At 70.3% G+C, this 222,848-nt stretch carries 201 protein-coding genes (2 of these 201 cut by a window edge); 110 read left to right on the top strand and 91 right to left on the bottom strand.

Annotated features, from left to right (window positions below):
* The 3 genes in view from mnmH to NYO99_RS13465 are tightly spaced (at most 46 nt apart) and all read right to left on the bottom strand, a layout consistent with a single transcriptional unit that may run on beyond the window.
* Window positions 1-446 carry the 5' end (the start) of a tRNA 2-selenouridine(34) synthase MnmH gene (mnmH, locus tag NYO99_RS13455; protein ID WP_268167725.1) on the bottom strand. Its footprint begins 601 nt before the window's first position, so 446 of the gene's 1,047 nt are visible here — the first part of the coding sequence; the start codon lies at window positions 444-446; the stop codon falls past the left edge of the window.
* A gap of 46 nt (window positions 447-492) precedes the next feature.
* Window positions 493-1,608, bottom strand: a complete 1,116-nt coding sequence (locus NYO99_RS13460; protein WP_268167726.1) for a YbdK family carboxylate-amine ligase — start codon at window positions 1,606-1,608, stop codon at window positions 493-495.
* Entirely contained in the window at window positions 1,605-2,846 is a 1,242-nt protein-coding gene (locus NYO99_RS13465) for a cation:proton antiporter (protein ID WP_268167727.1), read from the bottom strand. The genes NYO99_RS13460 and NYO99_RS13465 overlap by 4 nt, the downstream gene beginning before the upstream one ends.
* Window positions 2,847-2,964: 118 nt before the next feature.
* Between NYO99_RS13465 and NYO99_RS13470 the strand changes: the two genes are divergently transcribed.
* Complete coding sequence (locus tag NYO99_RS13470) at window positions 2,965-3,534, top strand: MOSC domain-containing protein (protein ID WP_268167728.1); 570 nt, start codon at window positions 2,965-2,967, stop codon at window positions 3,532-3,534.
* Window positions 3,534-4,664 (top strand): right-handed parallel beta-helix repeat-containing protein, encoded by a 1,131-nt coding sequence (locus NYO99_RS13475; RefSeq protein ID WP_268167729.1) that lies wholly within the window; start codon window positions 3,534-3,536, stop codon window positions 4,662-4,664. Before NYO99_RS13470 ends, NYO99_RS13475 begins: the two co-directional genes overlap by 1 nt.
* A 41-nt stretch (window positions 4,665-4,705) precedes the next feature.
* On the opposite strand, the gene NYO99_RS13480 is transcribed toward NYO99_RS13475, so the two are convergent.
* Complete coding sequence (locus NYO99_RS13480; protein ID WP_268167730.1) at window positions 4,706-5,797, bottom strand: alkene reductase; 1,092 nt, start codon at window positions 5,795-5,797, stop codon at window positions 4,706-4,708.
* Window positions 5,798-5,901: 104 nt separating this feature from the next.
* Between NYO99_RS13480 and NYO99_RS13485 the strand changes: the two genes are divergently transcribed.
* The 4 genes from NYO99_RS13485 (at window position 5,902) to NYO99_RS13500 (ending at window position 9,514) form a co-directional block, all read left to right on the top strand.
* A complete protein-coding gene (locus NYO99_RS13485) occupies window positions 5,902-6,759 on the top strand; it encodes a 23S rRNA (adenine(2030)-N(6))-methyltransferase RlmJ (protein WP_268167731.1) in 858 nt (285 codons plus the stop codon).
* Between the two features lie 127 nt (window positions 6,760-6,886).
* The gene (locus NYO99_RS13490; RefSeq protein WP_268167732.1) at window positions 6,887-7,648 is read left to right on the top strand and encodes a UPF0149 family protein; all 762 of its coding nucleotides are present in this window, start codon (window positions 6,887-6,889) and stop codon (window positions 7,646-7,648) included.
* The gene (locus NYO99_RS13495; protein ID WP_268167733.1) at window positions 7,648-8,412 is read left to right on the top strand and encodes a metallophosphoesterase; all 765 of its coding nucleotides are present in this window, start codon (window positions 7,648-7,650) and stop codon (window positions 8,410-8,412) included. Before NYO99_RS13490 ends, NYO99_RS13495 begins: the two co-directional genes overlap by 1 nt.
* 136 nt (window positions 8,413-8,548) lie before the next feature.
* Window positions 8,549-9,514, top strand: a complete 966-nt coding sequence (locus tag NYO99_RS13500; RefSeq protein WP_268167734.1) for a formylglycine-generating enzyme family protein — start codon at window positions 8,549-8,551, stop codon at window positions 9,512-9,514.
* 9 nt (window positions 9,515-9,523) lie between these two features.
* Here the strand turns inward: NYO99_RS13500 and NYO99_RS13505 are convergent, their stop codons facing one another.
* Both NYO99_RS13505 and glpD read right to left on the bottom strand, forming a co-directional pair.
* Window positions 9,524-10,489, bottom strand: coding sequence for a DMT family transporter (locus tag NYO99_RS13505; RefSeq protein ID WP_268167735.1), 966 nt, complete (start codon window positions 10,487-10,489; stop codon window positions 9,524-9,526).
* 53 nt (window positions 10,490-10,542) lie between these two features.
* Window positions 10,543-12,024 (bottom strand): glycerol-3-phosphate dehydrogenase, encoded by a 1,482-nt coding sequence (gene glpD, locus NYO99_RS13510; protein ID WP_268167736.1) that lies wholly within the window; start codon window positions 12,022-12,024, stop codon window positions 10,543-10,545.
* Between the two features lie 26 nt (window positions 12,025-12,050).
* Here glpD and glpK point away from each other — a divergent pair, with 26 nt between their 5' ends.
* The 5 genes from glpK (at window position 12,051) to NYO99_RS13535 (ending at window position 15,243) form a co-directional block, all read left to right on the top strand.
* Window positions 12,051-13,508 carry a glycerol kinase GlpK gene (glpK, locus tag NYO99_RS13515; protein ID WP_268167737.1) on the top strand — a complete coding sequence of 486 codons (1,458 nt, stop codon included), beginning with the start codon at window positions 12,051-12,053 and terminating at the stop codon, window positions 13,506-13,508.
* 268 nt (window positions 13,509-13,776) lie between these two features.
* Window positions 13,777-14,070, top strand: coding sequence for a hypothetical protein (locus NYO99_RS13520; protein WP_268167738.1), 294 nt, complete (start codon window positions 13,777-13,779; stop codon window positions 14,068-14,070).
* A gap of 4 nt (window positions 14,071-14,074) precedes the next feature.
* Window positions 14,075-14,530, top strand: a complete 456-nt coding sequence (locus tag NYO99_RS13525; RefSeq protein WP_268167739.1) for a GNAT family N-acetyltransferase — start codon at window positions 14,075-14,077, stop codon at window positions 14,528-14,530.
* Between the two features lie 57 nt (window positions 14,531-14,587).
* Window positions 14,588-14,983 (top strand): VOC family protein, encoded by a 396-nt coding sequence (locus NYO99_RS13530; protein ID WP_268167740.1) that lies wholly within the window; start codon window positions 14,588-14,590, stop codon window positions 14,981-14,983.
* The gene (locus tag NYO99_RS13535) at window positions 14,980-15,243 is read left to right on the top strand and encodes a TfoX/Sxy family DNA transformation protein (RefSeq protein WP_268167741.1); all 264 of its coding nucleotides are present in this window, start codon (window positions 14,980-14,982) and stop codon (window positions 15,241-15,243) included. Before NYO99_RS13530 ends, NYO99_RS13535 begins: the two co-directional genes overlap by 4 nt.
* Window positions 15,244-15,255: 12 nt before the next feature.
* Here the strand turns inward: NYO99_RS13535 and NYO99_RS13540 are convergent, their stop codons facing one another.
* A complete protein-coding gene (locus NYO99_RS13540) occupies window positions 15,256-15,456 on the bottom strand; it encodes a hypothetical protein (protein WP_268167742.1) in 201 nt (66 codons plus the stop codon).
* A 94-nt stretch (window positions 15,457-15,550) separates the two neighbouring features.
* On the opposite strand from NYO99_RS13540, the gene NYO99_RS13545 reads away from it, so the two are divergent.
* Window positions 15,551-16,228, top strand: a complete 678-nt coding sequence (locus tag NYO99_RS13545; protein ID WP_268167743.1) for a helix-turn-helix transcriptional regulator — start codon at window positions 15,551-15,553, stop codon at window positions 16,226-16,228.
* A gap of 7 nt (window positions 16,229-16,235) precedes the next feature.
* On the opposite strand, the gene NYO99_RS13550 is transcribed toward NYO99_RS13545, so the two are convergent.
* From NYO99_RS13550 to NYO99_RS13565, 4 genes are all read right to left on the bottom strand, one after another.
* Window positions 16,236-16,592: a cupin domain-containing protein gene (locus NYO99_RS13550; RefSeq protein WP_268167744.1), complete on the bottom strand. Its 357-nt coding sequence runs from the start codon at window positions 16,590-16,592 to the stop codon at window positions 16,236-16,238.
* A gap of 20 nt (window positions 16,593-16,612) precedes the next feature.
* Window positions 16,613-19,390 carry a PAS domain-containing hybrid sensor histidine kinase/response regulator gene (locus NYO99_RS13555; RefSeq protein WP_268167745.1) on the bottom strand — a complete coding sequence of 926 codons (2,778 nt, stop codon included), beginning with the start codon at window positions 19,388-19,390 and terminating at the stop codon, window positions 16,613-16,615.
* Window positions 19,391-19,396: 6 nt separating this feature from the next.
* The gene (locus NYO99_RS13560) at window positions 19,397-20,464 is read right to left on the bottom strand and encodes an acyltransferase family protein (protein ID WP_268167746.1); all 1,068 of its coding nucleotides are present in this window, start codon (window positions 20,462-20,464) and stop codon (window positions 19,397-19,399) included.
* 72 nt (window positions 20,465-20,536) lie between these two features.
* On the bottom strand, window positions 20,537-21,388 hold the full coding sequence (locus tag NYO99_RS13565; RefSeq protein ID WP_268167747.1) for a ParB N-terminal domain-containing protein: 852 nt from the start codon (window positions 21,386-21,388) through the stop codon (window positions 20,537-20,539).
* A gap of 78 nt (window positions 21,389-21,466) precedes the next feature.
* Between NYO99_RS13565 and NYO99_RS13570 the strand changes: the two genes are divergently transcribed.
* From NYO99_RS13570 to NYO99_RS13585, 4 genes are all read left to right on the top strand, one after another.
* Window positions 21,467-21,796, top strand: coding sequence for a thioredoxin family protein (locus NYO99_RS13570; RefSeq protein ID WP_268167748.1), 330 nt, complete (start codon window positions 21,467-21,469; stop codon window positions 21,794-21,796).
* Window positions 21,797-21,881: 85 nt separating this feature from the next.
* Entirely contained in the window at window positions 21,882-23,663 is a 1,782-nt protein-coding gene (locus NYO99_RS13575; RefSeq protein WP_268167749.1) for a hypothetical protein, read from the top strand.
* 58 nt (window positions 23,664-23,721) lie between these two features.
* Window positions 23,722-24,702, top strand: coding sequence for an XdhC family protein (locus NYO99_RS13580; RefSeq protein WP_268167750.1), 981 nt, complete (start codon window positions 23,722-23,724; stop codon window positions 24,700-24,702).
* A 9-nt stretch (window positions 24,703-24,711) separates the two neighbouring features.
* Window positions 24,712-25,338: a glutathione S-transferase family protein gene (locus NYO99_RS13585; protein ID WP_268167751.1), complete on the top strand. Its 627-nt coding sequence runs from the start codon at window positions 24,712-24,714 to the stop codon at window positions 25,336-25,338.
* Between the two features lie 37 nt (window positions 25,339-25,375).
* On the opposite strand, the gene sppA is transcribed toward NYO99_RS13585, so the two are convergent.
* Window positions 25,376-27,256 carry a signal peptide peptidase SppA gene (gene sppA / locus NYO99_RS13590; RefSeq protein WP_268167752.1) on the bottom strand — a complete coding sequence of 627 codons (1,881 nt, stop codon included), beginning with the start codon at window positions 27,254-27,256 and terminating at the stop codon, window positions 25,376-25,378.
* A gap of 85 nt (window positions 27,257-27,341) precedes the next feature.
* On the opposite strand from sppA, the gene NYO99_RS13595 reads away from it, so the two are divergent.
* Both NYO99_RS13595 and NYO99_RS13600 read left to right on the top strand, forming a co-directional pair.
* Window positions 27,342-28,994, top strand: a complete 1,653-nt coding sequence (locus NYO99_RS13595) for an FMN-binding glutamate synthase family protein (protein ID WP_268167753.1) — start codon at window positions 27,342-27,344, stop codon at window positions 28,992-28,994.
* 106 nt (window positions 28,995-29,100) lie between these two features.
* Window positions 29,101-29,748, top strand: a complete 648-nt coding sequence (locus NYO99_RS13600; RefSeq protein ID WP_268167754.1) for a response regulator — start codon at window positions 29,101-29,103, stop codon at window positions 29,746-29,748.
* 95 nt (window positions 29,749-29,843) lie between these two features.
* Here the strand turns inward: NYO99_RS13600 and NYO99_RS13605 are convergent, their stop codons facing one another.
* Complete coding sequence (locus tag NYO99_RS13605; RefSeq protein WP_268167755.1) at window positions 29,844-30,470, bottom strand: glutathione S-transferase family protein; 627 nt, start codon at window positions 30,468-30,470, stop codon at window positions 29,844-29,846.
* A gap of 203 nt (window positions 30,471-30,673) precedes the next feature.
* Between NYO99_RS13605 and NYO99_RS13610 the strand changes: the two genes are divergently transcribed.
* From NYO99_RS13610 to purB, 3 genes are read left to right on the top strand one after another with little or no spacing between them, the layout of a single operon-like run.
* Window positions 30,674-31,840, top strand: coding sequence for a YjgN family protein (locus tag NYO99_RS13610; RefSeq protein WP_268167756.1), 1,167 nt, complete (start codon window positions 30,674-30,676; stop codon window positions 31,838-31,840).
* Between the two features lies 1 nt (window position 31,841).
* On the top strand, window positions 31,842-32,879 hold the full coding sequence (locus NYO99_RS13615; protein WP_268167757.1) for a M48 family metallopeptidase: 1,038 nt from the start codon (window positions 31,842-31,844) through the stop codon (window positions 32,877-32,879).
* 34 nt (window positions 32,880-32,913) lie between these two features.
* Window positions 32,914-34,290 carry an adenylosuccinate lyase gene (gene purB / locus NYO99_RS13620; RefSeq protein WP_268167758.1) on the top strand — a complete coding sequence of 459 codons (1,377 nt, stop codon included), beginning with the start codon at window positions 32,914-32,916 and terminating at the stop codon, window positions 34,288-34,290.
* A gap of 4 nt (window positions 34,291-34,294) precedes the next feature.
* Here purB and NYO99_RS13625 read toward each other — a convergent pair whose 3' ends face one another.
* Window positions 34,295-34,807, bottom strand: a complete 513-nt coding sequence (locus tag NYO99_RS13625; protein WP_268167759.1) for a GNAT family N-acetyltransferase — start codon at window positions 34,805-34,807, stop codon at window positions 34,295-34,297.
* 72 nt (window positions 34,808-34,879) lie between these two features.
* Between NYO99_RS13625 and NYO99_RS13630 the strand changes: the two genes are divergently transcribed.
* The 4 genes from NYO99_RS13630 to NYO99_RS13645 all read left to right on the top strand — a co-directional run bounded on the left by NYO99_RS13630 (window position 34,880) and on the right by NYO99_RS13645 (window position 42,099).
* Window positions 34,880-37,123, top strand: coding sequence for a putative bifunctional diguanylate cyclase/phosphodiesterase (locus NYO99_RS13630; RefSeq protein WP_268167760.1), 2,244 nt, complete (start codon window positions 34,880-34,882; stop codon window positions 37,121-37,123).
* Window positions 37,124-37,171: 48 nt separating this feature from the next.
* Entirely contained in the window at window positions 37,172-37,975 is an 804-nt protein-coding gene (pyrF, locus tag NYO99_RS13635) for an orotidine-5'-phosphate decarboxylase (protein WP_268167761.1), read from the top strand.
* A gap of 2 nt (window positions 37,976-37,977) precedes the next feature.
* A complete protein-coding gene (locus NYO99_RS13640; protein ID WP_268167762.1) occupies window positions 37,978-41,271 on the top strand; it encodes a PAS domain-containing hybrid sensor histidine kinase/response regulator in 3,294 nt (1,097 codons plus the stop codon).
* 114 nt (window positions 41,272-41,385) lie between these two features.
* Window positions 41,386-42,099: a queuosine precursor transporter gene (locus NYO99_RS13645; RefSeq protein ID WP_268167763.1), complete on the top strand. Its 714-nt coding sequence runs from the start codon at window positions 41,386-41,388 to the stop codon at window positions 42,097-42,099.
* A gap of 162 nt (window positions 42,100-42,261) precedes the next feature.
* On the opposite strand, the gene NYO99_RS13650 is transcribed toward NYO99_RS13645, so the two are convergent.
* The gene (locus NYO99_RS13650) at window positions 42,262-45,183 is read right to left on the bottom strand and encodes a TonB-dependent receptor plug domain-containing protein (RefSeq protein WP_268167764.1); all 2,922 of its coding nucleotides are present in this window, start codon (window positions 45,181-45,183) and stop codon (window positions 42,262-42,264) included.
* A 399-nt stretch (window positions 45,184-45,582) separates the two neighbouring features.
* On the opposite strand from NYO99_RS13650, the gene NYO99_RS13655 reads away from it, so the two are divergent.
* The gene (locus NYO99_RS13655) at window positions 45,583-46,251 is read left to right on the top strand and encodes an alpha/beta hydrolase family protein (protein ID WP_268167765.1); all 669 of its coding nucleotides are present in this window, start codon (window positions 45,583-45,585) and stop codon (window positions 46,249-46,251) included.
* On the opposite strand, the gene NYO99_RS13660 is transcribed toward NYO99_RS13655, so the two are convergent.
* The 3 genes from NYO99_RS13660 to NYO99_RS13670 form a co-directional block, all read right to left on the bottom strand.
* Complete coding sequence (locus tag NYO99_RS13660) at window positions 46,252-47,973, bottom strand: M14 family metallopeptidase (RefSeq protein ID WP_268167766.1); 1,722 nt, start codon at window positions 47,971-47,973, stop codon at window positions 46,252-46,254.
* 87 nt (window positions 47,974-48,060) lie between these two features.
* Window positions 48,061-48,828, bottom strand: a complete 768-nt coding sequence (locus tag NYO99_RS13665) for a LytR/AlgR family response regulator transcription factor (RefSeq protein ID WP_268167767.1) — start codon at window positions 48,826-48,828, stop codon at window positions 48,061-48,063.
* A complete protein-coding gene (locus NYO99_RS13670; protein ID WP_268167768.1) occupies window positions 48,825-49,889 on the bottom strand; it encodes a sensor histidine kinase in 1,065 nt (354 codons plus the stop codon). Before NYO99_RS13670 ends, NYO99_RS13665 begins: the two co-directional genes overlap by 4 nt.
* Before the next feature lie 114 nt (window positions 49,890-50,003).
* Between NYO99_RS13670 and NYO99_RS13675 the strand changes: the two genes are divergently transcribed.
* The 3 genes from NYO99_RS13675 to pcaF are packed head-to-tail and all read left to right on the top strand — an operon-like array spanning window position 50,004 to window position 53,471.
* Window positions 50,004-50,801, top strand: a complete 798-nt coding sequence (locus NYO99_RS13675) for an enoyl-CoA hydratase-related protein (RefSeq protein ID WP_268167770.1) — start codon at window positions 50,004-50,006, stop codon at window positions 50,799-50,801.
* Window positions 50,798-52,249: a 3-hydroxyacyl-CoA dehydrogenase gene (locus tag NYO99_RS13680; protein WP_268167771.1), complete on the top strand. Its 1,452-nt coding sequence runs from the start codon at window positions 50,798-50,800 to the stop codon at window positions 52,247-52,249. The genes NYO99_RS13675 and NYO99_RS13680 overlap by 4 nt, the downstream gene beginning before the upstream one ends.
* A 19-nt stretch (window positions 52,250-52,268) precedes the next feature.
* On the top strand, window positions 52,269-53,471 hold the full coding sequence (gene pcaF / locus NYO99_RS13685) for a 3-oxoadipyl-CoA thiolase (protein WP_268167772.1): 1,203 nt from the start codon (window positions 52,269-52,271) through the stop codon (window positions 53,469-53,471).
* Here pcaF and NYO99_RS13690 read toward each other — a convergent pair whose 3' ends face one another.
* Together NYO99_RS13690 and NYO99_RS13695 are read right to left on the bottom strand one after the other, a co-directional pair.
* A complete protein-coding gene (locus NYO99_RS13690; protein ID WP_268167773.1) occupies window positions 53,472-54,704 on the bottom strand; it encodes an NAD(P)/FAD-dependent oxidoreductase in 1,233 nt (410 codons plus the stop codon).
* A 96-nt stretch (window positions 54,705-54,800) separates the two neighbouring features.
* Window positions 54,801-57,740 carry a TonB-dependent receptor domain-containing protein gene (locus NYO99_RS13695; protein ID WP_268167775.1) on the bottom strand — a complete coding sequence of 980 codons (2,940 nt, stop codon included), beginning with the start codon at window positions 57,738-57,740 and terminating at the stop codon, window positions 54,801-54,803.
* Between the two features lie 636 nt (window positions 57,741-58,376).
* Here NYO99_RS13695 and NYO99_RS13700 point away from each other — a divergent pair.
* Together NYO99_RS13700 and NYO99_RS13705 are read left to right on the top strand one after the other, a co-directional pair.
* Window positions 58,377-61,301, top strand: a complete 2,925-nt coding sequence (locus NYO99_RS13700; protein WP_268167776.1) for a TonB-dependent receptor domain-containing protein — start codon at window positions 58,377-58,379, stop codon at window positions 61,299-61,301.
* Window positions 61,302-61,391: 90 nt separating this feature from the next.
* The gene (locus tag NYO99_RS13705; RefSeq protein WP_268167777.1) at window positions 61,392-63,218 is read left to right on the top strand and encodes a tetratricopeptide repeat protein; all 1,827 of its coding nucleotides are present in this window, start codon (window positions 61,392-61,394) and stop codon (window positions 63,216-63,218) included.
* Here the strand turns inward: NYO99_RS13705 and NYO99_RS13710 are convergent.
* Together NYO99_RS13710 and NYO99_RS13715 are read right to left on the bottom strand one after the other, a co-directional pair.
* Window positions 63,202-63,660: a hypothetical protein gene (locus tag NYO99_RS13710; protein ID WP_268167778.1), complete on the bottom strand. Its 459-nt coding sequence runs from the start codon at window positions 63,658-63,660 to the stop codon at window positions 63,202-63,204. The two genes, NYO99_RS13705 and NYO99_RS13710, sit on opposite strands and share 17 nt — an antisense overlap.
* A gap of 22 nt (window positions 63,661-63,682) precedes the next feature.
* Window positions 63,683-65,866, bottom strand: coding sequence for a malate synthase G (locus tag NYO99_RS13715; RefSeq protein ID WP_268167779.1), 2,184 nt, complete (start codon window positions 65,864-65,866; stop codon window positions 63,683-63,685).
* Window positions 65,867-66,032: 166 nt separating this feature from the next.
* Here NYO99_RS13715 and NYO99_RS13720 point away from each other — a divergent pair, with 166 nt between their 5' ends.
* Window positions 66,033-66,950: a substrate binding domain-containing protein gene (locus NYO99_RS13720; protein WP_268167781.1), complete on the top strand. Its 918-nt coding sequence runs from the start codon at window positions 66,033-66,035 to the stop codon at window positions 66,948-66,950.
* A 69-nt stretch (window positions 66,951-67,019) separates the two neighbouring features.
* Here NYO99_RS13720 and NYO99_RS13725 read toward each other — a convergent pair whose 3' ends face one another.
* From NYO99_RS13725 to NYO99_RS13750, 6 genes are all read right to left on the bottom strand, one after another.
* Window positions 67,020-68,714, bottom strand: a complete 1,695-nt coding sequence (locus tag NYO99_RS13725; RefSeq protein WP_268167782.1) for an AMP-binding protein — start codon at window positions 68,712-68,714, stop codon at window positions 67,020-67,022.
* A gap of 140 nt (window positions 68,715-68,854) precedes the next feature.
* Window positions 68,855-71,629 (bottom strand): serine/threonine-protein kinase, encoded by a 2,775-nt coding sequence (locus NYO99_RS13730; protein WP_268167783.1) that lies wholly within the window; start codon window positions 71,627-71,629, stop codon window positions 68,855-68,857.
* A complete protein-coding gene (locus tag NYO99_RS13735; protein ID WP_268167784.1) occupies window positions 71,629-72,222 on the bottom strand; it encodes an ECF-type sigma factor in 594 nt (197 codons plus the stop codon). The genes NYO99_RS13730 and NYO99_RS13735 overlap by 1 nt, the downstream gene beginning before the upstream one ends.
* Window positions 72,223-72,247: 25 nt before the next feature.
* Window positions 72,248-73,546, bottom strand: coding sequence for a tryptophan--tRNA ligase (locus NYO99_RS13740; protein WP_268167785.1), 1,299 nt, complete (start codon window positions 73,544-73,546; stop codon window positions 72,248-72,250).
* 87 nt (window positions 73,547-73,633) lie between these two features.
* Complete coding sequence (locus tag NYO99_RS13745; protein ID WP_268167786.1) at window positions 73,634-74,656, bottom strand: LacI family DNA-binding transcriptional regulator; 1,023 nt, start codon at window positions 74,654-74,656, stop codon at window positions 73,634-73,636.
* A 31-nt stretch (window positions 74,657-74,687) separates the two neighbouring features.
* Window positions 74,688-76,619, bottom strand: coding sequence for a glycoside hydrolase family 3 protein (locus NYO99_RS13750; RefSeq protein WP_268167787.1), 1,932 nt, complete (start codon window positions 76,617-76,619; stop codon window positions 74,688-74,690).
* Between the two features lie 190 nt (window positions 76,620-76,809).
* On the opposite strand from NYO99_RS13750, the gene NYO99_RS13755 reads away from it, so the two are divergent.
* From NYO99_RS13755 to NYO99_RS13790, 8 genes are all read left to right on the top strand, one after another.
* Entirely contained in the window at window positions 76,810-79,548 is a 2,739-nt protein-coding gene (locus tag NYO99_RS13755) for a TonB-dependent receptor (RefSeq protein WP_268167788.1), read from the top strand.
* Between the two features lie 55 nt (window positions 79,549-79,603).
* Window positions 79,604-80,968 carry a GH1 family beta-glucosidase gene (locus tag NYO99_RS13760; protein WP_268167789.1) on the top strand — a complete coding sequence of 455 codons (1,365 nt, stop codon included), beginning with the start codon at window positions 79,604-79,606 and terminating at the stop codon, window positions 80,966-80,968.
* 135 nt (window positions 80,969-81,103) lie between these two features.
* Window positions 81,104-82,336, top strand: a complete 1,233-nt coding sequence (locus tag NYO99_RS13765) for an ABC transporter substrate-binding protein (protein ID WP_268167790.1) — start codon at window positions 81,104-81,106, stop codon at window positions 82,334-82,336.
* Between the two features lie 124 nt (window positions 82,337-82,460).
* Entirely contained in the window at window positions 82,461-83,345 is an 885-nt protein-coding gene (locus NYO99_RS13770; protein ID WP_268167791.1) for a carbohydrate ABC transporter permease, read from the top strand.
* Window positions 83,345-84,208 (top strand): carbohydrate ABC transporter permease, encoded by an 864-nt coding sequence (locus NYO99_RS13775; protein ID WP_268167792.1) that lies wholly within the window; start codon window positions 83,345-83,347, stop codon window positions 84,206-84,208. Before NYO99_RS13770 ends, NYO99_RS13775 begins: the two co-directional genes overlap by 1 nt.
* Complete coding sequence (locus NYO99_RS13780; protein ID WP_268167793.1) at window positions 84,205-85,260, top strand: ABC transporter ATP-binding protein; 1,056 nt, start codon at window positions 84,205-84,207, stop codon at window positions 85,258-85,260. Before NYO99_RS13775 ends, NYO99_RS13780 begins: the two co-directional genes overlap by 4 nt.
* An 11-nt stretch (window positions 85,261-85,271) precedes the next feature.
* Entirely contained in the window at window positions 85,272-86,654 is a 1,383-nt protein-coding gene (locus NYO99_RS13785; protein WP_268167794.1) for a glycoside hydrolase family 30 protein, read from the top strand.
* Window positions 86,655-86,750: 96 nt separating this feature from the next.
* The gene (locus NYO99_RS13790; RefSeq protein ID WP_268167795.1) at window positions 86,751-89,018 is read left to right on the top strand and encodes a putative bifunctional diguanylate cyclase/phosphodiesterase; all 2,268 of its coding nucleotides are present in this window, start codon (window positions 86,751-86,753) and stop codon (window positions 89,016-89,018) included.
* On the opposite strand, the gene asd is transcribed toward NYO99_RS13790, so the two are convergent.
* A complete protein-coding gene (gene asd, locus NYO99_RS13795; protein ID WP_268167796.1) occupies window positions 88,990-89,826 on the bottom strand; it encodes an archaetidylserine decarboxylase in 837 nt (278 codons plus the stop codon). The two genes, NYO99_RS13790 and asd, sit on opposite strands and share 29 nt — an antisense overlap.
* A gap of 82 nt (window positions 89,827-89,908) precedes the next feature.
* Here asd and trhO point away from each other — a divergent pair, with 82 nt between their 5' ends.
* The 7 genes from trhO to NYO99_RS13830 all read left to right on the top strand — a co-directional run bounded on the left by trhO (window position 89,909) and on the right by NYO99_RS13830 (window position 96,467).
* Entirely contained in the window at window positions 89,909-90,730 is an 822-nt protein-coding gene (gene trhO / locus NYO99_RS13800; protein ID WP_268167797.1) for an oxygen-dependent tRNA uridine(34) hydroxylase TrhO, read from the top strand.
* Complete coding sequence (locus tag NYO99_RS13805) at window positions 90,727-91,062, top strand: hypothetical protein (RefSeq protein ID WP_268167798.1); 336 nt, start codon at window positions 90,727-90,729, stop codon at window positions 91,060-91,062. The genes trhO and NYO99_RS13805 overlap by 4 nt, the downstream gene beginning before the upstream one ends.
* Window positions 91,063-91,164: 102 nt before the next feature.
* Window positions 91,165-92,466, top strand: a complete 1,302-nt coding sequence (locus tag NYO99_RS13810; RefSeq protein ID WP_268167799.1) for a UDP-N-acetylglucosamine 1-carboxyvinyltransferase — start codon at window positions 91,165-91,167, stop codon at window positions 92,464-92,466.
* Between the two features lie 5 nt (window positions 92,467-92,471).
* Window positions 92,472-93,380 (top strand): TIGR02285 family protein, encoded by a 909-nt coding sequence (locus tag NYO99_RS13815; RefSeq protein WP_268167800.1) that lies wholly within the window; start codon window positions 92,472-92,474, stop codon window positions 93,378-93,380.
* Window positions 93,377-94,282 carry a pseudouridine synthase gene (locus NYO99_RS13820; RefSeq protein ID WP_268167801.1) on the top strand — a complete coding sequence of 302 codons (906 nt, stop codon included), beginning with the start codon at window positions 93,377-93,379 and terminating at the stop codon, window positions 94,280-94,282. The genes NYO99_RS13815 and NYO99_RS13820 overlap by 4 nt, the downstream gene beginning before the upstream one ends.
* The gene (locus NYO99_RS13825) at window positions 94,282-95,373 is read left to right on the top strand and encodes a GGDEF domain-containing protein (protein WP_268167802.1); all 1,092 of its coding nucleotides are present in this window, start codon (window positions 94,282-94,284) and stop codon (window positions 95,371-95,373) included. The genes NYO99_RS13820 and NYO99_RS13825 overlap by 1 nt, the downstream gene beginning before the upstream one ends.
* A 104-nt stretch (window positions 95,374-95,477) precedes the next feature.
* Window positions 95,478-96,467: a GGDEF domain-containing protein gene (locus NYO99_RS13830; RefSeq protein ID WP_268167803.1), complete on the top strand. Its 990-nt coding sequence runs from the start codon at window positions 95,478-95,480 to the stop codon at window positions 96,465-96,467.
* 37 nt (window positions 96,468-96,504) lie between these two features.
* Here the strand turns inward: NYO99_RS13830 and NYO99_RS13835 are convergent, their stop codons facing one another.
* On the bottom strand, window positions 96,505-97,323 hold the full coding sequence (locus NYO99_RS13835; RefSeq protein ID WP_268167804.1) for an HDOD domain-containing protein: 819 nt from the start codon (window positions 97,321-97,323) through the stop codon (window positions 96,505-96,507).
* A gap of 39 nt (window positions 97,324-97,362) precedes the next feature.
* Complete coding sequence (locus NYO99_RS13840) at window positions 97,363-98,124, bottom strand: sulfite exporter TauE/SafE family protein (RefSeq protein ID WP_268167805.1); 762 nt, start codon at window positions 98,122-98,124, stop codon at window positions 97,363-97,365.
* 418 nt (window positions 98,125-98,542) lie between these two features.
* Here NYO99_RS13840 and NYO99_RS13845 point away from each other — a divergent pair, with 418 nt between their 5' ends.
* From NYO99_RS13845 to NYO99_RS13905, 13 genes are all read left to right on the top strand, one after another.
* The gene (locus NYO99_RS13845; RefSeq protein WP_268167806.1) at window positions 98,543-99,937 is read left to right on the top strand and encodes a TIGR03790 family protein; all 1,395 of its coding nucleotides are present in this window, start codon (window positions 98,543-98,545) and stop codon (window positions 99,935-99,937) included.
* Window positions 99,938-100,049: 112 nt separating this feature from the next.
* Complete coding sequence (gene gspG / locus NYO99_RS13850) at window positions 100,050-100,466, top strand: type II secretion system major pseudopilin GspG (RefSeq protein ID WP_268167807.1); 417 nt, start codon at window positions 100,050-100,052, stop codon at window positions 100,464-100,466.
* On the top strand, window positions 100,438-101,670 hold the full coding sequence (locus NYO99_RS13855) for a type II secretion system F family protein (protein WP_268167808.1): 1,233 nt from the start codon (window positions 100,438-100,440) through the stop codon (window positions 101,668-101,670). The genes gspG and NYO99_RS13855 overlap by 29 nt, the downstream gene beginning before the upstream one ends.
* 634 nt (window positions 101,671-102,304) lie before the next feature.
* A complete protein-coding gene (locus NYO99_RS13860) occupies window positions 102,305-103,816 on the top strand; it encodes a GspE/PulE family protein (RefSeq protein WP_268167810.1) in 1,512 nt (503 codons plus the stop codon).
* Window positions 103,797-104,930: a hypothetical protein gene (locus NYO99_RS13865; RefSeq protein ID WP_268167811.1), complete on the top strand. Its 1,134-nt coding sequence runs from the start codon at window positions 103,797-103,799 to the stop codon at window positions 104,928-104,930. The genes NYO99_RS13860 and NYO99_RS13865 overlap by 20 nt, the downstream gene beginning before the upstream one ends.
* On the top strand, window positions 104,927-105,430 hold the full coding sequence (locus tag NYO99_RS13870) for a hypothetical protein (RefSeq protein WP_268167812.1): 504 nt from the start codon (window positions 104,927-104,929) through the stop codon (window positions 105,428-105,430). The genes NYO99_RS13865 and NYO99_RS13870 overlap by 4 nt, the downstream gene beginning before the upstream one ends.
* Window positions 105,427-105,945 (top strand): hypothetical protein, encoded by a 519-nt coding sequence (locus NYO99_RS13875; RefSeq protein WP_268167813.1) that lies wholly within the window; start codon window positions 105,427-105,429, stop codon window positions 105,943-105,945. The genes NYO99_RS13870 and NYO99_RS13875 overlap by 4 nt, the downstream gene beginning before the upstream one ends.
* Window positions 105,942-108,098, top strand: coding sequence for a secretin N-terminal domain-containing protein (locus NYO99_RS13880; protein WP_268167814.1), 2,157 nt, complete (start codon window positions 105,942-105,944; stop codon window positions 108,096-108,098). The genes NYO99_RS13875 and NYO99_RS13880 overlap by 4 nt, the downstream gene beginning before the upstream one ends.
* On the top strand, window positions 108,095-108,616 hold the full coding sequence (locus NYO99_RS13885; RefSeq protein ID WP_268167815.1) for a type II secretion system protein: 522 nt from the start codon (window positions 108,095-108,097) through the stop codon (window positions 108,614-108,616). The genes NYO99_RS13880 and NYO99_RS13885 overlap by 4 nt, the downstream gene beginning before the upstream one ends.
* A gap of 4 nt (window positions 108,617-108,620) precedes the next feature.
* Window positions 108,621-109,007, top strand: coding sequence for a type II secretion system protein (locus tag NYO99_RS13890; RefSeq protein WP_268167816.1), 387 nt, complete (start codon window positions 108,621-108,623; stop codon window positions 109,005-109,007).
* Window positions 108,994-109,530: a type II secretion system protein gene (locus NYO99_RS13895; protein ID WP_268167817.1), complete on the top strand. Its 537-nt coding sequence runs from the start codon at window positions 108,994-108,996 to the stop codon at window positions 109,528-109,530. Before NYO99_RS13890 ends, NYO99_RS13895 begins: the two co-directional genes overlap by 14 nt.
* Before the next feature lie 242 nt (window positions 109,531-109,772).
* Window positions 109,773-110,522, top strand: a complete 750-nt coding sequence (locus NYO99_RS13900; RefSeq protein WP_268167818.1) for an NF038120 family PEP-CTERM protein — start codon at window positions 109,773-109,775, stop codon at window positions 110,520-110,522.
* Window positions 110,523-110,549: 27 nt separating this feature from the next.
* Entirely contained in the window at window positions 110,550-113,720 is a 3,171-nt protein-coding gene (locus tag NYO99_RS13905) for a S8 family serine peptidase (protein ID WP_268167819.1), read from the top strand.
* A gap of 101 nt (window positions 113,721-113,821) precedes the next feature.
* On the opposite strand, the gene NYO99_RS13910 is transcribed toward NYO99_RS13905, so the two are convergent.
* Window positions 113,822-114,211: a hypothetical protein gene (locus NYO99_RS13910; protein ID WP_268167820.1), complete on the bottom strand. Its 390-nt coding sequence runs from the start codon at window positions 114,209-114,211 to the stop codon at window positions 113,822-113,824.
* Window positions 114,212-114,351: 140 nt separating this feature from the next.
* Here NYO99_RS13910 and NYO99_RS13915 point away from each other — a divergent pair, with 140 nt between their 5' ends.
* Window positions 114,352-114,849 carry a CAP domain-containing protein gene (locus NYO99_RS13915; protein ID WP_268167821.1) on the top strand — a complete coding sequence of 166 codons (498 nt, stop codon included), beginning with the start codon at window positions 114,352-114,354 and terminating at the stop codon, window positions 114,847-114,849.
* Here the strand turns inward: NYO99_RS13915 and NYO99_RS13920 are convergent.
* Window positions 114,846-115,508: a response regulator transcription factor gene (locus NYO99_RS13920; protein WP_268167822.1), complete on the bottom strand. Its 663-nt coding sequence runs from the start codon at window positions 115,506-115,508 to the stop codon at window positions 114,846-114,848. The two genes, NYO99_RS13915 and NYO99_RS13920, sit on opposite strands and share 4 nt — an antisense overlap.
* Window positions 115,490-116,710, bottom strand: coding sequence for a sensor histidine kinase (locus NYO99_RS13925; protein ID WP_268167823.1), 1,221 nt, complete (start codon window positions 116,708-116,710; stop codon window positions 115,490-115,492). The genes NYO99_RS13920 and NYO99_RS13925 overlap by 19 nt, the downstream gene beginning before the upstream one ends.
* A gap of 85 nt (window positions 116,711-116,795) precedes the next feature.
* Here NYO99_RS13925 and NYO99_RS13930 point away from each other — a divergent pair, with 85 nt between their 5' ends.
* Both NYO99_RS13930 and NYO99_RS13935 read left to right on the top strand, forming a co-directional pair.
* A complete protein-coding gene (locus NYO99_RS13930; protein WP_268167824.1) occupies window positions 116,796-118,325 on the top strand; it encodes an alkaline phosphatase PhoX in 1,530 nt (509 codons plus the stop codon).
* Between the two features lie 16 nt (window positions 118,326-118,341).
* Entirely contained in the window at window positions 118,342-118,917 is a 576-nt protein-coding gene (locus NYO99_RS13935; RefSeq protein WP_268167825.1) for a PEP-CTERM sorting domain-containing protein, read from the top strand.
* On the opposite strand, the gene mnmA is transcribed toward NYO99_RS13935, so the two are convergent.
* Genes mnmA through NYO99_RS13950 form a run of 3 tightly spaced genes read right to left on the bottom strand, consistent with a single transcriptional unit; the run spans window position 118,908 to window position 121,255 of the window.
* Entirely contained in the window at window positions 118,908-120,032 is a 1,125-nt protein-coding gene (mnmA, locus tag NYO99_RS13940) for a tRNA 2-thiouridine(34) synthase MnmA (RefSeq protein ID WP_268167826.1), read from the bottom strand. The genes NYO99_RS13935 and mnmA overlap by 10 nt on opposite strands.
* Window positions 120,033-120,058: 26 nt before the next feature.
* Window positions 120,059-120,754, bottom strand: a complete 696-nt coding sequence (locus NYO99_RS13945) for a 2OG-Fe(II) oxygenase (RefSeq protein WP_268167827.1) — start codon at window positions 120,752-120,754, stop codon at window positions 120,059-120,061.
* 3 nt (window positions 120,755-120,757) lie between these two features.
* A complete protein-coding gene (locus tag NYO99_RS13950; RefSeq protein WP_268167829.1) occupies window positions 120,758-121,255 on the bottom strand; it encodes an NUDIX hydrolase in 498 nt (165 codons plus the stop codon).
* 85 nt (window positions 121,256-121,340) lie between these two features.
* On the opposite strand from NYO99_RS13950, the gene NYO99_RS13955 reads away from it, so the two are divergent.
* From NYO99_RS13955 to NYO99_RS13975, 5 genes are all read left to right on the top strand, one after another.
* Window positions 121,341-122,456, top strand: coding sequence for a Re/Si-specific NAD(P)(+) transhydrogenase subunit alpha (locus NYO99_RS13955; protein ID WP_268167830.1), 1,116 nt, complete (start codon window positions 121,341-121,343; stop codon window positions 122,454-122,456).
* A 2-nt stretch (window positions 122,457-122,458) separates the two neighbouring features.
* Window positions 122,459-122,776: an NAD(P) transhydrogenase subunit alpha part 2 gene (locus tag NYO99_RS13960; RefSeq protein ID WP_268167831.1), complete on the top strand. Its 318-nt coding sequence runs from the start codon at window positions 122,459-122,461 to the stop codon at window positions 122,774-122,776.
* Window positions 122,776-124,197 carry an NAD(P)(+) transhydrogenase (Re/Si-specific) subunit beta gene (locus NYO99_RS13965; protein WP_268167832.1) on the top strand — a complete coding sequence of 474 codons (1,422 nt, stop codon included), beginning with the start codon at window positions 122,776-122,778 and terminating at the stop codon, window positions 124,195-124,197. The genes NYO99_RS13960 and NYO99_RS13965 overlap by 1 nt, the downstream gene beginning before the upstream one ends.
* Window positions 124,198-124,285: 88 nt before the next feature.
* Window positions 124,286-125,959: a long-chain-fatty-acid--CoA ligase gene (locus NYO99_RS13970; protein WP_268167833.1), complete on the top strand. Its 1,674-nt coding sequence runs from the start codon at window positions 124,286-124,288 to the stop codon at window positions 125,957-125,959.
* A 68-nt stretch (window positions 125,960-126,027) separates the two neighbouring features.
* Window positions 126,028-126,537 carry a hypothetical protein gene (locus tag NYO99_RS13975; protein WP_268167834.1) on the top strand — a complete coding sequence of 170 codons (510 nt, stop codon included), beginning with the start codon at window positions 126,028-126,030 and terminating at the stop codon, window positions 126,535-126,537.
* 12 nt (window positions 126,538-126,549) lie between these two features.
* On the opposite strand, the gene NYO99_RS13980 is transcribed toward NYO99_RS13975, so the two are convergent.
* Entirely contained in the window at window positions 126,550-127,110 is a 561-nt protein-coding gene (locus NYO99_RS13980; RefSeq protein ID WP_268167835.1) for a thymidine kinase, read from the bottom strand.
* A 167-nt stretch (window positions 127,111-127,277) separates the two neighbouring features.
* Here NYO99_RS13980 and NYO99_RS13985 point away from each other — a divergent pair, with 167 nt between their 5' ends.
* Window positions 127,278-127,481, top strand: a complete 204-nt coding sequence (locus NYO99_RS13985; RefSeq protein ID WP_268167836.1) for a hypothetical protein — start codon at window positions 127,278-127,280, stop codon at window positions 127,479-127,481.
* A 23-nt stretch (window positions 127,482-127,504) separates the two neighbouring features.
* Here the strand turns inward: NYO99_RS13985 and NYO99_RS13990 are convergent, their stop codons facing one another.
* The 4 genes from NYO99_RS13990 to NYO99_RS14005 form a co-directional block, all read right to left on the bottom strand.
* Complete coding sequence (locus NYO99_RS13990; protein WP_268167837.1) at window positions 127,505-128,872, bottom strand: efflux transporter outer membrane subunit; 1,368 nt, start codon at window positions 128,870-128,872, stop codon at window positions 127,505-127,507.
* A gap of 5 nt (window positions 128,873-128,877) precedes the next feature.
* Window positions 128,878-132,111, bottom strand: a complete 3,234-nt coding sequence (locus NYO99_RS13995; RefSeq protein WP_268167838.1) for an efflux RND transporter permease subunit — start codon at window positions 132,109-132,111, stop codon at window positions 128,878-128,880.
* Between the two features lie 107 nt (window positions 132,112-132,218).
* Entirely contained in the window at window positions 132,219-133,436 is a 1,218-nt protein-coding gene (locus tag NYO99_RS14000; protein ID WP_268167839.1) for an efflux RND transporter periplasmic adaptor subunit, read from the bottom strand.
* A 33-nt stretch (window positions 133,437-133,469) separates the two neighbouring features.
* The gene (locus NYO99_RS14005) at window positions 133,470-134,255 is read right to left on the bottom strand and encodes an alpha/beta hydrolase fold domain-containing protein (RefSeq protein ID WP_268167840.1); all 786 of its coding nucleotides are present in this window, start codon (window positions 134,253-134,255) and stop codon (window positions 133,470-133,472) included.
* 125 nt (window positions 134,256-134,380) lie between these two features.
* Between NYO99_RS14005 and NYO99_RS14010 the strand changes: the two genes are divergently transcribed.
* Window positions 134,381-135,316, top strand: coding sequence for a LysR family transcriptional regulator (locus tag NYO99_RS14010; RefSeq protein ID WP_268167841.1), 936 nt, complete (start codon window positions 134,381-134,383; stop codon window positions 135,314-135,316).
* Between the two features lie 17 nt (window positions 135,317-135,333).
* Here the strand turns inward: NYO99_RS14010 and NYO99_RS14015 are convergent, their stop codons facing one another.
* The 7 genes from NYO99_RS14015 to trpE all read right to left on the bottom strand — a co-directional run bounded on the left by NYO99_RS14015 (window position 135,334) and on the right by trpE (window position 141,329).
* Entirely contained in the window at window positions 135,334-135,489 is a 156-nt protein-coding gene (locus NYO99_RS14015; RefSeq protein ID WP_268167842.1) for a hypothetical protein, read from the bottom strand.
* A gap of 130 nt (window positions 135,490-135,619) precedes the next feature.
* On the bottom strand, window positions 135,620-136,306 hold the full coding sequence (locus NYO99_RS14020; RefSeq protein ID WP_268167843.1) for a uracil-DNA glycosylase: 687 nt from the start codon (window positions 136,304-136,306) through the stop codon (window positions 135,620-135,622).
* The gene (gene trpC / locus NYO99_RS14025; RefSeq protein ID WP_268167844.1) at window positions 136,303-137,097 is read right to left on the bottom strand and encodes an indole-3-glycerol phosphate synthase TrpC; all 795 of its coding nucleotides are present in this window, start codon (window positions 137,095-137,097) and stop codon (window positions 136,303-136,305) included. Before trpC ends, NYO99_RS14020 begins: the two co-directional genes overlap by 4 nt.
* Entirely contained in the window at window positions 137,094-138,131 is a 1,038-nt protein-coding gene (gene trpD, locus NYO99_RS14030) for an anthranilate phosphoribosyltransferase (protein ID WP_268167845.1), read from the bottom strand. Before trpD ends, trpC begins: the two co-directional genes overlap by 4 nt.
* Before the next feature lie 3 nt (window positions 138,132-138,134).
* Window positions 138,135-139,094 carry a low-specificity L-threonine aldolase gene (gene ltaE, locus NYO99_RS14035; protein ID WP_422395507.1) on the bottom strand — a complete coding sequence of 320 codons (960 nt, stop codon included), beginning with the start codon at window positions 139,092-139,094 and terminating at the stop codon, window positions 138,135-138,137.
* A gap of 86 nt (window positions 139,095-139,180) precedes the next feature.
* On the bottom strand, window positions 139,181-139,765 hold the full coding sequence (locus tag NYO99_RS14040) for an anthranilate synthase component II (RefSeq protein ID WP_268167847.1): 585 nt from the start codon (window positions 139,763-139,765) through the stop codon (window positions 139,181-139,183).
* A gap of 76 nt (window positions 139,766-139,841) precedes the next feature.
* Window positions 139,842-141,329: an anthranilate synthase component I gene (trpE, locus tag NYO99_RS14045; protein WP_268167848.1), complete on the bottom strand. Its 1,488-nt coding sequence runs from the start codon at window positions 141,327-141,329 to the stop codon at window positions 139,842-139,844.
* A gap of 272 nt (window positions 141,330-141,601) precedes the next feature.
* Between trpE and NYO99_RS14050 the strand changes: the two genes are divergently transcribed.
* Window positions 141,602-142,201 carry a chalcone isomerase family protein gene (locus NYO99_RS14050; protein ID WP_268167849.1) on the top strand — a complete coding sequence of 200 codons (600 nt, stop codon included), beginning with the start codon at window positions 141,602-141,604 and terminating at the stop codon, window positions 142,199-142,201.
* Here the strand turns inward: NYO99_RS14050 and gph are convergent.
* Both gph and alaC read right to left on the bottom strand, forming a co-directional pair.
* Window positions 142,179-142,844: a phosphoglycolate phosphatase gene (gph, locus tag NYO99_RS14055; protein ID WP_268167850.1), complete on the bottom strand. Its 666-nt coding sequence runs from the start codon at window positions 142,842-142,844 to the stop codon at window positions 142,179-142,181. The two genes, NYO99_RS14050 and gph, sit on opposite strands and share 23 nt — an antisense overlap.
* Complete coding sequence (alaC, locus tag NYO99_RS14060; RefSeq protein ID WP_268167851.1) at window positions 142,841-144,061, bottom strand: alanine transaminase; 1,221 nt, start codon at window positions 144,059-144,061, stop codon at window positions 142,841-142,843. The genes gph and alaC overlap by 4 nt, the downstream gene beginning before the upstream one ends.
* A 167-nt stretch (window positions 144,062-144,228) precedes the next feature.
* Here alaC and NYO99_RS14065 point away from each other — a divergent pair, with 167 nt between their 5' ends.
* The 3 genes from NYO99_RS14065 to NYO99_RS14075 are packed head-to-tail and all read left to right on the top strand — an operon-like array spanning window position 144,229 to window position 147,131.
* Complete coding sequence (locus NYO99_RS14065) at window positions 144,229-145,263, top strand: SGNH/GDSL hydrolase family protein (protein ID WP_268167852.1); 1,035 nt, start codon at window positions 144,229-144,231, stop codon at window positions 145,261-145,263.
* A 51-nt stretch (window positions 145,264-145,314) separates the two neighbouring features.
* Window positions 145,315-146,223: a carbohydrate kinase family protein gene (locus NYO99_RS14070; RefSeq protein WP_268167853.1), complete on the top strand. Its 909-nt coding sequence runs from the start codon at window positions 145,315-145,317 to the stop codon at window positions 146,221-146,223.
* The gene (locus tag NYO99_RS14075) at window positions 146,220-147,131 is read left to right on the top strand and encodes a pseudouridine-5'-phosphate glycosidase (protein ID WP_268167854.1); all 912 of its coding nucleotides are present in this window, start codon (window positions 146,220-146,222) and stop codon (window positions 147,129-147,131) included. The genes NYO99_RS14070 and NYO99_RS14075 overlap by 4 nt, the downstream gene beginning before the upstream one ends.
* A gap of 3 nt (window positions 147,132-147,134) precedes the next feature.
* Here NYO99_RS14075 and NYO99_RS14080 read toward each other — a convergent pair whose 3' ends face one another.
* Genes NYO99_RS14080 through NYO99_RS14090 form a run of 3 tightly spaced genes read right to left on the bottom strand, consistent with a single transcriptional unit; the run spans window position 147,135 to window position 148,923 of the window.
* Window positions 147,135-147,608: a low molecular weight protein-tyrosine-phosphatase gene (locus NYO99_RS14080; protein WP_268167855.1), complete on the bottom strand. Its 474-nt coding sequence runs from the start codon at window positions 147,606-147,608 to the stop codon at window positions 147,135-147,137.
* A gap of 5 nt (window positions 147,609-147,613) precedes the next feature.
* Window positions 147,614-148,297 carry a ribulose-phosphate 3-epimerase gene (gene rpe, locus NYO99_RS14085; RefSeq protein WP_268167856.1) on the bottom strand — a complete coding sequence of 228 codons (684 nt, stop codon included), beginning with the start codon at window positions 148,295-148,297 and terminating at the stop codon, window positions 147,614-147,616.
* Window positions 148,298-148,308: 11 nt separating this feature from the next.
* On the bottom strand, window positions 148,309-148,923 hold the full coding sequence (locus tag NYO99_RS14090) for a TetR/AcrR family transcriptional regulator (RefSeq protein WP_268167857.1): 615 nt from the start codon (window positions 148,921-148,923) through the stop codon (window positions 148,309-148,311).
* A gap of 291 nt (window positions 148,924-149,214) precedes the next feature.
* Here NYO99_RS14090 and NYO99_RS21355 point away from each other — a divergent pair, with 291 nt between their 5' ends.
* From NYO99_RS21355 to NYO99_RS14110, 3 genes are all read left to right on the top strand, one after another.
* Entirely contained in the window at window positions 149,215-151,005 is a 1,791-nt protein-coding gene (locus NYO99_RS21355) for a fasciclin domain-containing protein (protein WP_326494832.1), read from the top strand.
* A 71-nt stretch (window positions 151,006-151,076) separates the two neighbouring features.
* A complete protein-coding gene (locus NYO99_RS14105) occupies window positions 151,077-151,529 on the top strand; it encodes a fasciclin domain-containing protein (protein WP_268167858.1) in 453 nt (150 codons plus the stop codon).
* 58 nt (window positions 151,530-151,587) lie between these two features.
* Window positions 151,588-152,205 (top strand): SOUL family heme-binding protein, encoded by a 618-nt coding sequence (locus NYO99_RS14110; protein WP_268167859.1) that lies wholly within the window; start codon window positions 151,588-151,590, stop codon window positions 152,203-152,205.
* Window positions 152,206-152,214: 9 nt separating this feature from the next.
* On the opposite strand, the gene NYO99_RS14115 is transcribed toward NYO99_RS14110, so the two are convergent.
* Entirely contained in the window at window positions 152,215-152,832 is a 618-nt protein-coding gene (locus tag NYO99_RS14115) for a DNA-3-methyladenine glycosylase I (protein ID WP_268167860.1), read from the bottom strand.
* A complete protein-coding gene (locus tag NYO99_RS14120; RefSeq protein WP_268167861.1) occupies window positions 152,829-153,575 on the bottom strand; it encodes a substrate-binding periplasmic protein in 747 nt (248 codons plus the stop codon). The genes NYO99_RS14115 and NYO99_RS14120 overlap by 4 nt, the downstream gene beginning before the upstream one ends.
* 62 nt (window positions 153,576-153,637) lie before the next feature.
* Between NYO99_RS14120 and apaG the strand changes: the two genes are divergently transcribed.
* The 3 genes from apaG (at window position 153,638) to mltA (ending at window position 157,219) form a co-directional block, all read left to right on the top strand.
* Window positions 153,638-154,012 (top strand): Co2+/Mg2+ efflux protein ApaG, encoded by a 375-nt coding sequence (gene apaG, locus NYO99_RS14125; RefSeq protein ID WP_268167862.1) that lies wholly within the window; start codon window positions 153,638-153,640, stop codon window positions 154,010-154,012.
* The gene (locus NYO99_RS14130) at window positions 154,009-155,970 is read left to right on the top strand and encodes a site-specific recombinase (protein WP_268167863.1); all 1,962 of its coding nucleotides are present in this window, start codon (window positions 154,009-154,011) and stop codon (window positions 155,968-155,970) included. Before apaG ends, NYO99_RS14130 begins: the two co-directional genes overlap by 4 nt.
* 106 nt (window positions 155,971-156,076) lie before the next feature.
* The gene (mltA, locus tag NYO99_RS14135; RefSeq protein WP_326494833.1) at window positions 156,077-157,219 is read left to right on the top strand and encodes a murein transglycosylase A; all 1,143 of its coding nucleotides are present in this window, start codon (window positions 156,077-156,079) and stop codon (window positions 157,217-157,219) included.
* Here mltA and NYO99_RS14140 read toward each other — a convergent pair whose 3' ends face one another.
* A complete protein-coding gene (locus NYO99_RS14140) occupies window positions 157,220-157,501 on the bottom strand; it encodes a DUF427 domain-containing protein (protein WP_268167865.1) in 282 nt (93 codons plus the stop codon). It lies immediately after the preceding gene.
* 26 nt (window positions 157,502-157,527) lie between these two features.
* Here NYO99_RS14140 and NYO99_RS14145 point away from each other — a divergent pair, with 26 nt between their 5' ends.
* Both NYO99_RS14145 and NYO99_RS14150 read left to right on the top strand, forming a co-directional pair.
* Window positions 157,528-157,782: a hypothetical protein gene (locus NYO99_RS14145; protein ID WP_268167867.1), complete on the top strand. Its 255-nt coding sequence runs from the start codon at window positions 157,528-157,530 to the stop codon at window positions 157,780-157,782.
* Entirely contained in the window at window positions 157,779-158,150 is a 372-nt protein-coding gene (locus NYO99_RS14150; protein WP_268167868.1) for a c-type cytochrome, read from the top strand. The genes NYO99_RS14145 and NYO99_RS14150 overlap by 4 nt, the downstream gene beginning before the upstream one ends.
* 7 nt (window positions 158,151-158,157) lie before the next feature.
* On the opposite strand, the gene NYO99_RS14155 is transcribed toward NYO99_RS14150, so the two are convergent.
* The 8 genes from NYO99_RS14155 to NYO99_RS14190 all read right to left on the bottom strand — a co-directional run bounded on the left by NYO99_RS14155 (window position 158,158) and on the right by NYO99_RS14190 (window position 164,680).
* The gene (locus NYO99_RS14155; RefSeq protein WP_268167869.1) at window positions 158,158-158,811 is read right to left on the bottom strand and encodes a PEP-CTERM sorting domain-containing protein; all 654 of its coding nucleotides are present in this window, start codon (window positions 158,809-158,811) and stop codon (window positions 158,158-158,160) included.
* 100 nt (window positions 158,812-158,911) lie between these two features.
* Entirely contained in the window at window positions 158,912-160,612 is a 1,701-nt protein-coding gene (locus NYO99_RS14160) for an NAD(P)/FAD-dependent oxidoreductase (protein WP_268167870.1), read from the bottom strand.
* Window positions 160,613-160,700: 88 nt separating this feature from the next.
* Window positions 160,701-160,865, bottom strand: coding sequence for a hypothetical protein (locus tag NYO99_RS14165; RefSeq protein ID WP_268167871.1), 165 nt, complete (start codon window positions 160,863-160,865; stop codon window positions 160,701-160,703).
* A 71-nt stretch (window positions 160,866-160,936) separates the two neighbouring features.
* A complete protein-coding gene (locus NYO99_RS14170; RefSeq protein ID WP_268167872.1) occupies window positions 160,937-161,305 on the bottom strand; it encodes a methylglyoxal synthase in 369 nt (122 codons plus the stop codon).
* 94 nt (window positions 161,306-161,399) lie between these two features.
* Window positions 161,400-162,056 carry a hypothetical protein gene (locus NYO99_RS14175; RefSeq protein ID WP_268167873.1) on the bottom strand — a complete coding sequence of 219 codons (657 nt, stop codon included), beginning with the start codon at window positions 162,054-162,056 and terminating at the stop codon, window positions 161,400-161,402.
* 10 nt (window positions 162,057-162,066) lie between these two features.
* Complete coding sequence (locus tag NYO99_RS14180) at window positions 162,067-162,954, bottom strand: EamA family transporter (RefSeq protein WP_268168055.1); 888 nt, start codon at window positions 162,952-162,954, stop codon at window positions 162,067-162,069.
* 27 nt (window positions 162,955-162,981) lie between these two features.
* Window positions 162,982-164,103 carry a diguanylate cyclase gene (locus NYO99_RS14185; protein WP_268167874.1) on the bottom strand — a complete coding sequence of 374 codons (1,122 nt, stop codon included), beginning with the start codon at window positions 164,101-164,103 and terminating at the stop codon, window positions 162,982-162,984.
* Between the two features lie 79 nt (window positions 164,104-164,182).
* The gene (locus NYO99_RS14190) at window positions 164,183-164,680 is read right to left on the bottom strand and encodes an Lrp/AsnC family transcriptional regulator (protein WP_268167875.1); all 498 of its coding nucleotides are present in this window, start codon (window positions 164,678-164,680) and stop codon (window positions 164,183-164,185) included.
* Window positions 164,681-164,897: 217 nt separating this feature from the next.
* Here NYO99_RS14190 and NYO99_RS14195 point away from each other — a divergent pair, with 217 nt between their 5' ends.
* Window positions 164,898-168,440 carry an indolepyruvate ferredoxin oxidoreductase family protein gene (locus NYO99_RS14195; protein WP_268167876.1) on the top strand — a complete coding sequence of 1,181 codons (3,543 nt, stop codon included), beginning with the start codon at window positions 164,898-164,900 and terminating at the stop codon, window positions 168,438-168,440.
* A 63-nt stretch (window positions 168,441-168,503) separates the two neighbouring features.
* On the top strand, window positions 168,504-169,436 hold the full coding sequence (locus NYO99_RS14200; protein ID WP_268167877.1) for a DMT family transporter: 933 nt from the start codon (window positions 168,504-168,506) through the stop codon (window positions 169,434-169,436).
* Here the strand turns inward: NYO99_RS14200 and NYO99_RS14205 are convergent.
* Genes NYO99_RS14205 through NYO99_RS14215 form a run of 3 tightly spaced genes read right to left on the bottom strand, consistent with a single transcriptional unit; the run spans window position 169,433 to window position 173,344 of the window.
* Window positions 169,433-171,592 carry a TRAP transporter large permease gene (locus NYO99_RS14205; RefSeq protein WP_268167878.1) on the bottom strand — a complete coding sequence of 720 codons (2,160 nt, stop codon included), beginning with the start codon at window positions 171,590-171,592 and terminating at the stop codon, window positions 169,433-169,435. The two genes, NYO99_RS14200 and NYO99_RS14205, sit on opposite strands and share 4 nt — an antisense overlap.
* Entirely contained in the window at window positions 171,589-172,167 is a 579-nt protein-coding gene (locus tag NYO99_RS14210) for a TRAP transporter small permease subunit (protein WP_268167879.1), read from the bottom strand. The genes NYO99_RS14205 and NYO99_RS14210 overlap by 4 nt, the downstream gene beginning before the upstream one ends.
* Before the next feature lie 55 nt (window positions 172,168-172,222).
* On the bottom strand, window positions 172,223-173,344 hold the full coding sequence (locus tag NYO99_RS14215) for a TRAP transporter substrate-binding protein (RefSeq protein WP_268167880.1): 1,122 nt from the start codon (window positions 173,342-173,344) through the stop codon (window positions 172,223-172,225).
* Between the two features lie 229 nt (window positions 173,345-173,573).
* On the opposite strand from NYO99_RS14215, the gene NYO99_RS14220 reads away from it, so the two are divergent.
* The 6 genes from NYO99_RS14220 (at window position 173,574) to NYO99_RS14245 (ending at window position 178,164) form a co-directional block, all read left to right on the top strand.
* The gene (locus NYO99_RS14220; RefSeq protein WP_268167881.1) at window positions 173,574-174,110 is read left to right on the top strand and encodes a cytochrome b; all 537 of its coding nucleotides are present in this window, start codon (window positions 173,574-173,576) and stop codon (window positions 174,108-174,110) included.
* A gap of 14 nt (window positions 174,111-174,124) precedes the next feature.
* A complete protein-coding gene (locus NYO99_RS14225; protein WP_268167882.1) occupies window positions 174,125-174,661 on the top strand; it encodes a YceI family protein in 537 nt (178 codons plus the stop codon).
* Window positions 174,662-174,710: 49 nt separating this feature from the next.
* Window positions 174,711-175,277: a YceI family protein gene (locus NYO99_RS14230; protein ID WP_268167883.1), complete on the top strand. Its 567-nt coding sequence runs from the start codon at window positions 174,711-174,713 to the stop codon at window positions 175,275-175,277.
* A gap of 235 nt (window positions 175,278-175,512) precedes the next feature.
* Complete coding sequence (locus tag NYO99_RS14235; RefSeq protein WP_268167884.1) at window positions 175,513-176,928, top strand: sensor histidine kinase; 1,416 nt, start codon at window positions 175,513-175,515, stop codon at window positions 176,926-176,928.
* On the top strand, window positions 176,925-177,323 hold the full coding sequence (locus NYO99_RS14240; protein ID WP_268167885.1) for a hypothetical protein: 399 nt from the start codon (window positions 176,925-176,927) through the stop codon (window positions 177,321-177,323). The genes NYO99_RS14235 and NYO99_RS14240 overlap by 4 nt, the downstream gene beginning before the upstream one ends.
* A gap of 16 nt (window positions 177,324-177,339) precedes the next feature.
* Window positions 177,340-178,164 carry a LytR/AlgR family response regulator transcription factor gene (locus tag NYO99_RS14245; RefSeq protein ID WP_268167886.1) on the top strand — a complete coding sequence of 275 codons (825 nt, stop codon included), beginning with the start codon at window positions 177,340-177,342 and terminating at the stop codon, window positions 178,162-178,164.
* Window positions 178,165-178,484: 320 nt separating this feature from the next.
* On the opposite strand, the gene NYO99_RS14250 is transcribed toward NYO99_RS14245, so the two are convergent.
* The 7 genes from NYO99_RS14250 to soxR all read right to left on the bottom strand — a co-directional run bounded on the left by NYO99_RS14250 (window position 178,485) and on the right by soxR (window position 185,299).
* Complete coding sequence (locus tag NYO99_RS14250) at window positions 178,485-179,183, bottom strand: hypothetical protein (RefSeq protein WP_268167887.1); 699 nt, start codon at window positions 179,181-179,183, stop codon at window positions 178,485-178,487.
* Between the two features lie 17 nt (window positions 179,184-179,200).
* The gene (locus NYO99_RS14255) at window positions 179,201-180,397 is read right to left on the bottom strand and encodes a toxic anion resistance protein (protein WP_268167888.1); all 1,197 of its coding nucleotides are present in this window, start codon (window positions 180,395-180,397) and stop codon (window positions 179,201-179,203) included.
* Window positions 180,394-181,035, bottom strand: a complete 642-nt coding sequence (locus NYO99_RS14260; protein WP_268167889.1) for a hypothetical protein — start codon at window positions 181,033-181,035, stop codon at window positions 180,394-180,396. Before NYO99_RS14260 ends, NYO99_RS14255 begins: the two co-directional genes overlap by 4 nt.
* 5 nt (window positions 181,036-181,040) lie before the next feature.
* Window positions 181,041-182,681, bottom strand: coding sequence for a substrate-binding and vWA domain-containing protein (locus NYO99_RS14265; RefSeq protein WP_268167890.1), 1,641 nt, complete (start codon window positions 182,679-182,681; stop codon window positions 181,041-181,043).
* A complete protein-coding gene (locus NYO99_RS14270) occupies window positions 182,681-183,805 on the bottom strand; it encodes a hypothetical protein (protein ID WP_268167891.1) in 1,125 nt (374 codons plus the stop codon). Before NYO99_RS14270 ends, NYO99_RS14265 begins: the two co-directional genes overlap by 1 nt.
* Window positions 183,806-183,968: 163 nt before the next feature.
* On the bottom strand, window positions 183,969-184,745 hold the full coding sequence (locus NYO99_RS14275; protein WP_268167892.1) for a ferredoxin--NADP reductase: 777 nt from the start codon (window positions 184,743-184,745) through the stop codon (window positions 183,969-183,971).
* 77 nt (window positions 184,746-184,822) lie between these two features.
* Window positions 184,823-185,299 carry a redox-sensitive transcriptional activator SoxR gene (gene soxR, locus NYO99_RS14280; protein ID WP_268167894.1) on the bottom strand — a complete coding sequence of 159 codons (477 nt, stop codon included), beginning with the start codon at window positions 185,297-185,299 and terminating at the stop codon, window positions 184,823-184,825.
* A gap of 51 nt (window positions 185,300-185,350) precedes the next feature.
* On the opposite strand from soxR, the gene NYO99_RS14285 reads away from it, so the two are divergent.
* From NYO99_RS14285 to NYO99_RS14295, 3 genes are read left to right on the top strand one after another with little or no spacing between them, the layout of a single operon-like run.
* Window positions 185,351-186,343 carry a questin oxidase family protein gene (locus NYO99_RS14285; RefSeq protein ID WP_268167895.1) on the top strand — a complete coding sequence of 331 codons (993 nt, stop codon included), beginning with the start codon at window positions 185,351-185,353 and terminating at the stop codon, window positions 186,341-186,343.
* A gap of 29 nt (window positions 186,344-186,372) precedes the next feature.
* Window positions 186,373-186,945, top strand: coding sequence for a helix-turn-helix domain-containing protein (locus NYO99_RS14290; protein WP_268167896.1), 573 nt, complete (start codon window positions 186,373-186,375; stop codon window positions 186,943-186,945).
* Window positions 186,942-187,457, top strand: a complete 516-nt coding sequence (locus NYO99_RS14295) for a GNAT family N-acetyltransferase (RefSeq protein ID WP_268167897.1) — start codon at window positions 186,942-186,944, stop codon at window positions 187,455-187,457. The genes NYO99_RS14290 and NYO99_RS14295 overlap by 4 nt, the downstream gene beginning before the upstream one ends.
* Here the strand turns inward: NYO99_RS14295 and NYO99_RS14300 are convergent.
* The 3 genes from NYO99_RS14300 to NYO99_RS14310 all read right to left on the bottom strand — a co-directional run bounded on the left by NYO99_RS14300 (window position 187,444) and on the right by NYO99_RS14310 (window position 191,283).
* On the bottom strand, window positions 187,444-189,759 hold the full coding sequence (locus tag NYO99_RS14300; protein WP_268167898.1) for an ATP-binding protein: 2,316 nt from the start codon (window positions 189,757-189,759) through the stop codon (window positions 187,444-187,446). The two genes, NYO99_RS14295 and NYO99_RS14300, sit on opposite strands and share 14 nt — an antisense overlap.
* A 225-nt stretch (window positions 189,760-189,984) precedes the next feature.
* The gene (locus NYO99_RS14305) at window positions 189,985-190,263 is read right to left on the bottom strand and encodes a BTH_I0359 family protein (protein WP_268167899.1); all 279 of its coding nucleotides are present in this window, start codon (window positions 190,261-190,263) and stop codon (window positions 189,985-189,987) included.
* A 123-nt stretch (window positions 190,264-190,386) separates the two neighbouring features.
* Window positions 190,387-191,283 carry a hypothetical protein gene (locus NYO99_RS14310; protein WP_268167900.1) on the bottom strand — a complete coding sequence of 299 codons (897 nt, stop codon included), beginning with the start codon at window positions 191,281-191,283 and terminating at the stop codon, window positions 190,387-190,389.
* 33 nt (window positions 191,284-191,316) lie between these two features.
* Here NYO99_RS14310 and NYO99_RS14315 point away from each other — a divergent pair, with 33 nt between their 5' ends.
* Together NYO99_RS14315 and NYO99_RS14320 are read left to right on the top strand one after the other, a co-directional pair.
* The gene (locus tag NYO99_RS14315) at window positions 191,317-192,099 is read left to right on the top strand and encodes a fumarylacetoacetate hydrolase (RefSeq protein ID WP_268167901.1); all 783 of its coding nucleotides are present in this window, start codon (window positions 191,317-191,319) and stop codon (window positions 192,097-192,099) included.
* The gene (locus tag NYO99_RS14320) at window positions 192,096-193,037 is read left to right on the top strand and encodes a nucleoside hydrolase (protein ID WP_268167902.1); all 942 of its coding nucleotides are present in this window, start codon (window positions 192,096-192,098) and stop codon (window positions 193,035-193,037) included. The genes NYO99_RS14315 and NYO99_RS14320 overlap by 4 nt, the downstream gene beginning before the upstream one ends.
* 12 nt (window positions 193,038-193,049) lie before the next feature.
* Here NYO99_RS14320 and NYO99_RS14325 read toward each other — a convergent pair whose 3' ends face one another.
* Entirely contained in the window at window positions 193,050-195,755 is a 2,706-nt protein-coding gene (locus NYO99_RS14325; protein WP_268167903.1) for a bifunctional acetate--CoA ligase family protein/GNAT family N-acetyltransferase, read from the bottom strand.
* A gap of 9 nt (window positions 195,756-195,764) precedes the next feature.
* Window positions 195,765-196,703, bottom strand: coding sequence for a histone deacetylase family protein (locus NYO99_RS14330; RefSeq protein WP_268167904.1), 939 nt, complete (start codon window positions 196,701-196,703; stop codon window positions 195,765-195,767).
* Between the two features lie 115 nt (window positions 196,704-196,818).
* On the opposite strand from NYO99_RS14330, the gene NYO99_RS14335 reads away from it, so the two are divergent.
* Entirely contained in the window at window positions 196,819-197,490 is a 672-nt protein-coding gene (locus NYO99_RS14335; RefSeq protein WP_268167905.1) for a DUF4197 domain-containing protein, read from the top strand.
* A 91-nt stretch (window positions 197,491-197,581) separates the two neighbouring features.
* Complete coding sequence (locus NYO99_RS14340; RefSeq protein WP_268167906.1) at window positions 197,582-198,547, top strand: ProQ/FinO family protein; 966 nt, start codon at window positions 197,582-197,584, stop codon at window positions 198,545-198,547.
* Here NYO99_RS14340 and NYO99_RS14345 read toward each other — a convergent pair whose 3' ends face one another.
* On the bottom strand, window positions 198,548-199,930 hold the full coding sequence (locus tag NYO99_RS14345) for a leucyl aminopeptidase family protein (protein WP_268167907.1): 1,383 nt from the start codon (window positions 199,928-199,930) through the stop codon (window positions 198,548-198,550).
* A gap of 156 nt (window positions 199,931-200,086) precedes the next feature.
* On the opposite strand from NYO99_RS14345, the gene NYO99_RS14350 reads away from it, so the two are divergent.
* From NYO99_RS14350 to NYO99_RS14370, 5 genes are all read left to right on the top strand, one after another.
* Window positions 200,087-200,269 carry a hypothetical protein gene (locus NYO99_RS14350; protein WP_268167908.1) on the top strand — a complete coding sequence of 61 codons (183 nt, stop codon included), beginning with the start codon at window positions 200,087-200,089 and terminating at the stop codon, window positions 200,267-200,269.
* A gap of 126 nt (window positions 200,270-200,395) precedes the next feature.
* Window positions 200,396-200,965: a hypothetical protein gene (locus NYO99_RS14355; RefSeq protein WP_268167909.1), complete on the top strand. Its 570-nt coding sequence runs from the start codon at window positions 200,396-200,398 to the stop codon at window positions 200,963-200,965.
* Window positions 200,962-201,519 (top strand): tRNA-uridine aminocarboxypropyltransferase, encoded by a 558-nt coding sequence (locus NYO99_RS14360; protein WP_268167910.1) that lies wholly within the window; start codon window positions 200,962-200,964, stop codon window positions 201,517-201,519. Before NYO99_RS14355 ends, NYO99_RS14360 begins: the two co-directional genes overlap by 4 nt.
* Before the next feature lie 9 nt (window positions 201,520-201,528).
* Complete coding sequence (locus NYO99_RS14365) at window positions 201,529-203,622, top strand: protein-disulfide reductase DsbD family protein (protein WP_268167911.1); 2,094 nt, start codon at window positions 201,529-201,531, stop codon at window positions 203,620-203,622.
* A complete protein-coding gene (locus tag NYO99_RS14370; protein WP_268167912.1) occupies window positions 203,619-204,230 on the top strand; it encodes a redoxin domain-containing protein in 612 nt (203 codons plus the stop codon). Before NYO99_RS14365 ends, NYO99_RS14370 begins: the two co-directional genes overlap by 4 nt.
* A 9-nt stretch (window positions 204,231-204,239) precedes the next feature.
* On the opposite strand, the gene NYO99_RS14375 is transcribed toward NYO99_RS14370, so the two are convergent.
* From NYO99_RS14375 to NYO99_RS14385, 3 genes are all read right to left on the bottom strand, one after another.
* On the bottom strand, window positions 204,240-204,794 hold the full coding sequence (locus NYO99_RS14375; RefSeq protein ID WP_268167913.1) for a hypothetical protein: 555 nt from the start codon (window positions 204,792-204,794) through the stop codon (window positions 204,240-204,242).
* The gene (locus NYO99_RS14380; protein WP_268167914.1) at window positions 204,787-205,833 is read right to left on the bottom strand and encodes an alpha/beta hydrolase; all 1,047 of its coding nucleotides are present in this window, start codon (window positions 205,831-205,833) and stop codon (window positions 204,787-204,789) included. Before NYO99_RS14380 ends, NYO99_RS14375 begins: the two co-directional genes overlap by 8 nt.
* Window positions 205,834-205,909: 76 nt before the next feature.
* Window positions 205,910-206,821 (bottom strand): glutaminase, encoded by a 912-nt coding sequence (locus tag NYO99_RS14385; protein ID WP_268167915.1) that lies wholly within the window; start codon window positions 206,819-206,821, stop codon window positions 205,910-205,912.
* 32 nt (window positions 206,822-206,853) lie between these two features.
* On the opposite strand from NYO99_RS14385, the gene NYO99_RS14390 reads away from it, so the two are divergent.
* The 4 genes from NYO99_RS14390 to NYO99_RS14405 are packed head-to-tail and all read left to right on the top strand — an operon-like array spanning window position 206,854 to window position 210,482.
* Window positions 206,854-207,747, top strand: a complete 894-nt coding sequence (locus tag NYO99_RS14390) for a class I SAM-dependent methyltransferase (protein ID WP_268167916.1) — start codon at window positions 206,854-206,856, stop codon at window positions 207,745-207,747.
* A 31-nt stretch (window positions 207,748-207,778) separates the two neighbouring features.
* Window positions 207,779-208,300 carry an RNA polymerase sigma factor gene (locus NYO99_RS14395; RefSeq protein ID WP_268167917.1) on the top strand — a complete coding sequence of 174 codons (522 nt, stop codon included), beginning with the start codon at window positions 207,779-207,781 and terminating at the stop codon, window positions 208,298-208,300.
* Window positions 208,297-208,863: a hypothetical protein gene (locus tag NYO99_RS14400; protein ID WP_268167918.1), complete on the top strand. Its 567-nt coding sequence runs from the start codon at window positions 208,297-208,299 to the stop codon at window positions 208,861-208,863. The genes NYO99_RS14395 and NYO99_RS14400 overlap by 4 nt, the downstream gene beginning before the upstream one ends.
* Window positions 208,860-210,482, top strand: coding sequence for a serine hydrolase domain-containing protein (locus tag NYO99_RS14405; protein WP_268167919.1), 1,623 nt, complete (start codon window positions 208,860-208,862; stop codon window positions 210,480-210,482). Before NYO99_RS14400 ends, NYO99_RS14405 begins: the two co-directional genes overlap by 4 nt.
* Window positions 210,483-210,557: 75 nt before the next feature.
* Here the strand turns inward: NYO99_RS14405 and NYO99_RS14410 are convergent, their stop codons facing one another.
* From NYO99_RS14410 to NYO99_RS14420, 3 genes are all read right to left on the bottom strand, one after another.
* Window positions 210,558-210,869, bottom strand: a complete 312-nt coding sequence (locus NYO99_RS14410) for a hypothetical protein (RefSeq protein WP_268167920.1) — start codon at window positions 210,867-210,869, stop codon at window positions 210,558-210,560.
* Between the two features lie 85 nt (window positions 210,870-210,954).
* On the bottom strand, window positions 210,955-211,539 hold the full coding sequence (locus tag NYO99_RS14415) for a hypothetical protein (RefSeq protein WP_268167921.1): 585 nt from the start codon (window positions 211,537-211,539) through the stop codon (window positions 210,955-210,957).
* 112 nt (window positions 211,540-211,651) lie between these two features.
* Window positions 211,652-212,026, bottom strand: coding sequence for an Imm1 family immunity protein (locus NYO99_RS14420; protein ID WP_268167922.1), 375 nt, complete (start codon window positions 212,024-212,026; stop codon window positions 211,652-211,654).
* Window positions 212,027-212,276: 250 nt separating this feature from the next.
* On the opposite strand from NYO99_RS14420, the gene NYO99_RS14425 reads away from it, so the two are divergent.
* Window positions 212,277-213,287 carry an integron integrase gene (locus NYO99_RS14425; protein ID WP_479685364.1) on the top strand — a complete coding sequence of 337 codons (1,011 nt, stop codon included), beginning with the start codon at window positions 212,277-212,279 and terminating at the stop codon, window positions 213,285-213,287.
* A 47-nt stretch (window positions 213,288-213,334) separates the two neighbouring features.
* On the opposite strand, the gene NYO99_RS14430 is transcribed toward NYO99_RS14425, so the two are convergent.
* Window positions 213,335-214,786, bottom strand: coding sequence for a serine/threonine-protein kinase (locus NYO99_RS14430; RefSeq protein WP_268167923.1), 1,452 nt, complete (start codon window positions 214,784-214,786; stop codon window positions 213,335-213,337).
* Between the two features lie 106 nt (window positions 214,787-214,892).
* Window positions 214,893-215,765: a c-type heme family protein gene (locus NYO99_RS14435; protein WP_268167924.1), complete on the bottom strand. Its 873-nt coding sequence runs from the start codon at window positions 215,763-215,765 to the stop codon at window positions 214,893-214,895.
* 190 nt (window positions 215,766-215,955) lie between these two features.
* Here NYO99_RS14435 and NYO99_RS14440 point away from each other — a divergent pair, with 190 nt between their 5' ends.
* The 3 genes from NYO99_RS14440 (at window position 215,956) to NYO99_RS14450 (ending at window position 218,619) form a co-directional block, all read left to right on the top strand.
* On the top strand, window positions 215,956-216,624 hold the full coding sequence (locus NYO99_RS14440) for a response regulator (RefSeq protein WP_268167925.1): 669 nt from the start codon (window positions 215,956-215,958) through the stop codon (window positions 216,622-216,624).
* A complete protein-coding gene (locus NYO99_RS14445) occupies window positions 216,624-217,997 on the top strand; it encodes a sensor histidine kinase (RefSeq protein WP_268167926.1) in 1,374 nt (457 codons plus the stop codon). The genes NYO99_RS14440 and NYO99_RS14445 overlap by 1 nt, the downstream gene beginning before the upstream one ends.
* Before the next feature lie 67 nt (window positions 217,998-218,064).
* Window positions 218,065-218,619 carry a hypothetical protein gene (locus tag NYO99_RS14450; RefSeq protein WP_268167927.1) on the top strand — a complete coding sequence of 185 codons (555 nt, stop codon included), beginning with the start codon at window positions 218,065-218,067 and terminating at the stop codon, window positions 218,617-218,619.
* A 25-nt stretch (window positions 218,620-218,644) separates the two neighbouring features.
* On the opposite strand, the gene NYO99_RS14455 is transcribed toward NYO99_RS14450, so the two are convergent.
* Entirely contained in the window at window positions 218,645-219,439 is a 795-nt protein-coding gene (locus tag NYO99_RS14455) for a carbon-nitrogen hydrolase family protein (RefSeq protein ID WP_268167928.1), read from the bottom strand.
* Window positions 219,440-219,448: 9 nt separating this feature from the next.
* On the bottom strand, window positions 219,449-222,848 hold the 3' portion of the coding sequence (locus tag NYO99_RS14460; protein ID WP_268167929.1) for a YhdP family protein. Its footprint extends 632 nt past the window's final position; 3,400 of the gene's 4,032 nt are visible here — the last part of the coding sequence; the start codon falls outside the window, past its right edge; it ends in the stop codon at window positions 219,449-219,451.

A 222,848-nucleotide genomic window follows, 5' to 3' on the forward strand; every position in this document is an offset into this window, starting at 1 on the left:
CCGGTGGGGCCGCACAGCACGCGCAGCTCCAGCGCCGGGGCGCGCTGCGCGATCTGCTCGATGACGTGGGCGCGCCAGGCCTTGTAGCCGCCCTTGAGCTGTTGGGCGTCCCAGCCCACCAGGCGCAGCCAGTTGACGAAGCTGCCGCTGCGCAGGCCGCCGCGCCAGCAATAGACGAGCGGGCGCCAGTCACGCGGCTTGTCGCGGAACAGCTCGTCCAGGTGGCGGGCGATGTTGCGCGCCACCATGGCGCCGCCGATCTTGCGGGCCTCGAAGGCGGAAACCTGGACGTAGGTGGTGCCGACGATGCGGCGCTCCTCGTCGTCCAGCACGGGGCAGTTGATGGCGCCGGGAATGTGGTCGAGGGCGTACTCGGCCGGCGAGCGCGCGTCGATGAGGACCGTGAACTCGCCCAGCTCGGCCACGGTGGTGGGCTTGTGACTCATGGGAGGCGGGAGGTTACACCGCCTGCTCGCGTCGCCGGGGTGCGGCTCAGCCGTGCCAGCGCTGCGTGGCGCGGCGCACCACCTCGGGCAGCAGGTGGTGCTCCTGCTCCAGCCGGCGCAGCCAGGCGGCATCGTTGCCGGTGCCGGCGATCTCTTGCCGCAGCAGCTGCAGCGCCGGCTCTGCGCCCAGGTCGGCGGCGTGGCTGTCCAGCCGGCCCAGCACGGTGGCGAGGTCGTCGCGCAGCACGCGGTGCTCGCCGGTCTCGGGGTCGACGAAGGTGCCGTCCAGCCCGAAGCGGCAGGCCTGGAAGCGGTTGAAGGTGTAGGGCAGGTAGTCGTCCTCGCTGAGCGTGAACGGCTTCTCCAGCGTCAACCAGCGCGCCAGGCACTGGATGAAGCCGGCCAGCGCGGCGGCCTTCTCGATGGTGAGTGGCGTGTCCAGCACGCGGACCTCGATGGTGCCGAACTCGGGCTTGGGGCGGATGTCCCAGTAGAAGTCCTTCATGCCGGTGACGACGCCGGTGCGCGTCATCTTGCCGAAGAAGGTCTCGAAGTCGGCCCAGGTCTGCACGAAGGGCGCGCGGCCGGAGAGCGGGAAGGCGAACACCGAGTTCAGCCGTGCCGAGTCGAAGCCCGTGTCCTCGCCCTGCACGAAGGGCGACGACGCGGCCAGCGCGATCAGGTGCGGGATGAAGCGGCTCATGCCGTGCAGCAGCGCCAGCGCCTCGTCGGCGCTCGGGCAGCCCACGTGCACATGCTGGCCGAACACGGTGAACTGCTTGGACAGATAGCCGTACAGCGCGCTCAGCTCGTGAAAGCGCGGCGTCTCGAAGATGCGCCGCCGCGTCCAGTGCTGGAAGGGGTGGGTACCGCCGCCGCACAGGCTCACGTCCAGCCGCTCGGCGCAGTGCACCAGCGCGTCGCGGATCTCGCCCAGCTCCGCCAGTGCCTGGCCATGGCCCGCGCACACGCCGGTGGACAGCTCGATCATGCTGCTGGTGATCTCCGGCTTCACGTCGCCGGGGATGCGATGCTTGGCCATCAGCCGCAGCAGGTCTCCCGAGACCGGCGCGAGGTCGTAGTCGTCGTTGTTGACGATCTGCAGCTCCAGCTCCACGCCCAGCGTGAGCGGCTGCGATGTCGAGAACACACCCAGGCTCATGGCTGCGGCTCCTTGCGTGGGGTGGGGGCCGGCGGCAGTTCGCCGGCCAGGCGCAGTGCCAGCTGCACGGCCACCGGCCCGGCCAGCTCCAGCACCGCGATGCCGGCCAGGATGATGGGCACGGCGCCCGCGGCCAGCTGGGCCTCGGCGCGCATCAGCTCGCTGAGCATGACCAGCGCCGTGCCCGACAGCGGCATCATCGTGACCGACAGCGCCAGCCCCTGGCGCCAGCTCGCGCCGGCCCAGGGGGCCAGCGCGACGATGGCCACGGCCTTGCCCAGCCAGCGCGCAGCGAGTAGCGCCAGCGCCGCGAAGCCGCCGGCCACCAGCAGCGACGGCGACCACGCCGACCCCACGATGACGAACAGCATCAGCACCAGCGCGCCGCCCGAGGTGCCGAAGTGGCGCGGCCATACCCAGGGCCGCGCACAGGTGTTGCGCAGCAGCAGTCCCGCCAGCAGCGGCATCAGCAGCGTGGACACGCCGATGGACCGCGCCGCCACGATGGCGAACGCGACCAGCCCGAAGAGCAGCAGCGCCGCGCTCTCGTTGCGCAAGTCCAGCCGGCGCGCGGCCAGGTAGACGGCGCCGGCCAGCAGCGCGGCCACGCCCAGCGTCGTCAGCAGCGAGATGGCCAGCCCGCCCAGCGCCTGCGGCAGGCTGCCGCCGTCGTCGGCCGCCCACCAGGTGCGCATCAGCGTCAGCGCGACGATGGCGTAGCCCGTGTTCAGCGCCGTCAGCAGCTGCGCTCGTTGCGTCACCTGGCCCTCGGCGCCCATCTCCAGCGCCACGCGGCCCGACATGGCCGCCGGCGCCGGCATGGCCAGCAGCGCGCAGGCCAGGGCCGTGGGCCAGCCCACGTCAAACGCCCGCAGCACCAGCGCCACGGCGGCCGCGCTCAGCAGTGCCTCGGCCAGGCTGGTGGCCAGCAGGCCGGGGTTGCGGCGCAGCCAGCGCAGGTTCACGCGGCTGCCGATCTCGAACAGCAGCAGGCCCAGCGCCAGGTCGGTGACGGTCTGCGCAGCGCCGCTCAAAGGCAGCGTCACGCCATGGCCGAAGGCGGCCGCCAGGAAGCCGGCCAGCGTGTAGCCCACCACGCGCGGCAGCCGCGTCGTGGCGGCGATGAACTCGCCCGCCAGCGCCCCGGCCAGCAGCACGCCGACGATGAACATCAGCTCGCTGGACGGCGTGACGGCCAGCCCGGCCCAGACGCGGGCGCCGCTGTCGAGTGCGCTCATGCGTTCCCCTTTGCAACAAGGCCCGCAGCCTAGTTGCCGGGGGTGACATCCCGTGTAGGCCAACATGCCGACATGCCCCGGCGCGCCGGCCGCGCCGCGGCTTCGGGACAATGGCGCCATGCAGCTGATCAGCGTCAACACCGCCCGCGTCGAATCCTTCACCGCCACCACCGGCGAGTCCCTCACCTCCGCCATCCGCAAGCGCGTCCGCAGCGGCCGCGTGGCCGTCGGCCCGCTGGGCCTGGAGGGCGACGAACAGGCCGACCCCAGCGTCCACGGCGGCCTGGCCAAGGCCGTCTATGCCTACCCGCAGGAGCACCTGGCCTTCTGGGCCACGGTGCGCGGCCAGGCCCGCGTGGCCGGCGAGCTGCAGCCGGGCGACATGGGCGAGAACCTGACGCTGCAGGGCCTGCTGGAGAACAAGGCCTGGATCGGCGACGTGCTGCGCTTCCCGGACTGCGAGCTGGTCGTCTCCGAGCCGCGCCAGCCCTGCTTCAAGTTCAACGCCCACATGGGCTTCAACCAGGCCGCCAAGCTGATGGCGCAGAGCGGCTACTGCGGCTTCTACCTGGCTGTGAAGCGAGAGGGCAGCCTCGCGGCTGGCGAGGCCTTCGAGCTGCTGCCGGGGCCGCGCGAGGTGGGCATTGCGGAGCTGTTCCGCGCCAAGATGCGCAAGCAGGCCTCGTGATGCGCCGGCGTGAACTGCTGGCCGGCGCCAGCCTGCTGCCGCTGGCCGCGCATGCCGGCCCGACGCTGAAGGTCGGTCCACGGCAGGCCGTCAGGTCGCTGGCGGCCGCGGCGCGGCAGGCGAAGGACGGCACCCTCATCGAGGTGGACGCGGGCGACTACATCGCCGACGTGGCCATCTGGCCCCAGCACGACCTGACCCTGCGCGCCGTGGGCGGCCGCGTGCGCGTCATCGCGGCCGGCGCCCATGTGCAGGGCAAGGCGCTGTTCGTCACGACCGGCCAGCGCCAGCGCATCGAGGGTTTCGACTTCATCGGTTGCAGCGTGCCCGACCGCAACGGCGCCGGCGTCCGGCTGGAGGCCGGCTCGCTGACGCTGGTGAACTGCGTGTTCCGCGACAACGAGAACGGCCTGCTGTCGGCCAACCACGAGGTCATCACGCTGGACATCGTGGACTGCGACTTCGGCCCCATCCCGCTGCGCAGCGGGCTGACGCACAACCTCTATGTGGGCGCGATCGCGCGGCTGTCGGTCACCGGCAGCTACTTCCACGGCGGCCTGCTGGGCCACCTGCTGAAGAGCCGCGCAGCCGTCAACCACATCCTCTACAACCGCCTCACCGACGAGGCCGGCGGCCGCGCGAGCTACGAGCTGGAGTTCCCCAACGGCGGCGTGGCCGTCGTGATGGGCAACCTCATCATGCAGAGCGCGAGCACCGAGAACCCGCACCTCATCTCGTTCGGCGCGGAGGGGGCCCGGAGGGGGCGCCAGGCGCTGCATCTGGTGAACAACACGCTGGTGGACCAGATGCGCAGCGGCGGCATCTGGCTGCGCGTGTCGCCGCGCCAGGCGGATGTCACGCTGGCCAACAACCTGCTGGTGGGCGCACCCAAGCTGGCCGCCGACGGCCACTGGACGCGCCGGGCCAACTTCGCGGCTGACTGGGACGAGTTCGTGCTCGCGGTGCGCGAGGACTTCCGGCTGCGGCCGGGGTCGGCGCTGCGCGGCAAGGCGCAGGACGTGGGCGAGGCCGACGGCCTGCGCCTCAGCCCCACGCGCGAGTACCGGCACCCGCGCGGCACCGTGGCGCTCAGCGGCCCGGCGCGTCACCCGGGGGCATTCCAAGGGTGAGGCCCCTCGCCCAGCCGTGCGGCTGGGCGCTGCCCGCCCGTTCAGGCAGACGGCTGTGCCGCGACGGTGGGGTAGTCCGTGTAGCCCTCGGCGCCGCCGCCGTAGAAGGTCTCCTTCTGCGGCGCGGCCCAGGGCAGGTCGTCGCGGATGCGCTCGATCAGGTCCGGGTTGCTGATGAAGGGCCGGCCGATGGCCACCGCGTCCGCATGGCCGCTGGCCACGGCCTGCAGCGCCATGGCGCGGTCGTAGCCGTTGTTGACGATGAACGGCCCGCCGAAGCGGCGGCGCAGCTCGGCGTAGTCGAAGGGCGCGTGGTCGCGCGGGCCGCCGGTGGCGCCTTCTACCACCTCCAGGAAGGCCAGCTTCAGGGCGCTGAGGCGGTCAGCCACGTGGTTGAACAGCGCCTGCGGGTTGCTGTCCTGGCCGATGTCGTTGGCCGGCGTCACCGGGCTCAGGCGCAGGCCGGTGCGGCCCGGGCCGATGGCCTCGGCCACCGCCGTCATCACCTCGATCAGCAGGCGGGCGCGGTTCTCGATGGCGCCGCCGTAGTCATCGGTGCGGTCGTTGGCGCTGTCGCGCAGGAACTGCTCCAGCAGGTAGCCGTTGGCGGCATGCACCTCCACGCCGTCGAAGCCGGCGGCGATGGCATTCCGCGCGGCCTGGGCGTAGTCGGCCACCAGCTGCGGGATCTCATCGGCGCGCAGCGCGCGCGGCGTGTCGGTCGGCACCAGCTCGCCGTGGGCGGCGTAGGTGCGCGTCTTGGCAGCGCGGGCGGTGGACGACACCGGCGCCTGGCCGCCCGGCTGCAGCCGGTTCACGGAGATGCGGCCCACATGCCACAGCTGCATGACGATCTTGCCGCCCTCGGCGTGCACCGCGTCGGTCACCTGCTTCCAGGCGGCGATCTGCTCGGGCGAGTGGATGCCGGGGGTGTCGAAGTAACCCTGGCCGTCGGGGCGGATCTGCGCGGCCTCGGTGATCAGCAGGCCGGCGCTGGCGCGCTGGCGGTAGTACTCGGCGGTCAGGGCCGTGGGCGTCTGGCCGGGCGCGCGGTTGCGCGTCAGCGGTGCCATGACGAGGCGGTTGGCGAGCGTGATGTCGCCCAGTTGGAGGGGGTCGAAAAGCGTAGGCATCGGGAGCAGATGGGGAGCAGTAAAACGGTTTCAAGCCTAGCGGCGGCAACGCTTTCCCCGGACGTCCGGGGGCGATCCCGGGTGTGTTAGCGACAATCGCCCCCATGCTCGCCTACCGCCACGCCTTTCATGCCGGCAACCATGCCGACGTCCTCAAGCACCTGGTGCTGACCCGCGTGCTGCGCTACATGGGCGAAAAGGACAAGCCCTACACCCTCATCGACACGCATGCCGGCGCCGGCGGCTACTCGGTGGAGGGCCGCTACGCGCAGAAGAACGCCGAGTACGCCACCGGCATTGCCAAGCTCTACGACGACGTGGACACCCTGCCCGCGCCGCTGGCCGACTACGTGCAGCTGGTGCGCGACTTCAACCCCGACGGCCAGCTGCGCCAGTACCCCGGCTCGCCGGCCATCGCCAACTTCGTGCTGCGCGACACCGACCGGCTGCGCGCGTACGAGCTGCACCCTACCGACCACCGCATCCTCGCCAGCTACCTGGAGGCGCGGCCCAACACGCAGGTCAGCGACCGCGACGGCTTCGGCGCCATCAAGGCCGAGCTGCCGTCGCCCACGCGCCGCGCCGCGCTGCTGATGGACCCGCCCTACGAGATCAAGACCGACTACGCCAAGGTGCTGGCCGCGCTGCGCGAGGCGCTGGAGCGCGCGGCCGACACGGTGACCATGATCTGGTACCCGCAGCTGCAGCTGCTGGAGTCCACCCAGCTCGTGCAGCGCCTGAAGGCCAGCGCTGACGCCGCCGCCAAGAAGGGCTGGCTGCATGTGCGGCTGACCGTCACGCAGGCCGATGCCAAGGGCTTCGGCATGATGGGCAGCGGCATGTTCATCGCCAATCCGCCGTTCACGCTGCACGACGAACTGGCCGAGTGCCTGCCGCTGCTGGTGGAGCGGCTGGGCCAGTACGACGGCGCGAACTTCGTGCTTGAGCAAAAGGCCGCTTGACGAGCCCACCCCCCTACCGGCTTCGCCGGCCCCCTCAAGGGGGCGCCGCCAGCGGCCCGGCCAAGCCGGTTCCGCGGCGGCTGCTTGGGAATGCACGACATCTTGATGTGAGCCGACAATCGCCGCCATGAGCACCCAAGACCTGACCGACGCCGAGTTCGCCGAACTCGACGAACTCCTCGCCGCCACGCCCGAGCCGCTGCAGCCGCTGGACGCCTCCATGCTGGACGGCTATCTGTGCGGTGTCATCGTGCAGCCCCGCCTCATCGAGACCGATGAGTGGCTGCCCAACATCTTCGACTACGACGGCGGCCTGCTGCCCGAGAGCGTGGACGCCACCTGGCTGGACCGCCTGACCCAGCTGGTGGAGCGCCGCCACGCGGCACTGACGCGCGGGCTGGCCGAGGACGGCTGGGTCGACCCCGTCATCCTGGAGGTCGACGAGGACCAAGCGCCCGAGCCTCTGCCGGAAGACGCCACCGACGACGAGAAGGCCGCCCGCGCCAGCTACGACGCGCTGGGCCCCATCTCGCGGGCGCTGATGCCCTGGGTGGCCGGCTTCCAGCATGCGGCGCTGTGCTTCCCCGAGCTGGCCGACATGCCCAACGACGACGTCGCCGCCGCCATGGCGCGCCTGTACCGCCACCTGCCGGCCGAGACGGCCGAGGAGAAGGAAGTCGTCGCCACGCTGAACCGCGAGCACCCGCTGAAGGACCTGGACGACGCCATCGAGGAGCTGGTCGTCACGGTGGCCGACCTGGCCGACCTGACGCAGGCCGAGCGCTACCGCGTCGAGACCATCCGGCGCGACACGCCCAAGGTCGGCCGCAACGACCCCTGCCCCTGCGGTTCGGGGCGCAAGTACAAGACCTGCCACGGCGCCAACTGATGCGCGTTCAGCTGCTCTCTGATCTCCACCTGGAGACCGAGAGCTACGAGCCGGTGCCCGCCGCGGGCGCTGACGTGCTGATCCTGGCCGGCGATATCGACACCACCTGGCGCAGCTTCGAGCTGTTCCGCGGCTGGCCGGTGCCGGTGCTGGTCGTGCCCGGCAACCACGAGTTCGACCGCCGCGACGTGGACGACGCGCGCGAGGCGCTGCGGGCCCATGTCCACGCCGTGGGCCTGCGCCTGCTGGACGACGAGTCCGCCGTGCTCAGCGACGCGCAGGGCCGGCGCGTGCGCTTCGTCGGCTGCACGCGCTGGTGCGACTTCAATGCCTTCGGCGCCGCTGGCCGCGAGCGCGCCATGCGGGCCGGCGGCTACTTCCAGAACGTCATGCAGTCCACGCGCTTCGGCGAGCCCTTCGGCGTGGACGCCGTGCGCCGCCTGGGCCTGGAGCAGCGCGCCTGGCTGGCCGAGGAGCTGGCGCGCCCGGGCGACTGGGGCGCGACGGTGGCCATCACGCACTTCGCGCCCAGCCTCAAGAGCGCCGACCCGCGCTACGGCCGCCAGCCCGGCACGGCCAGCTTCTGCAACAACGACGAAGACCTGCTGCCCTTCGCGCAGCTGTGGCTGCACGGCCACCTGCACTGCCGGCACGACTACCGCGTGGGCGACACCCGCATCGTCAGCAACGCGCGCGGCCACAGCAAGCGCGGCGAGGCCGATGGCTTCGACGGCCAGCGCGTCATCGAGGTGTTTGCCGGCTGACGGGTGGCGGGCGCGGGCTGAGTTCGCAGCGCTGTGTGGCGAACTCGGGCGCCTGCTGCCCGACTTCGTCGCGTGCGGCTGGAGCGGCATGGCCGGCCTTCCTAGCATGCCGGCCGTTGCCACTCGATCACTGCCCATGCGCCCTGTTGCTTCGACCTTTTGGTGCGGCCTGGCCGGCACCGTGTTCTGCCTCGGCCTGACGGCCACCCCGCCTGCCCAGGCCGCCGATGCGTCACCGGCGCCGGGCCAGACGCTGAAGGACTGCGAGGACTGCCCGACCTTGGTGGCGCTGCCCAGCGGCAGCTTCGTCATGGGTTCGCCCGCCGGTGAGCAGGGCCGCCGCCGCAACGAGGGGCCGCAGCGGCGCGTCAGCATCGCGTATCGCCTGGCCGTGGGGCAGTACGAGGTGACGAAAGCCGAGTTTGCACGCTTCGTGAGCGCCAGCGGCTACCAGCCCGAGCAGCAGCCGGGCGAGGGCTGCCACGTGCTTGATGGCAAGACCTGGGGCACCAGCCGGCAGCATGGCTGGCGCAACCCCGGCTACGCCACCACCGATGCGCATCCGGTCAGCTGCGTCAGCTGGCACGACGCGCAGGCCTACCTGGCCTGGCTGAACCGGCTGGTGCCGGGCAAGGGCTACCGCCTGTTGAGCGAGGCCGAATGGGAGTACGCCGCGCGCGCCGGGCACGGCGGCCGCTACGCCTGGGGCGACGACGAGGGGCTCACCGAAGCCTGCGCGCATGCCAATGGCATGGACATCACCGGCAAGGCGCAGATCAGCGGCGTCACCTGGGCGGCCAACGCCTGCAGCGACGGCGCGGCCTTTCCGGTGGCCGGCCCGGTGTACCGGCCCAATGCGTTTGGCCTGTACAACATGGCGGGCAATGTGTGGGAGTGGGTGCAGGACGTCGATCACGCCGACTACACCGACGCGCCCACCGATGGCTCGGCCTGGACGGTGGGCGGCGACCCGGCCTTCCGCGTGACCCGCGGCGGCGCCTGGTTCAGCTACCCCGCCGGCCTGCGCTCTGCGTACCGCAGCAAGAGCGAGCCCGACTTCCGCGGCGGCGGCGTGGGCTTTCGCATCGCCCGGCCGCTGTAGCGGCGGCGTTCAGCCGGCGTGCTTCACCGGCTTGATGCGCAGCGCCCACACCACGCCCGCCATCAGCAGCGCAATGCCCGCCAGCGTGGCCGGTGGCGGCATGCGTTGGTTCCATGCGAAGGCGTAGGCCAGCGCGGCCAGCGTCTCAAACACGATGAGCTGGCCCGACAGCGAGGTCGGCAGGCGCTGGCTGGCCTCGTTCCAGCACAGCGTGCCCAGCCACGACGAGCACAGGCCGATGGCCAGCATCAGGCCGATGAAGGCCAGCGGCCGCTCGCCCAGCGGGAAGTCGTAGCCCGCCGGCATCAGCGTGCCGGGCGCGGCCAGCTGCACGGCGCCCACGGCCAGCAGGCCCGCCAGGGCCATGGGCCCCGTCACCAGGCCCTGCGCCGTGGCCCAGGCGCGCGGCGAGCGATCGCTGTGCGCACGCAGCCAGTCGGCATTGCGGATGGGGTACCAGGTCCAGCAGGCCAGCGCGGCCACGGCCAGCAGCGCGCCCTCGGCATAACGGCGCAGGTCACCGGCGCCCGCCTGCAGGTGGGCCAGCTCGTCGCGGTTGACCAGCGCCAGCCCGGTGCCGATCAGCGCCAGCGAGGGCAGCAGCTTCAGCCACGGCAGCTGGCCGTCGCGCACGCGGTTGCGGTGGTTGGCGCACACGGCGATCACCACCGGCAGCGTGCCGATGATCATGGTGGGCAGCGGCGCCCCGGCGCGCTGGATGGCGGCCGACAGCGTCAGGTAGTACAGAAAGTTGCCGATGGCGCTGAGCTTGACGGCCTCCCACCAGTCGGCGGGCTGCAGCTCGCGCAGCGCGCGGCGGTCCATCAGCGCCAGCGGCAGCGCGATCAGCCCGAAGGCCAGGTAGCGCCCCACCGTCAGCAGTGCCGGCGGGCACCCCGGCAACATCACCGGCGCAACGAACACCAGCCCCCACATCAACCCGGCCCCGAGGGCGAACAGCACACCAGCGAACATGGGGCGGCATCTTCGCCCAGCCCTGTGGGCCGAGGCTTCTCGGCTGGCGTGCCTCAGTTGCCGAACCAGGCGGCCACCGCCGCGCGTTGCTCCGCGGTGCAGTGCAGGCCAAGCTTGCTGCGCCGCCACAGCACGTCGTCGGCGCTGCACGCCCATTCCTCGTCCACCAGATGGCGCAGTTCGCGCTCGAACAGGCCCGGTGCGATCTCGGCGCCAGCCGGCTCGGCCAGCAGCGGGGCGGCCCGGTCGCCATAGGCCAGCGCCAGGCGCGCCACCAGCGCCGCCGGGCGCTCGGGGTGGCGGGCCTGCAGCGCGGCGGTGAAGGCGGTGATGTCCACGCCATGCGGCCCCAGGTCGCCACCGGGCAGGCGGGCCGTGGCCGTCCAGGGGCGGCGGGCGTCGCCCAGCAGCCGGCCCAGCTGCGTGGCGCCGTCCTCGGCCAGCTTGCGGTAGGTGGTGAGCTTGCCGCCCCACACGTTCAGCAGCGGCGCGCCACCCTCGGCGTCGGCCTCCAGCAGGTAGTCGCGCGTGACGCTGGAGGCCGAGCCGCCCTCGTCCAGCAGCGGGCGCACACCGGCATAACTCCACAGCACATCGGCCGGCGTGACGGGCCGGGCGAGGTAGCGGCTGGCCTGCTCGCACAGGTAGTCGGTCTCGGCGGCGCTGATGGCCGCGTGGTCGGGCGGCGGCGCGTCGTGCGGCAGCTCCACGTCCGTTGTGCCGATCAGCGTGAAGCGGCCCTGGTAGGGGATGGCGAACAGGATGCGGCCGTCGGGGTTCTGGAAGATGTAGGCGTGGTCATGCGTGAAGCGCTGCGCCACGACGATGTGGCTGCCCTTCACCAGCCGCAGGCCGCGTGCGGGCAGCGGGCGGCCATCGGCGCCTTGCGTGTGGTCGCGCAGGAAGCGCTCGGCCCACGGGCCGGCGGCGTTCACCAGTGCGCGGGCGCGCACCTGCCGGCCCGTGGCCAGCGCCACCGCCCAGCCGGCGGCCGTGCGCGTGGCCTGCGTGACGGCGCAGCGCGTCAGCACCTCGGCGCCGCGCGCGCGGGCGTCCTGCGCGTTGGCCACCACCAGCCGCGCGTCGTCCACCCAGCCGTCGGAGTAGACAAAGCCACGCGTGAACTCGGGCCGCAGCGGCGCGCCGTACACGCTGCCGCTCAGGCGCAGCGGGGCCGAGCCCGGCAGCAGCTCGCGGCGGGCGAGGTGGTCGTACAGGAACAGCCCGGCGCGGATCATCCAGGCCGGCCGCAGGTGCGGCGCATGCGGCAGCACGAAGCGCAGCGGCTGGATCAGGTGCGGCGCGCTGCGCAGCAGCAACTCGCGCTCCTGCAGCGCCTTGCGCACCAGCGAGAACTCGTAGGTCTCCAGGTAGCGCAGCCCGCCGTGGATGAGCTTGGTGGATGCCGACGAGGTGTGCTGGGCCAGGTCTTGCGCCTCGGCCAGCAGCACGCGCCAGCCCCGGCCGGCCAGGTCGCGCGCCAGGCCCGCGCCGTTGATGCCGCCTCCCACCACCACGACGTCAAAATCGTCCATCCGACGACTCTAAGTGAAGCCAAGCCATGGACGCTCTGCTCGCGCTGGACCAGGGAACTTCGAGCTCACGCGCCGTGGTCTTCGGCCGTGACGGCCGCATCCTCGCCGTCGCGCAGCGCGAGCTGACGCAGCACTTCCCCCAGCCCGGCTGGGTGGAGCACGACGCCACCGAGATCTGGGCCGGCCAGCGCGCCTGCGCGCAGGAGGCCGTGGCCCGGGCCGGCGTGCCGATTGCCGCCATCGGCATCACCAACCAGCGCGAGACCGTCGTGCTGTGGGACCGCCAGACCGGCCAGCCGCTGCATCACGCCCTCGTCTGGCAAGACCGCCGCACCGCCGCGTTCTGTGACGAACTCAAGCAGCAAGGCCACGAGCCCCGCGTGCGCGCACTCACCGGCCTGGTGCTGGACCCTTACTTCTCCGCCACCAAGCTGCGCTGGCTGCTGGACCACCTGCCCGGCGCCCGCGCCCGCGCCGAGCGCGGTGAACTCGCCTTTGGCACCGTGGACAGCTGGCTGCTGTGGCAGCTGAGCGGCGGCGCCGTGCATGCCACCGACGTCAGCAACGCCTCACGCACGCTGCTGTTCGACATCCACCGCGGCGACTGGAGCGACGAGCTGCTGGGCCTGTTCGGCATCCCGCGCGCGCTGCTGCCCGAGGTGCGGCCGTCGGCGGCAGCGTTCGGGGTGGCGGCCGAGTTCGGCGCGCCCATCACCGGCATCGCGGGTGACCAGCAGGCCGCGCTGTTCGGTCAGGCCGCGCTGCGGCCCGGCCAGGCCAAGAACACTTACGGCACCGGCTGCTTCCTGCTGATGCACACCGGCGCCCAGGCGCACGCCTCCACGCACGGCCTGCTCACCACGCGTGCCGCGCAGCTGGGCGGGCAGGCGCAGTACGCGCTGGAAGGCAGCGTGTTCGTGGGCGGCGCCGTGGTGCAGTGGCTGCGCGACGGGCTGGGGCTCATCCGCAGCAGCGCCGAGGTGCAGGCGCTGGCCGAGAGCGTGCCCGACAGCGGCGGCGTGATGCTGGTGCCGGCCTTCGCCGGCCTGGGTGCGCCGCACTGGCGGGCCGACGCACGCGGCGCCATCGTCGGCCTCACGCGCGGCAGCGGCCGCGCCCACATCGCCCGCGCGGCGGTGGAAAGCATCGCCTTCCAGAGCGCCGAACTGCTGCAGGCCATGCAGAACGACGGCGCCGCGCTGACCGAGCTGCGCGTGGACGGCGGCGCGTCGGCCAACGACCTGCTGATGCAGTTCCAGGCCGACCTGCTGGGCCTGCCCGTGCTGCGCCCCCGCGTCATCGAGACCACCGCGCTGGGCGCAGCGCTGCTGGCGGGGCTGGGGGCGGGTGTTTACGGCTCACCCGAGGAGATGGGCAGCCTCTGGCAACTGGACCGCGCCTTCGAACCCCGCATGTCGCGGGACGAGGCCGGGGTGCGGTTGGCGCAGTGGGCAAGGGCGGTGGGGCAGGTGTTGGCGGGGTGAGGGGGATTTGCTTGTGGGCGCTGGTTTGCAAGGTGACTTTTGACCTGGCGTTGCCGGCTCCGCTTTCTCCGATGTTTTGTCGGCATAGTGATCGAGCATCAAACGCTTTGAATAGCGGGTTAGGTCATATGCAGACGGCTCCCGTCTAGCCAGCACCTATTGGCCATCGAACATGAAACGTCGCACACGAGATTTCGTCGCCCTGTTTAATTCCTTCTGGTATCAGTACGCTACTGAACAGTAACGCTCATCGCCAACCTCTACGCCCATGAAAATCACGCGCCACGAGCCCAACCACCCGCACTGGAAGCGCTCTTTCACGCCCAAGGAAAAGGCGCTGGTGTGGCTGGGCCTGGCGGCTTGTGCCGCGATGGGGGCCGTCGTGGAGGCGCTGCAGCCCGCGCTGCCCCCGTTCACCGGCCGATGGGCGTGGCTGCATGCCTGGGCGCATGGCGCGCTGGGGGTGCAGGGCCTGGCCGTGCTGTTCGCCGGCATGACTGCCGTCTATGGCATCGTGGCCTTGGCGTACTGGCTGCAAAGCCGGGCGCCGCGTGCGCGCTGACGCGATGAGCAACCCCGTTTCCGCCCTGCACCTCACCCCGGCGCAGGACGCCGATGGCCCGGCCCTGGCCGAGCTGCGCGTGGCCGCGATGCGCGACAGCCTCGTGCGCGTCGGGCGCTTCGACCCGCAGCGGGCGCGGCAGCGGCTGCTGGACGGCTTTGTGGCGGCGCACACCTGGCATGTCGGCTGGGCCGGCGAGCGCGTCGGCTGCGTGGTGCTGCGGCGGGAGGCCGATCACCTGCGCCTGGCCCACCTCTACATCCACCCGCAGCACCAGGGCCGCGGCGTGGGCGCGGCGGTGTTGGCCTGGGTGTTCGCCGAGGCCGAGGCGGCAGGCCTGCCGGTGCGGGTGGGTGCGCTGCGGGAGAGTGATTCCAATCGCTTCTACGCACGCCACGGCTTTGTGCGGGTGGCGCAGACCGAGTTCGACAACGAGTACCTGCGCGCGCCGGCCTGCTGACACGCGGTGTCAGGCGGGCGCTGCAGCATGCAGGCCTTCAACACGGGAGCCCTGCACATGAACTTCGCCTACACCCTTGTCTACGTGGCCGATGTGGCCGCCTCGCTGGCCTTCTTCGAGCGCGCCTTCGGCCTGCCGGCGCGCTTCCTGCACGAGAGCGGCGCCTATGGCGAGGTGGACACCGGCGCCAGTGGCACCAAGCTCGCGTTCGTGGACCACGCCACCGCGCGCGACAGCGTGCAGCACGACTACGTGGCCGCCGACGCCAGCGCCCGGCCGCTGGGCATGGAGATCGGCTTCACCGTGGCGGATGTGCCGGCCGCGTTCGAGCGCGCCGTGGCGGCCGGTGCGCAGGCGCTGGCGGCGCCCGTCACCAAGCCCTGGGGCCAGACGGTGGCCTATGTGCGCTGCCCCGACGGCACGCTGGTGGAGCTGTGCACGGCGATGGCGTGAGCGCGCCGGGCTGGCGCGGCCTGGGGCCGCGCAGCCGCGCGCAGCTGGCGGCGCTGGGCATCACAACGCCGGCCCAGCTGCGCGAGCGCGATGCGTTCGAGGTCTATGCCGCCGTGCACGCGCAGTGGCCCGGGGCCGGGCGCAACCTGCTCTATGCGCTGCTGGGCGCGCAGGAAGACCGCGACTGGCGCGCCATCGCGCGCGAGCGCCGCACCGAGGTGCTGCTGCGGCTGGACGCGATGGGGCTGGCGCCCCGCTGAGCGGCGGGCCGCTCAGCCGCCGGCCGGGTGGCGCGCCTGCCGGGCCGTGGCGTGCACAGCCTTGGGGAGGGCGCGCCCAGGCGCGGGGCCGGTGCCGCTGGCGATGTGCAGCTGGCCCGGGGCCGTGCAGGACTGCAGGGCGCTGATGGCGCCCAGTGACACCACATCGACCCGCTGGGTGCCGCGGGCGTTGGAGGAGGCGTAGATGGCCATGGTGCTCTCGACTTCGTTGTCGTGGACACCGTCTTTTGCAAGACGCATGCCGAGCCCACGGCGGCGTTCAACCCCTGACACAGAATCCCTGCCCATGCGCCGCGCCGACCGCCTCTTCCAGATCGTCCAGCTCATCCGCGGCCGCCGCCTGACGACGGCGGACTACCTGGCCCAGCGGCTGGAGGTGTCCATGCGCACCGTCTACCGCGACATCGCGGCGCTAGCCGCGCAGGGCGTGCCCATCGAGGGCGAGGCCGGTGTGGGCTACCGCATGCGCATGGGCTTCGACCTGCCGCCGCTGATGTTCAGCAAGCAGGAGGCGCAGGCGCTGGTGGCCACGGTGCGCATGGCGGAGTCGCGGCTGGACGCAGCGCTGGCGCGGCAGGCCGAGAACGCGCTGAGCAAGATCCTCGCGGTGCTGCCGCTGGACGCGCGCGCCGCCGCCGAGAGCCTGGCGCTGTATGCGCCGCTGCCCGCGCTGGACCCGGCCACCAGCGCCCACCTGACCGCGCTGCGCGAGGCCACCGAGTCGCGCAGCAAGCTGCAGTTGGGCTACCTGGACCTGGGCGGCGTGCGCAGCGAGCGCGTGGTGCGACCGCTGGCCTGTTTGTTCTGGGGGCCGGTGTGGACGCTGGCGGCCTGGTGCGAGCTGCGCGAGGACTTCCGCAGCTTCCGCGTGGACCGCATCGAGACGCTGGAGGTGCTGCCCCAGACCTTCCGCGACGAGCCCGGAAAGACCTTGGCCGACATGAACCGCAAGCGGGACTGCTGAGCCCTCGTCAGGTGGCCGTGTCCACCAGCACGAACTGCTTGCGCACCGCCTCCAGCACCTCGGACTCGCCCTCGAAGCCCGGCGGGATGACGCCGCCCTGACCGGGGCCGATGTCGGTGGCGCCCGCGGGGCCGTGCAGCCGCACGCGGCCGCTCAGCACGTGGAAGTACTCCTGCCGCGTGGCCGGGAACACGATGCGCCAGCGGCCCGGCTCGCATGCCCACACGCCGGCCGTCATGGGGCCGGCTTCGTGCATCACCCAGGTGTGGCGCAGCGGGTTGCCGGCGACGAGGCGGTCGGGGCGCGGGCGGTCGGGCGTGGGGCTCAGGCCGTCGGTGCGGTCGATGAGGACGATGGGCAGCATGGCGGGGGCAGGGCGCGGGGTCAGGCCTGGCCGAGCACGCGGATCACCTCGTCCTCGGCCACGGGCTTGGTGATGAAGCCGTTCATGCCGGCGGCCAGCGCGGCCTGGCGCTCCTGGTCCAGCACGGCGGCGGTGAAGGCGTGGATGGGCAGGGTGGCGGTGGCCGGGTCGCTGCGCAGCAGCGCGGTGGCCTTGAGGCCGTCGACCTTGGGCATGTGCAGGTCCATCAGCACGCCGTCCAGCCGGCCGGCCTGCTCGCGGGCCAGCTGCACGGCCTGCTCGCCGTCCTCGGCCTCCACGACCTCGGCGCCCAGGCGCTGCAGCAGCGCCGCGATGATGAGGCGGTTGACCGGGTTGTCCTCGGCCACCAGCAGGCGCTGGCCGGCCAGCGGCTGGCGCTGCGGGATGGGGATGCGCAGCCGCGCGGCGGTGTCGTCCACCGTGAGCGAGCGCGGCAGCGCCAGGTTGGCCCAGAAGGTGGAGCCGTGGCGGCCGTCGCTGTCCACGCCGACATGGCCGTCCATGCGCGCGGCCAGCTCGCGGCAGATGGACAGGCCCAGGCCGGTGCCGCCGAAGCGCCGCGTGGTGGAGTCGTCGGCCTGCGCGAACGGGCGGAACAGCCGCGGCTGCAGCTCGGGCGGCACGCCAACGCCGCTGTCGGTGACGGACAGGCGCACGCGATCCGGGCCGGCCGGCGCGAGGCTGAGCCGGATGTGGCCGCGCTCGGTGAACTTGAGCGCGTTGACGAGGAAGTTGGCGAGGATCTGCCGCACGCGCACCGGGTCGCCCAGCACCAGCCGGGGCAGGCTGGCGTGCAGGTCGATCTGCATCTCCAGCCCGCGCTCGCGGCCCAGCGCGGCGCAGCCCTCGAAGCTGGCGCGGGCCAGCGCGTGCAGGTCGAACTCGATGCGCTCCAGCTCCAGGTGGCCGGCCTCGATCTTGGACAGGTCCAGCACGTTGGAGACGATCTCGTTGAGCGACTCGGCGGCGCTGACGAGGTGGGCCAGGTACTTGTCGCGGTGCGGGTCCTCGGGCGCGCCCTGCAGCAGCCGGGCCAGGCCCAGCACGCCGTTGAGCGGCGTGCGGATCTCGTGGCTCATGGTGGCCAGGAAGGCGCTCTTGGCGTGGCTGGCGGCTTCGGCCTGCTGCTTGGCGTGCTGCAGTTCGTGCTGCTGGCGGCGCGGCTCGGTGACGTCCTCGGCCACCCACAGCGTGGCGCGGTCGTCCGCGCCCTCGACGCGGCCCGACAGCGGCGGCAGGCCGCGCGCCGTCAGCCGCACGGTGACGAGGTCGCCGCCGGGGCGCTGGAAGTCCAGCTCGAAGGGGCGGGTCTCGCCGGCCGCGAGTGTTGCCGCCGGCAGCTGCGGCGCCGGCCCGCCGAAGATCTCCTGCCAGTGCCGGTTCACGCGCTCGAACTGTGCGCCGCGCGCCAGCGCGATGCCCACGCTGGCGTGGTCCAGCAGCGCGTCGGCCTCGATGCGGGCGCGTTCGCGCTCGGTGACGTCGCGGCCGATCATCATGGTGGCGGGCTCGCCGTCCCAGTCCATCGTGGCGGCGGACAGCAGCAGGTCGCGCCACTGGCCGTGCACGAGGATGGCGGAGCGGAAGTCGCGCACGATGCCGTGGGCATCCAGCGTGGCGGCCAGGCGCTGCGCCTCGCGCTCGTCGGGCCACAGGCCCAGCTGGTGGGCCGAGCGGCCGATGAGCTCGTCACGCGTGCGGCCGGTCAATGCGCAGAAGCCGGAGTTGGCGAAGCGGATGCGGCCGTCCACGTTGCTGGCCACGCAGATCGCGTCGGGGCTGGCGCGCAGCAGCTGGTCCAGCATGTTGGCGGTGCGCTGGTGCTGCTGCAGCAGCAGCCGCTCGCCGGTGATGTTGTGGCTGACGCCGCGCCAGCCGATGTGCCGGCCGGCGGCGTCGAACACGGGCTCGCCGGAGGTCAGCGTCCACAGCAGCCGGCCGTCGGGCGTGCGGAAGCCGTTGACGCGGTCGCGGTAGGGGCGGCGGGCGCGGATGTCTTCCAGCAGCGCGTGGTAGTCGGCGTCGCGCACCAGCACGGCGCCGCCCTCGTGGCCGATCTTCAGGAAGTCCTCGCGGCGATGGCCGGACAGGGTCTCGAACTCGTCGGACAGCGCGGTGACGCGGAACTGCTCGTCCGCCTCCCAGGCCCAGTTGTTGGCGGCCTGCACGAGGCGGGCCAGGCGCGCTTCCTCGTCAATGGCGCGGGCCAGCGCGGCGCCAAGGATGCGGTTGAGCATCAGCGCGGACGACACGCCGGCCACCGTCAGCAGCAGGTGCGCCAGCATGCGGTCGGCCAGGTTGGGCAGCACCGGCGTGCGCAGCCCTGGCAGCAGGCCCTGGGCCTCGGCCGAGGCCAGGCCGGTGATGGCCGCGAGATACACGCCCGCCAGCGCGAAAGCCGCGCCATTGCCGGCAACGCCGCCGCCCAGCGCGATCAGCAGCCCGCCCGCCGCGAGGATGAGGGTGTGCACGCCCAGCCCCGTGTGGGCGGCATGCGCGACGAGGCTGACCATCGTGCCCGCCAGCACGATGGTGGTGGCCACGCGCGGCCGGCCGGCGCGGTAGGCCAGCGCCGCCACGCCGCCGACGGCCAGCAGCGCCAGGCCCACCAGCAGGCGTTGGCTGGCCCAGCCGTGGCGCAGGCCGGCCAGCGTCTCGGTGCCGCCGATCAGGGCCGCGGCCGAGCCGACGGTGACGACGATCCACACCAGCGTGCGGGCCGCCAAGCGTTGCAGCGCCTGGCGAGTTTCACTGGGGTCGGTCGGCGTGCGGGTCATGGGCGGTCAGATCCAGCGGGGGCGGGGCAGCCAGGCCAGCGGGTCGAGACGGCCGGCGGGCGCCTCGACCCAGCGGTAGAAGGGCAGGGCCAGCGCATTCGACAGCGCCCAGGCGGCGATGCCAATCGTCAGGCCGGCCTCGGCGCTGGCGTCGGGCAGCCGGGACAGCAGCGCGTTGGCCAGCAGCAGCACGGCGAAATGCAGCAGGAACAGCGCGTACGACGGCTGGGCCGCCGCCGCCAGCGCCCCGGCCCAGCGCGCCGGCAGCAGCGGGCGGCCCTGCGCGAGGCGGGATTGCGCCCAGGCCAGCCACAGGGCCGTGCCCAGCGCGAGCGCGAGGCGGTCACGCCAGTCCAGCGCCAGCGCCACGACCAGCGCCATGGCCAGCAGCGCCAGCCCCGCGCGCCCGTGCCGGGCCAGCCCCAGCCAGTGCACCAGCGCGCCCAGGCCGTAGGCGGCGAAGAAGTAGGGCGCCCAGATGTCCAGCGCGGGGTCGAGGTTGAAGACGAAGGCCGAGGCCAGCGTCAGCACGGCCACCAGCAGCGGCCCGGCCAGCCGCCCGGCGCGGCGGGTCAGCCACAGCAGCAGCGCCAGGCTGGCGAACAGCTGCAGGTCCATGGCCACGTACCAGGCGCCCACGGTCAGCGACTCGAAGCCCAGCACGTCCTGCAGCAGCAGCGCATGCGCGGCCAGCTGGCCCGGGGCGATGTCGGCCGGCACCAGCTCGGGCACGTGGCGCTCCACCAGCAGCCCGGCGCCCAGCGTGAACGCCAGCGCGGTCAGGAAGGGCAGCGCCAGGCGCAGGTAGCGCCGCCACAGCAGGCGCGGCAGCGGCGCCTGCAGCGGGCCACCCAAGGGCGACAGCGCGCGCGCCGTCAGGTAGCCGCCCACGACCAGGAACACCTGCACGGCCATGCGGCCGTAATGCTGCAGCGCCCGCGCCAGCTGCGGCAGCGCCTCGTGCGCGGCATCGGCGATGGGGCCGTAGCTGACGAGGTGATGCAGCACGATGACCTGGGCGGCCAGGAACTTCAGCAGGTCGATGTGCGGCAGTCGGTGAGCGGGCGAGGGCATGGCGGGCACAAAAGCAACGGGCCTGCGGCAGGCAGGCCCGTCAAACGGTTGCGCGGATTTTAGGCGGGGGCCTCAGCCCGCCTGCAGCGCCGCCAGCTGGGCCCGCAGCGCGGCGTTCTCGGCCTCCAGCGCGGCAACGCGCTGACGCAGCGCGTCCAGCGTGTCCGGCGCGTTTTCCGCGTTTGACGCGTTGGGCGCGTCCGTGGCCGCCGCCGCCGGGGCGTCGGCCAGGCTGTCGGCCGGGGCCGTGGCCTCGGCGGTCTCGGGTTCTTCAACGCGCACGGATGCCCGGCGTTTGGCCTCGCGCACGCGCTTGGCGGCCTGCTTGAGCTCATCGGCACCGGCTGCGGCGGCCGCGGCCTGCTCCTGCACCGGCAGCGTGGCAACGGCCGCAGCCGCGTTGATGGACACCGTGCCCGCCTTCACCGCCGCCACCAGCTCGGGCGCCGCCTGCTTCTGGATCTTCTCGATCAGCACCATCTGGTTGCTGCTGACGCGGGCCGCCTTGGCCAGGGCCTCGCGCGATTCGAGCACCTCCGGCGCCGCCACGGCTTCGACGGCCTCCACCGCGGCTGCCTCGGCGGCCGCGCTGCGGGCGCGCCGCTCGGCCACGATCTCGCGCTTGCGCAGCGCCAGCACGCCGCGCTGGAAGTCGGAGATGCTGCGCCGGCCCAGGTGCTGGTCGATCATCCACAGGTGCACGTCTTCCAGGGACTTGAAGCGCGGGTTCTGCACCGTCTGGAAGGGCAGGCCGTGCTTGGTGCAGAGGCGGTAGCGGTTGTGGCCGTCCACCAGCACATTGCCCCACAGCACCAGCGCGTCACGGCAGCCCTCGGCCAGCAGGCTGCGCTCCAGCGCCTCGTCCTCCTCGGGCGTCAGCGGGTCGATGTAGGCCTTGAGTTCTTCGTTGACGACGATGTCCATGACGACCGGGTGCTGCGCAAAAGGGGCGGGATTCTAGGAGGCTCCCTTGCGCGACACTGGCCCGAGGAGAACACGACCATGAGCCCCACCCGCTACAGCGAGGAGCAACCCAGCCGCGCCGAGGTCGACGCACTGACCGGCCCCACCGTCATCGAGTTCGGCGCCAACTGGTGCGGCATCTGTGCCGCTGCGCAGCCAGCCATCACGCAGGCGCTGGCGGCGCACCCGGCGCTGCGGCACCTGAAGGTGGAGGACGGCCGCGGCCGGCCGCTGGGCCGTTCTTTCGGCGTGAAGCTGTGGCCCACGCTGGTGATGCTGCGCGATGGCCGCGAGGTGGCCCGCGTCGTGCGGCCGGCCGGCGTGGCCGAGATCGCCGAGGCGCTGGCGCCGCTGAGCGGCGAGCTGTGATCCAATCGCAGGGCTGGAATCGGTTCCAACCCTGCCGCGATGGCGGCTTGCACAACGACAGCCAGGCCGCTGGCGAGGACGAGACATGCCCCGCAACATCGACGATGACGACGCCGCGCGCTCGCGCGCCCCTGCCGCCACCCTGACCGCGCTGCTGGCGGCTGCCGCGCTGGCGTTGCCGGCCCAGGCCCTGGCCCGGCCCGACCCGCCGGACTTCGGCCCGAACGTGCACGTGCTGCAGCCGTCCACGCCGGGCCTGCAGCAGCGCATCGACGCCATCTACGCCGCGCAGCAGCCCAACCATTTCGGCCCGCGCCGCGACGCCATCCTGTTGATGCCGGGCACCTACGAGAACCTGCGCATCCCGGTGGGCTTCTACACGCAGGTGCTGGGCCTGGGCCGCCACCCGGGCGATGTGCACGTGGTGGGCGACCTGCGCTCCACAGCCTTCCTGGACAACGACAACGCGACGCAGAACTTCTGGCGCGGCGCCGAGAACTTCGCGGTCACGCCGACGCTGGGCATCGGCGACAACACCATGCAGTGGGCGGTGTCGCAGGCCATCCCGTTCCGGCGCATGCATGTGCGCGGCAACATCCGGCTGAACCAGAAGAATGGCTGGTCCAGCGGCGGCTGGTTCTCGGATGTGCGGGTGGACGGCCAGGTCAACTCGGCCACGCAGCAGCAATGGCTGTCGCGCAACAGCGAATGGGCGGGCTGGACGGGCTCCAACTGGAACATGGTGTTCGTCGGCGTGAAGCAGCCGCCGGCCGGCGAGTTCCCGACGCCGGGCCAGCGCTTCACCAAGATCGCCAAGACGCCGCTGGTGCGCGAGAAGCCCTTCCTGTTCATCGACCGGGACGGCAGCTATGCGGTGCGCGTGCCGTCGCTGCGGCGGGACAGCGTCGGCGTGTCCTGGGCCAACGGCCAGTTCACGGCGGGCCGCACGCTGCCCATCGCGCGCTTCCACATCGCCCGGCCTGGCGACACGGCCGCCGCGCTGAACGCCCAGCTGGCGGCCGGCAAGCACCTGCTGTTCACACCGGGCGAATACCTGCTCACCGACACGCTGCACGTGACCCGCCCGGGCACGGTGGTGCTGGGCATCGGCTTCCCCACGCTGCGCTCGGACAACGGCGCGCCGCTGCTGAAGACGGCGGACGTCAGCGGGCTCACCGTGGCCGGCCTGTTCCTGGACGCGGGCGCGCAGGACTCGGGCGTGCTGATGGCCGTGGGCACGCCGGGCAGCCTGCGCCGCCACCGGGCGGACCCGACGGTGCTGCACGACCTGTTCTTCCGCGTCGGCGGCGCGGCCGCCGGCCAGGTGCACACGGCGCTGCGCATCCACGCGCACGACACGCTGGTGGACCACACCTGGATCTGGCGTGCCGACCACGGCGAGGGCGTCAGCTGGACGCTGAACCCATCGGCCCACGGGCTGGTGGTGGACGGCGAGGACGTGACCATCTACGGCCTCTTCGTCGAGCACTTCCAGCAGGAGCAGGTGGTGTGGCGGGGCAATGGCGGGCGCGTCTACTTCTACCAGTCCGAGATCCCGTACGACCCGCCCACCCAGCCGCAGTGGACCAATGCGGCCGGCGGCCGGGGCTTTGCGTCGTACAAGGTGGCCGACACGGTGACGCGCCACCAGGCCTGGGGCCTGGGCGTGTACAGCGTGTTCCTGCAGCCCGACGTCGTGCTGGACCGCGCCATCGAGGCGCCCCGGCACCCTGGCGTGCGCTTCGAGCACATGATCACCGTGTGCCTGGTGGACAAGGGCAGCATCGAGCGCGTCATCAACGACGCCGGTGACCCGGCGCGATGCCGGGGCGGCAGCAACACCGCGACGCTGAAGCAATACCCCTGACGGCGCGGCCAGCGGGCGGGGCGTTTACGCTGCGCGCTTTTCGACGGGCAGGCGGCTGATGGACAACCTCGATCTCGGCGTGCTGCGCACGGCTGCCGGCTGGCAGGCCGAGGGGCGCGGCGTGGTGCTGGGCACGATCACGCGCACCTGGGGCTCGGCGCCACGGCCGGTGGGCTCGCTGGTGGCGGTGCGTGACGACGGGTTGATCGCCGGCTCGGTATCGGGCGGCTGCATCGAGGACGACCTCATCGCCCAGCTGCGCGCCGGCAGCCTGCAACTGGCGCGGCCCACGCCGCTGCGCTATGGCGTGGGCGCTGAGGAAGCGCGCCGCTTCGGCCTGCCCTGTGGTGGCACGCTGGAGTTGCTGCTGGAGCCCGTGGGCCCGGCCACCGGCCTGCCGGCCTTGCTGGCCTGCCTGGCGCGCGGCGAGCGCGTGCGCCGCACGCTGGACCTGGCCACCGGCGCCGCCACGCTGGCCCCTGCCGAACCGGGCGCCGACACGCTGGTGCTCAGCGCGGCACAGCTCATCAGCCACCACGGCCCGCAGTGGCGGCTGCTGGTGATCGGCGCCGGCCAGATGACCGACTACCTGGCGCAGATGGCGCTGGCGCTGGGCTACGGCGTGACCGTGTGCGACCCGCGCGCCGAGTACGCCGACGGCTTTGCGCTGGACGGCGTGGCGCTGACGCGGGACATGCCGGACGACGTCGTCATGGCCTTCCGCCCCGATGGCGCCACGGCCATCGTGGCACTCACGCACGACCCCAAGCTGGACGACCTCGCGCTGATGGAGGCGCTGCGCAGCCCGGCCTTCTACGTGGGCGCCATCGGCTCGCGCGTGAACCAGGCTAAGCGCCGCGCGCGGTTGGCCGAGCACTTCGACCTGAGCGCCGCGCAGCTGGACCGCCTGCACGGCCCCGTGGGCCTGGACATTGGCGCGCGCACGCCGCCGGAGATCGCGCTGTCCATCCTGGCCGAGATGACGGCGGTGCGCTACCGCGCCGGTGCCGCGCGGCCCGAGGCGGGCTGTGCCGCGTAAAGTGCCCGCATGATCGAACTGCACTACTTCCCCAGCAATGCGAGCTTTGCGCCGCACATCCTGCTCGAAGAAATGGGCGTCCCGTTCACGCTGCGCGTGGTGGACCGTGCCAACAACGAGCACAAGTCACCGGCCTACCTGAAGCTCAACCCCAACGGCCTGATCCCGACGCTGGTGGACGGCGACCTGGTGCTGTACGAGACGGCCGCCATCCTGATGCACCTGGCGGACCGCCACCCCGGCTTCGCGCCCGCACCCGGCACGGCCGCGCGCGCCGAGTACTACAAGTGGATGGTGTGGCTGACCAACACGCTGCAGGCCATGCTGATCCACTACTTCTACCCCGACCGCATGGCGACCGACGCCGCCGAGGTGAAGGCCCGTGCCGAGGCGCAGGTGGCGCCGATGCTGGACCAGATGGACGCCCACCTCGCGCGCCACGGCGGCGACTGGTTCCTGGGTGCCGAGTACACGGCGGTGGACCCGCTGGCCTTCATGCTGTGCCGCTGGACGCGCATGCAGGCCAAGCCGGCCAAGACGCGCCCGGCGCTGGGCGCCTACCTCAAGCGCGTGTTCGACCGGCCGGCGACGCAGCGCGTGGTGGCCAAGGAAGGGCTGCCGGACCCGGTGTACTGACCGCCGCGGCCCGCCGGGCCGCGACAGGCGCCCTGGCTCAGGGCGCCCCGCACAGGCAGTGCACCGCCGCCGCGCGCTCCAGCCGGCCGTTGGCCGACACGCGGGCCAGTTCCCGCAGGGCGGCCAGTTCCTCGGCGACCGGGGCGGGCAGCGCGTCCAGCCCCAGCGCCGGTGCCAGGGCCTGCACCAGCGGCGGCGCGATGACGTCGCCCAGCGACGCGAGCAGGCGCTCGCTGCGGCTGAGGTCGGGTTCCACATAGACGATGCGGGGTTTCTCGCCCGCCTTCACGTCGAGCTTGGCCAGCTTGGCGGCCGCCTGCACGGCGTCGTCCAGGCTGCCCAGCCGGTCAAGCAGGCCGCGCTCCTTGGCCTGGGCGCCGGTCCAGACGCGGCCCTGGGCCACGGCGTCGATCTTCTCGGGCGTGGTCTTGCGCGCCGCGGCGGCCAGGCCGGTGAAGCGGGCGTAGGTGTGGTCGATGCTGGCCTGCATGGCGGCCTGCAGCCGCGGGTCCAGCGGGCGGCGCACGTCGTGGCCGCCGGCCAGCCAGGTGGTGCGCACGCCGCCGGTGTTCAGCGACAGCTTCTGCAGCAGGCCCTCGGCCGTGGGCAGCATGCTGAACACGCCGATGCTGCCGGTGAGGGTGCCGGCATCGGCGATGACGGCATCGCTGGCCGTGGAGATCCAGTAGCCGCCCGAGGCTGCCACGTCGCCCATGGACACGACCACGGGCTTGCCGGCGGCGCGGGTCAGCTCCAGCTCGCGGCGGATGATTTCGGACGCGAAGGCGCTGCCGCCGGGGGAGTTCACGCGCAGCACGACGGCCTTGATGGCGTCGTCCTCGCGGGCCTTGCGGATCAGGCGCGCGGTGGAGTCGCCGCCGACCCGGCCCGGGCCGGTGCTGCCGTCCACGATCTCGCCCTCGGCCACCACGATGCCCAGGCCCGGCTGCACCGCGTTGGGCGCCGGGGCGGCCTTCACGTGGGCCAGGTAGTGCGCGAGCGACACCTGGCGGAAGGACTTGCTCTCGGCGTCCGCCGCGCCCTTGGCCACCAGCAGCGCGCGCATTTCGTCGCGCGTCTTCAGGCCGTCCACCAGCCCGGCCTTCAGCGCCATCTGCGCGGTGTCGCCCTTCACGGCGGCCAGCAGCTGCGGCGCCTGCTCGATGTCGCGCGTGATGCGGCCGGCCTCCAGCTTGCGGGCCTTCTCGATGCTGCTGGTGAAGTCCTGCCACAGCGCGTGGTAGACCAGCCCGTCGGCCTCCAGCGTTTCGGGGCTGGGGCCGGTGGCGGTGTAGACCTCGCCGAAGCTCTTGTAGGTGCCGGCCTTGATGACGTGGGGCGTGATGCCCAGGCGGTCCAGCGCGCCCTTGTAGTACAGGCGCGCGCGGCCGAAGCCTTCCAGCATCACCATGCCCATGGGGTGCAGGTAGACCTCATCGGCCTGGGCGGCCAGCGCATAGCCGCGCTGGCTGTAGCTGTCGCCATAGGCCAGCACCGGCTTGCCGCTGGCCTTGAAGCGCTGCAGTGCCGATGTCACCTCGCGCAGTCCGGCCAGGCCGGCGGCGTTGAAGCTGTCGACGTCCAGCAGCAGCGTGCTGATCTTGTCGTCGCGGGCGGCGGCATCCAGCGCGGCCAGCACGTCGCGCAGCCGGGTCTGGCGCGGCACGCTCTGGCCGCGGGCCTGGGCCATGAGCTGTTCGCGCGCGCTGGCCGAGGACTGCTCGACCAGGTTGCCGTCGAGCTTGAGCACCAGCGTGGTCTTGTCGGCCAGCGGCTTGGGGCCGCGGTTCAGCAGCGCCATCACCAGCACGATGAGCAGCACCAGCACCACCAGGTTCATCAACGCCCGGCGCGTGCCGTTGAGCAGCCACCAGGCCGTGGTGAACAGCCAGCCAAGTTTCGAGAACAAGGTCTTCATTGACGCGGATCCGCAGGGTTGACGCGCGCCGATTGTGAGGGCCAGGCGCTTAAGCTCCGATCGTCACGGCTGTGAGGATCGCCCCATGCTTGCTTGGCCAGGTTGGTTGAGACGACTGAATCAGCATTTCCCGCTGCGCTACCTGACCTGGGTACTGTGCGGCCTGCTGGCGCTGGGCTTGGCCATCGGCTGGGATGGCGGCGTGGCCGAAGGCGTGTTGGTGTTGGTGTTTCTGGGCCTGACGCTGCTGGGCCTGCGCGACATGCGCCAGACCAAGCGCTCCATCCTGCGCAACTACCCCGTCATCGGCCACCTGCGCTTCCTGCTGGAGTTCATCCGCCCCGAGATCCGCCAGTACTTCCTGGAGGGCGACAACGAGGCGGCGCCTTTCTCGCGCGCGCAGCGCTCCATCGTCTACCAGCGTGCCAAGGGCGACCCCGATCAGCGGCCGTTCGGCACGCAGCTGGACACCAGCGCCACGGGCTACGAGTGGATCAACCACTCACTGGCGCCCACCCACCTCAGCAGCCACGACTTCCGTATCACCATCGGGGCCGGCCGCGCGCAGCCCTACTCGGCCAGTGTGTTCAACATCTCCGCGATGAGCTTCGGCGCGCTGTCGGCCAACGCCGTGCTGGCGCTCAACAAAGGCGCCAAGCAGGGTGGCTTTGCACATGACACCGGCGAGGGCTCCATCAGCAGCTATCACCGCGAGCACGGTGGCGACCTGATCTGGGAGATCGGCTCGGGCTATTTCGGCTGCCGCAACGACGACGGTTCGTTCAGCCCCGAGAAGTTCGCGGCCGCGGCCAGCGATCCGCAGGTCAAGATGATCGAGCTCAAGCTCAGCCAGGGCGCCAAGCCGGGCCATGGCGGCGTGCTGCCTGGCCCCAAGGTGACGCCCGAGATTGCCGCCACGCGCGGCGTGCCGGTGGGTGTGGACTGCATTTCGCCGGCCCGCCACAGCGCGTTCTCCACGCCGGTGGAGATGATGCAGTTCATCGAGCAGCTGCGCACGCTGTCCGGCGGCAAGCCCACGGGCTTCAAGCTCTGTGTCGGCCACCCCTGGGAGTGGTTTGCGGTCTGCAAGGCCATGCTGGAGACCGGCATCACGCCGGACTTCATCGTCGTCGACGGCGCCGAGGGCGGCACGGGCGCCGCACCGCTGGAGTTCACCAACTACGTCGGCGCGCCGCTGCAGGAAGGCCTGCTGCTGATCCACAACACGCTGGTGGGCCTGGACCTGCGCGACAAGATCAAGATCGGCTGCGCCGGCAAGGTCACCACCGCGTTCGACATCGTGCGCCTGATGGCGCTGGGTGCCGACTGGTGCAACTCGGCGCGCGGCTTCATGTTCGCGCTGGGCTGCATCCAGGCACAGGCCTGCCACACCGGCCATTGCCCCACCGGCGTCACCACGCAGGACCCGCACCGCCAGCGCGCCATCGTCGTGCCCGACAAGGCGCAGCGCGTCGCCAACTTCCACCAGAACACCTTGAAGGCGCTGAAGGAATTGGTGGAGGCCGCCGGGCTGTCCCACCCGCAGGAGATCACGGCCCAGCACATCGTGCACCGGATGGGCAAGCACGAGGTGCGGCTGCTGGCCCACCTGCTGCCCTTCGTCGAGCGCGGCGCCTTGCTGCGCGGCGAGTTGCCGTACGCGACCCTCAAAATCTACTGGCCGATGGCCAGCGCGCACAGCTTCGCGCCTCAAGGCCAGATCCAGCGCGGCGCGTGATGGCTGCGCCGCCTCGGCAACCTCCCGGTTGCGGGGGGTGGGGGCTACGAACTAGGGAGGCGGTGCGCAAAGCACGCACAATGCGCGGCGTTTTCCAGCCGCGCCCATGCCCACCGTCTACCTTCTCCGCCTGAACGAACTCAGCCTGCAGCGCACGCGCTCGCAACTGCTGCGCGTCAGTGGCGTGGAGTTGGCCGGCAGCAGCTCGACGCTGACGGACGCGCTGGACGAGCTGCACACGCTGGCGCCCGACATCGTCGCCAGCGACCTGCGCCTGGTGGACAGCCACGCCATGCGCGTGGCCCATGAGCTGGGCCGGCTGCCGGTGCGGCCGCAGCTGCTGCTGCTCGCGCCCACCGCCGACGACCTGCAGCTGTTCGCCGCCTTGAGCGCCGGGGCCAACGCGTACCACGTGGACGACGGCAGCGGCGCCGGGCTGGTGGAGGCGCTCACCCGGCTGCACGACCGCCGCGCCATGCTCAGCCCGCAGCTGTCACGCCAGGCGCTGGCCGCGTTCGGCATCGAGCGCAGCCCGCTGGTGATGGCGCGCCAGAGCGCCGCCGCGCTGGACACCACGCCCGCCGGCCGCCAGATCGACCAGGCCAGCCGCCATCTGCTGACGCTGTTGGCCCAGGGCTTGTTGATGGCGGAGATCGCCACGCTGTGGCGGCTGCAGGTGGCCGAGATCGAGGCACGCATCTGGCGCCTGGTGCGCCTGCTGCACGTGCGCTCCCGCGAGCTGCAGATTGCCTGACCCTGGCGTGCGCGCGCAGCGCCGCACTTGATTGAGCGGCTGCCGTGGAGCCGGCGTTGCCGGGCCACTGGCAGCGCCCCCTGGGGGGGCGGCCCTCAGACCGTCGGGGGGGTATCCATGAAACTCTGGCGCTGCGACAGCTTGTCCATGTGGCGCGCCAGGTTGGGGTGGGTCTCGCGCCAGGCGATCTCCGGGAAGCGGAACTCCAGCCAGCCCAGCGCGCAGCCCACCGAGATGTCGGCCAGCGAGAAATGGTTGCCCGAGCACCAGGCCTTGTCGCCCAGGCCCTGGCTCATCGCGGCCAGCGCCGCGTTCACCTTGCCGAGGTGGCGGTCTATCCAGGCCTGGCTGCGCTGCTCCGGCGTGCGGTGGGCCCAGGTGCGCTCCAGGCGCACGAGGATGGCGGCGTCCATGATGCCGTCGGCCAGCGCCTCCCAGGTGCGCACCTCGCAGCGCTCGCGGCCCCGCTCGGGGATGAGCTTGCCCACGGGCGACAGCGTGTCCACGTACTCGACGATGACGCGCGAGTCGAACACTGCGCCGGTGATGGAGTCCTGCCCTTCCATGACCAGGCAGGGCACCTTGCCCAGCGGGTTCATCTTCAGGATCGCGTCGCTGCCCCAGACGTCTTCCAGCACCAGCTGGTAGTCGAGCTTCTTCTCGGCCATCACGATGCGCACCTTGCGCACGAATGGGCTGGTGAGCGAACCGATCAACTTCATCGCGGTCATAGGGCAAATACGGGGGTCACAAGTCGAAACGATTCTAGCCAGCGCCCCCTGGGGGCCTGCCCGTGAAAAAGTCCTGTCGGGCCGGCCCGACACGCTGGTGGAAAGCAGGGATTGCCCAGCGCGGACGCGACGGGCACAGTGCGCGCCGGATCAGCGCTGCAGACGCTGGCCGCTACATCAGGGAGTTCGCATTCATGTCAGACGCCGCCGTTGCGGCCGCCGCGTCGCCCGATCCCGGGGGGCGTGTCCTCGATATCCGCTTCACCGGCTCGGGCAGCGAGTACTTCCGCATCTGGGCGGTGAACCTGCTGCTCATCCTCTTGAGCTGCGGGCTGTACCTGCCCTTCGCCAAGCTGCGGCGCATCCGCTACGTCTACGCCAACACGTTCATCGACGGCGAGGCGCTTGCCTTCCATGGCGATGCCTGGCGGATGTTCCGCGGCTTCGTGCTGCTGGCCGTGCTGCTGGTGGCCTACACGGTGGCCAGCGAGTTGTCGCCGGCAGCGGCGTTGGGGTCGTTCATCCTGCTGTGCGCGGTGTGGCCGGCGCTGTGGCGGGCCGCCATGCAGTTCCGGCTCGGCAACACCAGCTGGCGCGGACTGCGCATGGGCTTCGAGGGCTCGCTCGTCGGCGCTTACCTGGCCCACCTGCCCGTCTACATCCCGGCGGCGGTGCTGACGGCGCTGGTGCCTGACAGCCAGGGGCCGAGCGGCGATCCGGGCGTCAACAGCGAATTCTGGTTCGGCGTGACGCTGTTGGTGCTGGGCCTGATGGCGCCGTGGTCCACCGCGCTGATCAAGCGCTACCAGCACCGGGGCTACCGCATCGCGGGCGAGCGCAGCGAGATCCGGCTGCACACGCGCTCGGTGTACTTCATCGGCCTGAAGACGGTGCTGCTCGGCGTGGGGCTGTTGTTGAGCGCGGTCTTTCTGTCGGTCGTGTTCGGCAGCTTGCTGGCCATCGCCTTCACCGGGCGCATCGATGCCAAGGGCAATGGCCAGTACTTCGGCCTTGCCGGCATGGGCTTGATCTACTTGTTTGGTGCGGGCGGCCTGCTCACCTATTACGCCTCGCGCCTTCAGAACCTGGTGTGGGGCAACACCCGCAGCGGCTCGCTGCAGTTCCACAGCGCGTTGAACGGCTACATGACGCTGTCGCTGAAGAACTGGGTGCTCATCGTGCTCACCTTGGGCTTTTACCGGCCGTTTGCGGTGATGGCTGCCACGCGCCTGCGGCTGCAGGCCCTGCGCATCAGCACCACGGCCGAGCCGTCCACGTGGGCGGCCACGCGTGCCGGCCGCCACACCGACGCGTCGGGCGACGTGGCGGGCGATTTCTTTGGCATGGATGTGGGGCTCTGACATGGCGGCATCTGTCCAAGCCCATTGGTTTGATGGCCAGCACGGCCAGGCCCGGCCCGTGAGCGTGAGCCTGCGAGAGGGGCAGCTGCACTTTGCTGACCAGTGCCTGCCGCTGCACCGCGTGCAGTGGCCCGAGCGCATGCGGCACGGCCAGCGTCTGATGGTGTTGCCCGGTGGCGGCGTGCTGAGCTTCCCGGACGCCGCGGCCTTTGACGCCTGGGCCGACGCCACCGGCCAGCGGCCCGGCCTCGTTGAGCGCTGGCAGCTGAGCTGGCCACTCGCGGTGATGGCGCTGGTGTTCATCAGCGCGTTGTTCGCGGCCGGCTGGCGCTGGGGCCTGCCGTGGGCCAGCGACGAGCTCGTCAAGCGCATCCCGCGGAGCGTCGAGCAGCCGGTCGGCGAGGAGTTCATGGCCTTCGTCGACAAGCAGTGGCTGCGGCCCAGCCAGCTCAGCGCGGCCGAGCAGGCGGCCTGGCGCGGCCGGTTCGAGCGCCTACTGGCCCAGGCGCGAGCCTCGGGCATGGATGTGCCGGAGCACATCCAGCTGCACTTCCGCCGCACGAGCGCCACGCTGGGCCCCAATGCGTTTGCGCTGGTGGGCGGGCAGATGTGCATCACCGACGAGCTGATCGCGCTGTTGAAGGATGAGCCGGATGCCGTGCTGACCATCCTCGCCCACGAGGTGGGCCACCTGCAGCATCGTCACGGCCTGCGCACGCTGATCCGTGCCAGCGTCGTGACGGCGGCCACATCGCTGTGGCTGGGCGATTTCTCCAGCTTTCTGAACGGCCTGCCCGTGCTGCTGGCCACCAATGGCTACCGGCGCGACCATGAACGCGAGGCCGATGCGTTTGCGCGTGACATGGCGCAGCGTGGCGGCGTGGATCCCGCCCGCATCGCCGTGTTCTTCGAGCGCATTCGCGAGGCGTATGGCGATCAGTCGGGCAGCGCGTTTGCCATCGCGTTCAGCTCGCATCCCGCCGACGACGAGCGCATCGCCTTCTTCAAGGCCGAAGCCGCGTCAGCGCCCAAAAACTAGAATCGCGGGTTTTCCACGACCAGCCTGGCCCGCCATGACCACGACCGACTACTCCGCCATCAGCGCCCTTTCGCCGCTGGACGGCCGCTACGCCGCCAAGGTCGCGGCCCTGCGCCCGCTGCTGTCCGAGTTCGGCCTGATGCACCGCCGCGTGCAGGTGGAGGTGGAGTGGTTCATCGCGCTCAGCGATGCCGGCTTCAAGGAATTCAAGCCGCTGAGCAGCGCTGCGCGCAGCCGCCTGCGCCGCCTGGTGAAGAAGTTCAGCGAGGCCGATGCCGAAGAGATCAAGGCCATCGAGCGCACCACCAACCACGACGTGAAGGCCGTGGAGTACTGGATCAAGCGCAGCTTCGAGGGCCACGCCGAGCTGGAAGCCGCCGGCGAGTTCGTGCACTTCGCCTGCACCAGTGAGGACATCAACAACACCAGCCACGCGCTGATGCTGAAGGCCGCACGCGACGAGGTGATGCTGCCGGCGCTGGACGGCATCATCGAGAAGCTGCGCGGCATGGCCCACCAGTTCGCCGGCATCCCGATGCTGAGCCGCACGCATGGCCAGACGGCCAGCCCGACGACCGTGGGCAAGGAGATCGCCAACGTCGTGGCCCGCCTGCAGACGGCCCGCGCGCGCATCGCCGCGGTCAAGCCGCTGGCCAAGATGAACGGCGCGGTGGGCAACTTCAACGCCCACCTGTCGGCCTGGCCCCGCCACGACTGGGAAGCCTTCTCCAAGGCTGTCATCGAGAAGCAGCTGAAGCTGACGTTCAACCCGTACACCATCCAGATCGAACCGCACGACTACATGGCCGAGCTGTTCGATGCGTTCACGCGCGCCAACACCATCCTGATCGACTGGGCGCGTGACGTGTGGGGCTACATCTCGCTGGGCTACTTCAAGCAGAAGACCAAGGCGGGCGAGATCGGCAGCTCGACGATGCCGCACAAGGTCAACCCCATCGACTTCGAGAACGCCGAGGGCAACTTCGGCCTGGCCAGCGCCGTGCTAACGCACCTGAGCCAGAAGCTGCCGGTGAGCCGCTGGCAGCGTGACCTGACCGACTCCACCGTGCTGCGCAACATGGGCGTGGGCCTGGGCTACGCGCTGCTGGGCTACGACTCGCTGGCCAAGGGCCTGGGCAAGCTGGAAGTGAACGAGGCCGCGCTGGCTGACGACCTCGACGCCGCCTGGGAAGTTCTGGCCGAGCCCATCCAGACCGTGATGCGCCGCTTCGGCCTGCCCAACCCGTACGAGCAGCTCAAGGAGCTGACGCGCGGCAAGGCCATCACGCAGGAATCCATCCGCGCCTTCATCGAAGGCCTGGACCTGCCCAAGGCCGAGAAGGCCCGCCTGCTGAAGATGACGCCGGGCAGCTACACCGGCCTCGCGCAAGACCTGGCCAAGCGCGTCTGACGCGTCAGGCCAAGGCGAGCCGGAACACCCGCGAGGGCTCGCTGTAGCCCTCGATCTGCTGCTGGGCCTGCTCGACGAAGCCCAGCTTGCCCAGCAGGCCCACGCTGCGCGGGTTGTCCAGCGCGGTGATGGCCATCAGCGCAGGCCAGCGGAACACGTCGCGCGCATGGGCCACGCAGCCGCGTGCGGCTTCCAGCGCATAGCCCTGGCCCTCGTGCGCGGCCAGCAGCGCGTAGCCGATGTCGGGCTCCGGCAGCGTGGGCCGCCGGAACAGGCCGCACATGCCCACCAGCGCGCCGTCCGCCAGGCGCTCCATGGCCCAGAAACCGTGGCCCTGTTCACGGTAGCCCTTGAACAGCCGGCCTTCGGCCCAGGCCAGCGCGTCCTGCTCGCTGCGCACGCCGGGATCGTTGATGTTGCGCAGCCAGCCGGGCTCGTTGACCAGGCGCAGCAGGAAGGGCGCATCAAGCGGTGTGAATTCACGCAGCGCGAGGCGTTCAGTCTGGAGGATGGGCATGGGGCCGGACAATAACCGGTCATGCTCCGCTCCCCACGCCATCGCCCGACCTGCACCGCCCGCTAGATCACCATGAGCCCCGCGCCCGACACCCGCGACAACCCCGCGCTGAGCCAGGCTCTGCGGGAGTTGGATGTCATCCTCGCCAACGCGGGTGTGGGCGTGGTGTTCGTGAAGGCGCGCACGCTGGTGCGCTGCAATCAGCGCTATGCCGAGATCTACGGCTTCGCCAGCCCCGAGGCGGCCACGGGGCGCAGCAGCGTGGAGCTCTACGAGAGCGAGGACGAGGCGCGCAGCCTGGGCCGGCGCGCCTACCCGCTGCTGGCCACGGGCGAGACCTTCCGCAGCGAACAGCTGATGCGGCGCCAGAACGGTGAGCTGTTCTGGGCGCACCTGACCGGCCGCCTCATCAACCCCGACGACCCGGCTGACGGCTCGATCTGGATCGTCGACGACATCCACGAGCGCAAGTTGGCCGACGCCGCGCTGGCCGACCTGCACGCCGAGCAGCAGCTCATCTTCGACCACGCGATGGTGGGCATCGTCTACCTGCGCGGCCGGCGCGTGACGCGCTGCAACCATGCCTTCGAGCAGCTGTTCGGCTACGCGCCGGGCGAGCTGGACGGGCAGCTGTCGCGCGCCTGGTACCTCAGCGACGAGGAATGGAAAGCGGCGGGCGACCTCTGCTACGCGCCGCTGGCACGCGGCGAGTCCTTCCATGCCGAGATGCTGCTGGGCCGCAAGGACGGCACGCCCGTCTGGTGCGAGGTGCGCAGCAAGGCGATCGACCGCAGCGACCTGTCGCGCGGCTCCATCTGGATCACGCAGGACATCACGGCCCGCAAGCAGGCCGAGCAGGAGCTGGTGCAGGCCAAGGCGCAGCTGGAGGCGCTGGTGGCGCAGCGCACCGAGCAGCTCAGCCAGACCGTCGCCGCGCTGCAACTCAAGATCGCCGAACAGCAGGCGGCCGAGGCCCGCGCCGAGCGGCTGGCGCTGTTTGACGGCCTGACCGGCCTGCCCAACCGCCACCTGCTGGCCGACCGCGCCACGCAGGCCATCGACATCGCCCGCCGCAGCGACGAGCCGCTGGCCGTGCTGTTCCTGGACCTGGACCACTTCAAGAACGTCAACGACTCGCTGGGCCACCGCGTCGGCGACAGCCTGCTGACGCAGCTCGCCGCCCGCCTGCGCGGCGCCGTGCGCGAGCAGGACACCGTGGCCCGCATGGGTGGCGACGAGTTCGTGCTGGTGCTGCCGCTGACCGACATTGCCGGCGCTGCCCACCTCGCCACCAAGCTGATGGCGCTGGCCAGCGCGCCCTTCCAGGTGGAGGGGCAGGAGCTGACCGTCACGCCGTCGATGGGCATCGCGATGTTCCCGACCGATGGCGACGACTTCGACGCGCTGTGCAAGTGCGCCGACGCGGCCATGTACCGCGCCAAGCGGGACGGCCGCAACGCCTACCGCTTCTTCACGAGCGAGATGCAGGCCCAGTCGGCCCGCGCGCTGCAGCTGGAGAACGGCCTGCGCCGCGCGCTGGAGCGCCGCCAGCTCAGCCTGCACTACCAGCCGCAGTTCGCACTGGATGACGACGGCCAGAGCCGCGTCGTCGGCGCCGAAGCGCTGCTGCGCTGGCATCACCCCGAGCTGGGCTGGGTGTCGCCGGCCGAGTTCATTCCGATTGCCGAGTCGTCGGGGCTGATCCTGCCCATCGGCGAGTGGGTGCTGCGCGAGGCGCTGCTGCAGCTGCGCCGCTGGGACGCCGCCGGCCTGCCGGCGCTGACCATGGCGGTCAACCTGTCGGCCGTGCAGTTCCGCCATGACGACCTGCCCGAGCTGGTGAGCCGCGTGCTGGACGCCGTGGGCATGCCCGCCGAGCGGCTGGAGCTGGAGTTGACCGAAGGCGCCGCGATGGACGACCCGGCCATGGCCATTGCCGTGATGAACGAGCTGCACGCGCGGGGCGTGGGGCTGTCCATCGACGACTTCGGTACGGGCCATTCCTCGCTGAGCTACCTGAAGCGCTTCCGCGTCGGCAAGCTCAAGATCGACCAGTCCTTCGTGCGCGACCTGACCGACGACGCGGAAGACCGCGCCATCGTCGACGCCGTCATCCGCATGGCCGGCGCCCTGGGCCTGCAGACGCTGGCTGAGGGCGTCGAGACCGAGGGCCAGCTGGCCTTCCTGCGCCGCCAGGGCTGTCGTGCCGTGCAGGGCTTCCTGTTCAGCCGACCGCTGCCGGCCGAGGCTTTTGCAGAATTCGTCGTCGCTCGCGCGTCCGCGGCCGACGCCCCTCTTTCCGTCTTCGCCATCTGATGAGGCCCGCACGCACGCGCACCGCCTGCGCCCGGGGCCGCCACTGACATGAACTTCGTCCACCAGCTCCAAGCCCTGACCCCTCATTCCCGCCTGTGCGTGGGCCTCGACCCCGAGCCGGGCAAGCTGCCGGGCGCCTGGGCGGGCGATGCGAGCAAGTTCTACGACTTCTGCGCCGCCATCGTGGACGCGACCAAGGACCTGGTCTGCGCCTTCAAGCCGCAGATCGCCTACTTCGCCGCGCATGGCGCCGAGGCCCAGCTGGAGCGCCTGATCGCCCACATCCACGATGTGGCGCCCGGCGTGCCCGTCATCCTGGACGCCAAGCGCGGCGACATCGGCTCCACGGTCGAGCAGTACGCCCGCGAGGCCTTCGTGCGCTACCAGGCCGACGCGGTGACGCTGTCGCCCTTCATGGGCTTTGACAGCGTGGAGCCCTACCTCGCCTACGAGGGCAAGGGCGCCATCCTGCTGTGCCGCACGTCCAACAAGGGCGGCGACGACTGGCAGATGCAGCGCCTGGCCGACGTGCCGGGCCAGCCGCGGCTGTTCGAGCACCTCGCCCACCTGGCCGAGAGCCAGTGGAACCGCAACGGCCAGCTGGGCCTGGTGGTGGGCGCCACGTATCCGGCCGAGATCGCCCGGGTGCGCGAGCTGGCGCCCACACTGACGCTGCTGGTGCCGGGCGTCGGCGCGCAGGGCGGTGATGCCGCCTCGGTCGTGCAGGCTGCGGGCCGGGACGCGCCGCTGGTGGTGAATTCCTCGCGCGCCGTGCTGTACGCCAGCAACGGGGCCGACTTCGCCGAACGCGCCCGCGCCGTGGCCGAGGCCACCCGGCAGAGCCTGCGCTGAGCATGCGCCGCGGCGAGGTCGAGCACCTCAGCAGCCTCGTTGGCCACGCCGAGCCGGCGGAGCAGCAGCGCGAGCGGCTGGCCACCAGCATGCGCTGGCATGCCGCGCGCATCTTTCTGCTGGCCTGCGGGCCGGTGTTCCTGCCGGTGGCGGGGCTGTTGTGGCACACGCGCCAGCCTGGCGAGTGGCTGGACGGCTGGCTGCCGCCCGCGTTGGCGCTGTTGATCTCGCTGCTGGCGTTTGCGCGACTGCTGGTGCTGTCGCGCAGCGCGCGCCACGCGTCGCGGCCGGTGGTGGCGCTGTTGATGATGGCGCTGGTGACGGCGCTGCCGGCCGTGGTGGCCTGGTCGCGCGACCTGGGCCTGTGGGCCTTGAGCCTGGCGCTGTCCGGGCCCGTGGTGGCCTTTGCCACCGGCATGCTGGGGCTGCGCGCCGGCCTGCTGCTGGCGGTGCTGGCTGGCGCCGGCTTGGCCGGCATGGCGGCCGCCGAGGCCATGGGCTGGTCCACCCATCCCATGGCCATGAACAGCCTGCTGCTGCGCACGGTGGTGCAGTTCTGCCTGCTGGGGGCGGGGCTGATCGCCGGCTTCGGGCTGCTGCGCATGGTGCAGCGGTCATTGGCCGAGGCGGAGGAGCGCACGGCCCGCTTTCGCGGTTTGCTGGGCATGGCGGTGGACTGGTACTGGGAGATGGACCGCGAGTTCCGCTTCACCCATGTGGCCGAGGAGCGCCCCGGCAGCTCGGGCCTGGACCTGAGCTCGCGCCTGGGCAAGACGCCGTGGGAGATCGACGGCATGGGGCTGAACGATGACGAGCTCGACGCCCACCGCGCCGACCTCGAGTCCCACCGCCCCTTCCACGGCATGGTGGCGCGCCGCACGGGCCTGGACGGCAGCCCGCGCTGGGTGTCCATCAGCGGTGAGCCGCGCTTTGATGCGCAGGGCAACTTCCGCGGCTACTGGGGGGTGGGCCGCGACGTGACGCACGAGGTCACCGCCGAGCAGACCGCGCATGCCAACGAGACCCGCTACCGCGAGCTGTTCCGCCGCTCGCCCAGCCCGCTGGTGCTGCACCGCTGGGGCCGTGTGGTGGACGCCAACCCGGCGGCCATGGCCATGTTCGGCTACGCGCAGCGCTCCAGCATGATCGGGCAGGACCTGTTCAGCCACTACGAGCCGGGCGACGACGAGACCGCCCGCCAGCAGGCCGCGCGGCTGGAGGGCCTGGCGCCCGGCGCCATGCAGCCCATGGCCGAGTACCGGCTGCGCACGCTGTCGCGTCGGCGCCGGTTGGTGCAGGCCACCAGCGTGCGCGTGGAGACGGCCTCGGGCCCGGCCACGCTGACCTTCTTCACCGACCAGACCGAGCAGAGCCGCGCGCAGGACGCGCTGCGCCGCAGCGAAGGCCTGCTGAGCCATCTGGTGGCCACCAGCCCCGACGTCATCACGCTGACCGAGGCCGAGACCGGCCGCTACGCGATGGTGAACAAGGCCTTCGAGCACCTCACGGGCTGGAGCAGTTCCGAGGTGCTGGGCCGCACGGCCGACGACATCGGCATCTGGCACCACCCGCAGGACCGGCAGCACATCCGCGAGGCCGTGCGCCGCGACGGCATTGCCAGCAACGTGCCCATCAGCTTCCGGCGCAAGGACGGCAGCACGGTGTCCATGCTGGTGTCGGTGGCGCCGTTCGCGATGGATGGCCAGAACTACTTGGTGCTGTACGCACGCGATGTGACGGAGAGCGAGCGCACGCGCCTCGTGCACGGTGCCATCCTGGAAAACGCGTCCATCGGCATCGCGCTGACGCGTGACCAGCAGTTCGTGCTGGCCAACCCGCGTGTGGAGGCTATGTTCGGCTGGACGCGCGGCGCGCTGATCGGCCAGCATGGCAGCGTGGTCTGGCCCAGCGTGGAGGACTGGCAGGCCATGGACGGCGAGCTGGGCACGGCGCTGGCGGCCGGCGAGCAGGTCGAGATCGAGCGCACCATGCGGCGCCGCGACGGCTCCACCTTCCTGGCCCGGTTGCTGGCCCAGGTCGTGGACCCGGCGCACCCCAGCCGGGGCGGCACGATCTGGATCATCGAAGACATCACCGAGCGCCGCCGCGTGGAAGACCAGCTGGCCCACGCGAAGGACGAGGCCCAGGCCGCCAACCGCGCCAAGAGCGCCTTCCTGGCCAACACCAGCCACGAGATCCGCACACCGCTCAACGGCCTGCTGGGCCTGGGGCGGCTGGCGCAGCAGCCCGACATCAGCGACACCCAGCGGCGCGATTACCTCAACCAGATGATGGACAGCGCCGAGAGCCTGTCGGGCCTGATCTCCGACATCCTGGACCTGTCCAAGATCGAGGCCGGCCGCCTGACGCTGGAGACCCAGCCCTTCTCGCTGCGCGAGCTGCTGGGCTCCATCCGCCTGGCCTATCTGACGCTGGCGCAGGCCCGCGGCCTGAGCTTTGCCGTGGAGATCGACCCGGGCCTGTCCAGCTGGGTGTTCGGCGATCCGCTGCGCACGCGCCAGATCCTGTCCAACTACCTGACCAATGCGCTGAAGTTCACCGACCGTGGCGGCATCTCCGTCAGCGTGAAGGCACTGCCCTGCAACAGCCAGGGCAGCGTGGGGGAGTGGGTGCGCGTGGAGGTCAGCGACACCGGCCCGGGCATCGCCGTCGAACAGCAGGCGCGGCTGTTCCAGCCCTTCACGCAGGCCGACGAGTCCACCACGCGGCGCTTCGGCGGCACGGGGCTGGGCCTGTCCATCTGCCGCGAGCTGGCGACGCTGATGGGCGGCGAGGTGGGCGTGCGCAGCGTGGTCGGCGAGGGCTCGACCTTCTGGGCCGAGCTGCCGCTGCCCGGCGCGCCCGCGCCCATGGCCCACCAGCCGCGCGAGACGCGCGCCGTGCCGGACGCGCTGCATGGCCGGCGCGTGCTGATCGCCGAAGACCACCCCGTCAACATGCTGATCGCCGTGGCCCAGCTGGAGCAGTGGGGCATGGAGGTGGCGCAGGCCAGCGACGGCCGGCAGGCCATCGAGGCCGTGCTGGCGGCGGCCAGCGTGGGCAAGCCCTTCGACATCGTGTTGATGGATGTGCAGATGCCCGTCATGGGCGGGCACGACGCCACCCGCGAGCTGCGCAAGCACTTCTCGGCCGAGGAGCTGCCCATCATTGCGCTGACGGCGGCGGCGCTGGTCTCCGAGCGCGACGATGCGCTGGCGGCGGGCATGAACGACTTCCTGACCAAGCCCATCGACACGCCCAAGCTGCACCAGACGCTGCTGCGGCTGACGAAGTAGCCCGAGCCCACCGGCTTTGCCGGCCTCAGCCCGGCAAGGCCGGTGCTGCGGGTGCCGCTTGCGGGGCAGGTACGCTACGCGACCCTGTCAACTCCGCTTGAAGGCATCGCCTGTATGAATGCTTCTCCGCCCCGCAGCTTCAAGTACTACGACTTGATCATGGCGGCCTGCGTCTGCGTGCTGCTGTGCGCCAACCTGATCGGGCCGGCCAAGGCGGCGCAGCTGGAGCTGCCGCTGCTGGGCACAGTGACCTTCGGGGCCGACCTGTTCTTCTTCCCCATCAGCTACATCTTTGGCGACGTGCTGACCGAGGTGTACGGCTATGGCCGCGACCGGCGCGTCGTGTGGGCGGGCTTCGGCGCGCTGCTGTTCGCGGCCTTCATGGCCTTCGTGATCGTGCACCTGCCGCCGGCACAGAACGCCTTCATGGACGGCTACCAGGCCCATGTCGAGGCCATGTTCGGCAACACCTGGCGCGTGGTTGCTGCGTCCATGATCGCGTTCGCTGCCGGCAGCTTCGCCAACAGTTTTGTGATGGCCAAGATGAAGGTGGCCACCAACGGTCGCTACCTGTGGGCGCGCATCGTCGGCTCCACGGCGGTGGGCCAGCTGCTGGACACCGGCCTGTTCCTGACCATCGCCTTCTGGGGCATCTGGCCGCAGGAGCAACTGCTGGCGGTGTTCGTGGCGCAGTACTGCTTCAAGCTGGTGTGGGAGGCCGTGCTCTTCCCGGTCACGGCCCGCTTCGTCACCTTCCTGAAGCGGGCCGAGGGGCTGGACTACTACGACCGTGACACCAACTTCAACCCGTTCATGTTGAAGATCTGAGGGCGGCGGAGCTGAATCGCCGGCCATGGCGTCGCGTCGGATTGACCAGGACGCGAGCCACGGCCGGTGTACGCGGCATGCCGTCACAAGGTTCGCGCACGCATAAAAAAAAGGCACCGAGTGGTGCCTTTTTTGATGCGGCTGCTGGTGCAGCCCGATCGATCACTTGAACTTGTAGCTCGCCGAGACCGTGAAGTAGCGGCCCAACGCATTGTGCAGACCCGTGTTGTGACCCAGATAGGTCGCGCCCGGATCGTACGGGGCCTTCTCGTCCATGACGTTCTGGATGTTGAAAGCCAGGGTCAGGTTCTTGAAGCCCGTGTAGGAGTAGCTCAAGTCAAAGGTCGTCCAGCTGGACACGGCGCAGCCCGGGAAGCGGTTCAGATACAGGTCACGACCGTTGGTGGCAGTCGGGGCTTGGCCCACCTGGCTCCGGCTTGTCAGCGGATTGGCGCCAACGAGGTCTGCCGGGTTGGTGACGTTGCCGTAGTGGCAGGTCAGTCCCGAGTACTCGCGCATCGTGCCGTCCGGCTGGCCGTACTGCTTGCGGATCAGCGAAATGCCGCTCACGTAGTTCATCGCACCGACCACGTTGTGGGCACCCGTCTCAAAGGCCGTCGAGAAACGGAACTTCGTGCGGGGGATGTCGCCAGCCGACGTCGCCCAGTCCCACAGGCCGCCACGCGTGCCGACCAAGTTGTTGGACGGGTAGCCCGGTTGCTCGATGCGTTCGTACTTGGTCGTGTAGGTGCCGTTCAGGGAGTTGGTCCACTTGACGGCGCCATTCATGACCTTCGTCGACACCTTGGCTTCGAAGTCGATGCCCGACACCATCGTGCTGCCCTGGTTGGTCCACGGCGTGGCAACAGTCAGCAGGGGGCCGGTACCGGGCTGGCCGTTCAGCAGCAGTGCGGGGTTGGTGTCACGGATCAGCGAGCCCACAGGGTAGCGCTCCGGATGGTCGACGACGTCCTGAGCGCTGCCCAGTGCGACCTCGCCGTTCTTGCGGATCTTGAACCAGCCCACAACGAAATCAACGCCCTGGGTCGGCGAAACCACCAAGCCGAAGGACGAGCTGTAGGCCGTCTCCGGGCGCAGCGCGGGGTTGGCACCACCCTGGCCTGACACGCTCTTGTTGCAGTCGGCAGCTTCAGCGCCGGGGAACGGCACCTGCGGGTCCGCGTTCGTGTTGCAGCGGATTGGATCCTGCAGGCCGTTCACGAAGAACTGTGCGCCACCCGGGCTGACTTGAGACACGGCCGGGGCACGGAAGCCTTCGGCATACGTGCCGCGGAAGCTGAGGATGTCCGTTGCGGTCCACTTGAAACCGGCCTTGGGCACAAAGTTGGTCTTGATGCCGGGGTACTTGTCGACGCGGCCTGCCAGGTCGACTTCCAACGACTTCAGCGCCGGCAGGCGGAACTCGACAAAGGCCGACTTCACGTCGCGCGAGCCCGTCACGGCGGTGTTGGCCAGGCCGAGGATGTTGCCAGCGGCGGTGTCCGCAGCAGGCGTAATCTCGATCGACTCGCGGCGCAGTTCGACACCGGCGGCCATGCCGATCGGGCCGCCCGGCAGCTTGCCGAACTCGGTGCTGACCTTGGCGTCCCACTGCAGGATTTCGGCCTCGCCCTTGTTCAGCAGCGGGCGGGAGAGGTCCGGGTCGGCTGCGATCGAAGCCAGCGAGCGGTTCGTGCCACCGGATTGCGGGCCCAGCATCTGGCGCAGCACCGGCAGGCGCAGGAAACCGTAGCTGGTCTCGTTGCGATCCGAGCGGTTCCACAGCACGGCGGATTCCCAATCCCAGTTGCCGAAGGCTGTTCCCTTGACGCCGGCCAGCGCACGGTAGCCCTCGTTCACGAGCTTGTTGCCGCCCGCAACGTTCTCGAAACGCATCTGCACGGCAGCGCGCGAGGTCGGGAACGGGTTGTCGGGGTGGCCGACTTCCAGGATGGCCTGGAAGCTGGGCGCCACGCCTGCACCGCCCAACAGGAAGTTGCTCGTGGGCGACAGGCCGCTGATGGTGCGGGACGCAGCCAAGTACTTGCGCTCGCTGCGGCTGTAAGCGAACTCGCCAAAGGCAGTGATGCTGTCGCTGACGGCCAGCGTGCCGCGGCCCAGCAGGCTGGCATCCGTGCCGGGGTTCTGCATCTCGTTGAAGGCGTCGAGATCGTAGTTGCAGAAGGTGCGGTTCAGCAGGCCGGCAGCGGAGGCCGCCGTCGAGAAGCCGAACTTGGTGGCGTCAGCCGTGGCGACGTTCAACTGCTGCGAGGTCGGGCAGTTGACGCGATTGACGATGTTGGCCGCGCTGGCTTGCGAGAAGTTGCGCGCGCCCGACGTGCCCTCACGTGTAAAGAAGGGCGATGCCGACGAGAAGCTGCCGTAGGGGCCGCGGCGCAGGTTCAGAGCACGGTAGTCAGCAGCCATGATGCCGGCGTCCGTGTTGTCGCCGACCATGCTGCGCCCCTTGACGGAGAGATCGCCGCCGATCATGACGTTATAGCCATTGACCGCCAGGTCGCCGATACCGAAGGTGCCGCTCACGCTGCCCTTCTGGTATTCGTTCTTGCCGTTGGCACCAGCCACAGCCTTGACTTCGATGCCTTGGTAATCGTTGCGCGTGATGAAGTTGACCACGCCGCCGATCGCGTCAGAGCCGTAGACAGCGGAGGCACCATCCTTCAGCACCTCAACGCGCGCCAGCGCCGAGACCGGGATGGAGTTCAGGTCGTACAGCGTCGACGTGCCGTTGTTGGGGTTGGCGTAGGCCGACGGCGTCATGCGGCGGCCGTTCAGCAGGATCAGCGTGGACGTGGCCGACAGGTTGCGCAGAGAGACCGTCGACACGCCGCGCGAGAAACCGTTCTGGTTGGGGGTGTCAAGATAGCCGTCATTGCCGATGGCTGGCACCAGGGTGCGCAGCAGCTCGAGCACGTTCTTGGCACCGGATGTGGAGATTTCCTTGGCGGAAATCACGTCGACCGGCGAGCTGCCTTCCTTGCTGATGCGCTTGATGTTCGAGCCCGTCACCTCAACGCGTTCCAGCTGCTGGGTGCCGGATTGCGCCACGGCTTGCAAGCACAAGACTTGCGCTGCAAGCGCAGTGAACGTGACTGCTAGCTTGGGAAAGTGTCGAGAAGATTTCATGGGCGTCAGGTCAAGGTGAAAAGACATGCCGAAAGTTTGCTTTGCTCTTCTCGCGCGAAGAAGGCAGGCATGCACCCCTTGACAAGCGTTACTTGCGGCACGTTCTTTACTGACGCGTCAAAACCTTGTTTTTGCTGCGTATTGGGGCGTCAAGTGCTTGGCTTGGTGCCCTTGAGCCCCGACTTGGTTTGGTGTCATCGCGCCGTGCAGCGCATTGGCACACGATTGTTGCAACGTGACAACAACTTGTGATGGGGAGGCCGCGACGAGCAGTGCGCGCTCCGGAGCTTTGGCGCCTCGGCCATGGCGTTCTCGCTGCGGTTGACAATGTCAAGCATGAACTCGCTTGATGCCCACGGCCAACCCGACCTGTTGTTCGCCCTGCTGCCCGACGGCGGCATCGCCCCCGACGGCCCGGACACGCTGGCCCCGCTGGCGGCCGCGTTGCAAGCCCAGTACCCCAGTGCCGTCACGCTGACGCTGCATCCGCCGCTGCGGGATGGCGAAGGCCGCTGCCGCTGGTGGGCGGGGGGCGCGCCCAGCCCCGAGGGCGTGGCGGCGGCGCTGCCGGTGCTGATCGAGCGCCTGCGGGCGGAAGCCGCCCGGCTGGGCCTGCCGTGGCAGCGTGTGGCGCTGGCCGGTGTGGGCGAGGGCGCGCTGCTGGCGCTGGAGGCGGTGCAGGCCGAGGCCGCGCTGGCCGGCCGCGTGCTGGCGCTGGCCGGGGGCTACCTGTCCCGGCCCGGCCATGCGCCGCAGGACGTCTGTGTGCACCTCGTCCACGGGCTGGCGGACCAGCGCTTCCCGTCCCGCCATGTGGTGGATGCGGCTCAGGCGCTGGTGGACCTGGGTGCCGACGTGACGGCCGACCTGCTGCCGCACCTGGACCATGGCCTGCACCCGGCGATGGTCGACAAGGCCATGGAGCAGCTGCGCACCTTCATCCCCGCGCGGCTGTGGCGCGAGGCGCTGCTGGCCGCGCAGGAAAACGAGCGTCCCGTCAGCTGATCAGTCCAGCACCACCTCGGTCCGCACCACGCCGGCCCGCTCGGCGCTGGCGCTGAGCGCCAGCCGCGTGCCCACCGGCGCACGCACCACCCACTCGGCCACGGCGCGGTCGGCCGTGGGTTGCTTGTTGGCCAGGAAGGCCAACTGGCTCTGCTTGGGCGCGTGGCCTTCCAGCTGCGGGCCTTCCATGCGCTCCTTGCCGCTGACCAGGCTGATCGACGGGTCGCCGCCGGGCATGTGGATCTCGAACATCACGCCGCGCACGGTCTTGCGCTCCAGCGCGCGCTGCGTCACGTAGGCCGGCAGGTAGCCGGCGTTGGCCACGGCCAGGCGCACGCGCCACATGTCGGGGCCCAGCGCGCGCACCTCGGTGCGGATGAGTTCCAGCTTGGGCAGGCTCATCGCGATCTGCGTCATCCAGGCCGGGAAGCGCGCGGCCTCGCGCTCGCGGAGCGCAGGCGGCGGGTTGCGCCAGTAGTTCATCTTGTCCCAGCCGCCGATCTCGACCGCGCCCAGCTGCGGGTGCTGGAAGGGCTTCCAGTCCACATGCGCCTGGCCGCCGCACTGCTCGTCGCTCCACTTCAGCAGCTTGAGGTCGTCCTCCACCGGGTGGCTGCGGTACCAGTCGATCCAGCCGGTGCTGTCGTCCACACCGGCCTCCTTCTTGGGTGACCACAGCTCCACCACCCAGAACAGCGCGCCCAGGTGCTCGTAGACCCAGTCCTGCGTGCCGGTGATGACGTCCTTGGGGTGGTAGCGGAAGTCCTCGTAGATGCTGATGGCCGGGTAGCCCGAGTGCTTCTCGCCCAGCGCCGAGAACTGCTGGAACAGCCACAGGTCCTCGGGCGTCATGTCCTTGTCGCTGCGCGTGCCGCAGGGGCGCAGGATGACGCCGCTGTGGGTGTGGAAGCTCAGCGCCGCGCCGATGTTGGGATGGCCGGTGATGAAGTCCACCATCGCGCGCACCTCAGGCTCGCTGGTGGGGTAGGGGCCGGCGCCCAGCTGCTGGAACTCCTGGCGCCAGTCGCCGGGGAAGTTGCGGTTCAGGTCCAGGCCTTCGCGGTCGGGGTTGACCTTCACGGTCAGCCCGTCGTGGTTCTTGATGAAGCCCTCGGGGATGAGGCGGTAGTACTCGCCGCCGAACTCGCCCGGCTCGCGCGGCACCATCAGGCGCGGCTCGGTGGCGTGCTTCTTGTAGCCGCCATGCGGGTCGGGCACGCGCATGGTCAGGATGCGGCCGTCGCCGTCCACGTCCTCCACGGTCAGGCCGTCCACCGGCTCCTCGGTGTAGGGGTAGGCGCGCGTGGAGCTGCGGATGTGGCGCGGGCGCTCTGCCAGGGCCAGCTCGGCGCCATCGGGGTTCAGGCGCGGCACCAGGTACAGCGTGCGCGTGTCCAGCAGGCGGTTCACCTGCACGGCCTCGGGCGAGGTGCCGCCATGCAGCTGCAGCAGCTGGTGCAGGTAGTACAGGCAGGTGGTGGAGGCGGTCAGCTCGGCCGCGTGGATGTTCCCGTCCACCCACAGCGCCGGCTTGTCGATGTCCATGCCGCTGGCCAGGTTCGTGACCACGACGACCCAGATGTCGCGGCCTTCGTAGCTCTTGCCGATGGATCGCACCGATACCAGGTTGGGCCGCGCCTCGGCGTAGGCGAAGAGCAGGGCGGTGAGCTCGTCGTGGCGATAGAAGTGGTCGAAGCGCGGCGTGGGCAGGGACGGGGTCATCGGCGATCCGTGGGCGGCGTGAATCCCCAAGCTTGGGGATAAAGGCCGCGATTGTGCGGAGCCGCCCGCGGCGCTCGGCCAGGGTTTCTACTGGCCTTTGAACAGGGGCTGGAACTGCCGCGAGACCGGCAGCTTCTCCTCCCGCCCGCGCAGCGTGACCACCATGGTGCCTTCGTCCACGCGCACCGCGCTGGCGATGCAGCGGCAGTTGACCAGCACGCTGCGGTGGATCTGCCAGAACTGGTCGGGGTCCAGTTGGGCCAGCAGCTCGCGCAGCGGCGTGCGGATCAGCGCCTCGCCGCGCTCGTGCACCACGCGGGTGTAGCGCGCATCGGCCTCGAAGTAGAGGACCTCCTCGGGCGGGATCAGCTGCACCTCGCGGCCCAGGCTGGCCTGGATGGGGCGCGGCACCGGCCGGGCCTGGGGCAGGCTGGCCAGCAGGCGCTGCAGCGCGGCGGTGTCCGGCGCCGTCGCGGGCGCCTGGGCCTGCACGCGGGCCTTCAGCCGCGCCAGCGTCTGAGCCAACCGGGCGTCGTCCACGGGCTTGAGCACGTAGTCCACCGCGCCGGCATCGAACGCGGCGAGCGCGTGGTCGTCATAGGCCGTGACGAACACGATCAGCGGCGGCGTGGCCAGCGCCGCCAGCCGCCGCGCCACGTCCAGCCCGGTCAGGCCCGGCATGCGGATGTCCAGGAAGGCGATGGCCGGCTCATGGGCGAGGCAGTCGTCCCAGGCCTCCACGCCATTGGCGCTGGCCGCCACGATCTGCAGCTCGGGCCACAGCCGGGCCAGCGCGGCGCGCAGTTGTTCGCGGGGGGCTTCTTCGTCGTCGGCGATCAGGGCGGTCAGGTTCATGGGCAGGGCAGGGTCAGCGTGGCGAGGCAGCCGGGGTGGTGGTCGGTCAGCGCCAGCGTGGCAAGCGGCTGGGCGTGATGCAGCCGGCGGCGCGTGTTGGCCAGGCCCACGCCGTCGCGCCAGCCGGGCGCCAGGCCGGGGCCGTCGTCGGCGACCTGGATGCGCACGGCCGTGCCGTCGCGCGCGGCTCGCACCGTGATGTGGCCACCGCCCAGCTGCGGCTCGATGCCGTGGGCGATGGCGTTCTCCACCAGCGTCAGCACCAGGCCCGGCGGCAGCTCCGTGGCGGCCACGTCGGGCGCGACGTCCAGCGTGTAGCGCAGCCGCTTGCCCAGGCGCGCCTGCATGATGGCCAGGTAGCGCTGCACCATGGCCATCTCGTCGGCCAGCGGCTGCTGCTCGCGCTCGAACATCGGCAGCGTGGCGCGCAGGTAGCCGGTGAAGTCGCGCAGCAGCGGCGCGGCACGCGCGTCGCCCGTGTCCACCCAGTGCTGCAGCGAGGCCAGCGTGTTGAACAGGAAGTGCGGCTGGATCTGCGCGGCCGCCAAGCGAGTGGACAGGCGCAGCGCCGCGTCCTGCTCGTCGAGTTCGCGCAGCCGGGCGCTGATCTGCTGCACACGGAACAGCGTCAGCAGCCACCAGGCCGACACCACCGACGTCATGATGGCCAGCATGAGCGGGAACTGGGCATCCATCTGGTCGCGCATGCCGGTCTTGATCAGCCCGATGGCGATGGCCAGCACCAGCAGGGCGACCACCCAGCAAGCCAGGTTGAGCCGCCGGCTGGTGGGCGCACGCCACAGCCAGCGGGCCACGGCCAGCGTGGCCCAGCCCAGGCCCAGCACCACCGGCCAGACCCACACCCACTGGCGCTGGATGGACGTGTTGACGGCCAGCAGCACGATCAGGTTGACGTAGACATAGTGGTCGATGTTGACCGGCCAGGGCTGGCTGCCGCCGCGCGCCATCTCCTCGGGCGTGAAGCTGCGGCGCGGGCCGGGGTAGAGCCACTGCGACCAGTCGGTGGCGAGCCAGCGGCTCAGGCGGGACGGCGAAGACATGGCGGGCAGTCTAGAAGCCCCCGGGCGCGGCACCGCCAGGCGTGCGGCGAATGGCGGAATCCCGCGCGCGAATGGTTGTTCGACCGATCGGTCGGGAAAATGCAAAATGCCCGGATGCCTGACTGGACCGCCCTTCAACTCGACCACCGGCCCGACGGTGTGGCCGTGCTCACCATGAACCGGCCCGCCGTGTTCAACGCCTTCGACGAGGTGTTGATCGCCGAACTGGACGCCGCCTTTGCCACGCTGGGTGCCGACGCCACCGTGCGCGCCGTGGTGCTGGCCGGTGCCGGCAAGCACTTCAGCGCCGGGGCCGACCTGCAGTGGATGCAGCGCGCCGCGGCCGCCTCGCAGGACGACAACCTCGCCGACGCCCGCCGCTTCTCGGCCATGCTGGCGCGCATCGCCGAGTGCCCGAAGCCGACGCTGGCCCGCGTGCAGGGTGCTGCTTTGGGCGGCGGCGTGGGCCTGGTGGCGGCCTGTGACATGGCCGTCGCGTCCGACGCCGCCAGCTTCGCCGTCAGCGAGGCCCGCATGGGCATCCTGCCGGCCGTCATCGGCCCGCACCTCGTCAATGCCGTGGGCCTGCGCGAAGCGCGGCGCCTCGCGCTCACTGCCAGTCGCATCGACGCCGCCGAGGCGCTGCGCGTGGGTCTGGTGCAGCGCGTGGTGCCGCTGGTCGAGTTGGACGCCGCCGTGGACGCGCTGCTGGCTGACCTGCTCGCCTGCGGCCCCGCAGCGCAGGCCGAGATCAAGCAGCTCTATGCCCACCTCGCGCCCGGCCCGGTGACGGTCGACGTGCGCGAACTCACCGCGCAGACGATTGCCCGCGTGCGCACCACGCCCGAGGCCCGCGAAGGTTTCGCCGCCTTCCTGGGCAAACGCAAGCCGAACTGGAACGCTTCCGAATGAACCTCGACAACGCCCGCATCCTCGTCGTCGGCGCCGGCCTCATGGGCGCCGGCATTGCGCAAGTGGCCGCCCAGGCCGGCCATGCCGTGGCCCTGTTCGACACCCGTGCCGGTGCGGCCGACGCCGCCAAGGCCAAGCTCGCCACCACGCTGGAAGGCCTGGCCGCCAAAGGCAAGCTGACCGCCGACGCCGTGGCCGCCACGCTGGCCCGCATCACACCCGTGGCCGCGCTGCAGCCGGCCGACCTGGTCATCGAGGCCATCGTCGAGAACCTGGACATCAAGCGCGCGCTGTTCGCAGAGCTGGAAGCCCTGCTGGCCGACGACGCGATCATTGCCACCAACACCTCGTCCATCTCGGTCACCGCCCTGGCCCGCGGCATGAAGCGGCCGGAGCGCCTGGTGGGCATGCACTTCTTCAACCCGGTGCCGCTGATGAAGCTGGTGGAGGTGGTGTCGGGCCTGGGCACCGACAGCCACGTGGCCCAGGCCATCGCCACGCTGGCCGCGCGCTGGGGCAAGACGCCGGTGCACACCCGCTCCACGCCGGGCTTCATCGTCAACCGCATCGCCCGGCCGTACTACGCCGAGGCGCTGATGCTGCTGCAGGACCAGGCCGCCACACCGGAGCGCATCGACGCCTGCCTGCGCGCCGCGGGCTTCCGCATGGGCCCCTGCGAGCTGATGGACCTAATCGGCCACGACACCAACTTCGCCGTGACGAACTCGGTGTTCGCCGCCAACTTCTTCGACCGCCGCTTCACGCCGTCCCTCGTGCAGCAGGAGCTGGTGGACGCCGGCTACCTGGGCCGCAAGACCGGGCGGGGCTTTTACCGATACCCGGAGGGTGCGCCGGCGGTTCCGGTCGCCGGCGCTGACACGCCCACCGCGCAGCGCCTGGTGGTGCACGGCCACGGCTTCGTGGCCGACCGTTTCGCGGCCGCCTTCCCGCAGGCTGCGCGTGACACGTCCAGCGACTGGGTGGGCCTGGAGGTCGACCGCACGCAGCTGCGCCTGACCGACGGCCGCACCGCCCGCGAGATCGCCGCCGAGCGCGAACTGCAAGCGCCGGTGGTGGTGTTCGACCTGCCGCTGGGCGAGCCCTCGCATCTGGCCTATGCCAAGTCAGGCGACTTCAACGCGCCGGTGGGCTGGCTGGCGGCCGCGGGCTTCCAGCCGGTGGAGATGGTGGACGTGCCGGGGCTCATCGTCGCCCGCACCATCGCCATGCTCGTGAACGAAGCCAACGACGCGGTGCAGCAGGGCGTGTGCAGCGAGGAGGGCGCTGACGCTGCGATGAAGCTGGGCGTGAACTACCCCGCCGGCCCGTTCGAGTGGCAAGGGCGCTGGGGCGCGGCAGCCATCGTCGCGCTGCTCGACCGGCTGGACGCCTACCACCGCGGCGAACGCTACCGCGTGAGCCCTTACCTCCGCCTCACCACGTCGTGACCTGCTCAGGACTTGCACCATGACCCACGCCTTCATCTGCGACGCCATCCGCACCCCCTTCGGCCGCTACGGCGGCGCGCTGTCCAGCATCCGCACCGACGACCTCGGCGCCCTGCCGCTCAAGGCCTTGATGGCCCGCAACCCCCGCGTCGACTGGGCCCAGGTGACCGACGTGCTGTACGGCTGCGCCAACCAGGCCGGTGAAGACAACCGCAACGTGGCCCGCATGGCCGCGCTGCTGGCCGGCCTGCCGGTGGACGTGCCCGGCGCCACGATCAACCGCCTGTGCGGCTCGGGCCTGGACGCGGTGGGCAGCGCCGCGCGTGCCATCCGCGCCGGCGAGGCCGGGTTGATGATCGCCGGCGGCGTGGAGAGCATGAGCCGCGCGCCCTTCGTCATGCCCAAAGCCGAGAGCGCCTTCAGCCGCACGAACGCCGTTTACGACACGACCATCGGCTGGCGCTTCGTCAACAAGCTGATGAAGGCGGCGTACGGCGTGGACTCCATGCCCGAGACGGCCGAGAACGTCGCGCGTGACTTCGGCATCGAGCGCGAGGCGCAGGACCGCATGGCACTCGCCTCGCAAACCAAGGCGATTGCGGCCCAGCAGAGGGGCTTCTTCGAGCGCGAGATTGCGCCGGTGGCCGTGCCGCAGAAGAAGGGCGACCCGGTGCAGGTGCTGCTGGACGAGCACCCGCGCGCCACCAGCCTGGAGGCCCTGGCCAAGCTCAAGGGCGTGGTGACGCCCGAGGGCAGCGTGACAGCCGGCAACGCCAGCGGCGTGAACGACGGCGCCTGCGCGCTGCTGCTGGCCAGCGAGGCCGAAGCGGCCCGCCACGGCCTCACACCGCGCGCCCGCGTGGTGGGCATGGCCACGGCCGGCGTGGCGCCGCGCATCATGGGCATCGGCCCGGCCCCGGCCACGCGCAAGGTGCTGGCGCTGACCGGTCTCACGCTCGCGCAGATGGACGTCATCGAGCTCAACGAGGCCTTCGCCGCCCAAGGCCTCGCCGTGCTGCGCGACCTGGGCCTCGCGGACGACGACGCCCGCGTGAACCCGAACGGCGGCGCCATCGCGCTGGGCCACCCGCTGGGCGCCAGCGGCGCACGCCTGGTGACGACGGCCGTCAATCAGCTGGAAGTGACCGGCGGCCGCTACGCGCTGTGCACGATGTGCATTGGCGTGGGGCAGGGCATCGCGCTGATCGTCGAACGCGTCTGATCAGTCTAGGAACAGCCGCATGATGCCCTTGAGGCTGACGATGTTGCCCGGGTTGCTGGTCTCGTTGAGCACGCCGCTGAGGCGGCGCAGCACGCGCTCGCTCTTGCGGGCGCGCCAGATCACGAGGTCGGCCAGCCAGGGGTGGGCGTTGACGCGGTTGGCGGCCTCGTAGAGCTTGAACTTGGGCTTCAGGGCTGCCAGCCCGGCTTCGTAGCGGGCGCGCACGGCCGCGTCGCCGTCGGCCTCGTGGCGGTGGGCGAGCAGCGCGTCAGCGGCCAGCATGCCGGTCTCCATCGCCTTGCCGATGCCCTCGCCGGTGAAGGAGTAGGTGGAGCCCGCCGCCTCGCCAGTGACCAGCAGGCCCGGGCGCGTCCAGCGCGCGCCCTCCAGCGTGAAGCGCAGCGGCGCGCCCTTGAGCCACTGCTCGCCCTCGCCCTGCTTCTCGCCCACGCGCATCAGCTCGGCGGCGGGCGGGTACTTGGCGACGAAGGCGTCGAAGATGGCGCGCAGGTTGGCGTCCTTCTTCTGGCCCTTGCCATCGCGGTCTTCGTGCGAGTTGGTGACACCCACGCCGATGTTGAAGTGGCCATCGGGCGCCGGGAAGATCCAGCCATAGCCCGGCCTCAACGCCTTGTCCCAGACGACTTCGAGCGCCTGGATCTTGCCGACCATCTGCGGCGCCTTGACATAGCCGCGCAGCGCCACGCCGCTGGGTGTGTGGCGCTCGCACATGCCGGCGGCCGACAGCGCCTTGGGCACCGCCCCGGTGGCCAGCACCACCCACGGCGTGCGCACCTCCAGCAGGTCGTCGCCACGCTTGAGACGCGCGCCGACGACGCGGCCGGCCTCCTCCAGCGGCGCCTCGAAGCGCGCCTGCTCGAAGCGCGCGCCGGCATCGCGGGCGGCCTGCAGCAGCAGCGCGTCCAGCTGCTTGCGCGGCAGCACGGCCAGGCGGCCCGGCACGTCCACGCGCCCGCCGCCCGGGCCGATGCAGCCCACATGCGCCACGTGCTGCGCGCGCTGCACCACGGTGTCCAGCAGCCCCAGCCGCGCGAGCGCCTGATGGGCGTCGGGGATGAGGCCGTCGCCGCAGGTCTTGTCGCGGCCTGGCGCGTGCTGGTCCACCAGCAGCACGTCCACGCCAGCCTGCGCCAGCAGGCGCGCGCAGGCGCTGCCGGCGGGGCCGGCACCGATGATGAGGACGTCGGGGGGCGGGATCAGGGCGTCAATCATGGGGCGTTACGAGATGAGCACGCAAAAAAAAGCACATCGCGCGGATGTGCTTTTCCTTGGCGATGCCTGCCGGAACAGGCACCGTGGAGCCAGCCTTTACAGGCTGTAGCGCAGACCGACGTAGTAGCGACGGCCGATCGGATCGTAGACGCTGGCGTTGGTTTCCGCGCCGGTCGTGTTGCCAGGCAGACCCGAGATGATCGGGGGCGCCTTGGTGGCCGTGGCGTTGTCGATGCCGAAGTAGATCTCGCTCTTGCCCATCTTGTAGTTGGCCTGCAGGTCCAGGTAGGCGCGAGCCTTGATCTTGCCGTCCATCTTGTTGGTGCTGCCGAAGGTGTCACGCATGAACGTGTCCTCCAGGTACGACTGACCGAAGTAGGTCGTCGTGGCTGCCACACCGATGTTGCCGATGTTGTAGCCCAGGTTCAGCACCCAGCGGTTGCGCGCGTTGCCGACTTCACCCTGCGAGTAGTCCTTGTCAGCCTGAGGGGTCGGCTGGTTGTAGGACTTCATGATGTAGGTGTAGGCGATGCGCGAATTGAACACGCCACCGAACAGCTTGGTGCGGTAGCTGGCGGTCAGGTCCACGCCCTCGACCAGGTCACCACCGGTGTTGGCAGCGGTCTCGTCGATGAACTCCAGCGAGCCAGCGCTGTTCGGGCCGATATCGGCCGGGCGACGGGTGATGAAGTTGCAGAACGTGGTGTTGCCACCGCCGTAGCACTGGTTCAGCGCGTACTGGCGTCCCGGCGTGTTGATGGCGTCCGCGATCTTGATCTTGTAGTAGTCAGCCGTGAACGTGAAGTCACGCAGCAGGTCGATCGTCTTCGGGGTGATGACGATGCCGATGGTCGTGGACTTGCCCTTCTCGGCGCCCAGCTTGGGGTTGCCGCTGTCGAAGCCGCTGATGCCCTGCAGGTCGGACTGCGTCAGCTTGAACACGCCGCCGTTGGCGTTCATGTTGGCGACCACACCGGGGTTGGTGCGGCAGGCGACGGAGACGGCGTCGGTGGCCGTCAGGGTCTTGCCCTGGCAGGGGTCCACCAGACCGGTCGGGAAGGTTTGCGACGGTGCCTGATACAGCTCGCTGATGTTGGGGGCGCGGGTCGACACGGCGTAGTTGGCACGAACACGGAAGGTCGTGTTGATGCCCCAGTCCAGGCCGCTGTTCCAGCTGGTGGTGTCACCCACGGTGGAGTACTTGCCCTGACGCACGGCCAGTTGCGCATCCAGCGACTTGATCAACGGCAGGCTCTTCAGCAGCGGGGCGCGCACTTCAACAAAGGCTTCCTTCACGTCGAAGGAGCCGGCCGTGTTGGGGAGCGCATTGCCGGCGTTCAGGCCGGTCTGCGTCAGCGCGTCGAACTCTTGGTTCGACGTTTCCTTGCGGTATTCCGCGCCGATCGCCACGCCCAGCGGACCGGCCGGCAGCTCGAACGGCTCGCCCGTCACGGTGCCGCCCACCAGGGTTTGCGTGATGCGGGTGTTCAGCGACGAGGGGGCGTGGATGTACTTGGCGGCCTCTGCGCTCAGCTTGTTGGCGCCGAAGATGTTGGCCGGCACGCAGCCCTGCGCACGCGCGATGGCGTCCTTGCAGATGGCTTCGGTGGTGTTGCCGTTGCCATTGACGTCATTGACGTCGGCCACCGCGCTCAGCGCGTTCATGAAGTTCATGACGTTGACCTGGCCGGTGCCGGTCTGGCCTTCCTTCGTGAACGAGTGGGCGGCGTACGCGTCGTAGGACCAGGTCTTGGTCAGCTCACCCTTGACGCCGGTCAGCAGGCGGAAGGTGTCTCGCTGAGCCTTGTTGCCACGGTTGGCGATGTCGGACATGCGGCGGGTGAAGTTGTAGTCCTTCAGGCCGTCGCCGTCGCGGTCAACCGCGTTGTTGTAGATCGTGTCCGGCACCAGCGGGTTGCGCATCTTGACGCCGTTGACCATGAACTCAGCCGGGATCAGGCCACCCAGGTCAGTGGAGTCCAGCGGGAAGGGCTCGAGCTCGGTCTTGGTCTTCGTCGCGGCGTAGTTGGCCTCGAAGAAGGCGGTGTGTGACTCGGTGAGGTTGAACTCGCCCTTGCTGGCCAGCATCAGGCGATCCGTCGGGATGGCGATGGTGCGGACAGACGAACGGTTGTAGCCCGTTGCGCCAACGCCGTCACCGGCAGGGCCGTTCGTCGAGAACGGAATCTCCTGGCCAGCAGCGTTGTAGGTGAAGTTGCGGTTCGCGGTGCCGTTGTTGTAGAAGAAACGGCCTTGCGGGGCGAAGCTCGAATAGAAGGGGCGCTGAACGGTGAAGATGTCTGCCACATCGCCGGTCACGAAGGCACCACGCGAGGCTTGGTCGACGGCAGCGAAATCGCGGTTGCGCGAGAAGACGGCGCCCTGCTGGCTGGCCGACAGGTTGACCATCAGGTTGCCCTGGCCGTCAGCACCGTTCATACCGAAGGTCACGCTGACCTTCTTCTTCTTGTCGTCGCCTTCTTCGCTCACGCCGACTTGCGCGTCCATGCGCAGGCCTTGGAAGTTGCGCTTCAGGATGACGTTGACCACGCCGGCCACGGCGTCGGAGCCGTAGGTCGACGACGAGCCACCGGTCATCACTTCGATGCGCTCGATGAAGTCAGCGGGGATGGTGTTGAAGTCCACCGCCGTGTCACCGGGAACGCCGGAGACGTAGCGGCGGCCGTTCACCAGCACCAGGGTGCGGTTGGAGCCCAGGTTGCGCAGGTCCACCGTGGCCACGCCGGCGCTGGAGGTCGAGAAGTTGGAGTTGGTGCGGCTGATGGCCGGGGTGCCGAAGACCGGGCTCTTCAGCAGCAGTTCCTGCAGATTGGCCACGCCAGATGCGGCGATGTCTGCGGCGCTGAGGACCTGGATCGGGGCAGCCGATTCGGCGTTCAGCGACAGGATGCGGCTGCCGGTGACCTCAACACGCTCCAGTTGCTGGGCGTTGCCCTGTGCCTGGGCGATGGCGGAAGAAGCGATCAAGCTCAGGGCAGCTGCTGCTGCCGTGGAGATCAGGGTTCGTTTATGCATGAGAACTCCAAGTTGACCGGATAGGTCATGAACACCGCGAGGCGCCAGAGTCAGGTGCCTGCACGTTTTCCCGATGGGGGAATCGGTGAGCATTGTCCCGAGGCATCAGCAGGTCTCGCGCTCAGGGAAAGTCCAGGGGCCACACGCGGCGCTGATCTGGCGCCGCGCAGTTGGCGTTGACTGGTGTGGTGCCAGGTTTGCTAAGTGGATGATTTGATTGACATTTTCTTGTCTGTGCCGCGCTCTGCCACCGGCTGTTTCGGTTTCGTAAAGCCTTCATGTGGCTGTGACAGGAAAGAGACAGCTTGAGGGGCTTGACAAGCCGCCAATGCGCAGATTCCGTCGATGTGTCGTGATGTCGGACGGTTTGCGCTGGCCAACCGTGCGTGCCATGTGTTTATTTGTTGCTGCGCAGCAACGTGAAATTCGTACAACGCTCCGGGTGAACCCTGATATTTGTTTTCAAACTCGATGCTTTTGGCACTTGACCTGCGTCTATAGGGGCCAACACGGGGCAGCGACGGTGGCGCGCCTCGCCAGACTGCGCCGCGTCAAAAGGCGTCCGCATGAAGCGGATCGCTTCACTGTCGACGGGTCACCCCATTCCCCCTGAACGTCCTCACAAAGGAGTCGCGAATGTTCAAACGCCACGCCCGCAGCGCCGCTGTGGTCGCCATGCTCGGCACGATTGCGGCCGTACCTGCCTACGCGCAGGACGCCGAACCCCAGAAGCTCGAGCGCATCGAAATCACGGGCTCGCGCATCAAGTCGATTGGTGCCGAATCCAGCAGCCCCATCACCTCGGTCGGCAAAGAAGACATTGGCGCTCGCCAGCCGGTGGCGGTCGAGGAAATGATGCGCGGCCTGCCGGCGGCTTACCCGGCGATCGGCCCCACGGTGAACAACGGCTCTAACGGGACGGCGTCCATTGACCTGCGGGGCCTGGGTACCAACCGCACGCTGGTGCTGATCAACGGTCGCCGCTTCGTGCCGGCAACGCTGGGCGGCACGGTGGATACCAATGCCATTCCGGTCTCGCTGCTGGAGCGGGTGGATCTGGTGACGGGCGGCGCCTCGGCGGTGTACGGCGCCGATGCGGTGTCGGGGGTCGTCAACTTCATCACCAAGCGCAATTTCTCGGGCGTCGAGGCCACCACGCTTTACAGCACCACCGAGGCGGGTGACGGCAAGCGCATGAAGCACGACCTGACGGTTGGTGCCAACCTGGGCGAGGGCCGTGGCAACGTCGTGTTGCACATCGGCACCACCAAGACCGACCCGGTCGTGCTGGGCGATCGTGATTTTGCGCAGACCGTGATCTCGTCGCGCACCGGCACAGCGGGCGGCTTCTCGCAGACCGCGGCGCCGGCCGTGTTCCAGTTCCCTGCGCCGGCCAGCACCACGCTGCCGGGCGACCGCGTCATCGACGCGACCACCGGCCTGCTGCGCGCCGGCAACGGTCTGGTGCCGCCGGACGGCTACAACACCAACCCGCCCAACTACTTCGAGACGCCGCTCAAGCGGACCCAGGCCACCGCCATGGGCCACTTCCGCATCAACGACAACGCCGAGGTTTACGGCGAGTTCCTGCACAACCGCAGCCTGGTCACGTTGAACCTGGCGCCGTCGGGCACCTTCCTGCAGTCGTTCGCGGTGCCGATCGGTAACCCGTTCATCACGCCTGCCGTGCGCACGCAGCTGTGCGCCGCGTATGGCATCACGGCCGCCAATTGCGTGGCCGGCGCCGCCGGCACGCAGGAAATCAACCTGCTCATCGGCCGCCGCTTCGTCGAGGCCGGCCCGCGTGTTTACAACTACGACAACACGTCCAACCAGTACACCTTCGGCCTGCGTGGCGATCTGCCGTTGCTGGAAGGCTGGAGCTACGACGCGTACTACCAGAGCGGCCGCGCTGACCAGACCTTGACCACGGCCAACGGCTTCTCGCGCACCAAGACCCAGCAGGCGCTGCGCGCCTTCAGCACCACCAGCTGCTCGGTCACCACGGGTGGCTGCGTACCGCTGAACGTGTTCGGCGGTGTCGGCAGCATCACGCCGGAGATGCTGTCCTACATCTCCATTCCGACCTTCCAGACCACACGTGTCGATCAGCGTGTGATGGCGGCGTCGGCCAGCGGTGAAGTGAGCATGGTCAAGAGCCCGTGGGCGCGCAACCCGCTGAGCCTGGCTTTCGGTTACGAGGACCGCAAGGTCACCGGCGGCAACAAGTCCGACAACGTCGTGCAGACCTCCGGTGAACTGCTGGGCAGCGGCGCACCGACGCCGGACCGTGCGGGTGTCATCCAGTTCAAGGAGACCTTCGTCGAAGCCAACCTGCCGCTGGTGGCCAACAAGCCTCTGATTCACAGCCTGAACATGGGCCTGGGTTACCGCGACACCGACTTCAAGACTGCCGTCACCGGCAAGAGCTACAGCAGCTGGAAGGCGGGCTTGGACTGGGCCCCGATGCGCGGCCTGCGTTTCCGCGGCGAACAGCAGCGCGCCACACGCGCGCCCAACGTCAACGAGCTGTATGCGCCGGTCGTCACGGGTCTTGCCACGCTGAGTGCCGACCCCTGCGCCGGCTCGGCAATCAGTGCCGGTCAGGCCGGCGTGGCCGGCTCGCTGACCAACCTGTGCCAGCAGACGGGCGTGCCCACTGGCCAGATCGGCAACGTGCCCAATCCGTCGGCCAGCCAGGCGGCCAACACCTCCGGCGGTAACCCCAACCTGGGCCCCGAGAAGGCTGACACGACCACCATCGGCTTGGTCTGGGAGCCCGTGGGCACGGCATTTTCGGCCACGGTGGACTTCTGGCGCATCAAGATCACCGATGCCATCACTGAGCCCTCTGCCAGCCAGGTGGTGGACAGCTGCTACACCGCTGCCCGCAACCCCGGCCTGACCTACAACGCGTTCTGCCAGATGATTGCGCGCAATCCCAGCAGCGGCGGTTTGAGCGGCAATGGCTTCAACGGCATCAACACGCAATCCTCCAACTCCGGCCTGCTGGACTACGAGGGCATCGACATCGGGGCGAACTACCGCTTCCCGCTGAGCAACATCGGTCTAGACTTTGGACGCCTGGACTTCGCGCTGCAGCTCAGCCTGCTGGGCAAGGCCAACTTCAAGGCGCTGCCGGTGCTGGACACGATCGAGCGTGACGGCCACTATGGCGTGGACGTGGGCCCCAACCCGTACAGCAACCGCCGCTTCAGCCTGCGCACCAGCTGGACGCACAAGGACATGAGCGCCAGCGTTGTGTGGCGCCACATCGGGGCGACCACCGTGCAGACCACGGGTGCGGCCAACAACCGCGCTGGCCGCTTCGTGAAGGCCTACGAGTCCATCCCTGAGGTCGACTACTTCGATCTGAACCTGGGCTACCAGGTGTCCAAGAACCTGCGTGCCTCGCTGACGGTGAACAATCTGTTCGACTCCAAGCCGCCGTTCGTCGGCACAGGCATTGGCAATGGCACCTACAACTACGGCAACACCTACCCGGGTGCGTACGACGTGGTGGGCCGCCGTTACACGGTGTCCCTGACGGCCAACTTCTGATCGTCAGCGCCCTGTTGGGTGCTCGATCGGAACGGGGCCCTGCGGGGCCCCTTTTTCATGGGCTGATCTCGCTCCATACACCGCTGAACCATGCTGTCGTCACCTATCGCTGACCTGTTGACGCAAGGGTTGCGTGCGCTGTCCCACGGGCAAGCAGCGCAGGCCGAGGCTCTGCTGCGCGAGGTGCTGCGGCACGCGCCCGGGACACCGCCGGCACTGGCCGGGCTGGGGCAGATCGCCGCACAGGCTCAGCGCTGGCCGGAGGCCGAGCAGGCCTTCCGCGGCGCCCTGGCGGGCGACGTTGAGCAGCCGCGGGTCTGGTACGCGCTGGCCCAGGTGCTGGAGGTGCAAGGCAGGCCTGGCGACGCAGCGCATGCGTTTGCTCAGGCGGCAGACCGACAGCCCGGCTGGGCAGCGCCGCGCTATCAGCTCGCGCGGCTGCTGCGCGCGCTGGGGCGCGCCACGGACGCGCTGGGCGTTGCCGAGCAGGCGCTGCAGCAGGCGCCTGACGATGTGGACACCTTGCAGCTGCTGGCCATGCTGCAGGAAGAGTTGGGGCAGCTGCCTGCCGCCGAACGCAGCTTGCGCGCAGCCCTGGCCCGCGCGCCGCAACGTGCGGCGCTGCACCACAACCTGGGCGTGGTGCTGCATCGCCAGGGACAACTAGCGGCCGCGTTGGCTGCCCATGAACAGGCGCATGACCTGGGCCTGGATGTCCCTGATGCTCACTACAACCATGGCAACACGCTGCAGGCTTTGGGCCGCGTCGATGAGGCGTTGGATGCCTACCGTCGTGTACTGGCGCGGGACCCGCAGCATGCGCTCGGCCTGCTGGATCTGACGCGCTTGCGATGGGCGCTGGGCCACGCCGAGTTCGATGCGGAGCTGCGCCACGCCCAGTCTCACACGCCCGACAGCGACCTTGCTCCAGGCCTGCACGGCCAGCTGCTGCTGGCTGCAGGGCGGCCCGACGAAGCGTTGCAGGCCTACGCCCACGCCGCACGGTTGGCACCGCAACGTGCCAGCCACCTGGCCGGCCAGGCGCGTGCCCTGAGCCAGCTGGGACGGCATGACGAGGCCTGCGCCGCGCATGCCCAGGCGCTGGTCTTGGCGCCTGATGACGCGATCGTGCTGACGCAGGCGGCCCACAGCCACTTCGCGGCGGGCCGAGTGAACGAGGGTCAGGCGCTCGCGCAGCGCGCGCTCGCGCACACGCCGCATGACCAGCTCGCGCTGGCGCTGCAGGGCCTGGGCTGGCGGCTCACGCAGGATCCGCGTTCCGCCTGGTTGCATGACCTGGATGAACTGGTGGCCGTGATCGACCTGGTGCCGCCGCCAGGATGGAGCGACATCGCGAGCTTCAATGCATCACTGGCCGCCGAGCTGTCGGAACTGCACACCGCCCGCGAGGCGCCGATTGACCAGACCCTGCGCCAAGGCACGCAGACGCACGGCCAGCTCTTCGACCTGGCGCTACCGGCGGTGCAGGCCTTGCGCAGCCAGGTGGCGCGCGCGATTGACGCCTGGCTGGCCACACGGCGAGAGGATGCTGCTCATCCGCTGCTGGGGCGGCGCACTGCGGGGTGGCGTTTCGCAGGCAGTTGGAGTTCTCGGCTTCGGCGAGGGGGCTTTCACACCAGCCATGTGCACGGTCAGGGCTGGTTGAGCAGTTGCTACTACGTGCAGACGCCGCCGTCGGCGCTGGCCTCAGCAACGCAGCAGGGCTGGTTGCAGTTCGGCGAGCCCGACCTGCCCGAGCCGCTGCGCGCGCAATTGCCACCGTGGCGTTTCGAAGCACCGCTGCCGGGGCGGCTGCTGCTGTTCCCGTCCTACCTGTGGCATGGCACGCGGCCCTTCGACGACGAGATGGCGCGCCTCACCGTCGCGTTCGACATCCTGCCTACTCCAGCCGCCTGACCTGAGGCGCCGTGTTCAGGCCGTCGATCTCTAGGCGGTAGCTGCCAAACAGGCTGCGCCGCACCACGACCTTGCGGGCGCCCTTGGGCAGGGAGGCCGACGAACCATCGGCAATCTGCCAGACCTGGCCATTGGCCAGCGTAACGGCCTGGTTGGGCCCCCAGCCGGCAAACTCGGTGCCGACGCTGCTGTGCACTTCCTGTGCAGTCGTCTCGCGGGCGGGCAGGCCGAAGCGTTCGGCCTGCCGCGCAGGCATGGCCTCCGCCGCGACCATTGGGCGCGTGCGGCTGGCGCGGCTGTCGGCCAGCGTGTCGTAGCAGGCCAGCCGCGCGCTGCCTTCGGCGAGGCCACGGCAGCGCTGCAGTTCGGTGTCCTGGGCGTGGGCGGTGCCCAGGCTGCCCAGCAGCGCCAGCAGGGGCATGGAGAGTCGGTTGGGTTGCATGCAGCCCAGCCTAGCAGCCTGCTCAGGCGCGCGCCTCCTGCTTGACCCGCAGCCGCCACGCATGCAGCAGCGGCTCGGTGTAGCCGCTGGGCTGGGCCTCGCCCTTGAAGACGAGATCCAGCGCCGCCTGCATGGCCGCGCCCTGCGGGTTCGCGGCCAGGGGCTTGTAGGCCGGGTCGCCCGCGTTCTGGCCGTCCACCACGGCGGCCATGCGAGTGAAGGTGTCGCGCACCTGCTCGGCGCTCACCACGCCGTGGCGCAGCCAGTTGGCGATGTGCTGGCTGCTGATGCGCAGCGTGGCGCGGTCTTCCATCAGGCCCACGCCGTTGATGTCGGGCACCTTGGAGCAGCCCACGCCTTGATCCACCCAGCGCACCACGTAGCCCAGGATGCCCTGCACGTTGTTGTCCAGCTCCTGCTGGCGCTGCTCGGGCGTCCAGTCTGCGGTCGGCGCCACGGGAATGGTCAGCAGCGCGTTCAGGATGGCGTCGCGCTCGGCGGCGAGGTCGACCTTCTCCAGTTCCTGCTGCACGGCGCTGACGCTCACCTGGTGGTAGTGCAGCGCATGCAGCGTCGCGGCGGTGGGCGAGGGCACCCAGGCGGTGTTGGCGCCGGCCTTGGGATGGCCGATCTTCTGCTTCAGCATCTCGGCCATCAGGTCGGGCATGGCCCACATGCCCTTGCCGATCTGGGCGCGGCCGCGCAGCCCGCAGGCCAGGCCGGTCAGCACATTGCTGCGTTCGTACGCCTGGATCCAGCTGGACGTCTTCATGTCGCCCTTGCGCAGCATGGGGCCGGCGCGCATGGCGGTGTGCATTTCGTCGCCGGTGCGGTCCAGGAAGCCGGTGTTGATGAAGGCCACGCGGCTGGCCGCGGCGGCGATGCAGGCCTTCAGGTTGACGGACGTGCGGCGCTCCTCGTCCATGATGCCCAGCTTGACGGTGCTGTCGGGCAGGCCCAGCAGCTGCTCGACGCGCGTGAACAGCTCGGCGGCGAAGGCCACCTCGGCCGGGCCGTGCATCTTGGGCTTCACGATGTAGACGCTGCCGGTGCGGCTGTTGCCACGGCGCTTGAGGTCGTGCATCGCGATGGTGGTCGTGACCACCGCATCCATGATGCCCTCGGGAATCTCGCTGCCGTCGTCCAGCAGGATGGCCGGGTTGGTCATCAGGTGGCCGACATTGCGCACGAACATCAGCGAGCGGCCATGCAGCGTGACGGTGCCGCCGTTCGGGGCCGTGTAGACGCGGTCAGCGTTCAGGCGGCGCGTGAAGGTGGTGCCGCCCTTGGCGACTTCCTCGGTCAGCGTGCCGAGCTGGATGCCCAGCCAGTTGCGGTAGGCCAGCAGCTTGTCCTCGGCGTCGACGGCGGCAACGGAGTCTTCCAGGTCCAGGATGGTGGACAGGGCGGCTTCCATCACCACGTCGGCCACGCCGGCGGGGTCGGTTTTGCCGATGGCGGTGCTGCGGTCGATGCGGATGTCCAGGTGCAGGCCGTGGTGGACCAGCAGCACGCTGCTGGGTGCGGCGGCGTCGCCCTGGTAGCCCGCGAAGGCGGCGGGGTCCTGCAGGCCGGTGGTGGCACCAGAGGCCAGCGTGACAACCAGCTGGCCGCTGTCGACGCGATAGCCCGTCGACTCGGCATGTGAGCCGGTGGCCAGCGGTGCGGCCTGGTCCAGCACCTGCCGGGCGAAGGCGATGACCTTGGCGCCGCGCACCGGGTTGTAGGCGCCGGCGCGCGTGGCGCCGTCGGTCTCGGGGATGGCGTCGGTGCCGTACAGCGCGTCGTACAGCGAACCCCAGCGGGCGTTGGCGGCGTTCAGCGCGTAGCGGGCGTTCAGGATGGGCACCACCAGCTGCGGGCCGGCCTGCACGGCCAGTTCGGCGTCGACGTTGGCCGTGGTGGCCTGCACCTGTGCCGGCGGCTCCACGAGGTAGCCGATGCGCTTCAGGAAGGCCTGGTAGGCCGGCATGTCGGTGATGGGGCCGGGGTGGGCCTCGTGCCAGGCGTCCAGCTCGGACTGCAGGCGGTCGCGCTCGGCCAGCAGCGCGCGGTTCTTGGGGGCCAGGTCGTGCGCGATCTGGCTGAAGCCGGCCCAGAACGCGTCCGGCGCGACGCCGGTGCCGGGCAGCACTTCGGTGTCGATGAAGCGGGCCAGGTCGGCATCGACCTGCAGGCGGTGGAGAGGGGTGCGGGTGGTGGACATGGACAAGCTCCTCGAAAGACGACGAAACCGAAGACAGATTGCCGTGCATCTTGCCGCTGCGCGAGCCCTCGATTCGCAGCCGTGCACGCAGGGAATCTGTGACGAAAACGCAAAGATCAGTGTTGAATCAGCCGGGTTTGCGTCTGCAGTTCAGCACAATCAGCGCATGGACAAGCTCAAGCAGATGGAGTCCTTCGTCCTTGTGGCGGCCAAGGGCAGCCTGACGGCGGCGGCCGCGGCGGAAGGGCTGGCGCCCGCCGTCATGGGCCGGCGGCTGGACGCACTGGAGGCGCGGCTGGGCGTGAAGCTGATGCTGCGCACGACGCGGCGGCTGACGCTGACGCCCGAGGGCCAGGCCTTCCTGGAGGACTGCCAGCGCCTCATCGCGTCGCTGGCCGATGCCGAGGCTGCGGTCAGCGCCGGCGGCTTGAAGGCCAGCGGCCACCTGCGCGTGACGGCACCGGCCGGCTTCGGCCGCCGCCACGTGGCGCCGCTGGTGCCGGCTTTTCTCGCCGAGCATGCCGAACTGAGCCTGTCGCTGAACCTCAGCGACCGCGTCGTGGACATCGTGCACGAGGGCTTCGACTGCGCCGTGCGCGTGGGCGACCTGCCGGACTCCAGCCTCGTCAGCACGCGGCTGGCCGACAACCGGCGCCTGTGCGTTGCGTCGCCGGGCTACCTGAAGCGCGCCGGCGTGCCACGCCACCCCGATGAGCTGGCGCGGCATGCCTGCCTGACGCTGAGCTCCGAGGCCAGCCAGGTGCGCGGCTGGGCCTTCCAGGTCGATGGCGTGGTGCAGCACCTGCGGCCCGAGACGCGCGCACAAGGGCGTCTCGACTGCAGCGACGGCCAGGTGCTGCACGACTGGTGCGTGCAGGGCCTGGGCATCGCGTGGCGCAGCACCTGGGAGGTGGAGGCCGACCTCGCGGCCGGCCGGCTCGTCACCGTGCTGGACGACTTCGCCGCGCCGCCCAACGGCATCTACGCGGTGTTCCCGCAGTCACGCCACCTGCCGCTGCGGACGCGGCTGTGGGTGGAGCATCTGCGGGCGCACTACGGGCGGGCGGAGTACTGGCGTGGTTGACGTGGCGCGGTCTGCAAGACCGACCAGGCCTGCCCGCGTGCAGCGGCGCTGGACTGGGCGAGGGGCGCGTCAGTCTCCGAACTGCACCTTGGCCCGCTTGCCCACCCAGCTTTCCAGCTTGCCGCCGTAGACCTCTTCCACGCGGTTGCGCTTGACCTTGAAGGTGGGCGTGATGAAGCCGTTGTCCACCGTCCACGGCGTCTTGATGAGCACCAGCGTGTCCAGCTGCTCATGCGGGTCCAGCTTGGCGTTGACGTCTTCCAGGTGCCGGGCCAGTTCGGCCTGCAGGCCGGCGGCGTCGCTGGCGGCGCGCTCCACGCCCTGCGGCGACAGCATCGCGATGCCCAGCGGCTGGCCCAGGTTGGCGCCGGCCACGCAGACCGCCTCGATGGCGGGGTTCATGCCCAGCTTGTCCTCGATGGGCGCGGGCGCCACGTACTTGCCCTTGCTGGTCTTGAACAGGTCCTTCACGCGGCCCGTGATGCGCACGCAGCCGTCCTTGTCCTGGCTGGCCTTGTCGCCGGTGCGCAGCCAGCCGTCTTCGGTGAAGCTGTCGCGCGTCTGCTCGGGCGCCTTGTAGTAGCCCAGCATGACGGCGGGGCTGCGCATCTGCAGTTCGCCCGAGGTGGGGTCGATGCGCACCTGCACGCCTTCGTAGGCCGGGCCCACGGTGCCGCGCTGGTTCTTGCCGGGCAGGGTCAGGTGGGACAGCGCGAGGTTCTCGGTCATGCCGTAGCCCTCGTTGATGTGCAGGCCCAGCGTGGCGTACCACTCCAGCAGCGCCACTGGCATGGGCGCGGCGCCGCCGGCGGCGAACTTGCAGTGGTTCAGCCCCAGCGCCTTCAGCACCTTCTTGCGCACCAGGCCGCCGATGATCGGCAGGCGCAGCAGCTTGTTCATCTTCTGCGGCGGCATCTTGGCCTGCACGCCCTGCTGGAACTTGACCCACAGGCGCGGCACGCTGAAGAACACCGTCGGCAGCGCGCGCTGCAGGTCGGCGGTGAAGGTGTCCAGCGACTCGGCAAAGAAGATCCGGATGCCGCGCGCCAGCCAGCCGTGTTCCACCAGCGTGCGTTCCACGACGTGGGCCAGCGGCAGGTAGGACAGCATGCGGTCCGAGCCCACCATGGGGATGCGCTTCAGGCCGGCGTCCACGGCCCAGGCAAAGGCGCCGAAGGTGTGCATCACGCCCTTGGGCAGGCCGGTGGTGCCGGAGGTGTAGATCAGCGTGCAGAGCTCGTCGGCGCCACGCACCGGCGAGTCCTTCATGGGCTCGGTGCGGGCGCAGATGGCGTCCCAGCCCTCGTAGGTCTTCTTGGCGTCGTCGGGCGACAGCGCATAGCTCGCGCCGGGCAGGTGGGCCGGCACGCCGGGCTTCATGCCCTCCCAGCCGTCGAGCTTGCCGATGAAGATGAAGCGCGACTCGCTGTGCTCCAGGATCTGCGTGATCGTCTCGGGCGCCAGCGTCGGGTACAGCGGCACGCTGACGTAGCCGGCCATCCAGATGGCCAGGTCGCTCATCAGCCACCACGCGCAGTTCTTGGACAGGATGGCGACCTTGGCGTCAGCGGGCCAGCCCTCGGCGGCACCGCGGGCCTTGAGGTGGGCCGCCATGCGGCGCACCTGGTCGCCCACCTGGGCCCAGGTGAAGTCCTTGATGTCGCCGCCGCCCATGGGCTGCGTCAGCGTTACGGTCTGGCCGGCACTGCGCTCCCAGTGGTAGAGGCGTTGCAGGGCGAGCTGGTCAGCGGCGATGGTGGCCATGGATGTCTCCGGGGACTTCTTGTTTGGGAAATGCGAAGTTACCGCGTGCCGGGCAGGGGCCGCAGCGGGAAAACACGTTTTTTGCGTGGCAAGTTGCCTCTAAAACCTAGATTGACGACTCTAAATACCGTCGTTCTCGTTCAGAACTGCCCGGCCCAGTGCGGCTGCCAGCGGCCCCGGCCCAGCTCGGCGCGCAGCGCGTCCAGCGGGTGGGCGGCCAGCCAGTCCGGGCGCAGGGCGTCGGCACGCGCCAGGGCGGCGGCGGCCTCGGGCGTGCGCGCAAGGCTGGCGGCCAGGTCCAGTTGTGCGCGCCAGTGCGGCAGGCCCTGCGGTTGGGGCAGGGCGTCCAACAGCGCCACGCGCTGGCGCAGCGCGGTGACCGCGGCGTCGTGCCGGCCCTCGGCGCGCAGCAGTTCGCCGTGCAGCTGCGCGATGCGGCTGGCCAGTTGCGCGTGGGTGCGCAGCCAGGGCTGCGCGTCCTGCGTCTGCAGCCGCGCCAGCGTGCGCCGCGCCAGCGGCAGGTCGCCCAGGCGCAGCGCCACGCGCGTGACGGCCATGCCGGCCTCGGCCCAGGGCGGGCCGGAGATGTCAGGGCTGCGCGCCAGCTCATCGGCCAGGCGGTGAGCCGTAGGCAGCCAGTCTGTAGCGCGCTCGGGTGCCGCCAGCGCGCGGGCCAGCAGCGCGGCGCTCTCGCGCGGCAGGCGCAGCGTGGGGTGGCCTGCGGCCTCTGGTGGCAGCATGCGCTCCAGTTCGTCATGCACCTGCACGGCCTGCGCGTAGTCGCCCAGCTCCACGAGGTGGCGGGCCAGGTCGGCGCGCATGCGCTGGCTGCTGGAGTTGCCGGGGCCCAGCAGCGCGTCCATGTCGGCAACGATCTGCCGCGCCACCGCGACGCTGCCCTCCGCGCGCCCCAGCCGGGCCTGGATGTTCCACACGTGCTGGCGCAGGCGCGTCACGAAGCGGGCGCGGTGTGCGGGCGCCGTGGCCCAGGAGGCGCGCGTGGCCTCGATGAGGCGCTCGGCGTCCAGCAGCCGGCCCTGCGCGAGCCGCAGCTGGTAGAGGTAGGCGTTGTAGTACGGGTACTCGAAGTCGCTGGGCTTGAACTGCCGCTGCACGATGGGCCAGGCCCGCACGTGCATGGCCTCCGCGTCTGCAAAGCGGCCCGCGCCGGCATAGGCCACGATGAGCTGGTAGAGCAGGTTGACATGGTCGTTCTCCTGCTCGGAGCCGGCCGGCGCGCGTGCCAGCACCGGCAGCAGCGGCTCACCCAGCGCGATGACCTCCAGCGGCGAGTTCAGCGCCGTGTAGATGCGCGCCAGCCGCAGCCGCGCGATGCGCGTGCGCTCGTCGTCATCGCCCCAGCGCCTGGCGTTCAGCGCGATGAACTCCTGCGCCAGCGGGATGGCGATGTCGTGGCGGTTCATGTCGGAGTAGGTCGCCACCATCACGTCCAGCACGCGCAGGTAGGTCAGCTCGTCGCCGGCAAAGCGCTGCTTCAGGTCGGCCCGGCTTTTCTCCAGCACCTCGAAGATGGTGGGGATCTGGCCGCCGTGGCGATCGGGGTTGGCCGAGGCCAGCAGCTCGGTCAGGTAGCGCGTGACTTCCTCGCTCTGGCGCGCGGCGGCCTGGGCCTGGTCGCGCTGCCACAGGCTCAGGCCCAGGCCCAGGCTCAGCGCTGCGAAGACCAGCGCCGCGCCGCCGGCCAGTGCCGCGTTGCGCCGCAGCCAGAGCCGCGCGCGGTGGCGCCAGTCCTCCGCGCGCACGCTGACCGGGCGCTGCGCCAGCCAGCGCTCCAGGTCGTCGATGAAGCTGCCCACGCTGGCATAGCGCTCGGCGGCATCGCGGCGCATCGCCTTGGCCGCCACGGCCTCCAGGTCGCCCGCGGCGCGGCGCGCGTCGGCCGGCCGCCCCGGGCCCTGCCCGCTGCTGGCGTCGTCGGCCTGGCCCAGGCTGCGCGTGATGCGCTGGGCCTGGCCGTGCAGCACGGCATGCTCCAGCGCCGTGCGGCTGGCGCCGCGCTGGCCGAAGGGCAGCTGGCCGCTGGCGAGCTCGTACAGCATGACGCCCAGCGAGTAGACGTCGGCCGCCGCGCCGATGGGCCCGCCGAGAATCTGCTCGGGCGCCGCGTAGGCCGGCGTCAGCCGCCGGCCGGACAGCTGCGTGAGCTGGCTGTCGGCCTGCTGGCCCGAGGGGTCCAGCAGACCGGCGATGCCGAAGTCCAGCAGCTTGGTGTGGCCGGCGTCGTCCACCATGACGTTGCTGGGCTTGAGGTCGCGGTGGACGATGAGCTGCGCATGCGCATGCTCCACGGCGCGGGCGATCCGGATCAGCAGGCGCATGCGGGCGTTCAGGTCCAGCCGCTGCGTGCGCACATGCTCGGACAGCGTGTGCCCCACCACATGCTCCAGCACCAGGAAGGCGCGCCCGTCCTGCTCGCCGGCATCCAGCAGCCGGGCGATGCCGGGGTGGGTGAGGCGGCCCAGCAGCGCGCGTTCGCGGGCGAAGCGCGCAGCCAGCCCGGGGCCGGCCACGTCGTCGCGCAGCAGCTTGATGGCCGCCTGGCCCTGGTACAGCCCGTCGGCGCGCTCGGCCCGCCACACCTGGCCCATGCCGCCTTCGCCCAGCAGCTCGCACAGGCGCCAGGCGCCGAAGCGGTCGCCCGTTCGCGGGGCGGCGGCGTCCGGAGCCGGGGCGGCCAGTGCGTGCGCCAGCTGGTCACCGAAGCCGGACACGCCCAGCGTGACGGTCGCGTCGTCCGGCGGCAGCGCCGCCAGCATGCGGGCCAGCCGCGCGGCCAGCTCGGGCGGCTGCAGTGTGGCCAGCCGTTCGGCGCGGGCCGCCGCTGGCAGCTCGGCCAGCTCGTCGAACAGCGGGGACAGCCGCTGCCAGTCCTCGGGCTGCAGGCCGGCGCTCATCAGTAGACGGTGTTCGGCGGGTCGCCCAGCAGTTCCTGCAGCAGCGCCCGGGCCTTCAGCAGCTCGCGGTTGATGCTGCGCGTGGAGACCTCGCGCAGCGCCGCCACCTCGGCGATGGTCAGGCCGGCGAAGCCGATCATCTCGATCAGCTCGTACAGCGGCTCGTCGAACGCGCGCATGCGCGCCAGCGCCTGGTCCAGGCCGATCAGGTCCACGGCCTGGCTCTGCACGGCGGCCACGTCTCCGGCGGCCGACAGCGTCACCATGACGGCGTCGCCGCCGCGCTTGTCACGGCCCTCGGTGCGCAGGTGGTCGATGACGACCGAGCGCAGCACGCGGCCCACGTAGGCGAAGAACTGGCCGCGTGTGTCGCCCTGCAGGCCTTGCTGGTCGGCCATGCGCAGAAAGCCCTCATGCACGAGGGCCGTGGTGTCCAGTCCGCAGGCGCGGCCCTGGGCGCCGCTCTGTGCCAGCCGCATGCGGGCCACGCGCTTGATCTCGGGGTACAGCAGCGCGTAGAGCTGCTGCAGCGCCGCCGCATCGCCGCGGGCCGTGCCGGCCAGCAGCTCGGTGATCGCGGGCGTGGTGACCATCAGCAGCGCAGCCCGGTCGCCCGGATCAGGCCGCGTCGGCCTGGAACGCGGCCAGCGCGGCGGCGATGTCGGCCTCGGCGGCCTCGCGCTGCACCGGGGCGTCGGCGGTCAGCGCGGCGGCGCCGCCCTGCTTCAGCCGCGCCACCCACTGGCCGGCCTCGCGGCCCTGCTCGAAGGCCTGGCTCTGCAGCAGCAGCGCACCGTCGGCCGACAGCAGCTTGAAGTAGAACTTGCCGTCGGCCTCGCGGTACTGCTTGAACACCGGCAGCGCGACCTTCTCGGTCTTGGCGACGGCCGTGGTGGCGGTCTGCGTGTAGGGGCGCAGGCCGACGGCCTCGCGCAGCGTTTTCAGGAAGGGCACGGCGATGGCGCGGGCCTTGGCGGCGCCGGCCTGCAGGATGGCTTCCAGCTCGGCCGGGTTGGCCATCAGCGCCTCGTAGCGGGCGCGCATGGGGCCGATCTGCGACTCGATCAGCGCCACCAGCTGCTGCTTGGCCTCGCCCCAGCCCAGGCCGGCGCGCAGCGCAGCGCGGAAGGCGGCGCGCTCATCGATGCTCGCGAACGCGTCGTAAAGCGCCACCAGCGTCTGGCCCTCGGGCTCCTTGGGCTCGCCGGGCAGCTTGCTGTCGGTGACGATGCGGGCCACGGCGTCCTGCAGCGCCTTGGCGCCGCCTTCGAAGAGCGGGATGACGTTGTCATAGCTCTTGCTCATCTTGCGGCCGTCCAGGCCGGGCAGCAGCTCCATCTCGGCGTCGGTGACGGCTTCGGGCAGCGTGAACAGCGCCTGGCCGCGGCCGAACAGGTGGTTGAAGCGCTGGGCCACGTCGCGGGCCATCTCGATGTGCTGCACCTGGTCTTTGCCCACGGGCACCTTGTGCGCGTTGAACATCAGGATGTCGGCCGCCATCAGCACGGGGTAGCTGAACAGGCCCATGGTGACGTTGGCGTCCGCGTCCTCGCCGGCCGCCACCGCGGCGTCCACGGCGGCCTTGTAGGCATGGGCGCGGTTCATCTGGCCCTTGGCGGTGACGCAGGTCAGCAGCCAGGTCAGCTCGGGGATCTCGGGGATGTCGCTCTGGCGGTAGAGCGTCACGCGGTTGGTGTCCAGCCCGGCGGCCACCCAGGTGGCGGCGATGGAGCGGCTGGAGCGGGCGATGCGGTCCGGCTCGTCGCACTTGATCAGCGCGTGGAAGTCGGCCATGAAGAAGAAGCTCTCCACGCCGGGCGCTTGGCTGGCCAGCACCGCGGGGCGGATGGCGCCGACGTAGTTGCCGAGATGCAGGGTGCCGGTGGTGGTGATGCCGGTCAGGACGCGCTGGGACATGAGGGGATCGGGGCAGAAAGTTCGACCCGGATTGTGGCCTCTGCTTCGATGCGGCGGAAAGCGCGGGCCGACCAGGCGCGCCCGCGTTCAGCGGCGCGTGGCCGGGCGGGGCGCAGCGACTGACGCGCGCCAGGTGACGGTGATCTCGAACTCCCGCGAGACCGGCAGGGTGAGGTCGTAGCAGCGGTTGAGCAGCCAGTTCAGGCCGGCCAGCGTGACCTCGCGGCTGGGCACGTGCACGGACGTCAGGCGCGGCGCGGCGAACTCGGCGCTGGGCGAGTCGTCATAGCCCAGCACCGACACCTCGTGCGGCACCGACACACCGCGCTCCTGGAAGTGCGCCAGCATGCCGATGGCCATCTCGTCGTTGGCGCAGAACACCGCGGTGGGCAGCTTCTTGTTCGCCAGCAGCGTGCCGGCGGCATCCCAGCCGGCCTGGTTGGAGAAGTCGCCGGGCACGGTCAGCACCTTGCCCATGTCCAGCCCGCGCGCGGCCAGCTCGCCCATGAAGCCGGCCAGGCGGGCCACGTTGTCTGGCGACGTGGTGGGGCCGGAGACGACCGCGATGTCCTTGTGCTTGTGCTGCAGCAGCGCGCGGGCGGCCTGCACGCCGCCCTGCACGTGGTCGGCCATGAAGCACTGCTCCTTGATGCGGTCGAAGTTGCGGTTCAGCACGACGACCTGGCGCTGCGCGCTGCCCAGCGCCTTGATGTCCTCGTCCTGGATGGCGTTGGACAGCACGATGAGGCCGTCGCAGTCGCGGTCCAGCAGGAAGCGCATGCCCTCGTTGGTCTCGACGCGCTCGTCCAGCAAGCCGTCGCCGAAGGCCACCACCATGTGTAGGCCCTGGCCGCGCAGCACCGTGTCGATGACGCGCAGGATGGGCGTGTAGTAGGTGCCGCGCAGGAAGGGGATGTAGACGCCGATCAGCTTGGACGTGCCGGCGCCCAGCGAGCGCGCCGTCTGCGACGGGCGGAACTTCAGCTGCGCGATGACCTTGCGCACACGCTCGGCCGTGGCCGGCGCGACGGAACCGTTTCCGCTGATGACGCGTGACGCGGTGCCCACGCCCACGCCGGCCAGCCGCGCTACATCCTTGATCGTTGCCATTCGCCCTCTGCTCTTTGGAGCAGGGATTGAATCACAGGGGGCAGATGGGCTGCGGGTCGGCCGGCTCGGGCAGTGGTCGCGCGCTGGCCTGGGTCTCCTTGCCGCTCAGGCCGCCGCCCACCTGCCACCAGGGCCTGGCCTCGTGGCTGCTGAACTGGCAGGGGCCGGCGGGCCAGGGGAAGGACAGCCGGCCCGTGAAGCCGGGCCAGGGCCTGCCGTCGGCTGGGGCGATGAGCACGTCCGTCAGGCCTGCGCCCTCGCTGCCCGGCTGCCAGGCCGCGATGAAGGCGTCGCTCTTGTTGGCCAGATCGTTCACGTACAGCGGCCGGCCCGAGTACAGCAGCGTGATGACCGGCGCGCCGCGGCCGGCCACGCGCTGCAGTACCGCGGCGTCCTGCGGATGACGGCGGCTGTGGCGAAGGTTCTCGGTGATGCGCACATCGCCCTCGCCCTCGGCGTAGGGCGTCTCGGCCAGCACGGCGACGACGGCGTCGAACTGCTTGGGGTCGTGCGTGCGGCCGTCGGCATCGAAGACGACGTTGGTCGCACCGAGGCGCTGGCGCAGCGCGGCCAGCAGCGAGGTGGCGTGGGGAAAGTCGGCATTGGTGGTGTCGCGGCCCTGCCAGGTGATGCTCCAGCCGCCCGCCTGGTGGGGCAGGCTGTCGGCCGCCGCGCCGACGACCAGCACGCGGGCCGTGCCCTTCAGCGGCAGCAGGCCGGGCCGGTGCTTGAGCAGCACCAGCGACTCGCGCACCGCGCGGCGCGCCAGTGCCGGTGCCTGCAGGGCCTCCACGGTGGCCGGCACGGCGGTCGGCACCGACATGCTGAACTTCACGCGCAGGATGCGTCGCACCGCATCGTCCAGCCGCGCCATCGGGATGCGCCCCTGCTCCACGGCGCGCACGGTGTTGTGGAAGAAGGCCTTCCACTTGAAGGGCACCATGACGACGTCGATGCCGGCGTTGATGGCCTGGGGGCAGTCCTCGTCCTTGCAGCCGCTCACCTGGCCGACGCCGTCCCAGTCGCTGACGATGAGGCCGTCGAACGCGAGGCGCTCCTTCAGCAGATCAGTCATCAGCGTCTTGTTGCCGTGCATCTTGCCGTGCGGCGTGAAGCTGGCGCTGTCGGTCCAGCTGTTGAACGAGGCCATCACGGTCAGCACGCCGGCATCCAGCGCGCCGAGGTAGCCGGCGCCGTGCACGTGGGCGAGGTCGGCCGGCGAGGTCTGCGCCAGGCCCTGGTCGATGCCGCGGCGCGTGCCGCCATCAGCGATGTAGTGCTTGGCCGTGGCCAGCACGCCGCGGCCATCCTTCAACCCGTCCTGCAGGCCTTCGACAGCGGCCTGGCCCAGTCGCTTCACGAGCGCCGGGTCGGCGCCGTAGCTCTCGTAGGTGCGGCCCCAGCGCACGTCCTGCACGACGGCCAGCGTCGGCGCGAAGGCCCAGTGCAGGCCGGTGGCGCGCACGGCGCGAGCCGTGGCGCGGCCGATGTCGCGCACCAGGTCGGCGTTGCGCGTGGCGCCCAGTGCGATGTTGTGCGGGAACAGCGTGGCGCCGCGCAGGTTGTTGTGGCCGTGGACGGCGTCAGTGCCCCAGATCAGCGGGATGCCCGGCGTGGCCTGCAGCGCGGCGGCCTGGAACTGGTCGGACAGCGCACGCCACTGCGCCGGCGTGGCGGCGCGGTCCTGCCCCGGCCAGCCGCCGCCGCCGTTGAGGATGGTGCCGATGGCGTACTCGCGCACCTCGTCAGGCGTGATGGCGCGGATCTCGGGCTGCGTGATCTGGCCGACTTTCTGCCGCAGCGACAGCGTCTTGAGCGCCGCCTCCACGCGGGCCTCCAGCGCGGCGTCGCGCTGCGGCTGGCGCACCGGCCAGGGCTGCAGAATGGCATCGGTTCCATTGGCGTTTGCGGCCTGCGCGCACAGCAGCAGCGCAGCGGCCAGCATCAAGGGGTTTTGTCTCATGTTCAGTTGTTCATTGGGGTGGCGGACGGTAGTGGTTGAAGCAAAAAAACGTCAACCCCCGGGGCGTTGCGGTTGACAGCGGCTCGATCGGGCATTTAGATTTGCGCCGCGTTTGGAACCGGTTCCACATTTCGCAGTGGATCAGGTTTCGGACCAGCGAACAAGACGAACCAGACCCCAGGAGACAACCATGACCCGCTCCGTGCCGCGCGCCGCCTCGCGCGTTCTGCCGCAGTTGCCCGCACGAGGCCTGCGCCTCACCCCCATCGCTGCCGCCGCGCTGCTGTGCGCGCCCCTGCTGGCCGCCGCCCAGGCCGCGCCGGCCGCCGAGCAGAAGCTCGAGACCGTCACGGTGACAGGCTTCCGCGCCAGCCTGGAATCCTCGATCAGCACCAAGCGCAATGCCGACGCCATCGTCGAGGCCATCTCGGCCGAGGACATTGGCAAGCTGCCCGACGTGTCCATTGCCGACGCGATCTCGCGCCTGCCGGGCCTGACCGCCCAGCGCGTGGCCGGCCGCTCGTCGGTCATCAGCATCCGCGGCATGGCGCCGCGCTATGGCGTGACGCTGCTGAACGGCCGCGAGATCGTGTCCACGGGCGACAACCGCTCGGTGGAGTACGACCAGTTCCCCAGCGAGCTGATCAATGCCGCCACGGTCTACAAGACGCCGGACGCCAGCCTGTCCGCGCAGGGCCTGTCGGGCACCATCAACATGAAGACGCTGCGGCCGCTGGACTTCGGCAAGACGCAGGCCGTCGTCGGCGCCCGTCTGGAGCGCAACTCCAACGGCTCGCTGAACCCCGAGATCTCGGGCAACGGCAATCGCCTGTCGGCCTCATACGTGACGCAGTCGGCCGACCGCACCTGGGGCGCGGCCGTGGGCTTCGCGCACCTGGATTCTCCCAACCAGGAGCAGCACTACAAGAGCTGGTGGTGGGCCAACACCAGCGTGTGGGGCTCGCCGCTGCCGGGCACGCCGACGGATTCCGTCGCGCTGCAGGGCTTCGAGCTGGGCGCGGCGTCGTCGCGCCAGAAGCGCGACGGCCTGATGGCGGTGCTGGAGTACAAGCCCGGCAACGGCTTCCACAGCACGCTGGACGCCTACTACTCCAAGTTCGACCAGACCGAGGCCCGCCGCACGGTGATGTCGGACATGTCCGTGTGGTCCGGCGCCAGCTGGGCCAATGCGCAGACCACGGTGGTCAACGGCGACAAGCTGGTCACCAGCGGCACGGTGAACAACGTCAACCCGGTGGCGCTGACCACCTTCAACCAGCGCCAGGACGACGTGCGCGCCCTCGGCTGGAACAACGAGCTGAAGCTGGCCGACTGGAAGCTGGTGGCCGACCTGAGCTGGTCCAAGGCCAAGCGTGACGAGCAGAACGCCGAGCTGGCCGCGGGTGCGACCTCGCGCGTCAGCCTGGGCCAGGTCAACATCGCGACCGGCGACGGCCTGTCGACCTTCCAGCCGAGCTTTGACTACGGCGACGGCAGCAAGGTCTACCTGACCGACCCGCCGAATTGGGGGCGCGACGGCCGCAGCCAGTTCCCCAAGGTGCGCGACGAGCTCAAGGCCCTGCGCCTGACCGCCGGCCGCAGCTTCGAGGGCGTGTTCAACAGCCTGGACGTGGGCCTGGACTACTCCGAGCGCGAGAAGCGCATGAACCGCACCGAGGTCTACTACAACCTCAAGAACAACCGTGCGCCGGTGCTGGTGCCGGCCAACCTGCTGCGTGCGCCCACCGACCTGAGCTTTGCCGGCAGCAAGATCCGCATGGTCAATTTCGACCTGCCCGCCGCGCTGGGCCTGTACGACGCCGTGCCCGCGTCGGAAGACCAGGCGCCCGGCCGCATCTGGGCCGTGCAGGAGAAGGTCACGGCGGCGCACGCCAAGCTGGGCTTCGATGTCGAGTGGGGCCTGCCGCTGCGTGGCACGCTGGGCCTGCGCGTCGTGCACGCGCAGCAGTCCAGTGACGGTCAGCTGTGGAACTCGGTCACCAAGAAGGGCGACCCCATCAGCGGCAGCGCCAGCTACACCGATGTGCTGCCCAGCTTCAACCTGTCGGCCGACCTGACCGAGAAGACCATCCTGCGCTTCGGCCTGGCCAAGGTGCTGGCACGTCCCAACATGGAAGACATGCGCGCCGGCATGTCCTACAGCCTCAGCGGCACGGCGCCCTACCTGTGGTCCGGCAACGCCGGCAACCCGGCGCTGGAGCCCTGGCGCGCGGATGCGGTGGACCTGTCCGTCGAGCACTACTTCAGCAAGCGCAGCTATGTCGCGGCGGCAGCCTTCCACAAGAACGTCAAGAGCTCGGTCTACGGCCAGGGCAAGGACTTCGATTTCACCGGCTTCCCCAACCCCACGCCCAACACGCCGACCCGCAACATCGGCACGCTGAACCGGCCCGCCAATGGCCAGGGCGGCATGATTGCCGGCACGGAAATCAGCGCCTCGCTGGACGGCGGCCTGCTGACCCCGGCGCTGGACGGCATCGGCGTGAGCGTCAGCTACTCCAACACGCGCAGCTCCATGCACGAGGAGAACAACCCCAACAAGCCGCTGGATGGCCTGTCGGGCGTGGCGACCAACTTCACGCTGTACTACGAGCGTGACGGCCTCTCGGCCCGCCTGGGCAGCCGCCACCGTTCGCCCTTCGTGACCACGGTGCGCGGCACCTTCGGCGAGAACGTGCCCAGCATGATCTCGGGCGAAACCATCCTCGACGCGCAGCTGGGCTATGCCTTCGAGACTGGCAGCTTCAAGGGGCTGTCGCTGACGCTGCAGGTCAACAACCTGCGCGATCGCCCCTACCGTACCCGGGTGGGGGTGTCGTCTGGTGCCGCCGACCCGAATGCGACGCTGCCCGAGCGCTACACCTCGTACGGGCGCCAGCTGCTGCTGGGCGGCACGTACAAATTCTGACTCCGACCCCATTTTGAAAATTGCGCCGGCCGTCGTGCCGGCGCTCCAATTGCGCATGAGCTTCCAAAACGCCCCGACCCGCCAAGACTTCCCCGCCGACTTCCGTTGGGGCGTATCCACTTCCTCGTTCCAGATCGAAGGCGCCGGCGATGCCGACGGCAAGGGTGAATCGATCTGGGACCGCTTTTGCAAGCAGCCCGGCCGCATCCGCGACGGCGGCAACGGCCTGGTGGCCTGCGACCACTACCACCTGTACCCGCAGGACCTGGATATGGCCAAGGCCATGGGCGTCAACGCTTACCGCTTCTCCATCGCCTGGCCGCGCATCCTGCCGAACGGGCATCTTGGGCGCGGTGCCGTGAACGAGGCCGGCCTGGCCTTCTACGACCGGCTGGTGGACGCCATGCTCGAGCGCGGCCTGGACCCCTGGTGCACGCTCTACCACTGGGACTTGCCGCAGGCACTGCAGGACCAGGGCGGCTGGCTGTCCCGTGAGACCGTTGCGGCCTTCGTCGAGTACACCGACATCGTCACCCGGCGCCTCGGTGATCGCGTCAAGCACTGGATCACGCACAACGAGCCGTGGTGCTCCAGCATGATGAGCTACTGGGAGAACGTGCACGCGCCCGGCGGCACGAGCTTTGCCGATGCACTGCAAGCCAGCCACCACATCCTGCTGTCGCATGGCCTGGCCATCCCGGTCATCCGCAAGAACGTGCCCGGTGCGGACATCGGCATCACGCTGAGCCTGCACCCCATCACCGCGGCCAGCGACAGCCCCGAGGACGCCGCCGCGCTGCAGCGTCATGACGGCCTGCGCAACCGGTGGTTCCTGGACCCGCTGTTCGGCCGCGGCTACCCGGCAGACACGCTGGCCCTCGCCGGCGATGCCGCCCCGACCGTGCTGCCCGGTGACCTGGAGGCCATCGCCACGCCCACCGACTTCCTCGGCGTGAACTACTACTTCCCCGAGATGGTGAAGCACGATCCCGATCCGAAGACGGGCGGCCCGATGCGCGCCAGCCTTGTCGAGAAGCAGGGCGTGGAGCGCAGCGGCTTCGGCTGGGAGGTGTCGCCGCAAGGCCTGGTCGACCTGCTGGCCCGGGTGCAGCGCGACTACAACCCCACCGTCATCCAGTTGACCGAGAACGGCTCCACCTTCGAGGACGTGCTGACGCCCGAGGGCCGCGTGCATGACAAGGAGCGCCTGTCCTACCTGCAGCGCCACCTGGCCGCGCTCAAGGCTGCCGTGGATGCCGGCGTGCCGGTGAAGGGCTACTTCGCCTGGAGCCTGCTTGACAACTTCGAGTGGGCCGAGGGCTACCTGCGCCGCTTCGGCCTGGCCTATGTGGACTACCCCACCCAGCGCCGCATCCTGAAGGACTCCGGCCTCTGGTATGGCCAGTTCCTGAACGAATAATTAACGCACGTCGGCCCGCTCATTCGCGGGAACGGGCGGTTTCTAAATGAAATATTACAGGGTCATCCCGCAGTTCGGTTTTGCCGCCGCGGGGGACACTGCGGCCCTCGCTGCCCACAAGAATCCGGAGACAAGATGAGCTATCCCCGCCTCGCCCTGCTCGCCGCGGCCCTCGCCGTGGCCGCCCTGCCGGCCGCCGCCCAGGCGCCGCTGAAAGCCGAAGTCATCCACTGGTGGACGTCCGGTGGCGAGTCCGCCGCCGCCAAGACGCTGGCCGAGGCCTACAAGGCCCAGGGCGGCCTGTGGGTGGACACCGCCGTCGCCTTGGGCGAGCAGGCCCGCTCGGTGGCCATCAACCGCATCGCCGGTGGCAACCCGCCGACCGCCGCGCAGTTCAACACCACGCAGCAGTTCCGCGACATCGTCGAGCAGGGCTACCTGAACAACGTCGACGACGTCGCCAAGCGCGACGGCTGGGACAAGTTCCTGCCCGAGGCCGTGCTGAGCGCCATCCGCGTCAACGGCCACTACTACGCGGCGCCGGTCAACATCCACAACATGAGCTGGTTCTGGTTCTCCAAGGCTGCCTTCAAGAAGGCCGGCATCGCGGAAGAGCCCAAGACCTTCGACGAGCTCTTCGCCGCGCTGGACAAGCTCAAGGCTGCCGGCCTGGTGCCGCTGGCGCATGGCGGCCAGCCCTGGCAGGACGGCATCGTCTTCACCGCCGTGTTGGCCCATTACGGCGGCCGCGAGCTGTACCTGAAGGTCTTCAAGGACCGCGACCCCAAGGTCATCCAGGGCGAGGCCTTCAAGAAGGTGCTGCTGGCGTTCAAGCGTCTGCAGAGCTACACCGACAAGGGCTCGCCGGGCCGCAACTGGAACGATGCCACCGCCATGCTGATCAACGGCCGCGCCGGCGTGCAGATCATGGGTGACTGGGCCAAGGGTGAGTTCGCCCAGGCCAAGCAAGAGGCCGGCAAGGACTACGGCTGCACGCCCGGCTTCGGCGCCAATGCGCCCTACATCATCCAGGGCGACGTGATGGTGTTCCCGAAGACGAACAAGCCTGACCAGATCAAGGCCCAGCAGCTGCTGGCCAGCGTCATCACGCAGCCGGCCACGCAGGTGGCCTTCAGCATCAAGAAGGGCTCCATCCCCATCCGCACCGACGTGGACGTCAGCAAGATGGACGTGTGCGGCCAGATGGGCGTGGCGGCGATGAAGGACAAGTCGCGCCACCTGGCCAACGGCGAGATCTACATCACGCCCGACCAGAACGGCGCCCTGCAGGACGTGCTGACCAGCTACTGGAACCGCAACATCCCCGTCGAGAAGGTCCAGAAGGACATCGTCTCTGCGTTGAAGTAGCCCACCCCCTACGCGCTTCGCGCGCCCCCTCGAGGGGGCACTGCCGACGGCCCGGCCAAGCCGGTCCGTGGCAGTCGCTGGAGGAGCGGCGCGGCTTCGCCGCAGCCTAGCAAGTCAGGTGTTCATGAAATCCAAGTTCTTCAACCGATGGTCAGCGTGGGGGGCCTTGCTCCCTCTGGCCGCCATCGTTCTCGTCGGCTATGTCGGCACCGTGCTGTGGACGCTGCGCACGTCCATGTCCAGCTCGCGCACCTTCCCCAAGGACGACTTCGTCGGCCTGCAGCAGTTCGAGCGCCTGCTGGACAACGAGCGCTGGCAGCTCGCCATCCACAACCTCGCCGTCTACGGCGTGCTCTACATCCTGGCGGCCATGGTGCTGGGCTTCCTGCTGGCGGTGTTCATCGACCAGAAGGTGCGCGGTGAGGGCGTGCTGCGCACCGCCTTCCTGTACCCGTACGCGATGTCCTTCGTCGCGACCGGCCTGGTCTGGCAGTGGGTGCTCAACCCCGACAGCGGCCTGCAGAACGCGGTGCAGCAGATGGGCTGGACGAACTTCACGTTCGACTGGATCGTCGACCAGGACATGGTGATCTACACGGTCGTCATCGCCGGCACCTGGCAGGGCGCGGGCCTCGTGATGGCGCTGATGCTGGCCGGCTTGCGCGGCATCGACGAGGAGATCTGGAAGGCCGCGCGGCTGGACGGCATCCCCACCTGGCGCGTGTATCTCTCCGTCGTGCTGCCCATGATGGGCCCGACGCTGGCGACCGTCTTCACGCTGCTGGCCACCGGTGTCGTCAAGGTGTTCGACACCGTCGTCGCCATGACCCAGGGCGGCCCCGGCACCGCGAGCGACGTGCCCGCCAAGTTCATCATGGACCACCTGTTCGGCCGCGCCAACCTGGCGCTGGCCTCGGCGGGCGCGGTGATGCTGCTGATCACTGTGCTGGCTCTCGTCGCGCCGCTGGCCTATGCCCGCAGCCGCAAGCAAGCGCAGGGAGGCCACTGATGAGCAAGCGCAAATCGACCGCCCTGTGGGCGCGGGTCGGCGTCTATGCCTTCCTGCTGTTCGCCGCGGCCTTCTTCCTGCTGCCGCTGTACGTGATGCTCACGACCTCGTTCAAGACGATGGAAGAGATCCGCCTCGGCCAGATCTTCGCGCTGCCGTCCAGCATCACCTTCGATGCCTGGCGCGCCGCGTGGAGCGAGGCCTGCACCGGCGTCAGCTGCGAGGGCGTGCGCGGCGGCTTCTGGAACTCCGTGACGATTGCCGTGCCGTCCGTCGTGCTGCCCATCCTGCTGGGCGCCATCAACGGCTACGCGCTCTCCTGGTGGAAGCCCAAGGGCAGCCAGTGGCTGTTCGGCATCCTGATGCTCGGGGCCTTCATCCCCATCCAGGTGATGATCTACCCGCTCGTCAAGCTGGAGGCGGCCATCGGCATCTACAGCAGCCTGCCCGGCATCGTGTTCGTGCACCTGGTGTTCGCCATGCCCATCATGACGCTGCTGTTCCGCAACTACTACGCGGGCCTGCCGGCCGAGCTGTTCAAGGCGGCGCGCGTGGATGGCGGCGGCTTCTGGCGCATCTTCATCCAGCTGGTGCTGCCGATGTCCACGCCCATGCTCATCGTCGCGGCCATCATGCAGATCACCGGCGTGTGGAACGACTACATCCTGGGCCTGACCTTCGCCGGCCGCGAGAACCAGCCGATGACGGTGCAGCTCAACAACGTCATCAACACGACGACGGGCGAGCGCCTCTACAACCTCAACATGGCCGCGACCATCCTCACGTCGGCGGTGCCCTTGTTGGTCTATCTGATTTCTGGCCGCTGGTTCGTCCGTGGCATTGCTGCGGGAGCGGTCAAGTGAGTGGTGTGAACATCCAGGGCCTGAGCATCAAGTTCGGCGCCAACGAAGTCATCAAGGGCCTGGACCTGCAGGTGCAGGAAGGCGAGTTCCTCGTGCTGCTGGGCCCCTCGGGCTGCGGCAAGTCCACGCTGCTGCACAGCATCGCCGGCCTCATCGACGTGAGCGGCGGCAGCATCCACATCGGTGGGCAGGACATGACCGACGCCGAGCCCAGCGAGCGCGGCATCGGCATGGTGTTCCAGAGCTATGCGCTGTACCCGACGATGACCGTCGAGAAGAACATGAGCTTCGGCCTGCGCGTTGCCGGTACGCCCAAGGCCGAGATCGAGCGCCGCGTCAACAAGGCGGCGCAGATGCTGCAGCTGACGCCGCTGCTGGGCCGCAAGCCGGCGCAGCTGTCCGGTGGCCAGCGCCAGCGCGTCGCCATCGGCCGTGCGCTGGTGCGCGAGGCCGGCGTGTTCCTGTTTGACGAGCCGCTGTCCAACCTTGACGCCAAGCTGCGCGCCGAGTTGCGCCGCGAACTCAAGCTGCTGCACCAGACCCTGGGCAGCACCATGATCTACGTGACGCACGACCAGGTCGAGGCCATGACGCTGGCCTCGCGCATCGTCGTCATGAAGAGCGGCGTCATCCAGCAGATCGGCACGCCCGCCGAGGTCTACGAGACGCCCGCCAACCTCTTCGTCGCCGGCTTCCTCGGCGCACCGGCCATCAACCTCGTGCCCGTCACGGTCGCGGCCGATGGCGTCACGGTGAACGGCGCGCTGTCGCTGCAGCTGGCCGCCGGCCGCGCCAAGGCCGGTCAGCAGCTGGTGCTGGGCGTCCGCCCCGAGCATGTGCGCCTGCAGGCCGACGGCCGCTGGCGCGCCACCGTGGAACTGGTCGAGCCCATGGGCAACCACCAGGTGGTCTGGATGAAGGCGGGCGAGCAGGGCTTCTCGGCCGTCGTGCACGACGGCCGCCGCATCACCGCTGGCGAGACGCTGGCCTTCGACATCGACGAATCCCTGCTGAGCGTCTTCGATGCCGCCAGCGAACTTCGCCTGAACTGACCCACCCTGCCATGAAGAAACTCCTGCTGGCCCTTGCGGCCACCTGCGCCCTCGGGGCTAACGCCTCACCTGTGCGGGCTTTCCTGACCACGGCGGATCAGCAGCAGCTGATGGCGCCCAGCGCGGTGGCAGCGCCGGCCAAGGCCGACCCTGTCATCCGCGTCGACCCCCGCCGCCAGTACCAGCGCATGGCCGGCTTCGGCGCGTCCATCACCGAGGCCTCGGCCTGGCTGATCCGCAACGGCATGAGCCCCGCGCAGCGCGACGCGCTGATGAAGGAGCTGTTCACCCGCGAAGGCCAGGGTCTGGGCTTTGACCTCACACGGCTGACCGTTGGTGCCTCCGACTTCTCGCGCCGCCACTACAGCCTGGCCGACATGCCGCCCGGCCAGACCGACCCCGAGCTCAAGAGCTTCTCGCTGGCGCCGGAGCGTGAGGACGTCATCCCCGCCGTCAAGCAGGCGCTGGCGCTGAACCCGCAGCTGCAGGTCATGGCCTCGCCGTGGAGCGCGCCGGGCTGGATGAAGACCACCGACAGCCTGGTGCAGGGCCAGCTCAAGCCCGAGCACTATGGCGCCTTTGCGCGCTACATGGTGCGCTACGTGGAGGCGATGAAGGCCGAGGGCGTGCCGCTGTTCGCGCTGACGCTGCAGAACGAGCCGCATTTCGAGCCCGGCGACTACCCCGGCATGCGCATGACGCCGCGCACCCGCGCCGAGGTCGTCGGCAAGCACCTGGGCCCGCTGCTGGAAGCCAAGGGGTTGAAGACGCAGATCCTGGAGTGGGACCACAACTGGGACGAGCCCTGGAGCCCGCTGTCCATGCTGTCCGACGCGACGGCACGCAAGTACGTGTCCGGCGTGGCCTGGCACTGTTACGCGGGTGATGTGTCGGCCCAGTCGCAGGTGTCCCGGCACTACCCTGAGCTGGATGTCTGGTTCACCGAATGCTCCGGCGGCGAATGGAAGCCGCAATGGGCCGAGACGCTGCCGTGGATGATGCGCCACCTCATCATCGGCAGCACCCGCCACGGTGCGCGCGGCGTGCTGATGTGGAACCTGGCGCTGGACCCCAAGCACGGCCCGCACCTGGGCGGCTGCAAGGACTGCCGCGGCGTCGTCACCATCGACCCCAAGGACGGCAGCGTCACGCGCAACATCGAGTACTACGCCTTCGGCCATGCCAGCCGCTTCGTGCGCCGCGACGCGCGTCGCGTGGACTCGACCGGCGGCACGCCGACGCTGGACCATGTCGCCTTCACCAACCCCGACGGCAGCACGGCCCTCATCGTCAGCAACTTCGGCGCCCAGCCGCAGCGCTTCACCGTGCAGGGCGCTGGCCAGCGCTTTGCGTACGAACTGCCGCCCAGCGGCGTCGTGACCTTCACCTGGTGACCCGCGGGGCGGGCGCCGCCCCCCCCGCGAGCAAGCGGCTGACCGTGGGCTTGCCGCCACTGGCGCCCGGAGCCGGTCCGTCGCTAGGATGGGCCGATGACCGGGTCGCTCTTGATCAGCACCAGCCTCATCGCCATGCTCGGCGTGGCGCTGCTGGTGCTGGCGCGGCTGGAGCCCGGCCACCCCCATATCACGGACTGGGGCTGGAGCCATGTCCTGCTGGCCGTCGGCCTGGCGCTGGGCGTGGCGCTGGCGCCGCCCCACCTGGGCTTGCCCATCTACCAAGCCCAGGCCACCGTGGCCACCACCAGCATCCTCAGCTCGCTGGCGCTGCAGCTGGCGGGCTCGGCCCGCTACCGCGGCCTGGCCTGGCGCTGGCGCCTCGCCGCCCCGGTGTTCGGGCTGCTGCTGGTTCTCATCCTCGGGCTGGCCCTGGTGCAGCAGCGCTACGCCATCATGGCCGCTGCGGCTGTGCTCACGCTGGGCAGCTGGCTGGCCGCCTGGTGGTTGTGGCGCGGTGGGGCGCGGTCCGAGCGCTTCGTGGCCGGCTGTTTCGCCGCGTCGGGCCTGGTGCACCTCAGCGGCCCCGTGCTGGACCCGCAGGCCCGCTCCGGCATCACGCATGCGATGGGTACCTACGTGCAGGTGGCGCTGGCCATGGCGCTCATCCTGCTGTCGGTGCGGCGCGCGCACCGCGAGACGCAGCGGGTCAACTCACGGCTGCGCCAGCTCTACGAGCAGTCCATGCAGGGGCTGCTGGTGGTGTGCGAGCGCCAGGTCGTCTATGCCAACCCGGCGGCGCTGGCGATGTTCGGCTTCGACCGCGTCGATGACATCGGCAGCGTCGGCCCGCTGATCGCGTCCAGCGAGCTGGACGCGGCCCGCAGCCGCTACGAGCAGCTGCTGCGCGACCGCCAGGGCTACATCAGCTGGGAGGGCGAGCGCCACCGCCGCGACGGCAGCGCCATCTATGTGCGCGGCACGTCCAGCTACTTCGAGTGGGAGGGCCAGCCCGCGCTGCTGGTGCTGATGCTGGACGACACCGAGCGCCAGCGCGCCACCGAGGCCTTGCGCCGCCAGGCGCTGCATGACGAGCTCACCGACCTGCCCAACCGCCACGCCGCGCTGGCCCGGCTGGCCGAGGCCACCGCGCCGGGCAGCCCCGGCTTTGCACTGCTGTCAGCCGACGTCGACCGCTTCCAGCTCGTCAACGAGAGCCTGGGTCACCAGACCGGCGACGCCTTGCTGCAGGCCATCGCCGCACGCTTGCGCGCGGCCTTGCCGCCCGAGGTCATGCTGGCGCGGCTGGGGGAAGACCAGTTCCTGCTGCTGCAGCCCGGCGTGCTGGACGACGCGGCCGCGCTGTTGGCCGGCCAGCGCCTGCTGGCGCATCTGAACGCGCCGTTCAGCGTAGGCCACCGGGCGCTGTATGTGCACGTGTCGGTCGGCGTGGCGCGCTACCCGGCCCATGGTGCCGACGGCACGGCCCTGCTCAGTGCGGCCGAGCTGGCCATGCACCAGGCCAAGCAGCAGGCCGGCGCAGCGGCGGTGGTCTTCCAGCCCGGCATGGCGGCCGGCGCGGGCGGGCTGCTGGAGATCGAGCAAGCCCTGGCCGCGGCCATCGACAACGGCGAGTTCCAGCTCGACTACCAGCCCAAGTTCGCGGCCGGCACGCGCCAACTGGCCGGCTTCGAGGCGCTGGTGCGCTGGCAGCGGCCGGGCCAGGGCCGCGTCAGCCCGGCGGACTTCATCCCCGCCGCCGAGCGCACCGGCCAGATCGTGGCCCTGGGCGCCCTCATCCTGCGCGAGGCCGTGCAGCAGCTGCGCGGCTGGCAGCAGCAGGGCCTGGCCGGCGTGCCCGTGGCCGTCAACGTGTCGCCGCTGCAACTGCAAGACCTGGGCTTTGCCGACTGGCTGCTGGCGCTGGTGCAGGCCCACGGCGTGCCGCCGGGGCTGCTGGAGGTCGAGATCACCGAGACCGCCGCCATGGCCCACATGGAGCGCGTGCTGCCGCAGCTGGCCAAGCTGCGCGCGGCGGGCCTGGGCGTCGCGTTCGACGACTTCGGCACCGGCCAGAGCTCGCTGACGCTGCTGCGCCGCCTGCCCATCACCACGCTCAAGCTGGACCGCAGCATGGTGGAGCCGCTGCCCGAGCCCTCGGCCGGCGCCGTGGTGCGCGCGGCCTGCGTGATCGCCGAGGCGTTGGGCCTCACCGTTGTCGCCGAGGGCGTGGAGACCGAGGTGCAGGCGGCCGAGGTCGAGCGCCTGGGCTGCACCCACCTGCAGGGCTGGCTGTTGTCGCGGCCGCTGCGGGCCGATGCCGCCACGCAGCTGCTCAGCGCGCCATCGGCTCACCCATCCTGATGGCGCCGCCCGGCTGCCAGCCAGGGTTGAACTGCAGGCCGCTCTTCTCGAACAGCATGACGACCGTGGAGCCGAGCAGGAAACGGCCCATCTCGTCGCCCTGCGCCAGCGTGACCTGGCCGGGCGCGTAGTCCCAGGCCTTCACCGTGCCGCCGCGCTTGATCTGGCCGTGCCAGACGGTGGCCATGCTGCCCACGATGGTGGCGCCCACGAGCACCAGCACCCAGCGGCCCAGGGTGTCGTCGTCGAACACGCACACCACGCGCTCGTTGCGCGCGAACAACCCCGGCACGCCGCGCGCCGTCGTCGGGTTCACCGAGAACAGCTCGCCCGGCACGTGCACCATGCGCACCAGCCGGCCGGCCGCCGGCATGTGGATGCGGTGGTAGTCCTTGGGGCTGAGGTAGAGGTTGGCGAACAGCCCGTCCTGGAAGCGGGCGGCCAACTCGGCGTCGCCGCCCACCAGCGCCGTCGTTGAAAACGCCTGGCCCTTGGCCTGGTAGACCTGGTCGCCCTGGATGCGGCCCACCTGGCTGATGGCGCCGTCCACCGGGCAGATCAGCGGTGCCTGGGCCAGCGGCCGCGCACCGTCCTTCAGCGCCCGCGTGAAGAAGTCGTTGAAGGTTGTGTAGCTCGTGATGTCGGGGTTGGCGGCCTCGGCCATGTTGACGCCGTAGCGCGCCACGAAGCGGCGGATGGTGGCCGTGGTGATGCCGCCCAGCGGCTTGGACGCGTAATGCCCGGCCAGGCGGGTCATCGCCAGCTTGGGCATCAGGTACTGCGGCAGGACTTTGAGTCGATCAGACATGGCATCAAGGCCGTGAAGGGTCGCGGATTCTAGGAGGCCGCCTCCGGCGGGGCGCCTAGGGACAGCGCGGACAATCCTGCGCATGCCCATCGTCCACAGCTCCTTCTACCGCTTCACCCCCGTGCCCGACCCGACGGCGTTCGCCGCCTGGCTGCGCGAGGCCGGGGCTGGCCTGGGCGGCGTGGTGCTGGTGGCGAGCGAGGGCCTGAGCGCCGCCGTGGCCGGCCCGGCCGAGGTGCTGGCCCGCTTCGAGGCCGCGCTGCAGCAGCAGCCCGGCTTTGCGGGCCTGCACGTCAAGCACAACCGCTGCGAGCGCCCGCCGTTCAGCCTGCTGAAGGTCAGCGTCAAGCGCGAGATCGTCGCCTTCGGCATTCCCGGGGTGACGGGCGGCGTCAGCGGCGGCGAGGCCACCGACACCCACGTCAGCCCGCAGCGCTGGCGCGAGCTGCTGGACGACCCGGACACCGTCGTGCTGGACAACCGCAACAGCTTCGAGTTCAAGCTCGGCCGCTTCCGCGGCGCCATCGACCCTGGCGTGGCGCACTTCCGCGACTTTCCGGCCTACGTCGAGGCGCATCGGGACGAATGGCAGGGCAAGACGGTGGCCATGTACTGCACCGGCGGCATCCGCTGCGAGAAGACGGCGGCCTGGATGCAGGCCCAGGGCCTGAAAGTGGCGCAGCTGGACGGCGGCATCCTGAACTTCCTCGAAGCCTTCCCCGATGCCGCTCGGGACTGGGAGGGCGAGTGCTACGTGTTCGACAAGCGCATCGCCATCGACGCCCAGGCCCGCGAGACGGGCACCACGGCCGAACAGGTGTTCACCGACCCGGCGGATGCCTGGCGGCTGGCGCGGGCGAAGCGGCTGGACCCCGGTGCATCGGGTGCAGGGGAGGGCGCATGAAGACCGTGCAGGCGCTGGGCTGCCTGCTGCTGTTGGTGGCGCTGACGCTGGCCGCGCTGCTGTTTCGCGACTTGCCCAGCCAGGCTTCGGCTTCGCAGGCAGGCGCCGCGGGGATCTTCTTGTTTTTTGCGCTGGGGCCAGCGGTGGGGGCTGCTGGGCTGCTGCTCCTGCCCTCCACCTTGATCCTGCTGTGGCCCCGGATGCGGCAGCGCTTCGGCATCCGCGGTTTCTGGCTGGGTTTGTGGGGCTTGAACCTCATGGTCGTGTTGACAGGCGTGGCATTGGCGGCCTGGGTGGGATGGGTGGTGCTGACATCGCCCTTTCCGCGCTGAGCGCCCAGCCCCTGCGCAAACCCGTGCTCACCGGGATGTCATCCTGAGACCTGGCAGCCTGTTGCCGAGGGAGAATCTGGCCCTCGTTTCGAGCCCTTGCCCATGTCCCACCTGATCGTCCACGGCGGCACGCCCCTTTCCGGCCGCATCATTCCCTCGGCGAACAAGAACGCCGTCCTGCCCATCCTGTGCGCCACGCTGCTGACCCAGCAGCCGGTGCGCCTGCGCGGCGTGCCCGAGATCACCGACGTGAAGAAGATCGTCGAGGTCTTCCGCAAGCTGGGTTCGCACGTGGAGCTGGACTTCAAGACCGGCATCCTCGACGTCCACCACAAGGACACGCATTTCGACGCGGCCATCGACCGCCTGCCGGAGGAGATGCGCTCCTCCATCATGCTGGTGCCCGGCCTGATGGCGCGCTTCGGCGCCGCGCGCATCGAAGACGATGTCAAGGGCTGCACGCTGGGCGCCCGCGAGATCGACCCGCACGTGGAGGTGTTCCAGCGCTTCGGCGCCGAGGTGGAGCGCCTGCCTGACGGCCTGGTGCTGAAGGTGGACCGCCCGCTCAAGGCCAACGACCACTGGACCGACTACGCCTCGGTCACGACGACCGAGAACTTCGTGTTGTGCGCTGCGCTGGCCGAGGGCACGTCCACGCTGACCAACGCCGCCAGCGAGCCGCATGTGCAGGAGTTCTGCAACTTCATGTCGCTGCTGGGCGCCAAGATCGAAGGCCACGGCACATCCAAGCTGAAGATCACCGGCGTCGAGGCACTCGGCGGGGCGGACTACACGTTCACCGAAGACTTCCACGAGATCGTCACCTTCCTGGCCCTGGGCGCCATCACCGGCGGCAATGTGCAGGTCAAGAACGGCGCGCCGGAGATGTTCCCGCTGCTGGACCGCACCTTCGCGAAGTTCGGCGTGCAGATCGTTCATGAGGACGGCTGGAGCCGCTGCGTCGTGGACGGCCCGCTGAAGGTCAAGGAGCCCTTCACGCGCAACATCCTGCAGAAGGTCGAGGCGGCGCCCTGGCCCTATGTGCCGGTGGACCTGCTGCCCATCTTCGTGGCCCTGGGCGTCAAGGCCGAAGGCAGCGTGATGTTCTGGAACAAGATCTATGACGGCGCGATGGGCTGGACCAGCGAGCTCGCCAAGTTCGGCGCGCACGCGTTCCTCTCCGACCCGCACCGCATGATCACCTTCGGCGGCAAGCCGCTGAGCCCGGCCGAGGTGGAAAGCCCCTACATCATCCGCGTCGCTATCGCGCTGCTGATGGTGGCCGCCAGCGTGCCTGGCAAGAGCGTGATCCGCAACGCGACGCCCATCCGGCGTGCGCACCCGAACTTCGTCGAGCACATCTGCGAGCTGGGCGCTCGCATCGAGTGGGTCGACGGAGACTGAGCGGCATGGGGCGTGGGTGGTGGTGGGCCCTGTCGCTGGCCGCGGCGGTGGCCAGCGCCGCGGCGGAACCCGCCGCTGACACCATCCGCTGGGTGGCGCAGGACGTGCCGCCCCATTTCAGCTTCCGCGACGGCCATGCGCCGCGCAGCGTCGACGAACTGGGCCACGGCGAGGTGGCGGGCTTCATGCGCGTGCTGCTGCCGCGCATGGCCGGGGTCCGGCATGAGTTCGTCGAGGCCGGCACGGCGCGCTACGAGGCGCTGAGCCGCAGCGGCCAGACGCTGTGCTCCACGCTGCATGTGCGCACGCCCGAGCGGCTGGCGTGGGCCTACTTCTCGCATCTGTACCCGCCGCTGGCATCGCGCGAGGTGCATGTCATCGTGCGACGGGAGGTGCTGGAGCGCGTGATGTCCCACGCGCCCGGCGATGGTCGTGTGGTGCTGGGCGACCTGCTGCAGCGCCCCGAACTGCGCCTGCTGCTGGCGCGTGACCGTGCCTACGGGCCCAAGGTGGACGCCCTGCTGGCTCAGCATGCCGTGCCGCGCCTGAGCGTGGGCGCGCACCCCGGCACGCAGCTGATGGACATGCTGCGCGCCGGCCGCATGGACTACACGCTGGACTACCCCGCCGCCATGCACGACTACCTGCGCCGCAGCGGCGACGCCGGCGCGCTGGTGGCGCTGCCTGTGGCCGAGGGGCGCAGCACGCTGGTGGCCACGGTGTCCTGCAGCCGCACGCCGCAGGGCCTGCGCCACATCGAGGCCATCGACGCCGCCGTGCGCGAGCTGGCCCGTGAGCCCGACCGCGAGCGCTGGGTGCGCGCGTGGCGCGGCGAGATGTTGTCGGGGCCTGACCTGAAACGTCTCAACGCCTACATGGACGAGCGCGCCCGCAGCGGCCCGCGCATCGAATGAGCCGCCCGCCCAAGCCGGCGCTGCCGCTGCGCGACGGCGTGGCTGCCAGCGCCGTGTTCTGCCCGCCCGGGCCCTGGCCCACGCTGACCGCCTTTCTTGCCGAGCGCCTGCCGCGCGTGGCCGACTGGGCCGAGCGCCTGGCGCGGGGCGACGTGGTCGGCGATGACGGCGCGCCCGTGGCCGACGCGCCCTACCGCGCGCAGCGCCGCGTCTACTACTGGCGCCACCTGGACGACGAGCCCGCCGTGCCCTTTGAGGCCCGCATCGTTTTCCAGGACGAGCATTTGCTGGTGGCCGACAAGCCGCACTTCCTGCCCGTCACGCCCAGTGGCCTCTACGCCCGGCAGACGCTGATGGCGCGGCTGCGCCATGCGACGGGCCTGGCCGACCTCATTCCCATCCACCGGCTGGACCGCGAGACCGCCGGGCTGGTGGTCTTCGGCGTGCGGCCGCAGGATCGCGACGCCTACCACCGGCTGTTCCGTGACCGCGCGGTCGACAAGGTCTACGAGGCCATTGCGCCCGCCGGCCCCGGCCCCTGGCCGCGCACCGTGCGCCACCGCCTGGCCGAGCCCGACGGTGACGACTTCATGCAGATGCAGGTTGTGCCCGGCGAGCCCAATGCAGAGACGTGCATCGACCTGGTCGAGCTGCTCGCCAATGGCCTGGCCCGCTACGAACTGCGCCCGCGCACCGGCCAGCGCCACCAGCTGCGCGTGCAGATGAACGCGCTGGGCCTGCCCATCGTCGGTGACCGCATCTACCCCGTGCTGCAGCCCCATGAGAACCCGCCGCGCTTTGATGCGCCGCTGCAACTGATCGCGCGAGAGATCGCTTTCACCGACCCGGTGACGGGCGCGCTGCGGTACTTTTCACGTGACACCGCCACAATCGCGCCGTGATGAGCAGCCCGACCGACCCCCACGCCCAAGTCCAGGAACTGCGCCGCCAGCTGCAGTCGCTGCTCGACGCCGCCAAGGCCAACGAGCGCAAGCTGGACCGTTTCGATGCGCTGGAGCGCCGCCTCATCGCCGTCGGCTCAATGGAGGAGCTGGTCAACCTGCTGCTGGTGGACTGCCGGGCCGACTTCGGCCTGGACGCCGCCGAGCTGTGGCTGCTGGACCCTGACGGCGAACTGCAGCGCGCGCTGCCGGCCCTGCCCATGGTGCGGGCGCCGCGCTTGCTGGACAGCCACGCCGCGCTGAAAGAGCTGTTCGGCGGCGTGCGCACCGCGCGTCTCGTCGGTCCGGGCCATGACGAAGCCCTGGTGGCCAAGGCCTTTGGCGCGGGCACGCTGGTGCGCTCGGCCGCGCTGCTGCCGCTGATCCGTCAGGGCGTGCTGATCGGCAGCCTGCACTTCGGCGCCTGCGACCCCGAGCGCTACGACGCCTACTCCGGCACCAAGTTCCTGGACCGGCTGTCGGCCATCGCCGCCATCGCGATCGAGAGCATGCTCAACCGCGAGCGGCTGCGCCGCGCCGGCATGACCGACGGCCTCACCGGCGTGCACAACCGCCGCTACTTCGACCACCGCAGCCTCATCGAGTTCAGCCAGGCCGTGCGCCACCGCTACCCGCTGGCCTGCCTGTTCCTGGACATCGACCACTTCAAAGCCATCAACGACAGCCACGGCCACCCCACGGGCGACGAGGTGCTGCGCCAGGTGGGCGGCCTCATCCAGCGCTCGCTGCGCACCGGCGATCTGGCCGCGCGTTACGGTGGTGAGGAGTTCGTCGTGCTGCTGCCGCGCACCGACCTGGCCGGCGCCCGCGAGGTGGCCGAGCGCATCCGGCAGATGGTGGAGGAGGCGCCGTTCGTGACGCCCGAGGGCGGCACCGTCAGTGCCACCTTGTCGGCAGGGCTGGCCATGCTGCCGGCCGACGCGACCAGCTTCGCCGACCTGCTGAATGCCGCCGACCGCGCGCTCTACGAAGCCAAGCGCGCCGGCCGCAACCGCACGGTGGCCGACGACCTGGTGCCCGCAGGCAGCTGACGGCATTCGGCCCCCGCCGGGGCCGAGGAAAACCCCGACGCCGTCGGCCGCCAACGCAGGCAGCATGGCCGGGACAATTTGTGCGCAGTCGCCGCGCCACACCCATGAACACCGATTCCCTCGCCTCGCCCCCGGATGACGGCGCCATGCCGCGTCGGCTGGGGTCGTTGCGGCTGCGGCTGACGCTGGGCGTGCCGCTGCTGACGCTGGCCATCGTCGTGGCCTTGACCTGGAGCCATGCCGGCCCGTCGGCGGCGGTCGACGAGCTGGACCGCATCGTCTGGCAGGTGCTGCTGCTGAGCGGTGCGCAGTTGCTGCTCATCGAGGCGCTGCTGCTGCGGCCGCTGCAGCGCCTGGCGGCCGGGTTCGAGGCCCTGGAGTCCGGTGCCATGCCGCTGCAGACCGAGGGCGCCAGCCCCGCGCCCGGCCTGGCGGCCGAGCTGGACCGCATCGGCCATGCGATGCGCCGTGTGCACGGTTCGCTGCGCCAGCAGGACGAGGACGCCCAAGCCCTGCGCCGCGAACTCGCCCACCAGCGCCTGCTGCTGGAGCAGGCCCAGGCGGCGTTGGAGGCCAACCGGCGCGAGCTCGCCAGCCTGGAGCGCACCGATGCACTGACCGGCCTGGCCAACCTGCGCGCCTTCGACGAGGCGCTGCGGCGCGAGTTCAAACGCGCACAACGCCAGCGCGGCTTGCTGGCGCTGGCCGTGCTGGATTTGGATGAGTTCAAGCAGTTCAACCAGCAGCATGGCATGGCGGCCGGCGATGCGGCGCTCAAGCGCGTGGCGACGCTGCTGAACGAGCGCTTCAAGCGCGACACCGACGTCGTCGCCCGCCTGGGTGGCGAGGAGTTCGTTGCGCTGCTCCCTGGCGTGGGCATGGCCGAGGCGCAGGGCGTGCTGGAGCTGCTGCGCGATGAGCTGCGCGCGCTGCGCCTGCCCGACGGCCAGGGCCAGCTGACGCTCAGCATAGGCCTGGCCGCCGTCAGCCCGGCCCATCCCTACCTGAGCGCCCAGGCGCTGATGCAGGCGGCCGACGAGGCGCTCTACATCGCCAAGCATGCCGGCCGGGACCGATTGAGTCTGGCCGCTTAGGTGGCGCCGCCGGCCGGCAAGGGCTGAACCCGTTGCTTCAGCGCCCGTGTTCCTGGGCGGCTTGCAGCTGCTCGTTGACGCGCCGCGCCGCGCGCAGCACCAGGGTCTCGTCCAGCTGCGCCTGCGGGGCGATCTGGCTGGCGATCTCGTCCAGCTGGTCCGGGTGGTTCAGCAGCGCCCAGGCCACCGTGGAGATGGCCGCCACGCTGCGGCGGGCCAGGTTGTCGGGCATGGTCAGGGAGCCCTGGATTTCGACGTGGTGGCGCACGCTGGCCACGGCGGCCGGCGCCAGGCCCCAGCTCTCGCACAGCGCGGCGCCTAGCGCGTCGTGGCTGACGCCGAAGGCTGTGCGCTCCAGCTCCACCAGCTCGGCGTCGCGCGTGGCCGCGCGCAGCATGGCCGGGTAGTGCGCGGGTGCGTGGCGGTACAGCACCGCCTTGCCGCATTCCTCGAACAGGCCGGCCGAATGCGAGGCCCACGGATCCACGCCCAGCATCTGGCCCATGCGGCCCATCAGCAGGCCGCGCTGCGACGCGCGGGCCCACACCGATTCCAGCTCGGCAGCGGCTGGGAAGGCGGCGCGCAGACCCATCTCGAACGTGATGGCCGCGACCTCGCGCATGCCCAGATACGTCAGCGCCTGGTGCACCGTCTGCACGCGGCCGCGCAGGCCATACAGCGACGAGTTGACTGCCTTCATGACGGCTGCGGCCAGCGCCATGTCGGTCTCGACCAGCGCCGACATGGCCTGCAGGTCGATGTCCTCGGCCGCCATCAGCAGCGACAGCTTGACCAGGACCTCGGGTTGGGTCGGGATCTCGATGTCCAGGTTGCGCAGTTGGGGATCGACGGGCATGGCGGGTGTCTGGAGCTCCGGGGATGGCTGCATCGTAGATCAGCGCAAGAAGGCGTCCCAGGCAGTTTTGACGATGAGCACACCCACCACCGCGATGAAGACGCCGCGCACGAAACCCGCGCCGTGCTTGAGCGCCATGCGCGTGCCCAGCAGGCTGCCGACGATGTTGGTGACGGCCATCACGGCCACGACATGCCACCAGATGTGGCCCTTGCTGACGAACAGCGCAATGGCGAAGGCATTCGTCAGCAGGTTCATCAGCTTGGCCGTGGCCGAGGCGTGCAGGAAGTCGTAGCCCAGCACGCGCACGAACAGGAACACGAAGAAGCTGCCCGTGCCCGGGCCGAACAGGCCGTCGTAGAACCCCACGCCTAAAGCGATGCCGCCGGCCACCAGGGCCTCGGCCCGGCCCGTGAAGCGCGGGGCATGTTCCCGCCCCAGGTCCTTCTTGGCCAGCGTGTAGAGGAACACGGCCAGCAGCACCAGCGGCAGCGCCTTGCGCAGGCCGTCGGGGTTCACCAGCGTCAGCGTCCAGGCGCCGGCAAAGCTGCCCGCACCTGCCAGCGCGGCCGCCGGCAGCAGGCGGCGCCACGGCAGTTGCACGCGGCGCACGTACTGCCAGGTGGCCCAGCCCGTGCCCCAGATCGCCGCCGCCTTGTTGGAGCCCATCAGCGTGGCCGGCACGGCCGTCGGGAAGGTGCTGAACAGCGCAGGCAGCAGGATGAGCCCGCCGCCGCCGGCCACCGCGTCGATGAAACCCGCGAGCAGGGAGGCGAGGGCGACAGTGGCGAGTTCGAGCATGCAGGAGTCCATCAGCGCGCCCGGGCCTTCGTGCAGTCGTTCGGGCCGAGCGCCGGGCAGCTCCCAAGCCGGCTGCCTGGCGATGTGCGAGCATCGCCGCCCCTCGCGGGGAACTGCCGTACTCGCCCGCGTTCAGCGGCAAGGCCGGACGAGGGGCACAAATAAAACGGCCACCAAGGGGTGCCTTGGTGGCCGGTGAGATTGTCTTCGGGATGGCGAAGCAACCTTGCTGTATGTCTCCTCACACCCGCCAGGCAGTCACTGGGCTTGCAGCCCCTGACCGCGTCGAGTGACCGCAATGTATTGCCCCGCCTCGGTGCATGACACTGGGGTAAGCCCGAGTTCGCGGTGCGCGAAGGGGCGGATATGCGCCAAGTTGGTGCGAAAACGGACGTGCAGGCCGCGGGAGAATGGCGGCATGAGCCGCTTGTCCTGCCTGCTGACGACCCTGTGCCTGGGCTTGCTGACCGCGTGCGGCGGCGGCGGTTCGGGCGGCGCTGCCGGCAGCACCGCGGTGAGCGATTCCGGCGCTGCTGGCATAGGGCAGACGCTCACATTGACGCTGCCCGCGAGTGGGTTGGCCGCGGCCGATTTGGGCGTCATCGTGGCCGAGGGCGACGCGGTCAGCGAGGCCATGGCGGCGGCCTATGTGGCGGCGCGTGGCGTGCCGGCGGCGAACGTGATCCGGGTCAAGGTCAACACGGCTGTCGCCAGCCTGTCGGCCGCCGAGTTCCTGTTGCTCAAATCCGACATCGATGCACGGCTGCCGGCCTCGGTGCAGGCCACGTTGCTGGCCTGGGCCGCCCCCAGTCGCGTGACGGGCGCCTGCAGCATGGGCATCACCAGCGCGATGGCGCTGGGCTACGACACCCGCTGGTGCAACCCCAACCCGTCAACCGACACCTGCGCCACCACCGCCGCGTCGCCGCTGTTCGACCGCGAGACGCGACGGCCCCAGGCGGATGCGCAGGTGCGGCCGTCCATGCTGCTGGGCACCAGCACGCTGGCGGCGGCGCAGGCACTGATCGGCCGCGGCGTGGCGTCCGACGCCACACGGCCGGCCGGCGAGGGCTGGCTGGTGCGCACCAACGACAGCGCGCGCAGCGTGCGCTGGACCGACTTCCAGCCGCTGCCGGCGGCCTGGAGCGGCGTGCTGGCGCTGAACTATGTGGACAACAGCAGTGGCGCCGCAGCGGCCAATTCGCTGGCGGGCAAGGCCGACGTGCTGTTCTACCTGACCGGGCTGACCCAGGTGGCCAACCTGTCGACGCTGCAGTTCCGCCCGGGCGCGCTGGCCGATGCGCTGACCTCCGTAGGCGGCCTGCTGCCGGGTGGCGGCGGGCAGATGCCCATCACGGCCTGGCTGGACGCCGGCGCGACGGCCAGCTACGGCACGGTGGAGGAACCGTGCAACCACACGCAGAAGTTCTCGCGCGCGTCCGTACTGATCGACCATTACTGGCGCGGCGCGACCGCCATCGAGGCCTACTGGAAGGCGGTCGAGTGGCCCGGCCAGGGCCTGTTCATCGGCGAGCCGCTGGCCCAGCCTTTCCGGGATGCACCCAGCTTTGCCATCGTGGCGGGTGAGTACCAGATCAAGACGCGCTCGCTGCGCCCCGGCAGCCGCTACGCGCTGCAGTACCGCCTCAGCGGCAGCAGCACCTGGACAACGCTGGCCAGCTTCACCGGCACTCGCGGCCAGATGCTGGATGGCCGCGCGCCGCTGCCGCCTGCGGCGGCCGTGCAGATCCGCTGGCAGGGGCCTTGCCCCACCGATGCCGCCAGCAGCTGCACGCTGGCGCAGTCGCCGTGATGGGCGGGCGGCCTCGCGTGTGGCCCTCAGAATGCGGGGCGGTCAAATCCGGATTGCCGGGCCTGGCCCGGCAGTGAACAGTCGCCCCCTTCCTGCAGTACCCGTCCTTCTCATGCGTTCTCCCTCCCGCCGCCGCGGCTTCACGCTGCTTGAACTGTTGGTCGTCATGGTCATCATCGGCCTGCTGGCGGGTTATGTCGGACCGAAGTTCTTCGGCCAGATCGGCAAGAGCGAGGTCAAGGCCGCACGCGCGCAGATCGATGCGCTGCAGAAGTCGCTGGACCAGTACCGGCTCGACGTGGGCCGCTACCCCAGCACCGAGCAGGGGCTGGCCGTGCTGGTGACCAAGCCGGCTGACGAGCCCAAGTGGCAGGGGCCGTATCTGGCCAAGGCCGTGCCCAAGGACCCCTGGGGCAATGACTACCAGTACCGCGCCCCGGGCGAGCACGGCGAGTACGACCTGCTGAGCCTGGGCAAGGACGGCCGCCCCGGCGGCGAGGGTGAGGACGCCGACCTCACCAGCTGGTGACGGCTCGCTGATGCCGGTGTTCCAGACCCGCGTGCTGCGCGCCGGTGCCGTCAGCGCCGAGCGTGTGGAGGCCCCCGACCGGGCCGCCGTCGCCGCGGTGCTGGGCGTGGCGCCGCAGCATGTGCTGGAGGCGCGCGAGATCGTCGCCACCGAGCGTGCCAAGCCGTGGCGCCGCAACGCCCGTTTCCCGCTGCAGCTGTTCAGCCAGGAACTGGCCGTGCTGCTGGACGCCGGCATCGCGCTGCTGGAGGCGCTGCAGACGCTGCGCGAGAAGGAAGGCCAGCCCGGCGTGCGCGCGGCGCTGGACGGCGTCGTCGCCCAGATCGAGCAGGGCCAGCCGCTGTCCGTCGCGCTGCGCCAGCAGCCGCAGGCGTTTGACGAGCTGATCTGCGCCATCGTCGCGGCCAACGAGAAGACCGGCCAGCTGTCCACCGCGCTGGCACAGCATGCGCGCTACCTGGCCTGGGTGGACGCGCTGCGCTCGCGGCTCGTGGCCGCGCTGGTCTACCCGCTGATGCTGCTGGGCGTGGGCGGCGCGGTCATCCTGTTCCTGCTGCTGTACGTGCTGCCGCGCTTCTCGGGCATCCTGGAGCAGACCAGCGCCGACCTGCCGTGGGCGTCGCGCGTGCTGATCGAGTTCGGTCAGACGGCGGGCGCGCACCCGGGCCTGGTGCTGGGCGGCATCGCGGCGGTGGGCTTTGCGATGTTCTCGCTGCTGCGTCAGCCGGCCGTGCGCCAGCGCGCGCAGGCCGCTTTGTGGACGCTGCCGGGCCTGGGCCCGCGGCTGCGCGTGCTGGCGCTGGCGCGGCTGTACCGCTCGCTGGCCATGCTGCTGGCGTCGGGCGTGCCGGCGCTGGCGGCGCTGAAGATCGTCGTCGACGTGGTGGCGGCGCCGTGGCGTGCCGCGGTGCAGGCGGCGGCGGCGCAGATCGAGCGGGGCGAGCGCCTGTCCGCCGCGTTCGACGCGCAGGACCTGGCCACGCCGGTCGCGCGCCGCATGCTGCGCGTCGGCGAGCGCAGCGGCGAGGTGGCGGCCATGCTGGAGCGCGCCGCAGCCTTTCACGACGAAGAGGCCGCGCGGCTGACCGACCTGCTGTCGCGCCTGGTGAACCCGGCGCTGATGCTGATCATGGGCGTGCTGATCGGCGGGATCATCGTGCTGATGTACCTGCCGATCTTTCAGTTGGTGGAGCAGGTGCAGTGATGGGGCGGTGGCTTTCTCGTTGCTGCGGCTTGGCGCCCACCGCCGTGCCGGGAGTTCGCCCCGGCGGGCGACCTACTTTCTTGTGCGCACAAGACAGTAGGCAAAGAAAGCGCCCCTGCAAAACCGGCCCTGCGGGCTCCCCTGCGATGCTCGCAAGCCCAGGCCCGCGCAGAACTCCCTGCGTTCGCTGCGCTCACTCCGGTCAGACAGCTGCGCGGAGTCAGTTCTCGAGGCGCGCTGCGCGCGCGCCTGGACTTGCTGCGCTTCTCGGCGGTTTAGAAGGGGAGCCCCGAAACAGCCAACTCCAACAGCCAACAGCCCAGCCCGAAAGCCCGCTGGCGCCGGCTGTTCTGTATGCCCCCTTTAGCGCCGCCGAGGAACGGAAGACCCGAAGCCCGCGAGCGCAGCTCGCCTCAAGCACTGACTCGCGACGATTGTTTGAGCAGAGCGTAGCGGCGCGAGTTCGGCGCGGGGCTTCGGGTCTGAGTACCGCAGGGAACCCCGAGCGCAGCGAGGGGCGGCGCGGTCGGGGGGAGCTTTTTGCCTACTTTTTGGCGGTCCAAAAAGTAGGTCGCCCGCCGGGGCGAAATCCCGGCATGGGCCTGGGCGTCAACCCAAAGCAACGCCAACACCCATGACCACCTCCCTCCACGACTGGCTCCCCGCCGAGCAAGGCCCCTGGCATCTCGACTTCGAGCAATGGCCGCAGGCGCAGGCCCAGCGCTGGCGAGCTGTGCTTGCCGTCGGTGCCAACGACCGCCGCGTGCTGCTGGCCGAGCGTGACGAAGACGCGATGCTGCTGCAGAGTGTCGAGGCGCGCCTGAACGCGCCCGTCGGCTGGCGGCGCGCGTCGAGCGACGCGGTGACCCACTTCCTCGGCGCTGGCGAGGCGGACTTCCGTGCGCTGTCAGACGTCGAGGATGCGCTGACGACCATCGAGGACCACACCGAGGAGCTGTCAGCCCTCGCACTCAGCGAGCAGGCCAGCCCCGTCGTGCGGCTGCTGAACGCGACGATCTACGACGCGCTGCAGGACACGGCATCCGACATCCACATCGAGTGCACCGCCCGCGGCGCGGCGATCCGCTTCCGCGTCGACGGCGTCATGGCCGTCGTGCGCCAGGTCGAGAGCCCGCAGGTGGCCGAGCAGCTGGTGTCGCGCCTGAAGGTCATGGCCGAGCTGGACATTGGCGAGCGCCGCCTGCCGCAGGACGGCCGCTTCAAGCTGCGCGTGCAGGGCCGCGAGATCGACTTCCGCCTCAGCGTGATGCCCAGCGTGTTCGGCGAGGACGCGGTGATCCGTATCCTCGACCGCGCGGCCATCGCGCGTGCCGGCACGCTGACGCTGGACGCTTTAGGCTTTGGTGACGACGAGCGCGCCGCCATCCGCCACCAGGCGCGCCAGCCGCACGGCATGCTGCTGGTGACCGGCCCGACCGGCTCTGGCAAGACGACGACGCTGTACGCCACGCTGGCCGAGATCCACACCGGCGCCGACAAGATCATCACCATCGAAGACCCGGTCGAGTACCAGCTCAGCGGCGTCGTGCAGATCCCCGTCAACGAGAAGAAGGGCCTCACCTTCTCGCGCGGCCTGCGCTCCATCCTGCGGCACGACCCGGACCGTGTCATGGTCGGTGAGATCCGCGATGCCGAGACCGCGCAGATTGCCGTGCAGGCCGCTCTGACCGGCCACCTCGTCTTCAGCACGGTGCACGCGAACAACGCGTTCGACGTCATCGGCCGCTTCATGCACATGGGGCTGGACCTCTACAACGTCGTGTCCGCGCTGAACGCGGTGCTGGCGCAGCGGCTGGTGCGACTGACGTGCCAGCACTGCGCCAAGCCGTTCACGCCGGACGCTGCGACGCTGGCACGCCACGGTGTCATCAACGGCAACTTTTTGAAGGGCGAGGGCTGCGGCCACTGCCGCGGCACCGGCTACAAGGGCCGGCGCGCGGTGGCGGAGCTGCTGAAGCTGGATGACGGCCTGCGCGACCTGATCGCGGCGCGGGCGCCGATGTCCGAGATCAAGGCCGCCGCGAAGGCGCGCGGCATGAAGTCGCTGCGCGACATGGCGCTGGCCGCCGTGTGCCGCGGCGAGACGACTTTCGAGGAGCTGGAACGTGTCACGCTCGATGAGTGAGCGCCTGCGCCAGCGGATCAGCGCGCGCCTGGCCAGGCCGCGGCGCGTGTTCGTCACGCCCGGCGGCGACGAGTTCGCGGCCTGGTGCCGCGACATGCCCGGCACGGCCGTCGAGTTGGTCGTGTCGGCGCGTGCGCTGCACGAGCTGGTGGCCGAGCCTGGCCTGCCGCTGGCCGACCTGGACGCCGTGCAGGCCTACGCGCAGCAGCAGTTCGCGCATTACTTCGGCGCTTCCGCGCAGCGCTTTGCCGTCGCGCCGTGGCAGCTGGGCGAGGCCGCGGGGGCGTCGGCGCTGCACGGGCTGGACCTGGCCGCGCTGCGTGCGCAGGCCCACGCGGCCGGTGTTCGCGTCGCCGCCGTGCGCCCGGCCTGGGCCGCGTGGCTGGCGTCGCTGCCGGCCGCCACGCGCGCCGGCTCGGGCCGTGCCGTCTGGCACGAGGGCGCGGTGGCCGTCGTCATCCAGCTGGACCGGGGCCGTGTGACGGCGCTGCAGTCGCGCCGCGTGAACACGCTGGCCGACCTGGGTGCCGACGCGCCGCTGGCGGTCGGCACGCCGGCCGACGCCCTGGCGCCGCAGCCTGGCCCGGCCACGCCGCAGCCCGACTTCCTGCCGCGCTCCAGCCGCTCGCCGCTGGCCTGGCCGCTGGCGGTCACGGGTGCGCTGGTGCTGGCTACGGCCGCGTGGAGCGCCGTCGAGAGCCACCGCGCGCTGGACGTCGCCCAGGCCGCGCGCGACCGCGTCGCTGCGCTGCGCCCGGCGGCCGCGCCCAAGCCCGCCGCGCGCCGCGCCGAGCCGGCGGAGAGCCGCTCGGCGCTCGAAGCCCGTGCGCTGCTGGCCATGCCGTGGGAGCCGCTGCTGACGCGCGTGGAGACCGCGGGCGCCGACGCCAAGACCATCGCCTGGCTGGGCCTGGACGCCAGCGCCGGCCGCGGCGAGCTGCGGCTGGAAGGGCTGACACCCGACAAGCTGCTGGCGCTGCAGCTGGCCGAGCAGCTGGGCACGACGCCCGGCTGGCGCCAGGTCGTGCTGTCGCGCTTCTCGGCCGCCGAGACGGGGCTGACCGGCCAGCGCTTCGAGATCAACGCCCGCGTGGCGACGGGAGGCGGCTCGTGAACCACCGCCTGCTCAAAGCCCTGGGTTGGCCCGGCATCGCCGGCATTGCCGCGCTGCTGCTGGCAGTGGTGGCCATCGTGCTGGGCCAGCGCTGGGACGCCCAGGCCGCCGCGCTGCAGGCCGAGGCCCATGCGCTGCGCGCCAAGGCGCGGCCGGCCGTGGCCACGGCCGTGCCCGTCAGCGTGCAGCAGTGGCAGGCCGCGCTGCCTGCCGCGTCGCAACGCCAGCAGCGGCTGGCCGATCTGCTGGAGCTGGGCATTCGCCTCGAACTCAGCGGCGCGCGCACCGATCACCGGCTGGCCACCGCCGAGGGCCTGGAGCGGCTGCGCGTGACCATGCCCGTCACCGGCAGCTACGCGCAGCTGCGTCGCTTCATCGGCGCCGCGCTGGCGCACGACCCGGCGCTGAGCCTGGACGCGGTCAAGCTGCGCCGCGTCAGCCCGCTGAGCGCCGACGTGGACGCCGAGCTGCAGTGGTCGCTGCACGGGAGGGCGCCATGAACCGCCGTCACCTGACGCTGGGCAGCGCGCTGGTGGCGACGCTGGCCGCGACGGCCTGGGTCGCGACCCGGCCGCAGGATCCGGCAGAGCCTGTCGCAGCGCCCGTGCGCCGGCCGGCTGCGGCCGCATCGGTGCCGAGCGCCATGCCCGTCGCTGCTGCCGCGCCCGGCGCGCGCCAGCCCTGGGCCGAGGCCAGCCCGGCCCAGCTCGCGGCGTGGCAGCCGCCCCCGCCGCCGCCAGCCCCGCCCGCGCCGCCGCCCACGGTGGCCGCCCCCCCGCCGCCGCCGATGGCGCCGACCGTGCCGTACCAGATGATCGGCCGCGTCGTCGACGGCGAGGGCGCCCAGGCGGTCGAGATGGCGCTGCTGTCCGGCCCGAGCAAGGCGCTCAGCGTCAAGCGCGGCGACGTCATCGACGGCCAGTGGCGTGTCGAGCAGGTGTCGCCCAGCGGCGTCAGCCTGACGTGGCTGCCCGCCAAGCTTCCCCAGAACATTGTTTTCAAGCAGGTGCCATGAAGCAGCTCCTCGTACTCCTCAGCGCCCTGCTGCTCGCGGCCTGCGCCAACCCGGCGCTGCGCCAGGCCGAAGAGCTGGGCCGCAGCAACCAGTGGCCGGCCGCGCTGCGCGTGCTGGACGATGCCGTCGCCAAAGACCCCACCGACCCGCAGCTGCGCGCCGCCCAGGTGCGGGCCCGCGAGCAGGCCACGGCCCGGCTCATCCTGCAGATCGAAGCCTTGCGCGCGCAGAGCCGCTGGGATGACGCGCAGACGCTGCTGGCCCAGCTCGCGAAGGCCGACGCCAAGCACCCGCGCCTGTCCGCGCTGACGGTGGACATTGAGCGCGGCCGCCGCCACGACAGCGTGCTGGCCAGCGGCCGTGCCGCGCTGAAGGGGGGGCGCATCGAGCGCGCCGAGGCGCTGGCCCGCGAGATCCTGGCCGAGGCGCCGCAGCACCCCGGCGCGCGGCTGCTGGCGAGCCAGGTGGCCCAGTCCCGGCCGCTGGAGACAGCCGTGGGCGAGCTGGGCCCCAACTTCCAGAAGCCGGTGACGCTGGAGTTCCGCGACGCGCCGCTGCGCCAGGTGTTCGAGGCGTTGGCACGCAGCAGCAGCATCAACTTCGTGTTCGACAAGGACGTGCGCGCCGACGCCCGCGTGACGGTCTTCCTGCGCGGCGTGACGCTGGACGAGGCCATGCGTGTCATCCTCGGTACGCAGCAGCTGGACCGCAAGCTGCTGAACGACAGCTCGGTGCTGATCTTCCCCAACACCGCCGCCAAGCAGCGCGAGCACCAGGAGCTGATCACCCGCACGCTGTACCTGAGCAACGCCGATGTGAAGCAGGTGCAGGCCATGGTGCGCACCATCGCCAAGGTGCGCGACATCCACGTCGACGAGCGCCTGAACCTGCTCATCGTGCGCGACACGCCCGAGGTGCTGCGCTTTGTCGAGAAGCTCATCGCATCGGTGGACCTGCCCGAGCCCGAAGTCATGCTCGAGGTCGAGGTCATGGAGCTGGCCACCGACCAGGTCGACGCGCTGGGCCTGGACTGGCCCGACACCGTGCAGTTCGGCCTGCCCAACGTGAGTGGCCAGGTGCTGCTCAGCGAGCGCAGCCAGTTCCGCGGCAGCATCGCCAACCCGGCCATCGTCGCCACGCTGCGCGGCACGGCCGGCAACAACAACATCCTGGCCAACCCCAAGATCCGCGTGCGCAACCGCGACAAGGCCAAGGTGCACATCGGCCAGAAGCTGCCCGTGTTCACGACGACCACCAACTTCACCGGCGCCACATCGGTGGCCGCGTCGGTCAGCTACCTGGACATCGGCCTCAAGCTGGACGTGGAGCCCACGGTGCAGCTGGACAACGACGTCGTCATCAAGGTGGGCCTGGAGGTCAGCAACCTGATCCGTCAGGTCACCGGCCCGGGCGGCACGACGGCCTACGAGATCGGCACCCGCAACACCGCCACCACGCTGCGCCTGGCCGACGGCGAGACGCAGGTGCTGGCCGGCCTCATCAACGACGAGGACCGCAAGAGCGCCGCCGGCGTGCCGGGCCTGTCGCGCATCCCGCTGCTGGGGCGCCTGTTCGGCACGCAGACCGACACGCGCAACAAGACCGAGGTGGTGCTGCTCATCACGCCGCGCGTGGTGCGCAACCTGGCCGTGCCTGACGCGTCGCTGACCCGACTGGCCAGCGGCGTGGACGCCAGCCCCGGCGCCTTCAGCAGCCTGCTGCGTCGCGATGCCCGCGTCGGTGTGGGGCTCAGCAGCGGCGGCGCCGTCGCGGCCGCGCCCGCAGCCGTGGCCACGCCGGCCGCGCCCACCGAGGCCGTGCTGAAGCTGGATGTGACGCCGCAGGTGGCCGCAGGAGGCACCGTGTCGGTGGCGCTGAAGAGCGACAGCGGCCTGCAGCTCAAGGGCGAGCTGGAGTTCGACACCACCAAGCTCGCGCCCGCGCAGGCCACCGCGAACGCCGCCACCGGCCGCCTGCCGTTCGAGCTGCCGCCGCGCGGCGAGCGCGTCATCGTGCTGCGTGCGCTGCCGGCGGCGGCCGGCCAGGTGCTCAACATCGCGCTGAGTGGCTTGTCGGCCAGCGGGCTCAATGGCGAGTCTGCGCCGGTGCGCGTGGACGGCGCCGCCATGTTCACCGTGGAATCGGCACGGTGAGGAAGTCCGGCGCCCGCCCGCCATCGCCCGCCCGTGCGGGGCGGCGGGGCCGTGCGTGGCGTGGCTTCACGCTGATCGAGATGCTGGTGGTGCTGGCCATGCTGGGCGTGCTGGCTTCAGCGGCGCGCCCGCTGCTGGAGTTGTCGGTGCAGCGCAGCCGCGAGCACGAGCTGCGCCAGGGCCTGCGCACGCTGCGCGAGGCCATCGATGCCTACAAGCGGGCCGGCGAGGCCGGGCATATCGCGCAGGACGCCGACGCCAGCGGCTACCCACCCCACCTGCGCGCCCTGGTGGACGGCGTGGCGGACGCCAAGTCGGCCGAGGGCCGCAAGCTCTATTTCCTGCGCCGCTTGCCGCGCGACCCCTTCGCGCCGGCCGAGCTGCCCGCCGCCGAGACCTGGGGCCTGCGCGCCTACGACAGCCCGCCCGACGAGCCCCGGGCCGGCAAGGACGTGTTCGATGTGTACTCCCGCGCCGAGCGCACCGCGCTGGACGGCTCGCGGCTGAAGGACTGGTGACGTGATGTCGGTGTCCCGTCCGCGCGGCTTCACGCTCATCGAGCTCATCGTCGTCATGGCCATCGTGGCGCTGCTGGCGTCCATCGCCGCGCCGCGCTACTTCAATTCGCTGCAGAAGAGCCGCGAGACGGCGCTGCTGCAGTCGCTCACGACGATGCGCGATGCCATCGACCAGTACGCCGCCGACAAGGGGCGCTACCCCGAGTCGCTGCAGGAGTTGGCCCAGGCGCGCTACCTCCGTGAGGTGCCGCAGGACCCGCTCACCGCCAGCCGCGACAGCTGGGTGGAGCTGCCCCCGCCCACCGACATGCAGGCCAGCGGCCGCCTGTGGGATGTGCGCAGCGGCGCGGCCGGCCGCAGCGCGGACGGGCGGCTGTATGCGGACTGGTGAGCCGCGCCGGGCGCGCGCGCAGCGCGGCTACAGCTACCTGGCGGTGCTCTTCCTCGTGGCGCTGACCGCAGCCGGCCTCGCCGCGCTGGGGCAGGCCTGGCGCACGGCCGCGCAGCGCGAGAAGGAGCGCGAGCTGCTGTTTCGCGGTGGCGAGATCGCGCGGGCGATTGCGAGCTACCAGCGGGCCACGCCGCAGCCGCCTGCGCAGTCGCCCCAGAGCCTGGACGATCTGCTGCTGGACCGCCGCAGCGCGCAGCCGCGCCACCATCTGCGCAAGGCCTATGTCGACCCCTTCACGCACGCGGCGGACTGGGAGCTCGTGATGGACCCGGCACAGCCGGGGCGATTCCATGCGGTGCGCAGCCGGTCGGCTCAGCTGTTGCTTCTGGAACACGGCCCCGACGGCGAGCCCGTGCGGCGCGCGCAGGACCTGCTGTTCTCCGCCCAGGCTGCTGACCGCGGGCCGGCGCACCAGGCCGAGGCGGCGAGCGCACCAGCAGCGGCGTCTACCGCGTTGCCGTAGTGCGGCGGGTCGGCCGCGAGCCCGATGGGTGTCTCGGGTAAACCCATCCCCCCATGAATTGATGTCGGGCAACTTTGGATGTGGCGGATGCGCGGCCGCCCCAAGAATCGGCCCCCTTGCGGGCTATGGCCCGCTGGCAGGTGTTGGCCTCGGTATGGGATCGGGCTGACGACAAGGCGAGCCCCACCGGACCACCTTGGCCTGTGCCGTTGGAACCACCTTGCAGGAAAGAGGTTTGTGAAATGAAGAAACTGTGGACTTCGGTCGCGCTCGCGGTGTCGGCGCTGACGCTGACGGTCAGTGCTCAGGCGGGCGTGATGCGCACCGTGATCGACTTCGAGACGCCCATCACCCAGGGCGTGGCCGACTACCTCCCCTACCTCACGCACGACAACATCTTCCTGCAGCCGGCGGCCTATGACCGCTCGGTGTACTTCAACCCGTTCTCGAACAACGCCGCCGCCACGGAGATGGACCTGGTGGGCTATGTCGGCACCGGCGCGGATTGCGGCGGCACGGCCTGCCCGACCAACAACAGCGGCACCTACGTCTCGACACTGAACGACGCGGTGATGTCCTTCGGATTCATGGACGGCTCGCGCTTCTCGCTGAAGAGCTTCAAGGCGGCCTACATCGGCAACGACCAGGACGCCACCATGGCGATTCCGGCCGTCGTGCGCATGCGCGGCGTGAGCGGTGGCAGCACCTTTGACTTCATGGCCTGGCTGACCGGCCCGGATGCACAGGGCGCGCTGGGTTTTGCCACCTACACGCCCGATGCGACCTACGCCAACCGTCAGTTCGACTACGTGTTGGCCTACGGCTTTGCCTGCGCCACCAGTGGCAGCGGCTGCACGGCGTTCAACACCAACCGCGCCCAGTTCGCGCTGGACGACATCGTCGTGGAGCAACTGCCCGAGCCGGCCAGCCTCGCGCTGCTGGGCCTGGCCGGTGTGGCCGCCTTCGCTGCACGCCGCCGTCGCGCCGCCTGACCCCGTCACCTGAAGCAAGGACATCCCATGAAGATGATGCTCAAGCCCGCCGCACTGGCGGCGCTGGTGCTGTTGTCTGGCGTCGCCACAAGCGCGCTGGCCCAGGACCGCAAGACCTACATCGTCCAACTCAAGGACGAACCCGCTGCCACCTACCAGGGCACCGTCAGCGGCTATGCCGCCACCCAGCCCGCGGCCGGCACCAGCTTCCGCTACGGCGCGCCCACGGTGCAGGCCTACGTCGGCTACCTGAGCCAGAAGCAGAACGAGGTGCTGTCGCTGATCGATCGCTCGCAGGTGCTGGCGACCTACGACACGGTGTTCAACGGTTTTGCCGCCAAGCTGACCGAAGCCGAAGCGCTGTCGCTGCGTGCCAACGCGGGCGTGGCCGACGTGTTTGAGGACACGCCGCGCCAGCTGGACACGGTGTCCACCGCCAACTTCCTGAAGCTCACCGCCCCCGGCGGCCTGTGGTCGCAGACCGTGGCCGGCAGCGCGCTCAAGGGCGAGAACCTGGTGGTCGGCATCATCGACGGCGGCATCTGGCCCGAGAACCCGGCCTTCTTCGACCGTGTCGATGCCAACGGCGTGCCGAGCAACAACCCGGCGGACACGCTGGCCTACGGCCCCGCCCCCGCCAGCTTCAAGGGCGGTTGCGTGGCCGGTGAGGGCATCACGGCTGCGCATTGCAACAACAAGCTGGTCGGCATCAAGCACTTCAAGGCAGGCTTCGACGGCACCGGCAACACGCTGCACTGGACCGATTTCGTCTCCGGCCGCGACTCGATCTCCGGCCCGGTGGGCCATGGCAGCCATGGTGACCACACGGCCTCCACGGCCGCCGGCAATGCGAACGTTGCCGCCACCGTTGACGGCCTGACCCTGGGCACGGCCACCGGCGTTGCCCCGCGCGCCCGCGTGGCCAGCTACAAGGTCTGCTGGACCTGGGTGAACCCCGCGGCCACCGACGGCACGGGCAGCCAGAACAACTGCTGGTCCACCGACTCCGTGGCCGCCATCGACGCGGCGGTCAAGGATGGCGTGAACGTCATCAACTTCTCGATCAGCGGCTCGCAGACCACGGTCAACGACCCCGTCGAGCAGGCCTTCTACCGCGCGGCACGCGCCAACGTCTTTGTGGCGGCATCAGCCGGCAACAGCGGCCCCGGCCAGGCCGTGGCCCACATCAGCCCCTGGCTGACCACGGTGGCAGCCTCCACGCATGACCGCACCTTCAATGGCGATGCCACGCTGGGCAGCGGCACCAAGGTCACCGGCGCTTCGCTGGGCAGCACGGGCGTGGCCGCTGGCACGCCGCTGGTGCTGGCCTCGCAGGCTGGTATCGCGGGTGCCGATGCCGACAAGCTGCGCCTGTGCTACACCGCGGCCGACAACAACGGCCTGGCGCTGCTGGACCCGGCCAAGGTGGCCGGCAAGATCGTCGTTTGCGACCGCGGCAACAACGCCCGCGTGGCCAAGAGCGCGGCCGTGGCCGCCGCAGGCGGCGTCGGCATGATCCTGGTGGACAACGGCGCCGGCCTGGTGTCTGAAGTCCACTCGGTGCCCACCGTGCATGTGACGGCAGCCGACGGCGCTGCGGTGAAGACCTACGCCGCCGACGGCGCCGGCACCGCTGCGCTGAGCCCGTTCTACATCGGCAGCACGCCCAATGCGCCGGTGATGGCCGGTTTCTCGTCACGCGGCCCCAACGCCGGTGATGCCAACATCCTCAAGCCGGATCTGACGGCTCCCGGCGTCAGCATCATTGCCCAGGCCACGCCTGACCTGAGCCAGGCCGAGCGTGACCAGCTGGCGGGCAACGATCTGGTGCCGCCGCCTGCCTGGACGACGATGTCCGGCACGTCCATGTCCAGCCCGCACGTGGCGGGTCTCGCGTTGCTGCTGCGTCAGGCGCGCCCGACGTGGTCGCCCTCGGCCATCAAGTCGGCGCTGATGACCACGGCGTACTCGACGCTGAACGACAACCTCGCCGGCGCCCAGAACGGGCTGCTGCCCTGGGCACAGGGCGCGGGCCATGTGTCGCCGAACAAGGCCATCGATCCGGGCTTGGTCTACGACTCCGGTGCGGTGGACTGGATTCGCTACCAGTGCAAGGTGAACCGTGCGGCTGTCCTTCCCGCCAGCGACTGCACGACCTACGGCGTGCTGGACGAGACCTACAACCTGAACCTGCCGTCCATCACCGCCGGGTCCATCTTCGGCAATGGCGTCACGGTGACGCGCCGCGTGACCAACGTCGGCAGCACCACCGCCACCTACACCGGCACGGTCAACGTCCCGAACTTCACGGCCACGCTGAGCACGCCCTCGCTGACGCTGGCCCCGGGTGAGACCAAGAGCTTCACGGTGCGCCTGGTGCCGACCGCCGGTGCCGCGGTCAACACCTGGTACTTCGGTGATCTGGTCTGGAACGACGGTGCCGGCCATGTGGTGCGCAGCCCGGTGCAGGCGCGTGTGGGCGTGCCCATCATTGCGCCGCCGACCGTCGCCACGACCAACGCGACCGGCAACCGCAGCCTGACGCTGAAGACCGGCATCACCGGCCGCATCACCGCGCGTCGTGGCGTCAAGGAAGCCACCGTCGCCGCGCCCGTCACGCTGGCGCCGGCCGGTGGCCTGGACCGCGATCCGCTGATCGAGGCCTGCGCCGCCGGTGCCGACACCGCCGACGTGAAGGTCTACAACTTCAGCGTGCCGGCCAACGCCATCGTCGCCCGCTTCGCGCTGCGTCAGGCGGACACCAGCCACCCGCAGGACGACAACGACATGGTGCTGCTGACGCCCACGGGCGCTGCGGTGTACTCCGGTGCCGCCTTCACCAACGAGGCCGTTCAGGTCAGTGCGCCGGCCGCCGGCAACTACCGCGTCTGCGTCCACGCCTACGGTGGCCAGCCGGAGATGCGGCATGCGCTGTCCAGCTGGATCGTGATGCCGGGCGATGCCAATGGCACGCTGACCGCGCTGTTGCCCAGCCAGGTCTACGCCGGCAGCAGTGCCACGGTGGGCTTGCTGTGGTCGGGCCTGACCCCGGGCAAGCGCTACGTCGGTGGCGTGCAGTGGCTGGACCCGCAGGGCGTGCCGCAGTCCACCACCGTGCTGCGCGCCGATCCGGGCACCGCGGTGCTGAGCGAGGGGCTGGAGCCCGTGGCCAGCAAGCTGAAGCCGGCCAGCAAGTAAGCCAGTGCCAGAGGCGGGGCCGCTGCCCCGCTCACGGCGACAGGCCGCATGCCACGCGGGGGCATGCGGCCTTTTTCATGGTGCCGCCCTGGCGGCGGCGTTCAACGTGCGGCGGCGGGTGTGGCGGTGGTGCAGCGCCCGGCGACACAGGCCGCACCGGGGTCGGTGGTCAGGGCGCAGTTGGAGCGCATGCCGGAGGCGTCGATCTCCCGCCGGTGCGCCTCGGCCTGGCGGCGCGCCAGTGCCTGAACCCGTTCGCCGTCTGTGCCCAGCGTGGACCATGCCCAGTAGCCGGCCGGCCCGCCGCAGGCCTTGGCGCCCACGGCCACGGTGCGGCACTGCGCATCGCTGGTGCAACTGGCCGTGCCGATCAGCGCGCGCAGCTCGCGGGCCAAGCGCACCGAGTCGGCCTCGGTGGCAGACGCAGGGCGGGCGGGGGGCTCGGGATGTGCGCAGGCGCCGAGCGCCAGGCTGCAGCACAGCGCAGCCATCAGTCGGTGGGCTCGGGATGCTCGAGGCGGCATGGGTTGAGCAAGCAGGGGGTGCGGCATGGCGCCATGGTGACCGGCCGCAGCGCCCTTGGCAATCCGGCCAGGCCAGTGGCGCCGGGTGCCGGCCCTAGGATGGGCGCATGCGTCTCGCTCCTGTGATCCTGGCCCTGCTGACTCTCCTGCCGTTCGCCGCGTGGCCCGCCTGCACGCCGCCTGCAGCGCTGGTGGAGGCCGGGCTGAATGCGCTGCGCGGCCAGGCCCGTGCCTGCGGCAGCGTGCGCTGGCCCGCCGCGGCGCCCTTGCGCTGGCAGCCGCTGCTGGCCGCCTCGGCACACCGCCATGCTGTTGAGCTGGCGGGGCAGGACCGGCTCAGCCATGTCGGTGCCGGCGGCACCTCGCTGCGGGCGCGGCTGCGCGAGGCGGGCTATGTGATGCAGGTGTCGGCCGAGAACCTGGCCGGCGGCCCCGAGACGCTGGACGAGGTGCTGGCCCAGTGGCTGGCCAGCCCGGCGCATTGCGAGCACCTGATGGCTGCCGACCTGCAGGAGTTCGGCCTGGCCTGTGCGGCCCACCCGGACAGCCAGCGCCGCTACTGGGTGCTGCAGCTGGCCACGCCCGCTGGCGGTCCGGCGCGTTAGATCCAGCCCAGGTCGATGGCGCGCAGCACGGCCTGCGTGCGGTCGCGCACGCCCATCTTGGAGAAGATGGCCGAGCAGTGGTTCTTGATGACGCCCTCGCTGTTGCCCAGCAGGCTGGCGATCTCGGTGTTGCTGCGGCCGCTCGCCACCAGGCGCAGCACCTGCAGCTCCTTCGGGCTCAGCGGGTCGGGGTGATCGGCGGCCGTGAACGCGCGCTCGCCGCCCTTGGCCTCCATGCGCGTCGTCAGCGACGGGCGCAGCGCCGTGCCGCCGGCATGCACGTCGCGCAGCGCCTGCAGCAGCGTGTCGGGGCTGATGGCTTTCAGCAGAAAGCCCTTGGCACCGGCGCGGGCGGCTTCGTCGAAGGTCGCCGTGTCGTCGAAGGTGGTCAGCAGCACGACCGGCAGCCGCAGCGCGCGCGCGGCGAGCGCGCGGATCAGGCCCAGCCCGTCCAGGCGCGGCATGCGCATGTCGGACAGCACGATGTCGGGCATGGCCTCGGGCGAGGCGCCGGCCAGCCATTCCAGCGCCTCGGCGCCGTCGTTCGCTTCGCCGACCACCTGCACCTCGTCGTGCAGCGCCAGCAGGCCCTTGAGGCCCTCGCGAACCAGTTGCTGGTCTTCCACCAGCAGGATCTTGATCACACCCATCGCGGACATCTCAGCTCGATTCGAAATCCCGGGCTGGTGCGCGTCACGCGCATCTGCCCACCCAGTTCTGTCATGCGCTCGGCCATGCCGGACAGGCCGTTGCCATAGCTCTCGGCGCCGTTGGCGAGCCGGCCCGGCGCACCGCGGCCATCATCGTCGATGCTGACCGTCACGTGGTCGCCCGCGCCCTGCAGCTCCACGCGCACGCGGCGGGCGCCGGCATGGCGCACGCTGTTCGTCACGCCCTCCTGCACGCAGCGCAACAGCGCATGCGCGGTGCGCGGGCCGAGGTCGCGTGCGGCGTCGTCCAGCGCCAGCTCGATGCGCGTGCTGGCAATGCCCTCGGCCAGCGCCTGCAGCGCGGCGGACAGGTCGATGCGCTGCGAGCTGCGCTGCTGCGACACGGCCTCGCGCACATCGGCCAGCAGCTGGGCCGCCACACCCTCGGCCCGCGCCAGTGCCTGGCCCGCGCCACTGGCATCAGACCGCGCCAGCAGCGCGCCGCCCAGCTGCAGCTGCAGGTTCAGCGCGGTCAGGTGGTGGCCCATCAGGTCGTGCAGCTCGCGGGCGATCTGCATGCGCTCGCTGTAGCGCATCTGCTCGGCCAGCAGCTGCTCGCCGGAGAGCTGTTCGGCCAGCACGGCCTGCAGCCAGCGGCGCTTCTCGGCCTCGGCAGCGGCCATGCGCCCGAGGCCGAAGGCCAGGCCGTGCAGTGCCAGCATGGAGGACAGCAGGCCGAACTGGTCCAGCCAGGCATTGGCCTCGGGGCCGGCGTAGATGCCGGTGTTCAGCAGCACCTGCGCGGCGCCGAAGCCCAGCGCCATGCGCGCCGGCAGCAGCACGGCGGCCAGCGCCGTGACGAGGAAGGGCAGGCCCGGCGTCACGCCGTAGGCCAGCAGGTCCACCAGCAGCAGCCAGCCCAGCCGCCGGTTCACGGCGACGACGCTGGCGCCCCGGCTGGCCAGGCGCCACATCAGCGCGACGAAGGCCAGCAGCAGGGACACGCAGATCAGCAGCAGCCCGCGATCGTTGGCGTCGCCGCCGAGCTGGCGCCAGAGGCTGGACACGAGGCCGTCATAGGGCTCGGTGCGCGCGCCGAACAGCGCGGCCCCGGCGCTCACCAACTCCATGGCGCACACCACCAGCGCAGCCAGGCGCAGCACGAGGCCGGGTTCGGCCAGGCGGGCGAGCAGACGGTCCAGACGGTTCATGGCGGCGCATTGTCAGCGTCATTGCGGGTTCATCGGGCGTCGCGAGCATCCGTGCTTCCTCATCACCGGTCGTTGGAGCACACACATGGATCAAGCAGACACGGGCCGCCGCGGCCTGCTCAAGGGGGGCGCCGCCGCCGTAGCGGCCGCCTTCGCCGGCCCCATCGGCGCGCTGGCCACGCGCGTGGCCGAGGCCAACACCGGCAGCTGCGCCGCCGCGGGCGCATCGTCCCTGCTGGACAGCCCCTATGGCGCCACGGCGCCCGTCAATGACCTGACGACCGGCCTGCCGCTCATCGAGCTGCCCGCGGGCTTCAGCTACAAGAGCTACGGCTGGCGCGGCGACGTGATGTCAGACGGCCTGGTGACGCCCGGCGCCCATGACGGCATGGGCGTCGTCGTGCAGCGCCGCGTGGGCCGCAGCACCGAGATCATCCTGGTGCGCAACCATGAGCACAGCACCAGCACCAATGCGGCCAACATCGTCGGCGCGGGCCGCGCCAGCGTGGCGAAGTACGACACCGGCACCACGGGCGTGAACTACCAGGCCGGTGGCAACACCAACCTGATCTGGCGCGATGGCAACTGGGTGGGCAGCTACGCCAGCCTCGGCGGCATCTACCGCCCCTGCGCCGGCGGCGCCAGCACCTGGGGCTCGTGGATGTCCAACGAGGAAATCCGCAGCAACAGCGTGTCCAGCACCGGCAAGAAGCACGGCTATGTGTTCGAGGTGCCGGCCGACACCAGCCTGACGGCAGCCAACCCGGAGCCCATCATCGCGATGGGCCGCATGGCCCACGAGGCCAGCGCCATCGATCCGGCCACCGGCTACTGGTACCTCACCGAAGACCAGGGCAATGCCAACACGCTGTACCGCTTCCGCCCCGCCAACCTGGCGGGCGGCCTGAACAGCCTGCACGCCGGCGGCACGCTGCAGGGCCTGCGCGTGCGTGCGGTGGCGAACGCCGACCTGCGCGACCCCACGCTGTGCCAGGAGTACCTCTGCGACTGGGTGGACGTGGCCAACCCCGACCTGGACGGCGCGACGCTGTCCACCATCAACGGCAATGTGTCGGCCAGCGGCCCCTACCGCCAGGCTTTTGCCAACGGCGCGGCCATCTTCGGCGCCACCGAGGGCTGCTGGGTGGCGGGCGGCATCGTCTACTTCACCGACAAGCAGGTCACCACCAGCCCGGCCCGCGCCGGCCGCATCTGGGCGCTGCACCTGGCCAGCATGACGCTGAAGGCCATCTTCGTCAGCAACAGCCTGCAGGTCGGCAACTCGCCCGACAACCTGTGCGTCAGCCCGCGCGGCGGCGTGCTGTTCTGCGAGGACGGCGGCACCAGCGGCCCCGGCAACACGCCGGCCATCACGGCCCAGCACCTCAAGGTGGTCACGCCCAGCGGCGGCAGCTATGTGTTTGCCAAGCACAACTACAACTTCACCCGCGCCCAGCTCGACGCAGTCGGCAAGACCGGCGCCACCGCTGGCGACCAGCGCAACTCCGAATGGGCCGGCTGCGTCTTCAGCCCGGACGGCCGCGTGCTGTTCGTGAACCTCTACACCGGCGTCACGCTGGCCATCACCGGCCCGTGGACGCGCGGCAGCCTTTGATTGCCGGAGCCTCACCATGACCAAGACCCTGATCGCCGCCGCGCTCGCGCTGGCCGCCGCCTTGCCCGCCCAAGCCCTGAGCTTCGAGGGCGCGCTCACGCAAGGCGCCACCGTGGCCGCCGACTACAGCAGCAACGGTCTGCTGTCCTTCGACCTGGACCTGGCCAACGGCGCGCCCGCCGTGCTGACCTGGCGCCTGGACGAGGACGACCTGCTGGCGCCCATCGGCCTCAACGCCGTCATCCGCAATAACACCGGTGTCGGCCTGCAAGGCCTGACGCTGACGCTGGACCGTGGCAGTTTCGGCAGCGTCGGCAGCGTGACGCGCCTGTTCAGCGGCGAAGCCTCCTCGGTGACGGGCAGCGGCGGCACGCGCACGGTGACGTTCTCGTCCGAGGAGTTCCTGGACGTCGAGCTGGGCAACGCGTTGGGCGGCGCCGGCAAGACCGACTGGACCTTGGCCCAGGCGGGCCTGCAGGCCGGCGACCGCATCAGCCTGACCGTCAGCGCCGTGCCCGAGCCCGAGCAGTACGCGCTGCTGCTGGCCGGGCTGGCCGCCATCGGGCTGGCGGTGCGCCGTCGTCAGGCCTGAGCCGGCAGGGCGGCGGCAATCACACCGCCGCCCAGGCACACGTCGCCGTCATACAGCACGGCGCTCTGGCCCGGCGTGACGGCCCATTGCGGCTCGGTGAAGCGCAGCCGCAGCCGGCCGGCGTCGTCGTAGCCGACGGCGCAGGCGGCGTCGGCCTGGCGGTAGCGCGTCTTGGCCGCGGCCGGGCCGGGTGCGGGCGCGCGGCCGGCGATCCAGCTCAGGTCGTCGGCCAGCAGGGCCGGGCTCTGCAGCAGCGGGTGGTCATGGCCCTGCACGGCGATCAGCGTGTTGGTCGGGATGTCCTTGGCGGCCACGAACCACGGCGCATGCTCGCCGCCGCCGCGCGGCGCCTTCTTGTCCTTCACACCACCGATGCCCAGGCCCTGGCGCTGGCCCAGCGTGTAGAAGCTCAGGCCCACGTGCTGGCCCAGCGTGCGGCCGCGCTCGTCCTTGATGGGACCGGGCTTGTGCGACAGGTATTTGTTCAGGAACTCGCGGAACGGCCGCTCGCCGATGAAGCAGATGCCGGTGGAGTCCTTCTTCTTCGCGTTCGGCAGGCCGATGTCGGCGGCGATGCGGCGCACCTCGGTCTTGGGCAGGTGGCCCACCGGGAACATCGCCTTGCTCATCTGCGCCTGGCTCAGCCGGTGCAGGAAGTAGCTCTGGTCTTTCAGCGGGTCCAGACCCTTGAGCAGCTGGAATTCGCCGTCGACCTCACGCACGCGAGCGTAGTGACCCGTTGCGATCTTCTCGGCGCCCAGGCGCATCGCGTGGTCGAGGAAGGCCTTGAACTTGATCTCGGCGTTGCACAGCACGTCGGGGTTGGGTGTGCGGCCGGCCTGGTACTCGCGCAGAAAGCTCTCGAAGACGCGGTCCTTGTACTCGGCCGCGAAGTTGACATGCTCGATCTCGATGCCCAGCACGTCGGCCACCGAGGCCGCGTCCAGGAAGTCCTGACGCGTCGAGCAGTACTCGTCGTTGTCGTCGTCTTCCCAGTTCTTCATGAAGATGCCGATGACCTCGTGGCCCTGTTGCTTCAGCAAGTGGGCGGTCACGGCCGAGTCCACGCCGCCGGACAGGCCGACGACGACTCGATGTTTTTTCTCGGAACTCATGGCCGGGATTGTCCCAAACGGCCGCATCAGCCCGGCGCGAACAGGCTTTCGGCCCGCTGGTACAGCACCCAGCTCGTCGCGATGTACTTGTCGCCGCCGGTCGGCCGGTTGCCGCGGTGCGTGTGCGTGAAGCCGCCCGGCGCGATCAGCAGGCTGCCGGTGCGCGGCGCGATCTTGCGGCCCTGGTAGAGGAACTCGGTCTCGCCGTCGCTGAAGTCGTCGTTCAGGTAGATCGTCCACAGCACCGCGCGGTGCAGGGCCTCGCCCTGGTCCAGCTTGGGGTATTGCTCGCAGTGCCAGTAGGGGTAGCCGCCCTGGCCGGCCACGTAGCGCTGCAGGTTGATGGCGCCAGGGCGGAAGACCTTGGCGACCAGGCCCATCAGGTGCTCGTCCGGCAGCGTGGCGACGGTGTCCGCGTCGAGCAGCGCGGTCGTGCCGTCGGGCCGGTTCATCTGCAGCTTCAGCGGCGCCAGGGCCAGGTGCGCATAGCGGCGCAGGTACTGCTTGAAGCCGTGGATGACGGCATCGTTCAGCTGCGCGCAGGCATCGGCCCATTCGGGGTGGCGGCTGATGGCGATGTCCCAGCTGTCCTTCAGGCTCACATCCACGCCGCTGCCGGTCTCGCCGCGCTGCACGCGGGGGCTGGCCTTGAAGCGCTCGATCAGCGCCTGGCAGGCTGCGGCGCTCAACACCCCGTCATAGCACTCGATGAAGTCCGTCATCGCTCAGCCCTTCACGAGCGGGGTGGTCAGCGAGGTGTGCGCGAACACCGCGGCCAGCGGCAGCCGCCGCCCGGCCGCATGGTCCTGCACGCACTGCAGCACCAGCGGGCTGCGGTGGCGCTCGGCACAGGCGGCGATCTCGTCCAGCGTCATCCACAGCGTGCGGTGGATGCCCGCGTCCAGCGCGCGGCCGGCGATCTCGTCGCCTGCTGCACCACTGAAGGCCAGCCGAACATAGGTCACATCCTCTAATCGCGCCGGCCGCACGAAGCGGGCCAGGTAGACGCCCAGGAAATGCTCGGGCGTGAAGGGCCGCGCGGTTTCCTCCAGCGCCTCGCGCACGACGGCCTCGATCGGGCTTTCGCCCAGCTCCACATGGCCGGCGGGGTTGTTCAGCATCAGGCCCTCGGCCGTCTCTTCCTCGACAAGCAGGTAGCGCCCGTCGCGCTCAATCACCGCCGCGACAGTGACGCTGGGACGGAATCTCTCTGTGGCAACCATGAAACTTCCTCGCGAATTCCCGCACGGGGCGACACGGGGCATTGTGTAAGCTGGATCGCAACACCTGCCCCTTCGAGGAGCCCGCATGCAGATTGGTGTCCCGCGCGAACGCGCGGCCGGAGAGACCCGTGTGGCCGTCACGCCCGAGACGGCCAAGAAGCTGAAGGCCGCCGGCCACGTGCTGCGCATCGAAAGCGGTGCCGGCATGGCGGCCAGCGTCACCGATGCCGCCTACGAGGCGGTGGGCTGCGAGATCGTCGACCAGGCCGCGGCGCTCGCCTGCGAGCTGGTGCTGAAGGTGCGTGCGCCGGCCGGCGACGAGCTGGCGCTGATGAAGCCCGGCACGGCGCTCGTCGGCATGCTCAACCCCTTCGACCGCGACGGCCTGGCCGCGATGGCTGCCACCGGGCTGACGAGCTTCGCGCTGGAAGCCGCGCCGCGCACGACGCGCGCGCAGAGCATGGACGTGCTGTCCAGCCAGGCCAATATCGCCGGCTACAAGGCCGTCATGATCGCGGCCGACCGTTACCAGCGCTTCTTCCCCATGCTGATGACGGCCGCCGGCACCGTGAAGGCGGCGCGCGTCGTCATCTTGGGCGTCGGCGTGGCGGGCCTGCAGGCGATCGCGACGGCCAAGCGGCTGGGCGCCGTCATCGAGGCCAGCGACGTGCGGCCGTCGGTGAAGGAGCAGGTTGAGTCGCTGGGCGCCAAGTTCATCGACGTGCCTTACGAGACAGCCGAGGAGAAGGAAGCGGCCGAGGGCGTGGGTGGCTATGCCCGGCCCATGCCGCAAAGCTGGCTGGACCGCCAGAAGGCCGAGGTGGCCAAGCGCGTGGCGGCGGCGGACATCGTCATCACGACGGCCCTGATCCCCGGACGCGCGGCGCCGGTGCTGGTTACCGAGGAGATGGTCAAGGCCATGAAGCCCGGTTCGGTCATCGTTGACATCGCCGCGCAGGCCGGCGGCAACTGCCCGCTGACCGAGGCCGGCAAGACGGTCACCAAGCACGGCGTCGTCATCGTCGGCGAGACCAACCTGCCGGCGCTCGTCGCGGCCGATGCGTCGGCGCTGTACGCGCGCAACGTGCTGGACTTCCTCAAGCTCGTCGTCACCAAGGAAGGCACGTTCACCGTGCCGCTGGATGACGACATCGTCGCGGCCTGCCGCGTGACGCAAGACGGACAAGTGACGAGGGCCTGACCATGGAACTGGTTGATCACACCATCATCAATCTCATCATCTTCGTGCTGGCCATCTACGTGGGCTACCACGTCGTCTGGACGGTGACGCCCGCGCTGCACACGCCGCTGATGGCCGTGACGAACGCGATCTCGGCCATCGTCATCGTCGGCGCCATGCTGGCGGCGGCGCTGACCGAGACGCCCTTCGCCAAGGGCATGGGCGTCGTGGCCGTTGCGCTGGCGGCGGTGAACATCTTCGGCGGCTTCCTCGTCACGCGGCGCATGCTGGAGATGTTCAAGAAGAAGGACAAGCCCGCTGCCAAGAAGGAGGGCGCGTGATGAGCATGAACCTGGTCACGCTGCTGTACCTCATCGCCAGCGTCTGCTTCATCCAGTCGCTGAAGGGCCTGTCGCATCCGACGACGTCCATCCGCGGCAATGTCTTCGGCATGACCGGCATGGCCATTGCCGCGTTCACGACGGCGGCGCTCATCGTCAAGCTGGCCGGCTCGGCCACCGGCCTGGGCTGGGTGCTGCTGGGCCTGGTCGTCGGCGGTGGCTTCGGTGCCTGGAAGGCCAAGACGGTCGAGATGACCAAGATGCCCGAGCTGGTGGCGTTCTTCCACAGCATGATCGGCTTGGCGGCCGTGGCCATCGCGGCCGCGGCGGCCTACGAGCCCTGGGCCTTCCAGATCACCGCCAAGGGTGGCGCCATTCCCGGCGGCAACCGCATCGAGCTGGCGCTGGGCGCCTTCATCGGTGCGGTCACCTTCACCGGCTCCGTCATCGCCTGGGGCAAGCTGTCTGGCAAAAGCAAGTTCCGCCTCTTCCAGGGCGCGCCAGTGGTCTTCAAGGGCCAGCATGCGCTGAACGCGGTGCTCGGGCTGGCGGCGGCCTTCTTCGTGTTCGGCTTCTGGCACAGCCAGAGTCAGATGGACTTCTGGATCGTCATCGCGCTGGGCCTGGTGCTGGGCGTGACGCTCATCATCCCCATCGGCGGCGCCGACATGCCGGTGGTGGTCAGCATGCTGAACAGCTACTCCGGCTGGGCGGCGGCGGGCATCGGCTTTTCGCTGAACAACAGCATGCTGATCATTGCCGGCTCGCTGGTGGGCAGCTCGGGGGCGATCCTGAGCTACATCATGTGCAAGGCGATGAACCGCTCGTTCTTCAACGTGATCCTGGGCGGGTTTGGTGGCGACGCCGCGACCGCTGCGTCTGGCGGCGGCGTGCAGCGCAACGTCAAGAGCGGCAGCGCCGACGATGCCGCCTTCGTGATGGGCAATGCCGAGACTGTCATCATCGTGCCCGGCTACGGCCTGGCCGTCGCGCGCGCCCAGCACGCCGTGAAGGAGCTGGCCGCCAAGCTGACCGAGAAGGGCGTGACGGTGAAGTACGCCATCCACCCGGTCGCCGGCCGCATGCCGGGTCACATGAACGTGCTGCTGGCCGAGGCCGAGGTGCCCTACGACCAGGTCTTCGAGATGGAGGACATCAACGCCGAGTTCGCGCAGGCCGACGTGGCCATCATCCTGGGCGCCAACGACGTCGTGAACCCGGCTGCGCATGTGAAGGGCAGCCCCATCTACGGCATGCCGATTCTTGAGGCCTACAAGGCCAAGACCATCATCGTGAACAAGCGCTCCATGGCCGCCGGCTACGCGGGCCTGGACAACGAGCTGTTCTACATGGACAAGACCATGATGGTGTTCGGCGATGCGAAGAAGGTGGTCGAGGACATGCTGAAGGCCGTGGAGTAGGGGGCCTGCTGCCCCGCTATCGAATCCCCTGACCGGCCCACCGCTGGCCATCGGCCAGAATCCGTGCCAACCCATAAGGAGACAAGGCATGGAGCCCATCTGGCTGAAGCACTACCCGGCGGAGGTGCCGCGCGACATCAATGTGTCGCTCTACCCCAGCCTGGTGGATCTGCTCGACACCTCGTTCAAGAAGAACGCCGACAAGGCGGCCTACCTGATGATGGGCAAGAGCGTCAGCTTCGCGCAGGTGGACGAGGCCTCGCGGGCGCTGGCCGCGTATCTGCAGAGCCTGGGCCTGGAGAAGGGTGACCGCGTCGCCCTCATGATGCCCAACCTGTTCCAGTACCCGGTGGCCGTGGCCGCCGTGCTGAGGGCGGGTTATGTGGTCGTCAACGTGAACCCGCTGTACACGCCGCGCGAGCTGGAGCACCAGCTCAAGGACTCGGGCGCCAAGGCCATCGTCATCATCGAGAACTTCGCCTCGGTGCTGCAGCAGGTCATCCAGCACGTGCCCACCAAGCACATCATCCTCGCCGCCATGGGCGACATGCTGGGCCTCGTCAAGGGCAGCATCGTCAACTACGTCGTGCGCAAGGTGAAGAAGATGGTGCCGGCCTTCGAGCTGCCGGGGGCCGTGCGCTTCAACGACGCGCTGGCCAAGGGCCGCAGCCTCACCTACAAGGCGCCCAAGCTGGGCCCGGACGACATCGCCGTGCTGCAGTACACCGGCGGCACGACCGGTGTGTCCAAGGGCGCCGTGCTCAAGCACCGCAACCTGGTGGCCAACATCCTGCAGGCCGAGGCCTGGTACCAGCCAGCGCTGAAGAAGATCCCCGCTGGCGAGCAGGTGGTCACCATCTGCGCGCTGCCGCTGTATCACATCTTCGGCTTCAACACGAACATGATGCTGTCCATGCACATGGGCGGCGCCAACGTGCTGATCCCCAATCCGCGCGATCTGCCGGCCATGTTCAAGGAGCTCAGCGCCCACCGATTCCACAGCTTCCCGGCCGTCAACACGCTGTTCATGGCCATGGCCAACCATGCCGACTTCAACACGGTGGACTGGAGCCGGCTGGTCATCTCGGTGGGCGGCGGCATGGCCGTGCAGCAGGCCACCGCCAAGCTGTGGCTGGAGAAGACCGGCTGCCCCATCGTCGAGGGCTACGGCCTGTCCGAGACCTCGCCCACCGCCACCTGCAACCCGACCGACAGCACCGCCTACACCGGGACCATCGGCCTGCCCATGCCGCAGACCGAGCTCAAGCTGCTCGACGACGACGGCCACGAGGTGCCCGCCGGCCAGCCGGGCGAGATCGCCATCCGCGGCCCGCAAGTCATGGCGGGCTACTGGCAGCGCCCGGACGAGACGGCCAAGGTCATGACGGCTGACGGCTTCTTCCGCACCGGCGACATTGGCACCGTCGACGAACGCGGTTACTTCAAGATCGTCGACCGCAAGAAGGACATGATCCTCGTCAGCGGTTTCAACGTGTATCCCAACGAGGTTGAGGATGTGCTGACGCAAATGCCCGGCATCCTGGAGTGCGCCGCCGTGGGCGTGCCCGACGCCAAGGCCGGCGAGGCAGTGAAGGTGGTCATCGTGAAGAAAGACCCGAATGTCACCGAGGCTGATGTGCGCTCGTATTGCGAATTGAACCTGACGGGCTACAAACGTCCCAAGATCGTCGAGTTCCGCACCGACCTGCCCAAGACGCCCGTGGGCAAGATCCTGCGCCGCGAGCTGCGGGACAAGACCTGATCGCCTGTTTTCCCACGTGACGATGGCCTGACCCCGGCAGCCGCCGGTGGCGGGCGGGGTTCTGCACCGTGCTTGATCAGCTGCTTTCGAAAACCGAGGCCGGCCGCGCCGAAATCCGTGCACGCGCGCTGCCGCTGTCGCGTGCGGCGCGCAACCTGCTGCTGGTGCTGGACGCCACCAAGACCGCCGGCGATTGGCTGGGCCTGGTGGCTGGGGCCACGCCCGCGGATCTCGACACCCTGATCCAGCAGGGCCTCATCGCTGCCGAAGGCCGCGCCGCGCCGCGCGCGGCTGCCGCCATGCCGCCGGCAGCCACGCCAGCTGTTGCGCCCGCGCCCGCCTCGGCGCCAGCTGCAGGCTCGCCGCTGTTGGACCGGGCGGCGCTCTACACCTACCTCAGCGGCCAGGCCACCAAGCTGCTGGGCCCGTTCAAGGGCTATGCCTTCGCTCTCGAGGTGGAGCGCTGTGACAGCCTGCCGGAGCTGCAGGCCCTGGCGCTGCAGCTGGTCGAGCGTGTGCAGAAGGCCAAGGGCGAGGCCGCCGCCGCGGCCGTGCGCGAGGCGCTGGGCCTGCGCTGAGGGGCGCCTGCCCTAGCCTTGCCGGAAGCAGCGCCCGCACACCGAGCGGTAGCGCGCGTTGCCGCCGATCTCCACCTGAGCGCCCTCGGTGACCTTGCGGTTACCGGCGTCCACGCGCATGTTCATCGTCGCCTTGCGGCCGCAGTCGCAAATGGTCTTCATCTCGTCCATCTCGTCGGCCAGCGCCAGCAGCGTGGCCGAGCCGGGGAAGAGTTCGCCCTGGAAGTCGGTGCGCAGGCCGTAGCAGATGGCCGGCAGGTTGTGCAGGTGGGCCAGCTCGTGCAGTTGCTGCACCTGGGGCTTGGACAGGAACTGCGCTTCGTCCACCAGGATGCAGGCCACGCCGGGCGTGTCGCGCATCAGCGCGATGAAGTCGGTGCCGGCGTCGAACTGCTCCACCTCGCGCTGCGGGCCCAGGCGCGACGTGACGAAACCGTGGCCGTAGCGGTCGTCCAGGCGCGCGGTGAAGATGCGCACGCGGTGGCCGCGCTCCTCGTAGTTGTGCGCCACCTGCAGCAGGGCGGTGGACTTGCCGGCGTTCATTGCGGCGTAACGGAAGAAGAGCTTGGCCATGGGGTGTCTGCGAGCGGGATCGCATTGTCCCCGCTCGCTGACCCCGCAGATCAGGGCCGGGTAAGCCCCCGTTTGGCATCGATTGCACACAAAAACTGCGGGCTTGCGAGGTGGCGTTGTCATCTGCGCCGTGCCTCAATGCAGGCTTCACCCCGACCTGTCTGAAGATGAGCAAAGACACCGTCACCGCGGTCCGCCAGGATGGCCTGCGCTATGCGTCGAAAGTGGGCGGTTCGCCCTTCCTCGGCAGCGGCCACACCCGCTCCTGCTTCAAGTGCGGCAAGCACAGGTCGCCGGCCAGCTTGCAATCCATCCGGCTGCTGGGCCGCAACGAGGTGGTCTGCAAGCCCAGCTGCAAGTCGCTGCCCTGATGCTCCGCTGAGCCGCGCGGCGCTCAGGCGCCGGCCCAGCCGCCGCCCAGCGCGCGGATCAGCCCCACCGTCGCCTGGTACTGCGCCGAGCGCACCTGCAACGCGGCACGCCGGTTGGCCAGCTCGCTGCGGCGGGCGTCCAGCAGTTCCAGCTGGCTGACGAGGCCGTTGCGGTAGCGCGTGTCCGACAGCTTGAGCGCCTGGCCCGCTGCGGCCACGGCGCGCGCATTGGCATCGCCCTGTGCCTGCAGCAGCGCCAGCGCGCCGAGTTGATCCTCCACGTCCTTCAGCGCCAGCAGGAACTGCTCGCGGAACGCGATGGCGCTGCTCTCCAGCTGCGCCTGGGCCGCGTTGACGCCGGCCTCGCGGCGGCCGCCGTCGAAGAGGGGCAGCGCGGCCAGCAGGCCCACGCCCCAGGTGCTGGCGCCGCTCTTCAGCAGGTCGGACAGTTCGCTGGACACGCCGCCGCCTTGGGCCGTCAGCGTGAGGCTGGGCCACCAGGCAGCTCTGGCCACGCCGACACGGGCCTGCGCCGCCTGCAGCTGGCTGCGTGCGGCGGCCAGGTCGGGGCGGCGCTGCAGCAGTTCGGAGGGCAGGCCGGCGGGCACGGCGGGCAGTGCGGTGGCCCAGGTCGTCGGCGTGAGGCGGAAACTGGACGCCGGTTCGCCCAGCAGCACGGCCAGCGCCGTCTCCAGCTCGACGCGGCGGCGGTCCAGCGCCAGCGCCTCAGCCTCGTTGGCGGCCAGCTCGGCACGCACGCGGGCCAGGTCCAGGTCGGCCACATCCCCGGCGCGGGCGCGCTTCTCGGTCAGCGCCAGCGTCTCGGCGTAGGCTGCGACGGTGCCCTGCACGAGGTCGCGCTCGGCATCCAGCGCGCGCAGCGCGAGATACCCGCGGGCCACGTTGGCCTGCACCAGCAGCCGCGCATCGGCCAGCAGCTGCTCGCGGGCCAGCGCGTCCAGCGCGGCGGCATTGCGCTCGTGCAGCAGGCGGCCGCCGAGGTCCAGCTCGTAGGCCAGGTTCAGGCCGGCGCTGTACTGCGTTGCGCCTGGTGCGCCCGGCGTCGGCGTGCTGCGGCCGGCGCCGGCGGAGGCGCCCAGCTGCGGCAGCCGCGACGCCTGCGCCGAGCCCAGCGCGGCCCGGGCCTGCGCGAGCCGGTTGGCGGCCAGCTGCACGCTGGTGTTGGCCGCCATCGCGCGGCCGACGAGCTCGTCCAGCACGGGGTCGGCAAACGGCTGCCACCAGCTGGTGGTCAGCGCAGGCGCGGCGTTCGCGGCGGCGGTCTTGTAGGCAGCAGGTGCCTGCGGCAGCTGGGCGGGGTCCACCGAGCCGACCGACGCGCAGCCCGCCAGCAGCAGCGCTGCAAAAAGTGGGGTCAGGGTCAATTTCATGATGATCACTTGCCTCGTTGCGGCAGGGCGTCGACCACAGGCGCGACGTGCTGCGTGGGACTTTCAGAAGCAGCCGGCGCCGCCACATGGCCACCGTGGTGGCGCAGCGGGGCGCTGCCCGTCAGGTGGCGCACGATGACGTAGAACAGCGGCGTCAGGAACAGGCCGAAGAAGGTCACGCCGATCATTCCGGCGAACACTGCCACGCCCATGGCTTGGCGCATCTCGGCGCCGGCGCCGGTGCTAAGCACCAGGGGCAGCACGCCCATGACGAAGGCCATCGACGTCATCAGGATGGGCCGCAGCCGCAGGCGCGCCGCCTCCAGCGCTGCCTGCACCGGGGTGCGGCCGGCGAACTCCAGCTCGCGGGCGAACTCGACGATGAGGATGGCGTTCTTCGCGGAGAGGCCCACCAGCACGATGAGGCCGATCTGCGTGAACACGTTGTTGTCGCCACCGTCCAGCCACACGCCCGCCATCGCCGCCAGCAGGCCCATGGGCACGATGAGCAGGATGGCGATGGGCAGCGTCAGGCTCTCGTACTGCGCGGCCAGCACCAGGAAGACCAGCAGGATGGCCAGTGGGAACACCCAGGCCGCCGAGTTGCCGGCGATCTTTTCCTGGTAGGTCAGGTCGGTCCATTCGAAGCCGATGCCCGGCGGCAGCGTCTCGGCGGCAATGCGCTCCACGGCGGCCTGGGCCTGGCCCGACGAGAAGCCGGGCGCGGCGCCGCCGTTGATGTCGGCGGCCAGGAAGCCGTTGTAGCGCATGGCGCGCTCGGGGCCGAAGCTGGGCTTGACCTTCATCAGCGCAGACAGCGGCACCATCTCGCCCGAGGCCGAGCGCACCTTCAGCGCACCGATGTCCTCGGCGCGGGCGCGGTAGGCGGCATCCGCCTGCACGCGGACCGAGTAGGTGCGGCCGAACTGGTTGAAGTCGTTGACGTACAGGCTGCCGAGGTAGATCTGCATGGTCTCGAACACGTCGGTCACGGCCACGCCGAGTTGACGGGCGCGGGTGCGGTCGAGGTCAGCGAACAGCTGCGGCACGTTGACCTGGTAGCTGGAGAACAGCCCGGCGAGCTCCGGCGTTTGGTAGGCCTTGGCCATGAAGGCCTTGAGCGCCTGGTCCAGCGCCTCGTAACCCACGCCGCCGCGGTCCTGCAGCTGCAGCTTGAAGCCACCCGTCGTGCCCAGGCCCTGCACGGGCGGTGGTGGGAACATGACGATGAAGGCGTCCTCCACCGCGCCGTACTGCGCGTTCAGCTTGCCGGCGATGGCGCCGGCCGACAGGTCCGCCGTCTTGCGTTCCTCGAAGGGCTTGAGCGTCGCGAACACGATGCCCGAGCTGGCGCTGTTGGTGAAGCCGTTGATCGACAGGCCGGGGAAGGTCACCGCGTGCTCCACGCCCGGGGTCTTGAGCGTGATGTCGGTCATGCGGCGGATGACGTCCTCGGTGCGGTCCAGCGTGGCGCCATCGGGCAGCTGCGCGAAGCCGATCAGGTACTGCTTGTCCTGCCCCGGTACGAAGCCGCCGGGCACGGCCTTGAACAGGCCCGCCGTGGCCGCCACGAGGCCCAGGTAGATCACCATCATCAGCGCCTTGCGCGACATCAGCGTCTTCACGCCGCTGCCGTACTTGTCGGCGCTGCGCGCGAACAGCCGGTTGAAGCGCGCGAAGAAGCCGCCCAGCACGCGGTCCATGCCGCGGGTCAGCGCGTCCTTGGGGGCGTGGTGGTCCTTCAACAGCAGCGCGGCCAGCGCGGGCGACAGCGTCAGCGAGTTGATCGCCGAGATCACTGTCGAGATCGCGATGGTCAGCGCGAACTGCTTGTAGAACTGGCCCGTCAGGCCGGTGATGAAGGCCAGCGGCACGAACACCGCGATCAGCACCAGCGCGATGGCGATGATGGGGCCCGAGACCTCGCGCATGGCCTGGTAGGTCGCGTCGCGCGGGCTCAGGCCGGCCGCGATGTTGCGCTCCACGTTCTCCACCACGACGATGGCGTCGTCCACCACGATGCCGATGGCCAGCACCAGGCCAAACAGGCTCAGCGCGTTGATCGAGAAGCCGAAGCCGTGCATCACCGCAAAGGTGCCGACGATGGACACCGGCACGGCCAGCAGCGGGATGATGGACGCGCGCCAGGTCTGCAGGAACAGGATGACCACCAGCACCACCAGCGCGACGGCCTCCAGCAGCGTGTGGACGACGGACTCGATGGACGCGCGCACGAACTGCGTGGGGTCGTAGACGATGCTGTACTCCACGCCCTCGGGCATGGCGGCCTTCAGCTCGGCCATCGTGGCGCGCACGTTGGTGGAGATGTCCAGCGCGTTGCCGCCCGGGGCCTGGAAGATGGGCACGGCGACGGCGGGCTTGTTGTCCAGCAGCGAACGCAGCGCGTACTCCGACGCACCCAGCTCCAGCCGGCCCAGGTCACGCAGGCGCGTGACGGCACCGTTCGTGCCGGTCTTGACGATGATGTCCCCGAACTCTTCGACCGACTGCAGCCGGCCCTGCGCGTTGACCGACAGCTGCAGGTCGATGCCCTGCAGTCCGGGCGACGCGCCGACGACGCCGGCCGCGGCCTGCACGTTCTGGCCGCGGATGGCGGCCACCACGTCGCTGGCGGACAGGCCGTGCTCGGCGACCTTCTGGGGGTCCAGCCACACGCGCATCGCGTAGTCGCCCGAGCCGAACAACTGCACCTGGCCCACGCCGGGGATGCGCGCGAGGCGGTCCTTGACGTTGAGCAGCGCGTAGTTGCGCAGGTAGGTCATGTCGTAGCGCTCGTTGGGCGAGGTCAGGTGCACGACCATGGTCAGGTCGGGGCTGCTCTTGACCGTGGTCACGCCCAGGCGCTTGACCTCCTCGGGCAGCCGCGCCTCGGCCTGGCTGACGCGGTTCTGCACCAGCTGCTGGGCCTTGTCGGGGTCGGTGCCGAGCTTGAAGCTGACGGTCAGCGTCATCAGGCCGTCGGTGGTGGCCTGGCTGCTCATGTAGAGCATGTCCTCGACGCCGTTGATGGCCTCTTCCAGCGGTGTGGCCACCGTCTCGGCGATGACCTTGGGGTTGGCACCCGGGTACTGGGCGCGCACGACGACCGACGGCGGCACGACGTCGGGGTATTCCGAGATCGGCAGCGCGCGGATCGACAGCAGGCCGCCGATGAAGATCAGCAGCGACAGCACGCCCGCAAAGATCGGGCGGTCGATGAAGAATTTGGATAGATTCATGAGGGCTCCTGGCGCGAGCGTTGCGGTTTCAGGCGACAACACGCCCCCCGCAGGCCGGTTTTGCCGGCCCGCAGACAGCGCTCGCGGGTGGGGTTGGGCTTCTTAGGTCAGGAGGTCTTGGCCGCGGCCTGCTGGGCCGCCAGCTCGGGTTTTGCGTCCATGGCCACGTCCTTGGGCGCGAGCACCGATCCCGGCCGCACGCGCTGCACGCCGCCGACGACGATGCGCTCGCCGCCCTTCAGGCCTGAGGTCACGACACGCAGGCCGTTCACGCTGGCACCCAGCGTCACGGGGCGCCACTCGGCCTGGTTGCCGGTGCCGACGACGATGACATAACGCTTGTCCTGGTCGGTGCCCACAGCGCGCTCGTTGACGAGCAGGGCCGCCTCGTGGCGGGCCTGCCCGAGGCGCAGCTTGGCGAACTGGCCCGGGATCAGCGCGCCGTCCTTGTTGTCGAACTGCGCGCGCACGCGCAGCGTGCCGCTCTTGGCGTCCACCTGGTTGTCCACCAGCTGCAGGCGGCCTGTGGTGGCCTTGTCGCTGCCCGCCAGCATCTCGACCGGGATGCGCTCCAGGCCGCGGCGTTCGGCCGCACCGCCGGGCAGCGTGGCCAGCGCGTCGCGGACGACCTTCTCGTCGGCGTCGAAGCTCGCGTAGATGGGGCTGACCGACACCAGCGTCGTCAGCACCGGCGCGCCGGCGCCCGCGGCGACGAGGTTGCCCGTCGTCACCTCGATCTTGCCGACGCGACCGGCCACCGGCGCGCGCACCTGCGTGTAGCTCAAGGAGAGCTGGGCCGACTGCAGCGCGGCCTGCGCGGCGCGCAGGTTGGCGGCGGCCTCGCGGGCGGCGTTGTCCTTCTCGTCGAACTCGCGCTTGGCCACGGCGCGGTCGTCCCACAGGGCCTTGGCGCGCTGTGCCTCGCTCTGCGTGTAAGTCACGCGCGCCTGCGCGGCGGCCACCTGGGCTTCCACGCGCGCGACCTCGGCCTGGTAGGGCGCGGGGTCGATGGTGACGAGCAGGTCACCGGCCTTCACCAGGCTGCCCTCGCGGAAGTGCACGGCCTGCACGGCGCCCGACACGCGGGCGCGCACGTCCACGCGCTCCACGGCCTCGAGGCGGCCGGAGAACTCGTTCCAGGCGGCCACGTCCTGGCGGACGACCTGGGCGACCGACACCGGCGTGGCCGGCGGTGCCGTGGGCGCGCTGTCGGCCTGGGCCGGGCCGGCGCCGAACTGCGCGAAGCCGATGGCGCCGAGCGCGATGACGGCGGCCGCGCCGGCGATCAGGCCGACGCGACGGTGGATGGGGGTGAGGGTGGGCATTTGTTGTTCTCCGAAGAATCGACCGAGCAGGAATCAGGCGGGCAGGGACAAGGCGCGGCGTGCGGCCTCGCGCAGGAACTCGTGGATGGGGTGGTGCGCATGGCCGGCGTCCAGCGCGGGCAGCGCCAGGTCTTGCGCCGGGCTGCCGTGGGCGCGCAGCGCGGCGGCGTAGCGGCCGGCCTCGTCATGGAGCGGGTGGCCGGCCACGCTGAGCACCAGCGCGGGGGCCAGGCCCGCCAGGCGGCGGGCGTTCAGCGGCACGGCGTAGGGGTGGTCGGCATTCGCACAGGTGCCGAGATAGGCCTTCCACCCCATGGCGTAGGCGCAGCCGCTGCCGCCACACTCGCCCTGGCGCATGGAAGGGCTGCCCAGCGCCGGGTCCAGCATGGGCGACAGCAGCAGCTGGCCGGCGAGCGCGGGGGCGTGCTGGTCGCGCGCCATCAGCGCCAGCGCGGCGGCGAGGTTGCCGCCGGCCTCCTCGCCGCCGACGAGCAGCGCGGTGTGCACCGAGCCGGTCAGGCCGGCGGGCCGGGCGGCCAACGCCTGCAGCGCCTGGAAGGCGGCGTCCAGGCTGCTGGGGAAGGCGTGCTCGGGGGCCAGCGGGTAATTAAGCGCCACCACGTCGGCGCCGGCCTCGGCCAGCATCTCGCTGCGCGCCCGGGCCTGCGCCGCCGAGCCGTCGTTGAAGCAGCCGCCGTGCAGCCACAACAGCAGGGCATGGCGCTCGTCGCCCAGCGGGCGCCGGGCCGGGTAGACCTGCGCCTGCAGGCCCGGCAGCGGGCCCAGGCGCAGGGTGGCAGGAATGGCGTGCTTGTCCATGGCCTGAACGATAGAGATTGACGCCTTAGGGATAAACGACCGAAGAACGGACTCACTTTTCCTCCCCGTGGAACAATCGGGGCATCCCTGCCAGCCCTGGGGCCTTTGCGCCTGCCGACCTGCCCATGGACAGACTCCAAGCCATGCAAGCCTATGTCCGTGTCGTCGAGGCCGGCACCTTCACCAAGGCGGCCGACTCGCTGGACCTGCCCAAGGCCACGGTCACGCGGTTGATCCAGACGCTGGAAACCCACCTGCGCACCAAGCTGTTGAACCGCACGACGCGGCGCGTGACGGTGACGCCTGACGGCGCCGCCTACTACGAGCGCGCCACGCGTCTGCTGGGCGACCTGGAGGAGCTGGAAGGCAGCATGAACCAGGCGCGCATGACGCCGCGCGGCCGCATCCGGGTCGACGTGCCCGGCGTCGTGGGGCGCGAGATGATCATTCCGCACCTGCCGGACTTCTACGCCAAGTACCCCGACATCCAGATCGAGCTGGGTGTCAGCGACCGCACCGTGGACCTGATCAGCGACAACATCGACTGCGTGATCCGTGGCGGCGAGCTGACCGATCAGAGCCTGGTGGCGCGGCGCATCGGCGAGTTCCACTTCGTGACCGCCGCGACGCCGGAGTACCTGCGCCGCCATGGCATGCCCACCCACCCGCTGCAGTTGACGCAGCCGCCGCACCGCATGGTGGGCTACTTCTCGGCGCGTTCGGGCAAGGTGATGTCCGATGTGTTCAAGCGCGGCGACGAGGTGGTGGAGGTGGTGGGCAACCACGTCATCGCGGTCAATGACGCGAACGCCTACCTGAATGCCGGTCTGGCCCACTTGGGCGTGGTGCAGGTGACCTGCTTCATGGCCGCGCCGCTGCTCAAGAGCGGCGGCCTGGTGCGGCTGCTGGAGGACTGGACCGTGGACGCGATTCCCGTCTACGTCGTCTACCCGCCCAACCGCCACCTCAGCAGCAAGCTGCGGGTGTTCGTGGACTGGGTCGTGGAGCTGCTGGGCAGCCAGAGCACGGCGGGCCTGAAGGTGCGCTGTGCGCTGAGCTGACGCGGGTTTCCTGGCCCTCAGGCCTCGTCGGCTGCGGTGTTGGCCGTCAGCACCGGTGGGTTGAATTCTTCGCTGGCGGGCACCGGCGCATTGATCGCCAGCATCAAACCCGCCGCCAGCGCCGCAACGGCCGTGGCGGCGGTGATCAGCGTGGACAGGGAACGGGCGTTCATCGTGACTCTCCTGGTCGGGCACACCCGGGTCGGTGTGCGCCATGGATGGTCACTGTAGAAACTTGGGCCCGAATGAGTAAGCCCGTCAGATAGAACGGCGAGTTGCTGCTGGCGGAACAATCGCGCCGCTTCAGGCCTTGCCCGGCGCGCCCCGGCCGCGTGCTTCCAGCCAGGCCTTGGCCGTCGAGAAATGGCCGCAGCCGATGAAGGGCCGCGGCGGCTTGGTGGCCGACAGCGGCGAGGGGTGGTTGGCCTTCAGCACCAGGTGGTCTTGCCCGGCGGCTTCGATCAGCGGCGCCTTGGCCTGGGCGTAGTTGCCCCACAGCATGAACACCTTGGGCGCGGGGTCTTCGGCCGCGGCGCGAATCAGGGCGTCGGTCAGCACCTCCCAGCCTTTGCCGGCATGGCTGGCGGCCTGGCCGTCCTCCACCGTGAGCACGGCGTTCAGCAGCAGCGTGCCGCCTTCGGCCCAGCGCACCAGGCTGCCGGTGGAGGGGAAGGGCTTGCCGAGGTCGCGCTGGATCTCCTTGAAGATGTTGCGCAGGCTGGGCGGGAAGGGCACGCCCTCGGGCACGCTGAACGACAGGCCCTCGGCCTGGCCGGGGCCGTGGTACGGGTCCTGGCCGAGGATGACGACGCGGGTCTGCGACAGCGGCGTCAGCGTCAGCGCGCGCAGCGGCTCGGGCGGGTAGATGGTGGCGCCAGCCGCATGGCGCTCGGCCAGGTAGGCCAGCAGCTTCTGGCCGACGGGGCTGGCGGCCCAGGCGTCGACGACGGGGCGCCAGTCGGTGTCGGGCAGGGTCAGCGGGAAGTTCATCCGAACAAGCTTGCCAGTGCGGCACCCGGTTCGGGTGCGCGCATGAAGGCCTCGCCAACCAGGAAGGCGTTCACGTTCGCGTTGCGCATGCGCTGCACGTCGGCGGCGCCGAGGATGCCGCTCTCGGTCACCAGCAGCCGGTCGGCCGGCACGCGGGGCAGCAGGCCCAGCGTGGTGTCCAGCGTCACGTCGAAGGTGCGCAGGTTGCGGTTGTTGATGCCCACCAGCGGCGTCTTGAGCGTCAGCGCGCGATCCAGCTCGTCGCCGTCGTGCACCTCCACCAGCACGTCCAGGCCGATGGCATGGGCAGCAGCTTCGAGGTCGGCCATTTGCGAGTCGGCCAGGCAGGCCGCGATCAGCAGGATGCAGTCGGCACCCATCGCGCCGGCGTCCATGACCTGGTACTCGTCGACCATGAAGTCCTTGCGCAGCACGGGCAGGTCGCAGGCGGCGCGCGCCTGCTGCAGGTAGCTCGTCGCGCCCTGGAAGAAGCGTTCGTCGGTCAGCACCGACAGGCAGGCGGCACCGTGGCGGGCGTAGCTTTCGGCGATGGCCGCGGGCTGGAAGTCGGCACGGATCACGCCCTTGCTGGGGCTGGCCTTCTTGATCTCGGCGATGACGGCGGGCAGGCCGGCGGCGATCTTGGCGCGCAGTGCGCGTTCAAAGCCGCGTTGTTCGCCGCGGCGGCCTTCGGCTTCTTCGCGCAGCGAGGCCAGCGAGCGCTTGGCCTTGGCGGCAGCGATCTCTTCCCACTTGACCTCGACGATCTTGTTCAGGATGTCGACGCTCATGCTGCGGCTCCCAGGCCCTGCGTGGTTTTCACGAAGGCGTCCAGCTTGGCGCGTGCGGCGCCGCTGTCCAGCGCCTGGCGGGCACGCTGGATGCCGTCGGTCAGCGAGCTGGCGACGTTGGCGGCGTACAGCGTGGCGCCGGCGTTCAGCAGCACGATGTCGCGCGCCGGGCCGGCCTGGCCGTCGAGCACGCCGATCAGCATCTGGCGCGACTGCTCCGGGCCTTCCACCTTCAGGCTGCGGTTGCTGGCCATCGCGAAGCCGAAGTCCTCGGGGTGCACCTCGTACTCGCGGATGGCGCCGTCCTTCAGCTCGCCCACCAGCGTCGTCGCGCCCAGGGAGATCTCGTCCATGCCGTCCTTGCCGTATACGACCAGCGCATGCTCGGCGCCCAGGCGCTGCAGCACGCGCACCTGGATGCCCACCAAGTCCGGGTGGAACACGCCCATCAGGATGTTGGGTGCGCCGGCCGGGTTGGTCAGCGGACCCAGGATGTTGAAGATGGTGCGCACGCCCAGCTCGCGCCGCACCGGCGCGATGTTCTTCATCGCGGGGTGGTGGTTGGGCGCGAACATGAAGCCGATGCCGCACTCGGCGACGCTGGCGGCCACCTGGCGCGGCGTGAGCTGGATGTTGGCGCCCAGCGCCTCGAGCACGTCGGCGCTGCCGGTCTTGCTGCTCACACTCCGGTTGCCGTGCTTGGCCACCTGTGCGCCCGCGGCGGCAGCCACGAACATCGAGCAGGTGGAAATGTTGAAGCTGTGCGCGCCGTCACCGCCGGTGCCCACCACGTCCACGAGGTGGGGCAGCGGGCCGAGCGGCACCTTGTTGGACAGCTCGCGCATCACCTGCGCCGCGGCGGTGATCTCGCCGATGGTTTCCTTCTTCACGCGCAGGCCGGTCAGCAGCGCGGCGGCCATGACCGGCGACATCTCGGCGGCCATGATGCGGCGCATCAGCGTCAGCATCTCGTCGTGGAAGATCTCGCGGTGCTCGATGACGCGGGTGAGGGCTTCGGTGTCGGTGATCGGCATGGCTCAGCTCTTGAAGAAGTCCGCCGCAGCGGCGATGGCGTGGTCGATGCCGGCGGCATCGACGTCCAGGTGGGTCACGAAGCGCAGGCCGATGAGGCCGGTGGCCAGCACGCCGCGCGCCTGCAGGTGCGCCAGCAGCGCCGGGCCGCGGCCGTCGGCCACCTGCACGAAAACGATATTGGTCTGCGGTGGCGTGACGGTGACACCGGGCAGCGCCGCCAACCCCGTGGCCAGGCGCCGGGCCAGCGCATGGTCGTCGGCGAGGCGGTCGACGTGGTGGGTCAGCGCGTGGTCCGCGGCAGCGGCCATCAGGCCCACCTGGCGCAGGCCGCCACCCACCATCTTGCGGATGCGGCGCGCCTGGGCGATGAGCGCGGCCGAGCCCACCAGCATGGAGCCCATGGGCGCGCCCAGCCCCTTGCTGAAGCAGACCGACACCGAGTCGAACGGCGCCGCCAGCGCGGCCACCGGCCGGCCCGTGGCCACGGCGGCGTTGAAGAGGCGCGCGCCGTCCAGGTGCGTGGCCAGGCCGCGCGAGCGGGCCAGGTCGCAGGCGGCCTCGGCATAGCCGGCGGGCAGCACGTTGCCGTTCCAGGTGTTCTCCAGCGCCAGCAGCCGCGTGCGCGCGAAGTGCGGGTCGTCGGGCTTGATGGCGGCGGCGATGTCGTCCAGCGCGATCGTGCCGTCGGGCTGGTTGGGCAGCGGTTGCGGCTGGATGCTGCCCAGCACGGCCGCGCCGCCGCCTTCGTAGCGATAGGTGTGGGCCAGCTGGCCGACGATGTACTCGTCGCCCCGGCCGCAGTGCGCCAGCAGGCCGCACAGATTGCTTTGTGTGCCGCTGGGCATGAAGAGCGCAGCTTGCTTGCCGAGCAGCGCGGCCACGCGCGCCTGCAGCGCGTTGACGGTGGGGTCGTCGCCGAAGACGTCGTCACCCACCGCCGCGCGCGCGATGGCCTCGCGCATCGCCGCCGTGGGCTTCGTGACGGTGTCGCTGCGCAGGTCCACCACGGCGCCTCGGGCGCTTGCGCCGGACGAGGGCGCGTAGTCGCTCACGGCTTCAGCTCGAGGAAGTTGCGCAGCATCGCGTGGCCATGCTCGCTGAGGATGGACTCGGGATGGAACTGCACGCCTTCGCAGGGCGTGGCGGTGCCGGCCAGCGCGCGGTGTCGCACGCCCATGATCTCGCCGTCCTCGCTGCGCGCGGTGATCTCCAGCACCTCGGGGCAGGTGGCTTCCTCGATGACCAGCGAGTGATAGCGGATCACCGAGAAGCTCTGCGGCAGGCCGCTGAACACGCCGCGCTGGTCGGTCGTGATGGTGCTGGCCTTGCCGTGCATCTGGCGCTGCGCACGGATGATCCTGCCGCCCAGCGCCTGGCCCATGGACTGGTGGCCCAGGCACACGCCCAGCAGCGGCTTCTTGCCGATGAAGTGCTGGATGGCCTCCACGCACACACCTGCTTCGTTGGGCGTGCAGGGGCCGGGGGAGAAGACGATGTGATCGGGGTTCAGCGCGGCCATCTCGGCCACGGTGATCTCGTCGTTGCGCACCACTGTCACGTCGGCGCCCAGCTCACCGAGGTACTGGACGATGTTGAACGTGAAGCTGTCGTAGTTGTCGATCATCAGCAGCATGTGGCCTCCCGCTGGGCCGCCCCAAGGGAGGCCGCGCCCCCTCGGGGGGCAGTGAACGAAGTGAGCGTGGGGGTCATCAAAATCCCTCCTCGACGAGTTCAGCTGCACGGAGCAGCGCCCTTGCTTTGGCCTCGGTTTCTTGCCACTCCAGTTCAGGCACCGAATCCGCCACGATGCCGGCCGCGGCCTGCACATACAGCATGCCGTCCTTCACGATGCCGGTGCGGATGGCGATGGCCAGGTCCATGTCGCCGGCAAAGCTCAAGTAGCCGCAGGCGCCGCCGTAGATGCCGCGCTGCACCGGCTCCAGCTCGTCGATGAGTTCCATCGCGCGCACCTTGGGCGCGCCGCTGAGCGTGCCAGCCGGGAAGGTGGCCTTCAGCACGTCCAGCTGGCCCACCTCGGGGCGCAGCGTGCCTTCCACGTTGCTCACGATGTGCATCACGTGGGAGTAGCGCTCCACCTCGAAGGCCTGGGTGACCTGAACGCTGCCGGTGCGTGCGATGCGGCCGATGTCGTTGCGCGCCAGGTCGATCAGCATCAGGTGCTCGGCGCGTTCCTTGGGGTCGGCCTTGAGCTCGGACTCCAGCGCCACGTCGCGCTCTGGCGTGCCGCCGCGAGGCCGGGTGCCGGCCAGCGGGCGGATCGTGACCTTGCGGCTGCCGTCGGCGGCGTGTTCTTCGCGCACCAGGATTTCCGGGCTGGCGCCCACGACCTGGAAGTCGCCGAAGTCGTAGAAGTACATGTACGGGCTGGGGTTCAGCGCGCGCAGGGCCCGGTACAGCGCAATCGGCTCGGCCTTGAAGGGCTTGGCCAGGCGCTGGCCGATGACGACCTGCATCAGGTCGCCGGCGGCGATGTACTCCTTGGCACGCTCCACGGCAGCCATCAGCTCGGCCTTGGAGAAGTCGCGCTGCACCGCGTGCGACTCGCTGCGGGTCACGCGCGGCACGCTCACCGAGTAGTGCAGCTTGTCGCGCAGCACGCTCAGCCGTTTGGTGGCCTTGAAGTAGGCCTCAGGCTGGCGGGGGTCGGCCCAGACGATGAGGTACAGGCGCCCGGAGAGGTTGTCGATGACCGCCACCTCTTCGCTGAGCAGCAGCAGGATGTCGGGCGTGCCCAGCCCGCCTTCCTTGCGGGTGTCGGCCAGGCGCTTCTCGATGGCGCGCACCGCTTCGTAGCCGAAGTAGCCGGCCAGGCCGCCGCAGAAGCGGGGCAGGCCGGCCGGGATCTTGGGCTTGATGCGGTCCTGGTAGGCCGCGATGAAGTCCAGCGGGTTGCCCTCATGCGTCTCGACGACGGCGCCGTCGGTCACCACCTCGCACAGCGTGCCGGTGGCGCGGATCAGCGTGCGGCTGGGCAGCCCGATGAAGGAGTAGCGCCCGAAGCGCTCGCCGCCGACGACGGACTCCAGCAGAAAGCTGTTGCGGCCCTGGCCCGCGCCAGCGCACAGCTTGAGGTACAGGGACAGCGGGGTTTCGAGGTCCGCAAAGGCCTCGCTGATCAGCGGGATGCGGTTGTAGCCCTCGGCGGCGAGGCTCTGGAATTCCAGTTCAGTGATCACGACGTCAAACCTTGAAAAGACAGTTTCAGGGCTTGGCGTGCAGCCCGGGGGAGATCGGGCAACGCGAGGGAGAGCGCGTCAGGGCGCGCCAAGCGGCATCAGGCGGCAGTGAACCAGCGACGCCAGGGCCAGGCTCCCCGGTCGCTCGACCCCGTGATGTGCTTGCGCGTGATGAACATGACGGTCAGTGTATCAGCGGGGTTTTTTGTCGGCCGGGCCATACTTCGGCTCACGGAGACGCCGCCATCGCGGCCAGACAACGGAGAAGAGACATGCGTGCATTCGTGGCTGCGGCCGTGTTGGCCGTCAGCAGCCTGAGCGGGATGAGTGCCTCGGCCCAGACGGTCGAAGTCGGCAATGTGAAGTACGAGTCGGCGGTGGACCTGGCCGGCCAGAAGCTGCAGCTCAACGGCGCCGGCATCCGCTACAAGTTCGTCGTCAAGGTCTACACGGCCGGCCTGTACCTGACCACCAAGGCCAGCACGACCGCCGAGGTGCTGGCCGCGCCCGGCCCCAAGCGCATCCACATCAGCATGCTGCGCGACATCGACGGCAACGAGCTGGGCAAGCTGTTCACCAAGGGCATGGAGGACAACGCGCCGCGCGAGGAGTTCGTCAAGTCCATCAACGGCGTGCTCAAGCTCAGCGAGATCTTCGCCAGCCGCAAGCAGCTGAACAACGGCGACAACTTCTCGGTGGACTATGTGCCCGGCCTGGGCTCCACCGTGCTCCTGAACGGCAAGGCGATTGGCGAGACCATCAAGGAACCCGAGTTTTTCTCGGCCATGCTGCGCATCTGGCTCGGCGACAAGCCGGCAGACACCGGCCTGAAGGAAGCCCTGCTGGGCGTCAAGAAGGCACGTCGAAACTGATCGCGTCCAGGCGCGCCACATGCTGGCGCGCGGCCACGGCGTGGATGTCCTCGCCGTGGTTGTAGCCATAGGTGACGAGCACCACCGGGCAGCCCGCAGCGTGTGCCGCTTCGGCGTCGTTGCGTGAGTCGCCAATCATCCAGGTCGATGACGGCGGCGTGCCGAGCGCCTCGCAGGTTTTCAGCAGCGGCAGCGGGTCGGGCTTCTTGCGCGCGAAGCTGTCGCCGCCGAAAACCTGGGCGAAGTAACCCGCCAGCCCCTTGCGCTGCAGCAGCTCGCGTGCCGGCGCGACCGGCTTGTTGGTCAGCACCGCCAGCGGCAGGCCGCGTGCGCGCAGCGCGTCCAGCCCCTCGATGACGCCCGGGTAGATGGCCGCGTGCGCGCCGTTCACGGCGGCGTAGTGCTGCTGGTACAGCGCCCAGGCGCGCTCGAACAGCGCCGGCGCGGCACCCACATGCGCCAGCGTCTGCCGCACCAGGTTCTCGCCGCCGCGGCCGATGGTGTGCTCGACGAAATCGCGGCCCACGGCCGGCAGCCCGAGGTCGGCCAGCGTCAGGCCCAGCACGGCAACGAAGTCGCCCAACGTGTCGACGAGGGTGCCGTCGAGGTCGAGGATGCAGGCTCGGGGTGTCGTGTGCGTCATGGCTTGATCAATCCGTCGGCCTTGAACATGGCCTTGATGCCGCGCACCGCCTGGCGGATGCGCGATTCGTTCTCGATGAGGGCGAAGCGCACATGGCCGTCGCCGTGGTCGCCGAAGCCGATGCCGGGTGACACGCAGACCTTGGCCTTCTCCAGCAGTTGGCGTGCGAACTCCAGCGAGCCCAGCTCGCGGTAGGGCTCGGGGATGCGTGCCCAGATGTACATGCTGGCCTTGGGGCAGTCCACCGGCCAGCCCGCTTCGGTGAGGCCTTTGTAGAGCACATCGCGGCGGCGCTGGTAGCTGGCGGCGATGTCCTTCACGCATTGCTGGTCGCCTTCGAGCGCGGCAATGGCCGCGACCTGCAGCGGCGTGAAGGTGCCGTAGTCGTGATAGCTCTTGATGCGCGCGAGTGCGGCCACGAGGTCGGGGTTGCCCACCATGAAGCCCACGCGCCAGCCCGCCATGTTGTAGCTCTTGCTGAGGGTGAAGAACTCCACCGCCACGTCCTTGGCGCCGGGCACCTGCATGATGGATGGCGCCACAAAGCCGTCGAACACGATGTCGGCATAGGCGAGGTCGTGCACGACGAGGATGTCGTGCTTCTTGGCCAGCGCCACCACGCGTTCGAAGAAGCTCAGCTCCACGCACTGCGCCGTCGGGTTGGACGGGAAGCCGAACACCATCATCTTGGGCTTGGGGTAGCTGCCGCGGATGGTCTTCTCCAGTTCGGCGAAGAAGTCCACCTCGCTGCTGACCGGGATGGCGCGGATGTCGGCGCCGGCAATCACCGCGCCGTAGATGTGGATGGGGTAGCTGGGGTCCGGCACCAGCACGGTGTCGCCGCGGTCCAGCGTCGCCAGCATCAGGTGGGCCAGGCCTTCCTTGGAGCCGATGGTGACGATGGCCTCGGTGTCGGGGTTGATGTCCACCCCGTAGCGGCGCTGGTACCAGTGCGAGATGGCGCGGCGCAGCCGCGGGATGCCCTTGCTGGCCGAGTAGCCGTGGGTGTCGGGCCGCTGCGCGACCTCGGCGAGCTTGGCGACGATGTGCGGCGGCGTGGCCCCATCGGGGTTGCCCATGCTCATGTCGATGATGTCTTCCCCGCGTCGGCGGGCGGCCAGCTTGAGCTCGGCCGTGATGTTGAAGACGTAGGGCGGGAGGCGGTCGATGCGCGCGAAGCGGCGCTTGCCGCCCGAGGCGGAAGACGAAGAAGTCATGGCAGTGGAACGTAAGCGCCCGGAACCGTCCGAGCGACGTGGCCGGGCCTGAGTGATCCGGTCGACGGCATGGTAAGCGATGGACCTTTGTCCGCTGTTTGGAGGACACGCGTCGGCACTTGTTGCCCACAGAATCTCGCCGCTTTTCACATCACTGGAGACTGCCCATGCGTCCTCGTTTTCTGCAGCAACTGATGCGCCAGACCGCGCTGTTAGCCACCGGCCTCGGCATGGCGGCGCTGGCGCACGCTGGCCCGTACTCCAGCCTCTACGTCTTCGGTGACAGCCTGTCGGACGCGGGCAACGTGCTGCAGATCACGGGCGGTGCTGCGCCAGTGGCGTCCATCTACACCGACGGCACGAACACGGGCCGCTTCACAAATGGCCTGTCCTATGTTGACTACCTCGCCAAGGGGCTGGGCCTGTCGGCTGACCCGTCGCTGCAGGGCGGTACCAACTACGCCTTCGGTGGCGCGCGGGTCAGCTACGTGAACCCCGGCCTGCCGTCCACGGCACTGAGCTTCAACCAGCAGATCAGCGCGTTCACCAGCAGCCACGCGTCGGCCGACGCGGGCGGGCTGTATGTGCTGTGGATCGGTGCCAACGACATGTCGGATGCCATCGGCGCCGCTGTGCGTGGCAACCCTGCAGCCGTGCAGTCCGCGATCGGCAATGCGATGAAGGGCATTGGCGGCGCCATCGCCGAGCTGTCCAGCCGCGGGGCCTCGCATTTCCTGATCCCCAACCTGCCGGACCTGTCCCTGGTGCCGGCCATCCGCGGGGTCAACGTGCCGCAGTTGAGCGCCCTGGCGCAAACGGTCAGCCTGTCCTTCAATGATGCGCTGGAGCGCACGCTGTCGCACGCCGACTTCGCGTCGCTGGACATCCGCACCTTCGACGTTTTCCAGACGCAGACGGACATCACGACCAATCCTGGCGCGTACGGCCTGAGCAACGTCACCAGCGCCTGCTTCACCGGCGAGGTGAGCGGCGCCCCATTGCCAGGCGGCTCGGCGCCGACCCTCTGCAGCGCGCCGGAGAGCTACATGTATTTCGACTATGAGCACCCGACGGCGGCGCTGCATGCGGTGCTGGGCCAGCAGGCCCTGGCCGTGGCCGTGCCCGAGCCGGCGCAGGTGCTGCTGTTCACCCTGGGCTTGGCGACGCTGGGCGGCGTCGCGCGCCGCCGCCGTCTCGGCTGAGGGCGTCTGAGTGCGGGTGGGCCCGCGGGAGCGGGTCCATAAAATCGGGCGATGAGCCGTCCACCCGCTCCCATCGTCTGCATCGGCGGCCTCAACGTCGACCGCAAGCTCAAGCTGCTGTCCAGCGCGCTGGCGGGGTCGTCCAATCCCTGCGAAGCGCATGAGACGCCGGGCGGCGTCGTGCGCAACGTGGCCGAGAACCTGGCCCGGCTGGGCCTGCCGGTGGCGTTGATTGCGGCCGTGGGCGATGACGCCGGTGGGCAGATGCTGATGGCGCAGGCGGCGCAGGTGGGCATGTCCACCGAAGCCGTCATCCGGCTGCGCCGCCACGCCAGCGACAGCTACACGGCCGTGCTGGCGCCCGACGGCAGCCTGCACCTCGGCCTGGCGTCCATGCCGCTGGTCGAGCGGCTCAGCCCCTGGGCGCTGGCCGCCAGCCGGGCCTTGCGGGCCAGCGCGGCGCTGGTGGTGGCCGATGGCAACCTGCCCACCGACGCCTGGCCGCTGCTGCTGGCCGAGGCGCGCGACAGCGGCATCCCGCTGGTGGGCGTGGCCGTGTCGGAGGCCAAGATGGAGCGGCTGCCCGAACAGCTCGGCGGCCTGCACCTGCTGATCCTGAACGCCGGCGAGCTGTCCACCGTGGCCGCCGAGCCGGGCGCAGCGCTGGCCCGGCTGCATGCACGCGGCGTGGGCTGCGTGCTGGTGTCGCAGGGCGCGCAGGGCCTGCTGCTGAGTGAACCCGGCCAGCCGCCGCGCCACTGGGCCGCGCCGGCCGTGCGCGTGGTGGACGTGACCGGCGCGGGCGATGCGCTGTCGGCCGGCGTCTGCGCCGGGCTGCTGCGCGACGCCACCGACTTCGACGCCGCCGTCCGGCTGGGCCTGGACCTGGCGGCGCTGACGCTGCAGACCGAGGACAGCGTCCACCCCGACCTCACCCCTGACTTCCTGTTGAACCGATGAACGACCTGATCCAGCTCTCGCCCGAAGTGGCCGCCGCCTGCGCGGCGGGGCGCGCCGTCGTGGCGCTTGAATCCACCATCATTGCCCACGGCATGCCCTGGCCGCAGAACCTGGACACGGCCCGCGAGGTGGAGGACGTCATCCGCGCCGAAGGGGCCGTGCCGGCCACCATCGCCGTCATCGGCGGGCGCATCCGCGTGGGCCTGACCGACGAGGAACTGCAGCAGCTGGCCCAGGCGCCGGACGCGATGAAGCTCAGCCGCCGCGACCTGCCCTATGCCATCGCCACGGGTCGGCTGGGCGCCACCACCGTGGCGGCCACCATGATCTGTGCGCAGCTGGCGGGCATCGAGGTGTTCGTGACCGGCGGCATCGGTGGCGCGCACCGCGGCGCCGAGACCAGCTTCGACATCTCGGCCGACCTGCAGGAGTTGGCGCGCACGCCGGTGGCCGTCGTGTGTGCGGGCGCCAAGTCCATCCTCGACCTCGGCCTGACGCTGGAGTACCTGGAGACACATGGCGTGCCGGTGCTGTCGGTGGGGCAGGACAACTTCGCCGCGTTCTTCACGCCTGACAGCGGGCTGAAGGCCGACTTCCGCATGGACGACGCAGCCACGCAGGCCCGCTTCATCCGCGCCAAGTGGGCGCTGGGCCTGGGCGGCGGCGTGGTGGTGAGCAACCCGGTGCCGGCGCAGGCCGCCATGCCGCGCGAGGAGATCGACGCCATCACGGCGCAGGCGCTGGCCGAGGCCGATGCGCAGGGCATCACCGGCAAGGCCATCACGCCCTTCCTGCTGGCGCGCATCAAGGCGCTCACGGGTGGGCGCAGCCTTGCGACCAACATCGCGCTGGTCAAGCACAACGCCGTGGTCGGCGCGCGGCTGGCGATCGCGCTGCGCGGCGCCTGAGGGTCAGTTGGCCAGCAGCCGGCCCTCGGCGCTCTGCGCCAGCAGCCGGGTGGCGGCGCGCTCCAGCATGCCGATGACGACATCGAAGCCGGCCACCGGGCCGAAGTAGGGGTCGGGGATGTCCTGGCCTGCCATGTCGGGCAGGAAGTCGCTCAGCAGCCGGATGCGCGCGTGATGCTCGGGCGCGGCCTTGCCGCGCAGCGCGTCGGCGTGGTCGGCTTCCATCACCAGCACGAGGTCGTAGTTGCCCAGCGCTGCTGGGTCCACGCGGCGCGAGCGCCATTTGCGGTCCAGGCTGTACTGGTGCCGCGTCAGCGCGGCGGCGGCGCGGGCGTCCACCGGGCCGCCGCGTGGGTCGGCATGCACGCCGGCTGACGTGATGCTGTTGAATACCCCGCCCAGCTTGGCCTTGAAGATGGCCTCGGCCATCGGCGAGCGGCAGATGTTGGCGGTGCAGACGAGCAGGACGGCGGCCATCGCGCTCAGGCGAGTTGCTGGCGCATCGCGTCGATGACGGCCTTGTAGTCCGGCTTGCCGAAGATGGCCGAGCCGGCGACGAAGGTGTCGGCACCTGCGTCGGCGATCTCGCGGATGTTCTCCACCTTGACGCCGCCGTCGATCTCGACGCGGATGTCACGGCCCGAGCGCGCGATGATTTCGCGCACCCGGCGCAGCTTGGCCAGCGACGACGGGATGAAGCTCTGGCCGCCGAAGCCGGGGTTCACGCTCATCAGCATGACGAGGTCGACCTTGTCGATGACCCACTCAAGCACATCCAGCGGCGTGGCGGGGTTGAACACCAGGCCGGCCTGCTTGCCCTCGCCCTTGATGAGTTGCAGCGTGCGGTCCACGTGCGTGCTGGCATCGGGGTGGAAGGTCACGATGTCGGCGCCGGCCCGGCAGAAGGCCAGTGCCAGGCTGTCGACCGGCTGCACCATCAGGTGCACGTCCAGGATGGCCGGCGTGCCATCGGGCTTCACGGCGTGCTTGCGCAGCGCCTCGCAGATCATGGGCCCGAAGGTCAGGTTGGGCACGTAATGGTTGTCCATCACGTCGAAGTGGATCCAGTCGGCGCCAGCAGCCAGGACGTTGCGCACTTCCTCGCCCAGGCGGGCGAAGTCGGCGGACAGGATGCTGGGGGCGATGCGGTAGTCAGGGGCGGCCATGGGCCGGCATTTTAGAAGCCGGTCTTGGCGCCCATGCCGCGCAGGCAGTGCGCAACCAGCCAGTCCACCACCTGCGCGTCGGTGTAGGCGCCACTGGCGCGCAGCGCGCCCAGCACCGGGTCGCAGGCGCGCGCATACAGCTGGTAGAGCACCAGTTCGGGTGGCAGCGTGGCGTCCAGCTGGCCGTCCTGCTGGGCTTCGAGGATCCACGCGCCCAGTTCGTCCGACAGCTTCATCAGCCGGTCGACGTACACCTTGTCGCCCATCAGCACCGTGCGCAGTGCCGAGCTCTGCGAGGGCAGGGCGGGCATCTGGCCGGCGATCTGCTGCTCATAGGCCCAGCGGGCCACGGCGCCCAGGCGCTGCACCGCGTTCAGCGGCAGGCTGCGCAGCCGCGCCAGTTCGTCGAGCGCACGGTCCAGCACCTTCACCATGGCCGCGGCGGCGAGCTCTTCCTTGGATGTGAAGTGCTTGTACAGGCTGGCCTTGCCGATGCCGACGTCGGCAACCACCTCGTCCACCGTCATGGCCTCGAAGCCCTTCTCGGCCAGCAGGCGGTTCACCGAGGCCACGATGGCCTCTTCCCGAGCCTGAAGCACCTGTTCCTTGAAGCGCACGCGAGTCATGACGCAATTCTAGGGGGACGGGTTCTGCATTGAACCCATCCGGTCATTTTGGAAACCATCAAATCCAGAAATAGACCACACAGTTGACTTTGGGAACTGATCAGTTCAGATTTGAGGCATGCGAGTTCTGAAGCGCAGCCCCATGCCCCGCCCGGCGTTGCCGTGGCCGCCGCCTGCGCGCCGCCCTGACGGCTGAACGTTCGCCGCTCCCCCGCCTTTTGTCCCGCCGATTGCAGCGCCAGCAAGCGCGCTGTGGGTCGGCTCGTCCTGACGATCTTGAAGGAGTTCCTGATGCTCTCTTTGCAGTGGCTGAAACGACTGAGCCTGGTGGCCTGGATGGGCTTTCTGGGTGCCTGCGGTGGCAGCGACCCCGCACCGGACATCGTCGACACGGCGCGCAGCGATGCCCGCTTCAGCGTGTTGGCCGAAGCGATCGACGCGGCTGACCTGGCGGGCACGCTGTCGGGCAGCGGTCCGTTCACCGTGTTCGCGCCGACCAATGACGCCTTTGCTGCGCTGCTGAGCGAGCTCAAGCTCACCAAGGCGCAGCTGCTGGCCGACAAGGCCCTGCTGCGCGCCGTGCTGCAGTACCACGTGCTGCCAGCCCAGGTGCTGAAGGCCGGCGTGCCGGCAGGCCGGGCCATCACGCCGCTGGCGGGCGGCGTGTTCAAGATCGACGCACGCGGCAGCGACCTGATCGTGACCGACGGGCGCAACCGCAATGCCCGCATCACGGCGACGGACCTGACGGTGCGCAACGGCGTCCTCCATGTGGTCGACGCCGTGCTGCTGCCGGCCAACCGCAACATCGTCGAGACCGCGCAGGCCACCGCCGCGTTCAGCACGCTGGTGGAGGCCGTCGTGGCAGCCAACCTGCAGGGCACGCTGTCCGGCACCGGGCCGTTCACCGTGTTCGCGCCGACCAACGACGCCTTCGCAGCCGCGCTGGCCGAGCTGGGCCTGAGCAAGGGCGCGCTGCTGGCCGACACGGCGTTGCTGTCCAAGATCCTGACCTACCACGTCGTGCCCAGCCGCGTGCTGAAGGCCGAGGTGCCGGTGGGCGCAGCCATCACGACGGTGGAGGGCCAGAGCTTCACGGTGGATGCCAGCCTGGCCATCACCGACCGCCTGGGCCGCAAGGCGACCATCGTCGGCACCGATGTGCTGGCGAGCAATGGCGTGGTGCATGTGATCGACAAGGTGATCCTGCCGTCCGACGTGACGCTGCCGAGCCAGCGCACGCTGGTGCAGCAGCTGCAGGCCATGCCGCAGTTCAGCACGCTGGTGGAAGCCGTCGTGGCGGCCGACCTGCAGGACGCGCTGTCCGGCGCCGGCCCGCTGACCGTGTTCGCGCCCACCAACACCGCGTTCGCTGCGCTGCTGACGGAGCTCGGTCTGACCAAGGCGCAGCTGCTGGCCGACAAGCCGCTGCTGACGGCCGTGCTGCAGTACCACGTGCTGGGCAGCCAGGTCACGAGTGCCGCCGTGCCGCTGGGCCAGGCCGTGAGCCCGCTGGCCGGTGGCATCTTCAAGGTCGATGCGCAAGGCAGCGGCCTGGTGGTGACCGATGGCCGCAACCGTCAGGCCAGCGTGGGCTTTGTGGACCTGCGCGTGAAGAACGGCGTCATCCACGCGCTGGACAAGGTGCTGCTGCCGGCCAACCGCGACATCGTGCAGACCGCCCAGGCGCTGCCGCAGTTCAGCATCCTGGTCGAGGCGGTCGTGGCGGCCAACCTGCAGGGGGCGCTGTCGGGCACCGGCCCGCTGACCGTGTTCGCGCCCACCAATGACGCCTTTGCCGCGCTGTTGACCGAGCTGGGCGTCAGCAAGGCTGACCTGCTCGCCAATACCGCGCTGCTGACCCAGGTGCTGACCTATCACGTCGTGCCCGGCCGCGTGCTCAAGGCCGGCGTGCCGCTGAACACGGCCATCACCACGCTGCAGGGTGAGAGCTTCACCGTGAACAGCAGCCTGGCCATCACCGACCAGCGCAACCGCCGCGCCGGCATCGCGGCGACCGATGTGCTGACCAGCAACGGCGTGATCCATGTCATCGACCGCGTGATCCTGCCGCGCCCCTGAGTTCCCCCGCCCGCGGGCCGCACGGGAGCGCGCGGCTCGCTTTCCTTCCCTCACTCACGAAAGCTGACACCATGAAGAAGTTCATCGCCCTCGCTGCTCTGGCGCTGGCTGCCGCTGGCGCGCAAGCCAAGGACATCGTCGACACCGCCGTTGCCGCCGGCAACTTCAAGACCCTGGCCACGGCGCTGCAGGCTGCCGGCCTGGTGGACACGCTGAAGGGCCCGGGCCCGTTCACCGTGTTCGCGCCCACCGATGCGGCGTTCGCCAAGATCCCCAAGGCCGATCTCGACGCGCTGCTGAAGGACAAGGCCAAGCTGACCGCCGTGCTGACCTACCACGTCGTGCCGGGCAAGGTGATGGCCAAGGACGTCAAGGCCGGCAAGGTCAAGACGGTGCAGGGCAGCGAGCTGACCGTTGCCACCACCGGCGGCGTGATGGTGGACAACGCCAAGGTCACGGCGACCGACATCGCCGCGTCCAATGGCGTCATCCACGTCATCGACAGCGTCGTGCTGCCGAAGTGAGTGGTCATGCGGCGGCCGGCGCCCGCGGGCCTGGCCGCCGCACCGCTGGAGCCTTGCCATGAAACGACGTCTTGTACTGCTGACGGCGCTGAGCCTGAGCATGACCACCACCCACGCCATCGAAGAGCCCGCCTACCAGGTGCTGGCCCAGGACGGCGCGTTCGAGCTGCGCCAGTACGAACCCATGCTGCAGGCGCAGGTCGAGGTGGAGGGCGATGCCGGCGAGGCCCGCAACGCCGGCTTCCGCTTGCTGGCCGGCTACATCTTTGGCGGCAACCAGGGCCAGCGCAAGATCGCCATGACGGCCCCCGTCACGCAGGCGCCCGCGCCGGTGGGCGAAAAGATCGCGATGACCGCGCCCGTGACCCAGGCCGCCGCCGGCCCGGGCCGCTGGCGCATCACGTTCACGATGCCGCGCGCCTACACGCTGGAGACCTTGCCGCAGCCCAACGATGCCCGCGTGCAGTTCGTCGTCGTGCCGGGTGAGAAGCGCGCTGTGGTGCGTTTCGCGGGCCTGTCCACCGAGTCCAACCTGGGCCGGCACCAGGCGCAGCTGCAGGCCTGGGTGCAGCAGCGCGGCCTGCAGCCGCAGGGCGACTACGTCACCGCCTTCTACAACGACCCCTTCACGCTGCCCTGGAACCGCCGCAACGAATGGTGGGTGGCGGTGCAGTGAGCGGCGTCGTCAGCGCGGCCGCTGGAAGCTGTCTCGCGCGCGCTGCGCCTCGGCCCAGTGGTGACAGCCGGGCTGGTGGTCGTTGATCAGGCCCATGGCCTGCATCAGCGCATGCATCGTCGTCGGGCCGACGAACTTCCAGCCGCGGCGCTTCAGGTCCTTGGACAGCGCCTCCGACGCCGGCGACTGCGACAGGTTGTGCGCCACCGAGTTCTGTGCCGGCTCGAAGCGCCACAGGTAGGCCGCCAGCGAGCCCTCCTGGGCCACCAGTTCCGCGCAGCGCGCCGCGTTGTGGATGGCCGCTTCGATCTTGCCGCGGTGGCGCACGATGCTGGCGTCCTGCAGCAGCCGGGCCACGTCGGCCTCGCCGAAGCGCGCCACCCGGTGGAAGTCGAAGCCGGCAAACGCGGCCCGGAAGGCCTCGCGCTTGTTCAGGATGGTGCGCCACGACAGGCCACTCTGGAAACCTTCGAGGCACAGCTTCTCGAACAGGCGGAAGTCGTCGCTCACCGGCCGGCCCCATTCCTCGTCGTGATAGCGCAGGTAGGCCTCGTCGCCGGGCGCGGCGGCACACCAGGCGCAGCGCGGGCGGCCGTCGGGCGGGAGGTAAAGCGGTCTGGGGCTCATCGGTATTTCTCGGCCAGTTGGCGCAGCGTGCCGTCCTTGTCGAGCTTGCGCAAGGCGTTGGTGAGGCGCTCCTCATACGCGGCCGGCAGGTCGGCGCGCAGTGCGAGGTATTGGGGCTCTTCCTGAAAGACGGTGCGGCCCAGCTTCACCTGCATGCCCATCTGGGCGTCGCCGATGTGGCGCAGCAGGTTGATGTCCTGGCCGTAGATCAGGTCGGCGCGGCCCAGTGCCAGCATCTGCAGCGCTTCGCGCTCCGAGCCCACCTCAGTGATGGCTACCTGTGCCTTCACGAGGTGGCGCGCGATGGCCGTGCCGCGCATCACCAACACGCGCTTGGCGCGGCTGGCCTGCGCCAGCTGGGCCAGCGTGTCGAAGTGGCGGCCGTCGTCGATGCGCTGCACGACCACGTGGCGGATGGCGTACAGCGGCACGGGCGAGTAGCGCCACTGCCGCTCCCGCTCGGGGGACTTCAGCAGGCAGAAGAACACATCCACCTCTTGCTCTGCCAGCAGCCGTTCCACACGCTTGAGCGGCAGCTTCTGCGTGAGCCCGGTGAAGCGCAGCGCGGGGTCCACGCGCTCGACGGCACGCAGGATCTCCAGGCACAGCCCCGGCCGGGCCGGCGTGTCGGTGTCGTACTTGACGATGGAGCCGCTCTGCTGGGCGGTGCGCAAGGTCAGCGGCGCTTGCGCATGGGCGGCAGCGCCCGCGAGCGCGATCAGCACCCAGAGCCGGTGCAGCACTTAGGATCACGCTTCCTGATCGACATGGGACGAGCATAGCGCCGGCCCGGCAAAATCACCCGATGGCCAACCCCCGATTCAGCTGCAGCGTCACCGTGCAGGCGCTGCCCGAGCAGACGCACCTTGAGCAGGGCTTGTACGCCTACAGCTACACCATCACCATCGAGAACACCGGTGACGTGATGGCCCAGCTGGTGGGCCGGCACTGGGAGATCACCGATGCGCGCGGCCAGGTGCAGCGTGTTGACGGCCTGGCCGTCGTCGGCCACCAGCCCGTGCTGGCGCCGGGGCAGAGCTTCCAGTACAGCTCCTGGGCCCAGATCAGCACGCCGCAGGGCAGCATGCACGGCCGCTTTCTGTGCGTGACCGAGGCGTGCGAGGTGTTCTACACCGAGGTGGCCGAGTTCCTGCTCGCCGACAGCGCGTCACTCCATTGAGCTGGGACCTCACCGCGCTGCTGAACGCAGCCGATCCGCAGGCCGTGCTGGCCGAACGCAACCTGTGGCTGGTGCGGCTGCTGGAGTGGCTGCGCCACGCACCGCGCGAGCCGTCCGCAGCCGGCACGCCGCTGCCGCTGGTGCGGCTCAAGCACCTGCTCAACGTGCTGGAGCGCCACCCCGAGCACGCCGGCAAGTTCGCCGATGTCATTGCCGGCGTGTGGAACGACGTGGACGCCGTCAGCCTGTTTGCCGAGGTGGGCTTTGCGCCGCGCATGGCGCTGTGGCACGAGTTCCTCGGCCGGCTGCGCCGCCGCGTGCTGCCCGCCACCACCGACACGCGTGACCTGGCCGCGCTGTTCGAGCTGCTGTTCGGCGACGAGCAAGACGAGGACTGGATCGCCGCCATCGACGACGAGCTGCTCGCGCGGCTGAGCCTGCTGTTCGGCGCCGCGCCGGATCAGGGCTGGCGCGTGGAGATGCGCGCGGCCGTGACGGTGCTCGTCAGCCATGTGCACGCCGCCGGCCTGGCCGGCGCGCTGCGCGTGCGCATGGACGCGCTGCTGCTGCAGGACCGGCCCTTCCACCAGCTGCCCGCGGCCTGGGAGGCCGTGGAGCGCGCGCTGGCGCAGCCGGGCGGCGAGGCGCTGTCGCCCGCGCTGCAATACCTGCGCGCGCTGCTGGACCGCTGCCGCGCGGCCGCGCTCACGGTGCCCGAGCACCTGGAGGCGCACGGTGTGTCGGTGGACCTGATGTTCTCCGTCGAGCAGCTCACCGCGCGGCTGGACCGCATCGAGGCGCTGCTGGCCTGCCTGGTGTCCACCGCGCCGCAGCGCGAGCTGCTGCGGCTGGTGGCCGGCCTGGTGCGCGTGGTGCACGAGCGGCGCAGCCTGCGCACGCTGTTCGCGCGCCACTACTCGCTGCTGGCGCGCAAGGTGGCCGAGCGCAGCGCCGAGACCGGCGAGCACTACATCACCCGCAACCGCGCCGAGTACCGCGACATGCTGGCCCGCGCGGCCGGCGGCGGCGCCGTCATCGCCGGCACCACCTTCGCCAAGTTCTTCATCGGCCTGCTGGGCTTCTCGGCGTTCTGGGGCGGCTTCTGGGCTGGCGTGAACTACGCGCTGAGCTTCGTGCTCATCCACCTGCTGCACTGGACCGTGGCCACCAAGCAGCCCGCCATGACGGCGCCCGCGCTGGCCGACGAGCTGCAGGGCGTGGACCGCGACGACGGCCTGGAGGGCTTTGTTGACGAGGTCACCCACCTCACGCGGTCGCAGGTGGCCGGCATCCTGGGCAACCTGGCCATCGTCGCGCCGCTGGTGCTGGGCGTGCAGCTGCTGTGCCAGGCGCTGTTCGGCCTGCCGCTGGTGGGCCCGCACGAGGCCGAGTACGTGCTGCACTCGCTGGATCTGCTGGGCCCCTCGCTGCTGTTTGCGGCCTTCACGGGCACGCTGCTGTTCTCGGCCAGCCTGATCGCCGGCTGGGTGGAGAACTGGTTCGTCTTCCACCGGCTGGACAGCGCCATCGCCTGGAACCCGCGCATCGTCTCGCTGCTGGGGCGCGCGCGTGCGCAGCGCTGGTCGCACTGGTGGCGCGCCAACATCTCGGGCCTGGCCGCCAACATCAGCCTGGGCCTGATGCTGGGTCTGGTGCCGGCGCTGCTGGGCTTCTTCGGCCTGGGCGTGGAGGTGCGGCACGTGACGCTGTCCACCGGCCAGCTGGCGGCGGCCGTCGGCGCGCTGGGCTGGCCGGTGATGGCGACCTGGGCCTTCTGGTCCTGCGTGCTGGCCATCGCGGGCATCGGGGTGCTGAACGTCGGTGTGAGCTTCTTCTGCGCCTTCAAGGTGGCGCTGCGCTCGCGCGGCGTGCGGCTGGCCGACCGCCAGCGCGTCTACGCCGCCATCCGCCAGCGGCTGCGCCGCGCGCCGCTGAGCTTCCTCGTGCCGCCCAAGTGATCAGTCGTCCTTGCGCTCGCCCTTGTTGCGGCCCGAGAACATGGTCCACCACACGATGAACACGAGGATGGCCAACGCGCCAAGGGCTTCGAGCAGGATGAGCAGCATGTCAGGCAGGGGGGCGCGTGCAGTGGTGGCGGCGATTCTAGGAAGCCTGGCCGCCTGCTCCTCGCCACCGCTGCAGCCGCCCCAGCAGCCGCCGTCCCGCGAGGCCACGCCCGCGCCCGTAGCGCGGCCTGCGCCGGCCTCTGCCGAGCCGCGCGCGGCCAGCCGCTGGACGGCCGTGGACTGGCAGGCGCTGCCCGGCTGGGGCGGCGACGACCTGCTCGCCGCCTGGCCCGCGCTGCGGGCCGGCTGCCAGCGGCCGGCGCCCGGCTGGGCCGAGTTCTGCGCGCGCGTCGCGCTGCAGCCGCCGTCCGACGCGATGGAGCTGACGCTGCTGCTGATGAAGCACCTGCGCCCCTGGCAGCTGGCCGCTGATGACGGCAGCACCACCGGCCTGCTGACGGGCTACTTCGAGCCGCTGCTGCAGGCAACGCGCACGCGCCAGGGCGCCTTCCAGTGGCCGCTGCACGCGCTGCCGGCCGACCCCGCGCTGCGCCGCCTGCCACGCCGCGACATCGACGGCCACCCGCGCTTCGAGGCGCTGGCGCTGGCCTTTGTGGACGACCCCTTCGCGCTGCTGCAACTGCAGGTGCAGGGCTCGGGCCGCCTGCTGGTGCGCGACGCGTCGGGCGCCGAGCGCCTGAGCCGCGTGGCCTGGGCCGGGCACAACGACCAGCCCTTCCAGTCCGTCGCCCGCGCGCTGCTGGACCGCGGCGAGGTGGCCGACGCCACGCCGCGCACCTTGAGCGACTGGGCACGCCGCAACCCCGCCCAGGTGCGCGACGCGCTGGCCGTGAACCCGCGTGTCGTCTACTTCCGCGAGGAGGCGCTGCCGGACGCCAGCATCGGCCCGCGCGGCGCCCAGGGCGTGCCGCTGACGCCGGGGCGCTCGGTGGCGGTGGACCGCAGCATCGTCCCGCTGGGCACGCCGCTGTGGCTGGACAGCACCGAGCCCTGGTCTCCCGGCGCGGCGCCCACGCCGATGCGCCGGCTGGTGATGGCCCAGGACACCGGCAGCGCCATCACGGGCGCGGTGCGGGCCGACTTCTTCTGGGGCTGGGGCGAGGAGGCCGCGTTGCGTGCCGGCCGCACCCGCCAGCCGCTGCGGCTGTGGGCGCTGCTGCCGCAGGGCCTCACGCCCTGATCACTCGACGACCTTCACGCCCTTCCAGAACGCATAGCGGCCCTTGATCTCGGCGGCGGCGGGCAGCGGGTCGGGGTAGGTCCAGACGGCATCCGGGTTCATTTCGCCGTTGACCAGCAGGCTCAGGTACTTGGCTTCGCCCTTCCAGGCGCAGCGCGTGACGTGGTTGCTGAAGGTCGTGTACTGCGTGTTCAGCGACTCGGCGGGGAAGTAGTGGTTGCCTTCGACGACGACGGTGTCATCGCTCTCGGCCAGGGTGATGCCGTTCCAAACTGCTTTCATGTCGTCTCCTGAGGACAATGCGTTGGATGAAACGCTACCACTCCCACCTCGGCCGCGACATCGTGCTCACCGGCGGCAGCGCGCGCGACCTGGCGCCCGGCCAGTTCGGCGTGCTGGCCATCGACGGCGGCGCGGGCGGCTGGTCCGTCGTGCACAAGGGGCCGGACGGCGAGGTCGTCGAGCTCAACAACGAGATGCACTTCGAGCTGCCCGAAGACGCGCTGGCGTTCGCGAAGGAGTTGATCGAGATGCTGGCGCCGCAGGAAGGCGAGGCCTCATGAAGGCGCTGGCCTTGCTCGCCGCGCTGGCCCCGCTGGCGGCGCAGGCCGGCGGCGACCCGGTGGCCGGCCGCAAGCTGTTCGCCTCCTGCGCCAACTGCCACGCGGTCGGCCCGTCGGCCCGCCACGGCTTCGGCCCGCACCTGAACGCGCTGGTGGGCCGCAAGGCCGGCAGCCTGCCGGGCTATGCCTACTCGCCCGGCATGAAGGCCTCCGGCCTGGTCTGGAACCAGGCCACGCTGACCGCCTACCTCCGCGATCCTGGCGGCGTGGTGCCGGGCACCAAGATGCGTTACTGGGGTGTGGGTATCAACGAGCAGAAGGTGGCGGACCTGCTGGCCTACCTGGCCAACGCGCAGTCGGCCAAGTGAGCCGCCGTCAGTTGCGGCGGCGGCGTGTGCAGGCTGCCAGCAGGCCGACGCCTGCCAGCAGCAGCATGGCGCTGGCGGGTTCGGGCACCGCCGAGACCGCGCCGGTCACCGTGAAGCGGGTGGAGTCGCCGTAGTCCGCGCCGTTGCTGTTGATGACGAAGTCGACGGTCGAGCCGGCCAGCACGCTGGACGAGACGGAGAAGGTCTGCGTGGCGCTGGCGGTGATGCCGTTCCAGATCTCCTGGCCGTCCACCAGCACGCTCAGGCGCGTGTTGCCGAAATCGCCAATGGCGTAGCTGCCCGAGATGGTCAGCGTGCCGGTAGCGCCACTGGTCCAGCGGCGCACGGCATCGTGCTCGCCGCCGGTCGAATTGGCGCCGTTGGGATGGCCGCCGGTATTCCACAGCAAGGTCCAGGGCGCGGGGCTCGCGGCTTCGGACCAGCCGTTCTGCCAGAACGTGCTGTAGTTCGTGAACGTGGTGAACGAGCCGGCGTTGCCGGGGCTGCTGAAATAGCCGTACTGCCAGCCGCCCTGGCCCTGGGTGCCGCTGAACTCGGCGACGGAGTCGAACGTGCTGGTGCCGGCAGCGGCCGATGACAGGCCGGCGCAGAGCATGGCGGCGATCGCGGTCAGCCGCAGGCTCTGGTGCTTGAAACGCATGGAGAGGTCCCTTCCCTTGACGAAGCGCGGGTTATAGGGGCAGCCCGTGCGGGCGACAGCCCCAAGGGTGTGGGGGAAGGCGGCGTTTCGCAACCTTGCGTTACACCTGCCCACCCGCCTTCGCGCCCTTGCCCTGCAGCACCGGCGCATCCGGCAGCCCCAGCAGATCCGCCGCCAGCGCCTCGGCCACTTCGATGCCATCGACACCGGCGCTCATGATCCCGCCTGCATAGCCCGCGCCTTCGCCGGCCGGGAACAGGCCGCGCACGTTGAGGCTTTGATAGTCGCGGCCGCGGTTGATGCGCAGCGGGGATGAGGTGCGGGTCTCCACGCCGGTCAGCACGGCGTCGGGCCGGTCGAAGCCGCGGATCTGGCGGGCGAAGGCGGGCAGGGCCTCGCGGATGGCCTCCAGGCAATACGTCGGCAGCGAGCCGTGGCCCTTGGCCTGCAGGTTGGTCAGCGTGACGCCGGGCTTGTAGCTGGGCAGCACGTCGCCAAACTCCTTGCTGACCTGGCGCTTGATGAAGTCGCCCACCAGCGAGCCCGGTGCCAGGTAGCCGCCGCCGCCCAGCTCGTAGGCGCGGCTTTCCCAGATGCGCTGGAAGGCCATGCCGTCGAGAGGATTCACGGGGCTGCCGTCCTTCTTGCCGTCCTGGCGGTAGTCCTCGGGCGTGAGGCCCACGACGATGCCGGCATTCGCGTTGCGCTCGTTGCGCGAGTACTGGCTCATGCCGTTGGTGACCACACGGTCGGGCTCGCTGGTGGCGGCCACGACCGTGCCGCCGGGGCACATGCAGAAGCTGTAGACCGAGCGGCCGTTCTTGGCGTGATGCACCAGCTTGTAGTCGGCCGCGCCGAGGATGGGGTTGCCGGCATTGGGGCCGAAGCGCGCCGCGTCGATGACCGACTGCGGATGCTCGATGCGGTAGCCGATGGAGAAGGGCTTGGCCTCCATGTGCACGCCGCGCGCGTGCAGCATCTGGAAGGTGTCGCGGGCGCTGTGGCCCAGCGCGATGACGACGTGCGTCGCATCGATCTGCTCGCCGGATTCCAGCGTCAGCCCGCGCACGGCGCCGTTCTCGATGTGCAGGTCGGTCACCTTCTGCTGGAAGCGGATCTCGCCGCCCAGGCGCTCGATCTCGGCCCGCATCTTGATGATCATGCTGACCAGCCGGAAGGTGCCGATGTGGGGTTTGCTGACGTAGAGGATCTCCTCCGGCGCGCCGGCCTTGACGAACTCGGTCAGCACCTTGCGGCTGAGGTGGCGCGGGTCGCTGATCTGGCTCCAGAGCTTGCCGTCGGAAAAGGTGCCGGCGCCGCCCTCACCGAACTGCACATTGCTCTCGGGGTGCAGCTTCTGTTCGCGCCACAGGCCCCAGGTGTCCTGCGTGCGCTCGCGCACCGACTTGCCGCGCTCCAGCACGATAGGCCTCAAGCCCATCTGCGCGAGGATCAGCGCGGCGAACAGGCCGCAAGGCCCGAAGCCGACAACGACCGGCCGCGGGCCGGTGAACTCGCCGACTTGTGCGAGGAAGTGGTAGCCGGTGTCGGGCGTGGGGCGGATCTGGTGGTCGCCCGCAAAGCGCGCCAGCACGGCGGCCTCGTTGACGCCCTCGGCCAGCGTGCAGTCCAGCGTGTAGACCAGCTGGATGTCGCTGCGCTTGCGCGCGTCGTAGCCGCGGCGGAAGACGTGGATGTCGCTGAGCTGGGCGTCGGCCAGCTGCAGGCGGGCCAGCACGGCCGGGCGCAGCGCGTCCTCGGCATGGTTCAGCGGCAGGCGGAGTTCGGTGATGCGGATCATGGTGGTTTGGTCAGTGTCGAGCCGACAAAAACAAACAGGCCCCGCAGGGCCTGTGTGTGGTGGATCTTCAGGCGCTGGGCCCGAATGATCAGCCCGAATGCGGGCGCTTGCCCGGGTTCTTCTTCGAGCGGGTGTGCGCGCCGCGCTCCAGGCTGCGCAGCTGGCCGCGGCCGGCGGTGTAGGTCACGCCCTTGGGGGCGGCGGGGCGGGGAGTGGCCTTGCGGTCCGCTTCGGTGACGATCTTGTTGCCCATGTCTGGCTCCAGTGAAAACTTAGCCCACAGCAGGGGCAATTCGACGAAAGTCTCGGATTTTAGCCTGTCTGTCAGGCCGCATTCCAGCGCTGCAGCAGCAGCCGCGCGGTGCTGACGTTGGTGGCGCAGGGCACGTCATGCACGTCGCAGGCCCGCACCAGTGCGTTGATGTCCGGCTCGTGCGGCTGCGGCGTCATGGGGTCGCGCAGGAAGATCACGCCGTCCAGCTCGCCCACGGCCAGCCGCGCGCCGATCTGCAGGTCGCCGCCCAGCGGGCCGCTGAGCATGCGCTCCACGGTCAAGCCATGCGCCTGCGTCAGCCGCGTGCCGGTGGTGCCGGTGGCCATCAGCGTGCAGCGCTGCAGCAGCGGCAGGAACTCGGCGGCGAGGGCGATCATGGCGTCCTTCCTGCCGTCGTGGGCGATCAAGGCGAGTCTCATCGGGTGGGGGCTCGTGCGGTGCGGAGGCGATGACGTTACACGGCTTCCCGCCCGTCAGCGCCCATCAGCGCCTCGCGTGGCGAGAAGGCGGGCTTCAGCGTTCGATCAGGCTCGGTGCCGGCGACACGCGCAGCTGCAGCTCGCGTGCGGGCTGGCCGGCGGCATCGCGGCTGCTGAGCGTGCCGCGCTCAGTCGGGGCCATGGCGGCGCCGCTGCGGGCGACGGTGTGCCACTGCGCGAGTGGCAGGTCCAGCGTGGTCTGCAGCGCGAGGTCGCCGTCCGTCACGTCCAGCACCACGCGCACCGGCGCCCGCCCGCCGGGCCAGGTGGGCGTGACGGTGAGGCGCTGCACCTGCGTGCGCTCGCCCTGGCGGGGCTGGGCGTGCAGGGCGCGCGGTGTGCGGCCCGTGGGGTCCAGCTCGACCAGCGCGTCCACCCACTGCAGCGGCTCGCGGGTCGTCAGCTGCCGGGCGGCCGGCTGGCCGTTCATCACCTGCAGCTGCTGCACCGGCGGCGGCGCGGGCGGCGCGGTGCGGGTGACGACGCCGGCCCCGCGCGGCGACACGCTGCCGGCCGTGCCCACGACCACGGCGCCGTCCCGCACGCCGGCCTGCGCGGCCGGTGGCAGCAGGGTGTCCACCCAGCGCCATTCCACCTGCAGCGGCACGGCCGGCGGCGCGGCCACGGCGGGCCCCGCCAGCCAGGGCAGGGCCGCCAGCGCGGTCAGGGCGGTCAGTGAGCGGCGCTTCATGGCGGCCAGCTTAGCCGGCAGTGGCGGGCGCGCGCCGGCCCAAAAGCCGGGCGCCGAACAGGTTGATCAGCAGACCACCCAGCACCAGGGCCGCCGCGCCCAGCTTCCACGCGGGCAGTGGCTCGCCCAGCCACAGGCTGCTGGCGCCCATGCCGAACACCGGCACCAGCAGTGCCAGCGGCACGATGCGCGCGGCCGGGTGGCGCGTCAGCAGCCAGGCCCAGCAGCCGTAGCCGAACAGCGTGTTGGCCACCGTCTGCCACAGCACGGCGGCCCAGGTGCCGGCGTCGGCGCTGGCCAGCGCGGCGCTGATGCGCCCGGGCCCGTCCACCAGCAGCGCCAGCAGCAGCAGGGGCGGCACGGCGAAGGCGCTGCTCCACACCACATAGGCCAGCATGTTGACCCGCCCCGCGCGCTTGCCGACGAGGTTGCCGCAGGCCCAGGACAGCGCGGCGGCGAGCACCAGGCCCAGGCCCAGCGGCGTGGTCGTGCCGTCGGTGTGGGCGGCGATGAGGGCGATGCCCGCCACGGCCATCGCCAGCCCCAGCCACTGGCTGGCCAGCACGCGCTCGCCGGCCACGCGCACGGCCAGCAGCAGCGTGAAGAACACCTGGGTCTGGATGACCAGCGAGGCCAGGCCGGGCGAGATCTCGCTGCGCATGGCGAAGTACAGCAGGCCGAACTGGCCGGTCGCGACAAACAGGCCGTAGCCGGCCAGGTTGCGCCAGCCCACGGGCGGGCGGGCCAGGAAGAAGCAGGCCGGCACGAAGGCCAGGGCAAAGCGCAGCACGGCCAGCGTCATGGGCGGCATGACGGCGAGCGCGTACTTGATGACGACGAAGTTGCTGCCCCAGATGGCGACGACAGCGAGAGCGAGCAGCAGGTGGCGCAGCGGCAGGGCGGGCATGCGAAGGGGCGGCGGCCGTCAGGCGTCGCTGGCGCAGATGCGGTCGCGGCCGGCGGCCTTGGCCTGGTAGAGCAGCTGGTCGGCGCGCTCCAGCGTGTCGGACAACGCCTCATGGCGGCGGTGCTCGGTGAGGCCGATGGAGACGGTCACCGACAGCTGCGCGCCGTCGTCGGTGTCGATGCGCAGCGCGGCCGTCTGCTGGCGCAGCCGCTCCATGCCCACCAGCGCGAGCGGCATGGCGGTGTCGGGCAGCAGCACGAGGAACTCCTCACCGCCCCAGCGGGCGATGACGTCGGTGGCGCGCAGCGCGGCCTGGCCCGCGTGGGCGAAGGCGCGCAGCACGGCGTCGCCGGCGGCGTGGCCGTGCTGGTCGTTGACGCGCTTGAAGTGGTCCAGATCCAGCAGCGCGATGCAGAAGCCGTGGCCGTGGCGCAGCGAGCGCTGCAGCGCCTGCTCCATCAGTGCGCTGACCTGGCGGCGGTTGGGCAGGCCGGTGAGGTCGTCCCGCGTGGCGATGGCGCTCAGCTGGGCGAGCGCGCGTTCCAGCTCCTCGCGCTGCGCGGCCAGCCGGTAGCGGATGCGGCTGAGCTTGGCGGTCAGTGTCGCCACGGCCGGCAGCATGATGGCCAGCATCAGGAAGTGGCCCAGCTCGGCCTCGACGGTGTAGATCTGCGGCTGCAGCCGCGTCATGCTCACCATGATGGCGCCGAACAAGGCCAACGCGTAGGCGCACAGCGTGTAGGCGCTGCGGGCGCGCAGCTGGAACATGCCGAACATCAGGATCAGCGTCAGCACCGGGAAGGCGCCGCCGCGCAGCAGGCCGGCCTGGGCGTAGCCGGTGGCAGCCGAGGTGATGGCAAAGGCGATCTGCACCGCGGTCAGCGACGGGTCGGCGAAGCGCCGCGACCAGCCGCTGCGGATGGCCGCATACAGCGCTGCCATGCCGCCGAGCGACAGGGCCGTCCAGGTCCACAGCGGCCAGCCGGGCTGGACGTCGGCCACGCGCACGGCGTAGTGCAGCATGTAGGCGCAGAACACCATCAAGGCCATGGCCAGCGAGGTCTGGCGCAGGCGCACACGCTGCAGCTTGTCCGTGCCCAGCCAGACATCACCCAGTCGTTGGAACAGCGACATTGCCATGCGCCTAGCCTAACCCCTGCGCGGGGGCCGGGTCTTGCCACTTGCGCAGGACTTGCTCACCTGCGGCCGCGCGGCGGCATCAGGTCTGCAGGTGCGCCAGCGGCAGCGCGCCGCCGGCCTTGACCTCGCCCAGCGAGAAGCTGGTGTGGATGTCCTTCACGTTGGGCAGCTTCAGCAGCGTGTTGATGGAGAAGCGCGAGAAGGCGTCCAGGTCCGTCGCCATGACCTGTAGCTCGAAGGTGCCGGCGCCGGAGATGTAGTGGCAGGCGATGACCTCGGGCAGGCGGCGGATCTCGTCCTCCAGCGCCTTGGTGGCCGACGCGGCGCTGCGCTCGGTGTCAACGCGCACGAAGGCCAGAACGCCCAGGCCGATGCGGCGGCGGTCCAGCTCGGCACGGTAGCCGGTGATGTAACCCTGCTCCTCCAGCCACTTCACGCGCCGCCAGGTGGGCGCGGCCGACAGGCCGATGCGCTGGGCCAGCTCGGCGTTGGACTGCCGTGCGTCACGCTGCAGCTCGGCCAGGATGGCGATGTGGTAGCGGTCCAAGTCGTCGGGCGTGGGTCCTGTAGTGCTCATGGTTTGCCCTGAGAGGCGGTGTTGCGATCAATATTGTTCTCCAAGTGAGAAATGAAAAAAGGAAATTGCCGGATGGCGGTTGATTGAGCGAAGAAGAGAAAGCATCCGGCGCCCTGCTTTTCCTACACTGGCCGGCCGGGCCGAGTTGCACCACACTGGCCCGCAGCCCGCGCTGCCGCCTCACAAGGGCCGCACGCCAGCCAACCTGGAGCCCCGCATGAACGCACCGCTGCCCGAGCACATCCTGAAGTCGCTTCAGAACGTCACACTCGACGACAAATACGCCCTGGACACCGGACGGGCCTTCATGAGCGGCGTGCAGGCCCTGGTGCGCCTGCCCATGCTGCAGCGCACGCGCGATGCGATGGCCGGGCTGAACACCGCCGGCTTCATCAGCGGCTACCGCGGCTCGCCGCTGGGCACGTACGACCAGGCGCTGTGGCAGGCCAAGAAGCACCTGGCCAAGCAGAACATCGTGTTCCAGCCGGGCGTGAACGAGGAACTCGGCGCCACCGCCGTGTGGGGCACGCAGCAGCTGGACCTGTTCCCCGAGAAGGCCAAGTTCGATGGCGTCTTCGGCCTCTGGTACGGCAAGGGCCCGGGCGTGGACCGCTGCATCGACGTGTTCAAGCACGCCAACATGGCGGGCACGTCCAAGCACGGCGGCGTCATCGCCATCGCCGGTGACGACCACATCGCCAAGAGCTCCACCGCGGCCCACCAGAGCGACCACGTCTTCAAGGCGGTCGGCTTCCCGACCTTCTTCCCGAGCAGCGTGCAGGACATCCTGGACATGGGCCTGCATGCGTTCGCGATGAGCCGCTTCTCCGGCCTGTGGGCGGGCATGAAAACCATCCAGGAGATCGTCGAGTCGTCGGCCTCGGTCAGCGTGGACCCCGACCGCGTCAACATCATCCTGCCCGAGGACTTCGTCGTGCCGCCGGGCGGCCTGCACATCCGCTGGCCCGACCCGCCGCTGGAGCAGGAAGCGCGGATGATGAACTTCAAGTGGTATGCCGCGCTGGCCTACATCCGCGCCAACCGCCTGAACTACAACGTCATCGAAGGTCCGAACGACCGCTTCGGCATCATCACCAGCGGCAAGGCCTACAACGACACCCGCCAGGCGCTGCACGACCTGGGCCTGGACGACGACACCTGCCGGCGCATCGGCATCCGCCTGCACAAGGTCAACGTGGTGTGGCCGCTGGAAGCCCAGGTGGCGCGCGAGTTCGCGAAGGGCCTGCAGGAGATCCTGGTCGTCGAAGAGAAGCGCCAGATCATCGAATACCAGGTCAAGGAAGAGCTCTACAACTGGCGCTCGGACGTGCGGCCCAACGTGCTCGGCAAGTTCGACGCCGGTGACGGCGAGGGCGGCGAGTGGAGCGTGCCCAACCCCAGCGACCACTGGCTGCTGCGCCCGCAGGCCGACCTGACGCCGGCCATCATCGCCCGCGCCATCACCAAGCGCCTGAAGAAACTGGGTGTGGACAGCGACATCGTCGCCCGCCTGGATGCGCGCATGGCCGTCATCGATGCCAAGGAGGCGTCGCTGAAGGCCGAGGAAAAGACCGCCGGCGGCGCCGACCGCACGCCGTGGTTCTGCTCGGGCTGCCCGCACAACACCAGCACCCGCGTGCCCGAGGGCTCGCGCGCTGTGGGCGGCATCGGCTGCCACTACATGGTGACCTGGATGCCCGGCCGCAACACGGCCACCTTCACGCAGATGGGCGGCGAGGGCGTGCCCTGGACGGGCCAGGCGCCGTTCACCAACGAGAAGCACATCTTCAGCAACCTCGGTGACGGCACCTACTTCCACAGCGGCAGCCTGGCCATCCGCCAGAGCATCGCGTCGGGCGTCAACATCACCTACAAGATCCTCTACAACGACGCGGTCGCCATGACCGGCGGCCAGACGGTGGGCGAGCGCCCCGAGGGCCACACGGTGCTGCAGATCATGAACAGCGTGATCTCGGAGGGCGTGAAGAAGCTGGTCATCGTCACGGACGACCCGGCCAAGTACGAAGGCGTGGCGCTGGCCCCCGGTGTGACCGTGCACCACCGCGACGAACTGGACGACATCCAGCGCCAGTTCCGCGAGATCGAGGGCACGACGGCCATCATCTACGACCAGACCTGCGCCACCGAGAAGCGCCGCCGCCGCAAGCGCGGCAAGATGGTGGACCCGGCCAAGCGCGTCGTCATCAACGAGCTGGTCTGCGAGGGCTGCGGCGACTGCTCGGTGCAGTCCAACTGCCTGTCCATCGAGCCGCTGGAGACCGACTTCGGCCGCAAGCGCCAGATCAACCAGAACACCTGCAACAAGGACTACTCCTGCGTGAAGGGCTTCTGCCCCAGCTTCGTCACCGTCGAGGGCGGCGAGTTGAAGAAGCCCAAGAAGGAAGGCCGCAAGAGCCCGTTCGACACGGCGCTGGGCGTGCTGCCACTGCCGGTCATCCCGAACGCGGAAGAAGCCTGGGGCATCGTCGTTGCCGGCGTGGGCGGCACGGGCGTCATCACCATCGGCCAGCTGCTGGGCATGGCCGCGCACCTGGAAGGCAAGGGCGTCATCACGCAGGACGCCGCCGGCCTGGCCCAGAAGGGCGGCGCGACCTGGAGCCATATCCAGATCGCCAACACGCCCGAGGCCATCCACTGCACCAAGGTCGGCACGGCCGAGGCGCGTCTCGTCATCGCCTGCGACGCCATCGTGGCCGCCAACAAGGCGACGCTGGCCGTCATGCGCGAAGGCCGCACCTTCGTCGCGCTGAACACGCACGGCTCGCCGACGGCAACCCTCGTGAACGACGCGAACTGGAGCTTCCCCGGCGCCGCCTGCGAGCAGGCCGTGGCCAAGGCCGTGGGCGTGGAACACTTCGGCTCGTTCGATGCCGAGGAGGTGGCCGTCAAGCTGCTGGGCGACTCGCTCTACACCAACCCGTTGATGCTGGGCTTTGCGTGGCAGCGCGGCCGCATCCCGCTGAGCTACGACGCGCTGATGCGCGCCATCGAGCTCAACGGCGTGCAGGTCGACAACAACAAGGCCGCCTTCGAATGGGGCCGCCGCTGCGCGCACGACCTGAAGGCCGTGCAGGCGCTGTATGCAGCGCAGGCCGTCATCCAGCTCGTGAAGCGCCAGAGCCTGGACGAGATGGTTGCCAAGCGCGTGGACTTCCTCACCGGCTACCAGAACGCCGCCTACGCGGCCGAGTACAAGGCCTTCGTCGACAAGGTGCGCGCCGCCGAAGCCAAGCTGGGCGCCAAGACCACGCTGACCGAGGCCGTGGCCCGCTACCTGTTCAAGCTGATGGCCTACAAGGACGAGTACGAGGTGGCGCGCCTGCACACCGACGCGGCGTTCACGGCCAAGGTGGCCGGCATGTTCGAGGGCGACTACAAGCTGGTGCACCACCTCGCGCCGCCGCTGCTGTCCAAGACCAACGCCAACGGCGAGCTGGTGAAGCGGCCGTTCGGCGGCTGGGTGCGCCCGGCGTTCGCGCTGCTGGCCAAGATGAAGGGCCTGCGCGGCACGGCCTTTGACGTCTTCGGCCACACCGAGGAGCGCAAGATGGAGCGCCGCTGGATCGTGGACTACCGCGCCGGTGTCGAGAAGGCGCTGGCCGGCCTGAGTGCCGAGTCGCTGCCCACGGCTGTCGAGCTGGCCCGCGTGCCGGAAGACATCCGCGGCTACGGCCACGTGAAGGCCCGCCACGAGCACGCCGCCAAGGCCAAGTGGGACGCGCTGATCGCGAAGCTCTGAGCACGAAGCGCGCCTCGTCCATGCGGGAAGCCGGCGGCGTCGTGCCGCTGGCAGCATGGACCCATGTCTGATCGCCCCGCACCCGCACCCGCACCCGCGCCGCGCCAGTTGATGGTCGGCCTGCTGCTCGCCGTGCTGGGGGCCATCGGCTTTTCCGGCAAGGCCATCATCGTCAAGCTGGCCTACCGCCATGGCGTCGATGCCGTCACGCTGCTGATGTGGCGCATGCTGCTGGCGCTGCCGTTCTTTCTGGCCATCGCGTGGTGGGCCGGCCGCGGCAAGCCCGCGCTGACGCGCCAGGACTGGCGCGACATCGCCGTGCTGGGCTTCACCGGCTACTACCTGGCCAGCTACCTCGACTTCGCCGGCCTGGCCTACATCTCGGCCAGCCTGGAGCGGCTGATCCTGTACCTGAACCCGACGCTGGTGCTGCTGATCTCGGTGTTGTGGTTCAAGCACCGGCTGCAGGCGCGCCAGGTGGTCGCGATGGCGATCAGCTACGCGGGCGTGGTGGCAGTGTTCGCGCATGAGCTGAGCTTCGAGGGCCACCACACGGCCATCGGCACGGCGCTGGTGTTCGCCAGCGCGGTCAGCTACGCGGTCTACCTGTCGCTCAGCGGCAAGGTGGTGCAGCGCCTGGGCTCGCTGCGGCTGGCCGGCCTGGCCAGCACGGTGGCCTGCGTGCTGTGCATCGCGCAGTTCCTGTTGCTCAAGCCCGCCAGCAGCTTCCGGGTGCCCGAGCCGGTGCTGTGGCTGTCGCTGCTGAACGCGACAGCCTGCACCGTGGCGCCGGTGCTGATGGTGATGATGGCCATCGCCCGCATCGGCGCACCGCTGTCTTCTCAGGTGGGCATGGTGGGCCCGATGAGCACGCTGATCATGGGCGTGCTCATCCTGGGCGAGCCCATGAACCTGTGGATCGTGGCGGGCACGGTGCTGGTGCTTGGCGGCGTCTTCGTCGTCAGCCGCGCGGCGCGCCCGCGCTCACCCGCTTAGCCGTACAGCACCTTGGGCAGCCACAGCCCGATCTCGGGCCACACGTACAGCAGCACGATGGCGATGACCTGGATGGCCATGAAGGGCAGCATGCCGGCAAAGATCTGGTTCAGCGTCACATGCGGCGGGCTGACGCCCTTCAGGTAGAACGCCGCCATCGCCACGGGCGGGCTCAGGAAGGCGGTCTGCAGGTTCAGTGCGACGAGCAGGCCGAAGAACAGCGGGTCCACGCCGAAGTGGTCCAGCAGCGGGATGAAGATGGGCATGAAGATCACGATGATCTCGGTCCACTCCAGCGGCCAGCCCAGGATGAAGATGATGAGCTGGCTGAGGATGAGGAACTCGGTCTTGCTGAGCTGCATGCCCAGCACCCATTTCTCCACCAACTCCTGCCCGCCCAGCAGCGCGAACGCGGCCGAGAAGATGGCTGAGCCGACGAACAGCCAGCACACCATGGCGCTGGTCTTGGCGGTCAGGAAGACGGACTCCTTCACCTCGGTCTGCAGCCGCGCCTGGCGGTAGGCCAGCATGGCCCACAGCAGCACGCCACCTGCCGCGATGGCGCCCAGGCCGGCGCTGACGGGCTGGGCCGCCAGCCCCTCCTTGTGCGCGATGAACCAGCCCAGGCAGCCGAAGAAGGGCAGCCACAGCAGCAGCCAGACGATGAACACCGGCCGGCGCTCGCCCGGCCCGCGCTTGTTGATGACGGCGTAGATGGCCGCCAGCACATAGCCGCCGAACGCACCGACGGCGGCCGCCTCGGTGGGCGTGGCCAGGCCGAACACGATGGAGCCGAGCACGGCCAGGATCATCACCAGCAGCGGGAAGAAGCTGGTCAGCAGCAGCTTGAAGATCTCCAGCCGCTGGAAGGTCAGCACCGCGTAGAAGGCCAGCAGCACGCCGCCCGTGATGGCCCAGCCCAGCCAGCCGCGGCCGGGGTCAGGGCTTGCCGCGGCTGATGCGGCGGGCGCGGCGGGTTCGGCGACGGCGGCGGGCTCGCTGACGCTGGCGGCCGGCTGGGCGCCGGGCGGCTCGGCGATGCCGGCGGCTTCGCTGGCGGGGTCCGCGGGCGGCTCGGCCAGCGCGCCGGTGTCCGCCGGGGGCTCGGCCAAGCCGCTGCTGTCTGCTGGCGGCTCAGCCAGGCCACCGGTCTCGGCGGGCGCCGTGGCCGGGGCGTCCGCGCCCATGACCTGCGGCGCCTCGTCGGCCGGGGCTGGTGCGGGCTGCGGGCTGTGCGCGTGCAGCCAGCCCACCGCAGCGATGAACAGCACCAGCGCCACCGGCAGCAGCGCCACGCCCAGCTGGCGCAGCACGGGCGCCTTGGCCGGCTCGCGGGCCAGCGCCTGCAGCAGCGCCGGCAGGGCGGCGCGCGGGCGGCCGCCGCTCAGTCGCTCGGCCAGCGGCGGCAGCGGCACGAAGCGCGCCTCGGCCGACAGCGGCGGCATCAGCGCCGGCTTGAGCTTGGCCAGCAGCACGACGTAGACCACATACAGCCCGGCCAGCATCAGCCCGGGGAAGAAGGCGCCCGCATACAACTGCACCACCGACACGCCGGCCGTGGCGCCGTAGACGATGAGCATGACGGACGGCGGGATCAGGATGCCCAGGCAGCCGCCGGCCGTGATGGCGCCGGCCGACACGCGCACGTCGTAGCCGCCCTTGAGCATCTGCGGCAGCGCGAGCAGACCCATCAGTGTGACGACCGCACCGACGATGCCGGTGGCCGTCGCGAAGATGGCGCAGGTGAAGATGGTGGCCACCGCTAGCGAGCCCGGCACCCGCGCCATGGCCAGGTGCATGCTCTTGAAGAGCTTCTCGATCAGGTTGGCCCGCTCGACGAGGTAGCCCATGAAGACGAACAGCGGGATGGAGATGAGCACGTCGTTGCCCATCACCTTGAAGGCGCTCTGCACCATCAGCGCCAGCGTCTTGCCGGTGTCGAAGTCGTAGGCCAGCCAGGTGAAAAGCATGCCCATGCCCATCAGCGTGAACGCCGTCGGGAAGCCCAGCATGATGGCCACCACCACCAGGGCCAGCATGGCCAGGCCGAGGTGGCCGCGCGTGAGCTGCTCGGCGCTGAGCAGCACGAAGCCCGTGCCGGCGATGATCAGCGCCATCAGCACGAAGCCGAACCACAGTTCCTTGCGGACTTTCATCGGGCGGCTCCGTCGGCGTGGACCATCTGCTTGAGCTTGTCGACGTCGACTTCCTCGACGTCCTGTTCGCGGCTGGGCCACTCGCCGGCCTGCAGGCATTGCACGCAGCGCACGATCTCCACCAGCCCCTGCAGCAGCAGCAGCCCGCCGGCCAGCGGGATGACGGCCTTGAACGGGTAGACCGGCAGCGGCGTGGCGCTGAAGGTGGACTCGCGGATGGCCAGCGCGTCCTGGAAGAAGGTCCAGCCCGCCCAGGTCAGCGCGACGATGCCGGGCAGGAAGAACAGCAGGTACAGCGCCAGGTCGATGGCGGCCTGGGTGCGCGGCTGGAAGAAGCCGTACAGCACGTCGCCGCGCACGTGGCCGCTCTTGGCCAGCGTGTAGGCACCGGCCATCATGAACAGGGTGCCGTAGCCCATCAGCTGGGCGTCGAGGTTCCAGTCATGCGGGGCGTTGAGCAGATAGCGGGAGAACACCTCCCAGCTGATCAGCAGCGTCAGCGCGACGATCAGCCAGGCGAAGGCCTGGCCGATCCAGGTGGACAGGCGATCCACCGCAAGCAGCAGTTGTTTCATGGGCGACGGCAGTCAAGAAAAAAGGGGGCGCGCGGCCCCCTTGTGGTCAGCGGTGTCAGGCCTTCTTGCCTGCCGCCCGGAAGTAGTGGTTGTAGGCCATCTTGAAGTCCACCGTGTAGTCGTTCTGCCAGCCACCGGCGCGTGCGGCAAAGGCCTTCTGGCTGTCCAGGATCTTCTTGAACAGCGGGTTCTCGGCGGCCTTGGCGGCGGTGACCTTGTCCCAGGCGGCGAGCTGGGCGCGCAGCACGCTGTCGGGGGTCTTGTAGAACTTCACGCCGGCCTTCTTCAGCTCGTCGTAGTCCTTGCTGTTGCGCTCGATGGCCTTCCAGCTCATGTCGGCGCTGGACGCCTGCACCGCGTAGTCGATGACGGCCTTGAGCTCGGCCGGCAGGCCGTCGTACTTGGCCTTGTTGAACAGGATCTCGAACTGCTCGCCGCTCTGGTGGAAGCTCTGCAGCATGCAGTTCTTCACCACGTCGGGGAAGCCCAGCACTCGGTCGCTGGAGGCGTTGTTGAACTCGGCCGCGTCGATGAGGCCGCGGTCCAGCGCCGGCACGATCTCGCCGCCCGGCAGCGGGTTGACGGCCGCACCCAGCTCCTTGAACACGTCCACCGCCAGGCCCACGGTGCGGAACTTCAGGCCCTTCAGGTCCTCGGGCTTGGCCACCGGCTTCTTGAACCAGCCCAACGGCTGCGTGGGCATGGGGCCGTACAGGAAGGACACGACGTCGATGTTCAGCGCCGCGTAGACCTCGGCCAGCAGCGCCTTGCCGCCGCCGTAGTTGTGCCAGGCCAGCACCATGTTCGGGTCCATGCCGAAGGCCGGGCCCGAGCCCCACAGGGCCAGCGCGTTGTTCTTGCCGTAGTGGTAGGCCACGACGCCGTGGCCGCCGTCCAGCGTGCCCTTGTTGACCGCGTCCAGCAACTGGAAGGCAGGCACCACCGAGCCCGAGGGCAGCACCTCGATCTTGAGGCGGCCGCCGGCCATGTCGTTCACCTTTTTGGCGAAGTCCTGCGCGTACTCGTGGAAGATGTCTTTCGCCGGCCAGGTGGACTGGAAGCGCAGCGTGGTGGTCTGCGCGGTGGCGATCATGGGGGCCGCCAGGGCACCCGCCCCGGCGGTGGTGGCCGCTGCCGTCTTGATGAAGCGACGACGTGCGCTGGGTTTCTGGGTCATTGGGCTTGTCTCCATCGGTGTAGTGGGAATGCGCCTCGAACAGAACAGAACAACCTCGGCGGCCGGCGCGGGCCGCGCCCTGAATGTCTGGCCCCGGGGCTGCGGCGCGCAACTGGGTCAAACCCCCGCGAAGCCCCGCGGCGGGCCCGGGCTGTTCAAAATCGCTGAACAATGGCGACAAGGCGGGTGAACCGCTGGCCAGCTTGTCGGGAACACACTGCGAGCCATCATGAGCACTGCCACCCGCTACACCCCCATCGCCATCGTGCTGCACTGGTTGCTGGCCCTGGCCATCGTTGGCGCCTTCGGTGTCGGGCTCTACATGACGGAGCTGCCGTTCTCGCCCGCGCGTCTCAAGCTGTACAACTGGCACAAGTGGGCCGGCGTCACCATCCTCGCGCTGTCGGCGCTGCGGCTGCTGTGGCGCCTCACGCACCGCCCGCCGGCCGATGCGCCCATGCCCGCCTGGCAGGCCAAGGCCGCCCACGCCGTGCATCACCTGCTTTACGTGCTGTTCTTTGCTGTGCCGCTGGCCGGCTGGGCCTACAGCTCGGCGGCGGGCTATCCCATCGTGTGGTTCGGCGTGCTGCCGCTGCCCGACTTCGTGCCCAAGGACCCCGGCCTGGCCGACACCTTCAAGCTGCTGCACAAGCTCTCGGCCTACGGCCTGGCGCTGCTGGTGCTGGCCCATGTGGGCGGCGCCATCAAGCACCACTTCATCGACCGCGACGGCCTGCTCGCCCGCATGGGCATCGGCCGCGCCTGACCCCAGGATTCACCATGAAACGACTGCTTTCCGCGCTGCTGATCGCCACCACCGCGCTGGCCGCGCAGGCTGCCGCCACGCTGCAGCCCGCCAAGAGCGAGCTGGCCTTCACCTTCAAGCAGATGGGCGTGCCGGTGGACGGCAAGTTCACGAAGTTCGAGGCCCAGCTGGACTTCGATGCCAAGAAGCCCGAGGCCGGCAAGATCGCCTTCACGGTGGACCTGGGCAGCGTGTCGCTGGGCGACGCCAGCTTCGACGCCGAGGTGGCCAAGGCCCCGTGGTTCGACACCAAACGCAACGGCCGCGCCACCTTCGTGTCCACCGCCATCAAGCCCAGCGGCCCCGGCAAGTACGACGTGGCCGGCAAGCTGACCATCAAGGGCGCCGTGCGCGACGTGGTCGTGCCCATCACGCTGGCCAATGGCGTGGCCGCCGGCAGCGTGGCCATCAAGCGCCTGGACTACAAGATCGGTGACGGCGAATGGGCCGACACCTCCATGGTGGCCAACGACGTGACCGTCAAGTTCAAGTTGTCCTTCGCCGGCCTCTGAGCCGCCTTTCTTTCCTTCCGTCCTTCCCTCACCCCCGGAGACCCTCCCCATGAAGCACACCCTGCTGCTTGCCTCCCTGTTTGCCGCCGCTGGCGCCGCTCAGGCCCAGAGCGCCACCTACGCCATCGACCCGACCCACACCCAGGTCTTCTTCGAGGCCAAGCATTTCGGTGTCAGCACCAACCGCGGCCGCTGGGTGCAGAAGGAAGGCACGGTCACGCTGGACAAGGCCGCCAAGACCGGCAAGGTCGACCTGACCATCGACATGGCCTCGGTCTCCACCGGCATCGGCCCCTTCGACGGTCACCTGAAGAGCAAGGACTTCTTCGCCGTGGAGCAGCACCCGACGGCCAAGTTCGTCGGCGAGCAGTTCACCTTCAACGGTGACAAGGTCGTCAGCGTCGCCGGCACGCTGACCATGCTGGGCAAGGCCAACCCCGTCACGCTGACGGCCAGCAGCTTCGGCTGCTACGAGAACCCGCGCCTGAAGCGCGAGGTCTGCGGTGGCGACTTCGAGACCACCATCCAGCGCAGCCAGTGGGGCATGACCTACGGCCTGCCGGGCATCCCCGACAGCGTGCGCCTGCTGATCCAGGTCGAAGCCATCAAGCAGTAAACCTGCTGCTGGATTGCGCCCAAGCCCGCCGCCCGGCGGGCTTTCGCGTTTCTGGCGTGACGTATTCACGGGCGCGCGGCGGCGGCCCGGCGCGCGCCGTGCGGCCTGTCGGGCGCTCGTGCAGTTCGTCAACGGCGACGGCCGGCGCGTCGCTTCGGCCGCGCCCGCCCGCACCGGCCTGCGTACAGTGTCCCCAACGACACCGAATCACCCCGGCCCCACCGCCCTCCCGGTCATGACTCCCTCCTTCACCCCCAGCCCCCAGCAGAAGCTCTGGATCGAGCGCTGGCAGCGCTTCTCCAGCGCGGCGGTGCGCTACTTCCACCTCTATGCCGGCTGGCTGGTCGGCATCAGCTGGAAGCGCTTTGCGTTGCTGTCCGTGGCGCTGCTGATCGCTGTCAACATCCTGCAGGAGCTGCCCCCGTTTACCTGGCGGGTGAGCGAGCAGATCGAGCGCTCGGACAGCGCCGAGAAGGCGCGGCGCCAGGCCCGCAAGGCGGCCGAGCAGGCGGTGGAGCAGGCCAAGAAGGCGGCCGAGCAGGCGCGCAAGAGCACGAGCAAGGTGCCCTACGAGGTCAAGATCGACGAGCGCGGCGTGCACATCCGCCCCGCCCAGCCGGCCTCGGCCGCCAGCGCGGCGGCCAGCGCCGCAGCGACGGACGCCCCCACCATCGAGATCGAGTTCCCCAAGAGCATGCGGGCCGACGACATCCGCGAGGCGCTGGAGCAGGCCAAGGACAAGCTGGAGGCGCTCAAGCAGGAGGCCGAGGAGGTCAATGACCTGCAGGACGAGGTGGCCCAGGCGCAGCGCGCGCTGGAAGAGCTGGTGGCCAGCCAGGCCGAGGAGACGGCCGAGTCCCGCACCCGCGTGACCGTGGTGCGCCTGGGCGATTCGCTCAACGAACTGGCGGTGCTGTGGATCCTGGCGTCGGCCGTCATCAAGGGCATGTACAAGGGCCGCATCCAGGCCGAGGTCAAGGCGGCGCAGGCCACCGAGAGCGCCGAGGCCGAGGCGCTGAAGCGCCAGGTGATCGAAGCCCGCATGGCCGCCATGCAGGCCCAGGTGGAGCCGCACTTCCTGTTCAACACGCTGGCCAGCATCGACCACCTCATCGAGGTCGATCCGCCCACTGCCAGCAAGATGCAGAAGAACCTCATCGCGCTGCTGCGGGCCTCCATGCCCACCATGCGCGAGGCCAACGCCACCGCCACCCGCGACCTGGGCCGTGAGCTGGCCGTCATCCGGCCCTACCTCGAGATCCTGAAGATGCGCATGGAAGAGCGCCTGCAGACCGAGATCGACGTGCCCGAGGGCCTGATGTCGGCCGAGTTCCCGCCCATGATGATCCAGGGCCTGGTGGAGAACGCCATCAAGCACGGCCTGGAACCCAAGGCCGAGGGCGGCAAGCTGACCGTCAAGGCCGAGATCCTGCACGGCAAGCTGGCCGTCACCGTGGCCGACACCGGCCTGGGCTTCGGTCGCGCCGCCACCTCCGGCACCGGCGTGGGCCTGGCCAACATCCGCGAGCGCCTGCAGCTGCTGCACGGCGCCAAGGCCAGCGTCACCGTCACCGAGAACCAACCCACCGGCACCGTCGTCACCATCACCGTGCCCTATCGCAGTCGCAACGAAGAAGGAGCGTCCGTATGAAAACCGCGTTCAAGATCCTGTTCGCCCTCACCGCACTGATGGTGCTGCTGGCCCTGTTGGCCGGTGCCACGCTGCTGACGCAGGACTTCACCGACATGCATGTCGTCATCAACGATGAGGAGGTCTTCCTCAGCGGCATGGGCGACTGGCTGGGCGCGGGGCTGGGCCTGCTGATCAGCGGCGTCGTGTGCCTCGTCGTCGTGCCGCTGGTGCTGCTGCTGGGCGTGGCGCTGCCGCTGCTCATCGTGGGCGGCGTGGTGGCCGCCGTGATCGCCATGGCGCTGGGCGTGGGCGCCGTGCTGGGCTCGCCGCTCATCCTGCTGGCCCTGCTGCTGTTCGTCGTGCTGCGTAACCGCAGCCGTGCCAACGCCGCGCGTTCGGCGGCCTCGGTCTGATCTAGCATCCGGCGCCATGAGCAACACACCCATCCGCGCCGTGCTGGCCGACGACGAACGACTGATGCGCGAGCAGCTGCGCGCCCGGCTCACCGAGGTCTGGCCCGAGCTGGACATCGTGGCCGAAGGCAAGAACGGCCTGGAGGCCGTCGAGCTGGTCAAGGAGCACAAGCCTGACCTCGTGTTCCTGGACATCCGCATGCCCGGCCTGACGGGCGTGGAGGCGGCCAAGCAGATCGCGCAGCTGCCCGATGACGACGACTGGCTCGTGCCCGAGATCGTCTTCATCACCGCCTACGACCAGTACGCCGTCGAGGCCTTCGAGCAGGGTGTGGCCGACTATGTGCTCAAGCCCGCCGAGCGCGACCGCCTGCAGCTGACGGTGGCCCGCATCAAGAAGCGCCTGGCCCAGCGCGACGCGCCGTCCGCCGACTTCAGCGACAGCGCCCCGGCGCCTCTGCAGCAGTTGCTGCACAAGCTGTCTAGCCAGATGAACCCGGCCGCCGCCAAGCCGCAGTACCTGCAGTGGATCCAGGCCACCGTGGGCCAGGCCATCCAGATGATTCCGGTGGAGGATGTGCTGTTCTTCATCAGCGACGAGAAGTACACCCGTGTGCAGACGGCCAAGATCGAGGCCCTGATCCGCAAGCCCATCAAGGAGCTGGTGGACGAGCTGGACCCGCAGCTGTTCTGGCAGATCCACCGCTCCACGCTCGTCAACGCCCGCGCCATCGACGGCATCACGCGCGACTTCCGCGGCCGCCAGCTGGTGGGCGTGAAGGGCCTGACCGAGAAGCTGGAAGTCAGCCGCAGCTACACGCACCTGTTCAAGGGCATGTGAAGCTGCCGCATGGCGCGGGTTGGGCGCAGGCGCGCGGGCAGACCTAATGCTTCGTGTCCCCCGGCCCGCTGCGCGGACCTCCTCCTTTACCTTCGCATCAGGCCTACCCGCACTCCTGCTCAGCGTTGTAGTCGGTCTTCTCCGCGAAACACAGATGGTGGAGAAGCCGCGTCCAGGCGCACAACGGGCTCGTCGAGGGTCAGTATGCATGCGCGAACATGTTGGGGTTGCCACCCCAACCTACCGAGCTAGCCGTGGGGTACTAGTCGTTGGGGTTCACTGCGTTCACCCCTACCTACTGCGGGGGGATGTGGCAGCGGTCAGGTCTCGCCGCGTTCATAGAAGCGATCAAAGAGTTGTTGTCCCCACTGAAAGGACGGATCTTCGGCAACACCGGCGTCAAGGAACTTAGCGAGATCAACCGCGAGTCGCGCGACAGGGTTCTCAGCGAAGAACTGTTCAGCTCGGTCTTGGGCAGCTTCTGAGTCACTGGGCCTATTGCCGGCGGCACTCATGAGAGCTGGAGAAGCCTTGTTGTGTACGACGAGATTGCGCACGGCTTTGCACTGGAGTGCAGCGTTGCGCAGCCGCGCTGCTACAGAAACCCCAAGCAATGGAAGAAGGACGTCAATCTTCGTGTCGAAGTCCGATCCGCGCAGGGCGTCGGTGATGGTCCCGGCAGAGAAGCCGCGAATTCGGAGAAGTATGCGGATCAAGGCATTGACTTCGCCCTCGATCAAAGTGAACAGAAGTACGACACCCGACTTTGCTTCACCCTCATTCAGGCAGTGCTCGATTAGCCGCATCTCCTCTTCAACTCTAGTGACCAGAATCTCAAACGCGTCGTCGTGCGATTTTCCAAGGCCAATCAATGCGTCAAAGAATTTTTCCCGCGTAACGGTTTCTGGATCGATGCGGCCGCTGTGAATCATCCGGGCGAGCGGCAGGATCACCATGGCAAAGAGCATGTGGCTTTGCTCTGCCTTGGATACGAACTCAACAACGTTGTCCGTGGGCATGCTGGCAAAGATGACGTTTAAAGCCTCACCGGCCCCGCCACACCCCCACCCGCCACCGCCTCTCGCGCCTGCTGCTGCCGCGTCCGGTCCACATAGCTGTCCGCCCGCTGCAGCTGCGCCTCGATGAGCTTGTTGTTGGCGCCCATCGTCGCAATCGCCTTGGACCGGAAGTTGTCCATCGCGTCCATGGCCTGGAAGGTCTGGTCGAACATGGACTGGATCTGCTCGATGCCCAGCATGGGGTTGGACGCGAACTCGGCCGTCTGGTCGACGTGCTGGTTCAGCGCCTGGCCGGTCTGGTTGATGAGGTTGCCGATGGTCGCGTTGACGCCTTGCAGCATCTTCATGACCTCGATCTGGTTGCCGGTGGCGCGCGCCACCGTCTGCGCGACGGCCAGCGCGCTCATGCCGGTGGTGGCCACGCGGTCGCAGCCGATCATCATTTCGCGGCCGGTCTTCTTCAGCACGTCCAGCGCCAGGTAGCCATTCACGCAGACGGCCTGCTGGGTCTGGATGTCGGCGAGGTTCTGGCGCGCGTAGAACAGCACTTCCTGCTCCAGCGCCTTGGCCTTCAGCGGGTCGGTGCCTTTCAGCTGCTCCACGCGCTCGGCCAGCCGCGTGTCCAGCGTGCGGGCGAAGCGGGCGGCGGCGGCGAGGGACTGCATCGCGTCCCACAGCTTGGTGCGCGTGGCCTCGATGTCGATGACGTCCTTCTGGATGCCGTCCTTGGCCGCGTAGAGCTGCGTCATGCTGGTCTGCAGCTGGCTGGCGGCGCTCTCGAACTTGCGGAAGTAGGCCTCCAGCTTGTTGCCGAACGGGATCAGCCCCAGCAGCTTGCGCGGCTGCAGCAGGTCGCCGTCCTTGCCGGGGTTCAGCTCGTCCAGCTGCGCGCGGATGGCGTTGATGGCCTGGTAGGCCGGCGTGTCCGTCGCGCCGACAAAGTTGCGCTGCATCAGGCTGCCTTGCATCAGGCTGGCGGCGAGGCTGATCTCCTGGCGGCCGAGCTGGAAGGCGCTGTCGAGCTTCTGCTTGAACGGCTCGCTGTGCAGGTCTTCCTTCTCCAGCGCGTCGATGAATCGGCGCACCTGCTCGTCGACCTGGTTGGCGAGTTCGGGCTTCAGCGGCACGGCCTCGACGGCCTGCGGCGCCTCGACCGGCGTGATGACCTCCGGCGGCGTCAGCGTGAAGGCGGGCTTGGTGGTGATGTCGCTCATGGGTGCTTGGCTCCGAACTTCTGTTTGAGGAATTCGCTGTGGCGCAGGAAGGCCTGAGCGTCCTGCCCGGCCAGGTCATCGCCCAGCTGCTCGACCTTGGCCTCCAGCTCGGTCAGCACACCTTCGAAGGTGGCCTGCGCCGTCATGCCGTTGCTGAGCAGCTTCTTGGTCGCGAACTGCGGTGGGATGCTGAGGTAGGTGTTCAGCGCATCGGGCAGGTAGCTGATGGCGATGTGGCGCGCATGGAAGCTCTCCTGCAGCGGCAACTGGCCCTTGCTGCGCTCCCACTGGTCCAGCAGGCCTTCGAGCTTGCCGCACAGGTTCTGGATGCGCGTGGCCAGGGCACCGGGGATGCGGTTGCCGGGGTTGTGCTCGGTGAGCCGCCGCACGCCGGACAGCGCCCGGCCCATGGCCTCGCGGGCGTCGCCCTCGTCCTTGAACTGCAGCGCCTCCCACTCGGCTTCCTTGAAGCTGGGCCATCCCCACCACAGCGCGCCGACGACGAGGCCGCCCGCGTAGCCCAGCGCAGCCACGCCGAGGCCCAGGCCGGCCAACAGGCCTAGCGCCTTCAGCACCAGCACGCCGGTAGCGGCGAGCAGGCCGCACCAGTTGGCCGGTGCGTTGAGCCATCGAAACAAGGCGCTCATTGGTAGCTGCGAATGTCTTTGAACACCGCGTAGAGCGGCGTCTTGCGCGCGTCGAACACGCGGCCGCCGGTGATGGACACCAGCTGCTTCAGGTCGCCCTCGGCGGCGTCGCCGTACAGCACCATGAAGACGGGGATGCCGCGCACGTCCTCGGGCAGTTGCTCGTAAGCCTGCTTGAATGCATCGAGGTTGCGGCCCACGGTGTTCTTGCCGTCGGTGAAGGCGACCACCGAGTACTGATAGTCGGGGTTGAGCTTGCGCTGCTCCAGCATGTGGTTGAGCGCGGCCAGCACCGAGTCGTACAGCGCCGTGCCGCCGGCCATGCGCAGGCTGTCGGCGCTGTCACGCACTCGTTGCAGCTCGGCTTTCTTGGCGTCGGTGTCGGCCTGCGGCGCCACACCCTTGGCGACCCGCGTGCCGGCCGGGATCTCGAACAGCACCGGCTCGCGCGGCCGGTCGCTGAAGGGCAGGAACCACAGCTTCTCGCGGTTGGTCAGCTTGGCAACGCGGCCGGTCAGCGACACGTCGGCGCCAGCCAGGTAGTGAATCGCTTCGACGAGCTGCTCGCGCCGCTGGCCCTGCATGCTGCCGCTGGTGTCCAGCACGAAGGTGCTGGCGATGGGCTTGCGGAACTCGTTCAAGTAGGCGTCAATGAGGCCGTCGGCCAGCTGGCGGTCGGGCGAGAACGGCAGCTCCACCTGGAAGCCGCGCGCGGGCAGCAGGTCGGCGACCTGCGCGGCCAGCTCGGCCTTCATCGGCCGGCGCAGTGTCTGGCGTGCCAGCCACAGCTGGGCCGTGTCGCCCTTGAGGTACTCGACGACCTTCAGGTAGTCGGCGCGTTTGGCGTCGTTCAGCAGCATGAACGGGTAGTCGGCTGTCGACACGCCTTCGAACGGGTAGATCAGGTGCAGCTTCTCGCGCAGCTTGCCGCTGGCGTTCAGGCTGAGCAGCCAGCTCTCGTAGTTGATGAAGGCGTTGGCGCGCGTGCCCTGCTGCCTGGTGAACTGCTCGGCGAGATACGTGGAGTTGTCGCCCACGATCTTGTAGCCGGTCAGGAAGTCGGCAATCGCCTGGCGGTCCACGTCCGCGGCGGTCAGCGCCTCGCCCTTGCCACCGGCAGCCGCCACCACGCCCAGCAGCGCCATGAAGCCCTGGTTGCTGGTGGCCGGGTTGCTCAGTGCGTAGCGCAGCTCGCCGCGCTTGGCGGCCTTGGTGATGTCAGCCCAGGTCAGCTTGGCGTCGGGCTTGTTCCAGCCGAAGCGCGCCGCGTCGCTTTCGCTGACGCCCACCGCGATGGGCGACAGCATGATCTTTTCCTGCAGCTTCACGCGCCCTTGGCCGGCGGCGTCGCTGAGCAGGTACTTGGCGTTGGCGAACCAGGCGGCGTCGGCGGTCGATCCGCTCAGCACCTCCTGCGTGCTCTCCATCGTGCCGCCGAAGCGGAAATGCACGGCCACGCCGGTGGCCGCCTCGATCTGCGCGGCCAGCGGCTCCAGGTCCTTGAGGTCGCTGGTGGCCAGCACCTGCAGCGTCGTCTTCGGGGCGGCAGGCGCTGCGGCGGGGGGCGCCGGCTCGTCACGCCTGCTGCAGGCGGTGAGCGCGGCGGCGGCCAGCAGCACGAGGGCGAGGCGTCGCATCATTGGTTCATCTCCCGGCTCACGGTGTCGATCATCTCGAACATCAGGTCGAAGCCCGGCGGGTCCACCACCTGGCGCAGCTGCGTGTCCACGGCCAGGCCGGCCTGCTGGGCCGTGGCGGCAAATGCGGCCGGGTCGCCGGTGCGAAAGCCCAGCTCCAGCGCAATGGCCTGCAGCGCCTTGTTCGTGGCCAGCAGCTCGGCCAGCTTGCGGCCGCGCTCGTTCATGGCCACGATGACCAGCTTGTTGACGATGGTGGGCTGCGGGTACATCAGCACCATCTCCGGCCGCAGCCCGCCGCCGGCCTTCTGCGCCTGGGCCAGCATCTGGCTCTCGTAGATGAAGGCCAGCGGCGTCTTGCCCATGCCGATGGACAGGTAGTCATCGAAGGCGCCGTTGACGTAGTTCTCCTGGAAGCCCTGGCGCTTGAACAGCTCGGCCAGCGTCAGCGCCAGCTCGTTGCCGCGCGCGCGGTCGCTGACGACCTCGCCATTGAGCGCCTGCGAGGTCAGCGCCAGGTACATCGCCGCCGAGTTGCTGCGGCGGATGTCTGTCGTCGACACCAGCACGCTGCGCGACACGGCGTAGTCGCCGCTGTCCTTCAGGTCACGCCAGCGCTTCTTGGCCAGCATGGCCTCGGTCAGCTTCTCCATGTCCAGGCCGTAGACCTTGGGCGCCATGGGCTGGGCCATGCGGTTGGCGACGAGGATCCTGGCCACCGGCTCCCAGGACGCCACCACCAGCGGCGTGTGGAAGGGGGAGCTCTGCGTGGCCGGCTTGTTGGCCTTGCGCGCGGCGTCCAGGATCATGTTGGCGGCCACCACGCCGCTGGCGAAGAAGAAGTCCGGCGCCTCGGCCAGCTTGCCCGCCATGTCGCGGCTGCCCACGCGCTGGGCCTGCACCGGCAGGCGCTCGGCCGCCAGCAGGCGGGCCACCCGCTCGTCCTTGAAGAACGGGTCCATCTCCACGGTCACCAGGCCCTTGAGCGGCGCGGTCTGCGCGATGACGGTCTGCTCGTGCTCGAGCGCCTGGGTCTGCTGGTTGTTGCGCAGCGCCCAGAACAGTGCGCTGCCGAACAAGGCCAGCACGACCAGCGTGCCGGCGATGCGCTTGGGGGTGTTCATCGGGCTTGTCTCGCCTCCTGCCATGTGGACAGGTGCGGAGTGTGCCCCCTCCCGGGGTACAGCCAAAAGTCAGGCCAGGGCAGGAATCACCTGAGGCCGGGCCTGAGCGTCCCTCATGCGGGACGCGCTTGCAGCGCTGCCGCTCCCGCGGCAGCGGCGGAGCTCACTTCTCGACGAATGCGCGCTCGATGACGTAGTCGCCCGGCGTCGTCGTGCTGCCTTCCTTGAAGCCGCGCACTTCCAGCATGGTCTGCATGTCCTTCAGCAGCGCCGGGCTGCCGCACAGCATGATGCGGTCGTTCTCCGGGTCCAGCGGCGGCAGGCCCAGGTCGGCCTGCAGCTTGCCGGTCTGGATCAGGTCGGTGATGCGGCCCATGTTCTTGTAGGACTCACGCGTCACGGTCGGGTAGTACATCAGCTGGTGGCTGGCGTACTCGCCGAGGAACTCGTGCTTGGGCAGGTCCACGGTGAGGTGGTCGTGGTAGGCCAGCTCGGCCACCTCGCGCACGCCGTGCACGATGATGACCTTCTCGAAGCGCTCGTACGTTTCCGGGTCGCGCACGATGCTGATGAACGGCGCCAGGCCCGTGCCGCTGCCCAGCAGGTACAGGTTCTTGCCTGGCAGCAGGTAGTCGATCAGCAGCGTGCCCGTGGGCTTGCGGCCGACGATGATCTTGTCGCCCGGCTTGATGTGCTGCAGCTTGGAGGTCAGCGGGCCATCCGGCACCTTGATGCTCAGGAACTCGAGGTTCTCCTCGTAGTTGGCGCTGACGATGGAGTAGGCGCGCAGCAGCGGCTTCCCGTTGTCGCCGGTCAGGCCGATCATCGTGAAGTGGCCGTTGGAGAAACGCAGCGCCTGGTCGCGCGTGGTCGTGAAGCTGAACAGGCGGTCGGTCCAGTGATGGACGGTCAGGACGGTCTCTTCGTGGAAGGCACTCATGGGCGCTCGCTGAGGTTCGGGTGACGGGTTAACCCGACATTTTCGCCGGGAACTGAGAAGCGGCAGTCGCGCAAGGGTCAACGCTCGGTTTCTATGCGCAGAAGCCTCGCGCCCACGCCGCTCGCGCCGGCCTCGTCCTGCGGGTTGTAGAGCGCGCAGGCCTTCAGCGACAGGCAGCCGCAGCCGATGCAGCCGGTGAGTCGCTCGCGCAGCTGTTGCAGCGCGGCGATGCGGGCATCCAGCAGCGGCGCCCAGCTGGCAGACAGGCGCGCCCAGTCGGCCTTGGTCGGTGTCCGACTGTCGGGCAGTGTGGCCAGCGCCGCCTTGATCTGCGGCAAGCTCAGCCCCACGGCCTGTGCCGCGCGGATGAAGGCCACGCGGCGCAGCACATGGCGCGGGTACTGGCGGTGGCCGCCGGGCGTGCGGCTACCGGCCAGCAGGCCCTCGGCCTCGTAGAAGCGCAGGGCGCTGGCCGCCACCCCGGCGCGCCGGGCCAGCTGGCTGATGGTCAGCGGCGCGCCCGCAGCCGGCCCGGCATCGCTGCTTGACTTCAAGTTAACTTCAACTTCGATCATGGCGGCCATGTTCCCACGATTGGAGTTGCCATGTTGATGACCCCCGCTGCCGCGCCCGCCACGCCGGCCCAGCTGCACCACCTGCTCGAGGCCGGCCAGGCCTGGTCCGCCACCTACCGTGGCCGCATGAGCAACCACCTGCCGATGGCCCAGCAGGCCTTGCTGGATCTGGGCGCCTCGGCCGAGCGGCTGCAGGCCTTCACCGAGGCGGAGGAGACGCATCTCGAGCCGCGTGATCCCGCGCGGCCGTCGCCCGTCGATGTCGCGCGTGACCTTGGCCGTCCGGACAGCGACGTTGCCTGGCGCGCGCATTTCGCCGGCCGTATCACCAAGCTCGGCTCACCTGCCGCGCTGCGCGAGGCCTTGCCGCTGCTGCTGCCGGGCGCCGGGGCGATCGCCTTCCACGGCCTGATCCGTACGGGCCACGCCGTGCTGGCCGGGCACGACGGCGAACTGGCTGCGGGCCTGGCGCATTGGGCATCGAACGCCATGGCGCTGCCCACGGCCGACGGCGCGCCGCTGGCGCTGGCCGACTGGCTGCGGGCGCTGACGTCGCTGCCCCGCCCGGCTTACCCGGCCGGCAGCTTCATCAGCGACCGCATGCAGGCCGCGGGCGGCACGGCCGGCTTCGCATCCATCGCCGGACGGTTGCAGCACGGGCCCGGCACGCTGCGTGACCTCGCGCTGCTGGCTGCGCGCACCTATGCGGCCACCGGCAACTTCACCGTGCTGCACCTGCTGACCGCCTGCCACGCGATGACCGTGCTGCAGCCGGCGTGGCCCTCGCCCGAGCTGCCGCGCGGCTTCAGCGTCGCCGCCGCAGCCGGGCTGCTCGCCAGCGGCGCGGCGCCGTCATACGGGCTGGATGAGCTGCCCTGCCGTCCCTGGCCAGTGCTGATCACCGCCGCCTGCGAGCAGGACGACGCGCACGTCATCAAGCTCACCCACGCCGCCTGGCGTCTGGACCGCCGGTGGCCGGACCCGGCCTGGCGTCGTGCCGTGCAGCGTGCCATTCCAGTTTGATGGAATGCAAATTCCAGTATGCTGGAGGAATGAACGAAGGCATCTCCGAACTCATCGCTCGCCGCCTGCGCGAGTTGCGCGCGGCCGCCGGCCTGTCGCTGGACGCGCTGGCCCACAAGAGCGGCGTCAGCCGTTCCAACATCTCGCTGATCGAGCGCGGCCAGAGCAGCCCCACGGCCGTCGTGCTGGACAAGCTGTCGTCGGCGCTGGGTGTCAGCGTCGCGTCGCTGTTCGAGGCCGGCGAGGCGCCGGCCGCGCCGTCGCCGCTGGCCCGCGTGGCCGACCAGCCCGTCTGGCAGGACCCGGCCTCGGGCTATCTGCGCCGCAACGTGTCGCCGCCGGGCGTGTCGCCACTGCAGCTGGTGGACGTCGTCTTCCCGCCGGGCCAGCGCGTCGCCTTTGAAACGGCTGAGCGCGACAGCGACATCCATCAGCTGATCTGGATGATCGACGGCGCCATGGACATCACCCACGGCGATACGCAGTGGCAACTGGCCGCCGGCGACTGCCTGGCGGTGCAGCTGAACGCGCCCATCCGCTTCTTCAACCCCGGCGCGCAGCCGGCCCGTTACCTCGTCGCCCTGACCGGAGCCCGGCCATGACCATCCGTGAAATCGACGGCGCCGAGGCGCTGGCCCGCGTGGCTGAACTGGCCGAGGTGCTGCGCGACTGCGTGGAGGGCGGCGCGTCGGTGGGCTTCATGCTGCCGCTGGCCGAGGGGCGGCCGGAAGCCTTCTGGCGCCGCGTGGCCGCAGGCGTCGCGGCGGGCGAGCGCCACCTGTTCGTCGCCGAGGACGAGGCTGGCCGGATCTGGGGCACGGTGTCGCTGGTCATCGACATGCCCGACAACCAGCCGCACCGCGCCGATGTCTCCAAGATGCTGGTGCACCGCCGCGCGCGCCGGCAGGGCGTGGCCGAGCGCCTGCTGAAGGCGCTGGAGGCCAAGGCGTGCGAGCTGGGCAAGACGACGCTGGTGCTGGACACCGTCACGGGCAGCGACGCGTCGCGGCTTTATGAGCGGTTGGGGTGGCACAAGGCCGGTGACATTCCGAACTACGCGTTGATGCCCGACGGGCTGCCGTGCTCGACAAGCTACTACTTCAAGCCGCTCTGAAGCCGATGCCCCGCCGCTCGCGCACCTCGGGCTTGGCCCGATGCTCCGCCTCCAGCTGCGCCAGGAACTCGTCCGGCGTGAAGGCCTCGCCGAGGATCTCGACCTGATGCCGCACGGCGGCGAAGTCGCCATGCGCCAGGCAGTCCATCGCCGTGAGCCGTGAGCGCTGCTCGCCGGTGGGCGCCGCGCCGGCCTCGCGCTCGAACATCGTCAGCCGCTGTTCGGGCTTCAGCGCCTTGAAGCGGATCTTGAAGGCGAAGCGCCGCAGCGCGGCCTCGTCGAGGTCGTCGAACAGGTTGGTCGTGCAGATGAACAGGCCGTTGAAGCGCTCCATGCCGGCCAGCATCTCGTTGACCTCGGACACCTCGTAGTTGCGCTCGGCATGCTTGCGGCTGCGCAGGAAGCTGTCGGCCTCGTCCAGCAGCAGCACGGCCCCTTCGGTCTGTGCCGTCTCGAACATACGGGCCATGTTCTGCTCGGTCTCGCCGACGAACTTGCTGGCGATGTCGCTGGCGCGCTTGACCATCAGTGGCCGACCCAGCGCCTGCGCGATGTGCTCGGCCAGTGCCGTCTTGCCGGTGCCGGGCGGGCCGTAGAAGCACAGCTGGCCCCGGCCCTTGTTGCGCAGCGCCTCGACGATGCGCGGGATCTCGAAGCGGCTTTCGCAGTTCAGCAGGTCCAGCGTGTATTGCGTGACGCAGGGGCGCGTGAGGCTGGCGCCATCGTCGCGGCCCAGTGCCTTGTCGGCGTTCAGCAGCTGCCGCTCGATGAGCTTCTCGGCGTCGCCTGCGTCGCCCGCCAGCTGGGCGAAGCGCACGGCGGTGCGGATCTGCGCCGGTGTCAGGCCGGGCCGCTCGGCCAGCTTGGCAACGAAGCCCTCGCTGACGGCTACGTCGCCCAGCGCTCGCGCCACCAGGCCGCGACGCGCGCCGGGCGGTGGCGACTTCAGCTCCAGGTGGTACTGGAAGCGGCGCCGGAAAGCCGGGTCGATCTGCTCGATGCGGTTGGTGACCCAGATGACCGGCACCGGGTTGGTTTCCAGGATCTGGTTGACCCAGGCCTTGCCGCTGACGGAGTTGCCCACGCCGCCCTCGGCGCTGGCATCCAGCCGGCTCAGCAGCGAAGCCGTGTCGCTGGACAGCGGCGGGAACACGTCCTCCACCTCGTCGAACAGCAGCGCCACGTTGGCGCTGGCCTTCAGGAACACCTGGCTGATCTGCAGCGAGCGGTAGCGGTCGCGGCCGGACAGCGAATTGCCGTCGCGGTCGGCGTACTCGACTTCGTAGAGATCGAGGCCGGCCGCGGCGGCGGCCACCTTGGCCAGCTCAGTCTTGCCGGTGCCCGGCGGGCCGTACAGCAGCACGTTGACGCCGGTGGCATGCGTGGCCACCGCCCGGCGCAGCAGGCCTTGCAGCAGGGCGAGGTCTTCGCTGACGAACTGGAAGTCGTTCTCCGCCAGCGGGCTCTTGGCCGCCGGCCGCGTGAACACGGCCATCAGGTCGTGCGGGCCCTGGTATTCGCGCATCAGCACCGGCGGGAGTTGGTCGCTGACCTTCATCAGGTCGGCCAGGTCGGTGATGTTGTGCTCGGAGATCAGGTTCTCCACCATGCCGATGCGTTCGAGCCGCGAGCCGGCGCGCAGCGCCTCGGCCACCTCGCGCTCGTCCACGCCGGCCACCGCCGCGATGGCCGCGAAGGCTTCCTGGGCCGTGTTGACCTTGAACTCCACCAGCGCGCCGCGCAGCTCGCGCTGGTAGCGCGCCAGCGTGCCGTACAGCAGGATGGCGCGCTCGGCCGGGTTCAGCTGCAGCAGCTGGCCCAAGGCATCGATGTTCTTCTCCACCAGCGTGGACTCGCGCTTGAGCTGGCGGTCCAGGTGCTCGCAGGTGGTGGCCAGCAGGGCCATCATGTCCTTGGGGGCGTCCTTGACGTATTCGTCGAGGTAGAAGAACAGCGTGCCTTCGGAGAACGGGCCGCTCCATTGGCCGAAGCGGTCGAGGAAGGCTTCATCGGAGAGCGCGTCATGCCCGCGCCACAGCTCGTTGCCGGCGCAGCGCTGCGCCAGGTAGCCGCGCAGTCGTTGCAGCACCCGGGTGGGCCAGACGAGGTGGCGGCCGGTGAAGGACAGCAGGCCGTTGAAGTCGCGGCGCAGGTTGAAGCGGCCGGCATGCTTGACCGTCAGCGTCAGCACGAACTGCGAGCACATGCGGTCCAGCACCGGCGCGCTGTCCAGGCCGGGGGATGGCAGCACGCGGGCGGCGGAGGCCCGGGGGGCTGTCTCTGCGGCGACTCGCTTGACCATCGGTGGACTCCTTGCGCGGCCTGCAGCGGCCGGTGTGGGCCATCTTGTATCAGGCTTCGCGGCGCCTCAGTGCGACTTCTTGCGCGCTTGTCGGGGGCATTGCACGACGAACGAGGGATGTGCGTGCAGATCGTGCTGCATTGCCAGCTCACCGTTCAGGCATGAAAAAAGCGCGACCCGCCAACGGGCGGGTCGCGCTTGGACAAGAAGGGCGCCTGGCGCGCGTCAGTGCATGACCACCGGCTGCTGGCCCATGCTGGCGTAGCGCTCGATGAAATCGTCGAGTTCGTCCTCGGACGGCTGGCGGTCGCCCATCAGCGCCTGCACGCCTTGCTGGAAGGACTCGGCCAGCGCACCCTCGATGAAGATCTCGCGGCGGGCGAACTTGTCGACGATCTCGAAGCCGCCGCGGTTGAGCTGCCGGCCTGGGTCGGTCTCGGCTTCCGTCAGAGGCACGTCGAACTGGACGACGATGAAGCTGTCGGAGTTGTAGAGCATGTGCATGGTGTTCTCCTTGGGGCTTCAACTGCGGGTGGGTCGGGGCTTTTCAAGCCTTGCTGGCACAGATACTGGCAGAAGGGGCGCCTGTTCGCGGCATCCCCTCGCTTGACAAGGTGTAGCGAAGCGTCAGGAGTTCACGTCGATGAGCACGATTTCGTAACCCCGTGTCTCGGGGTCGCCTTGGCGCAGCCGCGCGGGCCAGTAGCCACGCGCCGGGTCCAGCCACAGCTCGATGCCGGGGTCGTGTTCGCCCAGGCGCAGGCGCCGCAGATGCAGCAGGCCGGCGGCCTCGGGCTCGCTGTCCTGGGCCTCGAACACCCACTCGCGCAGCTCGCCACGCAGCCCGGCCACCCAGACTCGCCAGCGCCCGCCCGGCGTCGGCGCGGCCTGCACCAGGGCGGCCAGCTGCAGCCACCAGGACAGCCGGTCCTGCGCGCCCGCTGGCATCTCGTGGTTGGCCGTGCTGGCCGAGAAGCTGATGCGCTGGTCATCGAGGTCGAAGTTGACGGCCTGCCGGTCGCGCCCGCCGCGCTGCAGCGCAAAGCGTTCCGGCGCCAGGCCGGCCGCGCCGGTGCGGCCCAGGCTTTCCAGCGCGGGCAGGGCGCGCTCGCCGATGCGGCGGGTCAGGCGCAGGCTGTAGCGGCCGTCGGCCTCGGGCCGCCAGTCCAGCTGCGCCTCGCCGTCCTGGCCGCCCTGGCGCAGCCGGTAGCGCCAGGAGGCCGGACCGGCCAGTTGCAGCAGCGGCCCGTGGGTGTCGGCCAGCGGTGTCGGCGGGGGCGGCGGCTCCGCGCGGGACGGTGTCGACGCTTGGGCAGGGCGCGCGGTGGCGGGCGGCACCGGCGCGGCGGGCTCGGGCAGCGCGACCGGCAGCACCGCGGGCGGCCGCACAGCGATGCTCACCGCGCGGGCGGGCGCTTCCTGCGCCGGGCGCTCGGACGGGCCGCCCAGCAGCGCCACATGCGCGAGCACGCTGGCCGCCAGCATCAGCCAGGCGGCGCGGGGCAGGGTGGGGCGAGCGCGCATCGCACAATGCTGCCACTGCTTCCAAGATCCCCCATGAAACTCGCCAGCTACGCCGACGGCTCGCGCGACGGCCACCTCGTCGTCGTGTCGCGCGACCTGTCCCAGGCCCACTACGCCACCGGCATCGCCACCCGCCTGCAGCAGGTGCTCGACGACTGGGGCTTCATCGCCCCGCAGCTGGAAGACCTGGCCGTGCAGCTCAACCACGGCAAGCTGCGCCACGCCTTTCCGTTCGACCCCGACAAGTGCGTGGCGCCGCTGCCGCGCGCCAGCGGCTGGGCCGTGGTGGCGCGCGGGGGCAGCGTGCGCCGCGACGCCGGCCTGTTTGCCGGCCCGCACCAGCCGTTGCGCGCGCCGGCCCGGCCCGAGGCGGCGCTGGCCGCCATCGCGGGCGACCTGGCCGCAGCCAGCGACACCGCCTCGGCCCTGGACGCGCTGCGCCTGCTGACGCTGGCCGTGGACTGGCGGCTGGACGACGAACTCATCGCCACGCAGGCTGCGCCGCTGGCCGTCACACCGGACGAGCTGGGCGAGGCCTGGCGCACCGGCCGCGTGCAGGCGCGCCTGCATGTGCTGCACAACGGCGCCAAGCAGCCGGTGCAGGACATCGACGCCCAGCCCGGCGCCGCGCTGGCCCGCGTCGCGCGGCTGCGTGCGTTGCGGGCCGGCCAGGTGGTCGGCACCGCGTTGGACCTGCCCGACCTGCCCGACCTACCACTCGCCGCGGGCGACAGCCTGCACCTGGACCTCAAGACCGCCGACGGCGCCAGCCTGTTCGGCGCCATCGACCTCGACATCGCCCCCGACGCCCCATGACCCGCCAGCCCATCATCATCGACACCGACCCCGGCCAGGACGACGCCGTCGCCCTGCTGCTGGCCGCCGCCTCGCCCGAGCTGGAGCTGCTGGGCGTGACCACCGTGGCCGGCAACGTGCCCCTGCACCTGACCACGCTGAACGCGCGCAAGGTGCTGGAGCTGGCCGGCCGGCGCGACGTGCCCGTCTGCGTGGGCGCGGACCGGCCGCTGGACGTGCCGCTGGTGACGGCCGAGCATGTGCACGGCGACACCGGCCTCAACGGCGTGGACCTGCCCGAGCCCACGCTGGCCGTGGACCCGCGCCACGCGGTGGACTTCATCATCCAGACGCTGCGTGAGCGCGAGGCCGGCACCGTCACGCTGTGCCCGCTGGGCCCGCTGACCAACATCGCGCTGGCGCTGCGCCGCGCACCGGACATTGCTTCACGCATCAAGCGCATCGTGCTGATGGGCGGCGGCTTCTTTGAGGGCGGCAACGTCACGCCCGCAGCCGAGTTCAACATCTACGTCGACCCGCAGGCCGCGCATGAGGTCTTCACCAGCGGCGTGCCCATCACGATGGCGCCGCTGGACGTCACCCACGAGGTGCTGACGACCGCCAAGCGCATCGACGCGATCCGCGCGCTGCCCAACCGCGTGGGCGCCGTCGTCGCTGCGTGGATGGAGTTCTTCGAGCGCTACGACGAAGAGAAATACGGCCAGGACGGCGGCCCGCTGCACGACCCCTGCGTCATCGCCTGGCTGCTGCAGCCCGGCCTGTTCACCAGCCGCGACTGCAATGTGCGCGTCGAGACGCAGAGTGAACTCACGCGCGGCATGACCGTCATCGACTGGTGGGCCGTGACCGGCCTGCCGGCCAACGCCCAGGTGCTGCGGCACGCGGACGCCGACGGCTTCTTCGCGCTGCTGACCGAGCGGCTGGCGCAGCTGCCCTGACGCCCGCCGCGCTCACTGCAAGGAGCGCGTGACCAGCTTGAAGTCCGGGTCCTCGGGGAAGGGCTTCACGGTGAAGCCCAGGCCGCGCATCAGCTTCAGCATGTCGGCGTTGTTGGTCAGCACCAGGCCTTCGATCTCGGCCAGGCCCTTCTCGCGCGCGGCGTCGGTGATGCCTTCCATGAGCCGCGAGCCCAAGCCCTTGCCGCCGAAGTCGTCAGCCACCAGCAGGCTGAACTCGCAGCTGGTCTGGTCGGGGTTGGTGATGATGCGGCTCACGCCGACGATGCGCTCGCGCTCGTCGAAGCCACCGTCATCGCGCGCCGTGCGCTCGCAATAGACGGCCACCAGCGCCATCTCGCGGTCGTAGTCGATCAGCGTCAGGCGCGCGAGCAAGCCCGGCGGCAGCTCCTTGATCGCGCTGGCGAAGCGGAAGTAGCGGCTCTCGGGCTTCAAGCCGCGCACCAGATCCTGCAGCATCTGCGCGTCGTCGGGCCGTACCGGGCGCACCGTCACCTCGCCGCCACCGGCCAGCGGCCAGACCTGCTCGAAGCGGGCCGGGTAGGGCAGGATGGCCAGGTGCGGGTAGTCGAACGCGCGCGGCATGCCGGTCTGCGGGCCCGGTTGCAGCACCACGCGGGCGTCCACCGCCACCGCGCCGGTCTCGTCGACGATGAGCGGGTTGATGTCCATCTCGCGCAGCTGCGGGAACTCGCACACCATTTCGCTGACGCGCAGCAGCACGCGTTCCAGCGCCTCCAGGTCGGCCGGCGGGCCACCGGCGCGGCCCTCGATCAGCGCCTCGGACACCCGCGCACGCTCGATCAGCCGGCGCGCGAGGAACTGGTTCAGCGGCGGCAGCTCCATCGCGCGGTCGGCAATGAGTTCGATCATGGTGCCGCCCGCGCCGAACACGATGGTGGGCCCGAAGGCCTCGTCAGTCACCAGGCCCACGCAGACCTCCTGGCCGCCGCGGCCGCGCTGGGCGCGGGCCATCTTCTGCACCGTCACGCCGTTGATGCGCGCCTGCGGCTGCAGCCGCTTCACGCGCGCCACCATCTCGTTGTAGGTGTCGCGCGCGGCCGAGCCGCTCTGGATGTTCAGCGCCACGCCCTGCACGTCGCTCTTGTGGGAGATGTCGGGCGAGTCGATCTTCAGCGCGACGGGGAAACCCATCTGCGTGGCCAGCATCATGGCCTCGTTGGCGCTGCGGGCCAGCACGGTCTGCGTGACCGGGATGTGGAAGGCCGCCAGCAGCGCCTTGCTCTCCATCTCGGTCAGCGTGCGGCGGCGTTCGGCCAGCACGCTCTCGATCAGCAGGCGCGCGGCCTCCACATCGGGCTGCGCCAGCGTGGACATGGGCGGCGGCGTCTGCAGCAGCAGCTGCTGGTTGGCGTAGAACGACGCGATGTTGCCGAAGGCGCCCACGGCAGCTTCCGGCGTGCGGAAGTTGGCGATGGCCGCGTCGTTCAGCACACGGCGCGCATCCAGCACCGAGGCGTCGCCCATCCAGCAGCCCAGCAGCGGCTTGGCCGTGGCGGCCTTGGCGGCGGCCACGGCACGCGCGATCTCGGTCGCATCCGAGCCGATCTGCGGTGCGTAGACCACCAGCAGGCCGTCCACCGACGCGTCCTGCGCGGCGGCCCGCACGGCGGCGCCGAAGTGCTCGGGCGTGGCCGCGGCCGACAGGTCGATCAGGTCGGTCAGCGAGGCCAGGTCGGCCAGTTGCGGGGCCAGCGTGCGCGCGGTGTCGGGCGACAGCTTGCCCAGCTGCAGGCCGATCTCGCTGACCCAGTCGGCTGCCAGCACGCCGGGGCCGCCGCCATTGGTGATGATGGCCAGGCGCTTGCCCACCGGCCGGTAGCGCGCGGCCAGGCATTTGGCGGCCGAGAACAGCTCGACGAAGCTGCGCACGCGCACCGCGCCCGCACGGCGCAGTGCGGCGTCGAACACGTCGTCGCTGCCGACGATGGCGCGGCTGTGCGTCAGCGCGGCCTCGTTGCCGGCGCTACGCCGGCCGGCCTTCAGCACGACGACCGGCTTGGCGTGCGCTGCCGAGCGCAGCGCGCTCATGAAGCGGCGCGAGTTGGAGATGCCTTCCAGGTAGACCACGATGCTCTGCGTGCGCGCGTCGGCGGCCAGGAAGTCCAGCACCTGGGCCAGGTCGACAGCGGCGTTCGGCCCCAGCGACACGACCTGGCTGAAGCCCACGCCGTTCTGGCGCGCCCAGTCCAGCATGGCCGAGGTCAGCGCGCCGGATTGCGACACCAGCGCCAGCGAGCCCTCGGCCGCCAGCGGCCCGGCGGCGCTGGCGTTGAGATTCAGATGCGGGCGCTGGAAGCCCAGGCAGTTTGGGCCCAGCAGGTGCACGCCCTCGCGGCGCGCGATGCGCTTGAGCTGCGCCGCCTGGGCGGGCTCGATGCCGTCGCTGATGATGAGCGCGGAGCGGCACGCAATGCGGCAGGCCACCTCCAGCGCGGCGGCGATCTCGTCGTCGGGCAGTGCGATGACGGCCAGGTCGGCGCGCGAGCGCGCCAGCTCGCCCAGCGTGCCGGTGGTCTCGCCGTGCAGGAACTGCACTGGGTGCGGGCCTGGCGCGGCGGCCATCGCGGTGCGCAGCACGCGGGCCTGGCGTGTCTGGCGCTCAGGCTCGTCCGGCGGGCCGGCAAAGACGACCACGGAGCCGGGGGTGAACAGGGGGGTCAGGAAGTGGTTGTCCATGCGGAGACTCTAGTCGGCGCCGATCAGCACCTTGATGTGGGCAGCCGCACTGCGGGCGAGCGGGTTGAGCACGTAGCCGCCTTCGAGGCAGGAAATCACGCGGCCGCGGCAGTGGCGCCAGGCCACGTCCATCAGCTGGCGCGTGACCCAGGCGTAGTCGGCGTCGACGAGGCCGAGGTTGCCCATGTCATCCTCGCGGTGCGCGTCGAAGCCGGCGCTGATGTAGATCAGCTCCGGGCGGAAGGCCTCCAGCGCCGGCAGCCAGTGCGTGGTGACGGCTGCGCGGAAGGCCTCGCTGCCCGAGCGCGGTGGCAGGCCGACGTTGACGAGGTTGGTGGCATCGCGCAGCGAGCGTGCGTCCGGCCCGTTGAACGGGTACAGGCCGGTCTCGAAGATGCTGCACATCAGCACGCGCTCGTCGCCGGCCAGGATGTCCTCGCTGCCGTTGCCGTGGTGCACGTCGAAGTCGATCAGCGCGACGCGCTCAAGGCCGTGCACGTCCAGCGCGTGGCGTATGCCCACGGCGGTGTTGTTGAAGAAGCAGAAGCCCATGGCCGCGTCGCGCTCCGCATGGTGGCCGGGCGGGCGCACCGCGCAGAAGGCCGACGGCGCCTGTCCACCCAGCACCAGGTCGGTGGCCAGCACGGCGGCACCGGCCGCCCGCAGCGCGGCGGGCACGGTGAAGCGGTTCATGCGGGTGTCGGGGTCCACCTGCGCATAGCCCTCGGTGGGCGCGGCGGCCAGCGTGCGCCGCACGTGCAGTGCCGAATGCGCGCGCTCCAGCTGCGCCTCGGTGGCGCGCGGCGCGTCGTGCGGCACCATGTAGTCCAGCAGGCCCTGGATGAGCAGCATGTCGGCGATGGCGCCCAGCCGCTCGGGGCATTCCGGGTGGTCCGGCCCCATCTCGTGCCGGGCGCAGTCGGGGTGGCTGATGTAGACGGGCAGCATGGTGTGGTGTTGTCTCCTGCAGCCAGCTTAGGCAGTGCGGCTGACGTGGCGCTTGACCCAGCGCAACACGGCGGCAGTGGCAACATGGGCGGACTGCGCTTTCTGGAGCATCGCCATGCAACGCCGCTTCGCCCTTGCCGTCCTGCCCGCCTGGTGGGCGCTGCCCGCCCCGGTGTGGGCCCTCAGCGAGAGCGACGCCAACGCCGGCATCCGCGCGGCGCTGGAGCGGGGCGCGCAGGCGGCGGTGGCGCTGCTGGGCCGGCCCGACGGCTTCCTGGGCAACCCGCTGGTGAAGATCGAACTGCCCGGCGCCTTGAAGGACGCCGCCCGGCTGCTCAAGGCCACGGGCCAGGGCGCCAAGCTCGACGAGTTGGTCACCGCGATGAACCGCGCCGCCGAGGCCGCCGTGCCTGCCGCCAAGCCGCTGCTGACCCGGGCCGTCAAGGACATGAGCGTGGAGGACGGCCTGAAGATCCTCAAGGGCGGCGACGACGCCGTGACGACCTTCTTCGCCGACAAGACCCGCGAGCCGCTGAGCCAGCAGTTCCTGCCCATCGTCACCCGGGCCACCGAGCGTGTGGCGCTGGCGGACAAGTACAACGCCGTCGCCCGCAAGGCCTCCGGCCTGGGGCTCGTGCGGAGCGACGAGGCCAACATCCAGCAGTACGTGACGGGCAAGGCGCTGGACGGCCTGTTCCGCCTCATCGGCGAGGAGGAGAAGAAGATCCGCCGCGACCCGGTGGGCACCGGCAGCGCCCTGCTGAAGAAGGTTTTCGGCGGCCTGTAGGCGCTCGCTTTTCGGGGGATGGCGCAGTGGGCGGCCTGATCGCCGACAATCCCGCCCCTTGCCTGTTTGCTGCCGCTGCGTCGGCCTTGCGATGAATTCCGATCTGCCTGATCCCGTCACCCCGTCCGAAGCACCGGCTGTCGAGGCGCCCGCACCCGCTCCCGAGGCCGCTGGCGCCCAGGAAGCGCTGACGCCGGAAGTGGCCGGCGAGGCCACGCCCGCGGCGGCTGATGCGCCCGCCAGCGCCCCGGCCGTGGACGCCACCGCCGAGCTGAAAGCCCTGTTCCCGGCGCTGTTCACCGGCAAGCCCAAGCCCGTCAAGCTGCGCATCCAGGCCGACATCCAGGAGCGCGCGCCGGGCAAGTTCAGCAAGGCCCAGCTCAGCGCCTTCCTGCGCCGGCACACCGGCAGCACCGGCTACCTGATCGCGCTGACGCAGGCCAAGACCCGTTTCGACCTCGACGGCAACCCTGCCGGCGAGATCAGCGAGGAGCACCTCACCGCCGCCAAGGACGAGCTGACCCGCCGCCGGGGCGCGCGCCAGGAGCGCGAGCACGCCGAGCAGGAGCGCCACCGCCTGGAGGCCCAGCAGCGTCGCAACCGCGCGCAGCTGTTGTGGGACTTCGAGCGCACGACGCTGACCGAGACCAACTTCTGCGTGCTCAAGGGCACCACGCCTGAAGAATTGCCGCGTCTGCTGGAGCTGGCCCGCAAGGAGCGCGCCGAGGCCCCGCCCGCGCCGCCGCGCCAGGAGCGTGACGGCCCGCGCCGCGATGACCGCCGCCCCGGCGGTGGCCGGCCGGAAGGCCGCGGCCCGCGCCGCGCGGATCAGCGCCCGGAAGGCCGGCGCGACGCGTCGCGTGGCGACCGTCCCCCGCGCGGTGATCGCCCGCCGCGTGCGGAAGGCGGCCGCCCGCAGCAGCCCGGCCGCAAGCCGGTGCCGCAGCAGCCCGAGCAGCCGGTGCAGTCGCAGATGGCCCAGGCCCTGCAGGCCGCCCGTGCCGCCAAGGCCGAGCCGGCGGCTGACGCGCAGCCGCCCAAGGACGCGGCCGAGTAATCAGGCCGCCGCGTAGCGCTGCTCCAGATAGGCGAGCAGCGTGCGGATGGTCTGCGCCTCGCCGCCCACCGGGCGGCCGGGGCGCGGCGCGTCGTTCCACGCGAACAGGTCGATGTGCAGCCAGTCCTGCTGCGCCGGCAGGAAGTCCTCCAGGAACAGCGCCGCGTTGATGGCGCCGGCCAGCGCGCTCTTGCCCGTGTTGACGATGTCGCCCAGCGTGCTCTCGATGCCCGCGTGGTACGGCGCCCACAGCGGCATGTGCCACAGCGGGTCGTCCAGCTTCAGGCCCAGGTCGACGAGGTCGCGGGCCGTGTCCATGTGCTTGGCGAACAGCGCCGGCAGCTGGGCGCCCAGCGCCACGCGGGCCGCGCCGGTCAGCGTGGCCAGGTCGATGACGAGGTCGGGGTTGCCCTCGGCCGCGTAGGCCAGCGCGTCGCACAGGATGACGCGGCCCTCGGCGTCGGTGTTGCCGATCTCGATGTGCAGGCCCTTGCGCGTCTTGAGGACGTCGCCCGGCCGGTAGGCATTGCCCGCGATCGAGTTCTCGACGGCCGGGATCAGCAGTTGCAGCCGCACCGGCAGCTTGAAGGCCATGATGAGGCCGGCCAGCGCCAGCGCGTTGGCGGCGCCGCCCATGTCCTTCTTCATCTGGCGCATGCTGTCGCCGGGCTTGATGTTCAGGCCGCCGGTGTCGAAGCACACGCCCTTGCCGACCAACGCCAGCTTGGGGTGCTTGGGGTCGCCCCAGTGCATCTCGATCAGGCGAGGTGAGCGCGTGCTCGCACGGCCGACCGCGTGGATGCTGGGGAAGTTCTTTTTCAGCAGCGCGTCGCCGACGATCTCGGAGAACTTGGCGCCGTACTGCTTGGCCAGCGCCTTGGCGGCCGCCGACAGCTCGGCCGGGCCCATGTGCTCGGCCGGCGTGTTGACCAGGTCGCGCGTGGCCGCGATGGCCGTGGCCAGCGCCAGGCCGCGCTCGGCGTCCGGGCCCGGCTTGAGCCACAGCGTGGCCGGCTCGCGCTTGGCCGGCTTGTAGAGGTCGAAGCGGTAGCCGCCCAGCTCCCAGGACATGGCGGCAGCCTCGGGCTGCAGCGCCAGGCCGGCGCCGTCCAGCCGGTACTCGCCGGCCGGCAGCGCCAGCGGCAGGCTGCTCAGCGCAAACGGGTGGGCGGCGTGCGCGACGCCGGCAAACACCTGGGCCAACTGGCCATCGGCGCCGGGCAGCAGCGCGTGGCTGTCGGCCGCGCCGACGAAGCCGACGGTGGCCAGCCAGGCGCGGGTGGCCTCGGGCAGCGTGGGGGCGAGGGCCTGGAAGGCGGCGCGGTCGACGACGGTGATGGGCGTGGCCTTGGCAGGCAGGGACTTCTTGAGCTGGACGGTCATGGGACGCTTCCGGGAATTCGAGGTGTCCATTGTGTCGGGTCGACACGGATGCAAAGAAGTGTGTGGCGGCTGTCAACCGGGCCGCCGAACCCGGCGTTGTGCCTGCAATCGCGCGATATCCCCCCGCGAGACGGCCCGGTAACAGGCCAGACAGCCATGAAGATGCAGACCCGTCAGGAACATTCGCACCGCCGCCTGCCCGCCCCCGAGATGGGCGCCGCCTGGAGTGCCGAGGAGTCGGTCGAGAAGGGCCGCAAGCACGAGGCCTTCGACGCCGGCTTCTACAGCGGCGAGCGCCGCGGGCTGGCCCGCGCGCTGCGGCTGGATCGCAAGCGCTGAGCCGCACACCCCCATCCACCTTCCCCTGAAGCCCGCCCTCCGGCCCCGGACGGCGGGCCTTGTTTTGTCCAGTGCTGCACGTCGGCCGGCTGCCACGGGCCGCAGCTGCGCAGAGAATGGGCGCCCATGAAAGCCGCCCGCCGTTCCACCGCGTTCATTTCCGGCGCTCTGCTGTACTGCAGCTGCATCGCCGCTGCCATGCAATACGCCTCCATCGGTCTGCCGAAGAGCTTCTACGTCCAGTTCGGTGGGCGCAACAGCCTGACCGTCATGCTGGGCGAGGCGGTGGCGGTGGCCGTGCTGGTGGCCGTGGTGGCCGTCGTGTGGGGCTATGTGACGCTGCGCCCCGAGCGGCGGCGCCACCGGCCCTACCTGGCCTGGATGATGTCGGGCGTGGGCCTGGCCTGGGCCGCGCTGCTGATTTTCGGCGCCTTCACCTTCGCGACGGCGCCGCGCTCCTACTCGGCGCCGCTGCAGACGCTGGTGCTGTCGTCCAACGCGGCGCCCTTGTTCGGCGCGCTGAACATCGTCGGCGTGCTGCTGGGGGTGTGGGTGGCGGGCAAGCTGGCGCGGCGCAAGCAGCTCAGCCTGCCGTCGTCGCGCGCGCGTCGGCGCAGCAGCGCACCCGCGCAGCCCGTGCCGGCCGATGACGCGGAGTCCACGCAAGGCCCGGCCACCGTTCCCCCGCCACATTGACGACGCGCCGCCCGCGCTGCTTGCGCTGTGAGCGGCCGCTGTCCACCTGCCTGTGCGCCACGCTGCCGGCGCCGCCGCTCGCGCACCGCACCGAGCTGCTGATCCTGCAGCACCCGGCCGAGGCCGGCCATGCCAAGAACACCGCCCTGCTGCTGGCCCTGGGCCTGCAGCGGGTGCAGCTGCTGCGTGGCGAGGTATTTGACGCCGCACTGGCCGTCCCCGGCACGGCGCTGCTGTACCCCGGCGACGGGGCCACCGCCGCTGCCGCACCCGCTGACGTGCGCCGGCTCGTGCTGCTGGACGGCAGCTGGCGCCAGAGCCGCCGGCTGCTGGCCGCCAACCCCTGGCTGGCCGGGCTGCCGCGCCTGGCCCTGCCGGCGCAGCCCGGCCGCTACGCCATCCGCCGCGCGCACCGGCCTGGCCAGCTGTCGACGCTGGAGGCCGGCCTGCACGCGCTGACGCTGCTGGAGGGCGAGCCCTTCTCGCCGCTGTGGGCCGCGTTCGACGCCTTTGTCCAAGCCGGCCTTTACAGAAGGGCAATGGGATTGGCCTAGGATTTCCGCATGGCTTTCCTGTTGCGATCGTTTTTCTCCGCCCTCCTGACCGTGCCCCTGGTGGCGCTGGCCGCCCCGCCCCAGGCGGCCACCGAGCATGTGAAGGCGCGGCTGGTGCCCGCCCAGGCCTCGGTGGCGCCGGGCCAGCGCTTCACGGTGGCGCTGGAGCAGGACATCAAGTCGCACTGGCACACCTACTGGATCAACCCGGGCGACTCCGGCCAGGCGACGACGATCGAATGGCGCGGCGCGCAGGGCGGCGCCATCCAGTGGCCCACGCCGGCCGTGCAGCCCATCGGCCCCCTGGTCAATTACGGCTACGAGGGCCGGGTGGCCCTGCTGGTGGACGTGACCGTGCCGGCCGACGCCAAGGCGGGCGGCCGCTTCCAGCCGGAGGCGGACGTGCGTTGGCTGGTGTGCAAGGACGTCTGCATCCCCGAGCAGGTGACGCTGGGCCTGGACCTGCCGGTGGTCGCCGCCGAGGCGCAGGCCCAGGCCGGCGCGGAGGCGGCGCAGATCGCTGAATGGCGCCGCGCCATCCCGCAGCCGGCGCCGTTCACGGTGCAGCTCAAGCCGGCGGCCCAGGGCGTGCAGCTCAGCGGCCCGACGGCCGGCGTCACGCGGGCCTACTTCTTTGCCGACACCTGGGGCGCCGTCACCCACAGCGCGCCGCAGCCGCTGAAGGCGCAGGCCGACGGCTGGACGCTGGACCTCACGGCCGGGGAAGACCCCGTCAAGCCGGGGCGGCCGCTGTCCGGCGTGGTGACGCTGACAACGGCGGCCGGCACGCAGGCCTGGACGGTGTCCGCCCCCATGCCCGAGGGCGCCGGCCAGGGCCCGGCCCCGGGTGCTGCGCTGGTCGAGGTGCCCGCGCCGGCCGCCGCTGCCCCCGAGAGCAGCCTGGGCCTGTTGCCGGCGCTGGCGCTGGCCCTGCTGGGCGGCCTGATCCTCAATCTCATGCCCTGCGTGTTCCCGGTGCTGTCCATCAAGGCGCTGGCGCTGGTCAAGCAGGGCGACCACAAGGCCGAGGGCCTGGCCTACACGGCCGGCGTGCTGCTGAGCTTTGCGGCGCTGGCGGCCGTGCTGATCGCGCTGCGGGCCGGCGGCCAGCAGGTGGGCTGGGGCTTCCAGTTCCACTCGCCGGTGTTCGTCGGCGTGGTGGCCTACCTGCTGTTCCTCGTCGGCCTGAACCTGTCGGGCCTGTTCGACATCGGCGGCAGCTTCACCGGCGTGGGCACCAGCCTGGCGTCCCGGCAGGGCCTGGCGGGCAGCTTTTTCACCGGCGTGCTGGCGGCCGTGGTGGCCACGCCCTGCACGGCGCCCTTCATGGGCGCCGCGCTGGCGTTCGCGCTGAGCCAGCCGGCACTGGTGATGCTGGCCGTGTTCCTGGCGCTGGGCCTGGGCCTGGCGCTGCCCTTCCTGGTGCTGGCCTTCTGGCCGGCGGCGCAGCGCTGGCTGCCGCGGCCGGGGCTGTGGATGGACACCTTCAAGCAGGCACTGGCCTTCCCGATGTATGCCGCCGTCGTGTGGCTGCTGTGGGTGCTGGCGCAGCAGGCCGGGCCGGACGGCGTGGCGCTGACGCTGGGCGGGCTGCTGCTGATCGCCTTCGGGCTGTGGTGGCGCCGTGTCAGCGGCTCCCCGGTCGTGGGCACCGCCGCTGCGGTGATCGGCATCGTGCTGGCGCTGGCGCTGACAACGGCGCTGCGCCCTGTGGAGGGGTCGCCCGCGGCGGCCTCGGCCACGCACGAGGCCTACAGCGCCGAGCGCCTGGCTGAGCTGCGCGCGCAGAACAAGCCGGTCTTCGTCAACATGACGGCGGCGTGGTGCATCTCCTGCCTGGTCAACGAGCGCGTGGCGCTGTCCCGCCCCGAGGTGCAGCAGGCCTTCGCCCAGGGCGGCGTGGCCTACCTCAAGGGCGACTGGACGCGGGAAGACCCCGCCATCACCGCCGTGCTGAAGGCGCATGGCCGCTCCGGCGTGCCGCTGTATCTGTACTACGCGCCCGGCGCCGCCGAGGCGCAGGTGCTGCCGCAGATCCTGACCCCCGGCCTGGTCATCGAGGCCATCTCTTCCGCCACCCCTGCTTCCCGGAGTTCGACATGACGACGCTGCTTCGCCGTTCCCTGATCGCCGCTGCCCTCGCTGCACCGCTGCTGGCCGGTGCCAATGTCAACGTGGACGCCCCGGCGCCGGCCTTCACGGCCACCACCGCCGACGGCAAGACCGTGAACCTCGCCGACTTCAAGGGCAAGACCGTGGTGCTGGAGTGGACCAACCACGACTGCCCCTTCGTCAAGAAGCACTACGGCAGCGGCAACATGCAGGCGCAGCAGAAGGACGCCGCCGCCCAGGGCGTGGTCTGGCTGCAGGTGATCTCGTCCGCGCCCGGCCAGCAAGGCCATGTGGACGGCGCCACCGCGAAGAAACTCAACACCGACCGCGGCGCCGCGCCCGCCGCCACGCTGCTGGACCCGACGGGTGCGCTGGGCAAGCTGTACGGCGCGCAGACCACGCCGCACATGTACGTCATCAAGGGTGACGGCACGCTGGCCTACAAGGGCGGCATCGACAGCATCGCCAGCGCCAAGGCCGACGACATCGCCAAGGCCGAGCCCTACGTGAAGCTGGCGCTGGCCGATGTGGCGGCCGGCAAGAAGGTCGAGAAGGCCAGCACCCGGCCCTACGGCTGCAGCGTCAAGTACGGCGGCTGAGCGCGCGCATCACGGTTCGGCCGCCAGCCGCCGCACCGTGACCCAGACGCGGCCGCTGTTGTTGCAGTGCATGGGCCACACGTCGTTGGCGAAGAAGTTCACCGGCCCGTACTGCGCCACCACCAGCGTCAGCCCCGGGGCGCCAATGCGTACCGGGGGCCCGCCGTCCTGGGCCAGGCCCGCCACCATGTAGTTCTCGGTCGGCAGCCGCTTCAGGCTGCTGAACCAGCGCATGAGCCGGTTGTCGGCGCCGTTGTCACCCTGCCGGGGATCGACGGGATCGCGGCCCGCGTCACGCCAGGTCTGCTGGGCCGGCAGCTCGACGCGGTAGCGGTCGCCCGGTGCGAGCACCAGCGGCAGCGGTGTGTTGCGCTGTGCGGAATCGACCCGCAGGCTGCAGGTCTGCCCCACCGGCAGGCGTTCGCCCGATGCGCAGGCCGGCGCGGGCGGTGGCTTGTCGTCGGGCGGCGCGCTGGTGGCGCACGCGCCCAGCAGGGCCAGCGCGGCCAGCGCGGCAAGTGTCGGGCGTGGCAGCGGGCGCGAGGGCCGGGCGGTGTCAGCCACCGTCGGACTCCCGGGGCACGCCCACGTAGCAGGTGGTGCCGTCCGCATCGCACCCGGCCATGTAGACCTGGCGCGGGTACTCGCCGGCCTGGATGTCTGCCGCCGAGCCGAACATGCGGCTGAAGGCGGTGCGGGTCTTGTCGGCGATGCCGTTGTGCACGAAGTAGCCATGCCCGCCCAGGCCCACCGGCGAGCCGGTGAAGCACACGTAGCGCACGATGCCGTTGCGCACCAGCGTGCCGCCGGGGTCGGTGCCCAGCTTGACCTGCTGGCCGTCGACGATGCAGGCGCCCAGCAGCACCGAGTCGCCCTCGTTGTACGTGATGAAGACCTGGCCCTTGGGCCGCAGCCGGCCCACCCAGTCGCCATGCCCCGCCGCGCGCACGCAGGGGGCGATGAGCGCGACGTTCTGCGCCGCGCCCAGCGCCTCGCGGGCCGCCTCGATCTCCAGCGTGTACTGCAGGTAGTGGTTGCCCAGGCTGTGAGCGGCCACGCTGAAGGGCTGGGCGTTCGCCTGCAGCCGTGCGATGGCCATCAGCCGCAGCAGCCGCGCCAGCGCGTCCACCGAGTCCTGCGCGTTGTTCTTGGCCTGGCGGTAGCGGCGCGCCTTCTGCACGATGGGGCCGGCGGTGCGGTTGCTGGCGCGCACGTCGGCGAGGTCGTCCTCGCTGCCCGCGGTGTCGGCCACGCCCGGCAGCGTGTGGCCATCGGGCAGCAGGCCTTCCGATGGCCAGGAGAAGCCGATCACCTCGACGCCATAGATGTCTCCCAGCAGCGCGCAGCGCTCGAAGCACCGCTGCGGCGTGTTGTTGTTGCCGTGGATGTACAGCAGCACCCGGCGCGAGCCCTCGAAGCGCCGCCGCAGCGCGCTGACGATGGCGTCGTCGCTGGCCTCGCTGGCGAGTGCCTGCAGCGACCATGCGCCGCCTTGCTCGCGGGCATCGGCCATGCTCAGCAGGGACTGCGCCGGCTCGAAGGCGCCGCTGAAGGCGGTGTCGCTGCCGCTGCCGCTCACGCGGCGGTTGGTGATGATGAGCATGGCGCCTCCGGCCTCGTTGCAAGGGGCCGCCAGTGTTGAGGGGATGCGCCTTGGCGGCATCCTCAGGCTTGCGGAGTCAGAACACCGACAGCCCGGTCTTCGCGACAAACAGCTCCAGCGCCTGGCGCCCCAGCAGCGAGTTGCCGGTGGGGTCCAGCGCGGGCGACCACACGCACAGCGTGAGGTGGTCGGGCACAACGGCCACGATGCCGCCGCCCACGCCGCTCTTGCAGGGCAGGCCGATGCGGTAGGCGAACTCGCCGGCTGCGTCGTAGGTGCCACAGGTCAGCATCAGCGCGTTCACGCGGCGCGCCAGCGCCGGGCTCAGCACCGGCGTGCCGGCCAGCGGGTGGCGGCCGTCGCGGCACAGATAGCCCGCCGCGCAGGCCAGCTGCTCGCAGGTCATGCGAATAGCGCACTGGTTGAAGTAGACGTCCAGCACGGTGGTGACGTCGTTGTCCAGCGTGCCGAACCCCTTCATCAGATTGGCCAGCGCGGTGTTGCGAAAGCCCGTGTCGTGCTCGGACTGCGCGACCTCGGCATCGATGTGGATCGGCTCGCCGCACAGCCGCGACAGCAGCGCCAGCAGCTCGGCCTTGCCGTCGCCCAGCGTGACGAGGCGGTCTGCCACCGCGATGGCGCCGGCATTGATGAAGGGGTTGCGCGGGATGCCGCGCTCCGTCTCCAGCTGCACCAGCGAATTGAACGGGCTGCCCGAGGGCTCGCGGCCGATGCGCGCCCACAGCGCCTCGCCCAGCGCCTGGATGGCCAGCGTCAGCGAGAACACCTTGGACACGCTCTGGATGGAGAAGGGCACGGCGCTGTCGCCGGCCTGGGCGGTCTGGCCGTCGCAGGTGCGCAGCGCAATGCCGAACTGCGCGGGCGACACCCGGGCCAGCGCCGGGATGTAGCGGGCCACCTGGCCGCCCTGGCCCAGCAGCGGGCGCAATTCGGCGTTGATCTGGTCGAGCACGAGCTGGAAGTCCATGCGGGTGATTCTGACCTTGAGAATGGCGCCCCATGCAAGCCCTGCTCGACGCCATCGCCGCCGCCCCCGACCTGCCCACCGACGCCTGCCGCCTGTTCCACGGCCGCGGCGGCCGCTTCCCCGGCTGCGAGCACCTGGCGCTGGATGTGTTCCCGCCCGTGCTGCTGCTGACGTCCTTCAAGCCGCTGGATGAGGCCGCGCTGGCCGCCGTCGCCACCGCCTTGACGGCGCGCTTCGGCGCCGCGCTGAGCTGGGTCTACCAATGCCGCGGCGAGGGCGCCGAGACGCGGCTGATGGCCGGCGCCGTGCCCGAGCCGCACATCGTCACCGAGGCCGGCGCGCGCTACCTCGTGCACCTGCTGCGCGGGCAGAACCACGGCCTGTTCCTGGACATGGCCGCCGGCCGGCGCTGGGTGCGCGAGCACGTGAAGCCCGGCGCCAAGGTGCTGAACCTGTTTGCCTACAGCTGCGCGTTCTCGGTCGTCGCGCTGCAGGCGGGCGCGGCCGAGGTGGTCAACGTGGACATGGCGTCCGGGGCGCTGAGCACCGGCCGCACCAACCATGAGTTGAATGGCGTGAAGGCGGGCGCCAAGTTCCTGGCCCACGACATCTTCAACTCCTGGGGCAAGCTGACGCGCGGCGGGCCGTATGACCTGGTGATCTGCGACCCGCCCAGCTTCCAGAAGGGCAGCTTCGTCGCCACCAAGGACTACGCGCGGCTGGCCCGCCGTCTGCCCGCGCTGCTGGCGCCCGGCGGCCACGCGCTGCTGTGCCTGAACGCGCCGGAGCTGGGCGAGGCCTTCCTGCGCGACGTGGTGGCCGAGCACGCGCCTGAGCTGCAGTTCGTCGGCCGCGTGGCCAATCCGGCGGTGTTCGAAGACGTGTCGCCCGACCGCAGCCTGAAAGTGCTGGCCTACCGGTTGTAAGAAGTTCCGCAGCGCCGTCACTACCTGCTGCATGACCGCTGATTCATCGCAGGACGCGCTGTACCGCCAGGCCCTCGCCGCCCACGGCGCCGAGCTGGCGCGCTGTTGCGCCGGCTACGAGCGCGACCCTGCATTGCGCCAGGAACTGCAGCAGGAGCTGCACCTGGCGCTGTGGCAGAGCCTGGCCACCTTCCGTGGCGATTGCTCGCTGCGCACCTGGGTCTACCGCGTGGCCCACAACGTCGGCGCGCGCCATGTGCAGCAGCACGCGGGCAAGGCGCCCATGCTGGCGCTCGACGAGATCGAGCACCTGCCCGACGAGCGCCTGGACCCCGGCCACACCGAGCGCCGGCTGGACCTGCAGCGCGTGATGGCGCTGGTGCACCGGCTCGCAGCACTGGACCGCGAGCTGATGCTGCTCTACCTGGAAGGCTTGGACGCCGCCAGCATCGCCGACATCACCGGCCTCTCGGCCCGCAACGTCGCCACCAAGATCCACCGCATCAAGGCGCTGCTGGCCCGCCAGCTCGCCACACCGAGGAGTTCGCCATGAGCCTGGACGACGACGCTGGCCTGCTGTGGCGCGAACAGGCCGTGCCAGCGCTTCAGCCGCTGCCCGCCGATGAGCTCGCTGCGCAGTCCCGCCAGCTGCGCCACAAGCTAGGCCGCCGCAACCGCCGCGAGACCCTCGCGGGCGGGCTGGTGGCGGTGGTGTTCCTGGCCTACGCCTGGATCTTTCCGCACTGGCTGACCAAGCTCGGCGCGCTGCTCAATGTGGCCGGCGTGGGCCTCATGCTGTGGCAGCTGCGGCGCCGCGCGTCGGTGCAGCCGCTGCCCGAGGCGCTGGGCGCCAGCCTGCTGCAGTTCCACCGTGCCGAGCTGGCCCGTCAGCGCGACGCGCTGAGCTCGGTCTGGCGCTGGTATGTGGCACCGATCGTGCCGGGGCTGGTGCTGTTCCTGTGCGGCCGGCAGATCGAGAACGGCCACTGGCAGGCCTGGCCGTTTGTCATCACCGCGCTGGTGTTGGCTGGCGTCGTGTGGATCAACCGGCGCGCCGCGCGCCAGCTGCAGCGCGAGATCGACGCGCTGGATCAACTGACGAAGGAGGCCCCATGAAGCGCATCCCTCTGGCCGGCGCGCTGCTGGCCCTGTCCCCGGGGCTGCAAGCCGCGGGCAGCGCCGCCGATGTCGAGCGCCTGCTGGCGGCCCGCTTCGACGGCGACCGCACCGGCGCCTGCGTGCAGGCCGCCGTCATCGAGGCTGGCAAGGTCTGGCGCGCCCGCCGCTGCGCCGGCACGCGCCCCGACGGCGCGCCGGCGGCGGATGCGGCCTTCGAGATCGGCTCGGTCAGCAAGACCATGACGGCCGCACTGGTGGCCGGGCTGGTGGACAGCGGCCGCTGGTCGCTGGACGACCCCATTACCCGCCATCTGCCCGAGGGCACGACCGTGCCGCGCCAGGGCGAGCGGCAGATCCTCGTGCGCGACCTGGTGACCCACACCAGCGGCCTGCCCGCGCTGCCGGCCGACCTGCAGGGCGGCACCCAGGCCGACCCCTACGCCCGGCTCACCGAGGCCGGCCTGCTCGCGTCGCTGGGCAAGCAGGTGCTCCTGTTCCCCACTGGCAGCCAGGCTGCGTACTCCAACTTCGGCATGATGGTGTTGTCGCTGGCCGTGGCCCGCAGCCTGGGCGGCGACCTGGAGGCCGCGCTGCGCGAGCAGCTGTTCCAGCCGCTGGGCATGGGCACGGCCCACGTTGCCAAGCCCCTGGGGGCCGCTGCCGCGCAAGGCCACCTGCCCGACGGCACACAGGCGCCGGGCTGGACGGTCGCCACCAACCTGGCCGGTTTCGGCATGGTCAAGGCCACGCTGGACGACATGGTGGCCTACGCCCGCGGCCAGCTGGGTGAGGGCCCGCCGGCCTTGGCGGCGCAGCTGCGCCGCACCCAGCAACCGCTGGCCCAGGGCTATGGCATGAACTGGATGCTGCGCCGCGTGCAGGGGCGCGATCTGGTCATGCATGAAGGCGGCACCGGCGGCTTCTCGTCGCTCGTGGCGCTGGAGCCGGGCGCGCAGCGGGCGGTCGTCGTGCTGGCCGACACGGCGCTGGCCGACCTGGGCGGCCTGGGCGACATCGGCTTCGCGCTGCTGGGCCTGGACATGCGGCTGCAGCCACGCCGCCCCGTGGAGCCGCCGGCCGCGCTGCGCCAGGCGCTGGCCGGGGACTACGCGTTGGGCCCCTTGCGTCTGACGATCTGGGAGCGCGACGGCCGGCTGCTGGCCCAGGTGCCGGGTCAGTCCGCCTTCGAGCTGCGCCATGACAGCCGAGGCGACTTCTACCCGCTGGGCTTCTCCGCGCTGCTGCGCCCCGAGCCGCCCGGGGCCGGCCAGCCCGTGGCGCGCTTCACGTGGCAGCAGGGCGGCGGCGCGGTGCTGGCCCGCCGCGTGGGGCGGGTGGAGGCGCCGCCCACCATCACCCACCCGGCCTGGCGCGACTGGGCCGGCGAGTTCCAGCTGGCGCCGCAGTTCAGCCTCAAGGTGTTCGAGCGCGACGGCCAACTGATGGTGCAGGGCAGCGGTCAGCCCGCCATCGCGGCCGAGGTGACGGGGCCGGACCGCATCGAGATCAAGACGGTGGGCGCGGTCGTCGAGTTTGAGCGTGATGCCGCAGGCAAGGTCACGGCGGCCGTGCTGCTGCAGGGCGGGCAGCGGCTGCGCGGGAGCAGGGTGCCTTAGTGTTGCTGTCTCAACGTGAAAGTGAGCGGACGCCCAAGGCCGTCCGATCCAATGGCAGCTTGAGGCGCAATTCGCTCATCCGCGAGGAATCAGGTCGACTACGGCCCAGCGGCCATCGTTCTTCCTGGTCACAACAGTGAAGCAAGCTGATTCCGGGCCACAGAGAACAAACAACGCCTGGCCTGAGAAGTCGCCATCTTTGAATTCAAACGCAGCAAGTCTCTTCAGTGCCACGGACTCGGCTTGGACGCCTAGCTTCGTCGCCACTGCGACCCGACCAATCTCGTATGGCGCAGAGTTCAAGATCCAGACCTGCCCCAGCGCGACGATCGCAACGAACATTGCGGCAACGAAAGTCAAAGTCCCGAAGAACTTCTTCTTTGTCATGCCGGCCCATGGTCGAGTAAACGCTGGCATTGCGCGTCAACGTCGTAGTTCAGCGGGCGCCGAAGGCGTCCGCTGCAAAGAGTGGTTAAGCGGCCGGTGCAAGACGATGCGATTGCAGCTTGGCCAACAGGAACGGGAGTTCCGATAGGGGAAACATTGCACCCTTGTTAAGGGCTCGCCCTCCCGCAATGACATTGACTATGTACCGCAGATCGGGACAGTAGTTGAGATAAAGGCTCGTGCTACCAGGGGGATCGAAAGTCACACCCACCGAAAGCACCTCATATTTGCACTGCCCAACTTTGGTTCGTTGCCTACTGTGAACCTTGATGGCTGTCTTTTCGACTCTTTGAACCTTCCCCGAGAAGGCGACTTCCATTTCGTATTCGTGCTCATCGCCCACCTCAAGAGGAAAGAGGGTCGCAAGATCTGTCAGCGGCCTACGTGTGATCTCGCTGCCGGTGCTACCACTTTGTAGTGTGATAAGGCCCATGTAGAGGATTTCATCATCAGCATTACCGGACTTCCGATAGCGAGTTACCTTTGTGAGGTCGTTCTCCATGAATCGGACCTCGGCCAGCCCAGCGGGCAGATGGCTCACCACGAAGCCGTCAGCAGTTCCCTCGTACGAGGGGCAAAAGAGGGCCGTGGATGTGTCTTGATTGGCCATTGGTTTATTGGGACTAGGTAACTTCGGAGCCGCTTAACGTCGTAGATCAGCGGGCGCCGAAGGCGTCCGCTGCAGCGACCAGTTATGGCGCGACCCAGTTGCAGCACAGTTCCTAGTCTTCATTCCAATTGATCCAGTCCGGCTTTGCTCCGGCGTTCTCAAAAAAGTACGCCATGGCTTTGTAGCACTGCTCAATGTCGATGCACCAGGAGCGCGGATATTCGTCAACCTGCCCGTTGCACAGCCGGAAGGTCGCCGTGCCTGGACGATGGACAGACGAACGGGAAGAGAAGCCGCTATCGCCTTCTTGCCGCAGGTACATGAGCCACGCGTCATCGTCGTTCCTCAGCATGCAAAGAGACCGCCCGTTGGGCGCGAACGCCCATAGCTCGAATTCCTTGGCCTGCTCAACGCGATCAAGCAAACGCCCCACTTCCTCCGGGGACGACGGGTGCAACTCCTCTCCGTTGAAACTGAAGGCGATCATCTAAGCGCCATAACGTGTTTTCGGGAGACAGCCGACGCCGCCTAAGCAGGCGGGCTGCGCCCTAAAAACGAAGCCGCACCCGCGCGCAAGTGCTTGATTCATCGAAGCCCTCCTTGGCTTGGCTGTAGTTTTATACAGTATTGAATTTCCAGCAAAAGCGGCGCGCCGTTACAAGTTCTCGACGAGGCTGGGCGCCCGCTTGGAGGCCGATGATGCAGCCCTGTTGCCTGCGTTGCCACCTCGCAAACACCTGCGGCCCAAACGCGCGGTTGAACTGCCGCCATTGCGCTCAACGCGGGTGCTGGACCAACTGCGTGAACGCCTCCGGCTGATGCACTACAGCCTGCGCACGGAGGAGGTGTATGCCTACTGGGTCAAGGCTTTCATCCGCTTCCACGGTCTGCGGCACCCAGCTGAATTGGGTGGGCCGGAGGTGGAAGCCTTTCTGACCCATCTGGCGGACGCACGCTCGGTGGCCCCCTCGACGCACAACCAGGCGCTGTCGGCGCTGCTGTTCTTCTATGGCAAGGTGCTGGGCCTCGATCTGCCGTGGCTGAAGGAGATCGGTCATCCGCAGCAGCATCGCAGGCTGCCGGTGGTATTGACCGTGGAGGAGGTGCGCCAGGTGCTTGGGGGGCTTGACGGTGAGCATGGGCTGCTGGCACGGCTGCTCTACGGTACCGGCCTGCGCATCAGCGAGGCACTTCAGTTGCGGGTCAAGGACATCGACTTCGGCCTGCATGCCCTGATCGTGCGCGAAGGCAAGGGCGCGAAAGACCGTGTTGTCATGCTGCCCCAGTCGCTCGTGGCCGACTTGCGCGAACAACTGGCCAGGGCCCGCCTCGTATGGGCCGGCGATGTGGAAGCTGGCGTCGCAGGCGTCGAACTGCCTCACGCACTGGAGCGCAAATACCCCCGCATGGGCGCGAGCTGGCCCTGGTTCTGGGTGTTCCCGCAAGACCACCATGCCACCGACCCGCGCAGCGGCGTCGTGCGCCGCCATCATCTGTATGACCAGACCTTCCAGCGCGCGTTCAAGCGTGCCGTTCAGGCCGCCGGCATCGCCAAGCCGGCCACGCCGCACACGTTGCGGCACTGCTTCGCGACGCACCTGCTGCAGTCAGGTAACGACATCCGCACCGTGCAGGAGCTGCTCGGCCATTCAGATGTGGCGACCACGATGATCTACACGCATGTGCTCAAGCTGGGCGGTGGCGCGGTGCGCTCGCCGCTGGACGCGCTGGGCATGCCAGCCGCCTGACGCAGGGCGCCAACCGGCTGGGCAAGGCCCGCGACTGACGGGCCCCGTCAGGCCAGCTTGCTCAGGTCGGCCAGCAACTTCTCGCGGCTCCTGGCGTCGCTCACCGCTTCGCCCAGCCGGTTGAAGAACACGGCCCGGCTGTCCGTGTCGCTGGCGGCGCGCTTGACGAGCACCTTGGCGATCGGCCCCACGTGCTGGGCCAGCAGGGGCACGGCCTTGTCCAGCACGGCATCGGTCAGCGGGCCGCCGATCGTGGTGGCACCGGCAGAGGAGCCCGCCGAGCCCCCGGTGGCGCGCGAGCCGGCCGTGGGTGGCGTGCCGGCGGTGCCGCCGGCCGTCCTCGTGCCGCCGCCGGTGACCTGGCTGGCCTGGCCCAGGAAGAGGTCGCGGGCGCGCGGGTCGGCCACCTGCTCGGCCAGCCGCGCATACAACTCGCCGAGCTCGTGGCACTCGCGGGCTGCGCGCCGCACCAGCACGCTGGCCAGCGGGCCGACGTGTTTGGCCAGCGTCTGCTCGGCCTGCAGCAGAACGGCCTTGTCCCAGTGCGAAGGCGGCGGCGCGCCGCTGGACGCGCTGGACACCGAGGGCGGCGCCAGCGTGGGCGTCAGCGGCGAACGTGCCGGGCGGGGCGGCGCCATCAGCAGCGTCTGCTCCCAGGCGGAGTCGTCCACGCTGCTGCCCACGGCGCTGAGCAGCGCCTGGCGGAACTCGAAGGTGGTTGCGAAGCGGTCGGTGGGGCGCTTGGCCAGCGCGCGCGCGACGATGGCGTCGAACCAGCCCGGTCGGTCGGCCCCTTCGACGATGGAGGGCGGCTCGGGCGCCTCGTTGACGACCTTGTACATCAGCGCCTCGGTCGTGCCCGTGAAGGGCGCGCGGCCGGTGAGCAGCTGGTAGAGCACGACGCCGGCACCGTAGATGTCCACGCGCCGGTCCATGGGCTTGCCCAGGAACTGCTCGGGCGCCATGTGGCTGGGCGTGCCCACCATGTAGTGGGTCTGCGTGAGGTGCTGGGTCTCGATGCGCGCGATGCCGAAGTCGGCCACCTTGAGCCGGCCGCTGCCCATCATGATGATGTTGGCGGGCTTGATGTCGCGGTGCCACACGCCCTTGTCGTGCGCATGGCCCAGCGCGCCGAGCAGCTGGCTCATGATGCCGACGATGTCGGTGTCGGTGAAGCGCACCTTGGCCGTCAGGTAGCTCGCCAGCGAGCGGCCCTCGACGAACTCCATCGCGATGTAGGCCACCTGCTGGTCGCGGCCGTAGTCGTACACGGCGACGATGCCCGGGTGGCCCAGCCGGCCGGCGGCCTGCGCCTCGTTGCGAAAGCGCGAGGCCGGCGCGCCGGGGCTGTCGTCCTCGACGTCCAGGCCGGTGCGGATGGTCTTGAGCGCGACGGTGCGCTGGATGTCGGGGTCGAAGCCCTTGTAGACGACGCCCATCGCGCCCTCACCGAGCACCTCGGTGATGCGGTACTTGCCCAGCTGCGTGGGATGCGTCATGTCAGCCCCTCGGCCCGCGGGTACGCGGCCCGGCCCCCCAGGGGGGCGCGGTCCGGCTTGGGAGCGGCCAGGCGCTCGGCCCGCAGGGGTGGGGTTGGCGACGGCATCAGGCGTCCAGCAGCTTCATGGCCTGCACGACCGAGGCGCGCATGCGGGAGAACGAGTCGGACAGCGTGGCGATCTCGTCGCGGCCGCTGGTCTTGAATTCGGGCGCGTCCAGGTCGCCCTGGCTGACGCGGTCGGCCAGCGCCGACAGCCGCGTGACCGGGCGCACCACCAGCAGCCACACCATCAGGTTGAGCACGACGCCGACGACGACGAACACGCCCACCAGCGCGGTGATGAAGACCTTGAACACGTTGTCCGCGCGCTGCAGCGGCACGCCCAGCGGCACGGAGACGATCTGCGCGCCGATGACTTCGTTGAGGTTCCAGCCGAAGCCGTTGGCCGGGCCGTACTTGGCCACCATGGTGGCGGGCGCGGCTTCCACGCTGCTGTGGCAGGCCAGGCAGGCCGGGTCGGTGATGCGCAGCGGGCGGGCGATGTAGAGCGCCGGGCCGGCGGGCGTGTCGCGCATGCCCACGGTTTCCTTCAGGTCGGCCGCGCTGCGGAACTGGCCCACGATGTCGGCCTCCCAGCTGGTGGCGCGGTCGCGCGGGTTGGTGGGGTTGAGCGCGGCTTCCTTGTAGGCGAACTCGGGGTGCTTGGCCAGCAGCGTGTTCAGCACTTCGGTCGCGGCGTAGCTGGGCACGGTCTGCGGCAGGAACTCGTGCGCCATCTGCGCGGTCAGCAGCGGCTTGACCTGGGTGTTGGTGTAGTTGCGCACCGCCAGCGCCTTCTCCATCAGCATCTGCGCGCTGTTGACGACCTCCTGCTTGGCGTTGTCCTGCAGCAGCTGGCGGGCGATGTAGCCGCTCAGCGCAATGCCCAGGCTCATCACCAGCAGATAGACCAGATTGAACTTGACCAGCAGTTTCATGTCGCTCCCCGAGAGGGCGGCAATGTTAGGGCCCTGGGGTGTCGGCGGCGGTGGGGATATGCACCGGCGCTCGGTGTTGACGAGTCCCAGAAAAACAGGTCAAGCGCCCGGCGGCGGCGCGGGTGCGGCCGGGCCGGGTGGACAGCCCGGCGTCAGCGCGCAGGCGGGTGTGGCGCCATACTGCCGCCCCATGCGCATCCTGCTCGTCGAGGACGACGACCAACTCGTCGAAACCACCGCCCGCGCGCTGCGCTCGCAGGGCTGGGTGGTGGACTGCACCGCCCGTGGCGAGCCCGTGCCGCGCTCGCTGCGCGAGGACGCCTACGACCTGCTCATCCTGGACATCGGCCTGGCCGGCATCGACGGCTTCGAGACGCTGCGCCGCGTGCGGGCCGAGGACCTGCCGGTGCCGGTGCTCATCCTGACTGCGCGCGACGCCGTGGAGGACCGCGTGCGCGGCCTGGAGGGCGGGGCGGACGACTACCTCGTCAAGCCCTTCGCGCTGACCGAGCTCATCGCCCGTGCCCGCGCGCTGGTGCGGCGCAGCCAGGCGCGCACCAGCAACCAGCTGCAGCTGGCGCGGCTGCGGGTGGACATGGAGGCCCGCCGCGCCTTCATCGACGGCGAGCCGCTGCCGCTGTCGGCCCGCGAATGGGATGTGCTGGGTTTCCTGATGACGCGCGCCGGCAAGGTGGTGCCCAAGGAGCACATCGCCATGGCCAGCAATGCCTGGGAGCAGGGCGTCAGCGACAACGCCATCGAGGTCTGCCTGTCGCGGCTGCGCGCCAAGATCGAGCCTGCCGGCGTGCAGCTGCGCACGGTGCGCGGGCTGGGCTACCTGCTCGAAGAAGTCGCCTGATGGCGGCCGCCCGGCCGCGCGCCAGCCTGCAGCGCCGGCTGTTCGGCTGGCTGATGCTGCCGCTGCTGGTGGTGCTGCCGCTGCTGGGCTGGGCGCTGTACCAGCAGGTGTGGCGCAGTGCGCAGGGCTGGCTGGACGACGGCCTGGAAGACACCGCACTGACGCTGGCCGGCCAGATCGACCGGCGCGGCGGCACGCTGCGCGTGGATGTCAGCGCCACGATGGACCGCGTGCTGCGCTTTGACCGGCAGGACGATGTGTTCTACGTCGTGCTCGGCCCGGCCGGCGAGGTGCTGCAGGGCGATGCCGGCCTGGTGGACGTGCAGCCCCGGCCCCAGCCGCTGCCGGCCGGCAGCACCGTGTACAGCAATGTGCGCCTGCGTGAGCGGGCGCTGCGCCTGGTGCAGCTGGGCCGGGCCTGCGGCGAGGGTGCCTGCCAGGTGCTGGTGGCCGAGACGCTGCACAAGCGCGACACGCTGCGCCGCGAGATCGGCGCCCATGTGGTGATGAACGGCCTGGGCCTGGCGCTGCTGCTGGCGCTGGCAGGCTGGTGGGCGGTGCGCCGGGGCTTGTTGCCGCTGACCGGCCTGAGCGCCGAGGTGGAGCGCCGCGACCTGCACCGCCTGTCGCCGCTGACGGCCACGCTGCCGCGCGAGCTGGTGCCCTTGCAGGCCGCGTTCAACCGGTTGTTCGAGCGGCTGTCGCTGGCGGCCGGCACGCAGCGCGAGTTCCTGGCCGATGCGGCCCACCAGCTGCGCACGCCGCTGACCTCGCTGCAGACCGAGATCGAGCTGGCCATGCTGGAGCCGCACGACGCCCGCATGGACCCGCTGCTGGAGCGGCTGCGCCAGCGCGTCGTGCGCAGCGCGCGGCTGGCGCAGCAGCTGCTGTCGCTGGCGCGCACCGAGGAGCGCAGCGTGGACCTCGGCCAGCCGCTGGACCTGCGCGACGTGGCCACCGAAAGCGGGCAGGACTGGGCCCACCGCGCGCTGCCGGCGGGCATGGACCTGGGCTTCGAACTGGCGCCCGCGCCGGCACGGGGCCATGCCCTGCTGCTGCGCGAGGCGCTGGAGAACCTCATTCACAACGCCGTCAGCTATGCCGGCGCGGGCGCGCGCATCACGGTGCGCTGCGGCAGCACGGGCGCCAGGACTTGGATGGAGGTCGAGGACAACGGCCCCGGCATCCCGCCCGCCGAACGCCCGGCGGCCATGCAGCGCTTCCGCCGCGGCGGCCAGGCCAGCGGCACCGGCAGCGGCCTGGGCCTGGCGATTGCGGCCGACATCGCGGCCCGCCACGGCGGCCGGCTGGACCTGCTGGACACCCACGGTGGCCCCGGCCTGCGCGCGCGCATCAGCCTGCCGGCGGCCTGAATTGGCGGGTCCGCGCTGCGCTATTCGGCGCCAGGGCCGGCCGGGGCCGCCCTAGCATGGGGTTCTCATGCACCGTCCCGCCTTTCGCCCCGCGCTGCTGCTGGCCCTGCTGCTGGCCGGCTGCGGCGCGCCCAGCCAGCACCTGCCCATGACCGTCACGCCGGTCGAGGCGCTGCAGATCCGCGGCTGGGTGCCGCAGGCGCTGCGCGGCAGCGTGGGCGTGGCGGCCGTGCAGGGCGGCCAGGAGACCGGGCGCTGGTGGGGTTCCAAGGTCAGTGCGGTCGCGCTGCAACTGGCGCTGGAGGAATCGCTGCTGGGCGTGGGCATGCGGGCGCTGGCGCCCGAGCCGGCCCCGCGCTACGAGCTCAAGGCCGAGCTGGTGCAGCTGGACCAGCCGCTGGTGCCCGCGCTCGGCGTCACCGTCGGCACGGCCGTGCGCTACACGCTGACCGACACGGCCGCCGGCCGCGTGCTCTACCAGCGCCGCATCGCCAACACCGAGGACGCCGGCTTCACCGAGGCCATGCTGTCGCCGCCCGAGCGGCTGCGCATCGCCAACGAGCGCGCGCTGCGCGCCAACATCGCGCTGCTGCTGCGCGACCTCGTCACGCTGCAGCCCTGAGACAGCGTACGCAGAGCCGGCGCGTTCAAAGCCGGCGATGCGCCAGCGCCGGCAGCTGCTGGCGCACCTGGGCCAGCCGGGCGGGGTCCACCTCGGCCACGGCCAGCCCTTCGCCCTCGGGCACCACGGCCAGCACCTCGCCCCAGGGGTCCACCACCATGCTGTGGCCCCAGGTGCGGCGGCCGTTGGGGTGGGTGCCACCCTGGGCCGGCGCGATGACGTAGGCCTGGTTCTCCACCGCGCGGGCGCGCAGCAGCAGCTCCCAGTGCTTCTCGCCCGTCGTGTAGGTGAAGGCGGCCGGCACGGCCAGCAGCTCGCAGGGCGCGTAGGCGCGGTACAGCTCCGGGAAGCGCAGGTCGTAGCAGACCGACAGCCCCGTGCGCAGCCCGCCCGCGTCGAAGGCGGTGGGCGCGCTGCCGGCCTCCAGCACGCGGGCCTCGTCGTAGCTCTCGCGGCCGTTGTCGAACGCGAACAGGTGCATCTTGTCGTAGCGCGCCACCTGCTCTCCGCTGGGCGAGAACACCAGCGTCGTGTTGCGAACGCGGTCCGGTGTGGCAGCGCGGATGGGCAGCGTGCCGCCGATGATCCACAGGCCCAGCTCGCGCGCGGCCTGCGCCAGCATGGCCTGCATCGGGCCCTCGCCCAGCGGCTCGGCGATGGCGAGCTTGTCGCCGTCATGCTGGCCGATCAGGCAGAAGTACTCGGGCAGCGCGGCCAGTTGCGCGCCCTGCGCGGCGGCGGCTTCGAGCAGCCGGCGGGCGGCGCTCAGGTTGGCGGCCACATCGGGGCCGGAGACCATCTGGAGGGCGGCGATCTTCATGCGCGGATGTTAGGGGCCGCTGGCCGCCCGGGCCGGGCCGTCGACCTTCTCGACCTTGGGCTCGTCCCAGCTGCCGGTGATGTGGAACTCGCGCGTGCTGGCCGCGGCCATCGGGCGGCTCAGCAGCATCTGCGCGAGGAAGGCGCCCAGCGCCACGGCCGGGTTGATGGCCGCGTAGGCCAGCGACGCGCCGCCCGCCGACACCTCCGGCACGACGACGACGCGCAGCTTCTGCGTCTCGGCGGCCAGGTCGGTGCTGCCCTCCACCAGCACGGCGGCCTGCAGGCCGCGGATGCGGATGTTGTCGCTGCGCGCCACGCCGGCGGCGATCTTCACGTCGCCCGTCACGCCGTCGAAGGTGAAGCCCTCGGCGAACACGTCGCGGAAGTCCAGCAGGAAGCGCCGCGGCAGCGACTGCAGGCTCAGCACGCCCAGCAGACGGCCCACGCCGGGCTCGGCCTTCAGGAAGGTGCCGGTGTCCAGCCGCACGTTCAGCGCGCCGGCCATGCTGGGGTAGTGCGGGTCCAGCGGCGAGCCGTCCCAGCCCACCTGGCCGGCCAGCTGCCCCTTGCCGCCGCGCAAGGCCTCGCCCTGGCCCAGCCGCGCCAGCAGGCGGCCGGCGTCGGCGATGTCCAGCGTCCAGTCCAGCTGCGTGCGCGCGGCGCCGACGCGCTCGCCCCAGTGGCCGCTGGCGTTGAGGGTGGCATCGGGCGAGCTGATCTGCAGCTTGTGCAGCAGCCAGTCGCGTGCGGCGGCCGGCGCCTGCGCGCGCACCTCCAGCCGGCCCAGGCGCTTGCCGCGCAGCTCGAAGTCGTCCACCTCGATGTCCAGCGACGGCAGCGGGTGGGCCGATGCGGCCGGGCGGCCGGGCTCCATCAGCTCGCTGACCGACTGCGCCTCCGAGCGCGGCAGCGACAGCCGTTCCAGCCGCGCCTGCACGGTGTCGATGCGGTCGCCGCGCACGCCGCGCAGTTCGATGCGGCCCTTGAGCTGCTCGGCGTCGACATCGAGCCGCCAGTTCGCGCCGTCGCGCGCGACGCTGGCCGCCACGCGGCCCAGCTGGCGGCCGGCAATCTTCAGCGCCTGGCTGCGCAGCGCGATCTGGCTGGGCAGCAGGCCGTCGTCGGCGCCGTCGCCGCTGCCACCGGTGGCGGCGCCGCCCAGCGTGGCGAAGCGCTGCTGCCAGGCGTCCAGATCCAGCGCGGCGACGTTGGCCTGCAGCAGCACGCCGGCTGCCGGCAGCGCGGGCAGCTTGTCCTGCACGGCCAGCGCGCCGCGCAGCACCTGCGAGCTGGCGCCCGACACGTCGCGCTGCAGCTGGGCCTGCAGCAGCGGCGCACCGGCGCTGCCCACCTCCAGCCGGATCTCGTCGCGGCCCGCGCCGGTGGGCGTGATCAGCAGGCGCAGCGGCAGCGCCGCCTCGGCCGCCTTGCGCCCGGGCGCGGGCAGGTCCAGCGCCATGCCCTGCAGGTTGCTGGCCACGCTGAGCTCGGGCTGGCCGTCACGCGGCACGGCGAGCTGGAAGCGGTACGCCGCCTGGCCGCTGGCCGCCTGCGCCAGCCGCGCAACGGCGCCCAGCTCGGGCGTGCGCCGCAGGCCATCGGCCGTGGCCTGGCCCTGCACGGCAAAGCGCAGGCCCCCCTCGCGCAGCGAGCCGCCCTCCAGCCCGGCGTCGCCGCCCAGCAGGCGGGCCGTCATGCCGGCGAGCTGCAGGCTTTTCTGGTCGAAGTCGATGCGGCCGCGCGCATTGCCCAGCGCCGGCAGGTCGGGGCGCAGCTTCAGGTCCACGCCGCCCAGCTGCAGCTGGCCCTTGACGGTGGTGCGGGCGGTGTCGTCCAGCGGGATGCTCAGGCCCAGCTTCAGGCCCACGGGGCCCTGGGCGGTGGTGGTGCTCAGCGGGTGGCCCAGCCATTCGTCCAGCGGCGAGGTGCGCATGAAGCGCAGCAGGTCGGTGCCCTGGCCGCGGCCGTTGCCGTCCAGCTGCAGCACGCGGGCATGGTGCAGGTCCTTGATGCCGCCGTTCACGCCGGTCAACTCGTAGCCCAGCACCTTGGCGCGGCCGTCCTTGATGGCCATGCCGCCGCGCTCGAAGACGAGCTCGGCGTCCACGCCCTCCATCACCGGCCAGTTGCCGCCGACGTCGCTGTGCGGCACATAGGCCAGCGTGACGCCGCGTGCCTGCATGGACACGCGGAACTGGCCGCTGGCCTTGGGCGTGTCGAACGGGAACTCGGCCAGCTCGCCCTTGAGCCTCACCTGGATGTTGCGCGCCTCGCCGCCGAGCAGCGCGCGGCTGATGTAGCTGCGCGTGGCGGGCAGGCGCAGCGGGATGTAGCGCGCCACACGCATGGCGTCGGCGCGCTGGGCGCGGCCGCTCAGGTCCAGGAAGCCGGCCGTCGTGGCGCCGGCCGGGCGGCGCCAGGCGATGTCGAACTCGCCGCTGAGGTCGGGGGTGTTGAGTTTCAGGTCGCGCAGGCGCAGCTCCACCTCGCCCGCGCTGCGCGCCGTGGGCTGGGGCAGTTTCCAGCTGAGCTGGGTGTCCAGCCGCGTGATGGGCAGGCGCGGGTCTTCCAGCAGCCCCGGCAGCACGACCTCGCCGTCACGCACCGACAGCCGCGCCGTGCCGCCGCGCTCGGTGGCCTCCAGCGCCAGGCTGGCACCGCGCAGGCCCGGGCGGGCCGGGCGGTCGGCGGGGTCGGCCGTGCCGGCGGCCGCGGCCAACCCGTCCAGCTGCGCCTTGACGCGGTAGCTGCTCGGTGCGTGCACGGCGCCCTGCCACTGGCCCGACAGCGCGGTCAGCACGCCCTGCGGTGCCAGCTCGGCCAGCAGCTTGTGGGCCCGCTCGCCCAGCGGCAGGCGTTGGGCGATCTGCGCCATCAGCGCGAAGTCCAGCCGCTGCGCGCTGACCTCGCCGCCCAGCACCGTGTCGCCCGGGCCGAGCTGCAGCGTGACGCCCCAGTCCGAGCGCGGCCAGGTCACGCCGCTGCCGTCCGGCGCCGAGCTGACGAACCCCAGCTGGCGCGCCTGCAGGCTGAGCCTGTCCTTCGCTCGCGCCAGCTCCAGGCGGCCTTCGATGTGGTCCAGGTCCAGCTCCGGCGCACTCTCCAGCACGCGCATGCGCACGGCGCGCAGCGCCAGGTCCAGTGTCGCGCCGACGGGCTCGCCCTGCTTGATCTGGGCCCAGGCGCGCACGGCGCCGTCGCCCTCGCTGAGCTGGAAGGGCAGGTCCACATGGCGGCGCAGCTGGCGCAGGTCGGCACGCGGCAGCTCGGCGAACAGCTCGCCGCTCCAGTGCTGGAACTCGGCCGGGCGCTTCAGCACGCGTTGCGTGAACTGGCCGCGCAGCGTGAAGCGCTGGCCCCAGTCGGCGGGTGGCGTGGCGTCCAGGCGCAGCTGGTGGCGGCGCAGG

The sequence above is a fragment of the Roseateles hydrophilus genome (assembly GCF_026712245.1).
Taxonomy (GTDB): Bacteria; Pseudomonadota; Gammaproteobacteria; order Burkholderiales; family Burkholderiaceae_C; genus Pelomonas; species Pelomonas hydrophilus.

What these genes read in the sequence shown, in the direction of transcription:
- NYO99_RS14140 (WP_268167865.1), bottom strand. Translation starts at nt 157,501, where the DNA reads ATGAAAGCAGTTTGGAACGGCATCACCCTGGCCGAGAGCGATGACACC.
- rpe (WP_268167856.1), bottom strand. Translation starts at nt 148,297, where the DNA reads ATGGCCGCCCCTGACTACCGCATCGCCCCCAGCATCCTGTCCGCCGAC.
- NYO99_RS13520 (WP_268167738.1), top strand. Translation starts at nt 13,777, where the DNA reads ATGAAAATCACGCGCCACGAGCCCAACCACCCGCACTGGAAGCGCTCT.
- NYO99_RS13725 (WP_268167782.1), bottom strand. Translation starts at nt 68,714, where the DNA reads ATGGCCACCATCGCCGCTGACCAGCTCGCCCTGCAACGCCTCTACCAC.
- NYO99_RS13630 (WP_268167760.1), top strand. Translation starts at nt 34,880, where the DNA reads ATGAGCCCCGCGCCCGACACCCGCGACAACCCCGCGCTGAGCCAGGCT.
- NYO99_RS14370 (WP_268167912.1), top strand. Translation starts at nt 203,619, where the DNA reads ATGACGACGCTGCTTCGCCGTTCCCTGATCGCCGCTGCCCTCGCTGCA.
- NYO99_RS13655 (WP_268167765.1), top strand. Translation starts at nt 45,583, where the DNA reads ATGAACTCGCTTGATGCCCACGGCCAACCCGACCTGTTGTTCGCCCTG.
- NYO99_RS14160 (WP_268167870.1), bottom strand. Translation starts at nt 160,612, where the DNA reads ATGATCCGCATCACCGAACTCCGCCTGCCGCTGAACCATGCCGAGGAC.
- asd (WP_268167796.1), bottom strand. Translation starts at nt 89,826, where the DNA reads ATGTCTGATCGACTCAAAGTCCTGCCGCAGTACCTGATGCCCAAGCTG.
- NYO99_RS13555 (WP_268167745.1), bottom strand. Translation starts at nt 19,390, where the DNA reads ATGACCCGCACGCCGACCGACCCCAGTGAAACTCGCCAGGCGCTGCAA.
- NYO99_RS14090 (WP_268167857.1), bottom strand. Translation starts at nt 148,923, where the DNA reads ATGACTCGCGTGCGCTTCAAGGAACAGGTGCTTCAGGCTCGGGAAGAG.
- NYO99_RS14265 (WP_268167890.1), bottom strand. Translation starts at nt 182,681, where the DNA reads ATGCGACGCCTCGCCCTCGTGCTGCTGGCCGCCGCCGCGCTCACCGCC.
- NYO99_RS14240 (WP_268167885.1), top strand. Translation starts at nt 176,925, where the DNA reads ATGAAAACCGCGTTCAAGATCCTGTTCGCCCTCACCGCACTGATGGTG.
- NYO99_RS14155 (WP_268167869.1), bottom strand. Translation starts at nt 158,811, where the DNA reads ATGCGTTTCAAGCACCAGAGCCTGCGGCTGACCGCGATCGCCGCCATG.
- NYO99_RS13665 (WP_268167767.1), bottom strand. Translation starts at nt 48,828, where the DNA reads ATGAACCTGACCGCCCTGATCGCCGACGACGAAGAAGCCCCCCGCGAA.
- NYO99_RS13470 (WP_268167728.1), top strand. Translation starts at nt 2,965, where the DNA reads ATGCAGCTGATCAGCGTCAACACCGCCCGCGTCGAATCCTTCACCGCC.
- NYO99_RS13490 (WP_268167732.1), top strand. Translation starts at nt 6,887, where the DNA reads ATGAGCACCCAAGACCTGACCGACGCCGAGTTCGCCGAACTCGACGAA.
- NYO99_RS14315 (WP_268167901.1), top strand. Translation starts at nt 191,317, where the DNA reads ATGAAACTCGCCAGCTACGCCGACGGCTCGCGCGACGGCCACCTCGTC.
- NYO99_RS14105 (WP_268167858.1), top strand. Translation starts at nt 151,077, where the DNA reads ATGAAGAAGTTCATCGCCCTCGCTGCTCTGGCGCTGGCTGCCGCTGGC.
- NYO99_RS13760 (WP_268167789.1), top strand. Translation starts at nt 79,604, where the DNA reads ATGAGCTTCCAAAACGCCCCGACCCGCCAAGACTTCCCCGCCGACTTC.
- NYO99_RS13985 (WP_268167836.1), top strand. Translation starts at nt 127,278, where the DNA reads ATGAGCAAAGACACCGTCACCGCGGTCCGCCAGGATGGCCTGCGCTAT.
- NYO99_RS13595 (WP_268167753.1), top strand. Translation starts at nt 27,342, where the DNA reads ATGCTTGCTTGGCCAGGTTGGTTGAGACGACTGAATCAGCATTTCCCG.
- NYO99_RS14400 (WP_268167918.1), top strand. Translation starts at nt 208,297, where the DNA reads ATGAGCCTGGACGACGACGCTGGCCTGCTGTGGCGCGAACAGGCCGTG.
- NYO99_RS14075 (WP_268167854.1), top strand. Translation starts at nt 146,220, where the DNA reads ATGAACGACCTGATCCAGCTCTCGCCCGAAGTGGCCGCCGCCTGCGCG.
- NYO99_RS14205 (WP_268167878.1), bottom strand. Translation starts at nt 171,592, where the DNA reads ATGAAAGTCCGCAAGGAACTGTGGTTCGGCTTCGTGCTGATGGCGCTG.
- NYO99_RS13525 (WP_268167739.1), top strand. Translation starts at nt 14,075, where the DNA reads ATGAGCAACCCCGTTTCCGCCCTGCACCTCACCCCGGCGCAGGACGCC.
- NYO99_RS13690 (WP_268167773.1), bottom strand. Translation starts at nt 54,704, where the DNA reads ATGATTGACGCCCTGATCCCGCCCCCCGACGTCCTCATCATCGGTGCC.
- NYO99_RS13605 (WP_268167755.1), bottom strand. Translation starts at nt 30,470, where the DNA reads ATGAAGTTGATCGGTTCGCTCACCAGCCCATTCGTGCGCAAGGTGCGC.
- NYO99_RS14275 (WP_268167892.1), bottom strand. Translation starts at nt 184,745, where the DNA reads ATGAGTGCCTTCCACGAAGAGACCGTCCTGACCGTCCATCACTGGACC.
- NYO99_RS13920 (WP_268167822.1), bottom strand. Translation starts at nt 115,508, where the DNA reads ATGTCCGCGATGGGTGTGATCAAGATCCTGCTGGTGGAAGACCAGCAA.
- pyrF (WP_268167761.1), top strand. Translation starts at nt 37,172, where the DNA reads ATGAACTTCGTCCACCAGCTCCAAGCCCTGACCCCTCATTCCCGCCTG.
- NYO99_RS13575 (WP_268167749.1), top strand. Translation starts at nt 21,882, where the DNA reads ATGCCCCGCAACATCGACGATGACGACGCCGCGCGCTCGCGCGCCCCT.
- NYO99_RS13700 (WP_268167776.1), top strand. Translation starts at nt 58,377, where the DNA reads ATGTTCAAACGCCACGCCCGCAGCGCCGCTGTGGTCGCCATGCTCGGC.
- NYO99_RS13775 (WP_268167792.1), top strand. Translation starts at nt 83,345, where the DNA reads ATGAGCAAGCGCAAATCGACCGCCCTGTGGGCGCGGGTCGGCGTCTAT.
- NYO99_RS13730 (WP_268167783.1), bottom strand. Translation starts at nt 71,629, where the DNA reads ATGAGCGCCGGCCTGCAGCCCGAGGACTGGCAGCGGCTGTCCCCGCTG.
- NYO99_RS14405 (WP_268167919.1), top strand. Translation starts at nt 208,860, where the DNA reads ATGAAGCGCATCCCTCTGGCCGGCGCGCTGCTGGCCCTGTCCCCGGGG.
- NYO99_RS14395 (WP_268167917.1), top strand. Translation starts at nt 207,779, where the DNA reads ATGACCGCTGATTCATCGCAGGACGCGCTGTACCGCCAGGCCCTCGCC.
- NYO99_RS13980 (WP_268167835.1), bottom strand. Translation starts at nt 127,110, where the DNA reads ATGGCCAAGCTCTTCTTCCGTTACGCCGCAATGAACGCCGGCAAGTCC.
- NYO99_RS13540 (WP_268167742.1), bottom strand. Translation starts at nt 15,456, where the DNA reads ATGGCCATCTACGCCTCCTCCAACGCCCGCGGCACCCAGCGGGTCGAT.
- NYO99_RS13750 (WP_268167787.1), bottom strand. Translation starts at nt 76,619, where the DNA reads ATGAGACAAAACCCCTTGATGCTGGCCGCTGCGCTGCTGCTGTGCGCG.
- NYO99_RS13950 (WP_268167829.1), bottom strand. Translation starts at nt 121,255, where the DNA reads ATGGTTGCCACAGAGAGATTCCGTCCCAGCGTCACTGTCGCGGCGGTG.
- NYO99_RS14015 (WP_268167842.1), bottom strand. Translation starts at nt 135,489, where the DNA reads ATGAACGCCCGTTCCCTGTCCACGCTGATCACCGCCGCCACGGCCGTT.
- NYO99_RS13720 (WP_268167781.1), top strand. Translation starts at nt 66,033, where the DNA reads ATGGACAAGCTCAAGCAGATGGAGTCCTTCGTCCTTGTGGCGGCCAAG.
- NYO99_RS13745 (WP_268167786.1), bottom strand. Translation starts at nt 74,656, where the DNA reads ATGGCAACGATCAAGGATGTAGCGCGGCTGGCCGGCGTGGGCGTGGGC.
- trpC (WP_268167844.1), bottom strand. Translation starts at nt 137,097, where the DNA reads ATGAGCGTCGACATCCTGAACAAGATCGTCGAGGTCAAGTGGGAAGAG.
- glpD (WP_268167736.1), bottom strand. Translation starts at nt 12,024, where the DNA reads ATGGACGATTTTGACGTCGTGGTGGTGGGAGGCGGCATCAACGGCGCG.
- NYO99_RS14000 (WP_268167839.1), bottom strand. Translation starts at nt 133,436, where the DNA reads ATGCCCACCCTCACCCCCATCCACCGTCGCGTCGGCCTGATCGCCGGC.
- NYO99_RS13560 (WP_268167746.1), bottom strand. Translation starts at nt 20,464, where the DNA reads ATGCCCTCGCCCGCTCACCGACTGCCGCACATCGACCTGCTGAAGTTC.
- NYO99_RS14300 (WP_268167898.1), bottom strand. Translation starts at nt 189,759, where the DNA reads ATGGTCAAGCGAGTCGCCGCAGAGACAGCCCCCCGGGCCTCCGCCGCC.
- NYO99_RS14335 (WP_268167905.1), top strand. Translation starts at nt 196,819, where the DNA reads ATGCAACGCCGCTTCGCCCTTGCCGTCCTGCCCGCCTGGTGGGCGCTG.
- NYO99_RS13495 (WP_268167733.1), top strand. Translation starts at nt 7,648, where the DNA reads ATGCGCGTTCAGCTGCTCTCTGATCTCCACCTGGAGACCGAGAGCTAC.
- NYO99_RS14235 (WP_268167884.1), top strand. Translation starts at nt 175,513, where the DNA reads ATGACTCCCTCCTTCACCCCCAGCCCCCAGCAGAAGCTCTGGATCGAG.
- NYO99_RS13460 (WP_268167726.1), bottom strand. Translation starts at nt 1,608, where the DNA reads ATGAGCCTGGGTGTGTTCTCGACATCGCAGCCGCTCACGCTGGGCGTG.
- NYO99_RS13770 (WP_268167791.1), top strand. Translation starts at nt 82,461, where the DNA reads ATGAAATCCAAGTTCTTCAACCGATGGTCAGCGTGGGGGGCCTTGCTC.
- NYO99_RS14230 (WP_268167883.1), top strand. Translation starts at nt 174,711, where the DNA reads ATGAAGCACACCCTGCTGCTTGCCTCCCTGTTTGCCGCCGCTGGCGCC.
- NYO99_RS13905 (WP_268167819.1), top strand. Translation starts at nt 110,550, where the DNA reads ATGAAGATGATGCTCAAGCCCGCCGCACTGGCGGCGCTGGTGCTGTTG.
- NYO99_RS13640 (WP_268167762.1), top strand. Translation starts at nt 37,978, where the DNA reads ATGCGCCGCGGCGAGGTCGAGCACCTCAGCAGCCTCGTTGGCCACGCC.
- NYO99_RS14350 (WP_268167908.1), top strand. Translation starts at nt 200,087, where the DNA reads ATGAAGATGCAGACCCGTCAGGAACATTCGCACCGCCGCCTGCCCGCC.
- NYO99_RS14165 (WP_268167871.1), bottom strand. Translation starts at nt 160,865, where the DNA reads ATGGGCAACAAGATCGTCACCGAAGCGGACCGCAAGGCCACTCCCCGC.
- gph (WP_268167850.1), bottom strand. Translation starts at nt 142,844, where the DNA reads ATGACGCACACGACACCCCGAGCCTGCATCCTCGACCTCGACGGCACC.
- NYO99_RS13645 (WP_268167763.1), top strand. Translation starts at nt 41,386, where the DNA reads ATGAATGCTTCTCCGCCCCGCAGCTTCAAGTACTACGACTTGATCATG.
- NYO99_RS13740 (WP_268167785.1), bottom strand. Translation starts at nt 73,546, where the DNA reads ATGTCCCAGCGCGTCCTGACCGGCATCACCACCACCGGCACCCTGCAT.
- NYO99_RS14435 (WP_268167924.1), bottom strand. Translation starts at nt 215,765, where the DNA reads ATGAAACTGCTGGTCAAGTTCAATCTGGTCTATCTGCTGGTGATGAGC.
- NYO99_RS13845 (WP_268167806.1), top strand. Translation starts at nt 98,543, where the DNA reads ATGAGCCGCTTGTCCTGCCTGCTGACGACCCTGTGCCTGGGCTTGCTG.
- gspG (WP_268167807.1), top strand. Translation starts at nt 100,050, where the DNA reads ATGCGTTCTCCCTCCCGCCGCCGCGGCTTCACGCTGCTTGAACTGTTG.
- NYO99_RS13930 (WP_268167824.1), top strand. Translation starts at nt 116,796, where the DNA reads ATGGATCAAGCAGACACGGGCCGCCGCGGCCTGCTCAAGGGGGGCGCC.
- NYO99_RS14050 (WP_268167849.1), top strand. Translation starts at nt 141,602, where the DNA reads ATGCGTGCATTCGTGGCTGCGGCCGTGTTGGCCGTCAGCAGCCTGAGC.
- NYO99_RS14200 (WP_268167877.1), top strand. Translation starts at nt 168,504, where the DNA reads ATGTCTGATCGCCCCGCACCCGCACCCGCACCCGCGCCGCGCCAGTTG.
- NYO99_RS13995 (WP_268167838.1), bottom strand. Translation starts at nt 132,111, where the DNA reads ATGAATCTATCCAAATTCTTCATCGACCGCCCGATCTTTGCGGGCGTG.
- trhO (WP_268167797.1), top strand. Translation starts at nt 89,909, where the DNA reads ATGCCCATCGTCCACAGCTCCTTCTACCGCTTCACCCCCGTGCCCGAC.
- NYO99_RS14170 (WP_268167872.1), bottom strand. Translation starts at nt 161,305, where the DNA reads ATGAGACTCGCCTTGATCGCCCACGACGGCAGGAAGGACGCCATGATC.
- NYO99_RS14305 (WP_268167899.1), bottom strand. Translation starts at nt 190,263, where the DNA reads ATGCACATGCTCTACAACTCCGACAGCTTCATCGTCGTCCAGTTCGAC.
- NYO99_RS14445 (WP_268167926.1), top strand. Translation starts at nt 216,624, where the DNA reads ATGGCGGCCGCCCGGCCGCGCGCCAGCCTGCAGCGCCGGCTGTTCGGC.
- NYO99_RS14380 (WP_268167914.1), bottom strand. Translation starts at nt 205,833, where the DNA reads ATGCTCATCATCACCAACCGCCGCGTGAGCGGCAGCGGCAGCGACACC.
- NYO99_RS14210 (WP_268167879.1), bottom strand. Translation starts at nt 172,167, where the DNA reads ATGAAACAACTGCTGCTTGCGGTGGATCGCCTGTCCACCTGGATCGGC.
- pcaF (WP_268167772.1), top strand. Translation starts at nt 52,269, where the DNA reads ATGACCCACGCCTTCATCTGCGACGCCATCCGCACCCCCTTCGGCCGC.
- NYO99_RS14080 (WP_268167855.1), bottom strand. Translation starts at nt 147,608, where the DNA reads ATGGCCGCCGTCCTGCTCGTCTGCACCGCCAACATCTGCCGCTCGCCG.
- NYO99_RS14420 (WP_268167922.1), bottom strand. Translation starts at nt 212,026, where the DNA reads ATGATCGCCTTCAGTTTCAACGGAGAGGAGTTGCACCCGTCGTCCCCG.
- NYO99_RS14285 (WP_268167895.1), top strand. Translation starts at nt 185,351, where the DNA reads ATGTTGATGACCCCCGCTGCCGCGCCCGCCACGCCGGCCCAGCTGCAC.
- NYO99_RS14410 (WP_268167920.1), bottom strand. Translation starts at nt 210,869, where the DNA reads ATGACAAAGAAGAAGTTCTTCGGGACTTTGACTTTCGTTGCCGCAATG.
- NYO99_RS14005 (WP_268167840.1), bottom strand. Translation starts at nt 134,255, where the DNA reads ATGGACAAGCACGCCATTCCTGCCACCCTGCGCCTGGGCCCGCTGCCG.
- NYO99_RS13735 (WP_268167784.1), bottom strand. Translation starts at nt 72,222, where the DNA reads ATGGTCACCACGCCCGCGATCACCGAGCTGCTGGCCGGCACGGCCCGC.
- NYO99_RS13545 (WP_268167743.1), top strand. Translation starts at nt 15,551, where the DNA reads ATGCGCCGCGCCGACCGCCTCTTCCAGATCGTCCAGCTCATCCGCGGC.
- NYO99_RS14145 (WP_268167867.1), top strand. Translation starts at nt 157,528, where the DNA reads ATGAAACGCTACCACTCCCACCTCGGCCGCGACATCGTGCTCACCGGC.
- NYO99_RS13960 (WP_268167831.1), top strand. Translation starts at nt 122,459, where the DNA reads ATGGAACTGGTTGATCACACCATCATCAATCTCATCATCTTCGTGCTG.
- NYO99_RS14040 (WP_268167847.1), bottom strand. Translation starts at nt 139,765, where the DNA reads ATGCTGCTGATGATCGACAACTACGACAGCTTCACGTTCAACATCGTC.
- sppA (WP_268167752.1), bottom strand. Translation starts at nt 27,256, where the DNA reads ATGAAGACCTTGTTCTCGAAACTTGGCTGGCTGTTCACCACGGCCTGG.
- NYO99_RS13910 (WP_268167820.1), bottom strand. Translation starts at nt 114,211, where the DNA reads ATGGCTGCGCTGTGCTGCAGCCTGGCGCTCGGCGCCTGCGCACATCCC.
- NYO99_RS13820 (WP_268167801.1), top strand. Translation starts at nt 93,377, where the DNA reads ATGAGCCGCCCGCCCAAGCCGGCGCTGCCGCTGCGCGACGGCGTGGCT.
- NYO99_RS13565 (WP_268167747.1), bottom strand. Translation starts at nt 21,388, where the DNA reads ATGGACATCGTCGTCAACGAAGAACTCAAGGCCTACATCGACCCGCTG.
- NYO99_RS13825 (WP_268167802.1), top strand. Translation starts at nt 94,282, where the DNA reads ATGAGCAGCCCGACCGACCCCCACGCCCAAGTCCAGGAACTGCGCCGC.
- NYO99_RS14365 (WP_268167911.1), top strand. Translation starts at nt 201,529, where the DNA reads ATGGCTTTCCTGTTGCGATCGTTTTTCTCCGCCCTCCTGACCGTGCCC.
- NYO99_RS14440 (WP_268167925.1), top strand. Translation starts at nt 215,956, where the DNA reads ATGCGCATCCTGCTCGTCGAGGACGACGACCAACTCGTCGAAACCACC.
- NYO99_RS14455 (WP_268167928.1), bottom strand. Translation starts at nt 219,439, where the DNA reads ATGAAGATCGCCGCCCTCCAGATGGTCTCCGGCCCCGATGTGGCCGCC.
- NYO99_RS13715 (WP_268167779.1), bottom strand. Translation starts at nt 65,866, where the DNA reads ATGTCCACCACCCGCACCCCTCTCCACCGCCTGCAGGTCGATGCCGAC.
- NYO99_RS14065 (WP_268167852.1), top strand. Translation starts at nt 144,229, where the DNA reads ATGCGTCCTCGTTTTCTGCAGCAACTGATGCGCCAGACCGCGCTGTTA.
- NYO99_RS14390 (WP_268167916.1), top strand. Translation starts at nt 206,854, where the DNA reads ATGCAAGCCCTGCTCGACGCCATCGCCGCCGCCCCCGACCTGCCCACC.
- NYO99_RS14020 (WP_268167843.1), bottom strand. Translation starts at nt 136,306, where the DNA reads ATGAACTTCCCGCTGACCCTGCCCGACACCGACTGGCGCCCCGTCGTC.
- NYO99_RS21355 (WP_326494832.1), top strand. Translation starts at nt 149,215, where the DNA reads ATGCTCTCTTTGCAGTGGCTGAAACGACTGAGCCTGGTGGCCTGGATG.
- NYO99_RS13680 (WP_268167771.1), top strand. Translation starts at nt 50,798, where the DNA reads ATGAACCTCGACAACGCCCGCATCCTCGTCGTCGGCGCCGGCCTCATG.
- NYO99_RS13765 (WP_268167790.1), top strand. Translation starts at nt 81,104, where the DNA reads ATGAGCTATCCCCGCCTCGCCCTGCTCGCCGCGGCCCTCGCCGTGGCC.
- NYO99_RS14110 (WP_268167859.1), top strand. Translation starts at nt 151,588, where the DNA reads ATGAAACGACGTCTTGTACTGCTGACGGCGCTGAGCCTGAGCATGACC.
- NYO99_RS14385 (WP_268167915.1), bottom strand. Translation starts at nt 206,821, where the DNA reads ATGGACTTCCAGCTCGTGCTCGACCAGATCAACGCCGAATTGCGCCCG.
- NYO99_RS13660 (WP_268167766.1), bottom strand. Translation starts at nt 47,973, where the DNA reads ATGACCCCGTCCCTGCCCACGCCGCGCTTCGACCACTTCTATCGCCAC.
- NYO99_RS14245 (WP_268167886.1), top strand. Translation starts at nt 177,340, where the DNA reads ATGAGCAACACACCCATCCGCGCCGTGCTGGCCGACGACGAACGACTG.
- NYO99_RS14295 (WP_268167897.1), top strand. Translation starts at nt 186,942, where the DNA reads ATGACCATCCGTGAAATCGACGGCGCCGAGGCGCTGGCCCGCGTGGCT.
- NYO99_RS14340 (WP_268167906.1), top strand. Translation starts at nt 197,582, where the DNA reads ATGAATTCCGATCTGCCTGATCCCGTCACCCCGTCCGAAGCACCGGCT.
- NYO99_RS14345 (WP_268167907.1), bottom strand. Translation starts at nt 199,930, where the DNA reads ATGACCGTCCAGCTCAAGAAGTCCCTGCCTGCCAAGGCCACGCCCATC.
- NYO99_RS14215 (WP_268167880.1), bottom strand. Translation starts at nt 173,344, where the DNA reads ATGACCCAGAAACCCAGCGCACGTCGTCGCTTCATCAAGACGGCAGCG.
- NYO99_RS14355 (WP_268167909.1), top strand. Translation starts at nt 200,396, where the DNA reads ATGAAAGCCGCCCGCCGTTCCACCGCGTTCATTTCCGGCGCTCTGCTG.
- NYO99_RS13710 (WP_268167778.1), bottom strand. Translation starts at nt 63,660, where the DNA reads ATGCAACCCAACCGACTCTCCATGCCCCTGCTGGCGCTGCTGGGCAGC.
- NYO99_RS13890 (WP_268167816.1), top strand. Translation starts at nt 108,621, where the DNA reads ATGTCGGTGTCCCGTCCGCGCGGCTTCACGCTCATCGAGCTCATCGTC.
- NYO99_RS13835 (WP_268167804.1), bottom strand. Translation starts at nt 97,323, where the DNA reads ATGCCCGTCGATCCCCAACTGCGCAACCTGGACATCGAGATCCCGACC.
- NYO99_RS13625 (WP_268167759.1), bottom strand. Translation starts at nt 34,807, where the DNA reads ATGCCCATCCTCCAGACTGAACGCCTCGCGCTGCGTGAATTCACACCG.
- NYO99_RS13670 (WP_268167768.1), bottom strand. Translation starts at nt 49,889, where the DNA reads ATGTCTTCGCCGTCCCGCCTGAGCCGCTGGCTCGCCACCGACTGGTCG.
- NYO99_RS13965 (WP_268167832.1), top strand. Translation starts at nt 122,776, where the DNA reads ATGAGCATGAACCTGGTCACGCTGCTGTACCTCATCGCCAGCGTCTGC.
- NYO99_RS13580 (WP_268167750.1), top strand. Translation starts at nt 23,722, where the DNA reads ATGGACAACCTCGATCTCGGCGTGCTGCGCACGGCTGCCGGCTGGCAG.
- NYO99_RS13810 (WP_268167799.1), top strand. Translation starts at nt 91,165, where the DNA reads ATGTCCCACCTGATCGTCCACGGCGGCACGCCCCTTTCCGGCCGCATC.
- NYO99_RS13505 (WP_268167735.1), bottom strand. Translation starts at nt 10,489, where the DNA reads ATGTTCGCTGGTGTGCTGTTCGCCCTCGGGGCCGGGTTGATGTGGGGG.
- NYO99_RS13610 (WP_268167756.1), top strand. Translation starts at nt 30,674, where the DNA reads ATGTCAGACGCCGCCGTTGCGGCCGCCGCGTCGCCCGATCCCGGGGGG.
- glpK (WP_268167737.1), top strand. Translation starts at nt 12,051, where the DNA reads ATGGACGCTCTGCTCGCGCTGGACCAGGGAACTTCGAGCTCACGCGCC.
- purB (WP_268167758.1), top strand. Translation starts at nt 32,914, where the DNA reads ATGACCACGACCGACTACTCCGCCATCAGCGCCCTTTCGCCGCTGGAC.
- trpD (WP_268167845.1), bottom strand. Translation starts at nt 138,131, where the DNA reads ATGCCGATCACCGACACCGAAGCCCTCACCCGCGTCATCGAGCACCGC.
- NYO99_RS14330 (WP_268167904.1), bottom strand. Translation starts at nt 196,703, where the DNA reads ATGCTGCCCGTCTACATCAGCCACCCCGACTGCGCCCGGCACGAGATG.
- NYO99_RS14195 (WP_268167876.1), top strand. Translation starts at nt 164,898, where the DNA reads ATGAACGCACCGCTGCCCGAGCACATCCTGAAGTCGCTTCAGAACGTC.
- NYO99_RS13925 (WP_268167823.1), bottom strand. Translation starts at nt 116,710, where the DNA reads ATGAACCGTCTGGACCGTCTGCTCGCCCGCCTGGCCGAACCCGGCCTC.
- NYO99_RS13570 (WP_268167748.1), top strand. Translation starts at nt 21,467, where the DNA reads ATGAGCCCCACCCGCTACAGCGAGGAGCAACCCAGCCGCGCCGAGGTC.
- NYO99_RS13695 (WP_268167775.1), bottom strand. Translation starts at nt 57,740, where the DNA reads ATGCATAAACGAACCCTGATCTCCACGGCAGCAGCAGCTGCCCTGAGC.
- NYO99_RS14010 (WP_268167841.1), top strand. Translation starts at nt 134,381, where the DNA reads ATGGACAGACTCCAAGCCATGCAAGCCTATGTCCGTGTCGTCGAGGCC.
- NYO99_RS14255 (WP_268167888.1), bottom strand. Translation starts at nt 180,397, where the DNA reads ATGAGCGACATCACCACCAAGCCCGCCTTCACGCTGACGCCGCCGGAG.
- NYO99_RS14070 (WP_268167853.1), top strand. Translation starts at nt 145,315, where the DNA reads ATGAGCCGTCCACCCGCTCCCATCGTCTGCATCGGCGGCCTCAACGTC.
- NYO99_RS13815 (WP_268167800.1), top strand. Translation starts at nt 92,472, where the DNA reads ATGGGGCGTGGGTGGTGGTGGGCCCTGTCGCTGGCCGCGGCGGTGGCC.
- NYO99_RS13970 (WP_268167833.1), top strand. Translation starts at nt 124,286, where the DNA reads ATGGAGCCCATCTGGCTGAAGCACTACCCGGCGGAGGTGCCGCGCGAC.
- NYO99_RS14320 (WP_268167902.1), top strand. Translation starts at nt 192,096, where the DNA reads ATGACCCGCCAGCCCATCATCATCGACACCGACCCCGGCCAGGACGAC.
- NYO99_RS13600 (WP_268167754.1), top strand. Translation starts at nt 29,101, where the DNA reads ATGCCCACCGTCTACCTTCTCCGCCTGAACGAACTCAGCCTGCAGCGC.
- NYO99_RS13860 (WP_268167810.1), top strand. Translation starts at nt 102,305, where the DNA reads ATGACCACCTCCCTCCACGACTGGCTCCCCGCCGAGCAAGGCCCCTGG.
- alaC (WP_268167851.1), bottom strand. Translation starts at nt 144,061, where the DNA reads ATGACTTCTTCGTCTTCCGCCTCGGGCGGCAAGCGCCGCTTCGCGCGC.
- NYO99_RS14190 (WP_268167875.1), bottom strand. Translation starts at nt 164,680, where the DNA reads ATGAGCACTACAGGACCCACGCCCGACGACTTGGACCGCTACCACATC.
- NYO99_RS14115 (WP_268167860.1), bottom strand. Translation starts at nt 152,832, where the DNA reads ATGAGCCCCAGACCGCTTTACCTCCCGCCCGACGGCCGCCCGCGCTGC.
- NYO99_RS13900 (WP_268167818.1), top strand. Translation starts at nt 109,773, where the DNA reads ATGAAGAAACTGTGGACTTCGGTCGCGCTCGCGGTGTCGGCGCTGACG.
- NYO99_RS13875 (WP_268167813.1), top strand. Translation starts at nt 105,427, where the DNA reads ATGAACCGCCGTCACCTGACGCTGGGCAGCGCGCTGGTGGCGACGCTG.
- NYO99_RS13880 (WP_268167814.1), top strand. Translation starts at nt 105,942, where the DNA reads ATGAAGCAGCTCCTCGTACTCCTCAGCGCCCTGCTGCTCGCGGCCTGC.
- NYO99_RS13830 (WP_268167803.1), top strand. Translation starts at nt 95,478, where the DNA reads ATGAACACCGATTCCCTCGCCTCGCCCCCGGATGACGGCGCCATGCCG.
- NYO99_RS14270 (WP_268167891.1), bottom strand. Translation starts at nt 183,805, where the DNA reads ATGAACACCCCCAAGCGCATCGCCGGCACGCTGGTCGTGCTGGCCTTG.
- NYO99_RS14325 (WP_268167903.1), bottom strand. Translation starts at nt 195,755, where the DNA reads ATGGACAACCACTTCCTGACCCCCCTGTTCACCCCCGGCTCCGTGGTC.
- NYO99_RS13805 (WP_268167798.1), top strand. Translation starts at nt 90,727, where the DNA reads ATGAAGACCGTGCAGGCGCTGGGCTGCCTGCTGCTGTTGGTGGCGCTG.
- apaG (WP_268167862.1), top strand. Translation starts at nt 153,638, where the DNA reads ATGGCCAACCCCCGATTCAGCTGCAGCGTCACCGTGCAGGCGCTGCCC.
- ltaE (WP_422395507.1), bottom strand. Translation starts at nt 139,094, where the DNA reads ATGCGCGAGGCCATCGCGCGCGCGGCGGTGGGTGACGACGTCTTCGGC.
- NYO99_RS14310 (WP_268167900.1), bottom strand. Translation starts at nt 191,283, where the DNA reads ATGCGCGCTCGCCCCACCCTGCCCCGCGCCGCCTGGCTGATGCTGGCG.
- NYO99_RS14175 (WP_268167873.1), bottom strand. Translation starts at nt 162,056, where the DNA reads ATGAAGCGCCGCTCACTGACCGCCCTGACCGCGCTGGCGGCCCTGCCC.
- NYO99_RS13550 (WP_268167744.1), bottom strand. Translation starts at nt 16,592, where the DNA reads ATGCTGCCCATCGTCCTCATCGACCGCACCGACGGCCTGAGCCCCACG.
- NYO99_RS14415 (WP_268167921.1), bottom strand. Translation starts at nt 211,539, where the DNA reads ATGGCCAATCAAGACACATCCACGGCCCTCTTTTGCCCCTCGTACGAG.
- NYO99_RS13530 (WP_268167740.1), top strand. Translation starts at nt 14,588, where the DNA reads ATGAACTTCGCCTACACCCTTGTCTACGTGGCCGATGTGGCCGCCTCG.
- NYO99_RS14225 (WP_268167882.1), top strand. Translation starts at nt 174,125, where the DNA reads ATGAAACGACTGCTTTCCGCGCTGCTGATCGCCACCACCGCGCTGGCC.
- NYO99_RS13755 (WP_268167788.1), top strand. Translation starts at nt 76,810, where the DNA reads ATGACCCGCTCCGTGCCGCGCGCCGCCTCGCGCGTTCTGCCGCAGTTG.
- NYO99_RS13465 (WP_268167727.1), bottom strand. Translation starts at nt 2,846, where the DNA reads ATGAGCGCACTCGACAGCGGCGCCCGCGTCTGGGCCGGGCTGGCCGTC.
- NYO99_RS14450 (WP_268167927.1), top strand. Translation starts at nt 218,065, where the DNA reads ATGCACCGTCCCGCCTTTCGCCCCGCGCTGCTGCTGGCCCTGCTGCTG.
- NYO99_RS13915 (WP_268167821.1), top strand. Translation starts at nt 114,352, where the DNA reads ATGCGTCTCGCTCCTGTGATCCTGGCCCTGCTGACTCTCCTGCCGTTC.
- NYO99_RS13945 (WP_268167827.1), bottom strand. Translation starts at nt 120,754, where the DNA reads ATGACGGACTTCATCGAGTGCTATGACGGGGTGTTGAGCGCCGCAGCC.
- NYO99_RS13500 (WP_268167734.1), top strand. Translation starts at nt 8,549, where the DNA reads ATGCGCCCTGTTGCTTCGACCTTTTGGTGCGGCCTGGCCGGCACCGTG.
- NYO99_RS14150 (WP_268167868.1), top strand. Translation starts at nt 157,779, where the DNA reads ATGAAGGCGCTGGCCTTGCTCGCCGCGCTGGCCCCGCTGGCGGCGCAG.
- NYO99_RS13790 (WP_268167795.1), top strand. Translation starts at nt 86,751, where the DNA reads ATGACCGGGTCGCTCTTGATCAGCACCAGCCTCATCGCCATGCTCGGC.
- NYO99_RS13585 (WP_268167751.1), top strand. Translation starts at nt 24,712, where the DNA reads ATGATCGAACTGCACTACTTCCCCAGCAATGCGAGCTTTGCGCCGCAC.
- NYO99_RS14290 (WP_268167896.1), top strand. Translation starts at nt 186,373, where the DNA reads ATGAACGAAGGCATCTCCGAACTCATCGCTCGCCGCCTGCGCGAGTTG.
- NYO99_RS14430 (WP_268167923.1), bottom strand. Translation starts at nt 214,786, where the DNA reads ATGACGCATCCCACGCAGCTGGGCAAGTACCGCATCACCGAGGTGCTC.
- NYO99_RS13675 (WP_268167770.1), top strand. Translation starts at nt 50,004, where the DNA reads ATGCCTGACTGGACCGCCCTTCAACTCGACCACCGGCCCGACGGTGTG.
- NYO99_RS14250 (WP_268167887.1), bottom strand. Translation starts at nt 179,183, where the DNA reads ATGCCCACGGACAACGTTGTTGAGTTCGTATCCAAGGCAGAGCAAAGC.
- NYO99_RS14185 (WP_268167874.1), bottom strand. Translation starts at nt 164,103, where the DNA reads ATGGCAATGTCGCTGTTCCAACGACTGGGTGATGTCTGGCTGGGCACG.
- NYO99_RS14220 (WP_268167881.1), top strand. Translation starts at nt 173,574, where the DNA reads ATGAGCACTGCCACCCGCTACACCCCCATCGCCATCGTGCTGCACTGG.
- NYO99_RS13895 (WP_268167817.1), top strand. Translation starts at nt 108,994, where the DNA reads ATGCGGACTGGTGAGCCGCGCCGGGCGCGCGCGCAGCGCGGCTACAGC.
- mltA (WP_326494833.1), top strand. Translation starts at nt 156,077, where the DNA reads ATGTCAGGCAGGGGGGCGCGTGCAGTGGTGGCGGCGATTCTAGGAAGC.
- NYO99_RS13935 (WP_268167825.1), top strand. Translation starts at nt 118,342, where the DNA reads ATGACCAAGACCCTGATCGCCGCCGCGCTCGCGCTGGCCGCCGCCTTG.
- NYO99_RS13480 (WP_268167730.1), bottom strand. Translation starts at nt 5,797, where the DNA reads ATGCCTACGCTTTTCGACCCCCTCCAACTGGGCGACATCACGCTCGCC.
- NYO99_RS13990 (WP_268167837.1), bottom strand. Translation starts at nt 128,872, where the DNA reads ATGAAATTGACCCTGACCCCACTTTTTGCAGCGCTGCTGCTGGCGGGC.
- NYO99_RS13475 (WP_268167729.1), top strand. Translation starts at nt 3,534, where the DNA reads ATGCGCCGGCGTGAACTGCTGGCCGGCGCCAGCCTGCTGCCGCTGGCC.
- mnmA (WP_268167826.1), bottom strand. Translation starts at nt 120,032, where the DNA reads ATGAGTTCCGAGAAAAAACATCGAGTCGTCGTCGGCCTGTCCGGCGGC.
- NYO99_RS13785 (WP_268167794.1), top strand. Translation starts at nt 85,272, where the DNA reads ATGAAGAAACTCCTGCTGGCCCTTGCGGCCACCTGCGCCCTCGGGGCT.
- NYO99_RS13955 (WP_268167830.1), top strand. Translation starts at nt 121,341, where the DNA reads ATGCAGATTGGTGTCCCGCGCGAACGCGCGGCCGGAGAGACCCGTGTG.
- NYO99_RS13840 (WP_268167805.1), bottom strand. Translation starts at nt 98,124, where the DNA reads ATGCTCGAACTCGCCACTGTCGCCCTCGCCTCCCTGCTCGCGGGTTTC.
- NYO99_RS13615 (WP_268167757.1), top strand. Translation starts at nt 31,842, where the DNA reads ATGGCGGCATCTGTCCAAGCCCATTGGTTTGATGGCCAGCACGGCCAG.
- NYO99_RS13705 (WP_268167777.1), top strand. Translation starts at nt 61,392, where the DNA reads ATGCTGTCGTCACCTATCGCTGACCTGTTGACGCAAGGGTTGCGTGCG.
- NYO99_RS13485 (WP_268167731.1), top strand. Translation starts at nt 5,902, where the DNA reads ATGCTCGCCTACCGCCACGCCTTTCATGCCGGCAACCATGCCGACGTC.